Origin of the sequence: Methylobacterium sp. Leaf91 (assembly GCF_001422815.1) — a bacterium.
GTDB lineage: Bacteria > Pseudomonadota > Alphaproteobacteria > Rhizobiales > Beijerinckiaceae > Methylobacterium.
The window spans coordinates 114,994-305,165 of the sequence record NZ_LMMP01000034.1 but is presented as its reverse complement, the minus strand read 5'-3'; the positions used below and the strand labels follow the sequence as shown (position 1 = coordinate 305,165).

166 protein-coding genes, 2 tRNA genes and 1 pseudogene (1 of these 169 running past the window's edge) are annotated in these 190,172 nt (G+C 65.5%); 91 read left to right on the top strand and 78 right to left on the bottom strand.

Annotation, left to right across the window (positions count from 1 at the left end; translation table 11 throughout):
* Positions 1–1,025 (top strand): annotated as a pseudogene (locus ASF32_RS26665) (PQQ-dependent dehydrogenase, methanol/ethanol family); the annotation flags it as partial.
* A 1-nt stretch (position 1,026) separates the two neighbouring features.
* Positions 1,027–1,776: PQQ-binding-like beta-propeller repeat protein (locus tag ASF32_RS26660; protein ID WP_244483678.1), on the top strand; the 750-nt coding region annotated here is incomplete at its 5' end.
* Positions 1,777–1,780: 4 nt separating this feature from the next.
* Here ASF32_RS26660 and ASF32_RS18280 read toward each other — a convergent pair.
* The 3 genes from ASF32_RS18280 to ASF32_RS18270 all read right to left on the bottom strand — a co-directional run bounded on the left by ASF32_RS18280 (position 1,781) and on the right by ASF32_RS18270 (position 3,297).
* Positions 1,781–2,446, bottom strand: coding sequence for an MgtC/SapB family protein (locus tag ASF32_RS18280; protein WP_082469942.1), 666 nt, complete (start codon positions 2,444–2,446; stop codon positions 1,781–1,783).
* A gap of 95 nt (positions 2,447–2,541) precedes the next feature.
* Positions 2,542–2,805 carry a PepSY domain-containing protein gene (locus ASF32_RS18275; RefSeq protein WP_156467875.1) on the bottom strand — a complete coding sequence of 88 codons (264 nt, stop codon included), beginning with the start codon at positions 2,803–2,805 and terminating at the stop codon, positions 2,542–2,544.
* A 117-nt stretch (positions 2,806–2,922) separates the two neighbouring features.
* On the bottom strand, positions 2,923–3,297 hold the full coding sequence (locus ASF32_RS18270) for a PH domain-containing protein (protein WP_056431548.1): 375 nt from the start codon (positions 3,295–3,297) through the stop codon (positions 2,923–2,925).
* Positions 3,298–3,412: 115 nt separating this feature from the next.
* On the opposite strand from ASF32_RS18270, the gene ASF32_RS18265 reads away from it, so the two are divergent.
* The 15 genes from ASF32_RS18265 (at position 3,413) to dxr (ending at position 16,929) form a co-directional block, all read left to right on the top strand.
* Positions 3,413–4,180, top strand: coding sequence for a pyridoxine 5'-phosphate synthase (locus tag ASF32_RS18265; protein WP_056431545.1), 768 nt, complete (start codon positions 3,413–3,415; stop codon positions 4,178–4,180).
* A complete protein-coding gene (gene acpS, locus ASF32_RS18260) occupies positions 4,177–4,644 on the top strand; it encodes a holo-ACP synthase (protein WP_056431542.1) in 468 nt (155 codons plus the stop codon). The genes ASF32_RS18265 and acpS overlap by 4 nt, the downstream gene beginning before the upstream one ends.
* A gap of 60 nt (positions 4,645–4,704) precedes the next feature.
* Positions 4,705–5,505 (top strand): signal peptidase I, encoded by an 801-nt coding sequence (lepB, locus tag ASF32_RS18255; protein ID WP_056431539.1) that lies wholly within the window; start codon positions 4,705–4,707, stop codon positions 5,503–5,505.
* 11 nt (positions 5,506–5,516) lie between these two features.
* Positions 5,517–6,329 carry a ribonuclease III gene (gene rnc / locus ASF32_RS18250; RefSeq protein ID WP_056431536.1) on the top strand — a complete coding sequence of 271 codons (813 nt, stop codon included), beginning with the start codon at positions 5,517–5,519 and terminating at the stop codon, positions 6,327–6,329.
* Between the two features lie 49 nt (positions 6,330–6,378).
* Positions 6,379–7,308, top strand: coding sequence for a GTPase Era (gene era / locus ASF32_RS18245; protein ID WP_156467881.1), 930 nt, complete (start codon positions 6,379–6,381; stop codon positions 7,306–7,308).
* A gap of 359 nt (positions 7,309–7,667) precedes the next feature.
* Entirely contained in the window at positions 7,668–8,591 is a 924-nt protein-coding gene (locus ASF32_RS18240; RefSeq protein ID WP_156467874.1) for a class I SAM-dependent methyltransferase, read from the top strand.
* Positions 8,592–8,622: 31 nt separating this feature from the next.
* Positions 8,623–9,372, top strand: coding sequence for a pseudouridine synthase (locus ASF32_RS18235; protein WP_056431529.1), 750 nt, complete (start codon positions 8,623–8,625; stop codon positions 9,370–9,372).
* 177 nt (positions 9,373–9,549) lie between these two features.
* Positions 9,550–10,614: a 30S ribosomal protein S2 gene (locus ASF32_RS18230; protein WP_056431618.1), complete on the top strand. Its 1,065-nt coding sequence runs from the start codon at positions 9,550–9,552 to the stop codon at positions 10,612–10,614.
* Between the two features lie 119 nt (positions 10,615–10,733).
* On the top strand, positions 10,734–11,657 hold the full coding sequence (tsf, locus tag ASF32_RS18225) for a translation elongation factor Ts (protein ID WP_056431526.1): 924 nt from the start codon (positions 10,734–10,736) through the stop codon (positions 11,655–11,657).
* Positions 11,658–11,901: 244 nt separating this feature from the next.
* Positions 11,902–12,624, top strand: a complete 723-nt coding sequence (pyrH, locus tag ASF32_RS18220) for a UMP kinase (RefSeq protein WP_056431523.1) — start codon at positions 11,902–11,904, stop codon at positions 12,622–12,624.
* 167 nt (positions 12,625–12,791) lie between these two features.
* Positions 12,792–13,271, top strand: coding sequence for a BLUF domain-containing protein (locus ASF32_RS18215; RefSeq protein WP_162239920.1), 480 nt, complete (start codon positions 12,792–12,794; stop codon positions 13,269–13,271).
* A gap of 150 nt (positions 13,272–13,421) precedes the next feature.
* Positions 13,422–13,985, top strand: coding sequence for a ribosome recycling factor (gene frr, locus ASF32_RS18210; RefSeq protein WP_056431517.1), 564 nt, complete (start codon positions 13,422–13,424; stop codon positions 13,983–13,985).
* Between the two features lie 49 nt (positions 13,986–14,034).
* Complete coding sequence (locus tag ASF32_RS18205; RefSeq protein ID WP_056431515.1) at positions 14,035–14,880, top strand: isoprenyl transferase; 846 nt, start codon at positions 14,035–14,037, stop codon at positions 14,878–14,880.
* Positions 14,880–15,746 (top strand): phosphatidate cytidylyltransferase, encoded by an 867-nt coding sequence (locus ASF32_RS18200; protein ID WP_056431513.1) that lies wholly within the window; start codon positions 14,880–14,882, stop codon positions 15,744–15,746. Before ASF32_RS18205 ends, ASF32_RS18200 begins: the two co-directional genes overlap by 1 nt.
* Before the next feature lie 13 nt (positions 15,747–15,759).
* On the top strand, positions 15,760–16,929 hold the full coding sequence (gene dxr, locus ASF32_RS18195; RefSeq protein WP_056431510.1) for a 1-deoxy-D-xylulose-5-phosphate reductoisomerase: 1,170 nt from the start codon (positions 15,760–15,762) through the stop codon (positions 16,927–16,929).
* 7 nt (positions 16,930–16,936) lie between these two features.
* Here the strand turns inward: dxr and ASF32_RS18190 are convergent, their stop codons facing one another.
* The 3 genes from ASF32_RS18190 to ASF32_RS18180 all read right to left on the bottom strand — a co-directional run bounded on the left by ASF32_RS18190 (position 16,937) and on the right by ASF32_RS18180 (position 19,467).
* A complete protein-coding gene (locus tag ASF32_RS18190) occupies positions 16,937–17,416 on the bottom strand; it encodes a DUF2269 domain-containing protein (protein WP_056431507.1) in 480 nt (159 codons plus the stop codon).
* A 5-nt stretch (positions 17,417–17,421) separates the two neighbouring features.
* The gene (locus tag ASF32_RS18185; RefSeq protein WP_056431505.1) at positions 17,422–18,720 is read right to left on the bottom strand and encodes an SDR family oxidoreductase; all 1,299 of its coding nucleotides are present in this window, start codon (positions 18,718–18,720) and stop codon (positions 17,422–17,424) included.
* Between the two features lie 90 nt (positions 18,721–18,810).
* The gene (locus ASF32_RS18180) at positions 18,811–19,467 is read right to left on the bottom strand and encodes a TetR/AcrR family transcriptional regulator (RefSeq protein ID WP_056431503.1); all 657 of its coding nucleotides are present in this window, start codon (positions 19,465–19,467) and stop codon (positions 18,811–18,813) included.
* A gap of 122 nt (positions 19,468–19,589) precedes the next feature.
* Between ASF32_RS18180 and ASF32_RS18175 the strand changes: the two genes are divergently transcribed.
* The 9 genes from ASF32_RS18175 to lpxB all read left to right on the top strand — a co-directional run bounded on the left by ASF32_RS18175 (position 19,590) and on the right by lpxB (position 31,294).
* Complete coding sequence (locus tag ASF32_RS18175; RefSeq protein WP_056431499.1) at positions 19,590–20,792, top strand: HlyD family secretion protein; 1,203 nt, start codon at positions 19,590–19,592, stop codon at positions 20,790–20,792.
* A gap of 9 nt (positions 20,793–20,801) precedes the next feature.
* A complete protein-coding gene (locus ASF32_RS18170; protein ID WP_056431496.1) occupies positions 20,802–22,379 on the top strand; it encodes a DHA2 family efflux MFS transporter permease subunit in 1,578 nt (525 codons plus the stop codon).
* 164 nt (positions 22,380–22,543) lie between these two features.
* Positions 22,544–23,704 (top strand): RIP metalloprotease RseP, encoded by a 1,161-nt coding sequence (gene rseP / locus ASF32_RS18165; protein ID WP_056431493.1) that lies wholly within the window; start codon positions 22,544–22,546, stop codon positions 23,702–23,704.
* Positions 23,705–24,057: 353 nt separating this feature from the next.
* The gene (gene bamA, locus ASF32_RS18160; protein WP_056431490.1) at positions 24,058–26,643 is read left to right on the top strand and encodes an outer membrane protein assembly factor BamA; all 2,586 of its coding nucleotides are present in this window, start codon (positions 24,058–24,060) and stop codon (positions 26,641–26,643) included.
* Between the two features lie 47 nt (positions 26,644–26,690).
* A complete protein-coding gene (gene lpxD, locus ASF32_RS18155; RefSeq protein WP_056431487.1) occupies positions 26,691–27,755 on the top strand; it encodes a UDP-3-O-(3-hydroxymyristoyl)glucosamine N-acyltransferase in 1,065 nt (354 codons plus the stop codon).
* A gap of 185 nt (positions 27,756–27,940) precedes the next feature.
* Entirely contained in the window at positions 27,941–28,405 is a 465-nt protein-coding gene (fabZ, locus tag ASF32_RS18150) for a 3-hydroxyacyl-ACP dehydratase FabZ (protein WP_056431484.1), read from the top strand.
* Positions 28,406–28,410: 5 nt separating this feature from the next.
* Positions 28,411–29,214 carry an acyl-ACP--UDP-N-acetylglucosamine O-acyltransferase gene (lpxA, locus tag ASF32_RS18145; protein WP_056431615.1) on the top strand — a complete coding sequence of 268 codons (804 nt, stop codon included), beginning with the start codon at positions 28,411–28,413 and terminating at the stop codon, positions 29,212–29,214.
* A complete protein-coding gene (gene lpxI / locus ASF32_RS18140) occupies positions 29,211–30,095 on the top strand; it encodes a UDP-2,3-diacylglucosamine diphosphatase LpxI (protein ID WP_200919175.1) in 885 nt (294 codons plus the stop codon). The genes lpxA and lpxI overlap by 4 nt, the downstream gene beginning before the upstream one ends.
* Before the next feature lie 8 nt (positions 30,096–30,103).
* Positions 30,104–31,294 carry a lipid-A-disaccharide synthase gene (lpxB, locus tag ASF32_RS18135; protein WP_056431610.1) on the top strand — a complete coding sequence of 397 codons (1,191 nt, stop codon included), beginning with the start codon at positions 30,104–30,106 and terminating at the stop codon, positions 31,292–31,294.
* Here the strand turns inward: lpxB and ASF32_RS18130 are convergent.
* Together ASF32_RS18130 and ASF32_RS18125 are read right to left on the bottom strand one after the other, a co-directional pair.
* Complete coding sequence (locus ASF32_RS18130; protein ID WP_056431481.1) at positions 31,272–31,538, bottom strand: hypothetical protein; 267 nt, start codon at positions 31,536–31,538, stop codon at positions 31,272–31,274. The two genes, lpxB and ASF32_RS18130, sit on opposite strands and share 23 nt — an antisense overlap.
* 172 nt (positions 31,539–31,710) lie before the next feature.
* Positions 31,711–32,475, bottom strand: a complete 765-nt coding sequence (locus ASF32_RS18125) for a cold-shock protein (protein WP_056431479.1) — start codon at positions 32,473–32,475, stop codon at positions 31,711–31,713.
* A 392-nt stretch (positions 32,476–32,867) separates the two neighbouring features.
* On the opposite strand from ASF32_RS18125, the gene ASF32_RS18120 reads away from it, so the two are divergent.
* The 3 genes from ASF32_RS18120 (at position 32,868) to ASF32_RS18110 (ending at position 35,264) form a co-directional block, all read left to right on the top strand.
* Positions 32,868–33,338, top strand: a complete 471-nt coding sequence (locus ASF32_RS18120; RefSeq protein ID WP_056431476.1) for a response regulator — start codon at positions 32,868–32,870, stop codon at positions 33,336–33,338.
* Between the two features lie 109 nt (positions 33,339–33,447).
* Positions 33,448–34,557 carry a Ppx/GppA phosphatase family protein gene (locus ASF32_RS18115; protein ID WP_056431473.1) on the top strand — a complete coding sequence of 370 codons (1,110 nt, stop codon included), beginning with the start codon at positions 33,448–33,450 and terminating at the stop codon, positions 34,555–34,557.
* The gene (locus ASF32_RS18110) at positions 34,554–35,264 is read left to right on the top strand and encodes an RlmE family RNA methyltransferase (protein ID WP_056431470.1); all 711 of its coding nucleotides are present in this window, start codon (positions 34,554–34,556) and stop codon (positions 35,262–35,264) included. Before ASF32_RS18115 ends, ASF32_RS18110 begins: the two co-directional genes overlap by 4 nt.
* Before the next feature lie 101 nt (positions 35,265–35,365).
* Here ASF32_RS18110 and ASF32_RS18105 read toward each other — a convergent pair whose 3' ends face one another.
* The 14 genes from ASF32_RS18105 to coxB all read right to left on the bottom strand — a co-directional run bounded on the left by ASF32_RS18105 (position 35,366) and on the right by coxB (position 50,389).
* A complete protein-coding gene (locus ASF32_RS18105) occupies positions 35,366–36,322 on the bottom strand; it encodes a hypothetical protein (protein WP_056431466.1) in 957 nt (318 codons plus the stop codon).
* A 76-nt stretch (positions 36,323–36,398) separates the two neighbouring features.
* Positions 36,399–36,776, bottom strand: coding sequence for a hypothetical protein (locus tag ASF32_RS18100; protein ID WP_056431462.1), 378 nt, complete (start codon positions 36,774–36,776; stop codon positions 36,399–36,401).
* Between the two features lie 114 nt (positions 36,777–36,890).
* Positions 36,891–39,776 (bottom strand): EAL domain-containing protein, encoded by a 2,886-nt coding sequence (locus ASF32_RS18095; protein WP_056431459.1) that lies wholly within the window; start codon positions 39,774–39,776, stop codon positions 36,891–36,893.
* 321 nt (positions 39,777–40,097) lie between these two features.
* Positions 40,098–41,393: a pitrilysin family protein gene (locus ASF32_RS18090; RefSeq protein WP_056431456.1), complete on the bottom strand. Its 1,296-nt coding sequence runs from the start codon at positions 41,391–41,393 to the stop codon at positions 40,098–40,100.
* 6 nt (positions 41,394–41,399) lie between these two features.
* Positions 41,400–42,812, bottom strand: a complete 1,413-nt coding sequence (gene thrC / locus ASF32_RS18085) for a threonine synthase (protein WP_056431453.1) — start codon at positions 42,810–42,812, stop codon at positions 41,400–41,402.
* Between the two features lie 203 nt (positions 42,813–43,015).
* On the bottom strand, positions 43,016–43,450 hold the full coding sequence (locus tag ASF32_RS18080) for a DUF4864 domain-containing protein (protein WP_056431450.1): 435 nt from the start codon (positions 43,448–43,450) through the stop codon (positions 43,016–43,018).
* 94 nt (positions 43,451–43,544) lie between these two features.
* Positions 43,545–44,321, bottom strand: a complete 777-nt coding sequence (locus ASF32_RS18075; protein WP_056431447.1) for an SURF1 family protein — start codon at positions 44,319–44,321, stop codon at positions 43,545–43,547.
* A complete protein-coding gene (locus tag ASF32_RS18070; RefSeq protein ID WP_056431444.1) occupies positions 44,321–44,689 on the bottom strand; it encodes a DUF983 domain-containing protein in 369 nt (122 codons plus the stop codon). The genes ASF32_RS18075 and ASF32_RS18070 overlap by 1 nt, the downstream gene beginning before the upstream one ends.
* 151 nt (positions 44,690–44,840) lie before the next feature.
* Entirely contained in the window at positions 44,841–45,692 is an 852-nt protein-coding gene (locus ASF32_RS18065) for a cytochrome c oxidase subunit 3 (RefSeq protein ID WP_056431442.1), read from the bottom strand.
* A 164-nt stretch (positions 45,693–45,856) separates the two neighbouring features.
* Positions 45,857–46,471 carry a cytochrome c oxidase assembly protein gene (locus ASF32_RS18060; RefSeq protein ID WP_056431440.1) on the bottom strand — a complete coding sequence of 205 codons (615 nt, stop codon included), beginning with the start codon at positions 46,469–46,471 and terminating at the stop codon, positions 45,857–45,859.
* Between the two features lie 43 nt (positions 46,472–46,514).
* Positions 46,515–46,688 (bottom strand): hypothetical protein, encoded by a 174-nt coding sequence (locus ASF32_RS26010; protein ID WP_056431437.1) that lies wholly within the window; start codon positions 46,686–46,688, stop codon positions 46,515–46,517.
* Positions 46,685–47,647, bottom strand: coding sequence for a heme o synthase (locus ASF32_RS18050; RefSeq protein WP_056431434.1), 963 nt, complete (start codon positions 47,645–47,647; stop codon positions 46,685–46,687). Before ASF32_RS18050 ends, ASF32_RS26010 begins: the two co-directional genes overlap by 4 nt.
* 154 nt (positions 47,648–47,801) lie before the next feature.
* On the bottom strand, positions 47,802–49,430 hold the full coding sequence (ctaD, locus tag ASF32_RS18045; RefSeq protein WP_056431431.1) for a cytochrome c oxidase subunit I: 1,629 nt from the start codon (positions 49,428–49,430) through the stop codon (positions 47,802–47,804).
* A gap of 107 nt (positions 49,431–49,537) precedes the next feature.
* The gene (gene coxB, locus ASF32_RS18040; RefSeq protein WP_056431428.1) at positions 49,538–50,389 is read right to left on the bottom strand and encodes a cytochrome c oxidase subunit II; all 852 of its coding nucleotides are present in this window, start codon (positions 50,387–50,389) and stop codon (positions 49,538–49,540) included.
* A 410-nt stretch (positions 50,390–50,799) separates the two neighbouring features.
* On the opposite strand from coxB, the gene ASF32_RS18035 reads away from it, so the two are divergent.
* The 6 genes from ASF32_RS18035 to ASF32_RS18010 all read left to right on the top strand — a co-directional run bounded on the left by ASF32_RS18035 (position 50,800) and on the right by ASF32_RS18010 (position 57,917).
* Complete coding sequence (locus tag ASF32_RS18035; protein WP_056431607.1) at positions 50,800–51,708, top strand: LysR family transcriptional regulator; 909 nt, start codon at positions 50,800–50,802, stop codon at positions 51,706–51,708.
* Positions 51,709–51,831: 123 nt separating this feature from the next.
* Positions 51,832–52,305: a formate dehydrogenase subunit gamma gene (locus ASF32_RS18030; RefSeq protein ID WP_018044994.1), complete on the top strand. Its 474-nt coding sequence runs from the start codon at positions 51,832–51,834 to the stop codon at positions 52,303–52,305.
* On the top strand, positions 52,302–53,861 hold the full coding sequence (locus ASF32_RS18025) for a formate dehydrogenase beta subunit (protein WP_056431425.1): 1,560 nt from the start codon (positions 52,302–52,304) through the stop codon (positions 53,859–53,861). Before ASF32_RS18030 ends, ASF32_RS18025 begins: the two co-directional genes overlap by 4 nt.
* A 13-nt stretch (positions 53,862–53,874) precedes the next feature.
* A complete protein-coding gene (fdhF, locus tag ASF32_RS18020) occupies positions 53,875–56,736 on the top strand; it encodes a formate dehydrogenase subunit alpha (protein WP_056431420.1) in 2,862 nt (953 codons plus the stop codon).
* A complete protein-coding gene (gene fdhD, locus ASF32_RS18015; RefSeq protein WP_056431417.1) occupies positions 56,723–57,580 on the top strand; it encodes a formate dehydrogenase accessory sulfurtransferase FdhD in 858 nt (285 codons plus the stop codon). Before fdhF ends, fdhD begins: the two co-directional genes overlap by 14 nt.
* 43 nt (positions 57,581–57,623) lie before the next feature.
* Positions 57,624–57,917, top strand: a complete 294-nt coding sequence (locus ASF32_RS18010) for a formate dehydrogenase subunit delta (protein WP_056431414.1) — start codon at positions 57,624–57,626, stop codon at positions 57,915–57,917.
* 85 nt (positions 57,918–58,002) lie between these two features.
* On the opposite strand, the gene ASF32_RS18005 is transcribed toward ASF32_RS18010, so the two are convergent.
* Positions 58,003–58,932: a hypothetical protein gene (locus ASF32_RS18005; protein WP_056431411.1), complete on the bottom strand. Its 930-nt coding sequence runs from the start codon at positions 58,930–58,932 to the stop codon at positions 58,003–58,005.
* Between the two features lie 651 nt (positions 58,933–59,583).
* On the opposite strand from ASF32_RS18005, the gene gltB reads away from it, so the two are divergent.
* From gltB to ASF32_RS17990, 3 genes are all read left to right on the top strand, one after another.
* The gene (gene gltB, locus ASF32_RS18000) at positions 59,584–64,296 is read left to right on the top strand and encodes a glutamate synthase large subunit (RefSeq protein WP_056431408.1); all 4,713 of its coding nucleotides are present in this window, start codon (positions 59,584–59,586) and stop codon (positions 64,294–64,296) included.
* A 7-nt stretch (positions 64,297–64,303) separates the two neighbouring features.
* A complete protein-coding gene (locus ASF32_RS17995) occupies positions 64,304–64,906 on the top strand; it encodes a glutathione S-transferase family protein (RefSeq protein ID WP_056431405.1) in 603 nt (200 codons plus the stop codon).
* Positions 64,907–65,007: 101 nt separating this feature from the next.
* Positions 65,008–66,441 carry a glutamate synthase subunit beta gene (locus ASF32_RS17990; RefSeq protein WP_056431403.1) on the top strand — a complete coding sequence of 478 codons (1,434 nt, stop codon included), beginning with the start codon at positions 65,008–65,010 and terminating at the stop codon, positions 66,439–66,441.
* 79 nt (positions 66,442–66,520) lie between these two features.
* Here the strand turns inward: ASF32_RS17990 and ASF32_RS17985 are convergent, their stop codons facing one another.
* From ASF32_RS17985 to galE, 3 genes are all read right to left on the bottom strand, one after another.
* Positions 66,521–67,891, bottom strand: a complete 1,371-nt coding sequence (locus ASF32_RS17985; RefSeq protein WP_082470003.1) for an SGNH family hydrolase — start codon at positions 67,889–67,891, stop codon at positions 66,521–66,523.
* Positions 67,892–68,039: 148 nt separating this feature from the next.
* On the bottom strand, positions 68,040–69,266 hold the full coding sequence (locus ASF32_RS17980; protein WP_056431397.1) for a lytic murein transglycosylase: 1,227 nt from the start codon (positions 69,264–69,266) through the stop codon (positions 68,040–68,042).
* Positions 69,263–70,255, bottom strand: a complete 993-nt coding sequence (gene galE, locus ASF32_RS17975) for a UDP-glucose 4-epimerase GalE (protein WP_056431395.1) — start codon at positions 70,253–70,255, stop codon at positions 69,263–69,265. Before galE ends, ASF32_RS17980 begins: the two co-directional genes overlap by 4 nt.
* 188 nt (positions 70,256–70,443) lie before the next feature.
* Here galE and galU point away from each other — a divergent pair, with 188 nt between their 5' ends.
* The gene (galU, locus tag ASF32_RS17970; protein ID WP_056431393.1) at positions 70,444–71,310 is read left to right on the top strand and encodes a UTP--glucose-1-phosphate uridylyltransferase GalU; all 867 of its coding nucleotides are present in this window, start codon (positions 70,444–70,446) and stop codon (positions 71,308–71,310) included.
* 330 nt (positions 71,311–71,640) lie between these two features.
* Here galU and ASF32_RS17965 read toward each other — a convergent pair whose 3' ends face one another.
* A complete protein-coding gene (locus tag ASF32_RS17965; protein WP_056431390.1) occupies positions 71,641–72,549 on the bottom strand; it encodes an N-formylglutamate amidohydrolase in 909 nt (302 codons plus the stop codon).
* 208 nt (positions 72,550–72,757) lie between these two features.
* Between ASF32_RS17965 and ASF32_RS17960 the strand changes: the two genes are divergently transcribed.
* From ASF32_RS17960 to ASF32_RS17945, 4 genes are all read left to right on the top strand, one after another.
* A complete protein-coding gene (locus tag ASF32_RS17960) occupies positions 72,758–73,114 on the top strand; it encodes a response regulator (protein ID WP_003603128.1) in 357 nt (118 codons plus the stop codon).
* 98 nt (positions 73,115–73,212) lie between these two features.
* A complete protein-coding gene (gene grxC / locus ASF32_RS17955) occupies positions 73,213–73,485 on the top strand; it encodes a glutaredoxin 3 (protein WP_056431387.1) in 273 nt (90 codons plus the stop codon).
* Positions 73,482–74,357, top strand: coding sequence for a carbon-nitrogen hydrolase family protein (locus ASF32_RS17950; RefSeq protein ID WP_056431384.1), 876 nt, complete (start codon positions 73,482–73,484; stop codon positions 74,355–74,357). Before grxC ends, ASF32_RS17950 begins: the two co-directional genes overlap by 4 nt.
* Before the next feature lie 25 nt (positions 74,358–74,382).
* Positions 74,383–74,868: a DUF1178 family protein gene (locus ASF32_RS17945; RefSeq protein WP_056431381.1), complete on the top strand. Its 486-nt coding sequence runs from the start codon at positions 74,383–74,385 to the stop codon at positions 74,866–74,868.
* An 18-nt stretch (positions 74,869–74,886) separates the two neighbouring features.
* Here ASF32_RS17945 and ASF32_RS17940 read toward each other — a convergent pair whose 3' ends face one another.
* A complete protein-coding gene (locus ASF32_RS17940) occupies positions 74,887–75,378 on the bottom strand; it encodes a disulfide bond formation protein B (RefSeq protein WP_056431379.1) in 492 nt (163 codons plus the stop codon).
* A complete protein-coding gene (locus tag ASF32_RS17935) occupies positions 75,375–75,956 on the bottom strand; it encodes a YqaA family protein (protein WP_056431376.1) in 582 nt (193 codons plus the stop codon). Before ASF32_RS17935 ends, ASF32_RS17940 begins: the two co-directional genes overlap by 4 nt.
* 143 nt (positions 75,957–76,099) lie before the next feature.
* Between ASF32_RS17935 and ASF32_RS17930 the strand changes: the two genes are divergently transcribed.
* Positions 76,100–76,186: transfer RNA gene (locus tag ASF32_RS17930), tRNA-Leu, on the top strand.
* A 43-nt stretch (positions 76,187–76,229) separates the two neighbouring features.
* Here the strand turns inward: ASF32_RS17930 and ASF32_RS17925 are convergent.
* From ASF32_RS17925 to ASF32_RS17915, 3 genes are all read right to left on the bottom strand, one after another.
* Entirely contained in the window at positions 76,230–76,928 is a 699-nt protein-coding gene (locus ASF32_RS17925; protein WP_056431373.1) for a glutamine amidotransferase, read from the bottom strand.
* A 46-nt stretch (positions 76,929–76,974) separates the two neighbouring features.
* A complete protein-coding gene (eat, locus tag ASF32_RS17920; protein WP_056431370.1) occupies positions 76,975–78,351 on the bottom strand; it encodes an ethanolamine permease in 1,377 nt (458 codons plus the stop codon).
* A 344-nt stretch (positions 78,352–78,695) separates the two neighbouring features.
* Positions 78,696–79,856: a ceramide glucosyltransferase gene (locus ASF32_RS17915; protein ID WP_056431367.1), complete on the bottom strand. Its 1,161-nt coding sequence runs from the start codon at positions 79,854–79,856 to the stop codon at positions 78,696–78,698.
* Positions 79,857–80,052: 196 nt separating this feature from the next.
* Between ASF32_RS17915 and ASF32_RS17910 the strand changes: the two genes are divergently transcribed.
* On the top strand, positions 80,053–80,952 hold the full coding sequence (locus tag ASF32_RS17910; protein ID WP_056431364.1) for a histone deacetylase: 900 nt from the start codon (positions 80,053–80,055) through the stop codon (positions 80,950–80,952).
* A gap of 6 nt (positions 80,953–80,958) precedes the next feature.
* Here the strand turns inward: ASF32_RS17910 and ASF32_RS17905 are convergent, their stop codons facing one another.
* Positions 80,959–81,552: a TetR/AcrR family transcriptional regulator gene (locus tag ASF32_RS17905; RefSeq protein WP_056431361.1), complete on the bottom strand. Its 594-nt coding sequence runs from the start codon at positions 81,550–81,552 to the stop codon at positions 80,959–80,961.
* A gap of 88 nt (positions 81,553–81,640) precedes the next feature.
* Here ASF32_RS17905 and ASF32_RS17900 point away from each other — a divergent pair, with 88 nt between their 5' ends.
* From ASF32_RS17900 to ASF32_RS17890, 3 genes are read left to right on the top strand one after another with little or no spacing between them, the layout of a single operon-like run.
* Positions 81,641–82,774, top strand: coding sequence for an efflux RND transporter periplasmic adaptor subunit (locus tag ASF32_RS17900; RefSeq protein WP_056431604.1), 1,134 nt, complete (start codon positions 81,641–81,643; stop codon positions 82,772–82,774).
* Positions 82,771–83,856, top strand: a complete 1,086-nt coding sequence (locus ASF32_RS17895; protein WP_056431357.1) for an efflux RND transporter periplasmic adaptor subunit — start codon at positions 82,771–82,773, stop codon at positions 83,854–83,856. The genes ASF32_RS17900 and ASF32_RS17895 overlap by 4 nt, the downstream gene beginning before the upstream one ends.
* A 38-nt stretch (positions 83,857–83,894) precedes the next feature.
* Entirely contained in the window at positions 83,895–86,993 is a 3,099-nt protein-coding gene (locus ASF32_RS17890; RefSeq protein ID WP_056431355.1) for an efflux RND transporter permease subunit, read from the top strand.
* Here ASF32_RS17890 and ASF32_RS17885 read toward each other — a convergent pair whose 3' ends face one another.
* Complete coding sequence (locus tag ASF32_RS17885) at positions 86,994–87,689, bottom strand: GDSL-type esterase/lipase family protein (RefSeq protein ID WP_056431354.1); 696 nt, start codon at positions 87,687–87,689, stop codon at positions 86,994–86,996.
* On the bottom strand, positions 87,686–88,207 hold the full coding sequence (gene tsaA, locus ASF32_RS17880) for a tRNA (N6-threonylcarbamoyladenosine(37)-N6)-methyltransferase TrmO (protein WP_056431603.1): 522 nt from the start codon (positions 88,205–88,207) through the stop codon (positions 87,686–87,688). The genes ASF32_RS17885 and tsaA overlap by 4 nt, the downstream gene beginning before the upstream one ends.
* Positions 88,208–88,445: 238 nt before the next feature.
* Between tsaA and ASF32_RS17875 the strand changes: the two genes are divergently transcribed.
* Positions 88,446–89,915 carry an AMP nucleosidase gene (locus ASF32_RS17875; protein ID WP_056431600.1) on the top strand — a complete coding sequence of 490 codons (1,470 nt, stop codon included), beginning with the start codon at positions 88,446–88,448 and terminating at the stop codon, positions 89,913–89,915.
* A gap of 37 nt (positions 89,916–89,952) precedes the next feature.
* Here ASF32_RS17875 and ASF32_RS17870 read toward each other — a convergent pair whose 3' ends face one another.
* Together ASF32_RS17870 and ASF32_RS17865 are read right to left on the bottom strand one after the other, a co-directional pair.
* Positions 89,953–92,427, bottom strand: coding sequence for a PBP1A family penicillin-binding protein (locus ASF32_RS17870; protein ID WP_056431351.1), 2,475 nt, complete (start codon positions 92,425–92,427; stop codon positions 89,953–89,955).
* A gap of 436 nt (positions 92,428–92,863) precedes the next feature.
* Entirely contained in the window at positions 92,864–94,054 is a 1,191-nt protein-coding gene (locus tag ASF32_RS17865; RefSeq protein ID WP_082490465.1) for a transglycosylase SLT domain-containing protein, read from the bottom strand.
* 316 nt (positions 94,055–94,370) lie between these two features.
* Between ASF32_RS17865 and ASF32_RS17860 the strand changes: the two genes are divergently transcribed.
* From ASF32_RS17860 to ASF32_RS17810, 11 genes are all read left to right on the top strand, one after another.
* Positions 94,371–95,564, top strand: a complete 1,194-nt coding sequence (locus ASF32_RS17860; protein ID WP_056431348.1) for an inositol-3-phosphate synthase — start codon at positions 94,371–94,373, stop codon at positions 95,562–95,564.
* A complete protein-coding gene (locus tag ASF32_RS17855) occupies positions 95,561–96,484 on the top strand; it encodes a hypothetical protein (RefSeq protein ID WP_056431345.1) in 924 nt (307 codons plus the stop codon). The genes ASF32_RS17860 and ASF32_RS17855 overlap by 4 nt, the downstream gene beginning before the upstream one ends.
* A gap of 31 nt (positions 96,485–96,515) precedes the next feature.
* Positions 96,516–97,700 carry a methyltransferase domain-containing protein gene (locus ASF32_RS17850; RefSeq protein ID WP_056431343.1) on the top strand — a complete coding sequence of 395 codons (1,185 nt, stop codon included), beginning with the start codon at positions 96,516–96,518 and terminating at the stop codon, positions 97,698–97,700.
* Positions 97,700–98,725: a Gfo/Idh/MocA family oxidoreductase gene (locus ASF32_RS17845; protein ID WP_056431340.1), complete on the top strand. Its 1,026-nt coding sequence runs from the start codon at positions 97,700–97,702 to the stop codon at positions 98,723–98,725. Before ASF32_RS17850 ends, ASF32_RS17845 begins: the two co-directional genes overlap by 1 nt.
* 179 nt (positions 98,726–98,904) lie before the next feature.
* Positions 98,905–100,491 (top strand): YcaO-like family protein, encoded by a 1,587-nt coding sequence (locus tag ASF32_RS17840; RefSeq protein WP_056431337.1) that lies wholly within the window; start codon positions 98,905–98,907, stop codon positions 100,489–100,491.
* The gene (locus tag ASF32_RS17835) at positions 100,488–101,333 is read left to right on the top strand and encodes a sugar phosphate isomerase/epimerase family protein (protein ID WP_056431334.1); all 846 of its coding nucleotides are present in this window, start codon (positions 100,488–100,490) and stop codon (positions 101,331–101,333) included. Before ASF32_RS17840 ends, ASF32_RS17835 begins: the two co-directional genes overlap by 4 nt.
* Entirely contained in the window at positions 101,330–102,553 is a 1,224-nt protein-coding gene (locus tag ASF32_RS17830; protein WP_056431331.1) for a glycosyltransferase family 4 protein, read from the top strand. Before ASF32_RS17835 ends, ASF32_RS17830 begins: the two co-directional genes overlap by 4 nt.
* Before the next feature lie 2 nt (positions 102,554–102,555).
* Positions 102,556–103,329, top strand: a complete 774-nt coding sequence (locus ASF32_RS17825) for a PIG-L family deacetylase (RefSeq protein WP_056431328.1) — start codon at positions 102,556–102,558, stop codon at positions 103,327–103,329.
* Positions 103,313–103,969 carry a uracil-DNA glycosylase gene (locus ASF32_RS17820; RefSeq protein ID WP_056431325.1) on the top strand — a complete coding sequence of 219 codons (657 nt, stop codon included), beginning with the start codon at positions 103,313–103,315 and terminating at the stop codon, positions 103,967–103,969. Before ASF32_RS17825 ends, ASF32_RS17820 begins: the two co-directional genes overlap by 17 nt.
* Positions 103,970–104,094: 125 nt before the next feature.
* Complete coding sequence (locus ASF32_RS17815; protein WP_056431322.1) at positions 104,095–105,153, top strand: lysylphosphatidylglycerol synthase domain-containing protein; 1,059 nt, start codon at positions 104,095–104,097, stop codon at positions 105,151–105,153.
* Positions 105,154–105,183: 30 nt separating this feature from the next.
* Positions 105,184–106,452 carry an ATP-binding protein gene (locus tag ASF32_RS17810; RefSeq protein WP_056431320.1) on the top strand — a complete coding sequence of 423 codons (1,269 nt, stop codon included), beginning with the start codon at positions 105,184–105,186 and terminating at the stop codon, positions 106,450–106,452.
* A 10-nt stretch (positions 106,453–106,462) separates the two neighbouring features.
* Here ASF32_RS17810 and ASF32_RS17805 read toward each other — a convergent pair whose 3' ends face one another.
* Positions 106,463–106,717, bottom strand: coding sequence for a hypothetical protein (locus ASF32_RS17805; RefSeq protein ID WP_056431317.1), 255 nt, complete (start codon positions 106,715–106,717; stop codon positions 106,463–106,465).
* A gap of 108 nt (positions 106,718–106,825) precedes the next feature.
* Here ASF32_RS17805 and ASF32_RS17800 point away from each other — a divergent pair, with 108 nt between their 5' ends.
* The 3 genes from ASF32_RS17800 (at position 106,826) to ASF32_RS17790 (ending at position 111,059) form a co-directional block, all read left to right on the top strand.
* A complete protein-coding gene (locus ASF32_RS17800; protein WP_056431314.1) occupies positions 106,826–109,303 on the top strand; it encodes a heavy metal translocating P-type ATPase in 2,478 nt (825 codons plus the stop codon).
* Positions 109,300–109,749: a Cu(I)-responsive transcriptional regulator gene (cueR, locus tag ASF32_RS17795; RefSeq protein ID WP_056431311.1), complete on the top strand. Its 450-nt coding sequence runs from the start codon at positions 109,300–109,302 to the stop codon at positions 109,747–109,749. Before ASF32_RS17800 ends, cueR begins: the two co-directional genes overlap by 4 nt.
* 140 nt (positions 109,750–109,889) lie before the next feature.
* Complete coding sequence (locus ASF32_RS17790; RefSeq protein ID WP_056431308.1) at positions 109,890–111,059, top strand: M20 aminoacylase family protein; 1,170 nt, start codon at positions 109,890–109,892, stop codon at positions 111,057–111,059.
* 64 nt (positions 111,060–111,123) lie between these two features.
* On the opposite strand, the gene ASF32_RS17785 is transcribed toward ASF32_RS17790, so the two are convergent.
* The 9 genes from ASF32_RS17785 to rimP all read right to left on the bottom strand — a co-directional run bounded on the left by ASF32_RS17785 (position 111,124) and on the right by rimP (position 122,131).
* Positions 111,124–111,702: a TadE/TadG family type IV pilus assembly protein gene (locus ASF32_RS17785; protein ID WP_056431305.1), complete on the bottom strand. Its 579-nt coding sequence runs from the start codon at positions 111,700–111,702 to the stop codon at positions 111,124–111,126.
* A complete protein-coding gene (locus ASF32_RS17780) occupies positions 111,702–112,286 on the bottom strand; it encodes a TadE/TadG family type IV pilus assembly protein (RefSeq protein ID WP_056431301.1) in 585 nt (194 codons plus the stop codon). Before ASF32_RS17780 ends, ASF32_RS17785 begins: the two co-directional genes overlap by 1 nt.
* Positions 112,283–113,824: a TadE/TadG family type IV pilus assembly protein gene (locus tag ASF32_RS17775; RefSeq protein ID WP_056431297.1), complete on the bottom strand. Its 1,542-nt coding sequence runs from the start codon at positions 113,822–113,824 to the stop codon at positions 112,283–112,285. Before ASF32_RS17775 ends, ASF32_RS17780 begins: the two co-directional genes overlap by 4 nt.
* Positions 113,825–114,005: 181 nt before the next feature.
* On the bottom strand, positions 114,006–115,031 hold the full coding sequence (gene truB / locus ASF32_RS17770; protein WP_056431293.1) for a tRNA pseudouridine(55) synthase TruB: 1,026 nt from the start codon (positions 115,029–115,031) through the stop codon (positions 114,006–114,008).
* Between the two features lie 141 nt (positions 115,032–115,172).
* A complete protein-coding gene (gene rbfA / locus ASF32_RS17765) occupies positions 115,173–115,598 on the bottom strand; it encodes a 30S ribosome-binding factor RbfA (protein WP_056431290.1) in 426 nt (141 codons plus the stop codon).
* Positions 115,599–115,740: 142 nt separating this feature from the next.
* A complete protein-coding gene (infB, locus tag ASF32_RS17760) occupies positions 115,741–118,659 on the bottom strand; it encodes a translation initiation factor IF-2 (protein ID WP_056431286.1) in 2,919 nt (972 codons plus the stop codon).
* Positions 118,660–119,478: an RNA-binding protein gene (locus ASF32_RS17755; protein WP_056431284.1), complete on the bottom strand. Its 819-nt coding sequence runs from the start codon at positions 119,476–119,478 to the stop codon at positions 118,660–118,662.
* 191 nt (positions 119,479–119,669) lie between these two features.
* Positions 119,670–121,271 (bottom strand): transcription termination factor NusA, encoded by a 1,602-nt coding sequence (nusA, locus tag ASF32_RS17750; protein ID WP_056431281.1) that lies wholly within the window; start codon positions 121,269–121,271, stop codon positions 119,670–119,672.
* A gap of 86 nt (positions 121,272–121,357) precedes the next feature.
* A complete protein-coding gene (gene rimP, locus ASF32_RS17745) occupies positions 121,358–122,131 on the bottom strand; it encodes a ribosome maturation factor RimP (protein ID WP_056431278.1) in 774 nt (257 codons plus the stop codon).
* Positions 122,132–122,368: 237 nt separating this feature from the next.
* On the opposite strand from rimP, the gene ASF32_RS17740 reads away from it, so the two are divergent.
* Positions 122,369–123,016: a CatB-related O-acetyltransferase gene (locus ASF32_RS17740; RefSeq protein WP_056431275.1), complete on the top strand. Its 648-nt coding sequence runs from the start codon at positions 122,369–122,371 to the stop codon at positions 123,014–123,016.
* A gap of 36 nt (positions 123,017–123,052) precedes the next feature.
* On the opposite strand, the gene ASF32_RS17735 is transcribed toward ASF32_RS17740, so the two are convergent.
* From ASF32_RS17735 to ASF32_RS17725, 3 genes are all read right to left on the bottom strand, one after another.
* A complete protein-coding gene (locus tag ASF32_RS17735) occupies positions 123,053–123,808 on the bottom strand; it encodes a hypothetical protein (protein WP_156467872.1) in 756 nt (251 codons plus the stop codon).
* A gap of 173 nt (positions 123,809–123,981) precedes the next feature.
* Complete coding sequence (locus ASF32_RS17730; protein ID WP_056431269.1) at positions 123,982–124,848, bottom strand: hypothetical protein; 867 nt, start codon at positions 124,846–124,848, stop codon at positions 123,982–123,984.
* Between the two features lie 190 nt (positions 124,849–125,038).
* Positions 125,039–126,070: an aspartate-semialdehyde dehydrogenase gene (locus tag ASF32_RS17725; RefSeq protein WP_018044930.1), complete on the bottom strand. Its 1,032-nt coding sequence runs from the start codon at positions 126,068–126,070 to the stop codon at positions 125,039–125,041.
* 472 nt (positions 126,071–126,542) lie between these two features.
* On the opposite strand from ASF32_RS17725, the gene ASF32_RS17720 reads away from it, so the two are divergent.
* On the top strand, positions 126,543–127,436 hold the full coding sequence (locus ASF32_RS17720) for a hypothetical protein (RefSeq protein WP_056431266.1): 894 nt from the start codon (positions 126,543–126,545) through the stop codon (positions 127,434–127,436).
* Positions 127,437–127,537: 101 nt separating this feature from the next.
* On the top strand, positions 127,538–127,942 hold the full coding sequence (locus tag ASF32_RS17715) for a hypothetical protein (RefSeq protein ID WP_056431263.1): 405 nt from the start codon (positions 127,538–127,540) through the stop codon (positions 127,940–127,942).
* A gap of 89 nt (positions 127,943–128,031) precedes the next feature.
* Here the strand turns inward: ASF32_RS17715 and leuB are convergent, their stop codons facing one another.
* The 3 genes from leuB to ASF32_RS17700 form a co-directional block, all read right to left on the bottom strand.
* Positions 128,032–129,141 carry a 3-isopropylmalate dehydrogenase gene (gene leuB / locus ASF32_RS17710; RefSeq protein ID WP_056431260.1) on the bottom strand — a complete coding sequence of 370 codons (1,110 nt, stop codon included), beginning with the start codon at positions 129,139–129,141 and terminating at the stop codon, positions 128,032–128,034.
* A 107-nt stretch (positions 129,142–129,248) separates the two neighbouring features.
* A complete protein-coding gene (locus ASF32_RS17705) occupies positions 129,249–130,733 on the bottom strand; it encodes a SulP family inorganic anion transporter (protein WP_056431257.1) in 1,485 nt (494 codons plus the stop codon).
* 229 nt (positions 130,734–130,962) lie between these two features.
* Positions 130,963–131,922, bottom strand: coding sequence for a polyprenyl synthetase family protein (locus ASF32_RS17700; protein WP_056431596.1), 960 nt, complete (start codon positions 131,920–131,922; stop codon positions 130,963–130,965).
* Between the two features lie 124 nt (positions 131,923–132,046).
* On the opposite strand from ASF32_RS17700, the gene mtgA reads away from it, so the two are divergent.
* Entirely contained in the window at positions 132,047–132,733 is a 687-nt protein-coding gene (mtgA, locus tag ASF32_RS17695) for a monofunctional biosynthetic peptidoglycan transglycosylase (protein WP_311275133.1), read from the top strand.
* A gap of 129 nt (positions 132,734–132,862) precedes the next feature.
* Positions 132,863–133,432 carry a hypothetical protein gene (locus ASF32_RS17690; RefSeq protein ID WP_056431255.1) on the top strand — a complete coding sequence of 190 codons (570 nt, stop codon included), beginning with the start codon at positions 132,863–132,865 and terminating at the stop codon, positions 133,430–133,432.
* Positions 133,433–133,481: 49 nt separating this feature from the next.
* Here the strand turns inward: ASF32_RS17690 and ASF32_RS17685 are convergent, their stop codons facing one another.
* Positions 133,482–134,723, bottom strand: a complete 1,242-nt coding sequence (locus ASF32_RS17685; protein WP_056431252.1) for an argininosuccinate synthase — start codon at positions 134,721–134,723, stop codon at positions 133,482–133,484.
* A 205-nt stretch (positions 134,724–134,928) separates the two neighbouring features.
* Between ASF32_RS17685 and ASF32_RS17680 the strand changes: the two genes are divergently transcribed.
* Positions 134,929–135,555 carry a 2-hydroxychromene-2-carboxylate isomerase gene (locus ASF32_RS17680; RefSeq protein ID WP_056431249.1) on the top strand — a complete coding sequence of 209 codons (627 nt, stop codon included), beginning with the start codon at positions 134,929–134,931 and terminating at the stop codon, positions 135,553–135,555.
* A 73-nt stretch (positions 135,556–135,628) separates the two neighbouring features.
* Here the strand turns inward: ASF32_RS17680 and ASF32_RS17675 are convergent, their stop codons facing one another.
* Positions 135,629–137,107, bottom strand: a complete 1,479-nt coding sequence (locus tag ASF32_RS17675; RefSeq protein WP_056431246.1) for a PAS domain-containing methyl-accepting chemotaxis protein — start codon at positions 137,105–137,107, stop codon at positions 135,629–135,631.
* Between the two features lie 505 nt (positions 137,108–137,612).
* Between ASF32_RS17675 and ASF32_RS17670 the strand changes: the two genes are divergently transcribed.
* The 6 genes from ASF32_RS17670 (at position 137,613) to atpC (ending at position 143,822) form a co-directional block, all read left to right on the top strand.
* The gene (locus tag ASF32_RS17670; protein ID WP_056431242.1) at positions 137,613–138,308 is read left to right on the top strand and encodes a DsbA family protein; all 696 of its coding nucleotides are present in this window, start codon (positions 137,613–137,615) and stop codon (positions 138,306–138,308) included.
* A 273-nt stretch (positions 138,309–138,581) separates the two neighbouring features.
* A complete protein-coding gene (locus tag ASF32_RS17665) occupies positions 138,582–139,151 on the top strand; it encodes a F0F1 ATP synthase subunit delta (RefSeq protein ID WP_056431239.1) in 570 nt (189 codons plus the stop codon).
* Between the two features lie 72 nt (positions 139,152–139,223).
* A complete protein-coding gene (gene atpA, locus ASF32_RS17660; protein WP_056431236.1) occupies positions 139,224–140,753 on the top strand; it encodes a F0F1 ATP synthase subunit alpha in 1,530 nt (509 codons plus the stop codon).
* Positions 140,754–140,914: 161 nt separating this feature from the next.
* Positions 140,915–141,790, top strand: a complete 876-nt coding sequence (locus ASF32_RS17655; RefSeq protein ID WP_056431234.1) for a F0F1 ATP synthase subunit gamma — start codon at positions 140,915–140,917, stop codon at positions 141,788–141,790.
* 46 nt (positions 141,791–141,836) lie between these two features.
* Entirely contained in the window at positions 141,837–143,297 is a 1,461-nt protein-coding gene (gene atpD / locus ASF32_RS17650) for a F0F1 ATP synthase subunit beta (protein WP_018044914.1), read from the top strand.
* A 123-nt stretch (positions 143,298–143,420) separates the two neighbouring features.
* Positions 143,421–143,822: an ATP synthase F1 subunit epsilon gene (gene atpC / locus ASF32_RS17645; RefSeq protein WP_056431232.1), complete on the top strand. Its 402-nt coding sequence runs from the start codon at positions 143,421–143,423 to the stop codon at positions 143,820–143,822.
* 15 nt (positions 143,823–143,837) lie between these two features.
* Here atpC and ASF32_RS17640 read toward each other — a convergent pair whose 3' ends face one another.
* From ASF32_RS17640 to ASF32_RS17625, 4 genes are read right to left on the bottom strand one after another with little or no spacing between them, the layout of a single operon-like run.
* A complete protein-coding gene (locus ASF32_RS17640) occupies positions 143,838–145,106 on the bottom strand; it encodes a CCA tRNA nucleotidyltransferase (RefSeq protein ID WP_056431229.1) in 1,269 nt (422 codons plus the stop codon).
* Positions 145,103–145,360, bottom strand: coding sequence for a DUF6111 family protein (locus ASF32_RS17635; RefSeq protein ID WP_056431227.1), 258 nt, complete (start codon positions 145,358–145,360; stop codon positions 145,103–145,105). The genes ASF32_RS17640 and ASF32_RS17635 overlap by 4 nt, the downstream gene beginning before the upstream one ends.
* Positions 145,361–145,393: 33 nt before the next feature.
* Positions 145,394–146,032 (bottom strand): CoA pyrophosphatase, encoded by a 639-nt coding sequence (locus ASF32_RS17630; protein ID WP_056431224.1) that lies wholly within the window; start codon positions 146,030–146,032, stop codon positions 145,394–145,396.
* On the bottom strand, positions 146,029–146,619 hold the full coding sequence (locus ASF32_RS17625) for a DUF1285 domain-containing protein (RefSeq protein ID WP_056431221.1): 591 nt from the start codon (positions 146,617–146,619) through the stop codon (positions 146,029–146,031). The genes ASF32_RS17630 and ASF32_RS17625 overlap by 4 nt, the downstream gene beginning before the upstream one ends.
* A 339-nt stretch (positions 146,620–146,958) precedes the next feature.
* Between ASF32_RS17625 and ASF32_RS17620 the strand changes: the two genes are divergently transcribed.
* The 3 genes from ASF32_RS17620 to ASF32_RS17610 all read left to right on the top strand — a co-directional run bounded on the left by ASF32_RS17620 (position 146,959) and on the right by ASF32_RS17610 (position 151,195).
* Complete coding sequence (locus tag ASF32_RS17620; protein WP_056431218.1) at positions 146,959–149,106, top strand: sodium-translocating pyrophosphatase; 2,148 nt, start codon at positions 146,959–146,961, stop codon at positions 149,104–149,106.
* A 224-nt stretch (positions 149,107–149,330) separates the two neighbouring features.
* Complete coding sequence (locus ASF32_RS17615) at positions 149,331–150,422, top strand: alkene reductase (protein WP_056431215.1); 1,092 nt, start codon at positions 149,331–149,333, stop codon at positions 150,420–150,422.
* Positions 150,423–150,556: 134 nt separating this feature from the next.
* Entirely contained in the window at positions 150,557–151,195 is a 639-nt protein-coding gene (locus ASF32_RS17610) for an HAD hydrolase-like protein (protein ID WP_056431212.1), read from the top strand.
* Positions 151,196–152,238: 1,043 nt separating this feature from the next.
* Here the strand turns inward: ASF32_RS17610 and ASF32_RS17605 are convergent.
* Positions 152,239–152,313 (bottom strand) — tRNA-Gln (locus tag ASF32_RS17605).
* An 89-nt stretch (positions 152,314–152,402) separates the two neighbouring features.
* Here ASF32_RS17605 and ASF32_RS17600 point away from each other — a divergent pair.
* Both ASF32_RS17600 and ASF32_RS17595 read left to right on the top strand, forming a co-directional pair.
* Complete coding sequence (locus tag ASF32_RS17600; protein WP_056431209.1) at positions 152,403–153,155, top strand: SDR family oxidoreductase; 753 nt, start codon at positions 152,403–152,405, stop codon at positions 153,153–153,155.
* Positions 153,156–153,260: 105 nt separating this feature from the next.
* Positions 153,261–154,895: a peptide chain release factor 3 gene (locus tag ASF32_RS17595; RefSeq protein WP_056431206.1), complete on the top strand. Its 1,635-nt coding sequence runs from the start codon at positions 153,261–153,263 to the stop codon at positions 154,893–154,895.
* 85 nt (positions 154,896–154,980) lie between these two features.
* On the opposite strand, the gene ASF32_RS17590 is transcribed toward ASF32_RS17595, so the two are convergent.
* The 3 genes from ASF32_RS17590 to ASF32_RS17580 form a co-directional block, all read right to left on the bottom strand.
* Positions 154,981–155,970, bottom strand: coding sequence for a TIM44-like domain-containing protein (locus ASF32_RS17590; RefSeq protein WP_056431204.1), 990 nt, complete (start codon positions 155,968–155,970; stop codon positions 154,981–154,983).
* Between the two features lie 137 nt (positions 155,971–156,107).
* Positions 156,108–157,220, bottom strand: coding sequence for an ATP-binding protein (locus ASF32_RS17585; RefSeq protein ID WP_056431201.1), 1,113 nt, complete (start codon positions 157,218–157,220; stop codon positions 156,108–156,110).
* Positions 157,221–157,311: 91 nt separating this feature from the next.
* Positions 157,312–157,944 carry a helix-turn-helix transcriptional regulator gene (locus ASF32_RS17580; RefSeq protein ID WP_056431196.1) on the bottom strand — a complete coding sequence of 211 codons (633 nt, stop codon included), beginning with the start codon at positions 157,942–157,944 and terminating at the stop codon, positions 157,312–157,314.
* Between the two features lie 204 nt (positions 157,945–158,148).
* On the opposite strand from ASF32_RS17580, the gene ASF32_RS17575 reads away from it, so the two are divergent.
* The 4 genes from ASF32_RS17575 (at position 158,149) to ASF32_RS17560 (ending at position 162,565) form a co-directional block, all read left to right on the top strand.
* Complete coding sequence (locus tag ASF32_RS17575) at positions 158,149–158,526, top strand: DUF952 domain-containing protein (protein WP_056431194.1); 378 nt, start codon at positions 158,149–158,151, stop codon at positions 158,524–158,526.
* A complete protein-coding gene (locus ASF32_RS17570; RefSeq protein WP_056431192.1) occupies positions 158,523–159,611 on the top strand; it encodes a quinone-dependent dihydroorotate dehydrogenase in 1,089 nt (362 codons plus the stop codon). Before ASF32_RS17575 ends, ASF32_RS17570 begins: the two co-directional genes overlap by 4 nt.
* A 351-nt stretch (positions 159,612–159,962) precedes the next feature.
* Positions 159,963–162,263, top strand: coding sequence for an FdhF/YdeP family oxidoreductase (locus tag ASF32_RS17565; protein ID WP_056431188.1), 2,301 nt, complete (start codon positions 159,963–159,965; stop codon positions 162,261–162,263).
* A complete protein-coding gene (locus ASF32_RS17560) occupies positions 162,260–162,565 on the top strand; it encodes a hypothetical protein (RefSeq protein ID WP_056431184.1) in 306 nt (101 codons plus the stop codon). Before ASF32_RS17565 ends, ASF32_RS17560 begins: the two co-directional genes overlap by 4 nt.
* 18 nt (positions 162,566–162,583) lie before the next feature.
* On the opposite strand, the gene fliP is transcribed toward ASF32_RS17560, so the two are convergent.
* Complete coding sequence (gene fliP / locus ASF32_RS17555) at positions 162,584–163,360, bottom strand: flagellar type III secretion system pore protein FliP (protein WP_056431181.1); 777 nt, start codon at positions 163,358–163,360, stop codon at positions 162,584–162,586.
* 163 nt (positions 163,361–163,523) lie between these two features.
* Between fliP and ASF32_RS17550 the strand changes: the two genes are divergently transcribed.
* Positions 163,524–165,596 (top strand): M3 family metallopeptidase, encoded by a 2,073-nt coding sequence (locus ASF32_RS17550; protein WP_056431176.1) that lies wholly within the window; start codon positions 163,524–163,526, stop codon positions 165,594–165,596.
* 1 nt (position 165,597) lies between these two features.
* Here ASF32_RS17550 and ASF32_RS17545 read toward each other — a convergent pair whose 3' ends face one another.
* The 3 genes from ASF32_RS17545 to ASF32_RS17535 form a co-directional block, all read right to left on the bottom strand.
* Positions 165,598–167,388 carry a hypothetical protein gene (locus ASF32_RS17545; RefSeq protein ID WP_056431175.1) on the bottom strand — a complete coding sequence of 597 codons (1,791 nt, stop codon included), beginning with the start codon at positions 167,386–167,388 and terminating at the stop codon, positions 165,598–165,600.
* Positions 167,389–167,498: 110 nt separating this feature from the next.
* Positions 167,499–169,403 carry a flagellar hook-associated protein FlgK gene (gene flgK, locus ASF32_RS17540; protein WP_056431170.1) on the bottom strand — a complete coding sequence of 635 codons (1,905 nt, stop codon included), beginning with the start codon at positions 169,401–169,403 and terminating at the stop codon, positions 167,499–167,501.
* Positions 169,404–169,440: 37 nt separating this feature from the next.
* Positions 169,441–170,814 (bottom strand): flagellar hook-basal body complex protein, encoded by a 1,374-nt coding sequence (locus ASF32_RS17535; protein WP_056431591.1) that lies wholly within the window; start codon positions 170,812–170,814, stop codon positions 169,441–169,443.
* Between the two features lie 243 nt (positions 170,815–171,057).
* Here ASF32_RS17535 and ASF32_RS17530 point away from each other — a divergent pair, with 243 nt between their 5' ends.
* Positions 171,058–171,525 (top strand): BLUF domain-containing protein, encoded by a 468-nt coding sequence (locus tag ASF32_RS17530; RefSeq protein ID WP_056431168.1) that lies wholly within the window; start codon positions 171,058–171,060, stop codon positions 171,523–171,525.
* A gap of 55 nt (positions 171,526–171,580) precedes the next feature.
* Positions 171,581–172,033: a response regulator gene (locus ASF32_RS17525; RefSeq protein ID WP_056431165.1), complete on the top strand. Its 453-nt coding sequence runs from the start codon at positions 171,581–171,583 to the stop codon at positions 172,031–172,033.
* Positions 172,034–172,053: 20 nt separating this feature from the next.
* Here ASF32_RS17525 and rsmA read toward each other — a convergent pair whose 3' ends face one another.
* The 5 genes from rsmA to lptF are packed head-to-tail and all read right to left on the bottom strand — an operon-like array spanning position 172,054 to position 178,919.
* Entirely contained in the window at positions 172,054–172,890 is an 837-nt protein-coding gene (rsmA, locus tag ASF32_RS17520) for a 16S rRNA (adenine(1518)-N(6)/adenine(1519)-N(6))-dimethyltransferase RsmA (RefSeq protein WP_056431163.1), read from the bottom strand.
* The gene (pdxA, locus tag ASF32_RS17515; protein WP_056431160.1) at positions 172,887–173,906 is read right to left on the bottom strand and encodes a 4-hydroxythreonine-4-phosphate dehydrogenase PdxA; all 1,020 of its coding nucleotides are present in this window, start codon (positions 173,904–173,906) and stop codon (positions 172,887–172,889) included. The genes rsmA and pdxA overlap by 4 nt, the downstream gene beginning before the upstream one ends.
* A gap of 48 nt (positions 173,907–173,954) precedes the next feature.
* Positions 173,955–176,594: an LPS-assembly protein LptD gene (locus ASF32_RS17510; protein ID WP_156467871.1), complete on the bottom strand. Its 2,640-nt coding sequence runs from the start codon at positions 176,592–176,594 to the stop codon at positions 173,955–173,957.
* A gap of 56 nt (positions 176,595–176,650) precedes the next feature.
* On the bottom strand, positions 176,651–177,739 hold the full coding sequence (gene lptG / locus ASF32_RS17505; RefSeq protein WP_056431154.1) for an LPS export ABC transporter permease LptG: 1,089 nt from the start codon (positions 177,737–177,739) through the stop codon (positions 176,651–176,653).
* A gap of 10 nt (positions 177,740–177,749) precedes the next feature.
* Positions 177,750–178,919: an LPS export ABC transporter permease LptF gene (gene lptF / locus ASF32_RS17500; protein WP_056431151.1), complete on the bottom strand. Its 1,170-nt coding sequence runs from the start codon at positions 178,917–178,919 to the stop codon at positions 177,750–177,752.
* Positions 178,920–179,158: 239 nt separating this feature from the next.
* Here lptF and ASF32_RS17495 point away from each other — a divergent pair, with 239 nt between their 5' ends.
* The 4 genes from ASF32_RS17495 to msrP all read left to right on the top strand — a co-directional run bounded on the left by ASF32_RS17495 (position 179,159) and on the right by msrP (position 184,335).
* A complete protein-coding gene (locus ASF32_RS17495) occupies positions 179,159–180,655 on the top strand; it encodes a leucyl aminopeptidase (RefSeq protein WP_056431148.1) in 1,497 nt (498 codons plus the stop codon).
* On the top strand, positions 180,655–181,431 hold the full coding sequence (locus ASF32_RS17490; RefSeq protein ID WP_056431145.1) for a hypothetical protein: 777 nt from the start codon (positions 180,655–180,657) through the stop codon (positions 181,429–181,431). The genes ASF32_RS17495 and ASF32_RS17490 overlap by 1 nt, the downstream gene beginning before the upstream one ends.
* A 104-nt stretch (positions 181,432–181,535) precedes the next feature.
* A complete protein-coding gene (locus tag ASF32_RS17485) occupies positions 181,536–183,239 on the top strand; it encodes an AMP-binding protein (protein WP_056431142.1) in 1,704 nt (567 codons plus the stop codon).
* Positions 183,240–183,378: 139 nt separating this feature from the next.
* Complete coding sequence (gene msrP / locus ASF32_RS17480) at positions 183,379–184,335, top strand: protein-methionine-sulfoxide reductase catalytic subunit MsrP (protein ID WP_056431138.1); 957 nt, start codon at positions 183,379–183,381, stop codon at positions 184,333–184,335.
* Positions 184,336–184,560: 225 nt separating this feature from the next.
* Here msrP and ASF32_RS17475 read toward each other — a convergent pair whose 3' ends face one another.
* The 6 genes from ASF32_RS17475 to carB form a co-directional block, all read right to left on the bottom strand.
* Entirely contained in the window at positions 184,561–185,451 is an 891-nt protein-coding gene (locus ASF32_RS17475) for a LysR family transcriptional regulator (protein ID WP_056431588.1), read from the bottom strand.
* A gap of 232 nt (positions 185,452–185,683) precedes the next feature.
* Complete coding sequence (trxB, locus tag ASF32_RS17470; RefSeq protein WP_056431134.1) at positions 185,684–186,658, bottom strand: thioredoxin-disulfide reductase; 975 nt, start codon at positions 186,656–186,658, stop codon at positions 185,684–185,686.
* Between the two features lie 14 nt (positions 186,659–186,672).
* Positions 186,673–187,689: a mitochondrial fission ELM1 family protein gene (locus ASF32_RS17465; RefSeq protein WP_156467870.1), complete on the bottom strand. Its 1,017-nt coding sequence runs from the start codon at positions 187,687–187,689 to the stop codon at positions 186,673–186,675.
* Positions 187,690–187,723: 34 nt separating this feature from the next.
* On the bottom strand, positions 187,724–188,260 hold the full coding sequence (locus ASF32_RS17460; RefSeq protein WP_200919173.1) for a hypothetical protein: 537 nt from the start codon (positions 188,258–188,260) through the stop codon (positions 187,724–187,726).
* Between the two features lie 18 nt (positions 188,261–188,278).
* Positions 188,279–188,755, bottom strand: coding sequence for a transcription elongation factor GreA (greA, locus tag ASF32_RS17455; RefSeq protein ID WP_187273304.1), 477 nt, complete (start codon positions 188,753–188,755; stop codon positions 188,279–188,281).
* Between the two features lie 127 nt (positions 188,756–188,882).
* Positions 188,883–190,172, bottom strand: partial view of a carbamoyl-phosphate synthase large subunit gene (carB, locus tag ASF32_RS17450; RefSeq protein WP_056431125.1) — the 3' end only. 2,196 nt of this gene lie beyond the right edge of the window; only the last 1,290 of its 3,486 coding nucleotides appear in the window; its start codon lies off the right edge, out of view — the gene reads right to left on this strand; the stop codon is at positions 188,883–188,885.

Genomic DNA, 190,172 nt, shown 5'->3' with positions numbered 1-190,172 from the left:
ACGCGCTATTCGAAGCTCGACCAGATCAATGCCAGCAACGTTAAGCAGCTGCAGGTGGCCTGGACGTTCTCGACCGGTGTCCTGCGCGGCCACGAAGGCTCGCCGCTCGTCATCGGCAACATGATGTACGTGCACACCCCCTTCCCGAACATCGTCTACGCCCTGGACCTCGACAAGGACGGCGTGATCGTCTGGAAGTACGAGCCCAAGCAGGACCCGAGCGTCATCCCGGTGATGTGCTGTGACACGGTCAACCGTGGTCTCGCCTATGCCGACGGCGCGATCATCCTGCACCAGGCCGACACCACCGTCGTCTCGCTCGACGCCAAGTCCGGCAAGGTGAACTGGTCCGTCGTCAACGGCGACCCCAAGAAGGGTGAGACCAACACCGCGACGGTTCTGCCGGTCAAGGACAAGATCATCGTCGGCATCTCCGGCGGCGAGTTCGGCGTGAACTGCCACGTCACCGCCTACGACTCGAAGTCGGGCAAGAAGGTGTGGCGCGGCTACTCCCAGGGCCCCGACGCCGACATGATCATGGACCCGGAGAAGACGACGTCTCTCGGCAAGCCGGTCGGCAAGGATTCCTCGCTGAAGACCTGGGAAGGCGATCAGTGGAAGACGGGCGGCGGCTGCACCTGGGGCTGGTTCTCCTACGATCCCAAGCTCGACCTGATGTATTACGGCTCGGGCAACCCCTCGACCTGGAACCCCAAGCAGCGTCCGGGCGACAACAAGTGGTCGATGACCATCTGGGCACGTAACCCCGACACGGGTGCGGCCAAGTGGGTCTACCAGATGACCCCGCACGACGAGTGGGACTACGACGGCATCAACGAGATGATCCTCACGGATCAGAAGATCGATGGTAAGGATCGTCCGCTCCTCACCCACTTCGATCGTAACGGCTTCGGCTACACCCTCGATCGCGCCACCGGCGAGCTCCTGGTCGCCGAGAAGTTCGATCCGGTGGTGAACTGGGCTTCCAAGGTCGACATGGACAAGGGCTCCAAGACCTACGGTCGNCGCGCCACCGGCGAGCTCCTGGTCGCCGAGAAGTTCGATCCGGTGGTGAACTGGGCTTCCAAGGTCGACATGGACAAGGGCTCCAAGACCTACGGTCGTCCCCTGGTCGATCCGCGCTACTCGCCGGAAGCCAAGGGCGAGGACGAGACCACCGTGGGGATCTGCCCCGGTGCCATCGGCGCCAAGAACGAGCAGCCCGCCGCCTATTCGCCCGACACGCACCTGTTCTACGTGCCTACCAACCACATCTGCATGAGCTGCGAGCCGTTCCAGGTGAGCTACACCCCCGGCATTCCCTATGTCGGCGCCACCGTCACGCTCCAGCCGCATGAGAGCGGTCCGGAGACCGGGCGTTTCATCGCCTGGGACGGCACCGGGGGAAAGATCGTCTGGTCGAACACCGAGCCGTTCTCGGTCTGGTCAGGCGCCCTCGCCACGGCCGGCGACGTGGTGTTCTACGGAACGCTGGAAGGATACCTGAAGGCCGTCGATGCGCGCACGGGCCGCGAACTCTACCGGTTCAAGACGCCGTCGGGCATCATCGGCAACGTGACGACCTACCTCCATCGCGGTAGGCAATACGTCGCCGTGCTCTCGGGCGTCGGCGGCTGGGCAGGGATCGGGCTCGCCGCTGGCCTCACCGATCCGGCGGACGGAGCCGGCGCGGTGGGCGGCTATGCCGGCCTGTCGCGATACACGGCGCTGGGCGGCCAGCTCACTGTCTTCGCCCTGCCCGAATCGCGGGGCTGACGTCTCACGAGACGCTCGTCACGCCCTCGCGTGCCCGGAGCGCGGTCACGATCTCGTCGAAGCTCTTATCCGGGATATGCACGTAGGACACCTCGATCGTATCGATGCCGTCCTCCTCCGTCGGCTGCGCCACGAATTGTACGAGGCGGGAGGCGAAGGGACCGGACATCGTTCGCAGGGACTCGATGGTGATCACCCCGCGCTTGGCCGTGATGGTGAGGGTCCGCGTCTGCGCCCGCTCGCGGTAGCGCTTCTCCAGGGGCTTCATCCCAGCGAGGATCAGCAGCACGATGACGGTCGTGGCGGTCGCCGCCACATAGAGGCCGGTTCCCGCAGCGAGGCCGATGGCGGCCACGGCCCAGAGCCCGGCCGCAGTGGTGAGACCCTTCACCATCTCCCCGCGCAGCATGATCGTACCGGCGCCGAGGAAGCCGATGCCGGAAACGACCTGCGCCGCCATGCGGGAGGGATCGAGGTTGACGTTCGGGGTGCCGAGGATGTCGGAAAAGCCGAAGGCCGAGACGATGACGATCAGGCAGGAGCCGACGCAGACGAGCATATGCGTCCGCATACCCGCCGCCCAGACGTGGCGCTCACGCTCGAAACCCACGGCGCTGCCGAGCAGCGCCGCGAGGAGGAGACGGCCCAGGATCTCGAAATTGCCGATCACGCGCTGTCCATCCGCTCAGAGCCAGTCGGTCGCTCCTAAGCAGAGACGCGGACGGCGACAATCCTGCCGCCGTCCCTATTCACCTGTCGAAAGACCTATTTGTCGGGCTTCTCGGAAATGATGGCGCCGGTCTTCGGATCGGCGTGGAATTCCATCTTCACACCGTTCTTCATGCCCTCGCCCTCCCAATGGCCGTCATCCGCCTCAAACTCGGTGATGTCGGTATAGCCGGCCGCCATCAGCTTCTGCTTGACCTGCTCGGCCGGCATCCAGTCCGCGCCGGGCTTGTCCGCAAGGGCAATGCCGGTGGATCCGGCGGTCAGGAGAAGTGCGAGGAGTGCGGGTTTCAGGGCTCTCATGGGTTCCTCCGGGGTTTCTTCTGTGCGGTTTTGTTTGCCGTCTAAGGGCAAACACCCACACGGGTTTTCCGGTTCCGGAGAAGAATCGCCAGAGAGATGGATCACCCGAAGAAGGAATCACCTGAGGGAGGCGGCGATGGCCTGCTGGATGCCGAGGATGTCGGCGCCGCGCTTGAGCGTCTTCCGGATCGGCTCGGGCCTTCCCGAGACCCAGATCGCCAATTCCGAATCGAAGTCGAAACTGCCCGCCGTCTCCACCGAGAAACAGGTGATCGCCCGGTAGGGCACGGTCATGTAGGTGACCTTGCGCCCGGTCATGCCCTGCTTGTCCACCAGGATCAGCCGCCGGTCGGTGAAGACGATGAGGTCGCGGATCACCCGGAACGCCACCTGCACCGTCTCGCCCTGGGTGAGAACGCCGCCGAGCGCCTCGTGCACCTCCTGCGGGGAGAGGTCGCTGCCATGGCCGAAGAGCCCGTCGAGAATTCCCATTGCGCCGCCTATCCCGAAAATGCCGCCTGACCCCTATCTAGGGACGAAACGGCCGTGCGCATCGGCTGCCGGTCGTCCTTCGTCGCGGGACGCGCCTGCCGTCCGGAGTTACCTGATGTCCGCCAAAGTACCTGTTCCCCTTCGCCTCGGCGTGAACATCGACCACGTCGCCACCGTGCGTAACGCTCGCGGCGGCATCCATCCCGATCCCGTCGCTGCCGCCCTACTGGCCGTCGAAGCCGGGGCGGACGGCATCACCGCGCATCTACGCGAGGACCGCCGGCATATCCGCGACACCGATATCGAGGCGCTGATGGCGCGGCTCTCGGTGCCGCTCAATTTCGAGATGGCGGCCACCGACGAGATGGTGGGGATCGCCACCCGCCTGCGGCCGCACGCCTCCTGCCTCGTTCCAGAGAAGCGCGAAGAGCGCACCACCGAGGGCGGCCTCGACATCGTCGGACAGGCGGCCCATCTCGCGCCCCGGATCGCCGCCCTGTCGAGTGCCGGGATCCGCGTCTCGCTCTTCGTCGAGCCCGACGAGGCGGTGATGGACGCGGCGCTCCGCCTGGAGGCGCCGGTGGTCGAGCTTCATACGGGAAGCTATTGCGAAGCGGTCGCCGAGGGCGACGGCGCACGGGTCGCGCATGAGCTCGCCCGCATCGCGCGGGCCGCCGCCTATGGCTCCGGAATCGGCCTCGAAGTCCATGCGGGCCATGGTCTCGCTCTCGACAGCGTCGGTCCGGTGGCGGCGCTGCCGCAACTCGCCGAACTCAATATCGGCCACTCGCTCATCGGCGAGGCGATCTTTCACGGGCTGGCTCAGGCGATCCGCGACATGCGCGCCGCCATGGGTCGGGCCCGGACGGGGATCACGGCATGATCGTCGGCATCGGCTCGGACCTCTGCGACATCCGCCGGATCGAACGGTCCCTCGAGCGCTACGGCGAGCGCTTCACTCATCGGGTCTATACCGATGGCGAGCGCGCCAAGTCGGATCGTCGCGCCGCCCGCGCCCCGTCCTATGCGAGGCGCTTCGCCGCCAAGGAGGCCTGTGCCAAGGCACTCGGCACCGGCATGAGCCACGGTGTTTTCTGGCGCGACATGGAGGTGGTGAGCCTGCCGGGAGGGGCACCGACCCTGCGCCTCACCGGGGGCGCGGCGGAGCGTCTGCGGGCGCTGATTCCCGCCGGGCACACGGCCAAGATCCACGTGACGCTCACCGACGATCCGCCCATGGCGCAAGCATTCGTGATCATCGAGGCCTTGCCCTCCTCGCTGCCGTCCCCGATGGCGGATGCTGAGCCGGCCACTGCTCGCGTTGCGGCTCCCGACGGCATGGTCTAGACCGCCGGTCATCACCGACAGTCGATCGGGTTCGCGCGTCGAGCCGGAGATTGCAGACAGATGGAACGAGCGCGCGTGGATCACCAGACGAAGCGAGACCTGAGGGCGGCCGATACGGGCGCCTGGGCGAGCATCAAGGAGACGGTCAAGGTCGGCGTCCAGGCGCTGCTGATCGCCCTCGTTGTGCGCACGCTGCTCTTCCAGCCATTCAACATTCCTTCGGGATCGCTGGTTCCGACGCTTCTCGTGGGCGACTACCTGTTCGTGTCCAAGTACTCCTACGGATATTCGAAGTACTCGCTACCCTTGAGCGAGTACCTGCCGTTCAAGGCCGATGGCCGGATCTGGGCGGCGGAGCCCAAGCGCGGCGACATCGCCGTATTCAAACTGCCGAAGGACAATGCCACCGACTACATCAAGCGCGTCATCGGCCTGCCCGGCGACAAGATCCAGATGAAGGCCGGCATTCTCTACATCAACGACGTGGCAGTGAAGCGTGAGCGCATCGCCCCCTACGAGACCACCGGTCCGTACGGCGAGGAAACGAAGGTCGAGCAATATACCGAGACCCTGCCGAATGGCGTGGTGCATCAGGTGATCGAGCGCGAGGGCGATAACGGCTACTGGGACAACACCGAGCCCTATCTCGTGCCGCCCGGCCGTTACTTCATGATGGGCGACAACCGCGACAATTCCACGGATTCGCGCGACCTCGCCAATGTCGGCTTCGTCCCGTTCGAGAATTTCGTCGGCCGCGCCGAGATGATCTTCTTCTCCATCGACGAGGGCACCCCGGCCTGGCAGATTTGGCAATGGCCGGCGAAGGTGCGGTGGGGCCGCATCTTCAGCAGCATCCATTAGGACGATCGACCGTGAGTGAGGAGACGCGTCCTTCCAGCCGGGCGCGTCGCGCACCGCGACCCAAGCCCGGCCTGAACGTGCTCGAAGAGCGGATCGGCCACGTCTTCGCCGACCGTAGCCTTCTGTCGCTGGCCCTGACCCATGTCAGCAAGGCCGGCGGTGGCGGACGGGTGGGAAGCTACCAGCGCCTCGAATTTCTCGGAGACCGGGTGCTCGGCCTCGCCATTGCGGACCTCCTCTACGAAGCCTTCCCGCAGGCCGATGAAGGCGACCTGTCGCGGCGTCTCGCCGGGCTCGTGCGCCGGGAGACCTGTGCCTCGGTCGCCACGGCCTGGGATGTCGGACCCCATCTCGCCCTCGGCCCGGGGGAGATCCAGAGCGGCGGCCGCCGCAACCAGACGATCCTGGCCGATGCCTGCGAATCGATCCTCGGCGCGGTCTTCCTCGACGCCGGATACGAGACGGCGAAGGCCATCGTGGCCACGGCTTTCGCGCCCGGCACCGACACGGCGGCACCGCGCGGACGTGACGCGAAATCCGCCTTGCAGGAATGGGCGATGGGGCGCGCCCTGCCGATCCCGGTCTACGACGTCGTGGAGCGGTCCGGCCCGGACCACGCCCCCGTCTTCAGGATCGCCGCGCGTGTCGAGGGCCTCGAGCCCGGATACGGCACCGGCCCCTCGAAACGCCTCGCCGAGCAGGAGGCCGCCCGCCTCGTGCTCGAGCGCGAGGTTCACGGCACGGGCCCTCAGGCCGGCGTCACCCCACGGAACGGAATGGAGACGTCGGCGGACGTCGGTGAAGAAAGCGACTCCGATGCCTGACGACCACAACGATTTTGACGACGAAGACGACCTGCCCCGGCAGGCCCCGATGCCCGAGATCAAGCCGCTGCCGGTCATCCCGGCCGATTCGAGCGCGGGCTTCGTCGCCCTGATCGGCGTACCCAATGCCGGCAAGTCGACCCTGCTCAACAGCCTCGTGGGCACCAAGGTCTCCATCGTCTCGCGCAAGGTCCAGACGACCCGGGCACTCGTGCGCGGCATCGTCATGGAGGGCAGTGCCCAGATCATCCTGGTGGACACGCCCGGCATCTTCGCGCCCAAGCGCCGCCTCGACCGGGCGATGGTCCATTCCGCCTGGAGCGGTGCCGCCGATGCCGACGCGGTCTGCCTGCTGGTCGATGCCCGCAAGGGCGTTACCGAGGAGGTCGAGGCGATCCTCGCCCGCTTGCCCGAGGTGCGCCAACCCAAGGCTCTGATCCTCAACAAGATCGACCTGATCCCGCGCGACCGGCTGCTGGCCCTGGCCGCCTCGCTCAACGAGCGCATCGCCTTCGCGCATACGTTCATGATCTCCGCGCTCAACGGCGACGGGATCGACACGCTGAGGAAGACCCTGGCGGGGATGATGCAGCCCGGCCCCTGGCTCTACCCGGAGGATCAGGTGTCGGACGCTCCGCTCCGGATGCTCGCCGCCGAGATCACGCGCGAGAAGCTCTATGACCGGCTCCACGAGGAGCTGCCCTACCGCTCCACCGTCGAGACCGACCAATGGGTGGTGAAGACCGATGGTTCGGTGCGGATCGAGCAGACGATCTTCGTGGAGCGCGAGAGCCAGCGCTCCATCGTGCTCGGCAAGGGCGGCCAGACCATCAAGGCGATTGGGCAGGCGGCCCGGCGCGAGATCGCCGAGGCGGCCGATCAACCCGTCCACCTGTTCCTGCACGTGAAGGTGCGCGAGAACTGGGCCGATGATCCGGCACGCTATCGGGAGATGGGGCTCGAATTCCCGCGCGGATAGGTGATGGGCTGGTGCGTCACGATACGGTTCGAGGTATCCAGAGCCGCTTCGTGCTGCATTGCCGCATAACTTGCAGTAACGTTCCGCACAGCGTCGCCGTTTTTGAAACGCAGGTTAAAGAACGAGGCCTGTTTGGGATGTTTATGCATGGAAGAGCTTGGCAATGACTTGACACGGTGTTGCCAACCGATTCGCTCGATTTTGTAAATTTATCGGATCTGGCGAAGATAACCTTTTCTTCGGGGCCATCGCCGGCTACCAATCGCGAAGCCGGACTCGATTCCGAGTCGTGGCGCCCAATATCCTTCCTCTTAACGCCCAACTCTCGAGGCGCGCGCCCTGTCGCGCCGGATCCATGAATGATGCCTGCTCCCACTGTCCCGGATGCTGTCTATGGGTCTCCTCCTCCCGAACTGGCCGACGTATCCGCAGGGGCGGCCCAACTCTCGCCGCTGATCCCCGGTTCTGTCCGCCTCGAGGACATCGCCGAGGGTAGCCTCGAGAGCGTGACCATGCTGGCCCCGGCGGGGACGATCGAGCGTCGCTATGCCTTGTCACTATCTTTGCGCGCCTTGCGTCCGGGTGGGCGCCTGCGCGCGCTTGCGCCGAAGGATAAGGGTGGGGCCCGTCTCGGCCGCGAGCTGAAGGAATTCGGCTGTGAGCCGGCGGAGACGGCCAAGCGGCATCACCGGATCTGCGAGGTCGCTCGGCCCGCCGCGATCATCGACCTCGACGAGGTGATCCAGGAAGGCGCGCCGCGTCACATCGACAACCTCGCCCTCTGCACGCAGCCCGGCGTCTTCTCCTGGGACCGACTCGATCCGGGCACCGCTTTGCTCCTGGCCAACCTGCCGTCGCTTTCGGGCCGGGGTGCGGATTTCGGCTGCGGGATCGGCGTCCTTGCCCGCGCCGTCCTGGCCTCCCAGGGTGTGACCGCGCTGACCCTCATCGACATCGACCGTCGCGCCGTGGAGATGGCCCGCCGCAATGTCGGTGACCCGCGCGCGGATATTCGCTGGGCCGATATCCGTTCGGCCGACGTGGTGCTGGAGCGCCTCGACTTCGTCGTCATGAACCCGCCCTTCCACGATGGCGGGATCGAGGACCGTTTCCTCGGCGAGGTCTTCATCCGCCGCGCCGCCGAGACCCTGAGGCCCGGCGGCACGCTCTGGCTCACCGCCAACGCGCATCTGCCCTACGAGGCGCCGCTGAACGCCGCCTTTAGGAATGTCACGCTCAAGGCCTCGGCCGGCGGCTACAAGATCTACGAAGCGCGCAAGTGAAACCACGGAACTTGGAAGTGAGCACCGGTCGTTGAGCAAGAGCCCGAGCCTGAGGCTCGATCGCCTGCTGGCGAATCTCGGATACGGCTCGCGCAGGGAGATCGGCCTTCTCGCCAAGGCCGGCCTCGTCGTGCTCGACGGTGCGCCTCTGCGCGATGCCAGTCAGCGCATCACCGCGACGCCGGATCTGTCGCAGCGCATGGTCGTGGACGGCGATCCCCTGGATCCGCCACCGGGCCTCGCCCTGATGATGAACAAGCCGCTCGGCGTGACATGCTCCCACAAGGAGGCCGGTCCCCTCGTCTATGGGCTCCTTCCCGAGCGCTGGCGCCGGCGTGACCCGGCCCTCTCCACTATCGGCCGCCTCGACAAGGAGACTTCGGGTCTCCTGTTGCTCACCGATGACGGGCCGTTCCTGCACAAGGTGATCTCGCCGAAATCGAAGGTCGCCAAGCGCTACCGCGTCGCCCTCGACCGTCCGCTCAAGGGCGACGAGGTCATGGTGCTGGGGAGCGGATCGATGCTGCTCGAAGGAGAGGACAAGCCCCTCCTGCCGGTGGAGATGGAGGTCGAGGACGAGACCCATGTGGTCGTGACCCTTCACGAGGGCCGCTATCATCAGGTCCGCCGCATGTTCGCGGCGCTCGGCAACCACGTCACCGCCCTGCATCGAGACCGGATCGGCGGTATGACCCTGCCGACCGACCTGGAGGCCGGAGCGTACCGCATCCTCAGCGAGGCGGATGTCGCGGCCTTGTTCGGCGAGGCGCCGGCTGCCTGATTCGATACCTGCGATGTCCTTCGCATAGCCTTGCCTCGGCGGATATCCTCTGCTAAGGCCCCGCCCATTCCACACGCGGAGCCGGCCTCATGCCTGAATGAGGCGTTTCCGGTGATCGTCCCTTTCGAGGGTCGGTCGCTTCCTCCGCGGCGGCATCAACCGGAAGAGAAAACGATCATGGCCGTTGATTTCACGATGCGTCAGCTCCTCGAAGCGGGCGCCCATTTCGGACACCAGTCCCACCGCTGGAACCCGAAGATGCAGACCTACATCTTCGGTACCCGCAACAACATCCACATCATCGATCTCGCCCAGACCGTCCCGGCCCTTCACCAGGCCCTGCAGGCCGTGAGCGACACCGTCGCCAAGGGCGGCCGTGTGCTGTTCGTCGGCACCAAGCGTCAGGCCGCTGACACGATCGCGGAAGCCGCCAAGCGTTCGGCGCAGTACTACGTCAATTCCCGCTGGCTCGGCGGCATGCTGACCAACTGGAAGACCATTTCGGGCTCGATCGCCCGTCTGCGCAAGGTCGACGAGACCCTCGAAGGCGGCGGTCAGGGCCTCACCAAGAAAGAGCGCCTGATGCTGTCCCGTGAGAAGGACAAGCTCGAGAAGGCTCTCGGCGGCATCAAGGACATGGGCGGCGTGCCCGACCTGCTGTTCGTGATCGACACCAACAAGGAGCAGCTCGCGATCAAGGAGGCCCAGCGCCTCGGGATCCCGGTGGCGGCCATCGTCGACACCAACTGCAACCCCGACGGCATCACCTATGTCGTGCCCGCGAACGACGATGCCGGCCGCGCGATCTCGCTCTATTGCGACCTCATCGCCCGCGCCGCGATCGACGGTATCTCCCGCGGCCAGGGCTCCAGCGGCATCGACCTCGGTGCCTCCGAGGCTCCCACTGCCGAAGAGCTTCCCGAGGAAGAGGCTGCTCTCTCGGTCGAGTCCGGCGCTCTCGATCCGGCCGACGTGGCCGCTCTGGTGGAATCCACCGAGCATTTCGAACTGCTCTCGGCTCCCCGCGGCGCTCCGGACGACCTGTCCAAGCTCCATGGCGCCGGACCGCAGATCGTCCAGAAGCTCAACGATGCCGGCGTCTACCATTACTGGCAGATCGCCGCGATGACCGATGCCGAGGTCGCCAAGGTCGATGCCGATCTGAAGCTCAACGGCCGCATCAGCCGCGATGGCTGGGTCGACCAGGCCCGTGGCTTCGCCGAGGCTGCTGCCGCCGCCTGATCGTTCAGGCATCCCGGTGACGGGATGCCGCCGATGACGTCGAACCAATCCACGAAGCCCGGCGCTCCTAGCGCCGGGCTCCTTTATCATTTGAGACAGACCCGAAGAGAGGACTCGCCATGGCCAACATCACCGCCGCATTGGTGAAAGAGCTCCGCGAAAAGACCGGCGCGGGCATGATGGACTGCAAGGGCGCGCTGAACGAGACGGATGGCGACATCGAAGCCGCCGTCGACTGGCTGCGCAAGAAGGGCCTGGCCAAGGCCGCCAAGAAGGCCGGCCGCGTCGCCGCCGAGGGCCTCGTCGCCGTCGAATCGTCGGGCCATCACGCCGCCATCGTCGAAGTGAATTCCGAGACCGACTTCGTTGCGCGCAACGACAGCTTCCAGGCCTTCGCCCGTGAAGCCGCCAAGCTCGCCCTCGACACCGACGGTTCGCTCGAAGGCCTCGAGGCCGCTCACTTCCCCGGTGGTTCGACCACGGTCAAGGAGTCGCTCTCCAGCCTCATCGCCACGATCGGCGAGAACATGACCCTGCGCCGCGTGGCCAAGCTCGACGTGACCAAGGGTGTGATCGCGTCCTACGTCCACGCTCAGGTCGCCGACGGCCTCGGCAAGATCGGCGTGCTGGTCGCGCTCGAATCCGAAGGCGACGTGGAGGTTCTCTCCACCCTCGGCCGTCAGATCGCCATGCACGTCGCCGCGACGAACCCGGTGGCGCTGGATGCCGCTGGCGTCGATCAGGCCGTGCTCGAGCGCGAGAGCAACATCCTGCGCGAGAAGAATGCCGGCAAGCCGGACCACGTCCTCGCCAAGATCGTCGAGAGCGGCCTGAAGAGCTACTACAAGGAGGTCACCCTCCTGGAGCAGCCCTTCGTGCATGACGGCTCCAAGACGATCACGCAGGTGCTGAAGGAAGCCGAGGGTAAGGCCGGCGCGCCGGTGAAGCTCACCGCTTTCGTGCGCTACGCACTCGGCGAGGGCATCGAGAAGGAAGAGGCTCCCGATTTCGCCACCGAAGTCGCGGCTGCCGCTCGCGGCTGACGCCGCCAACCTTCTGGATCGACAACTGTTTCTTGGAACGGGCGGTGGCAGCGATGCCGCCGCCCGTTCCGTGTTTTTCGACCATCGATCCCACCTGGTCTCTCCACAGGTCCGGCGACCGATCCCCGAGATGACATACTAAGACGGTCCTGCCCCTCGACCTTCGCGACCGCCATGCGATAGACAGCGGGCGCTTCCGATTGAATCGTTCGGCCTTGCGCCGGTGCTTGAGGGGACTGGCGCCATGCCGGAGACCAAACCGTTTCGCCGCGTCCTCGTGAAGCTGTCGGGCGAGGCCCTGGCCGCCCCGGACGGGTACTGGCTGCATCCCCCGCTCCTGGCGGCCCTGGCGGACGATATCGCCAAGACCCTGGAGGCCGGGTTTCAGGTCGCACTCGTGGTCGGGGGCGGTAACATGATCCGTGGCGCGCGCATCTCGTCGGCGGGGTGGATCGATCGCGCCACCGGCGACTCGCTGGGCATGATCGCCACGGTGATGAACTCCCTCGCCCTCGAGACGGCCCTCAATGCCGCCGGCGTGCCGGCCCGGACGATGTCCGCGGTGTCGATGCCGACGATCTGCGAGACCTATGCGCGCCAACCGGCTCTGCACCATCTCGACAAGGGCCAGGTGGTCGTCCTCGCCGGGGGCACCGGCAACCCGTATTTCACCACCGATACCGCCGCCGTTCTCCGCGCGGCCGAGCTGCGCTGCGGCGCCGTGCTCAAGGCGACCCAGGTCGATGGCGTCTATTCGGCCGATCCGAAGAAAGATCCTTCGGCGGTGCGCTACGACCGCCTCACCCATGACGATGCCATCGCACGCGACCTCAAGATCATGGATACCGCCGCCTTCGCGCTGGCCCGCGAGAGCCGCATCTCCATCGTCGTCGGCTCTGTTCATGCCCCCAGTTCGGTCACGGCGATCCTGACGGGGAACGCTCCTTCGACGCACGTCGTGCCCTGACGACATAGTATCTCGAGTATCGGGTTCGTCGTTACGAGTTGATGCGTAGCGGCCTCCCAGTTGCTCGCTCGATTTCGGCATCAGGGTTTCTTGAGGATTTTCTCTCTTCCTGTGAAAGGGAACGCCTGCCGCCTGCCCGATGCGGCTGCCGAGCATAGTCGATGCCCTTGTCGCAGTTCGTTTTCTATAGCCGGAATCTCGTCAAGCTGACGGGTGGTTCGATGCGTGACATGGTCAGGGACATCCTGGCCTCCTGCAACCGCTACGATCATGCGTCGGGCATGACGGGCGCCCTCGTGTTCAACGAGGATTTCTTCCTCCAGGCCATGGAGGGCGAGACGTCGACGATCTCGGAGCAGCTCAGGGCTCTGGCGGCGGACAGCCGTCACAGCGGTATGGTTCTCGTCTCTGCCGTTCCATTGCAGCAGCGTGCGTTGCGGGGATGGATGGTCGGTTATGCAGGCCGCTCGGAGGCCCTCAACGCCCTCTATCTCCAATACGGTCCCACGGCGAAGTTCGACCCTACGGAGATGTCGGCGGGAGCCATCATCGCGCTGCTCCAGGCGTTCACGGAGCTCGATGCAAACCATTTCGTCCAGCGCTCCGGCCCGCCGGGACTAGCGGAGAGGAAGCCGGTCGCGCGATAGGCAGATCGCGAAGCCGCCTCGCATCGTCGATTTGATCCGCCGCGCGCGCGAACGCCATTTGCGACCTGTCGGATTTTGGTTCATTGAGGCCGCACGCACGGGCCCCGGCGGCCCAACGCCTTTTCTCTCATTCTCGTCGGGACACACAGTATGGCGACCCCAGAGTTCGACCTGAACGATATCAAGCGCCGGATGCAGGGCGCCGTCAGCGCGCTGTCGAAGGATCTCGGTTCTCTGCGGACCGGACGCGCGACCCCGAGCATTCTCGACCCGATCAATGTCGATGCCTATGGGTCGTCCATGCCGATGGCCCAGGTCGCCACGGTGAGCGTGCCCGAGCCGCGCCTTCTGTCGATCTCGGTCTGGGACCGCAGCATGGTCGCCGCCGTGGAGAAGGCGATTCGTGAATCCGATCTCGGCCTGAACCCTCAGACCGAGGGTCAGACTATCCGCCTGCGCGTTCCGGAGATGAACGAGCAGCGCCGCAAGGAAATGGTCAAGGTCGCTCATAAATATACCGAGGAGGCCCGCGTCGCGGTCCGCCACGTCCGCCGCGATGCGCTCGATCATCTCAAGAAGCTCGAGAAGGAAAGCGCCATCAGCGAGGACGACGAGAAGCGTCAGGCCACCGAAGTGCAGAAGGTGACCGACCAGCACATCGCCGACATCGACGGCGTTCTCGCCTCCAAGGAAAAGGAAATCATGCAGGTCTAAGTTGTGGACTGGTATGGAATCGACGGAATCAGGGACGGGGAGAAGCGCGTTGGGTCGCTCAGAGGGCGCGCGTCAGATCGAGGTATCTGCGGCCGGGGATAGGGACACCGCCAGCGTCGCGGTCGGCCTCGCCTCGCGCGATACCGAGACTTCGGGGTCAGGCCCGTCTCCCGTCACCCGTCCGGCGGCGCCGGCCCATGTGGCCATCATCATGGATGGCAACGGCCGCTGGGCTGCGCGCCGTGGTCTTCCGCGGGTGGAGGGGCATCGCCGCGGCGTCGAGGCGGTGCGCCGCGCGGTCCGCTCCGCGATCGAACTCGGCGTTTCCTATCTGACGATCTACAGCTTCTCCTCCGAGAACTGGCGCCGGCCGCCGGCCGAAATCGCCGATCTCATGGGCCTGTTGAAGCTGTTCGTGCGCCGCGACCTCGCCGAGCTCCACGGCAACAACGTGCGCGTCAAGATCATCGGCGCCCGCGAGGGCCTGAGCACCGATATCGCCGCGCTGCTCGACGAGGCCGAGTCGCGGACCCGCGGCAATACCGGCCTCACCTTGGTGATCGCCTTCAATTACGGCGGGCGCCAGGAGATCCTGCGGGCGGTCCGGACCCTGGCCCAGGCAGTGGCCGACGGGCGGATGAGCCCGGCCGAGATCGGCCTCGAGGCCATCGCCCAAGCCCTCGACACCACCGGCATCCCCGATCCCGACCTCGTCATCCGGACCTCGGGCGAGCAGCGTTTGTCGAACTTCCTCACATGGCAGACGGCCTACGCCGAATACGTGATCGTGCCGGAATTCTGGCCGGATTTCGATCACGCCTGCTTCCATGCGGCCATCGATGAGTATCATCGCCGTGATCGCCGCTTCGGTGGCCTCAGCGGCAAGGCCGGGTGATGGCCTCGCCCGGCGACGCGGCATCCGCGCCGAGGCGCGGCCCCCTCGGCGGCCGCGAATTCCAGCTTCGCACGGCGTCCGCCATCGTACTGGCGACAATCGTGCTGACCACGCTGTTCCTCGGCGGCTGGGCCTTCGCCGCCATCTGGCTCATCGCCGGCATCGTCTTCGCGGGCGAATGGATCACAATCAGCCGGATCGCGCCGGTCCGGGCCGTCGTGGCCGTGACTGCGGTGGGGCTGTTCGCCCTCGCCCTCTGCCTGCGCCTGGATGCTCCGGCACTGGTCTGGCTCGCGGTCGCGGTTCTGACCCTCGTTGCCCTCGTCGTGATCGTCCGGGATTCGGGCGGACGGGGCCGCGTCGTGATCGGCTTCCTCAGTGCCGCGGTGCTGGCCCTGGTTCCCCCGGCTTTGCGTGACGACCCGGCCATCGGCATCTTCGGGCCGGCCTGGATGTTCGCCGTGGTCTGGTCCACCGACATCGTCGCCTACATCACCGGTCGGACCTTCGGCGGGCCGAAGCTAATGCCGTCGGTGAGCCCCAAGAAGACGTGGTCCGGCTCACTCGGCGGTCTCGCGGCGGGCATCGCCGCCGGCACCCTGCTGGTGATGGCCGCGCGCTCGCAGGGGTGGAGCAGTCTGGCGAACGCACCCCTCGTCGTGGTCGCCATTACCAGCGCCCTCGCGTCCATCCTGAGCCAAGCCGGCGATCTCGCCGAATCGGGGCTCAAGCGGCATTACGGCGTGAAGGATTCGGGCCGTTCGATCCCGGGCCATGGCGGTGTCATGGATCGGCTCGACGGCTTCTTCGCCGTGGCCGTGCTCGCCGGCCTTTATCTCGTTGCCCACCGCTTGGCGGTGGTCTGAAGGAATCGATCCGTTGACCCATACCGTCACCATCCTCGGCGCCACCGGGTCCATCGGTCGTTCCACCACCGACCTGCTGGCCCAGCATCCCGAGCGCTTTCGGATCGGCGCCCTCGTCGGTGGCCGCGATGCCGCCGCTTTGGCAAAGCTCGCCCGTGAGATCGGCGCGGATTTCGCCGCGCTCGCCGACGAGAGCCAGGGACCCGCCCTGCGCGAGGCGCTGTCCGGCACCGGCATCGCCAACGGGGCAGGCGACAGCGCCGTCCTCGAAGCCGTGGCTCGTGATGCCGACATCGTCGTGGCTGCGGTGAGCGGTGCGGCGGGCCTGCGCCCGACCCATGCGGCCCTGCGCCTCGGCCGTACCGTCGCCCTCGCCAACAAGGAGAGCCTCGTCTGCGCCGGCGATGCCTTCATGCGCGACGCCGCGCGGTTCAAGGCGACGCTGCTGCCCGTCGATTCCGAGCACAATGCCCTGGCCCAGGCGCTCGGGGACGGTCGCGTCTCGGACGTGACCAAGATGACCATCACCGCGTCCGGCGGCCCGTTCCGCACCTGGACGCGGGAGCGCATCGGCGCAGCTTCGCCCACCGAGGCGGCGGCTCATCCGACCTGGTCGATGGGCATGAAGATCAACATCGATTCGGCGTCGCTGATGAACAAGGGCCTTGAACTCATCGAGGCGCATCACCTGTTCGCCATCGAGGCCGAACGCCTCGACGTGATCGTGCATCCGCAATCGATCGTGCACGGCCTCATCACCTGGCGCGACGGCGCCGTGACGGCCGGCCTCGCCATGCCGGACATGCGCGTCCCCATCGCCCATTGCCTCGGCCTTGGCGACCGTTTGACCATCGAGCGGGGACGCTCCCTCGATCTCGCCGCCGTCGGCAGCCTCACCTTCGAGGCGGCGGACGAGGTGCGTTTCCCCTGCCTGCGCATCGCACGCGCCGCGCTCGCGGAGGGCGGCGCCGCCCCGACGGTGATGAACGCCGCCAACGAGATCGCGGTGGCCGCCTTCATCCGCGGCGAGATCGGCTTCTACGGGATCGCCGAACTGGTGGAGCGGGCCTGCGAGCATTTCGCCCCGGAGTATCGCAGCGCGCCCGCCGACGTGGACGAGGCTCTGGCCATCGACGCCCATGTCCGCGCCTGGAGCGCCAAGGCGCTGCCATCGGCCGCCTGAGGTCCGCTCAGAACAGGGCGAATCTCGGTTTCGCCGTCATCAGCCAGACGATGCCGAGCATGGCGGCGAAGGCGGGAAAACCGCAGGTGAACCAGGCCCGGTAGAGAGCATGGTAGCGCGGTGGGAGGGGTATCCCTAATCGGGCCGCAGCCATGGCGAGATCGCGCAGGGTCATCTGGATCCTGACGACCGGCAGCCAGAACAAGCCGATGACGACGTAGAGAATCAGCGACAGGGCGATCCATCCCTCCGAGAGGGGCCAGCCCACCGCGCGCGCCAGGAGCCAGCCCGTCACCGGTTGGATCACGGCGGCTGTCGCCGTGAAGAGCATGTCGGCGACGACCACCGTCCCCGCCACATGGGCGATCAGGTCGGGCCGCCCCGTGCGGTGCGCCATCGTCATGAAGAAGGCGATGCCGGTTCCGGTGCCGAGCAGGATCGTCGCGCCGATGACGTGCAGCCAGCGTAGGAGATCGACGTACTCCATCGGGGTCAGCGCTCGTCGGCCAGCGCATAGGCCACGAGGGCCAGCATCGCCCCGGGCAGGGTCTTGAGATAGGCGCCGAGGGGATCGAGCCAGAGGCCGGCGGCGATGGCCGAGCCGAAGAAGAGGTAGATCCCCGTCATCGCCGCCATGCCGAGGGCGGCGAGCGGCATGGTGCGCCTGACAAGGATCGCTCCCCCCAGCGCCAGGTCGACGAGGATGCCGGCGAGCACCGTGACACGCGCGGTCGCCGCATCGATGCCGTGGGCGGTCATCGCCGCCATGGCGGCGTCGAGATGCGTCAGGGCGATCAGGCCTGAGAGCAGCCAGAACAGCGAAAGCGTGGCGAGGATGGCCGGCTTCAGCAGCCAGAGCCGGCTGAACCAGCGTTCCTGCACGCCGAATGGCATCCGGCGAAGGCTGTCCGACAGCGAGGAAAGCGGAGCCTTGGTGACCTGCATCCAGGCGGTCGGGTCCCCGCTCACGCCGGCCTCGATCTGGATCAACGCCGTGGTGCGGATGGGCGTCCGCCAGCCGAGACGGCCGACGAGGTCACCGATGCGGAACCCGAGGCGAAGGAGCGGGGAGGGCATCGGCAATGCGAATGCGGCGGTGGGGCGTCCGAGCCGGGCGCGAAAGGCCGCGACGATCTCCGCGAGGGAGTGGACTCGTTCTTCGACGAGGTCATAGCTCGCGCGCGAACCGATCCGGCCCTCGACCGCGAGCAGGACCGCCTCCGCCACATCGTCCACATGGACGGTCTGGATCGGCTGCAGATCGGACATGCCGGTGAAGGCGACCGGAAGCGACGCCAGCGCGCGGATGAGGCCGGTCGCCCCGTACGAGATCGGCGACAGGACCAGTCCCGGTCTCAGGATCACCCAATCGAGATCGAGGGAGGCGAGGTTCGAATCGGCTTCCGCCTTGCTGCGCATGAATTCGGTCGCGGCGTTCAGATAGGCTCCCGCCGCCGAGACCTGGACGACGCGCACGATACCCAGCTGATGGCAACGGGCAAACAGGGCGCACATGGCGGTCGCCTGAAGAGCGCGGACATCGTCACGCGGGCCGTCCTGCAGGGCGCCCGCGCAATTCACCACGGCATCGATGCCCCGCAGCGTGTCGCTCCAATCCTCCGGCGCGACGAGCCTGGCGATGTCGTGCTCGATCCAATCTGCTTCGGGACGGTGCAGGCGCGCCGCCTGGGCGTCTCGCCCGAGACCCGTTACCGCATGCCCGGCGGCGAGGCAGCGGGAGATCACGGCCGAGCCGATGAGGCCGTAGCCTCCGAGAACCAGGATTCGCATAAGGGGTGACTTGCCGTTCCGGTCGCGTCGCGGGCCGACCTTGCCCGGATCGCCTGAATCAAGCGTGACCTCTCGCTATGCGCCGGATCGTCAATCCTCGGGTCCATAGGCCGCGAAGAACACACGGATGGCTTCGGTCACGCGGGTGCCGATTTCGGCTTCCGTTACCGGACCGCCCGCCGCGAAGAGCAGCCGCGTGAGTAAGCCCGCCTGGCACAGATGCAGGAAGTGCTTGGCCGCGAGTTCCGTATCGGCGTGGCGCAGGCGGCCCGCCGCGACATGACGGCCGAGATAGGCGGTGAGCCTCGTGACGCCCTGCGCAGGTCCCGCTTCGTAGAAGGCCTGGCCGAAGCGTGGAAACTTCTCTGTTGCGCCGATCACCATGCGGATGATCGCCACGTGGTCCGGGCGTATCATGTGCACGAGGTAGCTCTGCCCCAGGCGGGTGAGCGCGCCGCGTACATCCGGATCGTCGGCATCGAACTGGAACAGAGCCTCGGCGAGGCAGCGCTTTTCCTCCAGCGTCAGAGCCTCGAACAGAGCCTCCTTGCTGTCGAAATAGACGTAGAGCGTGCCTTTCGAGACGCCGGCTGCCTTTGCGATCTCGCCCATGCTGGCACCGTCGAAGCCAGAGGCCATGAAGACCGAGCGTGCGCCGTCGAGGATCTGCCGACGTTTATCCGTCTCCGGCGCGGAGCGGTTGCTCGCCTTCTCGACCTTCGGGCGCTCTGCTTGGACTGCACTCACCGCTTACCCCAATTGACCGAACCGTTCAGTCATAATACCTAAGGGGAACTCGCGGCGTCGGTCAACTCGATGCCGCTAATGACCGAACGGTTCGGTCAATTCGTTGATCCCGGGATCAGACCATGTCTCTCCGTGACGAAGGCAGTCATTCTGCCGCCTCTGGCAGCGGTGACCTGCCGAACGACGCAGCACCGCTGGCGACTTCGGTCGTTGCGCATTCCCCGGTGCCGGTCGCCGCCACGGTGGCAACGCCGCCGAAGCCGCGGTTGCTCCGCAAGGCCATGATGCTGATCGTGCTCACGCTCGCGCTCGCGGGCGGCGGCTACAAGGGCTACGAATGGTGGACAGTCGGGCGCTTCTTCGTCTCCACCGACGATGCCTACGTCCAAGCCGACATCTCGATCCTGGCGGCCAAGGTTCCCGGCTATCTCGCCGCGGTTCCGGTGATGAACGGGCAGGCGGTGAAGCAGGGCGACGTGATCGCCCGCCTCGACGATGGCGATTATCGCCTCGCCGCCCAAGCCGCGCATGACAAGCTCCTAACTCAGCAGGCTACCATCGCCCGCATCGGCCGGCAGGTGGAGGCCACACAGGCGCAACTCCTCCAGAGCGCGGCGCAGATCGATGCGGCCAAGGCCGATTCCATCCGCGCCGCTGCCGATTATGCCCGGCAGCAGCAGCTGGAGAAGGTCGATTTCGTCGCCAAATCGCGGATCGAGCAGGCCCTGGCCGATCGCAACCGCACCGAGGCCACGGTGAAAGGAGCCGAGGCGAACCTCGCCATGATGAAGGCCAATGTCGAGGTCCTGCGGGCTCAGGGCCGGGAGGCGGAAGGGCTCGCGGCCGAGTTGAAGACCGCCGAGGACAGGGCCGCCCGCGACCTCGCCTTCACGGTGATTCATGCGCCCTTCGACGGCGTCGTCGGCAACAAGGCGGTGGAGGCGGGCGCCTATGTTGCGCCGGGCTCGCGCATTGCCGCTCTGGTCCCCCTGGAGAGCGTGCGGATCGACGCGAACTTCAAGGAGACGCAGGTCGAGCGGATGCATGCCGGCCAGCAGGTCCACATCGCGGTGGATGCCTATCCGGGCCGTGACATCGTCGGCGAGGTCGAATCTTTGTCGCCGGCCTCGGGTTCCGTCTTCAGCCTGCTGCCGCCCGACAACGCCACCGGCAACTTCACCAAGATCGTGCAACGCCTGCCGGTGCGCATCCATGTGCCGGCGGACGTGGCGCGGGAAGGGCTCCTGCGTCCCGGCCTCTCCGTCACCGTGCGCGTCGATACCCGTGGCGAGGACGAACGCGTCCGCACGGCGTGGCGGCATTAGGGGTCGATCATGGCCGATACCGCCACCATCGCGCCCGCACCCGCCGCCGAGCCGCCCCTCGATCGCCGCCGCATGGTGGCCTTCGTCTGCATGGTGTTCGGGATGTTCATGGCCATCCTGGATATCCAGATCGTCTCGGCGTCGCTGGCCGAGATCCAGGCCGGGCTCTCGGCCTCGGGCGACGAGATCCCCTGGGTCCAGACCAGCTACCTCATCGCCGAGGTCATCGCGATTCCCCTGTCGGGCTTCCTCTCGCGGGTGATCTCCACCCGCTGGATGTTCGTGGTCTCGGCGGGTGGGTTCACCCTGATGAGCCTGATGTGCGCGACCTCCACCTCGATCAACGAAATGATCCTGTGGCGCGCGCTGCAAGGCTTCATCGGCGGCGGCATGATCCCTACCGTCTTCGCCTCGGCCTTCACGATCTTCCCGCCCTCCAAGCGTCCCATCGTCTCGCCGATGATCGGTCTCGTTGCGACGCTCGCCCCTACGATCGGTCCGACGGTGGGCGGCTACCTGACGGATGCGTTCGACTGGCACTGGCTGTTTCTCATCAACGTGGTGCCGGGCATCGTCGTCACCGTCTCGACCTATCTGCTCGTGGATTTCGACGAGCCCAACCTCGACCTGTTCAAGCGCTTCGACTGGTTCGGTCTCGCCTTCATGGCCGCCTTCCTCGGCTGCCTCGAATACGTGCTGGAGGAGGGGCCGAATCATGACTGGCTCCAGGACGAGGCGGTCTTCGCCTGCGCCATCACCTGCGTCGTGGGCGGTGTCGCCTTCTTCTGGCGCGCGCTCACGGCGGCCGAGCCCATCGTGGACCTGCGCGCCTTCTCCGACCGCAACTTCGCGGCGGGCTGCATCTTCAGCTTCGTCCTCGGCATCGGGCTCTATGGCCTGACCTATCTCTACCCCGTCTATCTCGGACGCGTGCGCGGCTACTCCGCCTTGCAGATCGGTGAGACGATGTTCGTCTCCGGTCTGTGCATGTTCGCCACCGCGCCCATCGCCGGCCGGTTCTCGGGCAAGGTCGATCCGCGCATCCTGATGGGGATCGGCTTCACCGGCTTCGCCGCCGGCACCTGGATCGTCACCGGGCTGACCAAGGACTGGGATTTCTGGGAATTGCTGTTGCCCCAGGTCCTTCGCGGCTGCTCGCTGATGCTGTGCATGATCCCGATCAACAACATCGCGCTCGGCACGCTTCCGCCTGCGCGGATGAAGAACGCGTCCGGCCTCTACAACCTCACCCGCAACCTCGGCGGGGCGGTCGGCCTCGCTCTCATCAACACCGTCCTCAACGACCGCTGGGACCTGCATCTCGCCCGGCTGCACGAGCGCTTCACCTGGACGAACAACACCGTGCTGGAGCGGCTCGATATGACACGCCGCCAGTTCGATGCGCTGGGCCTCGACGGCAACGCCATGGCCCTGAAGGCGATGATGAACACGGTGCGGATGCAGGGGCTGGTGATGGGCTTCACTGACGTCTTCCTGGTGCTGACCTTCCTGTTCCTCGCCATGGCCTGCGCGACCCCGTTGATCCGCCGGCCGCGTGCCGCCGCGCCAGCGGGAGGCGGGCATTGATGCGGTCGTCATCGCCCGGCCCTTAACCGTCCACCGAGGAAAGCGGGGACGGGAGAGCCGCATGCGACGATCTCACCGGCCCCGCCCGGTTTGCGTTCGCTCGTCCGCGATCCGATCTGCTATGGACGTGTGTTGGCCCCTCGCGAGGCCCTGAGGATCGACGAATGGACTTTCTAGCTTCGATGGGGGGAACCGCCTCCGGCTTCTTCGGGTCGGTGATCCCCTTCGTCATCGTGCTCAGCATCGTGGTCTTCGTCCACGAGATGGGCCATTTCCTCGTCGGTCGCTGGTGCGGCGTCGGCGTTCACGCCTTCTCCATCGGCTTCGGTCCCGAGCTCTTCGGCTTCAACGATCGGCACGGCACACGCTGGAAGGTGTCGGCGATCCCGCTCGGCGGCTACGTCAAGTTCCATGGCGACGCCAATGGCGCCAGCGTGGCCGATCCCGCCGCCCTGGCGCGGATGACGCCCCAGGAGCGTGCGACGAGCTTTCCCACGCAGAGCCTGGGTAAGCGGGCGGCGATCGTGGCTGCCGGCCCCATCGCCAACTTCCTCCTCGCCATCGCGCTTTTCGCCGGGGCGATCTACTTCGTCGGCCGCTACGAGCTTCCGCCGCGCATCGATGGCGTGATGCCGGGCAGCGCCGCGGAGCGTGCCGGATTCCAGCCCGGCGACGTGGTCACATCCATCGACGGGGCGAGTGTCACCAACTTTCTCGACATGCAGCGCACCGTTTCCGGAAGCGCCGGCGCCAGCCTCGCCGTCACCGTGGATCGCGGCGGCGAGACCAAGACCCTGACCGCCGTGCCCGACGCGGTGGAAGAGCGGACCCCGTTCGGTAAGCATCGCCTCGGCCGCCTCGGCATCAAGGGGCCGAACGGTGCCGATGCCCAGGTTCGGCATTACGGCCTGTTCCAATCCCTCGGGCTCGGCGTGTCGGAGACCTATTTCGTCGTCGACCGCACGATGAACTACCTCGGCAAGCTGGTGACGGGCCGCGAATCCGCCGATCAGCTCTCCGGTCCGATCGGGATCGCGCGCGTCTCGGGCGAGGTCGCCAAGGTCGGTGGCGTCGGGGGGCTCATCGGCCTCGTGGCGCTTCTCTCCGTCTCGATCGGCCTGCTTAACCTTTTTCCGGTTCCCCTCCTCGATGGCGGGCACCTGTTGTTCTACGCGTTCGAGGCCGTTCGCGGCCGCCCGCTGAGCGAGAAGACCCAGGAGATCGGGTTCCGGATCGGGCTCGCACTGGTCCTGTTCCTCATGCTGTTCGCCGCCTGGAACGATATCCTGAACCTAGGTGCGTCCTGGTCCGGCCGGGGCTCCTGACCGGACGACGCCGTCGCGGCGGCGGCGCGGAGCAGGCCTCTCGCAAGGTTGTGGATTTCTCCACAACATATTGATTGCACTCGACATTCGAAAAGCCCGCCCGGTCACCGGAGCGGGCTTTTTGCTGCAAATTGACGATTGATTCACCTTATCGAGCGATGAACGGGAACCGTTAAGTGACCGGAAGGCCACGTCTCCCCAAAATCCCCCCTACAGCCCAGGTCCGAGCGTTTGCTTCGCTCGGGAAACTCGGTAGAAGCTGAGCTTGGGACCAGGTGACGGGACGGTCGGATAACGACCGCCTGTCTGCGGGTGCAAACCCGGACTGTTAATAAATAGAGACGGGCGATTACATGATGTCGATGACGGGGAAGCGCCGGCGTAAGTCGGCCGAACGGACCATCGTCCTAGTCGCTGCCGCGGCCGCAGGGCTGGTTCTGGGCGGCACGGCTCAGGCGCAGCAGATCGTCGTCCAGGGTAACAAGCGCGTCGATGCCGACACGATCCGGTCCTACGTGACCGGTACGGCCTCCGGATCTCCCGAAGAGGCCCGCCGCAACCTGCTGGCGAGCGGCATGTTCTCCGACGTCAAGGTCTCGCGTAGCGGCGCCGGGACGGTGGTGACGGTCCGCGAGAACAACCTGATCAACCGGGTCGTGTTCGAGGGGAACAAGAAGGTCGAGAAGGGGACGCTCGAAGCCGAGGTCGAGGCGAAGGCCCGCGGCGGTTTCAGCGAGGGCATCGTCCAGGCCGATCTTCAGCGCATCCGCGAAATCTACCGCCGCGCCGGCCGTGGCACCGCCAAGGTCAGCTTCCGCACCGTCGATCTGCCGAATGGCCGTATCGACCTGATCTACGTGATCGAGGAAGGCGACAAGACCGGCATCAAGGCGATCAACTTCGTCGGGAACAGCGCTTATTCCGAGAGCAAGCTGCGCGAGCTGATGAGCTCGTCGGAAATGAACTTCCTCTCGTTCATCAAGACGTCCGACGTCTATGATCCCGACCGGATCACCAACGATCTCGACCTCGTGCGCCGCTACTACCTGAAGAACGGCTATGCCGACTTCCGGGTGGTGAATGCCGATGCGCGCTACGTCGAAGGCGAAGGCGATGCCGGCTGGGTCATCACCGTGACGGTGGACGAGGGTCAGCAATACACCGTCGGTGCGGTGGCCATCGATTCGCGTCTGCCGGGTGTCGACACCCAGATCCTCGACGGCGAGGTCCGCGCCGCCGTGGGCGACGTCTACAATGCTGAGGATGTGGAGAAGACCCTCTCCGGCGTGACCAATCAGGTCGCCCGTCAGGGCTTCCCCTTCGCCCAGGTTCGCCCGACCGGCCAGCGCGACCGCGCCACCCACACCGTGGCGCTCGGCTTCGTCGTCGAAGACGGCCCGCGCGTCTATGTCGAGCGCATCAACATCCGCGGCAACACCCGTACCCGCGACTATGTCATCCGCCGTGAGCTCGATATCACCGAGGGTGACGCCTATAACCGCGTCCTGACCGATCGTGCCGAGCGTCGCCTCAATGGCCTCGGCTTCTTCAAGAAGGTCCGCTTCTCCAACGAGCCGGGCTCTTCCGCCGACCGCGTGATCATCAACATCGATGTCGAGGATCAGCCCACGGGTTCGTTCTCGGTGGCAGGCGGCTACTCCACCCAGGACGGCATCATCGGCGAAGTCTCGGTCTCCGAGTCGAACTTCCTCGGTCGTGGTCAGTACGTCCGTGTCGCCGGCACCGGCGGCCAGTACTCGCGCGGCGTCGATTTCTCGTTCACCGAGCCATACTTCCTCGGCTACCGTCTCGCCGCCGGCTTCGACGCCTTCTACAAGTACAGCGATCTGACCCGCTACTCGCGCTATGAGACCACCGTCTATGGCGGTCAGATCCGCGTCGGCCTGCCGATCACGGAAGAGTTCGGCGTCACGCTGCGCTACTCGCTCTACAACACCGAGTTGACGATCCCGAACAGCACCAAGCGACCGTATAACGACTGTTCGAACCCGATCCCCGGTTTCACGACGGTGAACCCGGCGGGCACGATCGATCCCGTCTCCGGCCTCAACACGGGTGGTCTGGCTTCCTACCCGAACAACTGCGCCTTCAATGGCGAAGCCTCGATTGCTCTGAAGGGTTCGACTGGAAACACGCTCACCTCGCTTGCCGGTGTGACGCTTGCCTATTCGACGCTGGACAACCTCGCCCAGCCGCGGAACGGCCTCTATGCCGAGCTGAAGCCAGAAATCGCCGGTCTCGGCGGTGACTCGAAGTTCTTCCGCGTGGCTGGCGACGTTCGCTACTACAAGGAATTCTACGAGGACGTGGTCGGTTTCGCCCGCTTCCAGGGCGGCCACATCTCGCCGCTCACCGACGAGAAGCTGCGCATCACCGATCAGTACTTCCTCGGCCCGTCGCTCGTTCGCGGTTTCGCGCCCAACGGTATCGGTCCGCGCGACGTCGGCAGCGCCGACTCCCGTTCGAACGCTGTCGGCGGTACGACCTACTTCGGCGGTACGCTCGAAGTTCAGTTCCCGATCTACGGTATTCCGCGTGATCTCGGTCTGAAGGGCGCCGTCTTCGCCGACGCCGGTACGCTGTTCGGCTACAACAGCCGCACGCAGTTCAACGTGAACGGCGACGCGATCATCAACGGCATCGCCCCCGGCGGGGCCTGTGCCTACACGGCGCTGGGTGCCGGAGCGATCACCGTCGAGCCGGAATGCCTGAACGTCCGCGACAAGATGACGATCCGCTCCTCGATCGGTGCGTCCATCCTGTGGAACTCGCCGCTCGGCCCGATCCGCTTCGATTACGCTTACGCCCTGACCAAGGACGAGGGCCAGAAGATCTACAACGCCGATGGCAGCTTCCTCGGCCGCGTGGGCAAGGATCAGCTCCAGGCCTTCCGCTTCTCCGGCGGTTCGCGCTTCTGAGCCAAGACGCACGGGCTTCATTCTCGCAGCCCGTGCGTTGTCGCATCATGTCTGATCCCATCTTCTTCGCATCCAGCACGGCCCTCAGCCTCGGTGACATCGCCGGGGCTGCAGGCATTTCGCTCCCCGAGGGAGCGGATTCTCAGCTGATGGTCAGCGGCGCGTCTCCTCTCGAGACTGCCGGCCCGAGCGACCTCGCCTATATGGACAATGCCCGTTACGGCGATGTCCTGGCCCAGACGAAGGCGCTGGCGTGCCTCGTCTCGCCGCGCTTCGCGGCCAAGGTTCCCGCATCCACGGTGGCGCTCGTCACGCGCGATCCCTACCGGGTCTATGCAGGCCTGTTGGCGCGCTTCCACCCGGAGGCCATGCGGCCGCTTTCGCAATTCACCACCGAGGGCGTATCACCGGGCGCCCATGTCCATCCCAAGGCGCATCTCGAAGACGGCGTGATCGTCGATCCTGGCGCCGTGATCGGTCCCGGTGCCGAAATCGGTTCAGGGACGATCATCGGACCGAACGCCGTCATCGGTCCGAATGTCCGCATCGGCCGCGACTGTTCCATCGGTGCGGGGGCGACCCTGGCCTATGCGCTGGTCGGCAACCGCGTGATCCTCCACCCTGGTGCGCGCATTGGTCAGGACGGGTTCGGCTTCGCCATGGGGCCGGGCGGGCACCTCAAGGTTCCCCAGACCGGCCGTGTCATCGTGCAGGACGATGTCGAAATCGGTGCCAACACCACGATCGATCGCGGCGCCGGCCGCGACACCACGATCGGGGAGGGGACCAAGATCGATAACCTCGTCCAGATCGCCCATAACGTGGTCATCGGTCGCCACTGCGTCATTGTCTCCGGTGTCGGCATTTCCGGCTCGACCACGCTGGAAGATTACGTGGTCCTCGGCGGTCAGGTCGGCGTGGTCGGGCACCTCCGGATCGGCATGGGCTCGCAGATCGCCGGTTCCTCGAACGTCAACCGCGACGTCCCGCCCGGAAGCCGATGGGGCGGTACGCCGGCAAAGCCCGTGCGCACTTGGTTCCGTGAGCTCACGGCCCTGGCCCGGCTCGCGGAGAAGTCCGGGCGCGACACGAGCGAGCCGCAGAAGGATTGAGCGAGATCCAAGACCGGTCGCATGGGATTGCCGACCGGTCTCGGATCGCCGACGTCATCCCTCCGCAAGACTTCGCAACCGCAAGACTTGCATCGGGTGGCGTTTATGCCGAAGACAACATTCCATTTTTCAGGGGATGAGGCGAGGCGTCAGGTGCGCCGGCGCGCCATGGGATTGTTCGATCGATGAGTGACATGCCGAAAGATCTGGGCTCGGCCGACATCCAGAAGATCCTGGAACTTCTGCCCCATCGCTATCCGTTCCTGATGATCGACCGGATCATCGAGATCGACGGGGACCGTTCCTGCATCGGCATCAAGAACGTGTCGTTCAACGAGCCGCAATTCACCGGGCATTTTCCCGGTCTGCCGGTCTTTCCGGGTGTTCTGCTGATCGAAGGCATGGCCCAGACCGCCGGCGCCATCTGCTGCCAGCACATCAAGACAGATGACATGCGGGCCAAGCAGGTCTTCTTCATGACCATCGACAAGTGCAAGTTCCGCAAGCCCGTCGTACCGGGTGACACGGTGCGGTATCATATGACGAAGATGAACCAGCGCCGGACCATGTGGTGGTTCCGGGGCGAGGCCCGCGTGGGCGACACCCTCGTGGCGGAAGCCGAGATCGGTGCCATGCTGGTGACGGAGTGAGCGACGTGGCTGAAATCCATCCGAGTTCCGTTGTCGAGGATGGAGCCACGATCGGCGAAGGCGTCCGCATCGGCCCCTTCTGTCATGTCGGACCGGATGTGGTTCTGGGCGAAGGCTGCGAACTCATCAGCCATGTCGTCGTGGCCGGGCGAACCGGCATCGGTGCCCGCACCAAGCTCTATCCCTTCGCCTCCATCGGACACCCGCCGCAGGATCTGAAGTTTCGCGGCGAGGTGTCGACGCTGACCATCGGCGCCGATTGCCTGATCCGTGAAGGCGTCACCATGAATCCCGGTACCGCCGGAGGCGGGCTCGAGACGACCGTGGGCGACAAGTGTACTTTTCTCGCCAATTCCCATGTGGGCCACGATTGCCGTGTGGGCGATGGCGTCGTCTTCTCCAATAACGTCATGCTCGCGGGCCATTGCACTGTTGGCGACCACGCGATCCTCGGTGGCGGCGCCGCGGTGATTCAGTTCGCGCGGGTCGGCGCCCATGCTTTCGTCGGCGGTCTCTCCGGACTGGAGAACGATTGCATCCCCTACGGCATGGCGCTCGGCAATCGCGCTTATCTGTCTGGCCTCAACATCATCGGGCTGCAGCGCCGTGGTTTCGCGCGTGAGGACATCCATGCCCTGCGCCGGGCCTATCGCCTGCTCTTCGCCCAGGAGGGCACCTTGATGGAGCGCGTCGAGGACGTGGCGGCGGAGTTCGAGTCGCATCGTGCGGTGGCCGAGATCATCGCTTTCATCCGCGAGGGCGGTAAGCGCTCGATCTGCACCCCGCGTGAGAATTCGGGCTCGGCTTGACCGCCTCTCTCCAGCCGGTGTCCCTCCTCGATCCGCATCTGGAAGAGCGTCTGGTTCTGGTAGCGGGGGCCGGCCGGCTCCCCGAACTGGTCGCCGACTCTCTCGACAGGGCGGGGCGCTCGTTTCGGGTGCTGGCCATTCGCGGCTTTGCCGAACGTCCGATGCGCGCGCGAGCCGACGCCACGGTCGACCTCCTCGACATTGCCGGTGCGCTGGCCATCCTCGAAGCCTGGGGGCCGGCCTGCGTCATACCGGTGGGCGGAGTCTCACGCCCCAATCCGGCGGCGATCCTCAACGCCGCGGCAGCGTTGCGAAACCGCGAGGCGCTCAGAGCCATCTCGGGGGGAGGGGACGACCGGTTGCTACGGGGCGCACTCGTCCTCCTTGAGGATAACGGCCACCGCGTCGTCGGCATCCATGACGTGGCGCCGGACCTCCTGAGCCCGGAGGGGCAACTCGGCCGGCTCGCTCCTGACCTCGCGGCTCAGGCATCCATCGCGACCGGCTGCAATATTCTCGCGGCGCTGGCCGCCCATGATGTCGGCCAGGCCATCGTCGTGGCGGCGCAACGGGCGCTCGCGGTGGAGGGACCCGAGGGAACGGACCGGATGCTCGCCCGTGCGCGCGCCCTCGGCCGCAAGCCCTTCGGATTAGGCTCAGCCCAGCCGGGCACCGTGCTGGTCAAACTCGCCAAGACGGGCCAGGATCTGCGGGTCGACCTGCCGGCCATCGGTCCGCGCACGGTCAAGGCCGCCGCCGCGGCGGGCTGCGCCGGTATCGCCATCCAGGCCGGTTACACCCTCATCATCGACAGGAACGCCACGGTGGCCGAGGCCGACCGCGCGGGACTGTTCCTCATCGGTTTGCGGATCGAGGCATGAATCGCGGCATGACGACCACGCCGTCCAAACGAATCTGGCTCGTCGCCGGCGAGGATTCCGGCGATCAGCTCGGCGCCAAGCTGATGCGGGCGCTATCGGACCTCTCCGATGGGCCTGTGGCGTTCGGTGGGGTCGGTGGCGAGGCCATGGCGGCGCAGGGCTTCGTCTCCCTGTTTCCCCTCGATGACGTGGCGGTGATGGGCTACCTGCCCGTGGCTGCGCGCCTGCGCACGCTCCTGCGCCGCATTCGGCAGACCGTGCGCGACATCGTCGAATCGCGTCCCGACATTCTCGTCATCATCGACAGTCCCGGTTTCACCCACGCCGTGGCCTCACGGGTGCGAAAGCGCCTGCCGAGCCTTCCCATCGTCGATTACGTCTCTCCCAGCGTCTGGGCGTGGAGACCCTGGCGCGCGGCGAAGATGCGGCCTTTCATCGACCACGTCCTGGCGCTCCTGCCCTTCGAGCCGGACGCGCATCGCCGGCTCGGCGGCCCGGACTGTACCTATGTCGGGCATCCCCTCATCGAGCGACTCGCCGAATTGCGCCCGAAAGCCGACGAGGCGGCGGCTCGGGAGGGGACGCCCCCGACCCTCGTGATCCTGCCCGGCTCGCGCCGCTCCGAGATCGAGCGGCTGATGCCGGTCTTCGGTGCCACCCTGGATCTGCTCGTCCAGCGCTACGGGCCGATCGATGCCGTGCTTCCGGCGGTCACGCGCCATCGCGCGATGATCGAGCGCCTGGCCCTGTCCTGGTCGCGGCCGGTGACCATCGTGCACGGAGAGGTGGCGAAATACGCAGCCTTCCGGCGATCTCGTGCCGCTCTGGCGGCTTCGGGCACGGTCACCCTAGAACTCGCTCTCGCCGGCGTGCCGATGGTGGTGGCCTATAAAGTTTCGCGGCTGGAGGAGGCGGTGGCACGGCGGCTCATCCAGGTGCCGACCATCGTGTTGCCGAATCTGATCCTCGGCGAGAATGCCATGCCCGAATTCATCCAGGCCGAATGCACCCCCGGCCGCTTGGGCGAGGCCATGCTCCCGCTTCTCAAGGGCGGCGAGGCTCGTGACGCGCAGGTGCGGTCGCTTCAGCGCATCGACGGGGCGATGCGTCTGGCCGGCGATGACGAACCGAGTCGCAAGGCAGCCAGGATCGTGTTGTCGATGGCGCGCCCGCCCGTCAGCGGATCGTCGTCGGCATAGCCGCTTTGGGTCGCCCGCTTCTCATCACCTCGGAGGCTTGGACGGCGCTGGGCGGTAGGGCCCTCTCGTCCGCCTTGGGCGACGATGACAGCGAGGGCAGGTCCGGGCTTGTAGCGTTTCGTTCGCGTCCGAAAGCGTAGCCTGCATTCACGCCGGCATAGAAGCCAGTGAAATCCTCGGCCTTCGCCAAGCCGCTGAAAGCCAGTTGCAGGCACAAGCTCATCGTCAAGAAGACGGCACGCATCGCTGCTCTCAGCACCTGAAATGTCTCACCGGATCGACGGGCCGGAACCTGTCATCCGGTCGTTCCGACGATGCTGACGACGAAAAACGGCGACCCGAAGGCCGCCGTCATGTCTCTTCGATGATCTCTAAGGGCGCGCGAACGCGACCTTCTGGAGAGGCATCGACGCCGATCAGTAATCGGCGTTGATGCTCTGGGCCTCGCGGCCCTTCTGACCGTCGATCACGCTGAGGGTGACCTGCTGGCCTTCGGCGAGGGACTCGAGCCCAGCGCGCGACAGAGCCGAACGGTGCACGAACACGTCCTTGCCACCGTCATTCACGGAGACGAAGCCGAAGCCCTTGGCCGGATCGTACCACTTCACGGTGCCGCTCATTTCGACCGAGGGTCCGCTGGCGAAACGACCACCGCCGCCGCCGGCTCCGCCACCGCCGCCGAAGCGATCGTTGCCGCCGCCGTAGCCGCCGCCACCGCCGCTGAAGCGGTCACCGCCGCCGAAACCACCGGCGCGGGGTGCAGGCGCACGACGCGGGGGCTCGGCTTCGGCCGTCGACGTATCGACGCTGGTCACGTCCGTCACCTGCGGACCCTTCTGGCCCTGCGCGGTGTGGACGGTCAGGCGCGTGCCGGGGAGGAGGTCGGCATGGCCGGCGGCCTCGACAGCGCGGATGTGAAGGAACGCATCGCCCGAACCGTCAGCCAGTTCGACGAAGCCGAAGCCCTTCTCCTTGTTGAACCACTTGACCGTCGCGTCGCGCTCCGGCCCAGAGGGAGCGGCTGCCGCACGGGCCGGACCGCGATCGAAACCGCCGCCGCCACCGCCGTACCCACCGCCAAAGCCACCGCTCGGGGGTGCCTGATCCGGCCAGCGAGGCTCGGCACCACCCTCATCGAAGCCGCGCTTCTGCGGCCCCCTGAAATCACGACCACGTCCCATCGAAAGCTCGCAAAAACCGTCCGCCGACCATCTGTCATCGAATACCGGGTGCGCGCCGTCCCAGACGGGCGCTTCACCACACTATCATCACTCTCGGCAGCGGTGACCAAGAATAACGCCATAGTCCTGACTGAATCTGGGCTTCATCGCAAGATGCTTGTCGCCCCTCTCGGTAAGGTTCCTCTGATTTCCTGCGGCAGATTACGCAAGCAAGTCGGGGAGAGGTGCCCCGGCGCGCCGGCAGGGCAGTGCGTACAGAATCCCCAAATGTCATGCGGCTGAACGACTTCGCGTCTCGAATTTTTCTCGGTCGCGTTAGGAAAATGCAAATCGATGGCCGTTAAGATGCGCCGAGGCACCTGCGAAAACAGGTGGCCCGGAACCTCTGTCCGATGATCGCTACCCCATCATTTCCGGATCTTTCGGCCCTCGTCGTCGACGAGAGCCTCTATATCCGCCGAATCGTTCGCGACATGCTGATGCGCGTGGGGATCAAACGCGTCCTCGAAGCCCCCGATGGTGCGGAGGCGCTCGGCGTGTTGGCGGAGAGCAAGCCGGACATCACGATCATCGACTGGGATCTGGCGATTCTGTCGGGCGAGGAGTTCATCCGGCTCGCGCGCACCCCCACCACCTCGCCGTCGCCCACCGTGCCGATCATCCTGATGCTGGCTCAGCCCCGCCGCAACGTCGTGGACCGCGCCATCTCCCTCGGAGTCAACGAGATCATCGCCAAGCCTTTCTCACCGAAGACTTTGTGGTCGCGTCTGGACGAAGTCATCAATCGGCCGAGACCGTTCTCCCAGGTGAAGAGCCTCCTGAGGCCTGTCCCCAGAATGTCGGCTGCCGGCAAAGGTCTCTAAGCCGATCATAGATCGAGGCTTTGCACTGACGCCCAAGGCCTGTAGGCTTCCTATCGAATGATGGCCGGCCTATCCGGTGGGGCCACGATCGAGGATTCCGGCAAGGCCGATGAGGGAAGAGAGTGCCGCCATGACGCCGGCCCGCCCCATGGCCGGCACGACTTCACCGAATGCCGCCCCCGCCATGCCGGATACGGGTCGTTCACCGGCGGCGGGATTTCGCCCCGCACGGCGTAACACCTATGCCGCCCTCGACCTGGGGACCAACAATTGCCGCCTGCTGATCGCCGAGCCTGCCTCCCATGGCTTTCGCGTGATCGATGCGTTTTCCCGGATCGTCCGCCTCGGTGAGGGGCTCGGGACGTCCGATCGTCTCAGCGATGCCGCCGTGGAGCGAACGCTGGAGGCTTTGCGGGTCTGCCGCGCCAAGATGGAATCGCGTGGCGTCGCCCGTGCCAAGATCATCGCCACGGAGGCGTGCCGGCTCGCCGTGAACGGGGCCGATTTCGTGGCGCGCGTGCGAGACGAGGTGGGCCTCGACCTCGAGATCGTCGACCGACAGACCGAGGCCTATCTCGCGGTCACCGGTTGTGCGGCCCTGGCCGATCCTTACTCCGAATCGGTCGTCATCTTCGATATCGGCGGCGGGTCCACGGAGATCGCCTGGCTCGATGGCGCGGCCACGAACCCGTCTGCGGACCCCACCTTGCGGATCCGCGCTTGGGATTCGCTTCCCGTCGGCGTCGTCACGCTGGCCGAGCGGCACGGTGCCGCCGACGTGACACGCCTTATGTTCGAGGGCATGGTGGAGGAGGTGGCCGACATGCTGTCGCGCTTCGCCATCCGCGCCGCACCCGCCGCGAATGCCCGGCATTTTCATCTTCTCGGCACCTCGGGAACGGTGACGACCCTTGCCGCCATGCATCTGCGCCTCGCGCGCTACGAGCGCCGCCGCGTCGATGGGCTGTGGATGAGCGATGGCGACGTGAGCGATGCCATCGACGATTTGCTCGACACCCGCCTGGACCAGCGGGCAGACAATCCCTGTATCGGCCGCGATCGTGCCGATCTCGTCCTCGCGGGTTGCGCCATTCTGGAAGCGATCCGCCGGGCATTCCCCTCCGAACGGCTTCGCATCGCCGACCGGGGGCTGCGCGAAGGTCTCTTGATGAACATGATGCGCGAAGACGGCGTCTGGCGCCGCGGAGGCTACCGTTGACCGACAGGCGTGGCGCGGGCGGCGGGTTGCGAGGCGATCTCAAGCAGCGGGTGAAGACGGGGCGCGGCCGCACCGCGTCTCAGAAGCGGTGGCTCGAACGGCAACTCAACGATCCCTACGTGGCGCGGGCCAAGCGCGAGGGCTACCGCTCGCGCGCCGCCTTCAAGCTCCTCGAGATCGACGAGCGTTTCAAGATCCTGAAGCCGAACCAGAAGATCATCGATCTGGGCGCGGCGCCCGGAGGCTGGTCTCAGGTCGCCGCCAAGATCGTCGGGCCGAGCGGCCGGATCGTCGGCATCGACCTTCTCGAAATCGAGCCGATGGTCGGCGTCGAGTTCATCACCCTGGACTTTCTCGATCCCGACGCTCCGAAAAGGCTGATCAATCTCCTCGGCGGTCAGGCTGATATCGTCATGTCCGACATGGCGGCCAACACCACCGGCCACAAGCAGACGGACCATCTGCGCATCATCGGCCTGGCCGAGACCGCCGCGGAATTCGCCCGTGAGGTGCTGGCGCCCGGAGGCACCTATCTCGCCAAGGTCTTCCAGGGTGGAACCGAGGGCACCCTGCTCGCCGACCTGAAGCGCGACTTCACCCTGGTGCGCCACGTGAAGCCGTCGGCGAGCCGTGCCGATTCGAGTGAGCTCTACGTGCTGGCCACCGGGTTTCGCGGGTCGGCGGAAGCCGTCGAGGACGACGCCTGATATCTGGCGGCGGGGAGTGGGCTCATGGTTGTCCGCTCATCCGCCGAACCGGCTGATCGCGATCGGCCGGGATCAGCGCCGCTCAGTACGAGGCGTCGCGGCTAAAGACCCGGCGGGATCAGGATCGGGTAGCATCGCGCTCCGGCGCCCGCCGCCAGAACCTCGACGGCGCCCACGGTGGAGGTATCTCCCGCCACATGCACGACATCGGTGGTCTTCAGGCCACTGAGATGCGCCGTGAGGGGACCGGGACGCACGTCCGGAGGCCGCTGCCTCATCCTATCGGCGACGAGGGTGATCCGCGACACACCCGTGGCCTTGAGCCAATCGAGCGACGGACGCATGTACAGGTCGAGGGGATCGCTGGCACCGATCACCACCACGATCTCGCGGTTGGGCTCGATGTAGCGCGCTGCCCTGGCAATCGACCAGATCGGGGCGAAGCCCGTCTCCCGGCCCACCAGCAGCAGTCGGCCGCCGCCGGGGCGATAATAGCCGCGTCCGACCGGCCCCTTGATCTTGACCGGATGTCCGAGAAGGATTTCCTCGCCGAGGGCGTGAGTGACCGCGTTGCACGCATGTCCGAGGCGGAGGTGGAAGACGAGCTCGTTGAGCTCCGTCGTACCGTCGAGGCGCAGGGTCGGGCTCACGTCGATCGGCTCGAAGCCTTCGAACGTGGCGGTCACCTGGTGACCGGGCTCGAGATCGAGTCGGCGCGTGATCGTGACGACGACCTCGATCACATGGGCGCCGAGCGGCGCGATCTGCGTGACCGTGCCGACCCGACGCGCCTGCGCGGCCGGCTTCACTTCGGCGAAGACGAGGCTTTCACCCGCCTTGGAGGGGCGGAGTGAAGAGAGCTTGACGGGTTCGGCACGGTGCAGACGGGCCTGCGCCCGGCGCGGCGAAGGGTTGGAACCCTGTCCGAGAAGATGGGAACCGTGCAGACCGGTCGTGGGGGCGATGACGCCGTCGGCAAGGGCGGCTTCGAGCGGCGTATCGCCGGTCGAGACCCGCACGGCCTTGCCGTTGACGACAAGCGAGCAGCGCGCGCTCATGGTCGAGCCTCGGAGGATGAGAGAAGTCGAAAGGAGGCCGGTGTCGGGTGACGTGCGCCGGCCGATGGCGGAAACCTCAACGAGGTCCGTCGAGAAGCTTGTCTACGAGGGCGGCCCAGCGGTCGCGCACGGCACGGGCTTCCGGCGACAGCGGCTCCGGTCCGGCAAGGCGTTCGACGCTGGCGCGGATGCCGGCGTTCTCTTCCCGCTCGGCCCGCAGCACCGCCTTCATCACCAGGATCTCTGAACGCAGCCGCGCCAGATCGGTGTCGAGAGCGATCTCTTCGACCGCCTCCACTACCGGCTCGGCTGGCAAAGCCACCGGGGAGGCGTCCGCGCGCTTCGGGGTGGCGCCGGTGCGGATCGGCCGGGCCATCAGACGCCTGACGATATCCGAGCCGAAATCCTCGCCGTGACCGAATTCGTTGCCTAATCGCAATGCCGCTTCGGCCATCACGCCCGCCTCCTGACGAACGGCAGGTCATGCCGCGCCGTTCGATCCATCTCGATCGTGACGATGCGCGATCATGGTTAAGGGACGTTTAATTCAACCGTGACGGTTTGGCGATCAGGCCGCTTCCGGCGCCGCGCCGACCAATTGGCGGGCCTGAAGCATCGACATCGGATCGCCGAATGCCGTCCCCTGGGCGTATTCGCAACCGAACTCGGCCAGGGTCTGCGCGTCGGATTCGTTCTCAGCCCCATCAGCGATGATGGCGAGGCCGAGTTCCTGGGCCATCTTCACGATGGAGCGCAGCATGACCGATTGCCCGCCCGCCATCTGGCGCACGAATGTCGGGTCGATCTTGATCGTGTCGAACGGGAACCGCTGGAGATAGGACAGGGCCGAGTAACCGGTGCCGAAATCGTCCAGCGACAGGCCGGCGCCGAGTTCGTGGATGCGGCTCAGCATCTGGGCCGCATATTCCGGGTTCTCCATCACCAGACCCTCGCCGAATTCGAGCTTGAGCGAACCGGGAAGGACGCCCGACCGGGCCATGATCGTCTTCACGTCATGAAGCAGGTCGTGTCGGAGGATCTGCCGCGAGGACACGTTCACGCAGGCGAAGATCGGGGGATCGACATCGAGTGATCGCTGCCAGGCCGCGAGTTCGAGGGCGGTGCGCTCCAACGCGAAGATGCCCAGCGTGACGACGAAGCCGCTCTCCTCCGCGATCGGCATGAAGGTGGAGGAGGGGATACGGCCGAGCTTGGCGTGATCCCAGCGCAGGACCGTCTCGAAACCCGCCACCGTGCGGTCCTCGAGGCGGACGACGGGCTGGAACAGCACCTTCATTTCGTTGCGCTCGATCGCCCGCTGCAGGTCGGCTTCGAGCATCAGCCGGTCGCTGCGCTCGTTGCGCATGGAGGCACGGAACACTTCGGTGCGGTCGCCGCCGTTGCGCTTGGCCTGGATCATGGCGATCTCGGCGTTCTTGAACACGTCTTCGCGTTTGAGGGCAGTTCCGACCTCATGCAGGACGATCCCTACCGAGACCGTAAGGAAGATCTCGCGGTCGGCATAGGTGATGGGCGTGGCGATCGCCCGGCGGATCATGTCCGTGAAGGCGATGATGCGGTCGGGCTCCCGCTCCGACAGCAGGATCAAACCGAATTCATCCCCGGCGATGCGGGCCAAGGTATCCTGAGGGCGCAGCAGCCGGCCGAGACGGCGCGACAGGGTGAGCAGGATCGAATCGCCAGCCGAGAGGCCGATGGCATCGTTGATCGCCTTGAACCGGTCGACGTCGAGGAGGATCGTCGTCGGCTTCAGGCGCGCATCCTGACTCGCGAAGGCGAGGGCGGCGTCGAGGCGGTCGTTGAACAATTCGCGGTTGGGCAGGCCGGTGAGGCTGTCATGGATCGCGTCGTAGAGCAGGCGCTCCTCGGCCGTCTTCACTTCGGTAACGTCCGAGATGGTGCCGACGATGCGAATGACTTCGCCGTCCGGCCCGATCACCGGCCGGGCCTTCAGCCGGTACCAGACATAGAGGCCTTCCGTGGAGCGGAGGCGGAAATCGTGAACGATGCGACCGCGCCGCTCTTCGATCACCGTGTCCAGCGCCGTCGAATAGCGGTCCACGTCGAAGGGATGGACAAGGCCGAGCCAGTTCGAGGCCGGGCCTTCCAGGGTGCCGCGCTTCAGGCCGAGCTGGCTCTCGATCTCCTGGCCGGCGAAGACCCGGTCTCCCGGGACATCCCAATCGAACACCACATCGCCGGCGCCCGTCAGGGCCAAAGCGCGGCGCTCTGTGTCGGAGACCAGGGAATGGGTCATCCCGCCCCCGGTGAAGGCGTGCTGCATCACCGTGAAGCCGATGAGCATGACGATCAGAACGAGACCGCCGATCAGGGCCGGTTGGACGAGGTCGCTGCCGATCTGTCCGGTGATGGCGAAGCCCGCAGCCACGACCCAGACGAGAAGGAGGAACCAGGTCGGTACGAGAAGGATCGCGCGGTCGTAGCCGTTATGAATGGCGAGATAGACGATCAGCAGCAGGCCGACACCGGCGACGGCGGCGATGGAGATGCGGGCGACGCCGGCCGCGACCGGCGGATCGAAGACCGCAAGGCCGACGAGGCCGGCGAGAAAGGCGAGCCAGAAGAACGCCACGTGGCCGTAGCGTACATGCCAGCGGCTGAGGTTGAGATAGGCGAACAGGAAGACGAGGAGCGTCGCGCCGAGCACGGCCTCGGCTGATGCGCGATAGACCCGCTCGGCCACCTCGGTGACGGGGAAGACCCGTTGCAGAAAGCCAAAGTCGATACAGGCATAGGCGAGAACGGCCCAGGCCAAAGCCGCGGCCGCCGGAAAGATGATCGCACCCTTCACCACGAAGATGATCGTGAGGAACAGGGCGAGAAGGCCGGCAATACCGATGATGATGCCCTTGTAGAGCGTCAGGCCGGTGGATTTCTTGCGGTAGGCTTCCTGGTCCCAGAGATAGACCTGCGGCACGTTCGGCCCATGCAGCTCGGCCACGAAGGTCACGGTCGCGCCGGGATCGAGGGTGATGACGAACTGGTCGGCTTCCGGGTTCTCGTCGCGTTCGGGCCGGATGCCCTGGCTCGCCGTGATCGCGGCGATGCGCGAGCCTCCCAGATCCGGCCAGATCACCCCCGACCCGACGAGACGGAAATGCGGGGCCACGAGAACCCGGTCGATCTGCTCGTCGGTGTCGTTGGTGAGCGCGAACACCATCCAGTCCGGTCGTGCGCCGCTATCGCGAGCCTTCACCACGATGCGGCGGACGATGCCGTCCTTGCCGGGAGCGGTGGAGATCTGGATCAGGTCGCCATCGGAGCGGTAGCGCTCGATCATCGGCGTCAGGTCGATGGCCGGAGCGTCGAGGGTCACCCGCACGGCTTCCACGGCCGAAGCCGGCGCTCCCGTTGCCAGGATGCCGATCAGCAGGGAGACGAAAACGTTGAGGACGTAGAGGGATCTGCGCAACGGGCGAGTGTTCCGGCCGGGCGGGCACTGATGAGGAATACGGCTCAGCTTGTAGCCCAGTCGTACCGGCGGGGGGGTCCACGGACAAGGCGAGCGGTCTGCCTCGCATTGCGGCACCCACTGCTTCTTGGCGTAGCGCCGAGGAGGATGGGATCGCGCTCCTTTGCGGCCAAAACAAGCCGGTAACGCTTCACGATGGTGGAGCTTCACCGCCAAAATGCTGCGCGCGGCGGCATTGACGGGGCAGGACCCATTCCGACCAGGAACTTTCCGTTTTCCTGGTCCCGGTCCGGCGCATCCGCGTCGAACCGGGAACGCTGCTCAGCTTGCCTGAAGCACGCCCCTCATCTTCTCCAGGGACGGAAGCTTCTTGATCGGCCCGATCGCCGCCAGCGTCGGAGCGCCCGAGAGCAGACGCAGACCCGCCGCCCTCACATCGTCCACGGTGACGGCGTCGATCTTGGCGATGACCTCCGGCGGCGGGATCACCCGGCCCCAGGCCAGCATCTGGCGGGCATTGCGTTCGATCCGACCGCCGGGGGTCTCCAGGGCCGACAGCAAAGCCACCTTCACCTGGGCCTTGGCGCGGGCGACCTCGACCGAATCCGCGTCACGCGCCGCCTTCGCCGTGGCGGCCAGGGTCACGTCGACGAGTTCGGCGAGATCCGAGCCGGACGTGCCGGCGCCGATACCGAACAGGCCGCAATCGACGAAGGACCAGTGGAACGCCTGGATCTCGTAGGCCAGGCCGCGGGTCTCGCGCACCTCGTGCCAGAGCCGTGAGGTGAGACCGCCGCCAAGCACCTGCGCGAACATGTGAAGGGCGTAATAGCCTTCGTCGCGAAAGGAGAGGCCGGGCAGGCCCAGCACGAGATTGGCCTGTTCGAGCTTTTTCTGGATCCGCTTTTCGCCGCCGACATAGGTGCCGGGGACCATTTCCGGGGCGACCGTCGCCGGCATCCCGCCGAAATGGTGCTCGGCCGCCTCGACGATGGCCTCGTGGGAGATGGCGCCCGCTGCGGCTACGACGATGCGGTCCGGGGTGTATTCGCGGGCGAGATAGGCTTCGATGGCGTCGCGGTCGAAGCTCGCGATGGTCTGCGGCGTGCCGATGATCGGACGGCCGATCGGCTGATCCGGGAAAGCCGCCGCGGTGAAGGCCTCGTAGACCACGTCGTCCGGCGTATCCTCGATGGCGGCGTATTCCTGGAGGATCACCCCCTTCTCGCGGGCGAGCTCGCCAGCGTCGAAGACCGATCGCGTGAGGATGTCGCCGATCACGTCGAGGGCGACGCCGGCATCCTCGCCGAGCACGCGCGCGGTGTAGCTGGTTCCTTCAGCGCTGGTGGCGGCATTGATGTCGCCGCCGACATTCTCGATGTCCTCGGCGATCCGGCGGGCGGAGCGGGTCTCGGTTCCCTTGAACGCCATATGCTCGATGAGATGGCTGAGGCCGCCCTCATCGGCCCGCTCGTGGCGCGATCCGGCGCCCACCCAGACTCCCAGTGTCGCGGTCGCGACACCCGGCATCGTCTCCGTGGTCACGGTGATGCCGTTGGAGAGGCGGGATACTTTCAGGCCGGGAGAGGCGCCATGGGTCGCGAAATGCTGGTTCATGCTGTCTCAGTTCCCGGCCGTGATGCGTGAATGTGCGCGGATGAAGGCTTCCACCGCCGCCTGGTCGTTGGCGACGCGGTCGAAGCGCTCCTTCCGATCCAGCAGGTCGGCGAGATGCGGCGGCAGCACGGGGCGAAGGCCGCCCGTCGCCTGGGAGACCGCATCCGGAAACTTGGCTGGGTGTGCGGTGGCCAGGGCGACGACGGGTGTCTTCGCATCCTTCTCGAGAAGGCGGCGGCCGGCATGAACGCCGATGGCGGTGTGCGGGTCGATGACCATGCCGATCTCCCGATGCACCCGTGCGATCTCGGCGATGACGGCCTCTTCGGGGACCGAGGCCGCGTCGAACTCGTCGCGGACGGCTTTGAGTACCGTCTCGTCGAGATGGAAACCGCCCGATTGCTTCAATCCCGCCATCAGCCGCGACAGGCTCGACGCATCGCGGCCCAGGGCCTCGAACAGAAGCCGCTCGAAATTCGACGAGATCTGGATGTCCATGGAGGGCGAGGTGGTCGGCTGAACACCGCGAACCTCGTAGGCACCGTGTTCCAGGGTGCGGGCCAGGATGTCGTTGGCGTTGGTGCCGATCATCAGGCGTTCGATGGGCAGGCCCATGCGCTTGGCGACCCACCCGGCGAGGATGTCGCCGAAATTGCCTGTCGGCACCGCGAAGGAGACGGGGCGGTGCGGGGCGCCCAGGGCCACGGCGCTGGTGAAGTAATAGACCGCCTGCGCGGCGACCCGCGCCCAATTGATCGAGTTGACGCCGGAGAGCCGCAGCTCATCGGCGAAATCCGCGTGCTGGAACAGCGCTTTGACGATGTTCTGGCAATCGTCGAAATTACCGTCGATGGCGATGGCGTGGACATTGTCCGCCCCCACCGAGGTCATCTGGCGGCGCTGCACCTCGGAGACGCGGCCATAGGGAAACAGGATGAAGATATCGACCTGATCGAGCCCGCGGAAAGCCTCGACGGCGGCGCTGCCGGTATCGCCCGAGGTGGCGCCGACGATGGTGGCGCGCGAGCCGCGGGACCGCAGGACGTGGTCCATCAACCGGCCGAGAAGCTGCATCGCCACGTCCTTGAACGCCAGCGTCGGACCGTGGAAGAGCTCCAGCAGAAACAGGTTGTCGTCGAGCTGCACCAGCGGGCACACCGCCGGGTGGCGGAACGTGGCGTAGGATTCCTCGATCATCCGGTCGAGATCGGCATCCGCGATCTCGCCGTCGATCAGCGGCCGCAGGACGAGCTTGGCCGCATCGGCATAACGCTGTCCCGCCAGTCCGGCGATCGCGTCACGGGAAATCTGCGGCCAGCTCTCGGGCAGGTACAAACCGCCGTCGCGGGCGAGACCGGCGAGGAGAGCATCGGAAAAGCTGAGGGGCGCCGCGGCGCCGCGGGTCGAAACGTGTAGCAAAGGGGCCTCCGGGAAGGGCGCCGGTCTACACGATGTGGGTCGGTCTGTCGAAAGCGGGAAATTGCCGCCTGCGCGAAGAGAGTCTGCGGGCCCGCGACGGGGACGCCGAGGAACGGGATCGATCGGCGCGTCCGAACCTCATCCAGAAACCGCTCGACCCGCGCCTTCGTTCGGCGCCGAGGTATCTCGACCGGTTCATCCCCCTACGCGGCGCTGCCCGGCGCCTTGACGAGGCGGCATCCGCTGATCCGCCAATCGCCGTCGCTCTGCTTCTCGAGACTATAGAGCGCCATCCAGTCGATGCCGTTTTCGTCCTGCAGCTTGACGCCGAGGGCGATCCCATCCTCGCCACTCTCTTCCACACGATCGATGCTGAAGCTGCGGGCGCGGTAGACGGCGGCGTATCCCTTCCGCACCATCTCGATGAATGTCTCGGGCGAGGTGAACATCCCTTGGATCGACGGGGCGGCCTGGGCATAGGCCGTCGCCGCGTCGTCTTTGCGGAACGCCTCGATCTGCCGCTCCACCGCCGCCCGAGCTTTCAGCTTCGCCGCTTCGTCGGCGGCATGGGCCGGCGAGGCCGAATGGATCGCGGCCAGAGACAGGAAACCGATCAGCAGGGAGGAGACAGCACGCATGGATCACACTCCGCAATCGGGGCGACCCTATGCAGGATAGCGCGGCGCTTGCCGCCGGCAAGAGCGGTCAATCATCGGCGACGAAGCGCCAGCGCTAGCGGGCCGCGTTCGCTGCCGTATCGTCCCCCATGTCGGAGAGACGTTTCCAGGCGAAGACGCCGAAGACGCCGACGAGGCAGGCCGCGATGCCGAACCACGTGAAGGCGTATTGCATGTGGTTGTTGGGAAGATCGACCCGGAGCTGTCCCCCCTTCGGCCAGCCGCCGGGATTGGGCGTGGCATCGGCCTCGATGAGGTAGGGCATCACGGTCAGCCCCCGAGCCGCAGCGATGCCGTCGATGTCGCGATGGAACCACTCGCCCTTGGCGGGCTCCGGCGGCGGAACGAACATGGTGCGGGTCTCCGGACCGCGCAGCATACCGGTGATCGTCGTCGATCCGGCGATCTGCCCTGATGGGCGCCGTGCCGGGCTTTTCAATTCGGTGGGGACGAAGCCACGGTTGATGATGACGAGACTTCCATCATCGTCCCGCTTCAGTGGCGTCAGTACGTAAAAACCCTGCAGGGCATTGCCGGGTACGGCTCCCGCCGCGAGACCGTGGACCAACGTCTCCTGGTCGTTGAGCAACGTTCCGGTCACCCGCACGCGCTTGAACTCATCCCGCGCCAGGTCCCAATCCCCGCGCGCCGGGAGAGGCGCGGGAGGCTCGACACGCGAACGGGCCACGATGCGGCCGATCAGGGCTTCCTTCTCGCCCTTCCGCTGCAACTGCCAGATTCCAAGGCTCAGCAGAATGGCGAGGCAGATCAGCGAGACGATGCCCGGGGCGAGCAGCGACCGCAGGGCACCGGGACGAACTTCCGTCGACATCAGCGAAAGCGCCCCTCCTCGGCTTTATTGGCGAACTGCAAGGCGGCCAGCATCCCCTTCAACGGTCGCACAAGCAGCAGGCTGAGTCCGACCGAGAGGGTGATGGCCACGGAGGCATGGACCCAGATCGGCGGTTCGAAGGTGATTTCGAGCCAAAGCGCCAGCCCGACGACGACGATGCCGACGATGGACATGACGAAGAAGGCCGGCCCGTCGCCGGCATTGAAGGTCGAGTAGTCGAGACCGCAGACCTGGCAGGACGGTTTGAAGGTCAGGAATCCGTCGAACATCGCACCCTCGCCGCAGCGGGGGCAGCGGCAACGCAATCCGGTCGGGATGGGAGGCGGTAGCGGCCGCTGCTGATTCACGATGCATGCTCCTCGGCGACGGACATGTCTGTCCTCTGCCGCATATGGGAAACCGAACGATCCATCGCACGAAAAAGGGCGGCTCGCGCCGCCCTGTTTCTCATACCTGTGTCGCTTCGCCGTACCGTTCGGCCGTGATCGGGCCGACGCCTCAGTGAGCCGCCGTGCCGGCGCCCCAGACGTAGATCGAGGCGAACAAGAACAGCCAGACCACGTCGACGAAGTGCCAGTACCAAGCGGCGAACTCGAAACCGAGATGCTGCTGGACCGTGAATTGGCCGAGATAGACCCGGTAAAGGCAGATCGCGAGGAAGATCGTCCCAATGATGACGTGCGCGCCGTGGAAGCCCGTCGCCATGAAGAAGGTGGCCGAGTAGATGCTGCCAGAGAAGCCGAAATGCGCGTGGCTGTACTCATAGGCTTGGCAGGCCGTGAACAGCACGCCAAGGATGATCGTGAGCCACAGGCCGTATTTCAGACCCTTGCGGTCGTTGTTCAGCAGGGCGTGGTGAGCCCAGGTGATGGTGGTGCCCGAGGTCAGTAGAATCAGGGTGTTGAGCAGCGGCAGATGCCAGGGATCGAACGCCTCGATACCCTTCGGCGGCCAGGTTCCGCCCGTGAAGTCCAGGCGCGTGGTCTGGATCGGGTCGGCCGTGTAGAGGGCGGCCTCGAAATAGGCCCAGAACCAGGCGGCGAAGAACATCACCTCGGAGGCGATGAACATGATCATGCCGTAGCGGTGGTGAAGCTGCACGACGCGGGTGTGGTCGCCGGCATTCGCCTCGTGGACGACGTCACGCCACCAGGCGAACATCACGTAGAGCACGCCGATCGTTCCGGCGCCGAAGATGTAGGGACCGGGGCTGAGCGTGCCGATCTGAAGGCTCTTCATCCAGAACACGGCGCCGAACGCCATGAGGAAGCCGGAGAAGGCACCCAACAGCGGCCAAGGGCTCGGGCTCAAGATATGGAAGTCGTGATTCTTGGCGTGCGCCTCGGCCATCTTAACTCTTCTCCTCACCCCGGGCCCAATGCCGCGAACGGCTCTGACCTTCTGAACGTTCGGCTACACCGGAACCCTTAATCGGGACGGCGCAGTGTTGTCACGCTTGAGACCTCAAAAATCTGGCGCGTCGAAAACGCGTCCCGCCAAAATTTTTGATGGCCTCAGAAATTGGTTTTCGCATTCTTGCCGTCCGTCGTCGCGAGCGCGGCCGAGGGCTGGCCATTCTTCGACGCGAAATACGTGTAGGAGAGCGTGAGCTCCTGAAGGTGGGCGGTGTTCGAGTCGGCTCTCACGGCCGGATCGATGTAGAACACTACCGGGAAATCCATCGTCTCCCCGGGCTGGAGCGTCTGCTCGTTGAAGCAGAAGCATTGGATCTTCACGAAGAAGCTCCCCATCAGTCCCGGCTGGACGTTGTAGGTCGCGATCCCCGTCGAGGGGGTCGTCCCCGTATTCTTGACCCGGAAGAACACGGTCTTCGTCTCGCCGAGGCGAACTTCGATCTTCGGCGTCTCGGCGACGAAGCGCCAAGGCAGGGTCGACGCGACGTTTGTATCGAGATGGACGACCATGCTGTCATCCGTGGCGACCTGCGTCGATGCGAGCCCGACGCGAGGCGTGCCGTCAAAGCCGGTGGCCTTGCAGAACATGTCGTAGAGCGGCGCCGAGGCGAAGGCCAAGCCGATCATGCCCACCGCCAGACCCGCGCAGGCGAGGGCCGTGACCGAGGCCTTGCGGTTCGGATTGCCGCTTCGCGGGCTTTTCACGTCGGTCATGATGACGTCCGACTTTCTTCGCTGAACGACCCGGTCGATGCGGTCACAGCGGGCGATTGAGGATCTGCGGTCCGAGCTTGGCGATGGTCAACGCGTAGAAGATGGCCACGAGGACGAACAGCACCGTGGCGATGGCGATGGAGCGCCTGCGCTGGCGCTGGCGCTCTTCGGGCGTCAGCTGCCGCGGCGGAGTGGATTTACCCGGCACCGAGGTCACGCGAGCACCGCACGGAACAGTCCCAGGCCCTGCTCGGCCAAGACCGCCGAGAACAGCAGGAAGAGGTAGAGGATCGAGAAGCCGAACATGCCGAGCGCGGCCTTGCGCTCCGCCTCGCCCTCACGGTTGCGGTAGACGTGCACGCTGAAGGCCAGCATCCCGAGGCCACCGAGGAAGGCGGTGACGCCGTAGAGCCATCCGCCGAAGCCGAGGAAGACCGGGGCGAGGCCCACCGGGAACAGCAGGATCGAGTAGTAGATGATCTGGCGCCGCGTGGATTGAGGCCCGGCGACGTTCGGCATCATCGGGATGCCGGCCTTGGCGTATTCCCCTGCCTTGATGAGCGCGAGCGCCCAGAAATGCGGCGGCGTCCAGATGAAGATGATGAGGAACAGGACCGTCGATTCGATGCCCACCGATCCCGATACGGCAGCCTGGCCGATCATCGGCGGGAGGGCGCCGGCGGCGCCGCCGATGACGATGTTCTGCGGCGTCGCCCGCTTCAGCCACATGGAGTAGACGACCGCGTAGAACACGATCGTGAAGGCGAGCAGCGAGGCGGCCAGCCAGTTCGAGGCGAGGCCGAGCACCAGGACCGAACCCACCGACAGGACGAGGCCGAAGGCCAGGGCTTCACCGGGCTGGATACGACCGCCGGGGATCGGGCGCGTCGCCGTGCGGGTCATCACCGCGTCGATATCGGCGTCCCACCACATGTTGAGACAGCCGGAGGCACCGGCGCCCACCGCGATCATCAGGAGCGAGATCACTCCGACGACCGGCTGGATCTGGACATGGGACACCACCATGCCGACCAGCGCCGTGAAGATCACCAGCACCATCACGCGGGGCTTCAGGAGCGCGAAGAAGTCCGAGACCTCGCCGCCCACCATCATCGGGGCGGGGGCGAAATCTTGCGGCTCGGCGCCAGCGGATACGCTGTTCGACAGGCTCGTCATGGGTACCTGATGCTGTTGTCGGTCTGGCCGGGGTTCGGATCACGCCGTCTAAGGCGCCGCCCTTTGCGGGACGCCCCTCGCTGGGAGAGGCATCCGGGAAAGAGCGAGGACCGCTGGCGCGGTCCTCGCAATCCGTGTCGTTTCAGTTCGTGTCTTAGTGACCGTGCTCGTCGACGATGGTCGGGAGCGTTTCGAACTGGTGGAAAGGCGGCGGGGAGGAGAGCGTCCACTCGAGGGTGGTGGCGCCTTCGCCCCAGGGATTGTCTGCCGCGCGGACCTTCGAGCGGAAGGCGAGAACGACGCCGATGAAGAACACCACCATGCCGAGGGCGAAGATATGACCGCCCCAGGTCGAGACCTTGTGCCAGCCGGCGAAGGCCTCCGGGTAATCGGCGTAGCGACGCGGCATGCCGGCCAGACCCAGGAAGTGCATCGGGAAGAACAGGATGTTCGCACCGATGAAGGCGAGCCAGAAGTGCAGCTTGCCGGCCCATTCCGGGATGACGTAGCCGGTCATCTTCGGGAACCAGTAGTAGACACCGGCGAAGATGATGAACACGGCGCCGAGCGACAGGACGTAGTGGAAGTGCGCCACGACGTAATAGGTGTCGTGCAGGTACTTATCGACCGCCGAGTTCGCCAGCACGACGCCGGTGACGCCGCCGACCGTGAAGAGGAAGATGAAGCCGACCGCCCAGTGCATGGCGGCGGTGAAGCGGATCGAGCCACCCCACATCGTCGCGATCCAGGAGAAGATCTTCACGCCGGTGGGCACCGCGATGACCATGGTGGCGAAGACGAAGTAGGATTGCGTCTGGAGCGACAGGCCGACCGTGTACATGTGGTGCGCCCACACGACGAAGCCGACGACGCCGATGGCGACCATGGCGTAGGCCATGGCGAGGTAGCCGAAGACGGGCTTGCGCGAGAAGGTCGAGATGATGTGCGAGACGATGCCGAAGGCCGGCAGGATCATGATGTACACTTCGGGGTGACCGAAGAACCAGAACAGGTGCTGGTAGAGGACCGGATCACCACCGCCGGCCGGATCGAAGAAGGTCGTGCCGAAGTTGCGGTCGGTGAGCAGCATCGTGATCGCGCCGGCGAGGACCGGAAGCGACAGGAGCAGCAGGAACGCGGTGACGAGCTCTGCCCAGGCGAACAGCGGCATCTTGTGCAGGGTCATGCCCGGCGCGCGCATGTTCAGGATGGTGGTGATGAAGTTGATGGCGCCGAGGATCGAGCCGGCACCGGAAAGGTGAAGGGCGAAGATCGCGAAATCGACGGAGGGACCGGGATGGCCCGAGGTCGAGAGCGGGGGATAGACGGTCCAGCCGGTTCCGGCGCCCGACGTTCCCGGCGCGCCTTCGACGAAGAGCGAGCAGAGAAGGCTCGCGAAGCCGGAGACGGTGAGCCAGAACGAGATGTTGTTCATGCGCGGGAACGCCATGTCCGGCGCGCCGATCATGAGAGGCACGAACCAGTTGCCGAAGCCGCCGATGAGCGCCGGCATCACCATGAAGAACACCATGATGAGACCGTGGCCGGTCACGAACACGTTGTAGGTGCCGGGATTCGAGAAGTACTGCAGGCCGGGCTCTTCCATCTCCATGCGGATGCCGAAGGAGAGGAACGCGCCGATGATGCCCGCGCAGAACGCGAACAGGAGGTAGAGAGTGCCGATGTCCTTATGGTTGGTCGACAGGAACCAACGGGCGAAGAAGGACGGCGTATGGGAGGCGTGGGCGTCGTGTTGCCCTGATTGTGCTGTGGCGGTTGCCATCGATGCAGACCCTGTTCAGGTTTCTCTAAATCTCTCGATTTGCGAATGAACCGGCCCGATCAAGGGCCGGTCCAGCCGGAGCCGTCGAGCGGCGCCGGAAAAAGCCGCTACTTGGCTTCTGCGAACTTCGAACCGTCGTCGAGGCGGGCGAACTTGGTCTTCCCCTCTGCGAGCCAGGCCGCATAGGCTTCGTCGCTCACCACCTGCACCGTGATGGGCATGTAGGCATGGCGGGCGCCGCAGAGCTCTGAGCACTGGCCGTGATAGGTGCCTTCGCGCTCGGCCTTGAACCAGAACTGGTTCAGGCGGCCGGGGATCGCGTCGATCTTGAAGCCGAAGGACGGCATCGCCCAGGAATGCAGCACGTCGGCGGCGGTCACCTGGATCTTCACGATCTTGTTCACCGGGACGACCATGTCGTTGTCGGTGCCGAGCAGCTTGGGCTGCTTCTCTTCGTCGATATTGGCGTCGAAGGTGAAGCCGCCGCCATTCTCGACCGCGGGGTACTCGTAGGACCAGTACCAGGCATGGCCGATCACCTTGACGATGACGTCGGCCTTCGGATCCGAGAGCTGGGTGCGGAGCAGGCGGAACGAGGGGATGGCGACCGCCACCAGGATCAGCACCGGGACGATCGTCCAGGCCACTTCGATCATGGTGTTGTGCGTGGTCTTCGAGGGGACCGGGTTGGCCTTCGCGTTGAACTTGAAGATGCAGTAGACGATCAATCCGAGCACGAAAGCCGAGATGCCGAAGGAGAGCCAATGCATCCCCTGCTCGAACGTGTGGATGTCCCGCGCGTTCTCGGTGACGGCGACCTGACGGTCCATCTGCCACGGCTCGGGCTGGCCGATGCCGGCCGCCAGGGCAGCTGAAGAAACGAGGGTGGTGCCGAGCGCAGCAAGAGCGCCCGCAGCAAGTCCCCATGATGACCGGTGTTGCGCCTGCGTGGTCCGCATGTGCCTCTCGTGGCTCCCCTTTGGTATCGTTCTACGTCGTCCCGAAGCGTCTTGCGACTTTTGACGTCGCGCGCAAGTCCTCGCTTAACGGGAAAGGCGGACCTCGGATGTGAAATCCGGGTCGCCATTGCGGGTGTCAGACCACATGGACGTCGATGGCGCAACCGCAACAGCGTCGCATGGTTGTGCCTTTCCCCGTAGTGCAGCACCCGTGGAGCCCGAATGACTGGGGGAATCAAAGCAATTTTGCTCGACGGCAAACTTAAATTTGTATTGCCGCCGTCTTCGACCGTGAATCCCTCGCCAGTATAGCGCGGTTCCCGCTATGGAGAGTGACCGGCTCCGCGGGAGACATGCGGGCGCATATTCCGGGAAGCGAATTCGGGGATGAACACCATAAGGTCGTGGCGGTGATCGAACGCCTCGAATTCCTCCTTGCCCTGGCTCGCGAGCGGCATTTCGGCCGGGCCGCGCAATTCTGCAACGTTTCCCAGCAGACGCTCTCGGCCGGAGTGAAGCAGCTCGAAGAGCGGCTCGGCGTCCTGCTGGTGGAGCGCGGGTCCCGATTCCAGGGTTTCACCCCGGAAGGTGAGCGCGTTCTCGACTGGGCGCGCCGGATCGTCGGTGATGCGCGCGCCATGCGGGAGGAAGTCGCGAGCCTGCGTCGGGGATTGTCGGGCACTCTTCGCCTTGCCGCGATTCCCACTGCCACGCCGATCGTCGCCTCGCTGACCACCCCATTCCGCGCCCGCCATCCCGACGTGCGATTCTCGGTGCAATCCACCACCTCCGGCGAGATCGGCCGGCTGATCGCCGACCACGAGATCGATGCCGGGATCACCTATCTGGAGAACGAGCCGCTCGGCAAAGTCATTGCCGTACCGCTCTATCGCGAGCGCTACCGCCTGCTCACGGCGGTCGACGGCATCTACGGAATGCGGGATTCGGTGACCTGGGACGAGGTCGGCCGTCTTCCTCTCTGTCTTCTGACGCCGGATATGCAGAATCGCCGCATCGTTGACCGGCATCTCCAGAATGCCGGATGGAATGCGGAACCGTTGCTGCAGTCGAACTCGATGATCGTCTTGTTGACCCATGTCCGCACGGCCAAATGGGCCAGCGTGATGCCCGCCGTTCTTGCCGACAGTTTCCGCCTCAGTGAGCGGGTCCGCTCCGTGCCCATCGTCGAACCCGATGTCAGCCACATGATCGGGCTCGTCGTGCCGGAGCGCGATCCAATGACACCGCTCTGTGCCGCGCTCATCGTGGAGGGACAGGCGATCGCACCGACAATCGCCGAAAACATCTCGTCACTCTGAGTTTTTGCGCCGCACAATGGAATTATAACAAAAAAGCATTGTCGAACGACCGAACCGGACGATTGATTCATGGGTGGAGATATACCACCTTGGAATGACAACAAGTTCATCCGGGTAGGAACAATGCTGCAGCATGAGCCATGGAGCGCGCAGCGTGCGGCCGGCATCATCGCCGACCATACGCATCTCGAAGGCGCCACGCTCCCCATCCTCCACGCCTTGCAGGAAACCTTTGGCTACGTCGACGAGGGCGCCGTTCCGCTCATCGCGGACGCGCTGAACCTGTCGCGGGCCGAGGTGCATGGCTGCATCACGTTCTACCACGACTTCCGCCGTGCCCCCTCGGGCAAGCATCAGGTGAAGCTGTGCCGCGCCGAGGCCTGCCAGGCCATGGGATCCGACGCCCTCCACGCGGATATCCTCGCCCGCCTTGGCATCGATTGGCACGGCACGACGCCGGACGGCCAGATCACGGTGGAGCCGGTCTACTGCCTCGGCCTCTGCGCCAACGGCCCGGGCGCCCTGGTCGACGATGAGCCGCTGGCGCGCCTCACCGCAGATTCTCTGGAATCGGCCCTCACGGAGATGAAGTCGTGAGCATCACCATTTATGTCCCGCGCGACGCCGTCGCGCTCGGTCTCGGCGCCAACCGTGTCGCCCGCGCGATCTTCGCCGGCGCCGAGCGCCGCGGTCTCGACGTCACCATCGTCCGCACGGGCTCGCGTGGGATGCTGTGGCTGGAGCCCATGGTCGAGGTCGCGACGCCGGAGGGCCGCATCGCCTACGGTCCCGTCACTCCCGGCGATGTCGACAGCCTTCTCGATGCCGGCTTGGTGAATGGCGGCGAACATGCCCTTCGCCTCGGCAAGCCCGAGGAGATGCCGTATCTCGCCCGGCAGCAGCGCCTGACCTTCCATCGCTGCGGCGTGATCGATCCCGTCTCGGTGGAGGATTACCGGGCGCATGGTGGCTATAACGGCCTGGATGCCGCGCTGAAGCTCGATGCCGCCGGTATCGTGGCCCAGGTGCGCGATTCCGGCCTGCGCGGACGCGGTGGTGCCGGCTTCCCCGCCGGTATCAAGTGGAACACGGTGATGCTCGCCCAGTCCGAGCAGAAATACGTCGTCTGCAATGCGGACGAGGGCGATTCGGGCACCTTCGCAGACCGGATGATGATGGAGGGCGATCCCTTCAACCTCATCGAGGGCATGACCATCGCGGGCATCGCGACGGGGGCCACGCGCGGCTACATCTATCTGCGCTCCGAATATCCGCAGGCCTTCGCGACCCTCAAAGAAGCGATCGTCAATGCCAAGGCCGCCGGCTATCTCGGCGACAACGTGGCGGGCTCGGGCAAGGCCTTCCACCTCGAAGTGCGCCTGGGCGCCGGCGCCTATATCTGCGGCGAGGAGACCTCGCTGCTGGAGAGCCTGGAGGGTCGTCGCGGCATCGTCCGGGCCAAGCCGCCGATCCCGGCACTGAAGGGCTTCCTCGGCCAGCCGACCCTCGTCAACAACGTGATGACCTTCACGGCCGTGCCTTACATCCTGGAGCACGGTGCCAAGGCATATGCCGATTACGGCATGGGCCGTTCGCTCGGCACGCTGGCGATCCAGCTCGCCGGCAACATCAAGCATGGCGGCCTGATCGAGTTCGCATTCGGCATCACCCTGCGCGAGATCATCGAGGATTTCGGCGGCGGTACGCAGAGCGGCCGTCCAGTCCGGGCGGTCCAGGTCGGCGGCCCGCTCGGGGCCTACTTCCCCGACCATCTCCTCGACACGCCCCTCGATTACGAGGCGATGGCGGCCAAGAAGGGCCTCGTCGGCCATGGCGGCATCGTGGTTTTCGACGATACCGTCGACATGGCCAAACAGGCCCGCTTCGCTTTCGAGTTCTGCGCGGTGGAATCCTGCGGCAAGTGCACCCCCTGCCGCATCGGCGCGACGCGCGGCGTCGAGACGATGGACAAGGTCATCGCCGGCATCCGCCCCACCGAGAATCTCGCCGTCGTGGCCGATCTTTGCGACGTCATGACCGACGGGTCGCTCTGCGCCATGGGCGGGCTCACCCCGATGCCCGTCATGAGCGCGATCACCCATTTCCCCGAGGATTTCCAGCAGCGCGGACCGATGTCCGTGGCCGCTGAATAAGGAGGCGCGACCCATGGCCCTCATCAAAGAGATCGATTACGGCACCCCGATCCGGGTGAACGAGCAGACCGTCACCCTCACCATCGACGGCATGAGCGTCACCGTTCCCGCCGGCACGTCGGTAATGGCGGCGGCGATGCATGCCGGCACGCAGATCCCCAAGCTCTGCGCCACCGATTCGCTGGAAGCCTTCGGCTCCTGCCGTCTCTGCCTCGTGGAGATCGAGGGGCGGCGCGGCACGCCCGCCTCCTGCACCACCCCAGCCGAGAACGGCATGGTGGTCTCGACCCAGACGGACAAGCTCGCCAAGCTCCGCAAAGGCGTGATGGAGCTCTACATCTCCGATCACCCGCTCGACTGCCTGACCTGTGCTGCCAACGGCGATTGCGAATTGCAGGACATGGCAGGCGCGGTCGGCTTGCGCGACGTGCGCTACGGCTTTGACGGCGCCAACCACGTCAAGCCGTCTTCGGACCAGTACCTGGCCAAGGATACGTCCAACCCGTATTTCACCTACGATCCGTCGAAGTGCATCGTCTGCAATCGCTGCGTCCGCGCTTGCGAAGAGACGCAGGGCACCTTCGCGCTCACGATTTCGGGCCGTGGCTTCGACAGCCGCGTGGCTGCCGGCCCCACCGACTTCTTCAACTCCGAATGCGTCTCCTGTGGCGCCTGCGTTCAGGCCTGCCCGACGGCGACGCTTCAGGAAAAGTCGATCATCGAGCATGGCCAGCCGGACCATTCCGAGATCACCACCTGTGCTTATTGCGGCGTCGGCTGCTCGTTCAAGGCCGAGATGCAGGGCACCCGCATCGTCCGCATGGTCCCCTACAAGGGCGGCAAGGCCAATGACGGCCATTCCTGCGTCAAGGGCCGCTTCGCCTACGGCTACGCCACCCACAAGGACCGCATCACCAAGCCGATGATCCGCGACAAGATCACGGACCCCTGGCAGGAAGTGTCGTGGGAGGTCGCGATCGATCGCGCTGCTTCCGAGTTCAAGCGGATCCAGGCTCAGTACGGCAAGGATTCCGTGGGCGGCATCACCTCGTCGCGCTGCACCAACGAGGAAGCCTACCTCGTCCAGAAGCTCGTGCGTGCCGCCTTCGGCAACAACAACGTCGATACCTGCGCCCGTGTCTGCCATTCGCCCACCGGTTACGGCCTGATGTCGACGCTCGGCACCTCGGCCGGCACGCAGGATTTCGCCTCGGTGGCGCATTCCGACGTGATCCTCGTCATCGGCGCGAACCCGACCGACGGTCACCCGGTTTTCGGATCGCGGATGAAGAAGCGCCTGCGTGAGGGCGCCAAGCTCATCGTCGCCGATCCGCGCAGGATCGACCTGGTGAAGTCGCCCCATATCGAGGCCGATTACCACCTGCCGCTGAAGCCCGGCTCCAACGTCGCCTTCATCAACGCGATGGCGCACGTCATCGTCACGGAAGGGCTGATCGACGAGGCTTATGTGCGGGAGCGCTGCGACCTCAACGATTTCGAATCCTGGGCTCGTTTCATCGCCGAGGAGCGCCACTCGCCCGAGGCCCAGGCCGACAAGATCGGCGTGAACCCCGAGGACATCCGGGGCGCCGCCCGCCTCTACGCCACCGGCGGGGCCGCGGGCATCTATTACGGTCTGGGCGTCACCGAGCACAGCCAGGGCTCGACCATGGTCATGGGCATGGCCAACATCGCCATGGCCACCGGCAATATCGGCATGCTGGGCGCCGGCGTGAACCCGCTGCGCGGACAGAACAACGTCCAGGGCTCGTGCGACATGGGCTCGTTCCCGCACGAACTGCCGGGCTACCGCCACGTGTCGGACGACGCCACCCGCGAGACCTTCGAATCGCTCTGGGGCGTTTCCCTCGACAAGGATCCGGGCCTGCGCATCACCAACATGCTCGACGAGGCCGTCGATGGCGCCTTCAAGGGCATGTACATCCAGGGCGAGGACATCGCCCAGTCGGACCCCGACACGCACCACGTCACCGCCGGCCTGATGGCGATGGAATGCATCGTCGTCCAAGACATCTTCCTGAACGAGACGGCGAAATACGCCCATGTCTTCCTGCCGGGCGCGTCGTTCCTTGAGAAGGACGGTACCTTCACCAATGCCGAGCGTCGCATCTCCCGCGTCCGCAAGGTGATGCCGCCGCTCTCGGGCGTCGGTGATTGGGAGGGTACGATGCTGCTCTCGAACGCCCTCGGCTATCCGATGAACTACTCGCATCCGAGCGAGATCATGGACGAGATCGCCTCGCTCACCCCGAGCTTCAAGGGCGTGAGCTTCGCCAAGATCGACGAACTCGGTTCGATCCAGTGGCCGTGCAACGACGCCGCTCCCAACGGTACGCCGATGATGCACGTGGACCGGTTCGTGCGCGGCCTCGGCAAGTTCATGATCACCGAGTACGTGGCGACCGAGGAGCGCACCGGACCGCGCTTCCCGCTCATCCTCACCACCGGCCGCATCCTGTCGCAGTACAATGTCGGCGCACAGACGCGCCGCACGGAGAACTCGCGCTGGCACGAGGAGGACGTGCTGGAGATCCACCCGTTCGATGCCGAGGTTCGCGGCATTCTCGACGGCGATCTCGTGGCTCTCGAGAGCCGCTCCGGCGACATCGCCCTGAAGGCGATCGTCTCCGAGCGGATGCAGCCGGGCGTGGTCTACACCACGTTCCACCATGCCAAGACCGGTGCCAATGTCATCACCACCGACTACTCGGACTGGGCCACCAACTGCCCCGAGTATAAGGTGACGGCGGTACAGGTGCGGCGGACGAACCGTCCGTCAGATTGGCAGGCGAAGTTCTTCGAGGAGGACTTCTCGCTCACGAGAATCGCGACGCAATTGAATGCTGCCGAGTGAACGGAACGATCTGAACGACACCGACACGCCGGCTCCGACGAGCCGGCGTGTGCCGACCCTGGTCGTGGCGTACGACGATCCCACGGCCCGCGAAGGGCATCGCGATCTTGCCGTCGAGATGCCCGTCAACCTCGTCTATGGCAGCGTGCCCTACGCGGTCATGATGACGACCCCGTCCGACCTCGAGGATTTCGCCTACGGGTTCAGCCTCACCGAGGGGATCGTCGAGTCCGCAGACGAGATCAGGTCGGTCCGGGTCGAGGACGGAGACGGGGGATTGCGCCTCGTCGTGGATCTCGCTCCGGGGCGGCTGCGCGAGCATCTTGCCCGGAAACGCGCCATCAGCGGGCGCACCGGATGCGGCGTCTGCGGCATCGACGATCTCGCGGCCCTTCCGAAGGCGGAGCCGCGTGCTCATGCAATGCAGGCGGTCGGGATCGAATCGATCCAGCGCGCCCTGCTCGGAATGGGCGATGCGCAGGTTCTCAACCACACGACCCGCGCCGTCCATGCCGCGGCCTGGGCGGATCGGAACGGCAATCTTCTCGCCGTCCGCGAGGATGTCGGGCGCCATAACGGTCTCGACAAGCTGATCGGTGCGCTGATGCGGGCCGGGACCGATCCCAACGATGGCTTCGTCGTCATCACCAGCCGTTGCTCGTTCGAGATGGTGGAGAAGACTGCGACCTTCGGCGCTGCCGTTCTGGTGGCGATCTCCGCCCCGACCTCCCTCGCCATCGACCGGGCGCGACTGCACGACATCACGCTCTGCGCCATCGCCCGGTCGGACACCCTCACGGTCTTTTCCGGCCGTGAACGTCTTCGTCTTGCCGCCGAACGCTAAGTCGCGCGCGGCCGATCCTTCACCCGTCGACAGAGCCAGTCCCATGAGCGCCCTGACCACCAACGACAAGCTCGTCCGCATGGCGAACCAGATCGCCGGCTTTTTCAGATCCTATCCGGATGACGAAGCCGTGGCGGGTATCCACAAGCACATCGTGGCATTCTGGACGCCGAAGATGCGCCGTGCCCTCGAAACCTATGGCCCGACCGAGGGAAGCAACCTCGACCCGCTGGCGTTGAAGGCGATCACGACTTCGCCGAGCCAGAGCGACAGCCCCGTCCGGGCGGCCACGAATGACCCCCATTTACAGGGCGCCGGCGCGAGTGACGCTGGCTGATTGGCCGCGAGCGTGTTCAAGAAAAAGGCGCCGAGCCTTCGTCGCTCGACGCCTTTGTTCGTCTCGGTAACGATGACGACGTCGGCTACTCGGCCGGACGGTCGCCTTGCTGATCCTTGTCGGTCGATCCCGGTACGACCGTCGCGCCACCGATGACCCGAACGGCTTTCCTGTCCGCAGGCGGATCGCTCCACGCCTGAGCCTTGGGCGAGGGAGCCTGCGCGGCGTCTCGGCGGGGATGATTCGCTGCGGGTGTCGAGGGTTCGACCTTCGGCTGCTCGATGGCGGCAACCGGAGGCGTGGTGGTCCGGGCATCGGACGTTGCGTCCGTCGCGGCCGGGGAGGGGGCTTCCGGAGCGAGCCGGGGCGCTGCCGGTTTAGCCGGCGGGGCCAACCTGGTGATTTTGCGGGCTGGCGCCGGTTCTGCCGGGCGTCTCGCGTCGCCGGTGCGGGCATCGGGGTTGAGACCCAACGGGTTGCGATCGGCGGGTTCCGCGCGGGCAGGCGCGTCTGGGCGCGCCGCCACGTCGAATCGCGGCTGCCGGCTCACACCATCTCCGTTTGGGATCCTACCGGGGGGAACAGGCCGTGCCGCCTCGCGCATCGGTTGACGGGGCTGCTCGTCCGCCTCGGTCCAGCCATAACCGGGCGCCGCCGGACGGGCGACCGGAATCGGCGCAGGCGGCAACGGTGCACCGAGACGCTGGCGGTCAAGGACCGCGCCGTCCCGTGCATCCACGAAGAGCCGCACCCTGTCGCCATAGGGGCCCGTTGCTTCGACGATATAGGCACGGCCGTCGAATCGCGGCCGCGTCACCTCGGTGAAGCCGCGGTCATTCAGGCGCCAGACGACGGCGCGAGGGGGAAGGATAAGGTCGGGCTCGTAACCGTATTGCGCTTGAGCGGTGACAGTCCCGAGGGCCGACAGGGAGATGAACCCCGCCAGCATGGTCAGGCCGATCTGAGACCGGCTGAACTTATGGGAGCGCACAGGCGCCCTGCGGCTCGATTCCATGGTGCCTCGTCTTGCTTGGTCGTTCGTTCCATAGCCTACTGTTGACGCAGGTCTATGGAGGTCTCCGTGCGGTCCATCACCCCGCATGCCGCTTGTGCTTGGCGAGCCCTGTAGAGCGCCCGATTGGGGCGGGAATGCGGGTGAAGCGCGGCAAGTCGCGGGCGATCGGTATCCGTCGGTTTCCCGGCCCTGTCACCGATCCCGCTGTCAGCATCGGCCCGTGTTGTTGACCTCAAAATGTATGCATGGTCGCAGCGCACATCAAACCTGTCCATCACGCGCGTGAGCCTCTTGCTGGAGCGTTTAAAATCTGTCACCTTCCGTAATTAGGACAGTACGGCTGTCCCATTTTTGGCAGGGTGTTCCGGCGGCGATTCGTCTCCGAGGACAATTGCCGTCGAGGAACGCGGAAGGTCTCGAGCGGGTGTCGAATCTCACGAAAAAACGAGATTCCAAGCCGGTCGCCATTACGGCGATCCGGGCCCGCACGGCTTGAATTCAAGCCGTCGTTGAGCCCGCGGAGTGCGGGCGCTTCCTTACCGAAGATCCTGCACGAATCCGACCGCGTCGAGGTAGGGGCCTGAGTGCCGGATGGCATTCGGGCATGAAACATGCTCGCATGCGGGCACGGACGAATGAGTCTGAGGGGTTATGAGCATGGCCGCATCTGAGGTTGCCGGGATCGTCCAGAACCCGATCCCCGCCACGCGGGACGGCGTCGCGCCGCTCGTCGTTCGCGATTCCGCCCTGCCGCATAAGCAGGGTCTTTACGATCCGGCCCGCGAGGGCGATGCCTGCGGTGTCGGCTTCGTCGCGGACATGCATGACCGGCGCACCCATGCCATCGTGGCTCAGGGCCTGCTCATCCTCGAGAATATCGACCATCGCGGCGCCGTCGGCGCCGATCCCAAGATGGGCGACGGCTGCGGCATCCTCACCCACATCCCGCATTTCCTCCTGAAGGAAGAGTGCGAGGGCCTCGGCATCGCTTTGCCCGAGCCCGGCCATTACGGTGTCGGCCAGTTCTTCATGCCGAAGGACGAGGAAGGCCGCCGCATCGTCGAGGAGATCGTCGAGAAGTCCCTCCAGGACGAAGGGCTCCCCTTCCTCGGCTGGCGCGACGTGCCGGTGGATTCAAGCGACCTCGGTGTGCGCGTCAAGGAGACGGAGCCGCACCACAAGCAGGTCTTCATCGGCCGCCCGGCCGCGATCACGGACGAGGACGCTTTCGAGCGCCGTCTGTTCATCGCGCGCAAGGTCATCTCGAACAAGGTCTACGGCCTCAACGATCCGCGCGTGAAGGCCTATTACCCGGTCTCCGTCTCGACCCGGACCATCGTCTACAAGGGCATGGTTCTGGTCACGCAGCTCGGCCATTACTTCAAGGACCTGCAGGACGAGCGCTACGTCTCGGGCCTCGCCCTCGTGCACCAGCGTTTCGCCACCAACACCTTTCCGACCTGGCAGCTGTCGCACCCCTACCGGATGGTCGCCCATAACGGCGAGATCAACACCCTGCGCGGCAACGTGAACTGGATGGCGGCGCGCCAGGCCAGCGTCGATTCGGATCTGTTCGGCAACGACATCTCGAAGCTCTGGCCGATCTCCTATGAGGGCCAGTCCGACACGGCCTGTTTCGACAACGCCCTCGAATTCCTCGTGCAGGGCGGCTACTCGCTCGCCCATGCCATGATGATGCTGATCCCGGAGGCCTGGGCCGGCAATCCGCTCATGAGCGAGGAGCGCAAGGCGTTCTACGAGTATCACGCCGCCCTGATGGAGCCGTGGGACGGCCCCGCAGCCGTCTGTTTCACCGATGGCCGCCAGATCGGTGCGACCCTCGACCGCAACGGCCTGCGCCCCGCCCGCTACATCGTTACGGAAGACGGCCTCGTCGTGTTGGCCTCCGAGATGGGCGTTCTGCCGATCCCGGACGAGAGCATCGTCGAATCCTGGCGCCTGCAGCCCGGCCGCATGCTGCTCATCGACCTGAAGAAGGGTCGCATCATCTCCGACGAGGAGATCAAGAGCGAGCTCGCCGCGGCCAATCCCTACGCACAATGGGTGAAGAATACCCAGATCGTGCTGGAGGACCTGAAGCCCGTCATCCCGCGCGCCTCGCGCTCCGACGTGTCGCTGCTCGACCGGCAGCAGGCGTTCGGCTACAGCCAGGAAGACCTCAAGCTGCTGATGGCCCCCATGGCCGTCACCGGCCAGGAGGCGGTCGGCTCCATGGGAACCGACACGCCGCTCTCGGCCCTCTCCGATAAGCCGAAGCCGCTCTACACCTATTTCAAGCAGAACTTCGCGCAGGTCACCAATCCGGCGATCGACCCGATCCGCGAGGAGGCCGTGATGAGCCTCGTCTCGTTCATCGGGCCGCGCCCGAACCTGCTCGACATGGAGGGGGCTTCCCGCAAGAAGCGCCTCGAGGTCCGTCAGCCGATCCTGACCAACGGGGACCTCGAGAAGATCCGCTCGATCTCCCATTTCGAGGACCGTTTCGACACCAAGACCCTCGACATGACCTTCCCGGCCGAGTCCGGCGCCGTCGCCATGGAAGGCGCGGTCGACCGGCTGTGCGACCGGGCCGAGGCGGCGGTGCGCGGCGGCTACAACATCATCATCCTGACCGACCGCGGCGTCGGGCCGGACCGTATCGCGATCCCGGCCCTGCTGGCCACGGCTGCGGTGCACAACTACCTGATCCGCAAGGGACTTCGGACCTCCGTCGGTCTCGTTGTCGAGTCCGGCGAGCCGCGCGAGGTGCATCACTTCGCCTGTCTCGCGGGCTACGGCGCCGAGGCGATCAACCCCTATCTCGCCTTCGAGACGGTGATCGCGATGAAGGACGAGTTCCCGCCGGATCTCACCGACGACGAGATCGTCTATCGCTACATCAAGTCGATCGATAAGGGCCTGCTCAAGGTCATGTCCAAGATGGGCATCTCGACCTACCAATCCTATTGCGGCGCGCAGATCTTCGACGCGATCGGCCTGAACTCGTCCTTCGTGGCCCGTGACTTCTTCGGCACGAAGACCACGATCGAAGGTATCGGCATGGCCGAGGTCGCCGAGGAGACCGCCCGGCGCCATGCCGACGCGTTCGGCGACGCTCCGGTGTTCCGTCACGCCCTCGATGTCGGCGGCGAATATGCCTACCGCCTGCGCGGTGAGAGCCATACCTGGACACCGGATTCGGTGGCCACCCTGCAGCACGCGGTGCGTCTCGGCCTGCCCGAGCGCTACCGTGAATATGCCCGGCTCGTGAACGAGCAGGAGAACCACCTCAAGACCATCCGCGGTCTGTTCCGCATCAAGCAGGCGGCCGAGCTCGGCCGGGCGCCCGTCGACATTTCCGAGGTCGAGCCGGCCGTGGACATCGTCAAGCGCTTCGCCACGGGCGCGATGTCCTACGGTTCCATTTCCAAGGAAGCCCACGAGACCCTCGCCATCGCGGTGAACTCGTTCGGCGGCCGTTCGAATTCCGGTGAGGGCGGCGAGGAGGTGGAGCGGTTCAAGCCGATGGCCGACGGCCGTTCGCGTCGCTCGGCGATCAAGCAGGTCGCATCCGGCCGCTTCGGCGTGACGACGGAATATCTCGTCAATGCCGACATGATGCAGATCAAGGTCTCGCAGGGCGCCAAGCCCGGCGAGGGCGGCCAGCTGCCAGGCCACAAGGTCGACGCCAAGATCGCCAAGGTCCGCTACGCCACCCCCGGCGTCGGCCTGATCTCGCCGCCGCCGCATCACGACATCTACTCGATCGAGGATCTCGCCCAGCTGATCTTCGACCTGAAGAACGTCAATCCGGCCGCCGATGTGTCGGTGAAGCTCGTCTCCGAGGTCGGTGTCGGCACGGTCGCCACCGGCGTCGCCAAGGCGCGCGCCGACCACATCACCATCTCGGGCTTCGACGGCGGCACCGGCGCGGCGCCGCTGACCTCCATCAAGCACGCGGGCGGGCCATGGGAGACGGGTCTCGCCGAGACCCAGCAGACCCTGGTGCTCAGCCATCTGCGCGGTCGTGTCGTGCTTCAGGCCGATGGCGGCATCCGCACGGGCCGGGACGTGCTCGTCGCGGCTCTGCTCGGCGCCGACCAGTTCGGCTTCTCCACCGCGCCGCTCATCGCGGCCGGCTGCATCATGATGCGCAAGTGCCACCTGAACACCTGTCCGGTGGGCGTGGCGACGCAGGACCCCGTCCTGCGCAAGCGCTTCAAGGGCACGCCGGAGCACGTGGTGAACTACTTCTTCTTCGTGGCGGAGGAGTTGCGCGAACTGATGGCTGAGATGGGCTACACCAAGCTCGAAGACCTCATCGGTCGTGCCGACTTCCTCGACACGCTGGAGGTCATCAATCACTGGAAGGCGAGGGGCCTCGATTTCTCGAAGCTCTTCCACCGTCCCGATGTCGGCCCCGACGTGGCGATCCGCCATACGGAGAAGCAGAAGCACCCGATCGACACGGTGCTCGACCGTCGCCTGATCGAAGGCGCCAAGGCGGCCATCGAGACCGCCGAGCCGGTGGTGCTCAACGAGGTGATCCGGAACTCGGACCGCACGGCTGGGGCTATGCTCTCGGGCGTCGTCGCCAAGCGCTACGGCCATGAGGGATTGCCCGACGACACCATCACGGTGAACCTGTCCGGCACCGCCGGCCAGAGCTTCGGAGCTTGGCTCGCCGCCGGCATCACCGTGGTTCTGACGGGTCATGCCAACGACTACGTCGGCAAGGGCCTCTCGGGCGGCAAGCTGATCATCCGGCCGAGCGACGCGTTGCGGTCACCCGCCGGGCGGACGATCATGGCCGGCAACACGGTCCTGTACGGGGCCATCGCGGGCGAATGCTACATTCGCGGTTCGGCCGGCGAACGCTTCGCCGTGCGGAATTCCGGCGCCATCACGGTGGTCGAAGGCATGGGCGACCATGGCTGCGAGTACATGACCGGCGGCGTCGTCGTGTCCATCGGCGAGACCGGGCGTAACTTCGCGGCCGGCATGTCGGGCGGCATCGCCTATGTGCTGGATGCGGACGGCTCCTTCGCCGCGCGCTGCAATCTCTCGATGGTCGATCTGGAGCCCATCGAGGAGGAGGACGACGTCATGCGTCGCTTCCACCAGGATGGCGACCTCGAGACCAAGGGCCGCGTCGATATCCTGGCCGACATGTCCGGGCACGACGAGGAGCGGCTGAGCCAGCTCATCACCAATCACCTGAAGTACACGGGGTCCCCGCGTGCCAAGGCGATCCTCGATGATTGGGCGGGTTACCGCACCAAGTTCGTGAAGGTGATGCCGGTGGAATACCGCCGCGCCCTGCGCGAAATGGAGATGGCGCGGATGCCGGTGGCGGCTGAGTGAGGCCGGTATGCGGATCTACGGTGATCTCGTCTCGGGCAATTGTCTCAAGGTCAAGATCGTCGCCGATTACCTCCGCCTTTCCTATCGCTGGGTGCCGATCGACATTCTGAAGGGCGAAAGCCGAACACCCGACTACCTGTCCCGCTTTCCGGCGGGGCAGGTGCCGGGGGTCGAATTCGAGGACGGCCGGTGTCTGGCCCAATCGAACGCGATCATCCGCTATCTTTCCCGCGGGAGCGCGTTGATCCCGTGTGACGCGTTCCTCGCGGCGAAGATGGACGAGTGGCTGTTCTGGGAACAGTACAGCCACGAGCCCGCCATCGCGGTCTGCCGGTTCGAGATGCGCTACCTCGGCAAGCCGAAGGAGGCGCGCGATCCGGCCCGTGTGGCACGCGGCGAGGCGGCTTTGGACGTGATGGAGCGCCATCTCGGCGGTGTCGAGTGGCTGGTTGGAGAAGAGCTCAGCGTCGCGGACGTGTCGCTCTTCGCCTATACGCAATGGGCCGATGAGGGCGGATTCGACCTCGCGGCGAGACCGTCGATAAGGGCGTGGCTCACCCGTTGCACGAATGTTTTCGAGCGCGCCGACCACAGGCTGAAGACGGGTTAGTCGGCGGCACCGGGCGGCACAACAGGGATGACGAGCTGAGGCGGACCGGGCCGGTCAACCGCCGCTCGACGGATCAGACAGACTCGCGAAAGACGATCACGATGGGCAAGATCACGGGTTTCCTCGAGTTCGACCGGCAGGAGCAGAAGTACCAGCTCGCAGCGGACCGCGTGCGGCACTTCCGCGAGTTCACGCTGCCCCTCGACGAGCACGACCTGAAGAAGCAGGCCGCGCGCTGCATGGATTGCGGAATCCCGTTCTGCCATGGGCCGACCGGCTGCCCCGTGCACAACCAGATCCCGGACTGGAACGAGCTCGTCTTCCAGTCGGATTGGGAGGAGGCCGCGCGCAACCTCCATTCGACCAACAATTTCCCGGAATTCACCGGCCGCGTCTGTCCCGCGCCGTGCGAGGAGGCCTGCACCCTCAATCTCGAGAACCAGCCCGTCGCGATCAAGACGATCGAGCAGGCCATTGCCGACCGCGCCTGGAACAACGGTTGGGTGAAGCCGGAAATTCCTGCGTCCCGCACCGGCAAGAAGGTCGCCGTCATCGGCTCGGGGCCGGCGGGCATGGCCGCTGCGCAGCAGCTCGCGCGCGTCGGCCACGACGTCCATGTCTTCGAGCGGGAGCCGAAGGCCGGTGGTCTGCTGCGCTATGGCATCCCCGACTTCAAGATGGAGAAGCGCCATATCGACCGGCGCGTGAAGCAGATGGAAGCGGAGGGCGTGACCTTCCATTACGGCGTCAATGTCGGCGTGACGAAGCCGCTCGACGAGCTCACCGCCGAGTTCGACGCGGTGCTCTTCGCCGGCGGCGCCGAAGATCCGCGCAACCCGCAGCTCCCCGGCCAGGAACTCGCCGGCGTGCATTACGCGATGCCGTTCCTCGTCCAGTCGAACCGCAGAGTGGGTGCCGAGCCGATGCCGGGCAACGGCGAATTGCCGATCCTCGCCACCGCCAAGAACGTCGTCGTGATCGGTGGCGGCGATACGGCGTCGGATTGCGTCGGCACGTCCTTCCGCCAGGGCGCCCTCTCGGTGACGCAGCTCGACATCCGGCCGCGCCCGCCCGAGCGCGAGGACAAGCTCTCGGTCTGGCCCTACTGGCCGACCAAGATGCGGACCTCTTCGAGCCAGGCCGAAGGCGCCGAGCGCGAGTTCCAGGCCGCCACCCTGCGCTTGGAAGGCAACAAGAAGGGCAAGCTCACCGGCGTGGTCTGCACCCGCGTGGATGAGAAGCGTCAGCCCATCCCCGGCGGTGAGTTCACCCTGCCGGCCGATCTGGTGTTCCTCGCCATCGGTTTCGCCGGTTCGGTTCGCAAGGGCCTACTCGAGGAATCCGGCGTCGTCATGGACAAGCGCGGCAACGTCACCGCCAACGAACTCGATTACCGGACGTCCAACGAGAAGATCTATGCCGCCGGTGACATGCGCCGTGGGCAGTCCCTCGTGGTCTGGGCAATCCGCGAAGGCCGCCAAGCGGCACGCTCGATCGACGAAGCCCTGATGGGATCGAGCGTCCTGCCGCGCTGAAACCCAAGGTCCGGGGCCGGCTCCATGCCGAGCCCCGGCACCGGATCTCTTCGCGCTACCCGGCGCAGACGTGCCGGGATCAGCCCGGCGGCCATTTGAAATCGTCGGCCCGGCCCGGCTGTGGCATCGGCGCCGAGCCGCGCTGAAGCACCCGCTCCACGTTCCCCGATGCGTCGCCATCGCGCTGCCGTCCGCTGATGAGCGTGCCGCCGGGGGTCACTTCGGCGCGGCCGAGGGGAATGACCGGGCCGAACGCGGGCTTCACCGGCAAGGCGGGGATGCCCGGGGGCTCCGGCAGGCTTGGCAGCATCGAGGTGATCTGGCGATCGATCGCCGCGGTGTCATCGAGCTTCGGGGCCTCACCATCCAGGAGGGGACCCGGAACCGTCGCTACGGGCGCCACCGTCGGCGCCTCCGTGGGGTTCGTGCCCATGAGACGCTTGAGTTCGACATCGGCGAAATGCGCGACCTTGCGGGAGCCTGCCTTGGTGAAATGCACGCCGTCCGACGTCCGCAGCTTGGCCTCCTGCCCCTCCAGGTCGGGCCCCGTCATGGTGAAGCGGTTACGATCGTCGACGAAGCCCGGCCAGATGTCGACATAAGTCCCTCCCGCCTTCGCCACGCGGTCGCGGATGAGGTCGTTGATGGTGGCGATGTCCTTCGTCAGCGGCTCGCTGCGCATCGGCGGCGCGCCGACCCAGATGAAGGGAATCTTTTGGGCGGCGAAGACCTTGGCCAGGGCATCGACGCGGTCGCGGTAGATCTCGCGCCAGCGTTCCGTTCCCGGTTCCACGGTCTCGGTTCCCTCCCGTATCGGCTGGCGGTCGTTGGCGCCGAGCATCACGACCGCGTAGGCGACTTTCGGGCTGGTTTTCAGAAAATCCTCCGCCGCCTTAGGCCAGTCGACCACGTCTTTCCGGACGAGACCGCTATCGGCCTTCGAACGGTCGAGGATCGCCACGTCGGCATTGTCCTCGAACACGTCATCGAGGCCACGGCCGAGAGAGTTCGCCAGCGAATCGCCGAAGACCGCGATGCGGATCGACGGCTCCGCCTTGGGCTGGACCGGTTTCGGCTGGGCGACCACGGGGGCCGGACGCGGCCGCCTCGTATAGGAGCGCTGGCTCTCCCCGATCGTCGGTGGCCGCGGCCGGGTGGGTCGGGCCGATGGCACCGGGGCCGGGGTCGGTTGTACCTGCTGCGGACGATCTTCCCAGGGCCAGTAGAACTGACGCGGCGCCTCTTGTGGGGGAGGGGCGTAGCGCCGGTTGGCTTGGCGGCCACCGTAATCCCCCTCCTCGCGCGGCCGGCGGCGCGGCGCGTAGTAGGAATCGCCGCGAGGGGTATCGTAGGAATCGCCCCATTGCGCCGCGGCGAACGGGCCAGAGGCGAAGAGCAGGGGCGTCGCGAACAAGGTGAGGAGGCAGACACGGAGAAGAGCGTCCTTCACCTGTCCCGCAACGGCCACCCCGTACGCTACGTTCTTGACTGTCCTTGGTGCCACGCTGCGACCTGCCTGCTGATCGTCGAAGGACGAGACCGTGCCATCCTATCGGACGATCGGCCCCGCGTCTAAATCCGCCTCACGAGGCGAAGCCTCAGGGGCGCGCCGTGATGTGCTCCAGAAGGCTGGGCGTGGCGTAGCCGTCGGCCACCAGACCTTCCTTGATCTGATATTGGCGGACCGCCTCCCGCATCTTTGGCCCGGCGCGGCCATCCGCATCGCCGGCATAGAGGTTTCGGGTCGTCAGGGCTTTCTGCAGGGCCTGCAGGCCCGCTTTGTCGAGGCGTGGCGCGCCGGTCGGCCAAGGTGCCGCCAGTGGCGGCCCGCCGGCAAGACGGTCGGCGAGATGGCCGACGGCGAGCGCATAGGAATCCGAGGTGTTGTAGCCCCGGATCACCTCGAAATTGTCGGTGATCAGGAAGACCGGGCCGCCCGAGCCGCCGGGCAGGAACAGGCTTGCCGCACCCGATCCCGGCAGCGCCTCGCCATCGATCCTGCGGACGCCCCGTCTGGCGAAGTCCGACAGGTCCGCCCGATACGTCGTCAGATCGAATCCGCCTGGAAGCGTCACGGCATAGCCCCACGACAGGTCGCGATTCCAGCCGAGAGACTGGAGATAGCCGGCGATGGAGGCCAGGGCATCCGGCTCCGATCGCCAGATGTCTCGGTGACCGTCCCCATCGAAATCCACCGCATGCTTCAGGAAGGTCGATGGGAGGAACTGGGTCTGGCCCATGGCGCCGGCCCAGGATCCCTTCATCGCCTCGGGGGCGATGTCGCCGCGCTGCAGAATCGTCAATGCGTCGAGGAGCTCGTTCCGAAACAGCGTGCCGCGAAAGCGCGCCTGCGCCAGGGTCGCCAGGGCACGGATGGTCGGAACGGTCCCGCCGCTCACTCCGAAATCCGACTCGACTCCCCAGAAAGCGAGGACGATCCAGCGCGGGACGCCCGTCCGGGCTTCGATCGCCGCCAGCGTGGTGGACAGACGGGCCGCTTGTGAGCGACCCCGTGCGATCCGCCCGGTCGAGACCGCGCCGACGAGGTAGTCCCAGACGGGGCGTCCGAACTCTCCTTGAGCGGTGGTTTTGGCGAGGATGCCGGGATCGGGGGAAGACATGCCGCGAAACGCCGCGTCGAAGGTCGCAGCACTGACCCCGCGCGCCTCGGCATCGGGCCGCAGGGCATCGACGAAGCTGCGAAACGAGGCGTTTGCCGCCGCCTCCGGTTTGGCAGGCGGTGCCGGCCGAGTAGAATCCTGGGCCCTACTCTCCGCTGCAAGAAATGCGCAGAGGGCGATGGCGGTGCGGAGGGCCGTCTTCATAGGCGGTTGCGCCGAGCCAGGGTCTCTTCCCAGGCGAGGGCCTGGGCCACGATCCCGTCGAGGTCGTCGTAACGTGGCTGCCAGCCCAATTCAGCGCGGATCCGGTCGGCCTTCGCCACGATCTGCGCCGGGTCGCCGGGCCTACGCGGCGACAGCCTCACTTCGAAATCACGGCCCGAAATGCGCTTGACCACCTCGATCACCTCGAGGACCGAGTAACCGCGCCCGTAGCCGCAATTGAGCGTTTTGCTCGCGCCACCCGAACGTAGATGATCGATGGCGACGCAATGGGCATCGGCGAGATCGGAAACCTGGATGTAATCGCGGAGGCACGAGCCGTCGCGGGTGGGGTAATCCGTACCGAACACGCTCAGATGACTGCGCCGGCCCAGCGCCGCCTGAGTGGCGACCTTGATGAGATGGGTGGCTTCGCTTGAAGATTGGCCACTGCGTCCGCGCGGATCGGCACCCGCGACATTGAAGTAACGCAGGATGACGTAGCTGAAGCCGTGGGCCTTGGCCGCGTCGTCGATCATCCACTCGCTCATGAGTTTCGAGCGGCCGTAGGGGTTGATCGGCGCGGCCACGAGGTCCTCCGGCACCGGGACGATTTCGGGCTCGCCGTAGATTGCGGCGGTGGAGGAGAAGATGACGTGCTTCACCCCGCCATGCACCGCAGCCTCGATGAGCGCCCGGGTCTTGACCGTGTTGGCCAGATAGTAGCCGAGAGGGTCGGCCACCGAATCCGGCACCACGATCTTGGCGGCGAAATGCGCCAGCACATCGATTCCGTGTTCGGCGATGACCCGTTTCACCAGGGCCTGATCGGCCACGTCGCCCACCACCAGCGTCACGTCGGGGGGAAGCACCCAGTCGAAGCCGGTGGACAAATCATCGATGACGACGATGTCCTTGTGGCCGGCATCCAGCAACGCCAGCACCATGTGGCTGCCGATATATCCCGCGCCGCCCGTCACCAGAATCGCCATGGCCCCACTTCCATTCCCGCGCACGTCGCGGAAGATATACCTCAAACCCTCCGTGTGATCATGCGGCGCTTTAGGCTGAGTCGGGCGTGGAAATGGTTTTGTTCTTGCTCGCTCCATCACGACAACGTGCTATCGTCCCTCGCCTCCGGGTTGTTCCCACCGCATTTTAAGAGACCGGGTCCCGCTTGATGAAACCGATTCGTAAAGCCGTCCTGCCTGTCGCAGGGTTGGGTACCCGCTTCCTGCCCGCCACCAAGGCCGTCCCGAAGGAAATGCTCACCGTGGTCGACCGGCCGGTCGTCCAGCATGTGGTCGACGAGGCGCGCGAGGCCGGGATCGAGCATTTCATTTTCGTGACCGGCCGCGGCAAGGCCGTGATCGAGGACCATTTCGACATCGCCTTCGAACTCGACCGCATGCTTCAGGAGCGCGGCAAGGAGGCGATCTACGAGGAGTTGAAGCGGGATCTTCCGGCTGCCGGGCAAACGAGCTTCACCCGCCAGCAGGCTCCTCTCGGCCTCGGCCATGCGGTCTGGTGTGCCCGCGAGATCGTCGGCGACGAGCCCTTCGCCGTGCTGCTGCCCGACATGCTGAGCAAGGGCTGCATGCAGCAGATGCTTTCCGCCTATGAGCGCCATGGCGGCAACGTCATCGCCGTGGAGGAGGTCAAGCCGGAGGAGACGCATCAATACGGTATCGTCGGCGTCGGTGAGACCTATGGGCAGACCTTCGAGATCAACGGCATGGTCGAGAAGCCCAAACAGGGCACCGCGCCATCGAACTTCATCATCTCCGGGCGCTACATCCTGCAGCCAGAGATCTTCTCGATCCTGGAGAAGGGCGAGAAGGGGGCCGGCGGTGAGATCCAGCTGACCGACGCGATGATCAGGCTGGCCGAGAAGCAATCCTTCTTCGGCATGCATTACGAAGGCCGGACCTACGATACCGGTTCCAAGCTCGGCTTCCTCACGGCGAACATCGCCTACGCGCTGCAGCGCAAGGAACTCGCCGAGCCGCTCAAGGCCGAGATCGCCCGGCTGCTCAAGGAACATTGAGGGAAGGCTCGGGAGGAGTACGCGCAAACCGAGATTGTCGAGCCAAGACCTGCAAGCTGCGCCGTACGGTGCGTGCGACGCGGGCATGGCATGCACCGAGTGCAGACTTTCGACGGCGAAACACTCTTGCGCTTTGTGCGGCGCACTGTACTTTGTGCATTGCGGGATCGCGATGGCGTCGCGGTCCCGTAGCCCTTCTTGGGCGTTTCCTCCCTAGACTTCGGGCCGCTCTTCGGAGCGGCCTTTTTTCTTGGGAAATCGGTTTGTGATTTGGCGGTTTGTAATTTGGGACGTCTGCTCGCGCGGCCCGCGCGGCAGAACCCATCCGGTCTATTCGGCGGCGATCCTGCGGAGTGTCAGGCTGTCCATTTCCTCGGCCACCGCCTTCACCACCTCGCGTAGCGTCCAGACCAGATCCGCGAACCCCTGCGTCACCGCGAGGTTGCTCTCGTTCATATAGAGCCCACGGTTGATCTCGATCTGAAGCGCGTGGCGGCCGATATTCGGCTCCCCGTAATGTTCGGTGATGAACCCGCCCGCATAGGGCTTGTTGCGCAGGGTGCGGAAACCGCGCGCGCGCAGATGATGCTCGAACGCGGCGATGAGGATCGGCGTGCAGCTCGTCCCGAACCTGTCGCCCAGCACGAAATCGGCCTTCGCATCCTCGTCGCGGGGGAGGCTCGAGGACGGCATCGAATGGCAATCGATCAGGATGGCGTGGCCGAAGGCACGTGCGGTGCGCTGGATGAGGCCGCGCAGGGTACGGTGATACGGTTTGTAGAGTTCCTCGATCCGCGCGACCGCTTCCTCCACGGGGAGCCGCGTGCGGTAGATTTCCTGTCCGTCGGCCACCACCCTCGGCACCGTGCCGAGGCCGCCGGCGACACGCATGGACCGCGTGTTGGCGAAAGGCGGAAGCCGCCCGTCGAACATGCGCGGGTCGAGCTCGTAGGGCTCGCGATTTACGTCGAGATAGGCCCGTGGGAAGTTCGCTCGCATGAGCGGCGCGCCGAGATCGACCACGGGCGCGAACAGGCGGTCGACATAGGCGTCTTCCGAGCGGCGGAGCGCCAACGGGTCGAGGCGTGAGCCCGCGAGGAAGGCTTTCGGATAGACCGCCCCGGAATGAGGCGTGTTGAACACGAACGGAAGCGTGTGCTCGCCCGGCTCGTCGATGGCGAAGGGCGGTACGAAATCTCCCGGATTCGCTGCATTCCAGCGAGGGCTAGACTCGGTCATCGCGGCGTGTGCGCCCAGGTGCTGGAAGGGAAACGCATGGCCACACTTTGCGGCGTGTGACGGTGCGTGTCCACTGCGACACCCCCCGTCGCGAAGCGATCGGTGTGCCGTCCTGCACCCGGTCCGGGTGCCAATCTCAACACCTTGTTTACCAAGTCTGCGCTTTATGAAAAGAACACAGCGACTCAAGGGTGCGGGACACCGACCGATGAAGATCCTCCTGGCCGAAGACGACAACGACATGCGCCGGTTCCTGGCCAAGGCGTTGCAGAATGCCGGCTATGACGTGCTGTCGTTCGATAACGGCCTCTCGGCCTATAACCGCCTGCGCGAGGAGCCCTTCGAACTGCTCCTGACCGATATCGTGATGCCGGAAATGGACGGGATCGAGCTGGCGCGCCGCGCCACCGAACTCGATCCGGACATCAAGGTGATGTTCATCACGGGCTTCGCGGCCGTCGCCCTGAACCCGGATTCGAAGGCTCCGAAGGACGCGAAGGTGCTGTCGAAGCCCTTCCACCTGCGTGACCTCGTCAACGAGGTCGAGAAGCTGCTGGCGGCCTGAAACCGATTCGCGCGTCGGCGCAATGATGCCTTCACGGTAGGAAGACGTCCGCCATTCCCCTATATGCTCAGGGGAGCGAAGCGGGACGTCTGCAAACCATGCCTCCGGTGATCATCTACACGACAGCCTGGTGCCCTTACTGCACCGCCGCCAAGACCTTGCTGCGCGAGAAAGGCGTGACCTTCACGGAGGTCGACGTCGAGAAGACTGTCGGCTCCCGTGCGGCCATGACCCAGCGTGCGGGCGGCCGAACCAGCGTGCCTCAGATCTTCATCGGCGAGACGCATGTGGGTGGTTGCGACGACCTCTACGCCCTCGACCGGTCAGGCAAGCTCGATCCGCTTCTGTCGACCGAGGCGCCGCAATCATGAGCGACGGTTCGCCGACGGAACAGGACAAGACCGAGCCTCGCTTCGTCGCGGCCTGTGTCCAGATGCGGTCCGGGCGCGATCCGCTTGCCAATCGGGATGCCGCCGTCGCCCTGGTGCGAGAGGCTGCGTCCCAGGGGGCAGACTACGTACAGACACCGGAAATGACCTCCCTGGTGGAGCGGGATAAAGCCAGCCTGTTCGCCAATGTGCGCGAGCAGGACGAGGACGTGACCCTCGCCGCCCTGCGCGATGTGGCCCGCGAGCGCGGCATCGTCGTCCATATCGGCTCGCTGGCCGTGCGGAACGGCGACAAGATCGCGAACCGCGCCTTCCTCATCGATGCGGAAGGCGCGATCACCGCCTCCTACGACAAGCTCCACCTCTATGACGTGGACCTTCCCAACGGTGAGCGCTGGCGCGAATCCAATACCTATACCGGCGGTGCCTGCGCGGTCGTCGCCGAAACGCCCTGGGCGCCCCTCGGGATCGCGATCTGCTACGACCTGCGTTTCCCGGCCCTGTACCGGGCTCTGGCGGAAGCCGGGGCGACGATCCTCAGCGCGCCCGCCTGTTTCACCAAGCAGACGGGCGAGGCGCATTGGCATGTCCTCCACCGCGCCCGCGCCATCGAGACCGGATCGTTCATGATCTCGGCCGCTCAAGGCGGTCGCCACGAGGACGGACGCGAGACCTACGGCCACTCGATCATCGTCGATCCCTGGGGCAAGGTGCTGGCGGATGCCGGCGGTGCCGAGCCCGGCGTGATCCTTGCCGAAATCGACCTTGCCCGCGTCACAGAGGCGAGGGGGCGGATTCCAGCCCTCAAACACGCGCGCCCCTTCACGGTCGAGCGCGTCGGGCGGGCTGGGTGACCATGCGTCCGGTCCAATCCCGCCCATGATCCGCTACACGCTCGTCTGCGATAACGGACACGATTTCGAGGGTTGGTTTCGCTCGAGCGATTCCTACGACGCTCAGGCGGCGGACGGTCTCGTGGAATGTCTCGCTTGCGGCTCGACCCGGGTCGCCAAGGCCATGATGGCGCCGGCGCTGGCGAAGACCGTGGCTCAAGTGCCTGGTCCGAACCGCGCCCTCGCAGAAGCGTCGCCCACCGATCCTGCCGCAGCACCGTCGGCCGAGCGACTGCCGATGGCGGAGCCAGAGCGGCAGCTGCGCGCGCTGATGCGAGCGGTCCGCGAGCACGTGATCCGGACGGCCGACAATGTCGGTCCGCAATTCCCCGAAGAAGCGCGGCGCATGCATTACGGCGAGGCCGAGTCCCGCCCGATCTACGGCGTCGCCAGCCCTTCCGAAGCCCGTGCCCTCGTGGAGGAGGGGATCGACGTCGCCCCGCTCCCTGCCTTGCCCGGCGACCTCAACTGAAGTTTCGCCGCCGCCCATTCAGCGTTTGAGGGCGGCCGTTCCGGCGATGGAGGCCAGGATGAAGGCGATGGCCGCATTCCAGCCGGCCAGTGAGATGCCGAGGAAGCGCCAGGCAGCGGTGGAGCAATCGGCGACCCGCGTCGCTTTCAGGGTATCGAGAAAATCCCCGACATCGCTGGGATTGGCGCCGCTGCCGCCGCCGCAATCGGACGGGCCGGCCCAGAGAGCCCATTCGGCGCCAGCGTGATAGACGCTGAGGCCTGCCCCGTAGAGCAGGCCGAGGGCGGCGATCCCGAGGATCAGCCGCGTCACGCGCTCCGGGGTGAACAGGGCCAGCAGGGCCAGCGGAATGGCCGCGTAATAAGGCAGGCGCTCCGTCAGGCAGAGCTTGCACGGCACGTAGCCGAGAACCCACTGAAAATAGAACGCGCCGGCAATCGCCAGGACAGACCCGATCAGGACTATCAGGGCGGCGCGGCGAAGGCGGAGTAGGGCGGTGTAATCGATCACAGCAGCACCTTGAACAGGACGAAGCCGAGGATGATGACGGCCACCGTGATGGCCGCGACGACGTTCAGATGCCGGTCGAGGACGGCGCGAATGGATACGCCGTAGCGCTTCAGAAGCCCAGCGAGGAGAAAGAAGCGCGCGCCTCGTGTGATGAGCGAGAGCAGGACGAACCAGAACAGGTCGTAATGGGCGAAGCCCGACGTGATCGTCACCAGCTTGAACGGGATCGGTGTCAGGCCCTTCAGCAGGATCACCCAATGCCCGTACTGAGCGTAGGAAGCCTGAAAGCTCGCCGCCTTCTCGTTCAACCCATAGAGCGAGAACAGCCAGACCCCGATGGAATCGTAGAGCAGCGCGCCGATGGCGTAGCCGAGCAGCCCGCCGGCCACCGACGACAGGGTGGTGATCGTCGCGTAGAACCAGACCCTGTCGGGCCGGCTCACCGCCATCGGCACCAGCATCACGTCGGGTGGGACCGGAAAGAACGAGCTCTCCGAGAACGCTACCGCACCGAGCGCGTAGGGGGCCGACGGCTTGCCCGCGAGCGCGAGTATCCACTCGTAAAGGCGGCGGATCATGAAGAGCTTCTATCCGATAGGGGAGGGCGCGAGGCCCTTTGAGCACAACCCGGCCGGACTTGCGAGCGGGAACCACCGCGGCGCGGTCTCGCTGCAAAACCCCTCTGGCCGTCGGCGCGATCCTGTGCCATGAGGCGGATGTTGCGGGCGTGGTGGAACTGGTAGACGCGCCGGACTCAAAATCCGGTTCTGGTGACAGAGTGTCGGTTCGATTCCGACCGCCCGCACCAATCGTCCCGGCAACGCAGGCTGTGAGCCAGCCCTGGGCACCCCCTACCTCGATTGCAGGAAGCGGCGGATCCAGCCGCCAACGCGGGGAGCATCGCTCTCGCCGCGCAGCGATGCGATGGCCGCGGCTTGAAACGTTTCGTCGTGGGGCTCAGTCGGCCGGTGCCCGGCAATCAGAGCCGTGGCGTAATCGGTTTCGAATTCCGGATGGACCTGGAACGAGATCGCCCGGCGTTGCGGGTAGGACAGGATGCCGTAGGGTGTGAAGACGTTGCCGCCGAGAACGCGCGCGCCCGAAGGGGGGACGATCACCTGATCCTGATGGATCGCCGGCACCGAGACGCGGCGCGCGTCGTCCATCCAGTCCGCCCGTTCGAACAGGTCATAGGTGTGGAGGCCGATGCCCCATCCCTTCGCCGATTTCTCCACCGTGCCGCCGAACGCCGCCGCGAGGATCTGGTGACCGAAGCAGAGCCCGACGAGCTTGGCGCGCCCGTCGACGTCGCGCAGGAAGCTCTTCAGCGGCGCGATCCAGGGCAGGTCGTCATAGACGCCCGCCGCCGATCCCGTCACCACGAACGCGTCGAACGCCTCGGGGGCGGTGGGAAACTGTCCCTCCGCCACCGGAAAGATCGTGACATCAGCGGGGTCGCCGAGGAGTGTCTCGACCATGCGGCCATAGGACGGGTAGGACTCGGCCAGGCGGGCGGGCGGTGCGCCCGCCTCGATGATTCCAATTTTCATCGCTGCCTTATGGCCAAGCCCCGCGCGTGATGCGAGCCTCAGCCCCTCAGATAGCCGGATCGAGCGTCGCGGCGGGAGCGGCTGCCACCGGTTTTGCCAGGAAATGCGAGGCGGCGACCGCGACCACCATCACGGCCAGGAAGATCGCGAAGATCACCGGGTTGAAGGCGACCAGAGCGATGAAGCAGATGCCGGCCATGGCCAGGGCGAAGGCGGGGGCGATGGGGAAGAACGGTGCCCGGTAGGGACGTGCGAGGTCGGGCTCGCTGCGGCGCAGCTTGAACAGGGCCGCCATGCTCATGCCGTACATCACCAGCGCGCCGAACACCGCCATGGTCACGATGCTCGCGGTGAGGGACTGGCCCGCGATCTCGATGAGGTTGTCGCTGTAGATGGCGGCGATGCCGACGAGGCCGCCGGCCACGGTCGCCACATGCGGGGTCTGGAAGCGGGGGTGCACCTTGGCGAGGAAACCGGGCAGGTAGCCGGCGCGGCCGAGGGCGAAGATCTGGCGCGAATAGCCCATGATGATGCCGTGGAACGACGCCACGAGGCCGAACAGGCCGAGCCAGACCAGCATGTGCAGCCAGCCGCTCGACTCGCCCACCACCGTCTTCATCGCCTGGGGCAGCGGGTCGTTGAGGTTGCTCAGGGTGCGCCAGTCGCCCGAGCCACCGGCGAAAATCATCACGCCGAAGGCGAGGACGGTGAGCGTCAGCACGCCGGTGATGTAGGCGATGGGGATCGTGCGCTTGGGATCCTTGGCCTCTTCCGCCGCCATGGCGACGCCCTCGATGGCGAGGAAGAACCAGATGGCGAAGGGAATGGCCGCGAACATGCCGCCGATCGCGGCGAGGCTGAATGTGGATTCACCGGCCCAGCCATGGGCGGCGAAATTGGTGAAGCTGAAGGCGGGGGCGACGACGCCCATGAACACCAGCAACTCACCCACCGCCAGGATGGTCACGAACAGCTCGAACGTGGCGGCGATCTGCACCCCGACGATGTTGAGCGTCATGAAGATCAGGTAGGCGCCGAGCGCCGCGTGTTTCGGGTCGAGGCCCGGAAACTGGACGTTGAGATAGGCGCCGATGGCCAGCGCAATGGCAGGTGGCGCGAAGACGAATTCGATCAACGTCGCATAGCCCGCGATGCAGCCGCCGATCGGCCCGAAGGCGCGCCGGCTATAGGCGAAGGGGCCTCCCGCCTGCGGAATGGCCGTCGTGAGTTCGGTGAAGCTGAAGATGAAGGCGACGTACATCGCCGCGATGAAGGTCGTGGTCACCAGGAAGCCGAGCGTGCCGGCGCTGGCCCAGCCATAGCTCCAGCCGAAATACTCGCCCGAGATCACGAGGCCGACGGCGATGCCCCAGAGATGGAACGCGTTCAGGCCCTTATGCAGGCCGGTGGATTCGCTTTGCATGGTGGGTTCCCGTCATCGGCGAAGGCTGCCGTCGGGGAATGGCCAAGCAAGAGTTTTGCCGTACGAGAAAGAGGGCGTGCGACGCCCGTACCCGGTCAGGGCTCAGAACTCCGGTGAAAGCGCGATGGTGTGACATTCGTCGGCACACCTCCGTCATTCCGGGTCGCCGACGGCGAGCCCGGAATCCAGAACCACCGAGGCTGCCATGTCGAGCACGGGTTGAGGCTCTGGATTCCGGGCTTCGCTCCGCGGACCCGGAATGACGGTGAGGGGACAAAACCCCGGAGGCCGTATCGAATAAGTCTGTGCCTTAAAGCCGGGTTCGTAGCTTGGCGTATCGACAGTCAGGCCGCGGTGGCGCGGGTGCGCAGGCGCGGCGTCTCCTTGGGGCGGATGTCCATGGCGTTGCCGCGCCAGACGATGGCGCTCTGCATCCAGGCGCTCACCCACATGATGGGGAGGATGGCGTCGCGAAGCAGGAAGGCGAGAAAGAGCCGGGGCGAGCGGTGCCACCCGGAGCGGGCCGCGAGCGCGTATTCGGCCCCGTACCAGAGCATCGCCATGACGATGACGCCGGCCAGAACTGGAACGCTGGGAACGCACAGGGCCGCGACCGCGAAGGGCAGCACCGTGCCGGAGCCGATCTCGGGCGCGAAGAAGTGCGGGAAGGTGACCCGGCGCAGACGCGCCCAGCGGACCTGTCGCGACCAGACCTCGCGAAACGCGCGGGTGCCCAGGGGCTGGTCGAAGGGCGAGGCCACGAGGTGGACCCGCTTGCCGGCCGCGCGAACGAGCTTCGTCGCCGCCGCATCCTCGGCGATCTCGGCGGCGAGCGCACGTATTCCGCCATGCCCGTCCAGGAAGGGCTTGTGCCAGAGCATGCTCTTACCCTGCGCGAAGCCGAGGCCGAGGCTTTCGCCGGTATATTGCCAGCGCGCCTGGAGCGTATTGAGGAAGGCGCATTCCAGTTCGGCGAAGAAACCGTGCGGCCGTGCGCCGATGGGCGTGGAGCAGACGAGACCCGTATCGGGCCGCCACGAGGCCCGCAGCCGCTGCAGGTAGTCCGGCGGCATCAGAACGTTGGAATCGGCCAGCACCACCCATTCGTGCCGGGCCGCCTCCCAGCCCCGCACGCAATTGTTGAGTTTGGGATTGTCGCTGATCCGCTCGTCGCCGACGATGAGCCGCGCCGGCACCGTGGGATGGGCCGCCATCAGGCGGTGCAGGAGCGGGACGATGGGATCCCGGCCGTCGGCGACGCAGAAGATCAGCTCGTAATCCGGGTGGTCGAGATGGAAGCCGCGCTCGAGCATCTCCTCGCTGAACGCTTCGAGGCCGCAGACCGGGCGAACGAGGGAAATGGGCGCGGCGCTGGGAAAGCTCGGGGTCCCGCGATTCCGGCCAATGCGCCATGCGGCGATGGCGATGCTGAGGAGATTGACCGAGGTCAGTGCGGCACAGAGCGAGAGCGCGACGATCGCGCCGGTCTCGATACTGCCGAACATGCCGCGCTCCCTCCGGGCCTCCGCCACCTGACGGAACCAGCCCCTGCCCAAGGCCGTAACAGACGGGCTATTTCAGTCGTATGACAGCGGCGCGGCCCCGATCTGCCGCCCCTCAGAGGGAAGGCCAGGGCGTGAGCGAGACGAGACCCGTGGCCATTCGCGGAACTGCCGTTCGGCCCGGCCGGTTCGATCCGGCATGACCCCGCCCATCGTCGTCCACCCTGCCTATCAGGCCGTCCTGCCGGAGGGGCATCGCTTTCCGATGCGGAAATATGGCCGTCTCGCCGAAACGCTCGCGGCGCTCGGCCTCGCCCCCGCCGGTTTCGTCAGACCGGAGCCGGCCGACGCGGACATGCTGAAGCGCGCGCATCGATCGGATTACGTCGATGCCGTCCTGTCCTGCTCGGTCTCGCGGGAAATCGAGCGCGAGATCGGCCTTCCGGTGGATGATAGCGTCGTGGCCCGCTCGTGTGCCTCGGCCGGCGGCACCCTCGCGGCGGCGCGGCTCGCGCTGGAGCATGGCCTCGCAGGCAGCGCCGCCGGCGGAAGCCACCATGCGCGGCGGGAGACCGGCGCGGGTTTCTGCGTGTTCAACGACGTCGCCGTCGCCGCCCTGGCGCTTCAGGACGAGGGCGCGATCCGCCGGGCGCTGGTGGTCGATTGCGACGTGCATCAGGGTGACGGCACCGCCGATTGCCTCGCTAGCTCGCCGGACCTGTTCACGTTCTCGGTCCATGCGGAGAAGAACTACCCGACGCGCAAGATCCCCGGCGACCTCGATCTGGGCTTGGTCGATGGCGTCGACGACGCGGCCTACGCGGCCGTTCTGGCGGCGCATCTGCCGGGCCTGCTCGACGGCCTCTCGCCGGACATCGTGTTCTACAATGCCGGGGTCGATCCGCACATGGACGACCGGCTCGGGCGATTGGCCCTCACCGATGCGGGCCTCGCCGCACGGGATCGCTACGTCATCGGAGAGGCGCGCAGACGTCGCATTCCCCTCGTGGCTGTGATCGGCGGCGGCTATGCCACCGATATCGACGCCTTGGCCGCCCGCCACGCCCTCGTCTTCCAGGCCATGGCCGCCCTCGCGTGAAGCCGCTCAGGGCGTCCCGCACGCATCCGGCGGGATCTCGCCCTCGGTCACGCAGCGCGCCACCTTTTCGAGGCCGTCGAAGAGCCGCTCGAGCTGCGCGCCCTCCATGGAGTGGAAGCCCAGCGTCCGGGTGATCAGCAACCCCAATGTCGAGAACACCAAGGCTGCGCCGATCCCCGGACAGGTCTCGATCTTCTCGAGGCCGGCGAGCCGTTCGCGGAGGAACGCGTTGAAGCCAGCGAATGCCTCTGGATTCTCTGCGGAGGCCAGCAGGAAGGCCCGCGGGAAGCCCTCTTCCTCAGCGTAGACCTGCCTCGCATGGGCGATCAGCGCGAGGGGGAGGGCCGAGGGACCCGGAACCTGCTCCGCTTCGAGCCGGGCAATGCCCTCCTTGACCTCCTTCAGCTTGCGCTCGGCCATGGCCGTGATGAGCGCTTCCTTCGAGGAGAAGTGGTGGAGGACCCCGCCCTTGCTCAGGCCCGCCTCCGCCGCGACCGCGTCGATCGTCAAGGTGCGCGTACCCGCACGACGGATCAGGCTCTCGGCCGCATCGAGGATGATGCTCGCCCGGTCCTCGCGCCGTGTGCGCGGCTTTGCCATGTCATTGCCTTTTAGAAACCGTCTGGACGGTCGGTAAGATACCCGATAGAGAAGCGGTTCGATAGAGCTTATCCGGAATGGGGTCGTGGTGTCTGGTCTGACCAAGTCCATTCGACGAATCCGTGGCGCGGGGGCGGTCACCCTCCTCGGCCTTGCGGTCTCGGCCTCGCTTCCGGCTTCTGCCAAGGAGGCAGAGGACGTCTCCGCTGCCGGCGCGGCCAAGCAGAGCCTCGCCATCGTCCGGACGGCGAAGGCCGAGCGCAGCACCATCTCGGCCGATCTCGTCTTCACGGGCGACATCCAGGCCCAGTCGCAGGTCAACGTGGCGTTCCGCAACAACGGCAAGATCGCCACGCGACTGGTGGAGGTCGGCGATCACGTCACCGCCGATCAGGTCCTGGCCAAGCTCGATCCGCAGGAGCAGCGCGCCAACCTCAACAACGCGCAGGCCGCGCTGACCTCCGCCGAGGCGCTGCTGACCCAGGCAAAGGTCAATTTCAAGCGCCAGGAGATGCTGCTCTCCAGCGGTTACACCACGCGCCCGAGCTATGACGATGCCGAGCAGCAACTCCGCACGACCCAGGCCTCGGTCGAGTCCGCCAAGGCGGCACTGGGCACGGCCCAGGAACAGTTCTCCTACACCGATCTGAAATCGGGCGTGGACGGCATCGTCCTGAGCCGCAGCTTCGAGGTGGGGCAAGTGGTCCAGGCGGGCCAGACCGTTCTCACCATGGCGGAGGACGGGCCGCGCGACGCGGTGTTCAACGTGTTCGAGGCGGTTCTCGCGACCCCGCCCGAGAGCAAGCCGATCGACGTCACCCTCCAGGCGGACCCGAAGGTGCGGACCGTCGGCACGGTGCGGGAAATTTCCCCGAGTGTCGATGCCGCCTCCGGCACCGTCAGGGTCAAGGTCGGGCTGAAGGACACGCCCGCTGCCATGACCCTTGGGGCCATCGTCGTCGGCACCGGCAAGTTCCGGCCGCAGACGGCCATCGTCCTGCCCTGGTCCTCGCTCTACCGCTGGGAGAACGCACCGGCCGTGTGGGTCCGCGATCCGGCCAGCGGCAAGGTCGCGCCGCGCAACGTGACCATCGACCGCTACTCGCCCAACACCATCGCCCTGTCCGGCGGTGTCGAGCCGGGCGAGGAGGTGGTCATCGCCGGTATTCAATTCCTCCGCCCGGGCCAGACCGTCTCTGTTGCCGAGGAGATCGGCCGATGATCCATTCCGGCTTACGCCTGGCGCTGATCGCAGCGGCCGTATCCACCCTCGGCGCCTGCCATGGTGAGGAGGAGAATGCTGGCCCGCCTCCGGTGCGGCCCGTCCTTTACACCGTGGCCAAGCCCATCGACACCATCGTATTCGGGCCGTTCGCGGGCTTCGTGGCCCCCCGCTACCAGTCCGAGATCGGATTCCAGATCGCGGGCCGGGTCATCGCCCGCGACGTGACCGTGGGGGATGTGGTGAAGAAGGGCCAGCGCATCGCCGCCCTCGATCCCGTCGTCACGCGCTTCGCCCTGACGCGGGCGGAGGCGGAACTCGCCGATGCCACGGCGCAGGCGGAGAACGCCATCGCCACCGAGGCGCGGCAGAGGCGGCTCATCGCCAACGGCAACGTCACCCAGGCCCGGCTCGACAGCGCCGTGGCGAGCCGGGACACGGCACAGGCCCGTCTCGCCCAGGCCCAGGCGAACCTGCAGAAAGCCCGCGACCAGATGGGCTATACCGAGCTGCATGCGGATTTCGACGGCGTCGTCACCGTCCGTAGCGCAGAGGTGGGACAGGTGCTCTCCGCGGGACAGGCGGTGGCGACCCTGGCGCGTCCCGAAGAACGCGAGGCCGTGGTCGACATCCCCGAGGATCTGGTCGGAGCCATGCCGAAGGATGCGGTCTTCACCGTGGCGCTCCAGAGCGCGCCCGACGTGACGGCCACGGGCAAAGTCCGCGAGGTCTCGCCCTTCGCCGACCAGAAGACCCGCACCCGCCGCATCAGGATGACCCTGCTCAAGCCACCGGACGCGTTCCGCCTCGGCTCCACCATCACGGTCGGACTGTCACGCCACATGGCGCCGCGTTTCCAGTTGCCGGCGACCGCCGTCTTCGAGGCCGACGGGCGAAGCGCGGTCTGGATCGTCAACGAGGCCGGGGATGCCGTGTCCCGCCGCGACGTCACCGTCGCGGACAGGAACGGCGAGCGTGTCTCCATCACCGAGGGGCTGAAGCCCGGGGAGCGCGTCGTGCTCGCCGGTGCCCGCAGTCTCGGTGAAGGCCAGCGCGTCCGCCTCGCCGACACATCTCAATAGCCGCGCCGATCCGACCAGCGTCACGCGAGAGCCGCCCCGTGAAGAACTTCAACCTGTCCGAATGGGCGCTCGAGCATCGCTCCTTCGTCTGGTTCCTGATGCTCATCTCGATGCTGGCGGGCTTCCTCGCCTACGAGAAGCTCGGCCGCGAGGAAGACCCGCCCTTCGCCATCAAGACGATGATCGTGCAGGCGCGCTGGCCCGGCGCCACGATCAGCGACACACTCGATCAGGTCACCGAACGGATCGAGAAGGAATTGCAGCAGATCGATGCCGTCGATTTCAGCCGCAGCTACACCACGCCGGGCCAGACCACGGTCTTCGTGCAGCTGCGCGAGACGACGCCGCCCAAGACCATCCCGGGCATTTTCTACCAGGTCCGCAAGCGCATCGGCGATATCGGCAGCACCTTCCCACAGGGGATCCAGGGGCCGTTCTTCAACGACGAGTTCGGCGACGTCTTCGGCAACGTCTATGCGTTCACCGCCGACGGCGTCTCCATGCGCCAGCTTCGCGACTATGTGGAGCGGGTGCGCGCCGACCTGAAGAAGGTCAACAATGCCGGCAAGATGCAGCTGCTCGGCGCGCAGGACGAGGCGATCTACCTCGACTTCTCCACCCGTAAGCTCGCCGGCCTCGGCGTCGACCAGGCCGCCGTCATCGCGACGCTGCAGGCGCAGAACGCCATTGCCCCCTCCGGCGTGATCCAGGCCGGGCCCGAGCGCGTCTCCGTGCGCGTCGGCGGCCAGTTCGTTTCCGAGGATAGCCTCAGGACCATCAACCTCCGGGTGAACGACCGCTTCTTCCGCCTGTCCGACGTTGCGGAAATCTCGCGCGGCTTCACCGATCCGCCGACCGCCCTGTTCCGGTTCAACGGCCAGCCTGCGATCGGCCTCGCCATCGCCATGCAGCCCTCCGGCAACCTGCTGACCTTCGGCCACGACCTGAAGGCGCGGATGAAGAAGCTCGAAGGCGAGCTACCTTACGGCGTCGGCATCCACCTCGTCTCCGACCAGCCGAAGATCGTCGAAGAGGCTGTGGGCGGCTTCACCAAGGCGCTGATCGAGGCCGTCGTCATCGTCCTCGGCGTCAGCTTCATCAGCCTCGGATGGCGCGCAGGGCTCGTGGTCTCGTTCTCCATCCCCCTCGTCCTCGCCGTGGTCTTCGTGGTGATGCAGGTCATGGGCGTCACGCTTCAGCGCATTTCGCTCGGCGCCCTCATCATCTCGCTGGGCCTCCTCGTCGACGACGCCATGATCACGGTTGAGATGATGGTCGCGCGGCTCGAGGTCGGCGACACCCTGAAGAAGGCGGCGACCTTCGCCTACACCTCCACCGCCTTCCCGATGCTCACCGGCACCCTCGTCACGGTGGCGGGCTTCCTGCCCATCGGCTTCAACGGCTCGGCGGCGGGCGAGTACACCTATAGCTTGTTCGTGGTCATCGCGGCCTCGCTCCTGATTTCCTGGGTCGTGGCGGTGCTGTTCGCGCCGCTCATCGGCGTGAAGCTGCTGCCGAAGACCATCAAGAAGCATCACGACAAACCGAGCTTCCTGCTCCGTACCTTCCGGGCGATGCTGCTTCCGGCCATGCGCTTCCGCTGGATCACCGTGGCCTTCTGCGTCGGCCTGCTCGGCCTGTCGCTCTACGGCATCCAGTTCGTGCAGCAGCAATTCTTCCCGGCCTCCGACCGTCCCGAGATCCTCGTGGACATGACGTTGCCGCAGAATGCCAGCATCGCCGAGACCAAGGCCCAGATGGACCGGTTCGAGGCGACGATGAAGGGCGATCCCGACATCCTGCGCTGGAGTTCCTATGTCGGGCAGGGCGCGGTGCGCTTCTATCTTCCCCTCGACCAGCAGCTCGGCAACGCGTTCTTCGGCCAGATCATCGTGGTGACCTCCTCGCTCGAGGCGCGGGACAAGATGATCCAGAAATTCGAGGCGCTGGCGGCCAAGGAATTCGTCGGTACCGACGTGTTCGTCCACTCTCTCGATCTCGGCCCGCCGGTGGGACGCCCGATCCAGTACCGGCTGAGCGGACCCGATCTCCAGAAGGTGCGGGGCCTCGCGCTCCAGCTCAGCAACATCGTCGCCTCGAACCCGAATGTCGGCCTGCCCAACCTCGACTGGAACGAGCCCGGCAAGGTGCTCAAGGTCGAGATCATCCAGGACAAGGCGCGCCAGCTCGGGGTCACTTCGGAGGATATCGCCGGCCTGCTCAACGGCATCGTCGGCGGCCGGGCGATCACGCAGGTCCGCGATTCGATCTACCTCGTGGACGTCATCGGCCGCGCCCAGGCGGTGGAGCGCAACTCCGTCGAGACGCTCCAGAGCCTGCAGGTGCCGCTATCGAACGGCAGCGTCGTGCCGCTGCTGGCCTTCGCCACGGTGAGCTACGAACTCGAACAGCCCATCGTCTGGCGCCGCGACCGCCTGCCCACCATCACGGTCCGGGCGGCCATCGTGAACGACACCCAGGCCCCGACCATCGTCAACGCCCTCGATCCGGCCATCAAGGCCTTCGAGAAGACCCTGCCGGACGGCTACACCCTCGCGGTCGGCGGTGCGGTCGAGGAGAGCGCCAAGGGCAGCGGACCCATCGCGGCGGTGGCGCCGGTGATGCTGCTCGCCATGGCGATGTTCCTGATGATCCAGCTTCAGAGCTTCCAGAAGCTGTTCCTGGTGGCGAGCGTGGCGCCGCTCGGCCTGATCGGCGTGGTGGCGATCCTGCTGCCCTTCGGCAAGCCATTGGGCTTCGTCGCCATCCTCGGCGTGCTCGCCCTCATCGGCATCATCATCCGCAACTCGGTGATTTTGGTGATGCAGATCGACGAGTACGACCGCGAGGGCTACGCCCCGTGGGATGCGGTGGTGGAGGCGACCTGCCACCGGATGCGGCCGATCCTGCTCACGGCCGGGGCGGCGAGCCTCGCCCTCATCCCCATCGCCCGTGAAGTGTTCTGGGGGCCGATGGCCTATGCCATGATCGGCGGCATCATCGCCGCCACCTTCCTGACGCTGTTCTTCCTGCCCGCCCTCTATGTCGGCTGGTACCGCATCAAGGCACCCAAGGGAGACAGGCCGGAAGGCGGTGCATCGACGGCGCCGGCGGCGCCCCATCACGCCGGGGCCTGATCAGGGCCTCGCCGCGCAGAGAGCGGGCTCCAAGGCCCGCATCACGCGGCGGTAATCCGCGATGTGCAGATCGTCGCGCAAGGTGCCGGGCAGGGCGAACCCGGTATCGCCGTCGCGGAGCTCCGCGAAAGGATCCGCATAACCGCAGGACAGGCGTTCGCACAGGACCCTGATCCGGGCGGAATAGGCCGCTACCGCCGCCGGTTCGAGGCGCTTCGCCACCGAACGCGAGATGGGCGGAATGGCGGCGACCACGACGCGGTCGCTTTCGGCCTGCAGCCGTTTCACGATCCGCTCCACCGATTCGTCGAAGATCTGGGCCGTTCTGTCGGACAGCGGCTCCTTCTTCCGCAGAAGATCGTTGGTTCCGATGAAGGCCACCACCGCGCGGGGGCGGGTCTTCACGGACAGGTTGGCCACGAGATCGGCATAGACGGAGGCCGAGGCGCCGCTCACACCGGCATTGACGATCTCCGCGCCGCAGACCCGCTGCGCCGGGTTCTGCAACTCGGCCTGCGAATCGCCGGCGAGGAGGATGTAGCCGTCCGGTGCATCGTCGAGATGGGCCTGGATCGAAGGCAACCGGTCCGTGGCGTAGAGCCGGGTGTTGAGGCGCAGGGGCTTCTCGATCCATCCGATGGCGAAGCCGACGCCGAGGATCGCCAACCCGGCAAGGCCCAGGCGCAGAGCCCTCACCGGGCCGCTCCCGATCCGTCCACGATTTTTGCCGTGCCGGCTCGGTCGATGGTCGCATCCGGCCGCGAATCGGTGCTGGCGTAATAGGGCTTGATGTCGAGGAGCGGCGTGCCGTCGAGGCAGTCGAGCCCTCTGACTCTCAGGGTCGTCCCTTCGATGCCGAGGAGTTCCACCACAGACAGCGCGATGGGGTTGGGCCGCGCCGGGGAGCGCAGGGAGAACGTGCCCCGGCTGCCCTCCGCATGGCGCGGCATCTGGCGCACGATGTCCCGGGCCGCCCGGTCCATCCAGTAGAGCACGATGAGGTGGCTCGCCCCCTCCACGTTCTGCAAACCGGGAGCGAAGGCGGCATCCACCTCCAGGGTGCAGATGGCGTCGGTCTGAAGCCCGTTCTTCGGGCATTCGGCGCGGGTCGCCCATGGGGTCCGGACACGGCCGATGAAGTAGAGCCCGGCATCGTGGGAGGCGGGCAGCGTGACGGTCTCTTCGCCGGGCCGCCGGTCGATTGGGTCGCTCATCTTGCGCATCGGGTTTGGAGAGGCGTTACCCGGCGGGACCGCGCGAGCCGTTCGAAGCGAGCATGTCGGACAACTCGCCCCCGTGCGCAAGCCGGTCGACAACGCGCCGCCATGCGGGCCGCATCGTTCCATCCACGGCCGGCGGGGTATAGGTTTCCGTCGGCAATTCAATCTGCCCAACCACCTACGGGCCGAAGCCTTTCGAGGAGAGAGCGTGACCACCAGCGAATGGCGCCCGATGGAATCCGTGGGCGATGCCGAGACCGCCGTCGACCGCCTCGCCGCCTTGTACGCGGGTGCGATCCAGTCGCTCCAGACCGCCCTGACCCGCTATCTCGACGGGGGCGCCGCGCCGGACCATGCCGAGCGGCTTCAGTTCCGCTATCCCGAACTACGGATCACCTATCACCCGTCCGGGCCGATCCCACGTTTTTCCCGCGCGACGGCGAAGTTCCAGTCTCCCGGCACCTACGCCACCACGGTGACGCAGCCGGCGCATTTCCGGCCGTATCTGCTGGAGCAGCTGACGCCCCTGGTGCGGGATTACGGCGCTACATTGGAAGTCGGCCTGAGCGCCCAGGAGATTCCCTATCCCTACGTGCTGGAGCCCGGCGCCAACCTCTCGGGCAGCGGGATCACGCCGCGCGATCTGGCCACCTACTTCCCCGTCCCGCTGCTCTCGGTGGTGGGAGACGAGATCGCCGACGGCCTCTGGGTGGCGCCGGTCGAAGAGCCGAAGCCCCTGGCGCTGTTCGACGCGATCCGGGTCGATTACTCCCTGCGCCGTCTCGTCCATTACACCGGCTGCGACTGGCGCGACGTCCAGCCGTGGATCCTGCTGACGAACTACCATCGCTACGTCGACGGCTTCATCCGGCACGGATTGGAGCAGCTCGCCAGCGGAAAGGATGGCTACGAGCGCATGATCCTGCCGGGCGGCATCACCGTCTCGCGGGCGGAGGCGGCGAGCATCGATCCGGCGGCCCTCATCGCCGCTTCGCCCTGGCACAAGTTCCAGATGCCGGCCTACCACCTCGTGGCGCGTGGCCCCGACGGGTCGATGCAGGGCACGACGCTGGTCAACATCGGCGTCGGCCCCTCCAACGCCAAGACGATCACCGACCATCTCGCGGTCCTGCGTCCGCATTGCTGGCTCATGGTCGGCCATTGCGGCGGGTTGCGGCAGTCGCAGACCATCGGCGACTACGTCCTCGCCCATGGCTATCTGCGCCGCGACCGCATCCTGGACGAGCTGGTTCCACCGGACGTGCCGGTGCCGGCTTTGGCCGAAGTCCAGCTGGCGCTCCAGGCCGCCGCCGCCAACGTCACCGGCGAGACCAGCGAGAACCTGAAGCGCCGCCTGCGCACGGGCACGGTGGTGACCTATGACGACCGCAATTGGGAGCTCCGCTTCAGCCAGGAGCGGCGGCGGATCAACCTGTCCCGCGCCATCGGCGTCGACATGGAGAGCGGCACCATCGCGGCGCAGGGCTACCGCCTCCGGGTTCCCTACGGCACGCTCCTCTGCGTCTCCGACAAGCCGCTCCATGGCGAGATCAAGCTGCCGGGCGCGGCGAACGCCTTCTACGAACGGGCGGTGGCCGAGCACCTGCTCATCGGCCTGTCCGCCCTCGATATCCTCCGCGCCGACCGGAACGGCCTGCATTCGCGCAAGCTGCGCAGCTTCGACGAGCCGCCGTTCCGCTGACCGGTCATAGACGGGAAAAGCCGGCGGATCGCAGGTATCAGCGCTCGCGCCGCCACAGGCCGGCGCGCTCGGAGCGAGCCTGCTCTTCGGCGGCCAAAAGGTCCGATGGGGCATCCTCTGAGGCGCGCGCGCCGCCGGCCGTGAGGATCAACGATGCGAGGTCGTCGCCGTCGATCTGGCAGCGCAGGCCCGTAGGCTGGGCCTCGTCGACGGCACCGTTGGCCGCCGGCTCGCAGACGACTTCGCGCCGGCGCAGATAGCGGGCGAGCTGGCGTGCCAGGGCACCGCGTTCGCCATCGACGCCGAGGAGGCGCACCGTCCGGCCACGGAACGACAGGGTTCCGGTATCGATCACCTCCGGCACGCCGCGCAACGCTCCGGCGGCACTGGTCTCCTTGGCGGCGGGGGCCGGCTCGGCGCGGGCGGTGGAGGGGCGCTTGCGCCGCGACGCCATCTGGACGGTGGCGCGCTGGGTGAAATCCTTGAAGATCGCCGCCGGCAGGTCGCCGCCGCCGACCTTGTTCATCGAGGTATTGTCGTCGTTGCCGACCCAGACGCCGACGACGAGGTCCGGCGTCACCCCGACGAACCAGGCATCGCGGTAATCCTGCGTCGTCCCGGTCTTGCCGCCCACCGCGAGGTTGGTGATCCGCGCGGCCCGTCCGGTTCCGCTATCCACCACGGCCTGGAGCGAATCCAGCATCATCGCGCGGCTCTCGCCCGGCAGGGGCGTCGTCGGTTTGGAATCGGGGCGCAGGTAGAGCGGGTCTGGGCCGGGGCCGCGAATGGCATGGACGCCGTAGGTGTCGAGGGGCTGGGCGCTGGCCAGCACGCCGGCATAGGCTCGTGTCATCTCCAGCAGGGAGACTTCGGCCGAGCCGAGGGCGAGGCTCGGGACGTTGGGAAGGTCGGAGGTGACGCCGAGCTTGCGCGCGGTCTCGATCACCGAGGCCATGCCGATCTCGTCGGCCAGTTGTGCGGCGATGGTGTTGATCGATTGCGCGAAGGCCGTGCGGAGGGGGACCGCCCCACGGAAACGGCCGCTCGCATTCTGCGGCTCCCAATCGCCGATCTGGATCGGCCGGTCCACCAGCACCGTCTCTGGCGACAAGCCCTTCTCATAGGCGGTGAGGTAGACGAACAGCTTGAACAGCGAGCCGGCCTGACGCTTGGCCTGGATCGCCCGGTTGAACTGGCTGTCCTCGTAGTCGCGCCCGCCGACCATGGCGAGGATCGCGCCCTCCTTGTTCAGGACGACCATGGCGCCCTGGCTCGCCTTCTTCTTCGCCCCTTCCGCATCGAGCCGGCGGGCGACGACGCCCTCCGCCAGGCTCTGCAAATCGAGGTTCAGGGTGGTGCGCAGCGTGACGTCGCCGGGCGTGTCCGACAGACGCTTGGCGTCCGCCGACACCATGTCGAGGAAGTAATTGGTGCCCGGCGGAGTCTCGGGCGGGGTCCGCAGGGTGATCGTCTCGGCGCGCGCCTTGTCGGCCTCGGCGGCGGTGATCGCGCCGGTCTCGACCATAGTCTGCAGCACGATGTCGGCGCGCTCCTTGGCGCCGCCGAAATTGCGCGTCGGCGCCAGCTGCGACGGCGCTCGGACGAGGCCCGCCAGCATCGCCGCCTCGGGAAGCGTCAGCGCCTTCGCGCCTTTGCCGAAATAGCGCCGCGACGCGGCGTCGATCCCATAGGCGCCGGCCCCGAAATAGGCGGTGTTGAGATAGCCGAGGAGGATGTCCTCCTTCGACATCGTGCTCTCGACGCGCAGGGCCAGGAACGCTTCCTGGATCTTCCGGCGCAGCGTCTTCTCCTGGGTGAGGGAGGTGAGCCGGACATATTGCTGCGTGATGGTGGACGCGCCCTCGCGCACCCCGCCGCTCACGGTGTTGCGCCAGAGCGCCCGTGCCAGCCCGCGCGGATCAACTCCCCAATGCGAGTAGAAGCGCCGGTCCTCGATGGCGACCACGGCCTGGGCGAGATGGGCCGGCATGTCGGCCGCGGTCAGCTTCTGGCCCTGAAAGGCGCCGCGCGTCGCGAAGACCCGTCCGTCATCCGCCTCCACCGTGAGGGCGCGCTGGCCGCCTTCCGGCACCACGCCGCCGAGCGGCGGCAGGGTCGCGAAACTGTAGAGGACGAGGCAAGCGACGAAGACCAGCGGAAGGGCGAGGGCCGCGAGGCCGGCGGCGAGGTAGGGCCGTTCCCGCAGACGGCCGCGCCAGCCCGATTGTGGCGTCTGCGCCGCCGGAGCGATCCCTGCCGCAGGCGGAGTGTCCGTGCCGCTCGTCCGCGCGGAGGCGGCGCGTTCGGTGAGCCTCGAACCGAGGGTGCCGAGCGTTCGGCCCGCAGCGCGCGCCGCTGAAAGCAGGCCGCGTGCGAGGCCGCGTAAGGCCGTGACGAGAAGGAAGCCGAGATGCCTGAACAGGACACGGGCCGCTTGTCCGGCTTCGCGGGCGGCGGTTCGGGCATCCGGCGTTTCGCCGGTCTTCGGCCGTTCCGGTTCTTGATCTGTCATCGGCCGCCGGTGGTCATCCAGGAGCGCAGGTCCCGTCGGCTTACCGTCGGCGCTGGCTTGGCGGTTCTAGACCGGAAAGAACCTTCGACGCCATGCCGGAAGCGGCGTCGCCAGGGCTCCGAACTCGGGCAAAATGCAGAGACGTGCTCACCAGAGCTCTCTGAGGTTTGTCCCTCGCCGTCATTCCGGGTCGCCACAGGCGAGCCCGGACCCGGAGGGCCGCGCCAGAGGCGTGCAATCCAGAACCGCCGACGCTGCCATGTCGAGCACGTGTCGCGGCTCTGGATTCCGGGCTCCGCTGCGCGGCCCCGGAATGACGGAGGTGTGTTCATGAATGTCATGGCCTACCGCGCTGGCCTGCGTTCGGACCCCCAGCGGCATCAGTCCGATTCAGCGGCCCGGTTCGCCGCCCGAGCGACGAATCTCGGCCGAAGCTCTATTCTCTCGGTAAAGCCTCGGTGACCTGCATCCGCCCGGTCGGGGCCGAAACGCGCAGGCTCGCATCGAGGAGGGCCGAGGCCTGGCTCGGATCGCTGTTCGTCTCCGGGGTGACGTCCTGGGTGCCGACCAGGGCGGTGACGCCTTCATACTGGTCGAGCCGGCGGTCGATCATGTCGCCGAGGCGCTCGCGGACTTCGGCGACAGTCAGGCTGCGGCGGTGCTTGCCGGCCTTCGCGGTGAAGAGGCTGCGGTTGGCGCGGGCGGCGGCGCGGAACGCCTGCTTGGCCACGAGGTCCGGGTTGTCGTCGCTCAGCGTCAGGAACTTGCCGGCGCTCGACGTGCCGAGGAAATGGGCGAGATAGAGTTCGGAGGTCTTCAGTTCGCGGCCGATGCGCTGCTCGATACGGGCACGGTCGCGCTTGATCAGCTCGCCGGCCATCAGGGCCGCCACATAGGGGTCCTGCCGAAGGCGCAGCACGCGGGTGCGGGTGGCCTCGTCCTGGATCGTGATGGCGCTGCCGCGGCCGGTGATGGCGTTGGCCTCGGCCTCATAGCCGTAGCGGGCGCCATAGGTCCGTACCAGTTCGAGCCAGGTGGCGGAGAGGAACTGGAACAGGCCCTCGGCCGAAGAGGTCGAGGCCTTCACCGTGGTCGAGAAGCTCGATTCCTTGTCGGCCAGCGCCATCATGTAGACCGGATCGACCCCGGTCTCGGACGAGGCCTTCAGGATCGTCTCGACGATGTCGCGCGGCACATTCATGTCGCCGAACCGAAGCACGTCCCGGCCGTCGCTCTCGCGGCTCTGGGGAAGAGAGGCGAGGTCGTTCTCGATCAGGCTGGCCGTTGCAGGTTCCTGGTCGAGGAGGGGAACCCCATCCCAATCCGTGGGTTTGTCGATTGTGGCCGCCGCGAAATCGTTGGCGACGTAGGCGCGGATGTCGATGCGGTCATGGGCGGTCGCTGCCGGCGCCAGTGCGCTCTGCGGCAGTCCCGAGCCGAGCAGCAGGCCGATCGCGATCTTCGCGATGGTGAGTTTGGCCGATACCGTGGTGCTTGCCTTCTTCCTGCCATGAAGGGAGCCGGGCTTCAGCCAAGCCACCGTCTCGTCACGATCCAGGGTCTCGTTAGGCACGAGACGGCACGCGTCGTCGGCGCGGTGCGCCGGCTCCGGGAAAAGCCCCATCATTGTTCCTTGTTCGTGCCGCGGCGTTCTAGGACGCGGCTTCGATCAGTTCAGCGAGCGGACATCTCGCTGGGAGCTGTGACCACAATGGGACAGCTCCGTGATTCAAGCGTGGCACGCTTAAGGAACGGTTAAGGCTATGATTTAACGATATTTTAAGTAATCGTTCGGGCGCGGTTCAGCGTGGCCGCGTCAAAAAGGCATTCTGGCCGGGGTTGGAACGAAGGCTCCGTAGCCCAGTTACGATGGTCCCAGAGGGCGATCTCGAAATATCGACGAGACACGCCCCGATGGACCCATTGAAGGAAGCCTTTTTCCAATGAGCATGCAGACCGGTCGCCGCGTCGGCGTTGCCTTCGTCGGTATGGGTGGCGCCGTCGCCACCACCGCCATCGCCGGCATCGAGATGATCAAATCTGGCTCGAACCGCCTCGACGGATTGCCCCTCGCGGGTCTCTCGGTCGCGGGATTGGCCGATTACAAAGATCTCGTCTTCGGCGGCTGGGATCTCAACGACGACGATCTCGCCTCCGCCGCCACCGGCCACGGCGTGCTCACCAAGCAGGATATCGAGAACGGCGCCCAGGTGCTAAAGGGCATCAAGCCCTGGCCGGCTGTCGGCAGCGCCAAGTTCTGCAAGAACATCGAGGGTGCTAACCGCATCGTCGCCGCCGATCACCGCGAGGCGGTCTCCGTCATCGCGAACGACCTTCGTCGTTTTCGGCTGGAGAGCAATCTCGACGAAGTCGTCGTGATCAACCTCGCCTCCACGGAACGCTGGCCCAACCTGGATGCGCCCGCACTGAACTCCCGCGAAGCTTTCGAGAAGGGTCTCGATTCCAGCGACGAGGCGATCAGCCCGGCGATGCTCTACGCCTATGCGGCGATCCAGAGCGGCGTGCCCTACGCCAACTTCACCCCGAGCGTGGCCGCCGACATCCCGGCCCTGCTCGAACTCGCCCGCGAGAACGGCGTGCCGTTGGCTGGCAAGGACGGTAAGACCGGCCAGACCATGATGAAGACCGTCCTGGCGCCGGCCCTCAAGGCCCGCGCCCTCCACGTGGATGGTTGGTTCTCCACCAACATCCTCGGCAACCGCGACGGTCTCGCCCTGAACGACAAGGATTCGCTCCAGTCGAAGCTCAACACCAAGGGTACGGTGCTGGATTCGATCCTCGGCTATCCGGTCGAGGACCATCTGGTCCACATCCACTATTACCGTCCGCGTGGTGACGACAAGGAAGCCTGGGACAATATCGACGTCACCGGCTTCCTCGGTCAGCGGATGCAGATCAAGGTCAACTTCCTCTGCAAGGATTCCATCCTGGCCGCACCCCTGGTGATCGAGATCGCTCGCGTGCTTGACCTCGCCAAGAAGCGTGGCGAGAGCGGCCCGCAGGAGCAGCTCTCCTCGTTCTTCAAGGCGCCCATGGTTGCCAACGGCCACGGACCCGAGCACGATTTCGGCAAGCAGCAGCACATGCTGCTCGAGTGGCTCGGCGGCCAGCAATGATCACGTCCGATACGGGGGGCGGCGTGGCCGCCCCCTTCGCACTGCGCGAGTTGTTCGTCGAACTCAATGACCTCAAGCGCGTGCATTCCGCCGGCCGCATCGGCTCCATCGCCGAGCGGCTGTTCGCCCAAGGGTGGTCGGCGCTGACGGGCGGCGCCGATCCTGAGACGGTTGCCATCGATATCACCGCCAAGGCGCTCGCGGCCTCCCGGCTCTGCGACCTTGATGCCGCTTTTCTCGCCTCCGCCGGTCTCGGCGAGGCGGAAATCGGCGACGTTCTGACGTCCGGACTCGACGCCGTCACCGCAACGGTCGACCCCGAACTGAAGCGGCGTCTGGCCGTCGCGTTGCGCTCGAACGAGGGGTTGCATGGCGGTCCTTTGCCCGCCTTCGTGGCGGCACTGAGCCACCAGCCGCGCGCCGGCGTGACCTGTCCGGGCAAGCCTCGCATCCTGCTCGAGCCGCCCGAGAACCATGCAGAACATTGCCTGATGGTTGCGGTCTACGGCGTCGTCCTCAGCCCCTTTTACCGGGCTGATCCCACGCTGGTTTTCCTGGCGGCCATGAGCCACCACTTCCACAACGCGGCAATGCCCGACGCCGGCTTCACCGGCGAAGTGCTGCTGAGCGACCACCTCGCTCCGATCATGGCGCGGACCACCCAATGGGCCCTCGACGAGTTGGACGCTCCCTTGCGCGAGACCATAGAGCGGGCGCGTGCCATCCTGCCCGACGATGCGACGGCCGAGGGTCGCGCCTTCCACGCCGCCGATTGCATCGACCGGGTTCTGCAGATTTCACAGCACCTTAGGGCCGCCTCGCTGACCATGGACACCGTGCTGGTGGAGATGGAACTGGTCCATGCCGGTCCGGTGAAGGGCTTCCACGACCGAGTCCTCAGGGACATGCGAATCCCGTGATGGTTCGTCGCCGCATGACGGGACATCACAGATGATCCCGTTCGAACTCCTTTCCCCGGAGACGGGGAACGCGCTCAAAGCCGATACGCCGCATTCCCTCCGCGACGTCGTCACCGGTGAGCGCTGGCCGGTCATCGACGGGATTCCCTATCTGCGAATTGGCCGCTTGGAGCTTCTGGGCGCGACGCTGGACCTGCTCGATCGGGAAAAACACGAGTTGGCACTGGAGGGTCTGCTCGCCGATCAGGACGATTGGTGGACCGGCCCGCCAGCAGATCCCCTCGATCTTCATGCTCTTGTGCGAGATCGTGACAGGGCGAGCCTGCGGGACGCAATGCGGTTGCTCGGCTGGGGCAGAGTCGGCGACTATTTCCTGCATCGCTGGACCGATCCGACCTTTCTCGCTGGCTTGACGTTACTCGAAGCGCATTGGAACGACCCCGTTTGCGCATTCGAATTCGCATGCGGCATTGGCCATTACCTCCGCGAGACGCAGATGCGCGGCGTCAAGGTAGCCGGGGCCGATGTCGTTTTCGCCAAGCTCTGGGTCGCCCGGCACTGGGTCGTCGGCGAGAAGGCGCAGCTCGTCTGTTTCGATGCTGCGTCGCCGCACTGGCCAATCCCCGGCGCCCCCGTCGATCTCGTGGTGTGCAACGACGCTTTCTACTTCCTCGATGACAAGTCCGGCATTCTCGAATGCCTTCGCCACAATGCCGGCGACGATGGTTGGCTCGTTCTCAGCCACATTCACAATGCCGAGCGGCCCGGCTTCTCGGCCGGTCGCGCGGTCTCGGCCGAAGAGATCGAAGATCTGTTTCCCGATGCCCTCGTCTATGATGACGACGAACTCACCCGTGCCCTCGTGGAGAAGCGTGCGCCCTCGCCACAGCGGCCGTCCGACCTTCGCCACGTGGAAGCGTTCTCGGTGGTCGCCGGTGCGGGGATGCGGCCTGCACCCCGCGCCATCCTCGACGGACTGACATGGCCCCATGAAGGGACGTCGCTCCGGTTGAACCCCCTCTATGAGCCCGATCCTTCCGGCGGCTACGTGGTCGCATGGCCCTCGGATCGCTACGAGGCCGAATATGCCCCCAGGGTCACCTATCCGCTTCGCTCGGAAGGCCCGGAGACCCTCGACTGGGTCGGGGGCGAGCAATCGCCGCACGAGGATCGTGTCCGCCGCCGTGAATTCGTCGACCTGCCGGAGCGCTGGTGATGGGTGATTCCATCGGATGGGGCATCGTCGGCTACGGCTGGGTGGCACGGGATTACATGGCTCCGGGCATCCGCGCTGCGGGTCATCGGCTCGTGGCCGTGTCCGATCCCGGAGAAGCTTCGCGCGCCGCTGCCGAGCGAGAAGGCGCGCGTGCCCATCCTGACCTGGCCGGATTACTGGCCGAGCCGGAGGTCGAGGCCGTCTATGTGGCGACCCCCAATCACCTCCACCGTGAGGCGGTCGAGGCCTTGGCGGCATCGGGCAAGGCCGTGCTGTGCGAGAAACCGATGGCGGCCTCGCTCTCCGATGCCGAGGCCATGGTCGCGGCTGTGCGAAATGGCGGCATCTTCTACGGCACGGCCTTCGACCAGCGCCATCATCCGGCCCACCGGGCCATGCGCACCGCGATCCGCGACGGGCGCATCGGCGCCGTGACAACCATCCGCATCGTCTATGCCTGCTGGCTCGATCGGGCTTGGACCTCGTTCGCCGGCCAGGACAATTGGCGTATCGACCCGCTTAAAGCGGGCGGCGGCGCGCTGATGGATCTGGCTCCTCACGGCATCGATCTCGTCGATTTTCTTCTCGATGAGTCGATCGAGGATATCGCCGCTCTGACGCAGGCAAGGGCGCAGGACTACGCTGTCGATGACGGCGCGCTCCTCATCGGCCGCACCGGCTCCGGCATCCTCGCCAACCTGCACGTCGCCTATAATTGCCCGGATGCCCTGCCGCGTCGCCGTCTCGAAGTCATTGGCACCGGTGGCGCGCTCACGGCCGTCGATACGATGGGACAGGTGGCCGGAGGCACACTTTTCATCACCGATGGTGCGAGTGGGCAGACCGAGCCAGTCGCCTTCGATGCCGAGGCCTCGCCCTTTCTCGAGCAGGTTCGTGCCTTCGGCTCTGCCCTGCGCCGACCCGCCGAGCGCGACGCATACAGCGCTGAGCGCGACCTCCACACGATGCGGCTGCTGACGCGGGCTTATGCCGGCTGTCGGAGTGCCCGGGTCAACGAGGACTAGATCGGGACGCAACCCTTCTTCCTAACGTGGTCTCATCCTGAAGGTGCTGCCAAGCTGCTTCGAAGGACTTTTCCTAGGATCACCCTCGGCCCTGGGAGCCCTTTCGAAATCGCAGCTTGGCTAGGGCACTGCGGGGTGAGGTCGGCGGTTGGATTACCTGAACCTGAGGGACGATCGACGTGAGCGAACACGACCAGGACGCCAGGGCGCGTGATCCGCGCATCAAGGCCCCCCGTCCCTACACCTACGGCGGGCCACGCATCATCGAGGGTCTGCCAGCGTCTTTGCCGGAGCCGGTGCGTGCCTATCTCGACATTCTTCCGAAGGGGCGCATCGTCGGCTTCCCTCTGGCCCCTCTCGACCGGACGGGTATTCCGGTCTGGTTCGTCTCATTGTTCCTCGACGATCCGTTCTTTATCGGCGCCATGCCGAGCGGCATCGGCTACGGCGCCACCGATGACGAGGCGCTCATCGGCGCGGTCGCGGAGATCGCCGAAAATCTGATGCCGTCGCTCGCGGTGATGCCGCGCAAGAAGGAACGGGGCTCCTACAACGACCTCGCCAAGGTCTTTGGCGCCGCGGCGGTGGCGGACCCGCTCACCCTGTGCCTGCCCGCCGGTTCCCCGGTCGGCCGGAACACGGTTCTGGAATGGACGCCGAGCGTCCGGCCGCGCACCGGCGAAACCGTGCTGATGCCCCTCGACATCGCGGCCACCGATTATTTCGAGCTGTCGGAAGGCTACAAGCCTTTCACCAACCTGATCACGAACGGTCTCGGCGCCGGGCCGGACGTCGATTTCGCCCTGGGCCACGGCCTGCTCGAACTGCTTCAGCGTGACGGCAACGGATTGCTGTTCCGCGCCCTCGACCAGGGCATCATGCTCGATCTCAACGGGATCGGTCCCGAGAACAGGGCGATGCTCGACCGTCTCGACGATCTCGGTATCCGCGCGCTGCCGAAATTCGCCACCGACCAGTTCGGTCTCACGAACATCTATGTCGTCGGCTACGACAGGAATCCCGCCGATGCGCCGGTCCCCGTCGCCCTCTCTGCCTGTGGCGAAGCCTGCGACCCGGACCGCGAGCGGGCCCTCCGCAAGGCACTCCTTGAATTCCAGGCGGCCCGCGTTCGTAAGGCCTTCGGGCATGGTCCCCTGAGCTTCGCTGAGCGGGTGACGCCGCCGGGCTACGTCCAGGCTTTCATCCAGAAGGCACTGCCGAGCCTCGATCTGGAAGAGAGCCGTGCTCTTAGGGCAATGCTGGAATGGATCGTCCTGCCGCCTGAGGGCCTGCGCGATGTCCTGAAGGACAGTGTCTATTCCGAGCGAAGCACGAAGGCCTTCACCGATCTGCCGACCGCCCCGGCACCGGATGGCCATGCTCGCGGCCGCATCGCCCGCGAACGTCTCGAAGCGTCGGGTTTCGACGTTCTCTATGTCGACTGCTCGCCGCCGGGTGGTGGCGTCGGCGTGGTCAAGGCGATCGTGCCGGGGCTGGAGGTCGAGACGATGAGCTATCACCGCATCGGCGAGCGCAACACCGCCAAGCTCATCGAGCGGGATCACCCGCTGATTTCATTCGGTGAGCCCAGCGAAACGAGGCTGCCCGTGCGGCTTACGCCCGAAGCGATCGAGCGTCTCGGCGGCCAGCCGCTCTTCGACGTCGCGTTGGCGGACGAAATCGTCGGGCGCCATTACCCGCTCTATCGCGAGCCGGAATCGCACCACGCGCCGTTCCGTCTCGAGCAGCAGGGGCGCGCCGCATGAGTCTGCGCTTCGCCTACAACACCAACGGTACGGCCAACCATCGCCTGGACGACGCCATCGATCTTATCGCCGATGCCGGCTATCAGGGCGTGGCGCTCACCCTCGACATCCATCATCTCGATCCGTTCTCGGAGAATTGGATCCAGGAGGCCCAGCGCCTGTCGAGCCGCCTTCAAAGGCTCGGCCTCGGGAGCGTCATCGAGACGGGTGCCCGTTTCCTCCTCGACCCCAAGGCCAAGCACGAGCCGACCTTGGTAAGCGGCGACGCTTCCGGCCGCGCGAGGCGCATCGGTTTCCTGAAGCGCGCGGTGGACATCGCCGTCATCCTGCATTCCGAAGCGGTTTCGTTCTGGGCCGGCGTGCCCAAACCCGGCATCGATCGTGATGAGGCCCGGCTCTGGCTCGGCGAGGGCATCGCCGAGATTGTCGCCTATGCTGCGGAGCAGGGTATCGTCGCCTGCCTGGAGCCCGAGCCGGGCATGCTGATCGAGACCCTCGACGATTTTGCCGACCTGAAAATCGAAGGCCTCAGGCTTGCCCTCGATACCGGCCATTGCCTCGTCACGGGCGAGCGCGACCCGGCGCTGGCCGTCGCGGAATTCGCCGACCGCATCGGTACCGTCGCCATCGAGGACATGGCGCGCGGCGAGCATATCCATCTGCCCTTCGGCGAAGGCGACATGGACGTCCCGAGCGTCCTCGACGCCCTCGACGGCATCGGCTTCCAGCGCCTCGTCTGCGTCGAACTCTCCCGCGAGAGCCACCGCGCTGATGTGATGGTGCCGATATCGCTCGATTACCTGCGGACCTGCCGCAACCACAAAGCCGAGGTAAGCGCGTGAGGATTTGCTTCGTCAGTCGCCGTTATTTTCCGGCGATTTCCGGCATGAGCGTCTACGCGCAGAACCTTCTGCGCGAACTCGTGGCCGCCGGCCATGACGTGACGATGGTCAGCCAGTACCGGGGCGATGCGTTCGGCACTCGCGTCTATGGCGGTGGGCCACCGCCATCCGTGCCGGGCGTACGCGTCATCGGCCTCGAACAGGTGGGCGAGCAGACGAACGGCGATTTCGAGCGCGACATCGACACGATGGTCGAGACCATCGTGTCAGAGCATCGCGAACGCCCGTTCGATGTGCTTCACGCGCAATACGGCTATCCGACCGGCTGGGCGACGCTACTCGCTTCGAAGCGGATCGGAATTCCCAACGTGGTCTCGATCCAGGGGGGCGATGGCCACTGGGTCGGCTCCTGTTGCGAGACCCATCGCATCGCCATGTGCGAGGTGCTGGCCCATGCCAATGCCCTCCTCATCGGTGGCCGCTCCTTCGTCGAGGAGGTCTGTGATCGACTGGGTTCCGACCCGGACCGTTTCACCATTGTGCCCGGCGCCGTCGATACGGCGCGCTTCACGCCCGGTGTCCCCGGGCATGCGGGGCCGGTGCGACTGTTCTATCATGGTCGCGTCGATCGCCGGAAAGGCGTGCTCGACTTCATCGACGCCCTGGGTCTGTTGCGCGCGCGCGGGGTCCCGTTCGAGACGACGATCTCCGGCATCGGGCCGGACGTGGATTCCTCGAAGGCACGCGCCGCTGAATTGAACTTTTCCGAGGCCGAAATCCGCTTCACCGGCTACGCCGATTACGACACCGTACCCGATCTCTACCGCCAGGCGGATGTCTTCGTCTCGCCGACCTATGCGGAGGGTTTCTCCAACACGATCCTCGAGGCCATGGCGGCGGGGCTCGCCGTGGTTTCCACCCATGCGGTGGGGGTGTCCGACTGCCTGCGCGACGGCGAAAACGGCCTCCTGGTACAGCCCGGCGACGTGGCTTCCCTGGCGGATGCGCTTCAGCGCGTCATTGAGGACAAGAGCTTGCGCCAGCGGCTTGCAGCGGACGGGCTCGATGAATGCCGCCGCGTCTATTCCTGGACCGCCGTCGGTCGCCAGATCATGGACATCTATGCCGAAGTGGTCGGCCAGCGGCCGCATACGACGTTCGATGAGGTTCTGCCGCGCGATCCGAACTGCCGCTTCCGCGCAGAACCGCATCTGCTCTGACCATGCCCGTCGCCCTCGCACTCTCGCCTCATCTCGATGACGCCGCCTTCTCCTGTGGCGGCACTCTGGCGACGCTGGCCGATGCCGGCTGGACGATCGTAATGGCGACGATCTTCACCGCCTCCGTCCCCGATCCCAAAGGCTTCGCGCTCGCTTGCCAGACCGACAAGGGTCTAGGTCCGGAGGTCGACTACATGTCGCTTCGGCGGGCCGAGGATCGACGAGCAACAGAGGCGCTCGGCATCGCTCCTCCTTTGCATCTCCCGTTCCGCGAGGCCCCCCATCGCGGTTACGGCGCGCCCGCCGACCTTTTTGCCGCTCCAAGGGATGACGATGACATCGTCGGTGCGCTCACCGATGCGGTCTCCGCCCTTATCAAAGACGTGTCGCCCGATCTCATATTCGCCCCTCAATCCGTGGGCGGCCATGTCGATCACGTCCAGCTAGTCCGGGCCATTGGTCAAGTGGCGGGGGATGCGCCCATCCTGTGGTGGCGGGATTTCCCCTACACGGTGCGTCATACGCAGCCGCAGGAGCCGTTTGGGGCCCGCTTCGCCAAATTGCCCGAGCACGCGGTTCACTATTGTGCGAGCGCGGAAGAGAAGAAGGCGCTCGCCTGCGCTGCCTACGCCACCCAACTCGGATACCAGTTCGGCGGCGTCGAGGGTCTGCTGCGTCGGCTCGCAGATGAGGCACGGTCAGAGCGGTTCCGACTCGCGGGCGTGCTCCCCTTGCAAGCCGCCGTGTTGTTCGAGGATCATGCTACCGTTTCCTGAACCGACCCGGCCCAGGAGCTTGGCCAATCCGGAGCAGGTCGCTATCCGCCGCTCACTCCTGGAGGCTGATCGCTTCATTCCCCTGCGCCGCCTGGCGCACTCGATCGCCATCGAACGATCGGCGGAGGTGCCGGATCCCGATCCGCTCGATGGCGGTACGGAAGCACGGCTCCTCCTTCTCCTCGAAACACCGGGCCCCGGCATCGGCCGTACCGGCTTCGTCTCCCGTGACAACTCCACCGGGACCGCTGCCAACCTGTTCCGCTTCATGGCGGAGGCTGGCATCGCTCGGCGCGAGAGCCTCATCTGGAACGCAGTACCCTGGGTCATCCACGCGCCGGGAGCCGTCAACCGTGCTCCGCGGAAAGCCGAGATTGCGACGGCCACCACCTATCTCTCTCCCCTCATCGAGTTGCTTCCGGCGCTCGAGGTCGTTGTCCTCGCCGGCCGTGTCGCTGGTCTGTCGCGTGAAACGCTCCGGCGCCTGCGGCCGGCGATACCGCTCATCGCCGTCCCGCATCCGAGCCCAACCTACGTCTGCACGTCGCCAGCGGTCGCCCAACGGATCGCTCTCGGGCTTAGCGAGGCAGCTGCGATCCTGCGGGGGATCTCTTCGTCACCAACTCAAGAGGGCAGATGACTGGCCTTCCGGACACAAAGACCCTAAATGCCGGGTCACGGGCCGCGGTCCGGCAAAAGCTCGGTCCCGTTCCACGCCGCCGTCGAGGTTGGTCGGGAAGGCCGGCGGAGGCGGACGCCGACGACATGAATTTTGCGGGAGAGCATCAGCGGCGCGCCGAATCCGAGGCGGCCAGCGCCTTGGCGACGTCCGAGGCCGAAGATTGCGCGCCGCCCGTGCCCAAGCGCTCCTACAAGAACCGATACGCCTGGCTGGGCACCGCTGCCAGCATCGTCATCTTCGCCGTGTCGCTCGGCGTGCTGTGGAAGCTCTCTCAGCAGGTCACCTGGGCCGAATTGCACGCGGCTTTGACGGCGGCGACCGGGGAACAGCTCGGCCTGGCCTTCCTGTTCGTCGGGGTGAGCTATCTCTTCCTCACCTGCTACGACGCTCTCGCACTCCGCCAACTCAAGATCAAAGTCCCCTACAGGACGACCGCGCTCGCCTCGTTTACCAGCTACGCCGTGAGCTTCACCCTGGGGTTCCCCCTCCTGACAGCGGGGACGATCCGCTATTGGATCTACTCGAAGAAGGGGTTGAGTGCGTCGAAGATCGCGGCGCTCACCGTTATCGCCGGCTTTACGTTCTGGCTTGGCATGGGCGTCGTCCTTGGGCTCAGTCTCGTCGCCGAGGCCGGGCAATTAGCGGCGCTGACCTTTACCAGCATACGCCTCAACCAGGGCGTTGGCTTCGCGGCCCTGCTCATGGTGTTCGGCTATCTCGGCTGGGTCTCGCTCAAGCGCCGCCACGTGAGGGTGAAAGGCTGGTCCCTGGAGCTTCCCGGCGCGACGGTGTCCATGAGCCAGATGGTGGTGGGCATCGGCGATGTCTGCGCGGCAGCGGCCACGCTCTACGTCCTGCTTCCGGCGGGTTCGACCATCGGTTTCACGACCTTCGTCGGCGTCTACGTGCTAGCGGCCATGCTCGGTATCGCCTCGAACGCACCGGGCGGGCTCGGCGTGTTCGAGGCCACGATCCTCCTCGCCCTGTCGAGCCTGCCACGGGATCAGGTCCTCGGCTCGCTGCTGCTGTTTCGGGTTTGCTACTACCTCGTTCCCTTCGTCGTCGCCCTGGCGATGCTTGGATTCTACGAGATCGTCCGGCGTATGCGCGAATCGTCGCCTTCAGCGTCCGACGAGTCCTGAGCAATGTCTCCAATCCTGGAACGCTAAGCGATGGCCCGGGGCGCGCGAAGATCGGCCTGGATCGGCGCAGGGATCGCCGTCGCGATCACGACCTCGGCCGCTTCCCTCAAAGGTGATCTCGATGTCATTACTATCGCCTTTGGAGCGGCTGCCATCGCCGCCGGTGGCCTTGCCGGCAGTCTGAGCCGGCCCCGAACAGTCGCTCTCCCGGAGAGAACCGCTCGCCAGCGGCATTCCATCGCCGAAGCCCTGCTGGCGAACATCCCCGATCCGGTGATCCTCGTGGATCGGCGCAGCGTGGTCATCGAAGTCAATCCGGCTGCGCGTACGCTGCTGCCGGCATTGAAGGTCAAGCACCCGCTTTCCTTCGCCTTGAGAGCCCCAGACGTACTGGACGGGATCGAAGAGGTGCTCCGCACGGGCGCCCCGCTGAAGACGCTCTACACGACGCGTGTGCCGACGGAGCGGGCCTTCGAGGTTCAGATCGGTGCGCTGCCCATGCCGGACGGGCCGGGGGGCGGACAGCCCAACGTGGTCCTGTTCCTTCGCGATCTCACAGCGGCGCGTCGCCTCGAGGCGATGCGCGTCGATTTCGTCGCCAATGCCAGCCACGAGCTTCGCACGCCGCTCGCCTCACTTCTGGGTTTCATCGAGACCCTGCAGGGGCCAGCCAAAGGCGATGCACCCGCAAGGGAGAAATTCCTGGGCATCATGAAGACCCAGGCACAGCGCATGGCGCGCCTTGTCGATGACCTGCTTTCGCTCTCTCGTATCGAGCTGCGCGAGCACGTTCCGCCGACACAGATCGTCGATCTCGGTCAGATCGCGCGGCAGATGGTGGATATGCAGGGGCCGCTGGCGCGCGAGCGCGGCGTGACCATCACCCTCGACGCGCCGGACGCCGCCTATCCGGTTCTAGGAGAGCGCGACGAACTCACTCGCGTGGTCGAAAATCTTGTAGAGAATGCGGTCAAGTACGGCGGCGGCAACGTGGTGGTCGGCCTCGAACGGACCTTGCGCTCGGCATTCGGAAAACCACTGATCGCACTGAGCGTGAAAGACGACGGACCCGGCATCGCGCCCGAGCATATTCCCCGCCTGACCGAACGGTTCTACCGGGTCGATGTCGCATCGAGCCGCCAGAAGGGCGGGACAGGCCTCGGCCTCGCCATCGTCAAGCATATCGTCAATCGCCACAGCGGCAGGCTCGTCATCGAGAGCGAACTCGACCGGGGCACGACCGTCCGTGCCCTGCTCCCGGAACAGCCATCGACCGGAGGAGCGTCGACGACCGGATGATCCGGGTCGGTCAGTTCCGGCTGGTGCCGAGGCGCCTATATTGCGCCTCGATGATGGCCTTCAGCACAGGCAGGAAAGGGGAGGGGCTCAAGCGCTGGTCGACGGCACGGTCGAGCATGCTGAGAGCGGCCACCTGCTTCGCCGGGCCGGGAAACGTCGCGAGATAGGTCTCGATACAGGCATTCGCCTCTGCCTCACCCGCCGGGATGTCGGAGGTGATCAGCGCGCTCAGGGTTCGCATGCAGGTGTCGAGAGGCTGTATCATCGCCTCCCTATGACAAGGAAACGCCCCGGACGCCATGCACACGCGACGTGATGAGCCATGCGTCGCAGCCTTGACCTTCCCACGATGGGAAGCCCCACATAGTCGTGCATGGATAACGTGATCGCTCCCCCGAAGCAGCGTCCCGGCACGGGACGTCGTCTCACTCTTCCCGTTACCGGCATGAGCTGCGCGTCCTGCGTCGGCCGCGTCGAACGGGTGCTCGCCGCACTTCCCGGCGTATCGGAAGTGTCCGTCAATCTCGCCACCGGACGGGCCAGCCTCATCCTCCACGGCGACCCTGCCCATGCCGTGGCTGCCATCGGAAAGGCCGGTTACGAGGTGCCGGAGGCGGTGACGGAGTTGTCTGTCCGTGGCTTGTCCTGCGCCTCATGCGTCGGTCGCGTGGAGCGCGCGCTTCACGCCGTCGCCGGTGTGACGATGGCCAACGTGAACCTCGCCACCGGGCGGGCGACTGTTCGCCATGCTGACGGCGTCGTCACGATCGCGGATCTCGTCGAAGCGGTTAACGCTGCTGGTTACGACGCGTCGGGCGTCGAGAACGGGGGAGGGGACGCGCAGGCGAACCGGCACGAGCGTGAGACCATCGGCCTTCGGCGGGATCTCATCCTCTCAGTCGTGCTGTCGGCGCCCATCGTCATCCTCGACATGGGAGGACATCTGCTCCCTGGCTTCGGCGACGCGATCCATGCCCATTTCGGAGACGCAGACGGAATGGTGCAGGCCGTTCTGGCGACGCTCGTCCTGGCGTGGCCGGGGCGGCGCTTTTTCCGTCGAGGGATTCCCGCTCTATTGAACGGTCATCCCGATATGAACGCCCTCGTCGCTCTCGGGTCGGGAGCGGCCTATGTCTACTCCCTGGTTTCGGTCCTCGCTCCCCAGATTCTGCCGCCGGGAACGGCGCATCTGTACTTCGAGGCCTCCGTTCTCATCGTCACCCTGATTCTCCTCGGCCGCGTCCTTGAGGCCCGCGCAAAGGGGCGCACGGGGGCGGCGATCGCACGCCTCGTCGCCCTGGCGCCTTCCACGGCCCGAATCGTGCGGGACGGCCGCGAGGACGACATTCCCCTGGCTGACTTGCGGCTCGGCGATATCGTTCGAGTCCGCCCGGGGGAACGTGTGGCTGCGGATGGAGTGGTTGTAGCGGGTAGGAGCTTCGTCGATGAGAGCATGATCACCGGCGAGCCGGTGCCCGTGGCGAAGGACGAAGGCGACCGCACGGTGGGCGGCACGCTGAACACCAATGGCAGCCTCGATCTGCGCGTCGACACGATCGGCGCGCAAACGGTGCTGGCGCAGATTGTAACAATGGTCCAGGCGGCGCAGGGCACCAAGCTTCCGATCCAGGCTCTCGTCGACCGGGTGACGGGTTGGTTCGTCCCGGCGGTTCTCGGCGCTGCGTTGGTGACGTTCCTGGCGTGGCTGGCATTCGGACCGAGCCCCGCCCACGGCTTCGCCCTCGTGAACGCCATCGCCGTTCTGATCATTGCCTGCCCCTGCGCCATGGGGTTGGCGACGCCGACCTCGATCATGGTCGGCACGGGGCGTGCGGCAGAACTGGGTGTGCTGTTCCGCAACGGTGCCGCCTTGCAGGCTCTCCGCGACGCCAAGGTCGTCGCCTTCGACAAGACCGGGACGCTCACCGAGGGTAAGCCCGCACTCACCGACTTCGTGGTGGCTCCGGGCTTCGAGGCGGATACAGTGCTGGGACTTGCAGCATCCGTCGAATCCCGCTCGGAGCATCCGGTCGCGCGCAGCATCGTCGATGCGGCTCTGAAGCGGGGCCTGACTCTTATTCCCCCAGATCGATTCGAGGCTTTACCCGGCCACGGTGTCGAGGGGAGCGTCGACGGGCGGAAAGTCATCGTCGGTGCGCGACGCCATATGGACAAGCTGGGCATCTCCGTGGCCGATCTGGCGGAAGCTGCATCCCGGCTGGAGGGTACGGGGAAAAGCCCCCTCTACGTCGCTGTCGAGGGACGGATCGCCGCCCTCGTCGCCGTATCCGACCCTATCAAGGCAGGTGCAGCCGAGGCCGTCTCGGCGCTCAAGGCACAAGGTCTGGTCGTCGCCATGGTGACGGGTGATGCGCGGGGAGCTGCCAGCGGCGTCGCGGCAAGGCTCGGGATCACCGAGGTCGCCGCCGAAGTGCTCCCCGGCGGTAAGGTCGAGGCCGTGCAAGCCTTGCGGGCCCGGTTCGGACCTGTGGCTTTCGTGGGGGATGGTATCAACGATGCGCCAGCCCTCGCCGAAGCCGAGATCGGCATTGCCATCGGGACCGGTACCGACATTGCCGTGGAGAGCGCCGACGTGGTGCTGATGGCGGGTGCTCTATCCGGCATCGTCTCCGCCATTGCGCTCTCGCGTGCAGTGATGCGCAACCTCGCGCAGAACCTGTTCTGGGCTTTCGCCTACAATGTGGCCCTGATCCCGGTTGCGGCGGGCCTGCTTTACGTTTTCGGCGGACCCCTGCTGTCGCCGGTTCTGGCCGCGGGCGCCATGGCACTGTCGAGCGTATTCGTCCTCGCCAACGCCCTTCGCCTCCGGCATGCCGGAGATCGGGGATGAGCGGTTCCGTCACCATCGGCGAGGCGGCGAAGGCCACGGGCGTCTCGGCCAAGATGATCCGGTATTATGAGGAGACCGGCCTCCTGCCACCGGCAGACAGGACGGCCTCCGGTTACCGGCTCTATGCCGAGAACGACTTGCACACCTTGCGCTTTGTGCGCCGATCCCGTGATCTCGGCTTTTCCGTTGAGGATATCGCCGGCCTCCTCGCCCTTTGGCAGGATCGCGGACGTGCCAGCGCCCAGGTGAAGGCCCTGGCCGTGCAGCATCTGACGGATCTGCGTCGCCGCATCGGCGAGTTGGAGGCGATGGCTCGCACCCTGACGTCGCTTGCGGATCATTGCAGCGGTGATTCCCGGCCGGATTGCCCCATTCTCGATGACCTCGCCGCAGAGCATTCGCAACAGTCACGACGCCCTCGCCGGACGAAGCCGCTCTCCCGCTAGCCCCTGGCGCCACGTTCTGCACATGATCAGTCGGCCGTAGCCTTTTAAATCGATCTAAATGGCCTCGCCTTTGCTGGGATGCGCTATGGTCGGGAGGCTCTGCCCGAGACGAGCCAAGACGCGCGAAGAGACGTGACACCATGCCCATCGTCGACCGGATCGCAGCTCTGGCGGATGAGATCACCGCATGGCGGCACGACCTCCACGCCCATCCGGAGCTGCAATACGACGTCCATCGCACTGCCGGCTTCGTCGCCGACAAGCTGCGGGATTTCGGCTGTGACGAGATTGCCACCGGCATCGGCCGCACCGGGGTCGTCGGCCTCATCCGGGGCCGGTCGCACGGTTCGAACCGTGCCATCGGCCTGCGGGCAGACATGGACGCGCTGCCGATCCAGGAGGTGCGGGATCTGGCCTATCGTTCCACCGCGCCGGGGCGGATGCATGCCTGTGGCCACGATGGCCATACCGCGATGCTTCTCGGCGCTGCCAAGTACCTCGCCGAGACCCGTGATTTCGACGGGACCGCAGTGATGATCTTCCAGCCTGCGGAAGAGGGCGGCGGCGGCGGCGAAGCTATGGTCCGAGACGGGATGATGGAGCGTTTCGGCGTCGAGACCGTCTATGGCCTGCATAATATTCCGGGCCTGGAACTCGGCCGTTTCGCGATCCGTCCCGGCCCGATCATGGCGTCCACCGACCGCTTCACCATCACGATCGAAGGGCGCGGCGGCCATGCCGCGCAACCGCATCTCGCCATCGACAGCGTTCTCGTGGCGAGCCATGTCGTGATCGCACTGCAATCGGTGGTCGCGCGTAGCATCAACCCGCTGGAAAGTGGCGTGGTGTCGGTCTGTGCCCTCGAAGCCGGCGATGCCTTCAACGTACTACCCCAGCAGGTGACCATGCGGGGCACCATGCGCGCGCTTTCGAAGACGGTGCGCGCCACCATGCAGGAGCGCATCGGCGCCATCGTGGCGAACACCGCCGCCGCCTACGGTGCCACCGCCCGCGTCGATTACAGCGGCGGATATCCGGTGACCGAGAACCACCCGGCCGAAGCGGATTTCATCGCCGACGTGGCGGCGGGCATCGTAGGCGAGGAACGAGTGGAGCGTGATGTCGCGCCGATGATGGCGGCGGAGGATTTCTCCTACATGCTGGCTCACCGGCCCGGCGCCTATATCTTCATGGGCAATGGTGACAGCGCAGGCCTCCACCATCCGCATTATGATTTCAATGATGCCGCCATTCCGTACGGCGCCTCGCTCTGGGCTCGGGTAATCGAGACGGCGCTGCCGGCTCGCTGATCGTCGTCCTGATTGTCTCGGAGACAGCAGGCCGTCGCAGCCGCCACGGACTGCGATTGATCTGTCACGTTGCGGGGCAGGGCACGCCACCGGGGAGTATGATCTCCTTCCCGTTGGTGGCGCGAATTGGCCAAGTCACTTCTTTCTCGAACGAGAAGGATGTCAACGCCGGAAAGACAGGAAAGACAGGCTTATAGGAGATCGTCATCTTTGCGATGACATAGCGAGCCCGCTTCATAGCTTCCGATGGGGGTGGCGCACCAAGGATCGTGGAAGCTGCATATTTCGGGGCGTTGACCGCCGTGCTCGAGCAGACCTTGGCTATGAGGGATCCGTCGTTCTGCTGGTAGACGCCTGCCGCCGTGAGGACGATCTTTGCTCCGCTGGCGTCGTAGGGCGCCATGATGTTGCGGCCAAGTTTATAGACGCCCTCTATCTCCGTCGTGGTCAATGTCGTTCGGGAGATCAGATCCGCCATGGAACGCGCGGCGCGATTGGCATGCTGTCCTGTCGTGTAAGCACGCGGCAACTCGATCGAACCCATGAAAAGCAGAATCATCACGGGGGCGATGAGGGCGAATTCCATGGCGGAAACGCCCGACTGGTCGGTGATCATCCGTCGACACTGAATGATCGCCCGCATCAATTCGCCTGACATTTTCCCTGCGCGTATGGCTCCGCGCGAAAGACCACCATCGAACGGATCATTTGCTCGTTGTTGGGGAGAGGCGGCAGCATCAGCTTCGACGTTGGAAAATAGCGAGGTATCGCCGCGATCGCGCAGATCGTCACGATGTCGTCTCCGTTGGGACACTCGAACTTCTTTCCGAAGCCCGTCGCTATCGACTGGCTCACATTATCGTAGGGCGAGCAGGTCACGAGGGTGTTGCTGCTCCCCGTGGCAGTGACCTCGATCTTGATCTTGTCCGTGCTGCAGTCGAACAGCGTGGCACCTCTACACATTTCCTGAATGAGCCGGATCGCTGGACTACTACTGTTGGATCCTTGCTGAAACGTGCCGGTGAAGACGGCCCGCGCCGCCCGATCGAGGGCGTTGTCGAACGAGATCTGGGCGACCATCAACATGGCGCCTTCGATCAACGCACCGAGCAGCATGAAGAACGGAACACCGACGATCCCGAACTCGACCGCCGTTACGCCGCGACGATTGCCTGGAAAATCACGGAATGAGCGCGAAAGCAGGCGGGACGGCCAGCGGATCCTCATCGCGAAATCCGCATCTCGCTCATCTGCGACCCAATAGCCCTGAAGGCGTCGGTCAGCGTCGCGGAATTCTGGACATCGTAGAACTTGTCGGTGCCGCTCGCACAGTTGCGGAGGATGTCGCTGGCCCCTTCAGTGACCTCGACGCGGACCGTAAAGATGGTGATGCCCGCATTCTTTATGTTCGTGCAAAGGGTTGAGAGCCGTGCATTCATGGCCGCCGTCCGGGTCGCGGTCGTGTTGGCATTGGTCCACATACGATTCTGCCAGCTGAAGCCGAGGCCAGAATAGATCGATGCATTCGCGGACGAGCTGACAGAGGAGGCGTTCTGTCCGTCCGTCATCAGGATCACGAACTTCCGAGTGTTCTTTTCGTCATACGGCACACCCTCCGCGAAGGGGCCGTTCGGCGACAGCAGATGCCATCCCCAGACCAGACCCATAGCGATGTTCGTATCGCCGACGATGGTCATCGCGTTGATCGCGTTGGTGAGCGTAGATTGTGACGTGGTGAGACGCGTGATGGGCTGGAGCTCGCATCCGGAATTGGGCCCGTAGCGATAGGGGACGGTGTCGCTGATCCGGCCCTTTTGTAAGATGGGATTCCTGAAATATTTTATGATCTGGCCCTGCCGCGTCCGATGGTCGGCCACTGTCGATGTGGTCGTGTAGTCGCTCATGTAATCGTTGACGGCTTTCCGGTCGTTATCGGATTCATCGGGTGCGAAGAAGGGCACGAACAGGGTATTGGGATTGGCGATCGACGGCGGTGTATCCTGAACGTCGTAGGGCGCTGGCCTGCTCTCGACGCACCCGCCCCAAGCGACCCCCATTTGGCGGAAAAGGGTCAGGCGGTTCGCCGAGGAGACAAAGATATCCGAGTGATAGGAGGCCTTCGCATCCTTATCGAGCCATGACTGGGTTGCATTCGATGGACCGACATTCACGGTCATCGAGAACGGGACGATTCCGATTTTCAGGGCGTTGGGCTTAGCGGGATCGGCCTCTCTGAACAGACTCGTGACAAGGTCGTTAGCGGCTGCCTTCAAGTTGGTGATCTTCGAACCGCTCATCGATCCGGTATTGTCGAGAACGAGGGCGATCTCGAGATTGCCCGATCCGCGTATACCTGCTGCCGTGACTGAGACAGGGAAGGAATTATAGCCCGCGATCCTGGTCACGCTGGTCGGGCTCTTGGCCATGACCGAAACGGTGATCGTATTCTCCACCCGTGCAACACTGATCTTCGTGTCGGCGTCCACCAACCTGGGAGCGGCAGCCCTGATCTGGTTCTCGGCCCTGGTCTGAAGCTCGACAGTTGTCGTAGCCACTGGGAGCTTGAGCAGCGAGATAACTGTTGAATCGGCGGCATCCTGAAGACCCTGTTGGGCCATCGAATTCACGCCGTAATCGATTACCAATCCCGACAGCATCAGCAGGGGAACAGCGAGCAGGCCGAAGAAAATGGCGATCGCACCGTTGGTATCCCGGCGGAAGCGCGTCAGCAGGATCGTTGCAGAATGTTCGCTTCGGCTCGTCATAGAGCCACGCGTAGAACGAACTTTCTAATGGAAAAGTAAATCTCTCCCGCCAACGGCTGTCGGCGAGAGATAAGGATATGTGAGCGTCAACAACTCGTAAGTTAAACGGAAGAATTTGAGCCCGTCGATACAATCGGCGCTCGATAAGATACTACTATCGGTAGCAGTGCTTCTGCCTATTTCACGACTGACGCGCGGTACCACCAAGGTGGAAAACGCGGTGCGGGACGAGTTCACCGCGCTCGACATCGCCTACGGCCACGAGGATGCCGCCGCAGGTCGCAAAGGCCTTGCCTTCCGTGGGGGCATCTTGTCCCCGCAGCAGGACGGGTTGGCCCCGCATGAGCCGTAACGCCATGTCCCGTGAGACGGCCACCGAAACGACCGCATCGAGCGCAGTCTCCACCGGACGGAGATGTGCGGCGTTTCCATCCGGTCCGCCCTCTTCGAGGGTGGCGACGAGGCAGGACTCAGCCTCCGCGAAGGGCCCGACGCGCGTACGGCGCAAGGCGGAGACATGCCCGTAGCAGCCGAGCACCCGGCCGAGATCGCGGGCGATGGCGCGCACATAGGTGCCCTTGCCGCACTCTGCCGCGATGATCGTGCGATCGGGGGTATGTTCCACCACGGAGAGATGGTCGATCTGGACCGGACGCGCCACGAGCTCCACCACTTCGCCGTCGCGAGCGAGATCGTAGGCACGTTCACCGGCGATCTTGATCGCCGAGTAGCGCGGTGGCACCTGCTCGATGGCTCCGACGAAGGCGGGCAGCGCGGCCTCTACGAGCGCGTGGTCCGGCCGTGTGTCGCTTGTCGCAACCGGACGGCCTTCCGCATCGTCGGTATCCGTCTCGATGCCCCAGGTCACGGTGAAGATGTAGGCCTTGCGGCCATCCATGACGAAGGGGACGGTCTTGGTCGCCTCGCCGAGGGCGATAGGCAGGATGCCGGAGGCTAATGGATCGAGCGTGCCGGCATGGCCCGCCTTTTTCGCATTGAAGGCACGCTTCACCACCGCGACCGCATGGGTCGAGGTCATTCCGACGCCTTTGTCCAGGATGACCCAACCGTTCACATCGCGACGCTTGGGCCTGTCGGAGGCTTGGCCGCGCTGTTGGCGGCGACCCTGTGAGGGTCTTTCCTCGCCGGAACGGTGGGGCGAGGGAGTGGCGACGTCGGGATTCTCGATCGTCGGATCGTTGATCATGATGTCCTCGTCGGCGGCGCGATGGAAGCGGCAGCTTTGGCAGCTCCGTAATCCCTATCGACGCCAGGGTCAGTTCTTGATGGGGTGTAACGCGAGGCGTCCGCTTTCCGGGTCTAATGAACCTCGTCGAGATGGCCGAACCTACGCGCCTGCGTCTGGCTCGTCCGCATCGCGCGGCTGCGATTCGAGATCGCGCCGCACCTTCTCGGACCTGAGAAGGGCGTCGATCCGATCCGCTTCGTCGAAGGTCTCGTCTCGCAGGAAGCGTAGATCGGGCGCAAATTTCAAATTCACCCGGCGGGCAACTTCCTGACGCAGTGCTTTCTTGTTGCGTTCAAGAGCCGCGATGACCGGTTTCTCGTCGAGGCCGCCGAGCGGCATGATGTAGGCCGTGGCGATCTTGAGATCGGGCGACATACGCACTTCCGGCACGGTGATGACATGCGAGCCCAGGACAGGATCCTGGATGTCGCCGCGCTGCAGCACTTCTGCGATGGCGTGGCGGATAAGTTCGGCCACGCGCTGCTGGCGCTGCGAAGGACCACTAGGATTGGGTTTCTGAGCCATTGTCGCTTGGGTCTCGGATCCGGGATCGCCTGGACTGGGCGCCCCGTTTTGCGGGGGCGCTCAGACGTACCGGCCGTCTGCAAAACAAAACGGCGGCTGCAGCGCGCGCTGCAGCCGCCGGGTTCGTCAAGCCGCGTCGCTTTTAGAGCGTGCGGCGGATCTCCTCGACCCGGTAGCACTCGATCGTGTCACCCGCACGCATGTCCTGGAAGTTCTCGAAGGACATACCGCACTCGTAACCTGAACCGACTTCCTTCGCGTCGTCCTTGAGGCGCTTCAGCTGAGACAGCTTGCCCTCGTGGATCACGACGCTGTCGCGGATCAGGCGGACATGTGCGCCACGCTGCACGACACCGTCGGTGACGCGACAACCGGCAATCTTGCCGACCTTCGACACGTCGAAGATCTGCAGGATCTGCGCCTCACCGAGGCGCTCTTCGCGCAGGGTCGGCGGCAGCATGCCCGAGAGGGTCGCTTTGATGTCATCCACGAGGTCGTAGATGATGTTGTAGTAGCGGATCTCGACGCCCTTGTTCTCGGCTGACTCGCGCGCTTCCTTATGGGCACGCACGTTGAAGCCGATGACGACGGCCTTCGAAGCCTCCGCCAAGGTCACGTCCGACTCGGTGATGCCGCCGACGCCCGCGAGCAGAATGCGCGCTGACACCTCGTCGTTGCCGAGCTTCTCCAACGCGCCGATGATGGCTTCCACTGAACCCTGCACGTCGCCCTTGATGACGAGAGCCAGTTCCTTGCGGCCGAGGCCTTCCTTCAGGTCGCGCATCATGTCCACGAGCGAGCGGTTCGCACCGCCAGTTCGTGCAGCAATCCGCTCACGCTTCTGACGGGCGCGATACTCGGTGACTTCGCGGGCACGGGCTTCGTTCGGTACCACCGCCACGCGGTCGCCCGCATCCGGAGTTCCGTTGAAGCCGAGTACCTCCACCGGCACCGACGGGCCGGCATAAGGGATGCTCTCGCCCTTGTCGTCGATGAGGGCGCGGACACGCCCCCACTCGGCACCAGCAACGACGATGTCGCCGGTGAAGAGGGTGCCGCGCTGCACGAGCACCGTGGCGACGGGACCGCGACCGCGATCGAGCTTGGCCTCGATGACCGTACCCTCGCCGTCGCGTGCCTCGTTGGCACGCAGGTTCAAGATTTCGGCCTGCAGCTGCAGACCTTCGAGGAGATCCGGCAGACCGTCGCCGGTCTTGGCGGAGACTTCGAATTCCAGGGTCTCGCCGCCCATGGACTCGACCTGTATGTCATGCTGCAGAAGCTCGGTACGCACCCGCTGCGGGTTCGCATCGGGTTTGTCGATCTTGTTGATCGCCACGATGAGCGGCACGCCGGCCGCCTTCGCGTGGCTGATCGCCTCCACCGTCTGGGGCATGACACCGTCATCGGCCGCCACCACGAGCACGACGATATCCGTCACCTTGGCGCCACGGGCGCGCATGGAGGTGAACGCCGCGTGGCCGGGGGTGTCGATGAAGGTGACCATGTCACCGGATGGCGATGCGACCTGATACGCGCCGATATGCTGCGTGATGCCACCGGCTTCGCCGGAGACGACGGCCGTCTTGCGGATGGCGTCGAGCAGCGAGGTCTTGCCGTGATCGACATGGCCCATGATGGTCACGACGGGCGGACGCGGATCGAGATCCTCTTCGAGATCCGGCTCGTCGTTGAACAAGCCCTCTTCGACATCGGACTCGGCGACGCGGCGTACGGTGTGGCCGAGTTCCTCGGCGATGAGCTGGGCAGAATCCGAATCGATCACGTCGGTGATCTTGTGGATCTCACCCTGCTTCATGAGCAGGCGAATCACGTCCACTGCCCGCTCCGACATGCGGTTGGCGAGTTCCTGGATGGTGATCGTCTCGGGGATCGTCACCTCGCGGGAGAGCTTCTCTTTCTGCTCCACCTGCCGGTTGCCGCTCATGCGCTGCTGGCGGCGACGGAACGAAGCAACGGAGCGTGTACGTTCGTCCTCGCCCGACGTGGCGGTGGCGATGGTCAGGCGCCCACGATTACGGTCGCCGCCCGGCTGCTTGGGTGTCTTGGGCGGCGTGATGATCTTAAGCGGCATGCCAGGGCGGCGGATGACGCGCTTCTGCTCGCTCTCCTCCTCGGCAGCCTGAGGCCGACCCGGCGCGCGGGCGGCAGGCGTCGCACCGGCCGGACGTGCGGCCGTGGCAGCGGTGGGAGCCGCCTCAGGCTCGGGTGCGGGAGCCGGGCGGGCCATGAAGTTCAAATCGCGCGGCTTGCGCACGTCGGCCGTGATGGTCTTGCGCGGCTCTGCAGGCGTCGGGCGAGCCGTCAGAGGGGGACGGGCAGCGGGAGCTGGACGCGCGGGCGCCGCAGCCTGCGGTGCGGGAGCGGGAGCGGGTGCTGCCGGAGCGGGCTTCGGGGCCGACGAGATCGGAGCCGAGACAGGAGCCATCGGCACGGTCTTGGAAACGGGCCGTGCGGGCGCAGACGGAGCAGCTGCGGCAGGAGCCGCCGCGGCGGCTTCCTTGGCTGCGGCTTCGGCAGCGCGAGCCGCCTCGCGAGCAGCCTCTTCCTCGGCACGCAGGCGAGCCTGCTCCTCGGCGCGCTGACGCTCCTCTTCCTGGCGGCGACGCTCCTCGGCCTCGCGCTGGCGGGCTTCCTCAGCCTCGCGAGCACGCTGCGCTGCAGCCTCTTCCTCGACCTTGCGGCGGGCTTCCTGCTCACGTCGCTGGGCATCGGCGAGGGCAGCGGCGCGTGCATCGCGCTCCTGCTCGCTCAATGTCCGAAGCACGACGCCGGACGCCGCCCGCTGGGCGGGACGCGGGACCGCGGGAGCGGGCGGCGCCACACGGGACGCCGGAGCGACCGGTTGCGTTTCGCGAACAGGAGCGGCCGGTGCCGCCCCGATGACACGGCGCTTCACAGTCTCGACCACGACCTGCTTGGAGCGGCCATGGGAGAAGCTCTGACGCACCGTTCCCTGCTCGATCGGGCGCTTCAAGGACAGCGGCTTCGAGGGGGGTCGTGCCTGCGTCTTGTCGCCCGGATTATTCGTATCGCTCATTCAGTCCAAACCCTGAGGGTTTCCATCGTCCCGTGAACCGGCAAACTGCTGTGCGCCGGGTAAATCCGTCTCGTCGTCGTCCTGCAGAGTCGAAGCGGTTTGCCCTGCTCGGGCGTAACCGGCCTCCTCGGCTGTCGTAGGCCTGCCCTCGAAAGAGCGTAGCCGACGCCAACGCGCAAGGCAGCCGGTGCTCCCGACTCCTGCGACAAGCGCCGCATGTATCACATGATCCCGACCCAAGGCCATGTCCAATTCTGCATTGGACAAATCATCGATGACCGGGACACGGGATATGGCATCGCCATGCCTCCGGTGCAATGCCGCGGCGATCTTCCTTCTACCGTCCGCGCTACCGTCGGAGGCTTGAATCACCGCTGCGACACCGGCCTTGTCCGCAATGGCGGACTCGACCTTGGCAAAACCGGCGACCAGGCAGCCTGCCTTGTTGGCGAGCGACAGGGATTGGCGCAGGTCTTCCCGCAGGATCGCTGCGATCCTGTCACCGAGGTCCGCCGGTGCGGCCGCATCCTTGGTCTTGAAGGCGCGTTGGAACAGCCGCTTCTTCAGCGCGGCTTCGACCGTGACGCGACTGGCAGTGAGCCATGCGCCGCGTCCTGGCAGTTTCGCCTTCAGATCCGTCACCACTTCCCCGTCGGGAGACAGAACGAAGCGGATCATGCCTTCCGGATTCTGCGACATTCGGGTGACAAGGCATGTGCGCATTGCATTGCGCCGACCGCGCCCGAAGCCGGAATCGAGCAAAGTGCTCGGCTCCGGCTCAGCGGCATCTTGCGCTGCATCTGCGTATTCGCCCGTCATATGGCGGTTGGACCCTTCTACGTCTTGGGCTGTTCGGCCGTGCCGGACCTGCCAAGTCACGTTATGGCAGGGTAGCGATTCGAGGCCCGAGCATTGACCCGGTCGTTCTGCGCTTGGACGTTGTCGTCACCTTCTCCCTCGATTTCGTCTCCGACGATCGTTGAGGGAGAAGGCGGTGAAGTCGCCTGGGATCAGACTGCCTCGGGTTCCCCGTCGGTCTGTTCGCCCTCGTCAGCCTCAACGGGTGCTTCGATCCAACCAGCCTTGACGCGAGCCGCCATGATCATGGCCTCAGCCTCGGCACGGGAGATTTCGAACCCGTCGAGATAGCCCGCATGTTTGGTGGCCTCGGGGCCGCGACCTTCGGTGTAGCCGACAAGGTCATCCGTGGCGCAGCCGGCGAGATCCTCTATCGACTTCACGTCGTTCTCGCCGAAGGCCACGAGCATGGGCGTGGTCACGCCATCGATCTCGCGTAAGTCGTCAGCGACGCCGAGTTCCTGGCGCTTGGCATCGAATTCGGATTCGACGCGGGCGAGGTGATCCTGGGCGCGAGCCTGGATCTCCGTGCCGCTTTCCTCGTCGAGGCCCTGAATGTTGGCGAGCTCGCCCGGCTCGACATAGGCGATTTCCTCGACGTTCCGGAAACCCTCCGCCGCGAGGAGCTGGCCCACCGTCTCGTCGACGTCGAGGGCTGCCATGAAGACCGCGGTCCGCTCGGCGAATTCCTTCTGGCGCCGCTCCGATTCCTCGGCCTCGGTCAGGATGTCGATGTCCCAACCGGTGAGCTGTGAGGCGAGGCGCACATTCTGGCCGCGACGGCCGATGGCCAGCGAGAGCTGATCGTCGGGCACCACCACCTCGATGCGGTCGGCCTCTTCGTCGAGGACCACCTTGACCACCTCGGCGGGCTGGAGCGCATTGACGATGAAGGTCGCCTGGTCTTCCGACCACGGGATGATGTCGACCTTCTCGCCCTGCAATTCGCCCACGACCGCCTGGACGCGGGAGCCGCGCATGCCGACACAGGCACCGACGGGGTCGATGGAGCCGTCCCGCGAGATGACGGCGATCTTGGCGCGCGAGCCCGGATCGCGGGCGACCGCCTTCACTTCGACGATGCCGTCATAGATTTCGGGCACTTCCTGGCCGAACAGCTTGGCCATGAATTGCGGGTGGGAGCGCGACAGAAAGATCTGCGGTCCACGCACTTCGCGGCGCACGTCGAACAGGTAGGAGCGGATACGGTCGCCGGGGCGGAAGGTCTCGCGCGGGATCATCTCGTCACGGCGCACGATGCCCTCGCCGCGTCCCAAATCGACGATGACGTTGCCGTACTCGACCCGCTTGACCAGGCCGTTGACGATCTCGCCGATGCGGTCCTTGTACTCGTCGAACTGACGGTCGCGCTCGGCGTCACGCACCTTCTGAACGATGACCTGCTTGGCCGATTGAGCGGCGACGCGGCCGAAATCGAAGGGCGGCAGCGTGTCGGAGATCACGTCCCCCACGAGCGCGCCCGGATTGTAGCGCCGAGCCTGATCCAGTGTGACCTCGCGGGCGTCGTTCTCGACCTCGTCCACCACCACGAGATGGCGGGACAGGCGGAGCGCGCCGGTCTTGGGGTCGATCTCCGCATGGACATCCGTCTCCGCGCCGTAACGGGAGCGAGCGGCCTTGGCGATGGCCTCCTCCATGGCGTCGATGACGATGGAGCGGTCGATCACCTTCTCGCGGGCGACCGCTTCGGCAATCTGCAGGAGTTCGAGTCTGTTGGCGCTGACGACAGCCATCGGATTTCGTCCTTCTTTTCGTCGTATGTTCTTCTCGGAACCCTCAGCGCGCCATCGGGCGCCCGCCGGAGTTCCGAACGAATGCTCTAATGAAGCTTGCCGTCGTCCTTGACCCGCACCGCCTTGGTGCGGACTGGCTTGGCCTTGTTGGCCCGACTCGCCTCGGTCTCGATCTTTTCCGGCTTGGGCTTGGCCGACGCCTTGGGCTTCAGCGGCCGCTCGACCTTTTTCTTGAGAGGGGCGGGAGGCGCGACTTCAGCCTCGTCACCCTCCTCGCTCTCGTCTTCGTCCTCATCGTCCAGCATCGGCGGCGGCCCGCCGCCACGTCGGAGCGATTCACGCACGAGATCGTCGGTGAGGACGAGGTAGGCGTCGCCGAGATCGCGGAGGGGAAGGTCGATGCGGCTCGGCAGGCCCTCCTTCACGTCGGGCAGATCGATCGGCACCGTGAGGCCATCCGGGTTGGGGGCTCGGATGATCCCGCGAAACCGCTTCCGGCCGTCGAGGGGTATCGCCAGCTCGATCTTGGCTTCGTAGCCGGCCCAACGCTCGAAATCGACGGCCCGTACCAGCGGCCGGTCGATGCCGGGGGAGGAGATCTCCAGATAATAGGCCTTGCCCACCGGGTCATCGAGATCGAGGAGGGGAGAGATCGCCCGGCTCACGGTCTCGCAATCGTCCACCGTCATGGTGCCGTCGGGCCGCTCGGCCATGATCTGCACGGTGCAGCCATTGGCGCTCGACACCCGCACCCGGACCACGCGATAGCCGAGGCCCTCGATCGATGCCTCGATGACCTGCACGACCCGTGCGGCGACGCCGGTCTCAGTGATCAGACGTTTTTCGGAAGTGTCCGCCATGCTGCGCTGTATGTCCGGCCTTGCGTGAAGCGATCCGGTGCGAGAGGCGTTGCGGCAATAAAAAAGAGCGGACCCGGTGGGGCCCACTCCCGAACCGCAGCCTCAAGACTGCAACCAGAACTGATGCTCTATAGCTAATCCGATCGTCGCCTCGTTTCAAGCTATTTCACGTGGCGTTCCTCGGTAGAGCGCGCCCATCCCGCTTCTTCCCCAAACCCTTTTCAGGAAGCTCCGACTATGACTGCCGATTCGTCATTCGGACCCGATCCAGACTGCCTCCACCCCGTCCCGGGACACAGCCGCATCACCTTCATTCGCAATCTTCAACTGCCGCCGAATGTCGAGGTCGGCGCCTACACCTATTACGACGACCCTGCCGGCCCGGAGGCCTTCCTCGACAACATCCTTTACCACTTCGCCTTCCTGGGCGACCGCTTGCGAATCGGTCGCTTCTGCGCGTTTGCGGCGGGCACGCGCTTCCTCATGAACGGGGGCAACCACCGCCTCGACGCGCCCTCCACCTACCCGTTCGTTATCTTCGGCAGCGCCTGGGCCGGACGCTTCCCCGAAGAGATGGCCTTTCCCAACCGGGGCGACACGGTGATCGGCAACGATGTCTGGCTCGGTTACGACAGCACGATCCTACCGGGAATCCGCATCGGCGACGGAGCCGTGGTCGCCGCCAAATCCGTGGTCACCCGCGACGTACCTCCCTACGCCATCGTCGCCGGCAACCCGGCCACGCTCGTGCGGATGCGCGTACCGCCCGATATCGCCGCGCGGCTCCAGGCCGTGGCGTGGTGGAACTGGGATGCCGAGCGGATCACCCGGTGCCTGCCGGCGATCAGTGGTGGGGATGTGGCGGCGTTGGAGGCATCGGTCTAATGCCGGCTTGCCTGTCGCCCTAGTCTTCTCGCCCACTTATGGGGCGGCCGATGCATCCTCCTCCAGGGGAAACAGGCTCGGTCTCCAAAATGGTTCGAGGGGACTTCCGACGATGGTCTCGGCTTCCCAGCGATGCAACAGGGTGGCGAGAGCGTCCCGATCGTCGGCCATGAGCGGCTCGCCGATGAGGCAGGTCCGGTCGTTGATCAACTGCCAGTGCGCATCCTCCATCACGGCCCCGTTGCGGTATTGCTTACCTATCTTGGACCAGATCGTCCGAGCCTCATCGAGTTCGCCGAGCGCAATGCAGGCGACGAGATGCCAGTCCAGACCGAGACGTCCGACCGTGGCGGGACGGGTGCGGGCGAAGTCGAGACACTTTCGCGTCGTGTCCAGGGGGCGAAGGATCGCCAGGGCATCCGCTTCGACGCGGGTGAGGAAATCGTCGTAGATCGTCGGGTCGGACCAGAACCAGCCCTGGCCACCCTCGAAGCCTTCAGAACGGGCAATCCTTTCGCTGCATCGCCCGAGTGAGGACGATGAACGAACTCCGGGCATGAAGAACTCGACGAGGTACCAGCTTGCAACGCAATAGGCCGGATTGCTCGTCCGATCGAGGTGGATCAATCGTCCTATAGATTCGATGGGGAGAAGCCAGAAGGAGTTTCTACCAGCAGCGACAAGATCAATATTTTTGTCGAGCAAATTATTGGCAAGGCCTTTAATTTGTTTAATGGTCGTCATTTTATCGGCCTCACTTGAATGATAATTATACCATTTGATTGCGGCCAAAATTTCTTGGCGGATCTGGCTAGAAACAACGCTCTTTTTGAGCTTAGCCCCGCCGATCCAGTTTTATAATCATAGACGCAGACTGTTTGATTTGGTGAGAGTTCGAAAAGATCGAGGCGTGCTGAACCCTTTTCTCCATAATCTGCTTCATCGCCGGTACTGCTTATCGAAAATTAGACGCGCACATCGGGATAAGCCCTTGCAATGAATGTGTGTGCGATATCGACATGGATCATGGTGCCGAGTTGCTGTCTCGTCAGAAGGGGATTCAAGGCTGTCAGCCGTTTCGTCGCCTCGTCCGTTACGGCTTGCACTTCGGCGTTGCGTGGACAAGCTTGGTCGAGTGTCGTCTGATCGACCGGACCAACCCAAATGAGGGGAAGTTTTTTGTCCGGATCTGGGTCGAAGTCGTAGCGCAGTGCCGTTCTGCCCGGTGCCTTGCCGAATCCCGGCCTCCGAGCTTCCAGATAGGTGAAGAGAAGCGCCGCCGCTTCAAGAGTGACCTTGACGGCCGGAGCGACGACGAAAGCCGGCAGAAAGACCTGTTGTATTGTGGGCTGGGATTGCGATTCGGATAACGCGAACGCGCCACGCGAGAGAACCTCTCCCGATGCCCCGTCGCGGATGGTCTGAACGTCGCCCGAATTCTCGAAAATCCTGCTTTCGCCATCCGGTGTGACGACGGCGTGCTGGTCGTCCCACTCTCCGCGTCCCGAGCGAATACGCAGCGATAGAATCCGAGCCCCGTTATTGGTGACGGTTTCCTCTCGCGTGGACCTGCCTGACGTGCTTCCGTTATCGATGGAGGATCGGAGTGTCTGACCGGTTGATGGACGATCGGTCAGGCGACTGCCTCCGACGCCTCCGTCGGAGACCCACCGCCCACCATCGCTTTGGCCGGCGGGCGCACGGGGCTGGGCTGGATCGTACTTCCGGTCCAGGCTCTGTTGGAGTCGGATCAGTTTTGTCTCCGTCGCCAGTATGGCGAGTTGGCGAAGGAGGGTTTCGGCTTCATGCTCGCGTTTGGAAGTGCCCCACATCGCGATCACTAATGTTCGTGTTTTGTTCTAATCCTGGCTATCCTAAAATAGGAACATTTTCAATTGAAATGCATCTCCTCCTGCTTCATTAGGGGGATTGGCCATAAAAAAACGCCGCCCCGTGAACGGGACGGCGTCAATGACAATGGCCGTTCGATGGGTTTCGGCCAAAGGACTGGAAGTGGAGTGATCAGGCCGCCGCCCGCTCCTTCAGCAGCTTCCGGTTGATCAGCATCTCGGCGATCTGCACCGTGTTCAGGGCCGCGCCCTTGCGCAGGTTATCGGCGACGCACCAGAACGAGAGGCCGTTATCGACCGTCGAATCCGCGCGGATGCGCGAGACATAGGTCGCGTCCTCGCCGGCCGCCTCGTGCGGGGTCATGTAGCCGCCGGGCTCACGCTTATCGACGACCAGGATGCCCGGTGCCGAACGCAGGAGGGCAGTCGCCTCCTCGGGCGAGATCGGATGCTCGAATTCGACGTTCACCGCCTCGGCATGGCCGATGAACACCGGCACGCGCACGCAGGTCGCCGTCAGCTTGATCTTGGGATCGAGCATCTTCTTGGTCTCGGCGACCATCTTCCACTCTTCCTTGGTGGATCCGTCGTCGAGGAACACGTCGATTTGCGGGATGACGTTGAAGGCGATGCGCTTTGGGAACTTCTCCATGGTCATCTGACCGGCGGTGAAGACCGAACGGGTCTGTTGGAACAGCTCGTCCATGGCTTCCTTGCCGGCGCCGGAGACCGACTGATAGGTCGCCACCACCACGCGGGTGATCTTGGCCACGTCGTGCAGGGGCTTCAAGGCGACGACGAGCTGCGCCGTGGAGCAGTTCGGGTTGGCGATGATGTTCATCTTCGAGAAGCCGGTGATGGCTTCCGGATTCACTTCCGGCACGATCAGCGGCACGTCGGGATGGTAGCGAAAGGCCGACGAATTATCGATGACGACGCAGCCGGTCTGGCCGATGCGCGGCGACCATTCCTTCGACGTCTCGCCGCCAGCGGACATCAGGCAAATATCGGTGTCGGAGAAATCGTAGGTGTCGAGCGCCTTCACCTTCAGGATCTTGTCACCGAAAGAGACTTCCTGCCCGGCGCTGCGGCGCGAGGCGATAGCCACGACCTCATCGGCGGGGAACGCCCGCTCCGACAGGATGTCGAGCATCTCACGGCCAACATTGCCCGTGGCACCGACGACGGCGACCTTGTAACCCATCTCTCCAACTCCGCTTCGTGATGCCCTGGTTCCCCGCCAGGGCCGGGCTCATCGCCTCGGCACCGCTGGCAGGGTCGTTGGCAAGTCTCCGTGTACCGGTCCCATGAGAATCCGCAGGGTTTCCCGGTCACGACCTGATTGACCGGCCGGCTGCGAAAACGCGTCGTCCCGCGGACTTGCCGGCACGCCCCGTCCCGTTCGACCCTTCGATAGGACCACTTTGACTTCAAGCGGCGGAGCAAGACGCCTCGTCTCCGCGACTGTCAAGAGTTGCGCTGCACGCAAGACTTTCGTCGCGGCACAAACAGGACCTGCCGATAGACGCAAGGTGTATCGGGCAACGATTGATTCACCGCAAAATCGAAAACCCTCGTCCGGTCACCCGGTGTGAAACCCGGCCTACGGAGCCTCGAGAGCATGGTCGCTCGCACGCGGCGAAAGCCTCCAGAAGAGTCACCGGTTTCAGGGTTTCATGCATCGCATCGCCGTACAGGACGAAACCAGCCATCGGCTCCCCAAGCGCAAGGCTCGCTCGTCATTGCGGCTTGCCGTGCCTTGTGTCGCGGCACTCGCTTGTGTCGGCGCAGCCGGGCAGTTCGTCGGTGGTGAGCCGAAACACGATGAGACGAAGTCGGGGGCGATTGTCTCGACCGACACGAATGCCCAGCCGTTCGTCCCCACCGCCGCCGTGAATGTTCGCCAGGCTCTGCCCATTGCCGAAACGGCCCCGCGTTATCGGCTCGACGATCCTGACGCCCTCGATCAGGCGAAGATCGAGCCAGCACGGATCAACCCGGCCACGGGCCAGCGGGAGGACCGTCTCTCACAGGGTAAATTCGACGCGGCGGATGCACCCTATCTCAGCCTCACCGTCACAGAGGGCTCCACACCTCCCGTGAGCCTGTTCGTCACCATCGCTCGACGGGCCGCGGACGGGCAGGGACTCGCCGTCGTACGATCCGGCGAACGAGGGTTGATCGCTACCAAGTTCGGTCCGCTCGAGACCTTGGAAGCCACGTTGAGCGGTCCGGTGACGCGGATCTGTACCGGTTTCTCCAATGCGGGGCAGAGCGGGCTGATTCCACTGACCCCGCGCATCGATGGCTGGCTCTGCGCTCCGTTGAGCCAGCCGCCGGAGCCGCGGGCCATCGTCTGCGCCCTGGACAAGCTCGTTCTGAATGGCCAAGCTTCCGCAGGCCTCGAAGCGGCGTATCGCGTGTTCGAGGAACGGCGGGTAGAGGGCTGCGCGCCGCGTGTCGCGGCCGTCCCCAACCGAGAGGCCGCCGGAGAAACCGGATCGATCTCGAAACGCCGCATCCGACATAATGAGGCGAAACTGCGGCGAAGCGACCAAGCGCGGCCTTAGGCCGGGAACAACAGCGCCGCTGGCACGTCTACTCACCAAGAATGGCCGAGTTTCTTAAGGAAATCGGGCCTAATCTCACACAGGTTCAACGAAGGTCCGTCATGCGCACTGCCACGATTGCCCTGATGGGCGCACTCACCCTTACCGCTGTCGGCGCGAGCACCGCTGTCGAGGCGCAGGGTCGTTACGCCCCCGGTATCCGCGTCAGCCAGCCGCTGCCGATCCGCATCCGTCCGCGCAGCTGGCTCGATGCCGGCAATGTCGTCGAGGCGAATAACGGTTCGATCAGCAACCCGGCGACCAACCCGCACTTCATCACGGCCAGCTACCTGAATTCGCCGCCCTACGGCCGCAACGATCGTTTCGGCGGCGCGATCTTGCCCGATCCGATCACCAACGGCCCGTTCGTGGGCGCCCGTTCCAGCGCGATCCACAACATCGACTTCTCCGGTGTCGATGCAATCGACCCCACCTCATACGTCTCTCGCAACGGCAACCCCTACTAAGAGCAGTCTTCGGACGATGGACCGAAAAAGGCGCCGACCCGGTTGGGTCGGCGCCTTTTTCATGTCCGGACGAGACCGCGGTTCTCGCTTCAGCGCACCCGCGACTTGAGAGCCGCCAAGACGGCCTCGCCCATCCCGGCGGTCCCCAGCGGCGTCACGCCCTCTCCGGCAATATCCTTCGTTCGGGCACCCGCCGCGAGCGCATCGGTGATCGCGCCGTCGAGTAGGTCGGCCGCCTCGCCGAGGCCGAACGAGTAGCGCAACGCCATGGCGAGCGAGCCGATCATGGCGATGGGGTTGGCGAGATCCTGGCCCGCAATATCGGGCGCCGAGCCATGGACCGGCTCGTACAGCGCCTTGCGGCTTCCCTTCGAATCCACTGCTCCGAGCGAAGCGGAGGGCAGCATGCCGAGGGAGCCGGTGAGCATCGCCGCTACATCCGAGAGCACGTCGCCGAAGAGGTTGTCGGTCACGAGGACGTCGAACTGCTTCGGGCGGCGCACCAGCTGCATGGCGCAATTGTCGGCGAGCACATGCTCGAGCTCGACATCGCTGTAATGCTCGGAATGGACCTTGGTGACGACCTCCTTCCACAGGACGCCGGATTTCATCACGTTGTGCTTCTCGGCCGAGGCCACGCGGCCCGAGCGCTTGCGCGCCAGATCGAAGGCCACATGGGCGATCCGCTCGATCTCGCCCGTGGTGTAGACCTGGGTATCCACGGCGCGCTTGGTGCCGTCGGGGAGGGTGGTGATTTCCTTCGGCTCACCGAAATAGACGCCGCCGGTGAGTTCGCGCACGATCATGATGTCGAGACCCTCGACGAGCTCGCGTTTCAGCGCGGACGCATCCGCCAGCGCCGGGTAGCAGATCGCCGGCCGCAGATTCGCGAACAGGCCGAGATCCTTGCGGAGCCGCAGAAGCCCGGCCTCGGGGCGGATGTCGTAGGCGACGCCGGACCATTTTGGGCCGCCCACCGCGCCGAGCAGGATCGCATCCGCCGCGTCCGCCCGCGCGAGGGCCTCGTCGGTGAGGGGCACGCCGTGAGCGTCGATGGACGAGCCGCCGACGAGGTCGGTCTCGGTCTCGAACGTGGCGAGACCGGTCTCGGCGAGTGCACCGATTACGGTCTTCACCTGGGCCATCACCTCCGGGCCGATGCCGTCACCGGGGAGGAGGAGGAGCTTGTAGGCGGTCATGGGAGCACTCGCGGGCAAGGGGTGATGCGTCGCGCGGCTGTAGCGACGGGCTCGGGCGCTTGGCAAGTCTCCCGCTCGATCCCGCTCGATCCCGCTCGTCCCGTCGATCAGTGACCCGGCCCCGCGAGGGCCGCACCGGGCTTCTGATGGGTGCCGACCCGATCGACGAGGGTGGTCGTCGCCGTGTTCATTCCGACGATCTCGACAGGTATGCCGTGGTTCCGGAATTTCAGCACCACCCTATCGAGAGCACTGATGCTGGTGATGTCCCAGAAATGCGAGGCGGAGAGATCGATCACGACCCCGTTCAGGTCGTCCTCGCGGAAATCGAAGGCGGAATGGAACGCCTCCGCGGTGGCGAAGAAGATCTGGCCCGTCACCCGGTAGGTGCGGATGCGGCTGGCCTCGTCGCGTACCGACGACATACCGAAGAACCGCGTCACCTTGTGGGCGAAGAACAACCCCGAGAGAACGACCCCGAACAGCACGCCCTTGGCGAGGTCATGCGTCGTCACGACGACGGCCACCGTTCCGAGCATCACTGCGCTCGAACTCTTCGGGTGGGTCAGCAGGGTCCGCACGGAGTTCCACTGGAAGGTGTTGATCGAGACCATGATCATCACCGCGACGAGGGCCGCCATCGGGATTCGCGCCACATAGGGGCCGAGAACCACGATGAGGAACAGCAGGAACGCGCCCGCCCACAGCGTCGAGAGACGGCCCCGCCCGCCGGACGAGACGTTGATGACCGATTGCCCGATCATGGCGCAGCCGGCCATGCCGCCGAAGAGGCCGGAGGTGACGTTGGCGAGGCCCTGGCCGGCGCATTCGCGGTTCTTGTTGGAGGTCGTGTCGGTCATCTCATCGAGGATGGCCGCCGTCATCATGCTCTCGAGCAGGCCGACCATCGCCAGGGTGAGGGCATAGGGCAGGATGATCTGCAGCGTCTCCAGAGTGAACGGCACCTGGGGGAGGGCGAAGACCGGTAATTCGCTCGGCAGGGCACCCATGTCCCCCACGGTCCTGATGTCGAACCCGAACCAGACCGAGATTCCGGTGAGAACGAGGATCGTGATCAACGGTGAGGGGACGGCCTTCGTCAGGTAGGGGAGGCCGTAGATCATCGCGAGGCCGATGGCGGTCATGGCGTAGACGACCGGCCCGCGGCCGATCAACTCCGGCATCTGCGCGAGGAAGATGAGGATCGCCAGGGCGTTGACGAAGCCTGTGACCACCGAGCGCGAGACGAAGCGCATGAGGTTGCCGAGGCGTACGGCACTGGCGACGATCTGGAGCAACCCGGTGAGAATGGTGGCCGCGAACAGGTAGCCGAGCCCATGCTCCTTCACGAGCGTGACCATGACGAGGGACATGGCGCCGGTGGCAGCCGAAATCATGGCAGGACGGCCACCGGCGAAAGCGGAAATGACGGCGATACAGAACGAAGCGTAGAGCCCGACTTTCGGGTCGACGCCCGCGATGATCGAGAAGGCGATGGCCTCCGGGATCAGCGCCAGGGCGACCACCGTGCCGGCCAGGATTTCACGCGTGACGTCGGGAGCCCACTCGCTCCGGAAGGACTGACGGTTCATGGGGAATGGCTTTCATCGTCCCCGCGCGCGAAGCGTCAGCAGGGACAGGCATCTTGATGACCGGGCGCTCAAGCGCTCTCCGGTCACGGACGGAACACGATTCGGTAGGCTTAAGCCTACGGCGGCGTCAGGCCGAGAAAATCGATGAACCGCTTGAGATGCATGAAGGCCTGATATCACGGACCTGCCGCAATGCAACATCGCGGCAGAGTTCAGTGGGGCGATCGCATCACACTTTGCGGGCGACCGTGAAGCGTGCCGCTTCGCGCAGTGTCTGGGCTTTGTCGCCCCAGGAAGAAACGGCCTCTTCGCACATGCCGACGAGGCGGTCGCATTCCGCCCGGGCGCCGTCGATGCCGAGACGATCGACGAGTGTCGCCTTTCCGGCATCCTTATCCTTGCCGGTGGCTTTGCCCATCGCTTCGGGAGAGGCTTCGCGGTCGAGGATATCGTCGGCGATCTGAAAAGCTTGGCCCAAGGCGAGGCCGTAGCGCCATAGGGAGGCACGCTGATCCGACGTCGCACCGCCCACAAGGGCACCCGCATCCACCGAGAAGGCCAGGATGGCGCCGGTCTTCATCGCCTGAAGCTGCAGCGTGTCCTCGACATCGAGGGAGACGTCGCCGAAGCGACCTTCCGCCCCGAGATCGAGGATCTGGCCGCCGACCATGCCGCCGAGGCCGGACGCCTTTGCAAGGCCGAGAACGAGGTCGGCACGGATCGACGGATCCGGCTGCCAGGTCGCATCTGCCAGAATCTCGAAGGCCAGCGTCTGCAGCGCGTCGCCGACGAGGATGGCGGTCGCCTCGTCATAGGCCTTGTGGACCGTAGGCTTGCCCCGGCGCATGTCGTCGTCGTCCATGGCCGGCATGTCGTCGTGGACGAGGGAGTAGCAATGGACGAGCTCAATGGCCGAACCGGCGGCCAGCGCCCCGGCCTCGGAGCCGCCCAGCATCCGCGCCGTCTCCACCGCCAGGAACGGGCGCAGACGCTTGCCGCCGCCGAGCACGGCATGGCGCATGGCCTCCATCAGCCGCGTGGGACGCGTGATCTCGCCCGTCTGCGTCTCGGGACCGAGGCGTTCGGCCAGAAACGCCTCGACGGCGTCGGCCACGCTCGAAAGCTTGTGGGAAAACGCTTGAGATGCGTCCGCCTTGACCGAAGCGTGGGATGCTTTTGGTGAGGTCATCGTAAGAAGGGCCTTGGTCAAGAATGGGCGCGTCGTTGTGCGGGAGGTACGGATTCAGGAACGGCGCGACGGTGCGGCAGATGACAGCGATTCGCGATCACGCCATGCGCGCGATCTCGATTCCATCCGCCAAGGACGAAGGAAGCATTGGGTGAGGCGGCTGGTCGGCCTCTTCATGCTGCTCCCCGTCATGTTGCTGGCCCTGATTCTTGTTCTGGGGCTCGTCTATAGTGCGCTGACGCCGCCCTCAACCCTGATGCTGGCGCGATGGTTGACCGGCAAACCCGTGAGCCGCGAAGCGGTCACCCTGGACGCGATCTCCCCGCTCCTGGTCCAGGCCGTGATCGCTTCGGAGGATCAGCGCTTCTGCCTACATAACGGCGTCGATTGGGGCGCCCTGCGCGACGTGGTGGATGACGACGAGGGGCCGAGCCGCGGCGCCTCGACGATCTCCATGCAGACGGTGAAGAACGTGTTCCTCTGGCCCGGGCGTTCGGTCATCCGTAAAGGAATGGAGATTCCTCTTGCCGTTATCGCCGATACCCTATGGGGCAAGCGGCGCATGATGGAGATCTATCTGAATATCGCCGAATGGGGGGACGGTGTGTACGGCGCCGAGGCGGCGGCGCAGCGCTGGTTCGGAAAGAGCGCGCGGAACCTCAACCGCAGCGAGGCGAGCCTGCTCGCCGCCGTTCTGCCGAACCCGATCCAACGCAATGCGGCCCTGCCGTCTCGCGGCGTGCGTGCGGTCGCCACACGCATCCAGGGGCGGATGAATGGGGTCGGTGGATTGATGGGCTGCCTTCGCTGAATCCAGACACGTGGAGGCTTGCCGCAACACGTGTCATAGAGCCGTCCATTCTCCGGCAGGCGGCCGGGGCCGGCCCGTGATGGGGCGGATGCGAGACACGACGCACATAACACCGATAGCGGACGCGACATGGCCGACAGCACAACCTTCGACCTCACCCTCGAGCGGATCGCCCTGATCCGCCGGATGGTGGTGGCCTGGAACCCGGCTGGGCAAGGCGCGCCCATCGTGCATCCCGACGCACCCTATGGCAGCACCGACCGTGACGGCGACATCTTCAACGTCACCGGCGACGATGATGGGGCGGACGAGGAACACCGGGCGCTCGGCGACGCGCTCGCGGTCTTCATCCACAATGCCGTGTTGAAGCCGGGCCGCTACGCGTATCACAACACCCTGGCCAAGCTTTCGTCGGAGGATGTCGGCGACGTGTTTCGCGACGAAGGGACGGGAGAGACGCCCGAGCACGTCACCTTCGATGTGACGGACGAGCATCTGGCGCTGGTGAGGAAGCTGAACATCGTCTGGGACGACGGCCGCGACGTGCCTGCCTTCGACACGGCCGAGCCTTATGGAGCGGGGACCGAAATACCGGCGGTGCATCACGAGATGCAGCCGGCCCTGCAGATCTTCCTGCGCTACGGCGATCTCGGCCCCGGCCCCTTCGGTAAGGCGGGCAACCGCTGGTCCGCCGTCTAAGCGCTGCGTAAACCCCTCCCCGCGACGGGGGAGGGGTGGATCCCGAGGCCTATGCCCCGAGCTTCTTCTTGCGTTGAGCCAAGGTGCGCAGGCGCAGGGCGTTGAGCTTGATGAAGCCCGCCGCGTCGCGGTGGTCGTAGGCCACGGCGCCCTCCTCGAAGGTGACGAGGTCCTGGTCGTAGAGCGAGTTCGGGCTGGTGCGGCCGATGACGTGGATGCCGCCCTTGTAGAGCTTCAGCCGAACCTCGCCGGTGACCATCTCCTGGCTCTTGTCGATGAGGGCCTGGAGCATCTCGCGCTCCGGCGAGAACCAGAAGCCATTATAGATCAGCTCCGCATATTGCGGCATGATCTGGTCCTTGAGGTGCGCCGCGCCGCGATCCAGCGTTATCGACTCGATGGCCCTGTGGGCCGGCAGCAGGATCGTGCCGCCCGGCGTCTCGTACATACCCCGGCTCTTCATGCCGACGAAGCGGTTCTCCACGAGGTCGAGGCGGCCGATGCCGTTGTCATGACCGAGCTGGTTGAGCTTGGCTAATAGGGTGGCAGGGGTGAGGCGCTCGCCGTCGATGGAGACCGCGTCGCCCTTCTCGAAGCCGATCGTGACGATGGTTGGAGTGTCGGGGGCCTCTTCCGGCGAAAGCGTACGGGAATAGACGTAATCCGGCACCTCATCGGCCGGGTCCTCCAGAACCTTACCCTCGGAGGAGGCGTGAAGAAGGTTCGCGTCCACGGAGAACGGGCTCTCGCCGCGCTTGTCCTTGGAGATCGGAATCTGGTGCTGCTCGGCGAAAGCGATCAGCTGTTCGCGGCTCTTGAGGTCCCATTCGCGCCAGGGGGCGATGACGGTCACATCCGGCTTCAAGGCATAATACCCGAGCTCGAACCGGACCTGGTCGTTGCCCTTGCCGGTGGCGCCGTGACAGACCGCATCGGCGCCGAGACGTTCGGCGATCTCGATCTGCTTCTTGGCGATGAGCGGGCGGGCGATGGAGGTGCCGAGGAGATAGACGCCCTCGTAGACCGCGTTGGCGCGGAACATCGGGAAGACGTAGTCGCGCACGAATTCCTCGCGCAGGTCCTCGATGAAGATGTTTTCCGGCTTGATGCCGAGCAGCTCAGCCTTCTTGCGCGCCGGCTCAAGCTCCTCGCCCTGTCCCAGATCGGCCGTGAAGGTGATGACCTCGCAGCCATAGGTGGTCTGCAGCCATTTCAGGATGATCGAGGTGTCGAGGCCACCGGAATAGGCGAGCACGACCTTGTTGACGGGCTTCGGATTCACGTCTGACATCGGGCTCGCTTCGGTTCTCGTGGAGTCGGGGCGACTTATCAGCCGACAGCCGCGTCGTGCAACCGGCATGCCGCAGGAGACGTTGCAGAGGTGTTCGCTCCCGCTTTCCACCACCGCGTCGGCGGAGCCCGTTGCTGCCCTGGCCCCGACGGCCGAAACTGCGTAATTCAACCCCGCTTGTCACCCCACGCCGGAGATTCGACGAATGCCGCGACGGCCGACCCTCGAATTCTGGTACGAGTTCTCTTCCACGTATTCCTACCTGGCGGCCATGCGGATCGACGAGATGGCGGAAGCCGCCGGCGTCGAAGTGCGCTGGCGGCCCTTCCTCCTTGGCCCGATCTTCGCCAGCCAGGGCTGGAATTCCTCGCCCTTCAATCTCTTTCCGGCCAAGGGACGGCATATGTGGCGGGATGTGGAGCGCGAGGCGGCGAGGCAAGGCCTGCCTCCGTTGAAGCGGCCCGACCCGTTCCCGCAGAACAGCTTGAGCGCGACCCGTGCAGCCACCTACGGCATGGATCACGACTGGCTCGTTCCGTTCTCGAAAGCCGTCTACGAGACCCAGTTCTCTCTGGGGCGCTCCATCGCCGAACCGCCGGCCATCGTGGGGGTCCTCAACGGGCTCGGTCTCGATGGCACCGTGATCCTCAAGGCTGCGGCCTTGGAAGGCAACAAGGGACGTCTGCGCGTCAACGGCGAAGAGGCACGCTCGCGCGGTATCTTCGGCGCCCCGACCTTCCTGACCGGCGATGGCGAGCTGTTCTGGGGTAACGATCGGCTGGAACAGGCGCTTGCCTGGGCGATAGGCGACCGGCCGGGAGCGATGCGTTAGGCGCTTCGCCCCCGGCCAAAGGAGGGCGCGGACGTCGTTGGAGCGAAGCGTCGAGGGACCGGCAGAGGGGACCCTAGGCGGCTTCCTGGGAGGCGACCCTCACCTTCTGAGTGGCCGAATCGACCTCTTCGGTGGAGCGGGCAATCTCACTGAGGCTGCTAGTGATCTGGCCTACGCCGTTGGAGGCGGTCTGCATGCTCGCCGACATCTCGCGGGTCACCGCGCTCTGCTCTTCGACCGCCGCCGAAATCGCGCTCGCGACTTCGTTCAGGGTCATGATCGTGTCCTGGATCGAGGTGATGGCACCCACCGCATCCTGAGTCACTTGCTGGGTCGACATGATCTGAGCGCTGATCTGCTCGGTCGCCTTGGAGGTCTGGGCGGCCAAAGCCTTCACCTCGGTCGCGACCACGGCGAAGCCCCGACCCGCTTCTCCCGCCCGTGCCGCCTCGATCGTCGCATTGAGGGCGAGCAAATTGGTTTGCGCGGCGATGCCCTGGATCAAGGCGACGACTTCGCCGATCCGGGTTGCCGCGCCCGAGAGACCGGCGATGATAGTGCTGGTTTTCTCGGCCTGCTTGACCGCCTGACTGGAGATCTCGGAGGCGTGGGTCACCTGCATGCTGATCTCGGACACCGAGGCCGCGAGCTCTTCGGCGCCGGACGCCACGGTCTGGATGTCGGAAGAGACCTGAGTCGAGGCCTGAGCGGCTTGACCGGCCTGTAGCGACGCGCCCGAAGCGGCACCGGCGATGGCGTTGAGGTCGGTGGCAATGGAGATCTGCAGAGCGGCGCGGCGCTGGCGCTCCAGCACCTGCCGCGTGACGTCGATGCAGAATTTGACGACCTTCAGCGGGCGTCCGTCCCGGTCGAAGATCGGGTTGTAGGTCCCCTGGATGAAGACCTCGCGGCCTCCCTTTGCGATCCGCCGATACTCGTCGGCCTGATACTCACCTCGGCCGAGTTCATCCCAGAAGCGCCTGTACGCCGCGGTGGCCCGCAGATCGGGACCGACGAACATGCTGTGGGGCTGGCCCTGAATCTCGGACAGGTCGTAGCCCATCACGTCGAGGAAGTTCCGGTTGGCCGTGAGGATGGTGCCGTCGAGGGCGAACTCGATGACCGCCTGCGAGCGGTCGAGGGCTTTGATCTGGCCCTCGTGGTTGATCGAGCGCATCACGCGCTCGGTGATGTCGGACGAGAACTTGACGATCTTCTCGGTCTTTCCGTTGCGACCGAGGATAGGATTGTAGGTGGCCTGCAACCAGATCTCGCGCCCGCCCTTGCCGATGCGCTTGAACTCGCCGGACTGGAAGGTGCCGGCGGCCAACGCGCTCCAGAAGGCTTTGTAATCCTGGCTCTCCCGGAACGCCGGCTCGACGAAAAGGCTGTGATGCTTGCCCTGGATCTCGGACAATTCGTAGCCGATCGCGGCGAGAAAATTCCGGTTTGCAGTCAGTACGGTGCCATCGGTATCGAACTCGATGACCGCTTGCGAACGATTCAATGCGGCGATCCGTGAGCGGAAATCGGTATTCGAAAAAAAGTTCATCACCCTATTTGACGCGTAAGGTTTGTGGCGGGCCGCCGCGCTCAGCCCTGTGTCATTCGATATAGGAGATTCCCTATCAATTGAGTTAACAATCCCTGCGACGGATTATGAAAACTAGAAAATTTCCGTCACGGCTGCGCTATAAAGGTTGCGAATAAATATTGTTGCTTAATACTGGCGCACAAAGCTCCAAGATGCTCCTAGTTTATTGTGGTACGGCTCAATCTATCCCCTGTATATTTCATTTTAATCTGCCAGAAAGTTTATCGGATATGCACATTGCCTCAGAATACACGAATGTTGCTTGGAATCGGAGGGGGAATCGGTCGAGGTGCTCTCTGTGAGGAGTTAGAAAAATATTTCAGCGACGGGATGCGTGCGACCTCCTGAGCGAGCACTCCTCCCGGGGGAGCAAAGGTCTGGATACCATCTCGAACCGGGATTAAGAGGCGCGACACGCGACGCCGAATGATCGGTGATCCCGCACCTTCGAGGCCCCGTTCGCATGTCCATCGACCGTCGAAAGTTCCTGGCCGGTTCCGCGAGCCTGGCTTTCCTTGTCGCGTCACTCCGCGGCGGCCATGCCCAGGGCTACGGCCAGACCTTCAAGGTCGATAACGACGATGGCCGGCCAATCGCGAACACCCGGCTCCCGGGTGAAATCGTCGGGGAAATCCCTGCTCTGAAGGGCGTGACCTATGTGGGGGCCCGCGAGGCGGAGATCACGCTCTACGAGTTCTTCGACTACAATTGTCCGTATTGCCGGAAGGCGGCGATCGACATGACGTCTCTCGCCGCGAGCGATACCGCTTTGCGAATCGGGCTTATCAACAATCCGATTCTCTCGCCTCAATCGGCTCAGGCGGCGAAGGTCGCATTGGCGATCCAGCGCAAGATGGGGTCGGCCGCCGCCTGGACGCTCTATCAGAAGCTGCTCGCCAGACCCGGCCGGATCGACGGCACCGGCGCGCTTCAGGTCGCCGCCACCTTGGGCGTGCCCGCCTCGGAGCTCGAGACGATCGCCGATAGCGACGAGGTGCGTCTCGCGTTGAAGGCGCAGATGCGCATGGCGGCCGATCTCGGTCTCGTGGCGACTCCCTCCTACGTGCTCGGCAATGCCGGCCTTCTCGGACATCCGGGTGCGAAGTCCCTCGCTCGGATGATCGGGGCCATGCGTCGTTGCGATCAGATCGCCTGCTGACGGCCTGAACTTTCGCCGGCGGCCTGACGCCTCACCTTCGCCATCGTTCTCGCGGATTGGACATGAGTGCACGACCGCGCGCCGCACAAGCTTATGCAGGCCCGTCTTCGTCTTGCGCCTCCCCAACACGCATGCTAGGCCCTCGCCGCGCTGGGAGGACGGGTTTCAGACCTGTATTTCGAGGCGGTTCCCATTCCTGACGGTTTCAGAGCCGATGCCGAGAACGGTGTCACGGGCCGGAACCTCGGGCCGGATTAAAAGAGAGAGTGGCGCGTGGCGCAGACCAGTTCCGAGGCGGGTTCCCCGGTTGCAGGCGTAGCAGGTCGCTATGCCTCCGCACTGTTCGAGCTGGCCCGCGACGAGCGCCAGATCGATGCGGTCGCGGCGACCCTGCAGAGCTTTGATTCCCTTCTCAAGGAGAGCCCCGATCTGGCTCGCCTCGTTCGCAGCCCGGTTTTCACCGGTGAGCAGCAGGAAGCCGCCATCGGCGCCATCCTCGACAAGGCCGGTCTCACCGGCCTCGGCGCAAACTTCATCCGGCTCGCGGCCTCCAACCGCCGTCTTTTCGCGCTGCCCGACATGATCCGCGCCTTCCGCCGTCTGGTGGCGGAATCGAAGGGGATCGTACGCGCCGAGGTGACCGTGGCCGAACGCCCGTCGGACGCCGTTCTCGAAGAGATCAAGGCGTCCCTGCGCGATGTGGCTCGCTCGGAGATCGACCTCGATCTGCGCGTCGACCCGGCCCTGATCGGCGGTCTCATCGTCAAGATCGGCAGCCGGATGGTGGATGCATCCCTGCGTACCAAGCTCAACGGTATTCGACTCGCGATGCGGGAAGCCTGAGGTCGGCGCTTCGGCGCAGGCCCGCTCCCGTTTCTCCACAGCAACTTCGTTTCGATTTAAAGAGGCCAGACGATGGACATCCGCGCTGCCGAGATCTCCGCGATCCTGAAAGAGCAGATCAAGAATTTCGGCCAGGAAGCCGAGGTGACCGAGGTGGGCCAAGTGCTCTCCGTCGGTGACGGTATCGCCCGCGCCTACGGGCTCGACAGCGTCCAGGCCGGTGAGATGGTCGAGTTCGAGTCGGGCGTGCGCGGCATGGCCCTCAACCTCGAGCAGGACAACGTCGGCATCGTGATCTTCGGGTCGGATCGCGACATCAAGGAAGGCCAGACCGTCAAGCGCACCGGCGCTATCGTGGACGTTCCGGTCGGCAAGGCGCTGCTCGGCCGCGTCGTCGACGCCCTCGGCAACCCGATCGACGGCAAGGGCCCCATCGCCACCACCGAGCGTCGCCGCGTCGACGTGAAGGCTCCCGGCATCATTCCGCGCAAGTCGGTTCACGAGCCGATGGCCACTGGCCTCAAGGCCATCGACGCCCTGATCCCCGTCGGCCGCGGCCAGCGCGAGCTGATCATCGGCGATCGCCAGACCGGCAAGACCGCCATCGCCCTCGATACGATCCTGAACCAGAAGCCGGCTCATGCCGGCACCGACGAGAACGCCAAGCTCTATTGCGTCTACGTTGCCATCGGTCAGAAGCGCTCCACCGTCGCACAGTTCGTGAAGTCGCTCGAAGACAACGGCGCGCTCGAATACTCCATCGTCATCGCCGCGACCGCTTCGGACGCTGCGCCGATGCAGTTCATCGCCCCCTTCGCCGGCTGCGCCATGGGCGAGTATTTCCGCGACAACGCCATGCACGCCGTGATCGTGTATGACGATCTCTCCAAGCAGGCCGTCGCCTACCGCCAGATGTCGCTGCTGCTGCGCCGCCCGCCGGGCCGCGAAGCCTATCCCGGCGACGTGTTCTACCTGCACTCGCGCCTGCTCGAGCGCGCCGCCAAGATGGGCGATGCGGCCGGTAACGGATCACTGACCGCGCTTCCTGTCATCGAGACCCAGGCCAACGACGTCTCGGCCTACATCCCGACCAACGTGATCTCGATCACCGACGGCCAGATCTTCCTCGAGACCGACCTGTTCTACCAGGGCATCCGCCCGGCGGTGAACGTCGGCCTCTCGGTGTCCCGCGTGGGCTCGTCGGCCCAGACGAAGGCGATGAAGAAGGTCGCCGGTAAGATCAAGGGTGAGCTCGCCCAGTACCGCGAGATGGCCGCCTTCGCACAGTTCGGCTCCGATCTCGATGCGTCGACCCAGAAGCTCCTGAACCGTGGCTCGCGCCTCACCGAGCTCCTGAAGCAGCCGCAATTCTCGCCGCTGAAGATGGAAGAGCAGGTCGCGGTGATCTATGCCGGCGTGAACGGCTATCTCGATGCTTTGCCCGTGTCGAAGGTCCGTCCCTTCGAGGACGCGCTGCTCTCGACCCTGCGCACCAAGCACGCCGATCTGCTCACCAAGATCCGTGATTCGAAGGATCTGTCCGACGACAGCGCGAAGACGCTGAAGGGCGTCGTCGAGAGCGTCGCCAAGTCACTGGGCTAAAGCCAGTCGATGATCCCCTCCCTTAGCGGGGAGGGGACTGGGGTGGAGGTGTGCCGGACCGGCCGAGACCTCTTCGACACCACCCCCACCTCCGGCTCTTCCCCACTCAAGGGGAAGAGAGATGGCGTCGAACCGCACCGAACGGATCTGGAAGTCACCCCATGGCGAGTTTGAAGGATCTGCGTAACCGCATCGCTTCGGTGAAGGGCACGCAGAAGATCACCAAAGCGATGCAGATGGTCGCCGCCGCCAAGTTGCGGCGCGCCCAGAATGCCGCTGAGAATGCCCGTCCCTATGCCGAGAAGATGTCCCAGGTGCTCGGCAACCTCGCCGCGAACCTCGTCGGCGGTGTCCAGGGACCGAAGCTCCTGTCCGGCACGGGCGCCGACAAGGTTCACCTGCTGGTGATCTGCACGGCTGACCGCGGCCTCTGCGGCGGTTTCAACTCATCGATCGTGCGTCTGGCCCGCGAGCACATCCGCACGCTGACGGCCGAAGGCAAGACGGTGAAGATCGTCACGGTCGGCAAGAAAGGCTACGATCTCCTACGTCGCCAGTATCGCGACCAGATCATCGAGAGCCGTGACCTGCGCGGCAACAAGCCGGTGGATTACGAGTTCGCTGCCGAGATCGCGCAGAGCATCATCTCGCGTTTCGACGATGGCGAGTTCGATGTGGCGACGCTGTTCTATTCGCGCTTCCGCTCCGTCATCGCCCAGGTGCCGACCGCCCAGAAGCTCATCCCAGCCGAGCTGCCCCCAGCCGGCGGTACCGCTCCGGATGCCGCTCTTGAGTTCGAGCCGAGCGAGGAAGCGATCCTCGATACCCTTCTGCCGCGCAACCTCACCGTCCAGGTGTTCCGCGCGCTCCTCGAGAACGCGGCCTCCGAACAAGGCGCACGTACCGGTGCCATGGATTCCGCCACGCGCAACGCGGGCGAGATGATCAAGAAGCAGACGCAGATCTACAACCGCACGCGTCAGGCCATGATCACCAAGGAACTCATCGAAATCATCTCGGGTGCCGAAGCGCTTTAAGCGCTCCCCGTCGCCCTGACCGCAACGTATTCGAAGGACCCGTAACATGGCGAACACCGCTCTCCCCGGCGCCGGCTCCAACAAGGTCGGCAAGATCACCCAGGTCATCGGCCCCGTGGTCGACGTTCACTTCGACGGCCACCTGCCGGAGATCCTCAACGCCCTCGAGACCAAGAACAACGGCAACCGCCTCGTCCTCGAAGTGGCCATGCAGCTCGGTGAGAGCACCGTGCGCTGCGTCGCCATGGACACGTCGGAAGGCCTCGTTCGTGGCCAGGAAGTCACCGACACCGGCGAGGCCATCAAGGTGCCGGTCGGCTTCAACACCCTCGGCCGCATCATGAACGTCATCGGCGAGCCGATCGACGAAGCCGGCCCGATCCAGTCGGACACCCTGCGCGCCATCCACCAGCCCGCGCCGTCCTACGCCGAGCAGTCCACCGAGTCGCAGATCCTGGTCACCGGCATCAAGGTGGTCGATCTCCTCGCCCCCTACGCCAAGGGCGGCAAGATCGGCCTGTTCGGCGGCGCCGGCGTCGGCAAGACCGTGCTGATCATGGAGCTCATCAACAACATCGCCAAGGTGCACTCGGGCTACTCGGTGTTCGCCGGCGTCGGTGAGCGCACCCGTGAGGGCAACGATCTCTACCACGAGATGATCGAGTCCAAGGTCAACATGGACCCGAAGGAGAACAACGGCTCGGCCGAAGGCTCCAAGTGCGCGCTCGTCTACGGCCAGATGAACGAGTCCCCCGGTGCCCGCTCGCGTGTCGCGCTCACCGGCCTCACCATCGCCGAGGATTTCCGCGACCAGGGCCAGGACGTGCTGTTCTTCGTGGACAACATCTTCCGCTTCACCCAGGCCGGTTCGGAAGTGTCGGCTCTTCTCGGCCGCATCCCCTCCGCCGTGGGCTACCAGCCGACGCTGGCCACGGACATGGGTGCCCTGCAGGAGCGCATCACCACCACGACCAAGGGCTCGATCACCTCGGTGCAGGCCATCTACGTGCCGGCCGACGATCTGACCGATCCGGCGCCCGCCGCCTCGTTCGCCCACTTGGACGCCACCACCGTGCTCTCGCGCTCCATCGCCGAGAAGGGCATCTACCCGGCCGTGGATCCGCTGGACTCGACGTCGCGCATGCTCAACCCCGCCGTCCTCGGTGAGGAGCATTACGACGTCGCCCGCCGCGTCCAGCAGACCCTGCAGCGCTACAAGGCCCTGCAGGACATCATCGCGATCCTGGGCATGGATGAGCTCTCGGAAGAGGACAAGCTCACCGTCGCCCGCGCCCGCAAGATCGAGCGCTTCTTCTCGCAGCCCTTCTCGGTGGCCGAGATCTTCACCGGCTCGCCCGGCATCCAGGTCCCGCTGGCCGATACGATCAAGGGCTTCAAGGGCCTCGTGAACGGCGATTACGACGACCTGCCGGAGGCGGCGTTCTACATGGTCGGCACGATCGAGGACGCCAAGGAGAAGGCGAAGAAGATCGCGGCTGCGGCCTGATCCATCGAACGCCAAGGCCTTCCGCCGAAATGGCGGACGGCCTGACCCGACAATCACGGCGCGGCCTTCTCGGGACCGCGCCGCTTTTCCAACACGACAACCCGAAGCGGGACCTCCCTCGCCATGGCCACCTTCCAGTTCGATTTCGTCGGTCCCGAGCGGACGGTCTATTCCGGCCAGATCGAGGCCGTGCAGCTTCCCGGTATCGAAGGGGAGATGACCGTTCTTCCGGGCCATGCCCCCGTCCTGACCGCGCTCAAGGTCGGCGTGATCGTGATCAACGAGGCCGGCCATGCCGGTAAGCGCGTTCTCGTGCGCGGTGGCTTCGCCGATATCGGACCGACCATGGTCACCGTGATCGCTGAGCGTGCCAACCCGTTCGAGGAGATCACGCCCGATTCGCTCGACAAGGACATCGCCGCCCTCGAGTTGCAGCGCGATGCCACCGAGGATTTCGCCAAGAAGGACGAGATCACCGGCCAGATCGTCCAGCTTCAGGACGCCAAGGTCGCCCTCAACTTCTAACGACCTTCGCTACGCTCAATCACCCGAGCGGGCGTGAGTCACCGCATGGTCGAGGAGGAGGGCGCGCTCCTCCTCCCCGGTAAGACATCCCCGCTCGAGCCAGAGAGAGCGGCTCGCAGAGAGACCCCGACCCACTGAACGGCCTGGCGGGATGCCTGCCGTGATGAGGTCGTCCCCGCTGAGGGGAAAGGTCGGCGCGGTCGACGTGCCATCGAGCAGGCCCCTCAGTTCGCGGCGAGCCTCCGTGTCGATTCGATTCACGTTCGTCTCATCCATGACGGCGATCACCAGCGCCAAGCCAAGTAGATCCTCTGTCGCCGCGAGCCGACGCATCTCGATGGCTCCCACGTGCTGCAGGCGCGCGATGGCCCGTCGTGCAGCCGCGTAGGCGCACAAACGGGCATGCTCCTCGTTCGATAATCGCAGCTTCTGTCGCAGACGGTCCGCATCGTCGTCGTCGACGACGGCCAAGGCCGCGAGCGAGTTCACTGCCATCATCGGGCCGCCATGATCCATCGTCGATGCGATGGCGCGTTCCAGGCGATCGACGTGACCCTCGGCGCCGATGATGCGCGCGAGCAGCCCGGCCTTCTTCATTTCCGCGACTGCCTCGACGGCGCCTGGCGCTTCCAAGAGTTTCAGAAATTCCGCACGGACCCGTTCTCGCGAGAGGGTATCGAGCGCTTCCCCCGCATCGCGCGCGGCCTGTAGGCCGTCCACGTCCGGCGCTCCGATCCCGTAACGGGCGTGGAAGCGGAAGAAGCGCAGGATGCGCAAGGCGTCCTCGCGGATGCGGGTCGCCGCTTCACCGATGAAGCGGACGCGGCCCACCCGGAGATCCTCTTCGCCTCCGGTCGTGTCGTGGAGTTCGCCATCCGCGCTCAGGGACAGGGCGTTGATGGTGAAGTCGCGACGCTCCGCGTCACGGGAGAAGTCCCGTCCGAACCTGACCACCGCGTGCCGGCCGTCGGTCTCGACATCCTCCCGCAGGGTGGTCACCTCGAAGGCCCGTCCGACATGGAGCAGGGTGATCGTTCCATGCTCGATGCCCGTTGGGATCGCCCGTAGGGAACCAGCCGCCGCGCGCCGAATCGTCTCCTCCGGCAGAAGAGTGGTGGCGAGATCGATGTCCGATCCCATCTGGCCGAGCAGGGCATCGCGCACTGAGCCCCCGACGATCCGTGTTTCCTCTCCATCCGCCCTCAGCACGGAAAGCACGTGCGAGACGGCTGGATCCACGAGAAGGGCATTGAGCCCCTCCCGCCGGAGATCGCGACCAGTCATTGGAAATGGCCCGGAACGACCTGTCCGTTTTCGATCCTGGGTGGGACGTAGCCGCCGCGATGCTTTTCGCCCGCCAGACCGGCAATGATGAAGGACAGGATCACCAGAGCAAGCCCTCCCATGGTCAGTCGAAACACGAACCCTTCCCAATGGGCGCCGTGGCTCGGGTTGCGGCCTCTGATCGTGAGATAGAGGCCGAACAAAATGAAGGGCAACAGGAAGATCAGGACTTCTTCGACGAGGCGGCGGATCATGGAGCTTTCGCTGGGCGAGGGAAGGCCGTCATGTCACGGAAACAGGCGTTCGTGGAGATTGTTCACGATCCCCGCCGTCACACCCCAGATCATGCGGTCGCCGAAGGGGATGGCGTAGTAGCGTCGCGGGCGATCCTGCCATAGCCCGACGCCGAGGCGCCGACGGACCGGGTCCATCAGGCGGCCCAGCGGGACTTCGAATACCTCCGCCACCTCCGCCGGATCTGGGGCGAGCCGGACTTCTTCGGTGCAGAGCCCGACCACCGGGACCACGAGGAATCCCGTCGCCGACAGATAGGGGTCGAGATAGCCGAGGATGCGGATGTCGTCAGGCCGAAGGCCGATCTCCTCTCGGGCTTCGCGCAGGGCGGCATCCGCCGGGTCCCGGTCCGAGGGTTCGATCTTGCCACCGGGAAAGGCGATCTGACCGGAATGGTCGCGCAGGTGCGATGCCCGCACGGTGAAGAGCACCGCCAGTTCCTCGTTCCTGACAACGATAGGCACCATGACCGCTGCTGACCGGTGCGGTTTTACCGGAGGGGTCGCGATGCCGGCTGGATCGAGGTCGTGGTCGCCGCGCGGGTTCGAAACAGGGTCGTCGGCTTTGGGGGGAGTAGGGGAGAGGCCCCGCCCGGCCCTGTCGAGCAGGTCCGACAGCGCGTCGAAGCTCATGCGCGTTCGCTGCGAGCGATAGGGTGAAACCCGCCGCCGCCGGCGATGCCGAACCACGACACACCATCGACCAGGCGTTCCTCACCCAGCGCCAGCAGGTCGTAGGTCGTTGCGCGGGTAAGCAGTGCCCAGAGGCCACGGCGGATATGGATATAGGGGCGCAGACCGCCATCCCCGCCCTCCTCGAACCGCAGAGCGTGGTCGGCATCGACGGTGACGAGATCGTCGACATTCGTACGGAACGCGATGCGCCGGGTCTCGCCCTCACCTTCCACCGCCATCTCCACTGCGGCGAAGGGCGCATCGTCCACAACGATGCCCACGCTCTCCACCGGCGTCACCAGGACGATACGACCATCGGGCTCTCGCCGGAGGATAGAGGAGAACAGCTTGACGAGGGCCGGGCGGCGGATCGGTGAGCCGTTATGGAACCACGTTCCATCCGCGGCGATCCGCATGTCGATTTCACCGCAATAGGGTGGGTTCCATCGCTCGACGGGCGGCAAACCCCGCTGGGGTACCCCGTCGAGGGCGAGGCTGAGCCGGGTCAGGGCCGTGTCCGGTGGCGGTTGTTCCGACTGGGTCATGGCTTCAGGAAATAACGTGTTCCCACATTTTTGAAACCGTCCCAATCCATGGGAATCGATGCCCTAGCGTGAATCAATGCGCAAAGTTTCGCTGCGCCGCGTTACGAGTTCGGTAAGAGACGAAGAGGTTCGAATGCGAGTGATTTCAATCAAGCGCTTAGTGAATTGTGCAACGCAAAAATAATCGCAAATGAAAGAGCTAAGCAGGATTTGCTCTTGCCGCGGAAGTTTGGCAATCAGAGCAGGCATCCCAGGGAGGGAATGCCTAAAACGCATCAAGCGTCTCGTCCCATAACCAGCCGAGCTACGTCATCACGATAACAACGCAAGGACGGTAGAATGACCGCATTGTTGCTTATCATCTTGGGCGGACTATGCGCCGTCGCCTACGGAATCATCACGATCAACGACGTGATGAAACGCGACGCCGGCACCCAGCGGATGCAAGAGATCGCCGGGGCGATTGCGGAAGGGGCACAGGCCTACCTGCGCCGGCAATACGCTACCATCGGCATCGTCGGCGTAGTTCTGTTTGTGGCGCTCGCCTATTTTCTCGGACTGAAGGTCGCCATCGGCTTCCTCATCGGCGCGGTCCTCTCCGGAGCGGCCGGCTTCATCGGCATGAACGTGTCGGTGCGCGCCAATGTCCGGACGGCGCAGGCGGCCTCGACCTCCCTGGGGGCTGGGCTCGACGTCGCATTCAAGTCCGGTGCCGTCACCGGCATGTTCGTGGCTGGTCTCGCGCTCCTTGGGGTCGCGCTCTACTACACCTTCCTCACCCGCGTTGCGGGCCTCGCGCCCGCCAGCCGTGAAGTCATCGATTCCCTGGTGGCGCTCGGCTTCGGCGCCTCGCTGATCTCGATCTTCGCCCGTCTGGGAGGCGGTATCTTCACTAAGGGCGCCGATGTCGGCGGCGACCTCGTCGGCAAGGTCGAAGCCGGGATTCCGGAAGACGATCCGCGCAACCCGGCCACAATCGCCGACAATGTCGGTGACAATGTCGGCGATTGCGCCGGCATGGCGGCCGACCTGTTCGAGACCTACGCGGTGACCGTCGTCGCCACCATGGTGCTCGCCGCGATCTTCTTCGCCGGCCAGACCGATATCGCCGGACGCAACGTGCTGGAGGCGATGCTGCTCTATCCGTTGGCCATTGGTTCGGCCTGCATCCTCACCTCGATCGCCGGCACCTACGCCGTTCGGCTCGGCGCCAACCAGTCGATCATGGGCGCGCTCTACAAGGGTCTCATCACCGCGGGCGCGCTCTCCATCGTCGCCATCGCGCTGGTCAATTTTGCGCTGTTCGGTGGATTCGCCACCGAGTTCAAGACGAATGCCGGCGTCACCTTCACCTCAGGCGGATTGTTCGGCTGCGCGGTGATCGGCCTCGTCATCACGGCGCTCATCGTCGTCATCACCGAATACTACACCGGCACGAACTTCCGCCCGGTGAAGTCGATCGCCGACGCCTCCGTCACGGGTCACGGCACCAACGTGATCCAGGGGCTTGCGATCTCGCTCGAATCGACGGCGCTGCCGGCGCTCGTCATCGTGGCGGGCATCATTGCCACCTATTCGCTGGCGGGCCTCTTCGGCATCGCCATCGCGGTGACGGCCATGCTGGCGCTGGCCGGGTTCATCGTCGCCCTCGACGCGTTCGGTCCCGTCACCGACAATGCCGGCGGTATCGCCGAGATGGCCGGTCTGCCGCCGGAGGTCCGCAAGTCCACCGACGCGCTCGATGCCGTCGGCAACACCACGAAGGCTGTCACCAAGGGCTATGCCATCGGCTCGGCCGGTCTCGGCGCCCTCGTCTTGTTCGCCGCCTATACCAGCGACCTCAACTACTTCATCGCCAATGCAAGCCCGACCCAGTACCGCTTCTTCCAGGGCGTGAGCGTCGATTTCTCCCTGTCGAACCCCTACGTCGTCGTCGGCCTCCTGCTCGGCGGGCTCATCCCGTTCCTGTTCGGCGGCATGGCGATGACAGCGGTCGGCCGTGCGGCCGGTGCCGTGGTCGAGGAGGTGCGGCGCCAGTTCCGCGAGAAGCCCGGCATCATGGCGGGCACCGACCGTCCGGATTACGGGCGGGCCGTCGACATGCTCACCCGCGCGGCGATCAAGGAGATGATACTTCCGTCGCTCCTGCCGGTTCTCTCGCCCATCGTCATCTTCTTCGTGATCCAGGCGATTGCCGGCAAGGACCAGGCCTTCGCCACGGTGGGCGCATCCCTGCTGGGTGTGATCCTGACCGGGCTCTACGTAGCGATCTCGATGACATCTGGCGGCGGCGCTTGGGACAACGCCAAGAAGTACATCGAGGACGGTCATCACGGTGGCAAAGGCTCCGATGCGCACAAGGCGGCGGTGACCGGCGACACCGTGGGCGACCCCTACAAGGACACGGCCGGCCCTGCCGTGAATCCCGCGATCAAGATCACGAACATCATTGCCCTGCTCCTGCTCGCAGTGCTGGCCCACCTCTGAATCTCTGTCGGAAGGGCGTTCGCGGAGCCAAAGCTCAGGCAGATGCCGGAAAGGTGATTGCCGGGGTGATGATCCCGGGCGTGGTGGCGTGCGGCGGCGCACAGGCGGTGTCCGATGCTCCGGCCGTCCCCCTGACGGTCTCCCGTCAGCGCTATACCTACGGGCAACGAAGGCGCGGCCGAAGCGGTCGCGCCTCCATTGTCGTAGTCTGACGAGAGATCTTCATGCCCTCACTGCACGATCCGATCCGCATCGGCGCGATCGACTCGAAGAACCGCATCTTCATGGCGCCGCTCACCCGTGCCCGCGCCACGAGGGAGCATGTACCGACCCCGATCATGGTCGATTATTACAGGCAGCGGGCGAGCGCGGGCGTGATCCTCACCGAGGCGACGGGCATTAGCCAGGAAGGGCTCGGTTGGCCCTTCGCGCCGGGTATCTGGTCTGACGAGCAGGTCGAAGCCTGGAAGCCCGTCGTGAAGGCAGTTCACGAGGCCGGAGGCCGAATCGTCTGCCAGCTCTGGCATATGGGCCGCATCGTCCATCCGAGCTTCAATGGCGGCAAGGCGCCGATCTCGTCTTCCGCCACTACTGCGCCGGACCACGCCCATACGTACGAGGGCAAGCAGCCCTACGCCCAGGCGCGTGCCCTGCCGATCGAGGAGATTCCGCGTCTCCTCGCCGATTATGACTGCGCCGCGCGTAATGCCATCGCGGCCGGGTTCGATGGCGTGCAGATTCACGCGGCGAATGGCTACCTCATCGACCAGTTCCTACGTGACAACAGCAATCACCGGGATGACCGCTACGGCGGCTCTGTCGAGAACCGCATCCGCCTGCTGACGGAGGTCACCCAGACCGTGGCCGACGCCATCGGGAAGGACCGCACGGGCGTGCGCCTGTCACCGAACGGCGAGATCCAAGGCGTGGACGATTCGAATCCGGACGCTCTGTTCGGGGCCGCTGCTGCCGCGCTCGGCAAGATCGGTATCGCTTTCCTCGAACTGCGCGAACCCGGCCCGAACGGGACCTTCGGCAAGCCGAACCATCCGCCGGTCGCGCCCGTGATGCGGAAGGCTTTCGGTGGCCCGCTGATCCTCAATTCGGATTACGATCCGGCCGCCGCCGAGGCCGCCCTCGCCGAGGGCAAGGCCGACGCCATCGCGTTCGGCCGGCCGTTCATCGCCAACCCCGATCTCGTCGAGCGGATCGCGGAGCATGTGCCGCTTAACAAGGACGAGCAATCGACCTGGTACAGCCAGGGACCGGAAGGGTATATCGACTACCCGACGCGCACCGCGTCGAAGGCGGCCTGACGCGGTCCTTCCAGACCTCGATGGGTTCGACTCATCGAGGTCTGTCCGCGTTACTGCGTGGCGCCGGCTTCGGGGCCGCTTGAGGTTCCTTTTCCTCAGGGGAGCTGAATCATAACGGGCGACCCACCGGCGTGATGCGCACATCCTACAAGCTTGCCATCTTCGACTTCGACGGGACGCTTGCCGACACGTTCCCGTGGTTCTGCAGCGTTATCAACGACGTCGCTGTTCGCTATCGTTTCCGGCAGATCGATCCGGCCGAGACCGATGCGCTACGGGGTCTTTCGGCCCGCGCCCTCATTCGTGAGCTCGGCGTATCGCCCTGGAAGTTGCCGTTCATCACGCGGCACATGCACGGTCTCGCGTCGCGCGACATCGCGACGATCTCGCTGTTCCCCGGGATACGGGACATGCTCTGCAACCTCGACGAAGCAGGCGTCACCCTCGCCATCGTCAGTTCGAACAGCGAAGCCAATGTCCGGCATGTCCTCGGACCCTGCGCCCTGCGCTTCCGGCATTACGCCTGCGGCGCCTCGATGTTCGGTAAGGCCAAGCGCCTGAACGCAGTGATGCGACGGGAGGGATCGCTTGGCGGTGCCATCTATATCGGCGACGAATTGCGGGATCACGATGCGGCCAAGGCGGCATCGTGCGATTTTGGAGCCGTGACCTGGGGGTATACGCGAGGAGACGCGCTGGTAACCGCTCGCCCCGACATGGTTTTTCGACACCCCGCCGATATCGTGGAGACGATAGGAACGGCGCCAGCCTGACGATACCCCTCGCCGGCATCGAACTTGCTGGGCGTTAGGATGTCTTCAGGGAGGTCGTCCCGATGCATAGCCCAAAGCCGGAGCAACACCCGAGAAACCGACACCCTCTGTTGCCACGGATCTCGGCAATGGCCGCTGAGCAACCAGCTCATCCGTCGAATCGCGACGATTTCGGTGCAGGCGGGCAAAACCATGCGGCGGTGTACTTTGACCGGTGGGCGAACGATCAACGGTCTGATCGACGGGCTGAGAAACGCCTCTCGCATCAAGGATCAGTATGCGGCGTCCATGATCGTCGCGGAAGTCATTACTCGTCTTCGACACGCCGAGGACGCACGGGGGTGACGTGTTCGGCCTTCAAAGACGAGACGTGTCACACAGCGTCTACTCGCGAAGTGCTGGCGATCTCAGTATTTCCGAATGACGACGAGATGAGATCCCGTTGCTCTCTCAGTCCTCCATCATCCGCAGAACCTTTTCCCCGAAGAGGCGGACGACGCAGAGAACGAGGACGGGAATCAGAGCGATGGCTCCGATATTCGGCCCCAAAAGAAAGGAAAGGCCGACTCCGAGGCCGGCTGTGAAAGCAGCTGGTACCATGGTGAACTCACAAATCGGTTTCGTTGGCTGGCGAAGCAATTCATCCCTAGCCGCATTAAAATGCAATTCAAAGCAGAAAAATTCCAGTTTTAATGTCGATTAATACGAAATATCCTGCCTACAGGATTAAAGTCTCTCATAGGACTTGAGCCCAGGGCTGCTGTGCCCCATACACACCCTCGGCTTTCCATGATCGAGTAACCGCTTGATCTGGCTCGAAACTCAATTGGAGTCAGCGGACCGAAAGGATGGTTGCCGGCGACAGCAGTCAGTCTTGGCCGCTGATGGCCAAAGCATTCCGCCTTGAATCACCTGTTCGACCGGCTCGGCTTCCCATGGGTCTTGGTTTTGTTGAGTAGATGTCGTCCTTCGACGTGGAGGACGTATCACCTACGCTCAAGCGGCGCCCATCAGGCGCTCACGAGCCGGCCCATTTGCGTGGATGGCTGGGGCGGGAGGATTCGAACCTCCGAATGGCGGTACCAAAAACCGCTGCCTTACCACTTGGCGACGCCCCATCGACGCAAGGCCGCGCGTTGTCTAGACGCCGCGTCGGCCCGTTGCAACAGCCTGTTCGCTCCGGCCGACGAGGAAATGGAGAGCGCGCATGTCGAAGCGGATCGCGATCGTCACAGGGGCGGGGTCCGGGATCGGCCGGGCGGTGTCGCTCGGGCTCGCACGAGCCGGGTTCGATCTGGCTTTGGCCGGGCGTCGACGGGCGCCGCTCGATGAGGTTGCGGATGCCGTGCGTGCGCTTGGGACCGAGGCCATGGCGGTGGAGACCGATGTCGGCGATGCCGCAGCTGTCGAGCATCTCTTCGCCGAGGTGAAGACGCGGTTCGGTCGCCTCGATCTCCTGTTCAACAATGCCGGCCTGTTCGCACCTTCCGTGCCGCTGGACGAACTCACCCTGGCGCAATGGCAGGCCGTCGTGGATGCAAACCTCACCGGCGCGTTCCTGTGCACGCAGGGCGCCTTCCGGATGATGAAGGCGCAGAACCCGCGCGGCGGCCGCATCATCAACAACGGGTCGATCTCGGCCCAGGTGCCGCGTCCGAATTCGGCGCCCTATACGGCGACGAAACACGCGATCACCGGCCTCACGCGGTCCACCTCACTCGATGGACGCGACCATGACATCGCCTGTGGGCAGATCGATATCGGCAATGCCGAGACCGACATGACCAAGCCGATGGCGGCCGGCATCCGCCAGCCCGACGGATCGCTGAAAGTCGAGCCGGTCATGGATGCCCGTCACGTGGCGGATGCGGTCGTCTATATGGCCGGCCTGCCCCTCGACGCCAACGTGCAGTTCATGACCGTGATGGCGACGAAGATGCCTTATATCGGGAGGGGCTGAGGCCCCGCGCTTTCGCCCGGTCCCCGTTCGCATTACAGACGGGGCACGCCCCCGACCTTGTACAGACAAGCCCGCCACGGCGGACCAGAGAAGCAACCGCCCGCGATGTTGATGCAGACAGAACCCAAGGACGCGACCGGCAAGGATGCCGACAGGGCGAAGGATCCCGTCGCCCGCCGCCGTACCTTCGCGATCATCTCCCACCCTGATGCGGGCAAGACTACGCTCACCGAGAAGCTGCTCCTGTTCGGCGGCGCGATCCAGCTCGCCGGCGAGGTCAAGGCGAAGCGCAACCGCGTCTCGACCCGGTCCGACTGGATGGGAATCGAGAAGGAACGCGGCATCTCGGTCGTCACCTCGGTGATGACCTTCGAGTATGGCGACTGCGTCTTCAACCTGCTCGACACGCCGGGCCACGAGGACTTCTCGGAAGATACCTACCGCACCCTGACGGCCGTCGATTCGGCGGTGATGGTGATCGACGCCGCCAAGGGCATCGAGGCGCGCACGCGCAAGCTGTTCGAGGTCTGCCGCCTGCGCGATATCCCCATCGTCACCTTCATCAACAAGCTCGACCGTGAGGCGCGCGATCCGTTCGAACTGCTCGACGAAATCGAGAAGACCCTGGCGCTGGATGTGGCGCCGGTCACCTGGCCCATCGGCCGGGGGCGGAGCTTTGCCGGCACCTACGACCTCGGCAATGGTCGTGTTCGCCGGCTCGACGCGGCGGACGACGCCGGCACCGTGGCCGTGTCCGGCGTGGACGATCCGCTCTTCGACCAGCTCCTCACCGAGGAGGGCGAGGTGGCCACGTGGCGGGAGGAGGCGGAGCTCGCCGAATCCGGCCTGAAGCGGTTCGATCTCGAGGCGTTTCGCGAAGGGCACCTCACGCCGGTCTTTTTCGGCTCGGCCCTGCGCAATTTCGGCGTGCGCGACCTCATCGACGGGCTTGCCCGCTTCGCGCCGCCGCCGCGCGGCCAGGATTGCGACAAGCGCCTAGTGGAGCCGACCGAGCCGAAAATGACGGGGTTCGTCTTCAAGATCCAGGCGAACATGGATCCCAACCATCGCGACCGCATCGCCTTCATGCGGGTCTGCTCGGGCAGGCTCAGCCGCGGCATGAAGGCGAAGCTCGTGCGCACCGGAAAGCCGATGTCGCTGTCCGCGCCGCAATTCTTCTTCGCGCAGGACCGAGCTATCGCCGACGAGGCCTTTGCCGGCGATGTGGTCGGCATCCCCAACCACGGTACCCTGCGCATCGGCGATACGCTCACCGAGGGCGAAGAGATCGTGTTCCGCGGTGTGCCGAGCTTCGCCCCGGAAATTCTGCGCCGGATCAAGCTCACCGACGCGATGAAGGCCAAGAAACTGCGGGAAGCGCTTCAGCAGATGGGCGAGGAAGGCGTCGTCCAGGTGTTCCGTCCGCATGACGGCTCACAGGCCATCGTCGGCGTCGTCGGCGCGCTGCAGCTCGACGTGCTGAAGGAGCGGCTCCAGGCCGAGTATGGCCTCCCCATCGATTATGAGCCGACACGCTTCTCGATCTGCCGCTGGATCGAATCGGATGTGGAAACCGATCTCGATTCCTTCATCGGTACCCATGGCTCGGCCATGGCGAGCGACCTCGACGGTGCGCCCGTCTTCATGGCGACCACCGCCTTCTCCCTCCGCTACGAGGAAGAGCGCGCGCCGAAGGTCCGCTTCACCGACATCAAGGATTATCAGAAGCGCGCCGCCTGATCCTGGGCGCAGGCTTCATGAGAAAGGGCCGCGCGGTTTACACCGCGCGGCCCTTTCTTGGTTTCGACCGATGCCGTTGAGGCGATCAGCGACCCTGCTGGATCGCCGAGAGGATCCAGCGCCCGCCGCGCTCGCGCACGAAGGTCCACAGCTCCAGGGCCTCCGGCTCGCCGGTCTCGACGGTCTGGTTGGTCCGAAGGTCGATCGTTACGTCGGTGATGGCGTAGCGCATCGCCACCGTGGCGTATTCCATCCGGCCCTCGCTCCATGATTCCGACAGGTCGCCCTGCAGAAGCTTCACGTTCGAGATCCGATTGACGACCCCGCGGGATTCGTTGCCGCGCAGCTCATCGGCGAAGTAGCCCGCCATTTCCGGTGTCGCGAGGTTGCGCAACGCAGCGACGTCGCCACGGCCATAGGCCGCCTGCACGTCGTTGAGGGCGATCTCGAAGCTCTGGAAGTCGCCTGGGCCGATATCGACCTTGCCGACGGTCGGCTGCGGCGCGCCGCGCGGAGCAGCACCCATGGCCGAACCGGCGCCCATGGCGGGACCAGCACCCGCGCCGGGCGTCGAGCCGTAGCCCGCCGGGTTCGAATTGCCCGACATGCTGGAGCGGGCCATGCCGGCGGGAGCCGGATTTCCCTGACGGCGGCGGAACCAACGCACCGCGAAGGCGACGACCATCACGATGAGGCCGACCTGCAACAGCAGGCCGATCATCGAGGCGATGCCGCCGAGACCACCGAAGAAGCCACCACCCAGGAGCGCTCCGAGGAGGCCGGCGCCGAGAAGGCCGGCCATGAAGCCGCCACCGAAGCGAGGACGCTGCGTAGCAGCGCTCGTCATGCCGGGATTACCCATGGTCGAACCGGGCTGCGTCTGCGAGCGCTGGATCGGCGCAGCGCTCGGCGCCGTGTTCGTGGACGAGGGCGCGTTGAAGGTCTTCGAGCCGCGCGAGCCCATGCCACCGCCGCCGCCTGGACGGGCCTCGGCAACGGGCGCAGCAACGGCCAGCATCGCGGCGAGCGCGAAGACGGTCGCGGCGCGGGTGCGACGCGTGGAGGGGATGAACATGAATACGCCTCTGAACGAAGTCTGAGAGAGTCCCGGCGGGAATGCCGGATCTTATATGGTGACGTTCGACGACAAGTTTTAGTCCGGCCGCGCCCTGCTTTTGTGATGACGGCGAGACTTGAGAAAGCCGGTGCATTTCAGAGAGCGGCCGGAAAGATCATCCGTACCGTCGTTCCCTCGCCGGGCTTGCTGTCGAGAGACACGGTCCCGTTCTGACGCTTCACCAGGCCGTGGACGATGGCGAGCCCCGCTCCCCGTCCGGCCTCGCGCGTCGTGATGAAGGGCGCGAGCGCCCGTGCCGCCATCTCCGGTGTCATCCCGTGCCCGGTATCGCGGACGGAAAGACCGACCGCGCCATCGCCCGGACGGCGGATCGCCGGGTCGCTCGGCGGCACCACGAAACTCGCGATCTCGATGCTTCCGCCGGACGGCATCGCCTCGCAGGCATTGGCGACGATGTGAGACAGGGCCAGATCCACCTGGGTCGGGTTGGTGAGCCCGTTGGGCAGGTCCGGCGCCGCGCGGATCGTCAGGGCGACCCCCGGGGGAAGCGTCGCTTGAATGCGCGCGGCGAAGGCGGTGATGAGAGCATTCATATCGACCGGGCGGACATCCGGCGCGATCCGCCGCGAGAAGGTCAGAAGCTGGCGCGTCAGGATCGTCGCCCGCTCCACCGCGTCGGTGGAGCGTATCACCGCCCGTTGGATGAAGGGTTCCTCGCGGTCGCCGAGACGTCGCTTCAGCCCGTCGATATAGCCGATGAGAATCTGCAGGAAGTTGTTGAACTCGTGAGCGACGCTGTTCGTGAGCAGGCCCAGCGCCTCGCGTTGCCGCGATAAAGCCAGCGCACCCTCCGCATCCCTCCGCCTGGTCACGTCGATCACCTGGACGAGGAGAAGGTCGGTATCGGGCAGGCGGGCTGCGAAGATCTCGGCCCAGAAGGTCGAGCCGTTCCTGCGCCAGGCCAGCACCTCGATTCCCTCCGGACGCTTTCCCGCCAACGCGGCGGCGAAAGCGGCGCGAGCGTCCTTGTCGGTATTGGCGCCGAGAAGCAGATGGGCATCGCGTCCGACGAGATCCCCGGTATCGTGGCCGGTCAACCGGGCAAAAGCGGGATTGGCCGCAACGATCGTCGTCTTGGATTGGTCGATCAGCAGCGTGGGAAGGGCGCTGGCATCCAGGGCCGAGCGAAGATCGATAGGCGGGCTCGGAGCCTCATCCCGTTCGCCGTCCAGATCGTGCAACGCCATGCTGTATCCAGGCCTGTCGGAGCGGAACGGGCTCCAGCGTTAGTCGCATCGGACGGAAGCGCCAAGACGTCACGGAGCCTCCCCACGATGTCTACTGCCGGACCCACATCACCCGCGCGATCCAGGCGATCTCCGCCACTTGGACGATGCGTTCCGGGTGGCTCGGGTTGAGCGACAGCAACTCGATCGTCCGGGCGGTCTTGCGGCGCAATTCCTTGGCCAGCACTTCGCCGCTGGCCAGCCGCACCACCACGCGGTCGCCTTTGCGGACGCTGGCGGTGGGAGACACGATCAGCACGTCGCCATCGCGGTAGAGCGGTTCCATGGAATCGCCCTGCACTTCGAGGGCGAAAGCGCGATCCTCACCGAGATCGGGAAACTCGATTTCTTCCCAGCCCGGCCCGCCGGTGGGCATGCCTTCCTCAGTGAAGAGCCTGCCCGCGCCCGCCTGGGTCATGCCGATCAGCGGCACCATGGTGCGCGGCATGCCTTCCCGAGCTTCGATGAGGCGAAGGAAATCGTCCAGCGTCGCATTGGTGGCCGCGAGCACCTTCGACACGGATTCGGTGGAGGGCCAGCGCTTGCGCCCGTCCGGCCCGATCCGCTTCGAGCGGTTGAAGCTCGTGGCGTCGAGCCCCGCACGGCGCGCGAGACCCGAAGCGGAGAATCCATGGCGTTCCGCGAGACGGTCGATCGCGGTCCAGATCTGCTCGTGGGACAGCATGGCGAGACTCGATCAGAATGGCTAAGACATCCAGCCTAGCTTTAGGAAAGTAGAACTAAAAAGCGGCGGAAGCAACGGCGCGCCGCCACTATCCTCGAGATGGAGAAATTACAAACTCACGACCAAAGGTAGAAATAGCCGCTGGTTGCGACGGATGCCTGCCCGTTCTATCGCGGTCGCGGTCGAACCGGAAGGCAACGCGCGATGTCAATGATCTACAAGATATGCCCGCGTGCCTTGTGGCGCGAGGCCGAGGAAGCGGGCCGGTTCACCGGTGCTCCGGTCGACCATGCCGATGGGTTCATTCATTTCTCCACCGCCGACCAAGTGGCTGAAACTGCATCTCGGCATTTCGCCGGTGTTCCCGATCTCGTCCTCGTCGGGATCGACGCCGATGCGTTGGGAGATGCCCTTCGCTACGAGCCCTCGCGCGGCGGGGCGCTGTTCCCGCATCTCTACGGCGACCTCCGGCTCGATGCGGTCAGGTCCGTCACCGATCTTCCGATTGGGCCGGACGGCCGGCATCTGTTTCCCGCCGATCTGGTTTCGCCCACTCCTCCCTCGACCGGAGCATCGGCATGATCGGCGCGCTCTTTCCCCTCGCAAAGCCGATCCTGCATGGCCTCGACGCCGAGACGGCGCACAACCTCACCTTACGTGGGCTGGCTCTTCTGCCACCCCGCAAGCCGGCCCCGGACGATCCGAGGCTCGCGGTTGATGCCTTCGGCCGTCGGTTCCCCAACCCGGTCGGACTGGCGGCAGGATTCGACAAGGGCGCGCAGGTGCCCGATGCGCTGCTCGGCCTGGGCTTCGGCTTCGTGGAGGTCGGCGGCGTCGTGCCGAAGCCTCAGGGTGGCAACCCACGCCCGCGCGTGTTCCGTCTCAGCGCCGACGGCGCCGTCATCAACCGCTTCGGCCTCAACAGCGAAGGGCTCGACATCGTGCGCGGCCGCCTCGCGGCGAGAAGCAGTCGACCCGGATTGGTCGGAATCAATATCGGCGCCAATAAGGAGTCGAGCGACAGGATCGCCGATTACGTGGCCTGCACCTCGGCACTGGCGCCGCATGTCGCCTTCGTCACCGTCAACGTCTCTTCGCCGAACACGCCCGGCCTGCGTGACCTTCAGGGCGAAGCGTTCCTGGATGATCTGCTCGGACGCGTGGTCGAGGCTCGCGACAAGGCCTCCGCCGGGACTGCGATTCTGCTGAAGATCGCCCCCGATATCTCGCTCGAAGCGCTCGATTCCATCGTCGCCACCGCTTTGCGGAGGAAGGTGCAGGGGCTCGTGGTCTCCAACACCACCATCGCGCGGCCCTCCGGTCTCGCCGACGCCTCCCTGGCCAGGGAGACCGGAGGCCTCTCCGGGCGTCCGCTTTTCGAGCCGGCGACCCGCCTCCTGGCGGAGACCTACCTGCGCGTGGGCGGCACCATCCCGCTCATCGGCGTGGGCGGCATCGACTCGGCCGAGGCGGCCTGGACCAAGATCCTCGCAGGGGCGAGCCTGCTGCAGCTCTACTCTGCGCTGGTCTATGCCGGTCCTGGGCTCGTCGGATCGATCAAAGCCGGCTTGCTCAGAAAACTCGCCGCGGAAGGTGCTTGCGACCTATCGACGATCGTCGGCCGGGACGCGGCGACGCTGGCCAAACTCGGGACAGCTGCCGCTTAGTCTTTCGAGAAAGCCCGGATCCCCGGCGTCTCACTCCAAAAGGGGGAGGACGCGGCAGGACCGTCTTCCGCATCGCGGCACGAACCTCTGTCGGCCGGGTGCTACTCATGACGCGCGAGATCTAACCCGGCTTTCGTCGCATGCGGTTCATGCGTCTGACGCGGGGTCGAGTTTAGAACTTCGAAAGACTGCTCGGTTTCGCGCCAATGCATCGTCGTAAGCGCATGACTGGCCCGCGTTTATCCGTGTTTGAGTGACCCGTGTGCGGTGCGATATCGCTGGTGGAAGAGGACGTGGTTTCGCATGGCGATTCCGCCGTCCAGGCCATTTTTTGCCGAGCCAGGATCGTTCATGGATCACCCGGTCGCGTCCCCCAAGCGTTCCTCCGCCGCTGGCGGTTGGGGCGCGCTAAAGAGCTGCGGCAAGCACCTGCTGAGCAGCCGCGCCCCGCTCTCCGGGGCCCGCGCCATGCTCAAGGCCAACCAGCCCGACGGGTTCGATTGTCCCGGCTGCGCCTGGGGTGACCCGGCGCACGGTTCCTCGTTCGAGTTCTGTGAGAACGGCGTGAAGGCCGTCTCATGGGAGGCGACCGACAAGCGTACGCCGCCGAAGTTCTTCGCGAAGCACACGGTGACGTCGCTGCGGACATGGACGGATTACGCCCTGGAAGGCGAGGGCCGCCTGACGCATCCCATGCGCTACGACGCAGCGAGCGACCGCTACCTGCCGGTCAGCTGGGATGCGGCCTTCACCGAGATCGGCGCCACTTTGCGTGGTCTCGACAGCCCCGACCGGGCCGAGTTCTACACCTCCGGCCGCGCCTCCAACGAGGCGGCTTACATCTACCAGCTGTTCGCCCGGCTCTACGGCACCAACAATTTCCCCGATTGCTCCAACATGTGCCACGAGGCCAGCGGCATCGCCCTTCAGGCGGCCATCGGCATCGGCAAGGGCACCGTCCTGCTCGAGGATTTCGAGAAGGCGGACGCGATCTTCGTGGTCGGCCAGAACCCCGGCACCAACCATCCGCGCATGCTCGGCGACCTTCGCAAGGCGGCGACCCGCGGCGCCCGCGTTGTCGTGTTCAACCCCGTGCGCGAGCGCGGACTGGAACGCTTCGCCGACCCGCAGAACACGGTTGAGATGCTGCGCGGTGCGAGCGCCCCGGTGGCGAGCCATTATTACCAGCCGCGTCCGGGCGGCGACATGGCGGTGTTCCGCGGCATCGCCAAGGCGGTTTTCGCCGCCGACGACGCGGCGCTCGCCGCCGGCCGGCCTTCCGTCCTCGATCGCGCCTTCCTGAGCCACCATGCCGAGGGGCATGAGGCCTATCGCGCCGTCGTGGAGGCGACCACCTGGGAGGCGATCGAGGACCAGTGCGGCCTGTCCCGCGCCGATATCGAGGTCGCGGCCGACGTCTATCTCGGTGCCGACAAGGTCATCTGCACCTGGGCCATGGGCGTCACCCAGCACAAACACTCGGTGGCCACCATCCGGGAGATGACCAACGTCATGCTCCTGCGCGGCAATATCGGCCGTCCCGGCGCCGGCCTCTGTCCCGTGCGCGGCCATTCCAACGTGCAGGGCGACCGCACGGTGGGCATCAACGAGAAGCCGCCGGCCGCCCTGCTCGACGCCCTCGAGCGTGAGATCGGCTTCGTCGCCCCGCGCAAGCACGGCCACAACGTCATCGGCGCCATCGGCGCCATGCTCGACGGATCGTCCAAGGCCTTCATCGGGCTCGGCGGCAATTTCGCCCGCGCCACGCCGGATACGGCGCTGGTAGCCAAGGCGCTCGCTTCCTGCGAGCTCACCGTCCACATCGCCACCAAGCTCAACCACTCGCATCTGGTGCCGGGCCGGGTCGCCTACCTGCTTCCTTGCATCGGCCGCACCGAGATCGACCGGAATTCGAAGGGCAAGATCCAGATCGTCACGGTCGAGGATTCCATGAGCATGGTCCACGGCTCGGGCGGCATCAACAAGCCCGCCTCGCCGGAGCTGCGCTCGGAGATCGCCATCATCGCCGGCATGGCCGCGGCCACCGTCGGGTCGGACAAGGTCGATTGGGCGGCCCTCGCCGACGATTACGACGGCATCCGCGCGTTGATCGAGCGGACCATTCCGGGGTTCGCCGGTTACAACGCCCGCGTCCGCCGTCCGCGCGGCTTCATGCTGCGCAACCTCGCCGCCGAGCGCAATTTCGAGACGACCACCGGCAAGGCAAATTTCTCGGCCGAGCATTTGCCCGAGGCGACGGAGCACCAGCAGGCGCGGACGAAGGCCGGCACCTTCGTGCTGCAGACCTTCCGCAGCCACGATCAGTACAACACCACCGTCTATGGCCTCGACGACCGCTATCGCGGGGTCTACGGCGAGCGTCAGGTACTGTTCGCCCATCCCGACGACCTGGCCGAGATCCGTGCCGTCGCAGGCGACCGCGTCGATATCGTCGGCACCCATGACGACGGCGTGGTGCGGGTGGCCGAAGGCTTCCGCCTCGTGCCCTTCGACATGCCGCGCGGCAGTCTCGCCGGTTACTACCCGGAGCTCAACGTCCTCGTTCCCCTGTCGTCCTTCGGCAAGGAGAGCGACACGCCGACGTCGAAATCGGTCATGGTATCGCTTCGCCGTCCGGCGGAGGCAGCGTGAGCGAGCCTCCTGCCGATGCCGAGACCTTTCTCGCCGTCACCGATTCCATCGCCGACCTCCAGCCCGGCCTTTCCACCCTGGAGGCCGGGCTACTCGCGGGCCTTCATCTGAAGCTCGCCGCCGACAGCCGAAGCTTCGCCCGCGTCTTCGGCGTCGAGCACGCGCTCGTCCTGCGTGCGGTGGAGACCCTGTCCGGGGAGGCCGAACTTCTGGCGATCACCGAGCGCAATCAGAAAACCCAGCGGGCGCGCTACGAGGCGACCCCGGCGGGTCTCGCCATCCTGGATCACCTGCACGGCTGAGTCTCTGGGTTGCCGCCGTCAGCTTCCGTAGCTCTGGATCAGCGATCCGGCCACGAGGGTCCAGCCGTCGACCAGCACGAAGAAGATCAGCTTGAACGGCAGGGCCACCGTCGCCGGCGGCACCATCATCATGCCCACCGCCATCAGGATCGAGGCGACGACCAGATCGATGACGAGGAAGGGGATGAAGAGCAGGAAGCCGATCTCGAAGGCGCGGCGCAACTCCGAAATCATGAAGGCCGGCGTGACGATCTCCAGGCCGATGGCTTCCGGCCCGGCGGGGGCGGGGGCCTTCGCCATGTCGAGGAACAGCTTCAGGTCCTTCTCGCGCACGTTGCGCAGCATGAAGGTCTTGAACGGAGCCGAGGCCCTCTCGAACGCCACGCCCTGGGTGATCTGGCCCGCGATGAGCGGCTCGATCCCGGTGCGATAGGCCTCGCGCGCCGTCGGCGCCATCACGAAGGCGGTGAGGAACAGCGCGAGGCTGGTGATGACGGCGTTCGGCGGAGCGCTTTGCGTCCCCAGCGCCGAACGCAGGATCGACAGCACCACGACGATTCGCGTGAACGAGGTCGCCATCACCAGCACCGAGGGCGCCAGCGCCAGGACGGTGATGAGGGCGACGAGCTGGAGCGCCCGCTCGGTGACGCCGCCCTGACCGAGATCGACCGAAAGGCTCTGTGCCGTAGCCGCGCCGATGCCGGCGGCCAGGAAGCCGCCCGCCGCCAGCACGAGTCTGGCGGAGCGGAGGGAAACGGAGGTGGTTCGGGTCAGGGGTGCCATGGCGGGGCGCAACCTGCGTCGGCCTGAGCTTGGGTGCAAGCGCCCAAGGCCTGGAAGCCCCTTCGTTGAAAACCCGAGTGACACCGTGGCGAAAATGCCGACGGGACTCTTTGCGCTCGCTTGCCGGGATGACTAGGTTCCCTCGCACAGGCCCGGACGACACCGAAGGACGACCATGACGAGCGCAACCGCCACCGAGACCCGGGACATCGGACCGTTCGCCGAGGCCGTATGGGACACGCCGTTCGGCATTCCGCCCTTCGAGCGGATCCGGCCGGAACATTACCTACCCGCCTTCGAAGCCGCACTCGACGCCCACGATGCCGAGATCGCCGCCATTGCCGGCAACACCGAGCCTGCACGTTTCGCCAACACCGTCGAGGCGCTGGAGCGCGCCGGCCTCGATCTCGACCGCGTCGCCTCCGTCTTCTTCAACCTCAGCGGCAGCAACACCAGCCCCGAGCTCCAGGCGGTGGAGCGGGCGATCACCCCACGCCTCGCGCGCCATGGCAGCGCGATCTATCTCAACCCGCTGCTCTGGGCGCGGATCTCCGCCGTCGATCCGGATACGGAGGCACTCGGCGACGAGGAGCGCCGCGTGCTCGACCGCTACCGCACGCGCTTTCGCCGCGCCGGTGCCGATCTCGCCCCTGAGGCGAAGACCCGGATGGCGGAGATCGCGGGGCGGATGGCTGAACTCGGGACCACGTTCAGCCAGAACCTGCTGGCCGATGAGGGCGCGTTCATCCTCCCCCTCGACGGTGAGGAGGATCTCGCCGGGCTCCCCGAGTTCCTTCGCTCCGCTGCCGCCAGCGCCGCCAAGGATCGGGGCGACGAGCATGCGCACATCATCACCCTGTCGCGCTCGCTGATCGAGCCGTTCCTGGTGTTCTCGACCCGGCGTGACCTGCGCGAGAAGGCCTATCAGGCTTGGATCCGGCGTGGCGAGAGCGGCGGCGCCACGGACAACCGGGCCATCATCGCCGAGATCATCGCCCTCCGCGCGGAGCGGGCCCGCCTGCTCGGCTTCGACAGCTTTGCCCATTTCAAACTGTCGGACACCATGGCGGGCTCGCCCGACGCCGCGATGGAATTGCTGCGCAACGTCTGGACGCCGGCCCATGCCCGTGCCGGCACCGAGCGCGACCGCCTGCAGGCCCTGGCCACGTCCGAAGGGGCCAATATCGCCCTGGGGCCGCATGATTGGCGCCACTATGCCGAGAAGCTGCGGAGGGCCGAGCACGATCTCGACGAGGGCGAGATCAAGCCCTACCTGCCCCTCGATGGTGTCATCGCGGCCTCCTTCGATACGGCTTCACGCTTGTTCGATCTGCGCTTCGAGGAACTCACCGACTTTCCCCGCTACCACCCCGATGTGCGGGCCTGGGCGGTGCGCAATGCCGACGGGTCCGAGGTCGGCATCTTCCTCGGCGATTATTTCGCGCGGTCTTCGAAGCGCAGCGGTGCCTGGATGAGCGCCTTCCGCTCACAGGAGCGGCTCAACGGCACCATCACGCCGATCATCGTCAACGTGATGAACTTCGCCAAGGCGCCGGAGGGTGAGACACCGCTGCTCTCCTTCGACGACGCGCGCACCCTGTTCCACGAGTTCGGCCACGCGCTCCACGGCCTTCTCTCGGACGTCACCTATCCGCTCCTCTCGGGCACGGCGGTGGCCGGCGATTTCGTGGAACTGCCCTCGCAGCTCTATGAGCACTGGCTCGAACAGCCTCAGGTCCTGCGCGCCCATGCCAGGCATCACCGCACCGGCGAGCCGATGCCGGAGGAGTTGCTGAAGCGCCTCTTGGCGGCGCGGGCCTTCAACCAGGGCTTCTCCACCATCGAATACACCGCCTCGGCCATCGTCGACATGACGCTGCACCTGTCGAGCGGCGGCGAGGACGGGCTCGATGTCCTGGCCTTCGAGGCCGACGCGCTTCAGCGCATCGGCATGCCGGCGGAGATCTCCATGCGGCACCGCTCGCCGCATTTCGCCCATATCTTCTCCGGCGACGGTTATGCGGCGGGATATTACAGCTACCTCTGGTCCGAGGTGCTCGATGCCGACGCTTTCGACGCGTTCCGCGAGGCGGGCGATATCTTCGATCCCGAGACGGCGGCGCGGCTGCGCAAGTTCGTCTACGGCGCCGGAAACCTGCGCGATCCCGGTGAGGCCTACATCGCCTTCCGCGGCCGCCTGCCGAGTATCGATCCGCTGCTGCGCAAGCGCGGCTTGGCGGCTGCCTGATTCAGGAGAGATAGTTCGTCAGAGTCAGTTTCGAGAGCATCGAGGTCACTTGGTAGCTCGCCTGAAGCTGGTTCTGAAGTGCCAGGAGCTTCGCGGTGACTTCCTCGAGGGAGACCGTATCGACGCCCTCAAGACTGTCCTGAAGAGTGGCCCTGGCGGCGCGGTTGTCGGTCTTCGTCTCCGTCATGGTCTTGGCCGCCAGGCTGAGATCGCTGGCGATGGCCTGCATTCCCTCGCGCCCGCCAGTGGAGGTAAGGAGCGAGCGTGAACGTTCCGAGACGGCGAGGTAGCGTGCCGCCTCGGACGTTCCAGTCTGCGTGGTGGTGAAATTTTGCACCGCGACCTGTGCGATCCCGGCGAGGACCGCGCGGATCGGCACCTCGTTGGCCTGGGCCCCGATGCCGATCGTCCGGTCCGAACCGATCTGCACCGATGCCGTCGCCCGCGGATCGGTCGAGGTATCGTCGCCGGTGTACCAGATGACGGTCGTAGTGCTGGCCCCTTCCGCGTATCCGTTCCCGTCCGCCGATACGCGGCGCGGTGCAAAACCCTCCGTCTTTGACCCGGCGAAGAAATCCTGAGAGGCGCGCGACGCCGAACTCGCCGAGAGGGTCGTCCCGGCCGTCTCCTTCAGCGCGTTCGACAGGGCGGTGGAGATGTTGGCTGCGACGTCACCGGTCAACGAGAACTCGGTGGTGGACTTCGCATCCGCGTTCGCATTCGCGGTCAGCGTGACCGACTGTGTGGTGCCGTCGCGAAGCGCAAGCTTGAAGGTCAGCGTGTCCCCCGCCGCCGGAGGGGCTTTTACGGCCAGCTCCACAGAGGCCGGCGTGCCGGTGCCGAAATTCGCGGCGAGCCCGAGGGAGGCCTTGCCCTGGATACTGGCAACGGCCTGGTTCTCGAATCTCTTGGTGAGGGCGGCGGCGGTGTCGGCGGCAGTGCCGAGCGGAATCGTATTCGTGGCGTCCGCCGGAGGATTGGCGGTAACGATCAGGTCGGTGAAAGTCTGGGTTCCGTCGGGCTGGTTGATCGCCACGCGAATCCGGTCGCCTTCCGCCGGCGCATTGGCCACGGAGAAGGTCACGGCCGGATTCGTGCGGGGCTTCATCGGCTCCGCCGTGATGGCCGCCGGGTTCGAGCTCGCGGCAGAAACGAGGCTGAAGCCGAAATTCGCGCGCGCTTCCGTGCCTCCCGCGCCGAGATCCTCTTCGCTGACCGTAACGGTGGAGCCCGACACGCTCGTGGCGATGCGGCCATTGCCATTCGGACCGAGGTCGGCGGCGATCTGTTCGCTCACCACGGTCTTGAGGCCGTCGAGGTTACGGCTGGGTATGCCGTTGAGGATCGCATCCGACGAAGCGACGGGCGGAGCGTCCGAATCGCGACCGCCGAAGATGTAATTGCCGGCGACGTCCTGGTTCAAGGCGTCCACGGCGGCGTCCAGGCTGTTCCTGGCTACCTGCACGGCGTTCGAACCGGACGCGATCGACCCGCTATTCAACGAACCCTGGACGATGCCGCTGAGGTTGGAGAGCTGTGTCACTGCCGAACTGGCGACGGTCACCCGCGTCGTGTTCGCGTTGATCGCGGCATCGTAGCCATCGAGCGCGCTCAGCGAGGCGTGGGCAGAGAGGCTGGTGGTTCGCGCCGAGCCAATGCCGCCATACGTCTCCGCATTGCGTCCCGTGGTGAGCTGGGCCGTCAATGTTTCGAGGCGCGCCTTCTGGCTGACCAGATTCGCCGTGTTGCGGTCCTGGAAATAGGTGCCTGCCGTGAAGGCGCTGATCGTCATCGTGACCTCGGCGAATGGGTCTTTACGGGTTTGACCGATGAAAGACGCCGGAGAATTGACCCGAACCGTGGAAACCACGTTTCGGAAGAACCGGATGCTGGAACGAGGCTCTAGATCCGGAGGAGCGTGTCCAACATGTCGCGCGCGGCCGTGAGGACGCGCGCATTGGCGGTATAGGCCGTCTGCAATCCGACGAGCTTCGACATTTCCTCGTCGATCTTGACGCCGGATGTGCTCGCGAACCGGCCCTGGGCCGTGGCAAGGGCGATGCTTTGCCCTTCGTCGAGAAACTGCGCGGTCGCGGTGGCGGCGCCCTGGGCGTCGATGATCTTCTGGGTGAAGTCCTGAACCGAGGTCGTGAACGGGGCGCTGATGCCCCCGATCCCGCTCGCCGCCGAGAAGGTCCGGCTGGCGGTCGTGAGCGCGTCGTAGAGGAACTGCGGCCGCGTCTTGTCCGTTTCGCTGGTCGAGGACGCGATCTTCACCAGCGATTCTGTCTTTGCCGCCACCGCCGGGTTCACGGCGATGCGTTGGGCAAAGCCTGTCAGCTGCGAGCCGCCATCGAACGAGCCGGTGAAGAGGCGGCCCTTGCCGCCGCCATCGACGAAGAGCGGGATCTGCGGCTTGCCGTTCGTCACCTCGTCGGCCGTTTTCGACTGGGTGACGCTGGCGGTGATCCCCTGGAGCGTCGCGGCCCCGTTCGCAGGGATCAGGATTCTGACCGTGCCTTCTTTGCCGACAGTACCGCTGGATGTCACGGTGAATGACGAGCCGACTGCGTCGGTGACGGCTTGCGAGCCGAGGGCAGCGGCGATCGAGTCGCTGAACTTGGTCGGGTCGCTTCCCGCCGTGAACGGCACGATGGTCGCCAGCGGGTCGGCGACATCGGTCCGGTTGACGGCTGCGGGCGGATTAGAGCTGGACGGAACCAGGATCAGGTTGCGCTGGGCGCCCTTGTCATCCTTGAAGCTGATCGTGATGGCATTGCCGGCGCTCAGGCCGGTCAGGTCGATGTCGAATCCCGCCCCGCCCGCCGCCGTCGCAGGCGTGCCCACCGCCGAGCTATCGGACAGCGACCGCGACAGGCCCGCCGCGAGATCGTCGAGCTGGCGCTGAGCCTGGGGCAGAACCGTATCGCGCAGTTCGATTCCAGCAGCCAGCGAGCCCGAACGGATCGCGTTCGAGGCCACCAGATCGATCGTTCCGCCGCCCGGCGTGGTCGCCGTGATGGTTCCGACGCCGCGCTGAGCGGGGTCCGCGGAATAGCTGTCCTCGGGGCCGAGCGTGCCGCGGCCGTCGAAGCTCAAAGTCGCCGCGCTGGCCCGGTCCACCAGGGTCATGCCGGAATTGGTCATGACCGTGACGGTCCCGTCTCGCTGCACCGAGGCCTGCACGTCGAGATAGCTGGAGAGGGAATTGAGAGCCTGGTCGCGCTGATCGAGCAGGGCGACCTTGGACCCATCGTCGCTGGTGGCCGCGATCTTGACGTTGAGTTGAGCGATGGACGAGAGCAGGCCGCTGGCCGCCGACGTATCGTTGGAGAGCTGGCTCTCGGTCGCGGTGCGCAGGGATTGGACCCCCTCCGCGATGCTTCCGATCTTCGTCGCGAGGTTCGATGCCGCGGCGACCACGGCGGAGCGGGCGGGCGCGGAGTCCGGGGCAGCGCCGAGCGTCTGGAGCGACAGGGTGAAGCTGTTCATCACCCCGTCGAGGGCGCTCGTCGTGCCGGGCGTGCCGTAGAGCTTGTCGAGCTGGGTCCGGACGTCCGCCATCATGCCCGTATAGGCCGCGCCAGACGTCTCCAGCCGCAGCTGCTTCAACGAATTCTCGTCGAAGACCCGGTTGATCGTGCCGAGGGCGACGCCGGAATTGCCGGGCCCCTGCGCGACGGTGTCGAGCGAGCGCTTGACATAGCCGGTGGTGCCGACATTCGCGATGTTCTGCGAGACGATGCCGATGGCGGCCTGGGTGGTCTTCAGGCCGGCCGCGGCCGTGTTCAGGGCTGATAACGACACGCTTGCCCTCCTTCTACGTCACCGGAAAAATCGGACCTCAGCGGATGATGTTGATCAACGCGGACATCATATCCTGCGCGGTCGAGATGACCTTCGTGTTCGCAGAATAGGCCTGTTGGGTTACGATCATCTTCGAGAATTCACTCGCAATGTCCGTATTCGACTGCTCGATGTTCTGGCCTTCGATCGTGGTTCCGTTGAGGCCCGTGACTGGGGCTCCAGAATCGAGGGTCTGACGATAGTTGCCTGACGAATCGGCCTGCAGCCCGTCAGGATTCGTGAATTGCACAACCTTTATTTTGGCCAATGAGACCGTATTCCCGTTGCTATAGCTGCCGACCACATCTCCAGTTTCGCTCACTGAAAGGCTATTCAGCGTACCCGAGCTGAAACCATCCTGCCGAAGAGCAGTGGTCACGAGACCCGCTTGACTGTGAGCAGTCAAACCACTGGCGCCATAGTCAAATGACACCGGTCCAAGGGCAACATTGTCGATGGTAAGGCCAGAGAGGGCGATGGAATCACCAGCAGGATTTGTGAGTTTACCGCCCCCATCAAACTGAAACGCGGTGCCGACATTCGTCCAGGTCGAGTCAATTCCGCCATTCGTGCTGCTGTTGGCGTAAAACAGGTTCCACACATCCTCCTTGGCAGGGACAGTGCCTGCCGCAGGCGAGGCATCCTGAACTTTGGCCCATCGCATGTTCAAGGTGGCTGGTGCTCCACTGTCGGAATAAGCCGTCAACAAAGGGCCAGGAAGGCTACCGGCAATAAGGACACCAGCGTCGGCCGCACTAACGATCCCTGTTTGATTAGTGCCACTTAAAACCACTGGATTCGTTGAGGATTGAGTAAAAGTCTTTCCAACTAAAGAAACAGAAGGAGTTTCTGGAAGATTCGCTGTGTATTCAATCTTGGTCGTTGGCTTTGCAGGCACCGGCAATCTTGAAATCTGAATCGGACCTTCGCCCGTAGCGAGACCAGTTGCTGGATCGAGACTAGTTCCGGTCAGGTAGGCACCGCCGCCATTACGAAGAAAGCCTTCAGCATCGTTCGTGAAATCGCCGCGGCGCGTGTAGAGGTTTCCTGCCGAGAACGAAGTCTGACCGTTGACGTCGCTGGTCTTCGTCTGCACGGCGAAGAAACCCGGCCCGTTCAAGGCGATGTTGGTCGGGATCTCGGTGGCGATAATGTTGCCCTGAATCGAGTTGGTCAGAACGGAATTCGCCCTGACGCTGCCGGAGACCTGACGATCGGGCGCCTGCTCGGCGACGAGGTCGACGAAGCTGGTATCGACCCGCTTGAAGCCCGTTGTCTGCGAGTTCGCGATGTTGCCGGAGATGTTCTCCAGAGAGAAGCCCTGGGCCTTCATGCCCGAGACCGCCGTCTGCAGCGCGGAAAACACATCCATGACCGGCAACCTTTGTTGAAAATAACGTGGACCGAAATTGGTTCATTCCATCATCCGCAAGCGGGATGCCAAATCTAAGCCATTGAAATAACGAGATAATATTTATGGCCGGCCGGCAAGAATGGCCTTTTCCCCGAGGCACCCGGCAGCTTTTGCCGGTTCCGTAAAAGCTTGGCGCATCGTTTACCCAGCGTTATGCCTGTGCCGGTTATCATCCAGCCGTGAGCGCAACGGGCGGGGATCATGAAGAGCAAGCGGACGACCCTTGTCCACCTCATCTACTTCTCCCGCCTGAATCTCGCGGCGGACGCGGCAGGCCGGACGCGTCAGCTCGGCGAGATCACCCGTCAGGCTCAGAAGAAGAACGAATTTTCGGTGATCACCAGTTTCCTGCTGGTGGAGCAGAATTTCGCCGCCCAGATCATCGAGGGCGAGCGCACCTCCGTGAACGACACGTTCGGCCGGATCAGCAACGACACCCGGCATCGCGACGTCCAGATCGTCGAGTGGCGCGAGATCGTGAAGCGGGAATTCGTCAATTCGTTCGTGACCGTCATCCGCAACCCAGCGAACGACGCGGTCTTCCAGAAGGCCGGCTTGCTGCCGATGTTTCAGCGCGGCACGCCGAAAGCCGGGGTCATCCATTCTCTCGCGGTTGCACTCCAGGCCGAATCCATGGCCAAACAGGGTATCGACCATCTTTTCGTCTGATATTCCATCTCAGCCTTCCTGACGTCGGATATCCGACCCTGAGCTTCGAAAGCCCATGAGCGAGACGCCACCGATCCTGATTGTCGACGATCAGGAGAAACTGTTGAAGCTGGTCATCCTTCTGATGACGCGGATCGGTTTCCCCGACGTCGATGGCGTGACCAGCGGTCCCGACGCGTTGGAGCGGCTGCGCGAGCGCAAATACGCCCTGGTCATCTCGGATCTGGCCATGGAGCCGATGGACGGGCTGACATTGCTGCGCGAAATCCGCGGCGACGATGCTCTGATGAACACGCCTTTCATCCTCACCGAAGCCTCCTTCGATTTCGAGGACATCAACCTCGCTCACCAGGCCGGCGCAGACGCCTTCATCCTGAAGCCGTTCGATATGTCGGTGCTGAAATCGAAGCTGAAGCAGGTCATCAACCGCAAGCCGCGCCGCCGCGAGGCGCCGCTTGCAGCCGAATCCGCCTTGAACGTCGATTTCCCGATGCTGGGAAAGTTCTGAGCGGCCGAGCGTCGGCGCGATCAGTCCAGCGCGCGCGCCATCGCGACGAAGCCCGCCACCGGTACTTCTTCCGCTCTGGCCGTCTCCACAATTCCCGCCGCGTCGAGCAGGCGCGCCGGATCGGGTGTGGCGGCCTTCAGACTCTGGCGCAGCATCTTGCGACGCTGACCGAACGCCGCGCGCGTCACTCGTTCGAGCGCCGTCACCGAACAGGGGAGGGGCGTGTGCCTTGGCCTCAAATGGACCACGCTCGATGTCACCTTCGGTGGCGGTACGAAGGCCGAGGGCGCCACGTCGAACAGGATATGCGCCTCGGTGCGCCAGCCGCAGAGAACGCCCAGGCGTCCGTAATTCGCACGGTCGGATTCGTCCGCGACGATCCGTTCAGCCACCTCGCGCTGGAACATCAACGTCAGGGATTCCCACCAGGGTGGCCATGACGCTTCGGTCAGCCACCCGGTCAGCAGCGGTGTCCCGACATTGTAGGGAAGGTTTGCGACGATCCGCACCGGCCCGTCGCCGACGAGGGGGCGCGGGTCGAACCGAAGCGCGTCGGCATCGACGACATCGAGACGACCGGGGTAATGCGCGGCGATCTCTGCGAGGGCGGGGAGGGCGCGCGGATCGCGCTCGATCGCCACCACGCGGGCGGCGCCCGCCGATAGGAGGGCCCGCGTCAGGCCGCCGGGGCCGGGTCCCACCTCCACCACCGTGACGCCCTCGAGCGGGCCGGCCGCGCGTGCGATCCGCCCGGTAAGGTTGAGGTCGAACAGGAAGTTCTGTCCGAGCGCCTTCTTCGGCGCGAGGTCGTGTTTCAGCACGACATCGCGCAGGGGCGGGAGACCGTCGTCGCTCAAGAGTGCTGACCTGCAAGTCTGGCGGCAAGGCGCAGGGCGCCGATGAGACTGTCCGGCCGCGCGATGCCCTTGCCGGCGATATCGAAGGCCGTGCCGTGGTCGGGGGAGGTCCGAATGAAGGGCAGGCCGAGGGTGACGTTCACGCCGTCGTCGAAAGCGATGGTCTTGATCGGGATCAGCGCCTGGTCATGGGTCGGTGTCAGCGCGACGTCGTAGTTCGCCCGGGCGCGGGGATGAAACAGCGTGTCCGCCGGAAGCGGACCCCTGATATCGATCCCCTCGTTCTGGAGTTGCGCCACGGCGGGTTCGAGCACGTCGCGGTCCTCCGTTCCCATCGTGCCGGCCTCGCCCGCATGCGGGTTCAGCCCCGACAGGACAAGGCGCGGATGGGCGATTCCGAACCGATCGGTGAGGTCGCGCGCCACGATCCGCGCCGTCTGGACCACGAGGTCCTGGGTCAACAGGTCCGGCACCCGGCGCAGGGCGACGTGAATCGTCACCGGGACCACGGCGAGCGTTTCGCTCCACAGCATCATCACCGGAAGGGGCGCGGCTTTGCCGGGCTCCACCGCGAGGGCCGCGAGGAACTCCGTATGACCGGGATAGGCGAAGCCGACGCTGGTCAGGACGTATTTCGCGATCGGATTGGTCACGAGGGCGATCGCCTCGCCAGACCGGACCAGACCGACCGCCGTCATGATCGATTCGAGGGTCGCGCCGGCATCCGCCGCACTCGGCCGTCCGGCCACGGCGCCGACCCGGGTGCCGCTCGGCAAGGGCATCACCGGGAGTGCGCGGGGAAAGACCTCGACTGCGAGATCGGGTCCGACCTCCGCCACCGGAACCTGAAAGCCGAGGCTGCTCGCCCGCCCCTCGATGAAATCGGGATCGCCGATGAGGAAGAACGGCGGAAGCCCGGCCCCTTCGTCCCGGGCCAGCCAGGCCATGAGAGCGATCTCCGGACCGATACCGGCCGGATCGCCCATCGTGAGCGCAATGGGTCTATGCACCGTCATGGCCTGTTTCGTCGCCGAATGAAGGCGAGACCGGGCTCTCGCCCAATCTCACCGGGTCGCCGCGATGCCGTCGGCCGTGCTCGCGATGTTGACGTTCTGGCGCAGGTCGACTTCGCCGAGGGTCTTCAACTCGACGCGCAGCAGCACGGTGCGGTTGCGCTCCGTGACGCCGAGGGCCGCAGCCGTCGGAGAGACGATGTAGTTGAGCGAGAAGGTGGTGCACTCGTCCTGATAACCGCCGCCGATGCTCAATCCGGCGAGGTTGGCGCGGCCGGGATTGGTATAGACGGGCGCCGCGCCGACGGGATTGGCGAGATAGGACGTGTAGGCGTTGGCGAAATTATCGCGCACGTCGAGATAGTGCGTGAGATCGACGAGGGCCGAGCCGGTGACGAACCAGTTCGGGGTGATGTGGTAGGTCGCCGACGCGGTCAGGCCCTCTCTGCGGTTGTTGAAACCGAGCAGGGGCTGGGCAGCGTAGTAGGAGTAGAACATCGACAGGTCGATGGGCGCGAAAGGCGCGAGGCGCGCGATGACGCCCGTCTCCATGCGGTTGACGGAGAAATCCCGCTGTTCGAAGCGCGCGCGGCTGACGAAGCTGATGTTCTGGTTCGGCGACAGCTGGAACCGTCCGACATAATCGGATTCCCGACGCTCGAGGCCGGAATCGAGGCCGACATTGGCGAGGTCGCCGCGACGGAACGAGTTGACCCCGGCGACCTGGATGGATTCGCCGAACATCACGTTCGCGTACCAGCCCGACGGCGTCACCACCGAGTATTGTGCGCCGAGATTGGTACGGACGCCGCCCTCGACGCGGTCGTAGCCGGAGAACTTGTCCCATTCGAACAGCGACGTGTCGTCGAAGACGAGGCTCTGCGCGTCCTCGTTGGGCAGGCGCCCGATATGGGTCTCGCTCGGACGGATCACGACCTGCGCGATGGGTTCGAGCGTGTGGACGCCGAGGGGGCCGAAATTGCTCACGAAGGGATAGCGGTAATCGAGTCCCACCGCCGGCATGACCCTCCCTGAGAAATCCGAATCCGTGGTGCTGATCGTCTGCGCCAGGGCGTTCTGATAGCCGGAATTACGCGGGTCGACGAAGAAGGCGTCGGTGCGCAGATAGGCGAAGGGCGTGAACACCTGGCCGGCATCGTCGATGAATGTCCGGCGCCATGACAGCTGCGCCGATGCGCGCGTGTTACTGCCCGCCAGGCCGCGGATGATGCAGGTGCTGCGCGTGAAGGTGGTGCAGGTCTCGTAGAGCGAATAGGTCGTCCCGTTGACCGTGGGGTTGAAGTAGTAGGAGCCCGTGCGCGGGATCGCCTGGAAATCCGTGGCCTCGCGGTCGAGATGCGTGATGTTTGCCTCGAAGCGGACTTCGCCGCCGAGGAAGCCCGGACCGTTGATCCGCTTATCGTAGTCGATCACCGGCGCGACGATCGGCTGCTCCTTCTGCCAATCGTAGCTCGACAGGCCCTTGAAATAATATGCGCGCGCCTCGAACCACGAGCGGTCACCCTGACCGATCAGGTAGGCCGTCGACACTGCTTCACGGAAGTAATCCGTGGTGATGCTCGAATTGCGAACGCGGTAATTGTCGAGGAACCATTTGTCGGTGACGCCGACGACGTCCCAGCCGGTGCGCCAACGGTCGTTGATGTAGAAATTACCCTTGGACTCGATCGAACCACGGAAGTCGCGGTCCCCCGCGCCGAGCGGGCCCGGAAGGAAGGCGCTGGGCGTCGTCTGGAAGATGCCGGTGGCGCGAATGGTATAGGAACCGGTCTCGAGCCGGTGACGCAGTTCGCCCTGGCCGAGAATCCCCTGCTCGCTCAGGAAGGAGGGCGACAGGGTGATATCGAAATTCGGCGCGACGTTGATGAAGAACGGCGTCGAGATGCCAGTGCCGAGCGCGGTGGAGTTGATGAAACGCGGCGTGAGGAAGCCGGTCTTGCGCTTCACCGTCGGGTCCGGCGCCTCGAAATAAGGCAGGTAACCGACGGGGATACCGGCGATCTCGAGGGTCGATTCCTCGAACCCGATGATGTGGGTCTCGTTGTTGTGGATGATCTTGGCGGCGCGCACCTGCCACAGCGGCGGCGTCTCCGGGTTGTTCTTGCACGGCTCGCAGGCCGTGTAGGTGCCGGATTCGAAGGTCGTCTGCTCGCCGTCCACCCGCTCGCCGCGCGGCGCGGAGAAGCGCGTCCGCACCGGCTGGCCCCGCATTTCGACGGTCTGCTGGATGCGCAGGGCATCGACGAACCCGTTCCGGAAATCGTCCGTCAGCTCCATCGTATCGCCGGTCACGACGGCACCGGTCTCGTCAGTGAGACGGACATTGCCTTCGGCGAAGACGCGACTGCTGGCCCGGTCGTAGCGGACACGGTCGGCCTGAAGGGTACGCGGGCCGTAATGAAGCTCGGCATTGCCGCGCGCCGTGACGGTGTTGTTGTCGTTGTCGTAGATCAGCTCGGCGGCTTCGACGAGAAGCCGCTCGGCCGGCTTGCCCGTGGGGGCAGGCGCGGGCTGCACGGAAGCCTTGGGCGGAGTAGCCTTGCGGGCCTGGCCCTTGTCGCTTCGACCGGTCGCCTGCGCGCTCGCTCCATCGGTGCCGAGCGTGAGCGCGGCGCCGGAGACGAACGCCAGCAAGCCGGCGAGCTTCGCGATGTCGGAGACTTTACGCAACCCGTGTCCCAACCTCTGCCTCGGCCTCGTTTCGCATCCCGTCACCGACAACGGCATCAGCCGTCCTCCTGATAGAGAAGCGTGAGCGTACCGAGAAGACTCCCTACCACGGCCGGGAACCATGCCGCCACCGGGGGCGACACGATGCCTGATGCGCCGAGGCCTTCCATGACCTGCCGCGCGACGTAGAGGAAGAACCCCGCCGCCACGCCGCCAAGCACAAGCTTGCCCACTCCACCAAAGCGGAAGAACCTTAAGGAAACGCTGGCTGCCACGAGCACCATGGCAACGAAGAGAATGGGCCTCGCCATGAGGACATCATACTGGAGTCGGTAGCGCGTCGCATCCAACCCGGCCCGCTCCGTCCGTGCGATGGTCTCGTTCAGTTGCCAGAAAGGCACAGATTCCGGAGGCGTGAAGCGCTGCTTCACCTGACCGGGATCGAGATTGGAGGCGAGGATATAGGTGTCGTAGCCCTCTGGCGGCTGGCCCTTGGTGAGGAGCCGCGCGTCCTGAAGGGACCAGTAACCGTCGTGCAGCGTCGCACGCGCGGCTTCGATCTGCGACAGGAACACCCCGTTCTCGTCGAACGTGTAGACCGATACCCCCGCCAGGGTGGTGCTACCCTCGATCGCCGTCCCGGCACGGAGGATCGCCTGTCCGTCGAGACTGTTCTGGCGGATCCATAAATCCTTGCCGGAATTGGCCTTCGTGGATTTCGCGAAGATCCTGGCCTCGATCTCGGTCGAGCGCTGCTTCATCGCCGCCGAGAGGGGATTGTAGACCCCCACCGTGAAAGCCCCGATGGCCAGCGCCACCAGGATGCCGGGCTGGAGGAACTGCCAGGCGGAGATTCCGGCGGCGCGCGCGACCACGAGTTCGAGCTTGCGCGACAGCTGCAGCAGGGCCGCCATGGAGCCGAACAGGATCGCGAAAGGCAGGACGCCCTCGGCGACGGCCGGGGTCCGGTAGAGCGAGAGCTGGGCCATCAAACTTGTGGACGCGCCCTCGGTGTCGCCGGCGCGCCGCAGCAATTCGACGAAATCCAGGGTGTAGACCAGGGCGAAGACGGTGATGAACACGCCGAGCACCGTGCGCAGGAAGCGCAGGGCGAAGTAGCGGCCGAGGGTGAAGCCGATCATCATCGCGGCGGCCTCACCTGTCGCCGAGGCGCGGCCGGCGCAGGATGGCGCGGCCGAAATTCGTCAGGGTCATGGAGACGCGCGCGTTCCAGTCCCGCACGGCGGCCCCGTTGAACACGACGAGGCAGGAGATCGCCAGCGCCAGAATCGGGGCGGCGTAGATGGCGAAGACGGCGCCCTGGCTTCGCACGGCCGCGCTGCTGGCGGCGAAGCCCGCGATGCGCAGCACGATGACGGCGATGACCGCACCCGCCATTGCCAGACCGCGACCCTGGCGCGTCGTGCGCGGATCGCCCAAAGCCGCGAAGGCGATGAGGGTCAGGGCGAGAGGATAGAGCCAGGCCGAGAGCCGGTCATGCACTTCGGCGCGGAAACGGCCCTTCTGCGTCTGGTAGTAGGATTCGCTGGTGTCGGGGAAGAGGAGTTGCGCGGTCGACCGTTCGCGCGGCTTGTAGACGGTCTCGCCGTCCGGCGGCGTGAAGGCCGCGAGATCCACCGTGTAGCGCTCGAAGGTGATGATCGAGGAATCCCGCGAATCCTTCTGCTGCCGGTGAATGCTGCCCTTCTCGAGGGCGAGATAGCTCTGCCCCTCGTAATCCACCGCCTGTCCCTGCTCAGCGAGATAGACCACCGTCTTCCCGGCCTCGCGCTTGTCCTGGATGAAGATGCCCTGGAGCGTGCCGCCGGGACCGCGCTCGCGGAAATGGAAGGTGATGCCGCTGTCGAGCTCGGTGAACTGGCCCTCCTTCACTACATTGGCGATGAAGTCGCCGCGCACGCGGGTCAACACGTCGCGCAGTTCCTGGAACGAGGACGGCATCACCTGGATCGTCAGAAAGGCGACGCCCGCGCTCACGATGAGCCCCAGGGTGAGGAAGGGACGCAGGATCCGGCGCGGCTGCATGCCGGCGGCCGACATGACGATGAGTTCGGAATCGCCGTTCAGCCGGTTCAGGGCGTAGACGACGGCGATGAACAGCGCCACGGGCGCGATGACGGTGATCAGCGTCGGCACCGAAAGCCCGGTGATCAGGAAGAAGATGACGAGGGTCTGACCCTTGGCCGTGATGAGGTCGAGCTCACGCAGGGCCTGCGTCACCCAGATCGTGCTCGTGAGGCCGATCAGACAGGCGAGAAAGGCCCCGGCCGCGATCCTGAATATGTAGCGCTCGATTTGCGTCATCAGATCTCGCGGCGGGCCCTAGCGCATGGCGTCCGTGGGACGCGTCCCACGGACCTTCCTCATGCCCCCCGGCATCGTGCCCGTCCACCGATGTCGATCACTCTGGGGCACTTCAATTCGGGCGGTTTCGCGGCGGGCGGATCGCGTTGCGTTCTCCGCATCAATGGGTACACAGGGAGTGTCGCGGCGGCGCGTGTTCCGCCGCACGCACCAATCCTGACCTTCGGAAAGCGTGACTTATGGCGGACGGTATCACGATCGCATTCGGGCCGCTCGGCCCGGTCGGCCACGGCGACATCGTTCTCTTCGTCGGCGATGATCTGGCTCTCTCCCCCGCTGTCGCACAGGCCGTCGGCCGCGGCGCGTCCGATCTGGTGGCGCGCGCCGCCGCGAGCGAGCGGTTCAAGGGCAAGTCGCTCACCTCCCTGGCGCTGCCCGCGCCCGCCGGGCTCGATGCCGACCGGTTGCTGGTCATCGGCCTCGGTTCGGAGAAGGATCGCGCCAAGATCGATTGGCCGGCGCTCGGCGGTTATGCCGCGAGCAAGCTCAGCGGCCGCCAGGCCCATGTCGCCCTCGATTGGCCCGGCGCGTCTGTGAGCCCGGCCAATGCCGCCGATTTCGCTCTCGGAGCGCGCCTGCGCGTCTACAGTTTCGACCGCTACAAGACGAAGAAGAAGCCCGAGGGCGAAGAAGGCCGCGTCACCGCGCTCACGCTCATGGTCGGCGATCCTTCGGGAGCCGAGGCGGCGGCCAAGCATTCCGAGGCCGTGGCCGGCGGCGTCCTGCTCGCCCGCGAACTCATCAACGAGCCGCCGAACGTGCTCTACCCGGAGGAATTCGCCCGGCGTGCGGAGGAGCTGACCAAGCTCGGCGTCGAGGTCGAGGTTCTCGGCCCCGGCAAGCTCGAAGCCCTCGGCATGGGCGCGCTCCTCGCCGTCGCGCAGGGCTCCACCCGCGAAGCGCGCGTGGTCGTGATGCGGTGGAACGGCGGCGCCGACGCGTCCGAGGCGCCCATCGCCTTCATCGGCAAGGGCGTGTGCTTCGATTCCGGCGGCATCTCCATCAAGTCCGCCGGCGGCATGGAAGACATGAAGGGCGATATGGGCGGCGCCGCCTGTGTCGTCGGCACGATGTTCGCGCTCGCCTCGCGCAAGGCGAAGGTCAACGCCATCGGGGCGATCGGCATCGTCGAGAACATGCCGGATGGCGGCGCGATGCGCCCCGCCGACATCGTCACCTCGATGTCCGGCCAGACCATCGAGATCATCAATACCGATGCCGAGGGACGTCTCGTCCTCGCCGACGTGATCTGGCACGTGCAGAGCGCCTACAAGCCGAAATTCATGATCGATCTGGCGACGCTCACCGGCGCGATCATCGTCGCCCTCGGCCAGGACATCGCCGGCATGTTCTCGAACGACGATGCGCTTGCCGCCAAGATCGCCGCCGCCAGCGAGGCGACCGGCGAGGCGGTGTGGCGGATGCCGCTGATCCCGGCCTACGACAAGGCCATCGATTCGAAGTTCGCCGACATGAAGAACACCGGCGGCCGCCATGGCGGCGCGGCCACCGCCGCCTCGTTCATCAAGCGCTACGTCAACAACGTTCCCTGGGCCCATCTCGACATCGCCGGCGTGGCGATGTCGTCGAGCCCCAGTGAGATCAACCGGAGCTGGGGTGCGGGCTGGGGCGTGCGCCTCCTCGACCGGCTCGTCCGCGACAATTACGAGGCGTGATGCCATCCGGCGGCGCGTCGGCGGTGCTCGTCCCGGCCGCCGCCACTTCTCCCGTAGGCGCGATCTCACCGCTCGTGCCTGCGGCATTCCCGCTGATGGCCGCGTTCCTCGCGCTGTGCGCCACGGCCGTGACCGGGCTGAGCCAAGCCTCGCCGCTTCCGCCCGAGCTGGCGGCGCGGTTCTACGGCTTCTTCCTGCAGCAATACCCGCTCTTCACCTTCGCCATCGTCTATGGCTTGGCGAGGCTCGTTGCGATGGCGGCGATAAGCACCGCGTCCCTTCCCCGGCGCATCGTCGGCGTGCTGCTGGGGGGCACGCTGCTTCTCGCCCTCAGCCTCTATCCGACCTTCGGCGGTTTGGTGCTTCGCGCAGGCTTTGCCACCGGCGGCATGACCTTCCTCACCTATCAGCCGATGAGCGTTGCCTTCGCCCTCGGTTCCGCTTCGTCGGCCTTCGTGTTCGGCTCGGCCCTGGCGGTGGGCGCACTCCTGATCGGCGGCCGAACCTCGGCGGCATCCTGGGGGCGTCGCCTCGCCACCGGCCTTCTCCGCAGCGCCGCGGGCTTTCTCGCGTTATGGTTCGCTTTCGCAGTGATCGGGCAGGCTCATATGGCGGGCTTCGGCCCCTGGCCCAGGCGCGCTCTATCGACCGGCGAGGCGGGTTTGGGAGCGTCCCTCGTTCTCGCCGCGTTTCTGCCTCATGCCATACTCGTGTGGCTGGCACTTCGTGACAGATCGCGGCGGAAGAAACCCGGCGCCCCGTCGATTGCGGTTTGATCCGATGACAGGGACGTCGAAAAGATAGTTTACATATGAACGAAGGCGGCACCAAGCCGCTGCGCGGATAACAAGCCGCCGCGCACATCAGAGGGAGGATCGAGATGGTCCAAGGCACGGCCCCCGGGCCGGTTTCCGTGCGCCCATGGCTTTCCATGTATCCGCCCGGCATACCCGCCGAGATCGACGTCACCAGCCCGCGCACCCTCGTCGACATCCTGCGGCTCAGCACGACGCAATGCGCCGCTCGTCCGGCCATCCGATGTTTCGGCACATCCGTCACCTATGCCGAACTCGGTGCCTCCGCCGATGCCATTGCGGCCTGGCTGGTCGCCGAGGGGTTCGGCAAGGGCGACCGGATCGCCATCATGATGCCGAACGTGCCGGCCTATCCGGCGACGATCTATGGAATCCTGCTGGCCGGCTGCGTCGTGGTCAACGTGAATCCGCTCTACACGCCCCGTGAACTGGCGGTGCAGATCAACGATTCAGGCGCGAAGGCGCTCTTCGTCCTCGAGAATTTCGCCCATACGGTCGCCGGCGCGGGCGCCGATCTCGACCTCGATCGGATCGTCGTCGCCGGGCCGGGTGACGGGCTTGGCCTCAAGGGCCGGATGATCGATCTCGCCGCGCGCCATATCAAGAAGGCGGTGCCTCCCTATCGACTGCCCACGGGGAAGACGTTGCGCTTCGACGCGGTCGTGCGCCGCGGGCGAAGCCTGCCGAAAGTGTCCGTCCCGGTCGGACCGCAGGATCTCGCCTTCCTGCAATATACCGGGGGTACGACGGGCGCGGCCAAGGCGGCGATGCTGACCCATGCCAACGTCGTCGCCAACGTGGCTCAGTGCCGGGTCTGGTTCTGCGTGTCGGAGACCGACGGGGTCGACCGGGTGATGGTCACGGCTCTGCCGCTCTATCACATCTTCGCCCTGACCGGCTGCTTCTTCCTGTTCATGAGCATCGGCGGATGCTGCCTGCTCATCCCCAATCCACGCGACGTGGACGGGTTCGTGAAGACCCTGAAGGGCAATCGCTTCACGCATATTTCCGGCGTGAACACGCTCTTCAACATGCTCAACAACCACCCGAAGATCACCGAGGTGGATTTCTCCGCAATCCACTTCGTCATCGCCGGTGGCATGGCCGTGCAGGCTCCCGTGGCGGCCAAATGGAAGGCGATCACGGGCAAGTCCATCGTCGAGGGCTACGGATTGTCGGAAACTTCCCCCGTGGTCTGCGTGAACGACCCGCGGGCGGATTGGACCGGTACGATCGGCTTTCCGGTTCCCTCGACCGATGTGGCGATCCGTGATGCCGAGGGGAGGGACGTCCTTCCCGGCGAGCCGGGCGAACTCTGCGTGCGTGGTCCACAAGTCATGGCGGGTTATTGGAAGCGGCCGGACGAGACTGCGCTGGCGACGACCAGCGATGGCTATTTCCGCACCGGGGACGTAGCGGTGCTTCAGGCGGACGGGCAGGTACGCATCGTCGACCGGATGAAGGACATGATCCTGGTCTCGGGCTTCAACGTCTACCCGAACGAGGTGGAGGAAATCCTCGTCGGCCATCCCGGCGTGCTCGAATGCGCGGTGGTCGGCACCCGATCCGAGGAGACCGGCGAGATGGTGGTGGCGCATGTGGTGCTCAAGGATAAGAGCGTCGATGTCGAGGCGCTGCGAAGCTACGCGCGTTCGCAGCTGACCGGCTACAAGGTGCCGAGGCGCATCGTCTTCCACGACGCGCTGCCGAAGACCAATGTCGGCAAGGTGCTTCGCCGGGCCCTGCGCGACGACGCGGCGCGCCCCTGAGCGGCACGCCGATGTAACCGGTGGCGGCCTCTCATCGAATGGTGACGATAGGCCTCGCTTGCGCTGATGCGCGGCGGGGACGATCTTCGCGGGATACAGCCGCCGCAAGCGGCGATCCCACCATTTTCGAGGACGGCACATGTACATCAAGCGCAGTCGCGGCTGGGAAATGCCTGAGCGCCTCGCGACGCCCGAGAGCGTCTTCCTCAACCGCCGCGCCTTGCTGGGCGGGGCTGCGGGCCTCGCCGCGACGTCTCTCGTCGGCGTCGAGCACGCATTCGCTGCCGCCGATCCGACGAGCGGTCTCTATCCGGCGGCGCGTAACGATGCCTATACGCTCGACCGTCCGCTGACGGCCGAGAAGTTCTCGGCCGATTACAACAACTTCTACGAGTTCGGTACGTCGAAGACCGTGCTGCCGGCTGCTAATGCGCTAAAGACCCGCCCCTGGACCATCAAGATCGACGGATTGGTCGAAAAGCCGTTCGAGATCGGGATCGACGATCTGGTCCGCAAGATGACCCTCGAGGAGCGGCTGTACCGCCATCGCTGTGTCGAGGCTTGGTCGATGTCGGTGCCCTGGACGGGTTTCCCGCTCTCCAAGCTCGTCGCCCTGGCAAAGCCCGCATCCGGTGCGAAATACGTTCGCATGGAGACGTTCATGGACAAGGCCATGGCGCCGGGCCAGCGCTCGTTCCTCTATCCGTGGCCCTATGTCGAGGGTCTGACGATGGAGGAGGCCAACAACGACCTCGCCTTCATCGCCACGGGCATCTACGGCAAGCCGCTCGCCAACCAGTTCGGCGCGCCGATCCGCCTCGCGGTGCCGTGGAAGTATGGCTTCAAATCGGTGAAGTCGATCGTGAAGCTGTCCTTCGTCGCCGAGCGGCCGAAGACGTTCTGGGAAGGCCTCCAGGCCTCGGAATACGGTTTCTGGGCCAATGTGAACCCGGCAGTGTCGCATCCGCGCTGGAGCCAGGCATCGGAGCGCGTACTCGGCACCGACCAGCGTGTTCCGACGCTGATCTACAACGGCTACGGCGAGCAGGTGGCCGGGCTCTACAAGGGTCTCGAAAACGAGCGCCTGTTCGTTTGAGGCCCGGTTTGATCGGCTTTTTCGGTGGAAGCTTATGCCGAAGCCGATCATCCCAGCAGATCACCTCATCCTGAGGAGCCCTTTGCTTGAGCAAAGGGCCTCGAAGGAGAGCTCCAGCTGTCGTGCTATCCCTGGTAGCCTCCTTCGAGGCTGCTACGCGACACCTCAGGATGAGGTAAAGCCCTGGATTAACAACGCAAACAGGCCTTGAGAGACTTCTTCCGGTCAGTAGGTCCAGCGCTGGGCCTTCGCCACGAGGAAGTCCCTGAAGGCCTGCACGCGCGCCACGGAGCGCATTTCCTCGGCATAGACGAGGTAGCTCTCCATATGCGGCATCTCGACGTCGCGCAGCACCTGCATAAGGCCGGTCTGCCCCTCGACCGCGTAATCCGGGAGGATACCGATGCCGGCGCCGGTTTCCATCGCCTTCTGCAGGGCGGCGATATTGTTGACGGTGAAGTGGATCGTTCTCCGCTCCTGGCCTTCACGGCCGACGGTGGACAGCCAATGGGTCGCCAGCAGGTAGGAGGGTTCGTTGCCGCCGAATGAGACGAGGCGGTGATTGTCTAGGTCCGCGATGGATTTCGGCTCGCCGAACCGCTTCACGTAATCGGCCGAGGCGAAGGCATGGTAATGCACCGTGAACAGCCTGCGCTGGATCAGGTCCGGTTGGGCGGGTCGCCGCATCCGAACCGCGACGTCGGCCTCGCGCATGGCCAGATCGAGTTCCTCGTTGGTGAGGATGAGCTCGACGCGGACGTCGGGATAGAGGTCCAGGAATTCCGCGACACGCTGGGCGAGCCAGGAGGTGCCGAGACCCGTCGTGGTCGTCACCTTGAGGTCGCCGCTCGGACGCTCGCTCGTCTCAACGAGGCGCGCCCGGGTGTTCTCCAGTCGCAGCTTCATGTCCCGCGCGGCCCGGAACAGCAGGTCGCCCTGCTCGGTCAGGATGAGGCCCCGGGCGTGGCGGTGAAAGAGGGGAGCCTTCAACTCGCGTTCGAGGGCGCTGATCTGGCGACTGACCGCCGACTGGCTCAGGCCGATATCGTCGCCCGCGCGGGTGAAGCTGCCAGCCTCGGCAACGTTGAGGAAGATCCGGATCTTGTCCCAGTCCACGGCGTCCAACCCCCTCACGCAGCCCCGTTCCGACGACCGGACTCCCGATGCCGGACCCGGTTCGGTCTGGGATCGGTCTTTGCCGTGTCTCGGTGTGCCCGGCCGCCGTTTCCTACGGTTCGGCCAAACAACACGGGACGCCGAGCCGATGGAACTCGGCTCGTGCTGGTTTTAGGACAACGATCTTGCGATTAGGTTGACGCCCGACGCAAGGCGCCGAACGAAAATTTCCCTATTCGGCGGCAGCCTGCTGTGGGGTTTCACCCAGTTCGAGGGCCGCGAGGTACTTTTCAGCCTCCAGCGCCGCCATGCAGCCCATGCCGGCCGCGGTGATCGCCTGCCGGTAGACATCGTCCGTCACGTCGCCGGCGGCATAGACACCGGGGATCGCCGTCTCGGTCGTGCCCGCCTTCGTCTCGATGTAGCCGCCATGGCGCATGGCGAGCTGTCCCTCGAAGATCCCGGTCGCCGGCTGATGCCCGATGGCGACGAAGACGCCGTCGGCCTTCCGCTCGGTGATCGCGCCCGAGCGCACGTCCTTCAGGCGCAGATGAGTGACCGAGGGCGGTGACTGGCTGCCGCAGATCTCCTCGATCGCGTGATGCCAGACCACTTCGACGTTGGGATGCTTGAACAGGCGCTCCTGCAGGATGCGCTCCGCACGGAACTCGCCCCGGCGATGGACGACCGTGACCTTCGAGGCGAGGTTGGCGAGATAGAGCGCCTCCTCGACGGCCGTGTTGCCGCCGCCGACCACCACGACCTCCTTGCCGCGAAAGAAGAACCCGTCGCAGGTAGCGCAGGCCGACACGCCGAAGCCCTGGAACTTCGCTTCGGACGGCAGGCCGAGCCATTTCGCCTGCGCCCCTGTGGCGATGATGAGCGCGTCGCAGGTGTAGGTTTCGCCGGAATCGGCTTCCAGATGGAACGGCCGCGCCTGCAGATCGACCTTGGTGATGTACTCGGACACGATCTTCGTGCCGACATGCTCGGCCTGGAGCTTCATCTGCTCCATCAGCCACGGTCCCTGAATCGGATCGGCGAAGCCCGGATAATTCTCGACATCGGTCGTGATCATCAGCTGGCCGCCCGGCTGGAAGCCGGAGATCAGGAGCGGCTCGACCATGGCGCGGGCCGCATAGATGGCGGCGGTGTAGCCGGCCGGGCCTGAGCCGATGATGATGAGCTTGGAATGGTGGGGGGCCATGGTTCGGACGTCTCCTACGGCCGCGACGCAGGTGCGAACCCGGCGCGGTGCTCGATATAGGCGCGGGCCATAGCTTCTGCGATGGTCGGCGTCGCGTCGAGGGGGGTGTAATGCAACTCTTCCAGACGGCCGGTGAAGGGCTTCAGCGCGCCCGCCATGGCCAGGCCGGCGAAGAGCCGCCTGTGCCGGATGTAGGTTTTCGGGAGATCGAAGAGAAGCACCGGCGCGCCGGTGCTCACCGCTTCCCCCACCATATTGGCCGAATCCGACGTGACCACGATGGCGTCGGCGAGCGCCAGCAGCGACACGTAGGGGTTCGCCCCCGTACCGTCCCAGAAGAATCCCTGTTTCTCTTCAACGAGGCGCTGCAAGGCCGAACGCAGGGGCGACGGTGTGCGGCGGGACACCGTGAGCATGAGCGACGCACCGCCATCGGCCAGCTTCGTCAGATGGGCGAGAAGCCGCTTCATGTCGGTCGTACGGTAGCTCAGATGGCGGCTGTCACCCCCGATCAATACCGCTACGCGAGGCTTCGAAAGATGAGTCAGACGGGGGTCGGGTGAGCGGCGCGCAGCCGCCAGACGTGCCGCCGTCACCTGGTGCGGCGCCGTCAGCGTGGTGAGCACGTTCGGCCCGCGAAGATCGTCGTAATCCGGCACCCAGATGAAATTCGCAGTGTCGTGGCCTGTCCGTGGATCCTTCAGGAAGGCCGTAAAGGTCTGGCCCTTCGACGCTTTCCGGATCGCGCGAAGGTAGGGAACGGCGCGGCGGCCCGAGGCGATCACGATCTCGGGAAAGGGACCGGCCAAGGCACCGCCTCGCTGGCCCGGGCGATCACGCGGGTCGATCGGTCCCCACGGGGCGAGCCAGCCGAAGGGGGGGCGCGGCGAGACGCGGCGGATCTCGTAGTCCAGACCGAGCGTCTCTGCCAGACCGATGCACTGGTTCTCATCGCCGGCCTTGCCGTCCGTAACGATCCAGGCGCCGAGATGAGCGAGTTTTGCGGACACGAGTTCACCAGCAGGTCGCATCACACCGGCTGCTCCCAAGATCGACATGGCTGCGTCAGTTCGACGGGAATGCTCGGCGCAACCAGCCGGCATAGTGCCGGGCTATCGCGGCTACGCGGCGGCGTTCCGAATCCATGTCATACCATGCCCCGCCCGAGCTCGATGGCAGGGCTGAAAGCTGCGGATGCCGGGCAAGCACCTCGCCCCGACGCCCGACGAGCAGGGCTTCGCCATCGAGATAGTCGGATTGCGAGCCGCCACCAAAGCCGCTGCGGCCGCCTTCGCTGCCGGTATAGGGACGTAGCGAAAGGCTCTTGATCCTCACCACCAGAACCGGTCCGGTCCCGCCGAGCCTGTCGGCAAATTCCTGATTCAACGCAGTCAGGAGATCCCCGCGAAGCGCCTCCGCGGGGGCACCGCCGCCCTGAACCAGCAAAGGCCCCACATCCACACGGATGGCCGACAGTTTCGAACTACCGAAGGACGAAAGCCCTTGGGCGAGGGTCGGCGCGGCCATAGCGAGAAGAGCGGCGATAGCGATCGCCGCTCTCTGCAAGATCCTGACTGAAAGGCGGCATGCCGCCGGCTTCATGATGAGATCTCTCCGACGTCAGACGCCGTACTGGACCGCGACCACTTCGTAGGACTTGCCGCCACCCGGCGTCGTCACCTCTACGGTGTCGCCAACGCCCTTACCGATGAGAGCGCGAGCGATCGGGGAGGTGATCGAGACGAGACCCGAACGGACATCTGCCTCGGGCTCACCAACGAGCTGGTAGGTCTTCTCTTCCTCGGTATCCTCGTCCACCAGTTTCACGGTGGCGCCGAACTTGATCTTGGTGCCGGACAGCTTGGTCACGTCAATCACCTCGGCCCGGGCGATCATGCTCTCGAGCTCCATGACGCGGCCCTCGTTGTGGGACTGCGCTTCCTTGGCGGCATGATACTCAGCATTTTCCGAGAGGTCGCCGAGCGCGCGCGCTTCAGAGATGGCCTGGATGATGCGCTGACGCTCCACCTGCTGGCGATGCTTCAGCTCGGCTTCCAGCGCAGCGAACCCGCGCACCGTCATCGGAACCTTGTCTATCGTCATCGTCTCGCGCCACAATGAATAGGCCCGGTCGGGAGCGGAATGCTCCCTCCGGGCCAGAGTAAGATGGTCTTGAAGCCTTGGCACCTGCTACGTCCAATCAAGTCGGACGCAGCATCAAATGTTAGGCCGCGAAGTATTCCTGCAAAGCGCGGACTTGGAGATCACCTTCGAGATAGGCCTTGATCCCCTCGGCCGCTGCCATCGCTCCGGCTAGAGTGGTGTAGTACGGGACTTTATGCAAGAGGGCCGCCCTGCGCAGGGAGCGCGAGTCCGAGAGTGCGCCTGCGCCTTCCGTCGTGTTGAACACCAGCTGGATGTCGCCGTTCTTGATCGAATCGACCACGTGCGGCCGGCCCTCCAGCACCTTGTTCACCCGCTCCGTGGGGACGCCGTTCTCCAAGAGGTAGCGCTGCGTCCCGCTGGTGGCGACGATGACGAAACCGGCCTCCGACAACTCCCGGATGGCCGGCAGGATGCGGGCCTTGTCGGCATCACGGACCGAAACGAACACCGCGCCGCTTTTCGGCACGAGGGTGCCCGAGCCGAGCTGGCTCTTGGCGAAGGCGACGCCGAAACTCGAATCGAGGCCGATGACCTCACCGGTGGAGCGCATCTCCGGTCCGAGCAGGACATCGACGCCAGGGAAACGGGCGAAGGGGAACACGGCTTCCTTGACGGCGATGTGGTCGAGGACCTTGGGCTTGAGCCCGAAACTCGCGAGCGGCTCGCCGGCCATGACACGCGCCGCGATCTTGGCGATGGGCTCGCCGATAACCTTGGCGACGAAGGGTACCGTGCGGGATGCCCGCGGGTTCACCTCCAGCACGTAGATCGCGCCGTCCTTGATGGCGTATTGCACGTTCATCAGGCCGCCGACCTGTAGGGCCAGCGCCATCGCTCTGGTCTGGCGCTCCAGTTCGGCGATGGTCTCGGGCGAGAGCGAGCGCGAGGGCAGCGAGCAGGCGGAATCGCCCGAATGGATGCCAGCCTCCTCGATGTGCTCCATGATGCCGGCGATATAGACGTCCTTGCCGTCGCAGATGGCATCCACATCGATCTCGGTGGCATCCGAAAGATAGCGGTCGAACAGGAGCGGGTTCTTACCCAGCACCGTGTTGATCTGGCCGGTCTTGTCGTTGGGGTAGCGCGATTTCACGTCCGACGGGATCAGGCTCGGCAGAGTGTCGAGGAGATAGTCGGCGAACTGGACCTCGTCGCGAATGATAGCCATGGCGCGGCCGCCCAGCACATAGCTCGGCCGCACCACGAAGGGCAGGCCGAGATCGGAGGCCACGAGGCGGCTCTGCTCGACGGAATAGGCGATGCCGTTCTTCGGCTGCTTCATCCCGAGCTTGTCGAGGAGGCGCTTGAACTGGTCGCGGTCCTCGGCGAGGTCGATGGCGTCGGGGGA

What these genes read in the sequence shown, in the direction of transcription:
- ASF32_RS18275 (WP_156467875.1), bottom strand. Translation starts at nt 2,805, where the DNA reads ATGAGAGCCCTGAAACCCGCACTCCTCGCACTTCTCCTGACCGCCGGA.
- ASF32_RS18270 (WP_056431548.1), bottom strand. Translation starts at nt 3,297, where the DNA reads ATGGGAATTCTCGACGGGCTCTTCGGCCATGGCAGCGACCTCTCCCCG.
- ASF32_RS18265 (WP_056431545.1), top strand. Translation starts at nt 3,413, where the DNA reads ATGTCCGCCAAAGTACCTGTTCCCCTTCGCCTCGGCGTGAACATCGAC.
- acpS (WP_056431542.1), top strand. Translation starts at nt 4,177, where the DNA reads ATGATCGTCGGCATCGGCTCGGACCTCTGCGACATCCGCCGGATCGAA.
- lepB (WP_056431539.1), top strand. Translation starts at nt 4,705, where the DNA reads ATGGAACGAGCGCGCGTGGATCACCAGACGAAGCGAGACCTGAGGGCG.
- era (WP_156467881.1), top strand. Translation starts at nt 6,379, where the DNA reads ATGCCCGAGATCAAGCCGCTGCCGGTCATCCCGGCCGATTCGAGCGCG.
- ASF32_RS18240 (WP_156467874.1), top strand. Translation starts at nt 7,668, where the DNA reads ATGATGCCTGCTCCCACTGTCCCGGATGCTGTCTATGGGTCTCCTCCT.
- ASF32_RS18230 (WP_056431618.1), top strand. Translation starts at nt 9,550, where the DNA reads ATGGCCGTTGATTTCACGATGCGTCAGCTCCTCGAAGCGGGCGCCCAT.
- tsf (WP_056431526.1), top strand. Translation starts at nt 10,734, where the DNA reads ATGGCCAACATCACCGCCGCATTGGTGAAAGAGCTCCGCGAAAAGACC.
- pyrH (WP_056431523.1), top strand. Translation starts at nt 11,902, where the DNA reads ATGCCGGAGACCAAACCGTTTCGCCGCGTCCTCGTGAAGCTGTCGGGC.
- frr (WP_056431517.1), top strand. Translation starts at nt 13,422, where the DNA reads ATGGCGACCCCAGAGTTCGACCTGAACGATATCAAGCGCCGGATGCAG.
- ASF32_RS18200 (WP_056431513.1), top strand. Translation starts at nt 14,880, where the DNA reads ATGGCCTCGCCCGGCGACGCGGCATCCGCGCCGAGGCGCGGCCCCCTC.
- ASF32_RS18190 (WP_056431507.1), bottom strand. Translation starts at nt 17,416, where the DNA reads ATGGAGTACGTCGATCTCCTACGCTGGCTGCACGTCATCGGCGCGACG.
- ASF32_RS18185 (WP_056431505.1), bottom strand. Translation starts at nt 18,720, where the DNA reads ATGCGAATCCTGGTTCTCGGAGGCTACGGCCTCATCGGCTCGGCCGTG.
- ASF32_RS18175 (WP_056431499.1), top strand. Translation starts at nt 19,590, where the DNA reads ATGTCTCTCCGTGACGAAGGCAGTCATTCTGCCGCCTCTGGCAGCGGT.
- ASF32_RS18170 (WP_056431496.1), top strand. Translation starts at nt 20,802, where the DNA reads ATGGCCGATACCGCCACCATCGCGCCCGCACCCGCCGCCGAGCCGCCC.
- rseP (WP_056431493.1), top strand. Translation starts at nt 22,544, where the DNA reads ATGGACTTTCTAGCTTCGATGGGGGGAACCGCCTCCGGCTTCTTCGGG.
- bamA (WP_056431490.1), top strand. Translation starts at nt 24,058, where the DNA reads ATGATGTCGATGACGGGGAAGCGCCGGCGTAAGTCGGCCGAACGGACC.
- lpxD (WP_056431487.1), top strand. Translation starts at nt 26,691, where the DNA reads ATGTCTGATCCCATCTTCTTCGCATCCAGCACGGCCCTCAGCCTCGGT.
- fabZ (WP_056431484.1), top strand. Translation starts at nt 27,941, where the DNA reads ATGAGTGACATGCCGAAAGATCTGGGCTCGGCCGACATCCAGAAGATC.
- lpxB (WP_056431610.1), top strand. Translation starts at nt 30,104, where the DNA reads ATGACGACCACGCCGTCCAAACGAATCTGGCTCGTCGCCGGCGAGGAT.
- ASF32_RS18130 (WP_056431481.1), bottom strand. Translation starts at nt 31,538, where the DNA reads ATGCGTGCCGTCTTCTTGACGATGAGCTTGTGCCTGCAACTGGCTTTC.
- ASF32_RS18125 (WP_056431479.1), bottom strand. Translation starts at nt 32,475, where the DNA reads ATGGGACGTGGTCGTGATTTCAGGGGGCCGCAGAAGCGCGGCTTCGAT.
- ASF32_RS18120 (WP_056431476.1), top strand. Translation starts at nt 32,868, where the DNA reads ATGATCGCTACCCCATCATTTCCGGATCTTTCGGCCCTCGTCGTCGAC.
- ASF32_RS18115 (WP_056431473.1), top strand. Translation starts at nt 33,448, where the DNA reads ATGAGGGAAGAGAGTGCCGCCATGACGCCGGCCCGCCCCATGGCCGGC.
- ASF32_RS18105 (WP_056431466.1), bottom strand. Translation starts at nt 36,322, where the DNA reads ATGAGCGCGCGCTGCTCGCTTGTCGTCAACGGCAAGGCCGTGCGGGTC.
- ASF32_RS18100 (WP_056431462.1), bottom strand. Translation starts at nt 36,776, where the DNA reads ATGGCCGAAGCGGCATTGCGATTAGGCAACGAATTCGGTCACGGCGAG.
- ASF32_RS18090 (WP_056431456.1), bottom strand. Translation starts at nt 41,393, where the DNA reads ATGAACCAGCATTTCGCGACCCATGGCGCCTCTCCCGGCCTGAAAGTA.
- ASF32_RS18080 (WP_056431450.1), bottom strand. Translation starts at nt 43,450, where the DNA reads ATGCGTGCTGTCTCCTCCCTGCTGATCGGTTTCCTGTCTCTGGCCGCG.
- ASF32_RS18075 (WP_056431447.1), bottom strand. Translation starts at nt 44,321, where the DNA reads ATGTCGACGGAAGTTCGTCCCGGTGCCCTGCGGTCGCTGCTCGCCCCG.
- ASF32_RS18065 (WP_056431442.1), bottom strand. Translation starts at nt 45,692, where the DNA reads ATGGCCGAGGCGCACGCCAAGAATCACGACTTCCATATCTTGAGCCCG.
- ASF32_RS18060 (WP_056431440.1), bottom strand. Translation starts at nt 46,471, where the DNA reads ATGACCGACGTGAAAAGCCCGCGAAGCGGCAATCCGAACCGCAAGGCC.
- ASF32_RS18050 (WP_056431434.1), bottom strand. Translation starts at nt 47,647, where the DNA reads ATGACGAGCCTGTCGAACAGCGTATCCGCTGGCGCCGAGCCGCAAGAT.
- ctaD (WP_056431431.1), bottom strand. Translation starts at nt 49,430, where the DNA reads ATGGCAACCGCCACAGCACAATCAGGGCAACACGACGCCCACGCCTCC.
- coxB (WP_056431428.1), bottom strand. Translation starts at nt 50,389, where the DNA reads ATGCGGACCACGCAGGCGCAACACCGGTCATCATGGGGACTTGCTGCG.
- ASF32_RS18030 (WP_018044994.1), top strand. Translation starts at nt 51,832, where the DNA reads ATGCTGCAGCATGAGCCATGGAGCGCGCAGCGTGCGGCCGGCATCATC.
- fdhF (WP_056431420.1), top strand. Translation starts at nt 53,875, where the DNA reads ATGGCCCTCATCAAAGAGATCGATTACGGCACCCCGATCCGGGTGAAC.
- fdhD (WP_056431417.1), top strand. Translation starts at nt 56,723, where the DNA reads ATGCTGCCGAGTGAACGGAACGATCTGAACGACACCGACACGCCGGCT.
- ASF32_RS18010 (WP_056431414.1), top strand. Translation starts at nt 57,624, where the DNA reads ATGAGCGCCCTGACCACCAACGACAAGCTCGTCCGCATGGCGAACCAG.
- ASF32_RS18005 (WP_056431411.1), bottom strand. Translation starts at nt 58,932, where the DNA reads ATGGAATCGAGCCGCAGGGCGCCTGTGCGCTCCCATAAGTTCAGCCGG.
- gltB (WP_056431408.1), top strand. Translation starts at nt 59,584, where the DNA reads ATGAGCATGGCCGCATCTGAGGTTGCCGGGATCGTCCAGAACCCGATC.
- ASF32_RS17995 (WP_056431405.1), top strand. Translation starts at nt 64,304, where the DNA reads ATGCGGATCTACGGTGATCTCGTCTCGGGCAATTGTCTCAAGGTCAAG.
- ASF32_RS17990 (WP_056431403.1), top strand. Translation starts at nt 65,008, where the DNA reads ATGGGCAAGATCACGGGTTTCCTCGAGTTCGACCGGCAGGAGCAGAAG.
- ASF32_RS17980 (WP_056431397.1), bottom strand. Translation starts at nt 69,266, where the DNA reads ATGAAGACGGCCCTCCGCACCGCCATCGCCCTCTGCGCATTTCTTGCA.
- galE (WP_056431395.1), bottom strand. Translation starts at nt 70,255, where the DNA reads ATGGCGATTCTGGTGACGGGCGGCGCGGGATATATCGGCAGCCACATG.
- galU (WP_056431393.1), top strand. Translation starts at nt 70,444, where the DNA reads ATGAAACCGATTCGTAAAGCCGTCCTGCCTGTCGCAGGGTTGGGTACC.
- ASF32_RS17965 (WP_056431390.1), bottom strand. Translation starts at nt 72,549, where the DNA reads ATGACCGAGTCTAGCCCTCGCTGGAATGCAGCGAATCCGGGAGATTTC.
- ASF32_RS17960 (WP_003603128.1), top strand. Translation starts at nt 72,758, where the DNA reads ATGAAGATCCTCCTGGCCGAAGACGACAACGACATGCGCCGGTTCCTG.
- grxC (WP_056431387.1), top strand. Translation starts at nt 73,213, where the DNA reads ATGCCTCCGGTGATCATCTACACGACAGCCTGGTGCCCTTACTGCACC.
- ASF32_RS17950 (WP_056431384.1), top strand. Translation starts at nt 73,482, where the DNA reads ATGAGCGACGGTTCGCCGACGGAACAGGACAAGACCGAGCCTCGCTTC.
- ASF32_RS17945 (WP_056431381.1), top strand. Translation starts at nt 74,383, where the DNA reads ATGATCCGCTACACGCTCGTCTGCGATAACGGACACGATTTCGAGGGT.
- ASF32_RS17935 (WP_056431376.1), bottom strand. Translation starts at nt 75,956, where the DNA reads ATGATCCGCCGCCTTTACGAGTGGATACTCGCGCTCGCGGGCAAGCCG.
- ASF32_RS17925 (WP_056431373.1), bottom strand. Translation starts at nt 76,928, where the DNA reads ATGAAAATTGGAATCATCGAGGCGGGCGCACCGCCCGCCCGCCTGGCC.
- eat (WP_056431370.1), bottom strand. Translation starts at nt 78,351, where the DNA reads ATGCAAAGCGAATCCACCGGCCTGCATAAGGGCCTGAACGCGTTCCAT.
- ASF32_RS17915 (WP_056431367.1), bottom strand. Translation starts at nt 79,856, where the DNA reads ATGTTCGGCAGTATCGAGACCGGCGCGATCGTCGCGCTCTCGCTCTGT.
- ASF32_RS17910 (WP_056431364.1), top strand. Translation starts at nt 80,053, where the DNA reads ATGACCCCGCCCATCGTCGTCCACCCTGCCTATCAGGCCGTCCTGCCG.
- ASF32_RS17905 (WP_056431361.1), bottom strand. Translation starts at nt 81,552, where the DNA reads ATGGCAAAGCCGCGCACACGGCGCGAGGACCGGGCGAGCATCATCCTC.
- ASF32_RS17895 (WP_056431357.1), top strand. Translation starts at nt 82,771, where the DNA reads ATGATCCATTCCGGCTTACGCCTGGCGCTGATCGCAGCGGCCGTATCC.
- tsaA (WP_056431603.1), bottom strand. Translation starts at nt 88,207, where the DNA reads ATGAGCGACCCAATCGACCGGCGGCCCGGCGAAGAGACCGTCACGCTG.
- ASF32_RS17875 (WP_056431600.1), top strand. Translation starts at nt 88,446, where the DNA reads ATGGAATCCGTGGGCGATGCCGAGACCGCCGTCGACCGCCTCGCCGCC.
- ASF32_RS17870 (WP_056431351.1), bottom strand. Translation starts at nt 92,427, where the DNA reads ATGACAGATCAAGAACCGGAACGGCCGAAGACCGGCGAAACGCCGGAT.
- ASF32_RS17865 (WP_082490465.1), bottom strand. Translation starts at nt 94,054, where the DNA reads ATGATGGGGCTTTTCCCGGAGCCGGCGCACCGCGCCGACGACGCGTGC.
- ASF32_RS17860 (WP_056431348.1), top strand. Translation starts at nt 94,371, where the DNA reads ATGAGCATGCAGACCGGTCGCCGCGTCGGCGTTGCCTTCGTCGGTATG.
- ASF32_RS17855 (WP_056431345.1), top strand. Translation starts at nt 95,561, where the DNA reads ATGATCACGTCCGATACGGGGGGCGGCGTGGCCGCCCCCTTCGCACTG.
- ASF32_RS17850 (WP_056431343.1), top strand. Translation starts at nt 96,516, where the DNA reads ATGATCCCGTTCGAACTCCTTTCCCCGGAGACGGGGAACGCGCTCAAA.
- ASF32_RS17845 (WP_056431340.1), top strand. Translation starts at nt 97,700, where the DNA reads ATGGGTGATTCCATCGGATGGGGCATCGTCGGCTACGGCTGGGTGGCA.
- ASF32_RS17835 (WP_056431334.1), top strand. Translation starts at nt 100,488, where the DNA reads ATGAGTCTGCGCTTCGCCTACAACACCAACGGTACGGCCAACCATCGC.
- ASF32_RS17825 (WP_056431328.1), top strand. Translation starts at nt 102,556, where the DNA reads ATGCCCGTCGCCCTCGCACTCTCGCCTCATCTCGATGACGCCGCCTTC.
- ASF32_RS17820 (WP_056431325.1), top strand. Translation starts at nt 103,313, where the DNA reads ATGCTACCGTTTCCTGAACCGACCCGGCCCAGGAGCTTGGCCAATCCG.
- ASF32_RS17815 (WP_056431322.1), top strand. Translation starts at nt 104,095, where the DNA reads ATGAATTTTGCGGGAGAGCATCAGCGGCGCGCCGAATCCGAGGCGGCC.
- ASF32_RS17810 (WP_056431320.1), top strand. Translation starts at nt 105,184, where the DNA reads ATGGCCCGGGGCGCGCGAAGATCGGCCTGGATCGGCGCAGGGATCGCC.
- ASF32_RS17805 (WP_056431317.1), bottom strand. Translation starts at nt 106,717, where the DNA reads ATGATACAGCCTCTCGACACCTGCATGCGAACCCTGAGCGCGCTGATC.
- ASF32_RS17800 (WP_056431314.1), top strand. Translation starts at nt 106,826, where the DNA reads ATGGATAACGTGATCGCTCCCCCGAAGCAGCGTCCCGGCACGGGACGT.
- cueR (WP_056431311.1), top strand. Translation starts at nt 109,300, where the DNA reads ATGAGCGGTTCCGTCACCATCGGCGAGGCGGCGAAGGCCACGGGCGTC.
- ASF32_RS17790 (WP_056431308.1), top strand. Translation starts at nt 109,890, where the DNA reads ATGCCCATCGTCGACCGGATCGCAGCTCTGGCGGATGAGATCACCGCA.
- ASF32_RS17785 (WP_056431305.1), bottom strand. Translation starts at nt 111,702, where the DNA reads ATGCGGGCGATCATTCAGTGTCGACGGATGATCACCGACCAGTCGGGC.
- ASF32_RS17780 (WP_056431301.1), bottom strand. Translation starts at nt 112,286, where the DNA reads ATGAGGATCCGCTGGCCGTCCCGCCTGCTTTCGCGCTCATTCCGTGAT.
- ASF32_RS17775 (WP_056431297.1), bottom strand. Translation starts at nt 113,824, where the DNA reads ATGACGAGCCGAAGCGAACATTCTGCAACGATCCTGCTGACGCGCTTC.
- truB (WP_056431293.1), bottom strand. Translation starts at nt 115,031, where the DNA reads ATGATCAACGATCCGACGATCGAGAATCCCGACGTCGCCACTCCCTCG.
- rbfA (WP_056431290.1), bottom strand. Translation starts at nt 115,598, where the DNA reads ATGGCTCAGAAACCCAATCCTAGTGGTCCTTCGCAGCGCCAGCAGCGC.
- infB (WP_056431286.1), bottom strand. Translation starts at nt 118,659, where the DNA reads ATGAGCGATACGAATAATCCGGGCGACAAGACGCAGGCACGACCCCCC.
- ASF32_RS17755 (WP_056431284.1), bottom strand. Translation starts at nt 119,478, where the DNA reads ATGACGGGCGAATACGCAGATGCAGCGCAAGATGCCGCTGAGCCGGAG.
- nusA (WP_056431281.1), bottom strand. Translation starts at nt 121,271, where the DNA reads ATGGCTGTCGTCAGCGCCAACAGACTCGAACTCCTGCAGATTGCCGAA.
- rimP (WP_056431278.1), bottom strand. Translation starts at nt 122,131, where the DNA reads ATGGCGGACACTTCCGAAAAACGTCTGATCACTGAGACCGGCGTCGCC.
- ASF32_RS17740 (WP_056431275.1), top strand. Translation starts at nt 122,369, where the DNA reads ATGACTGCCGATTCGTCATTCGGACCCGATCCAGACTGCCTCCACCCC.
- ASF32_RS17730 (WP_056431269.1), bottom strand. Translation starts at nt 124,848, where the DNA reads ATGTGGGGCACTTCCAAACGCGAGCATGAAGCCGAAACCCTCCTTCGC.
- ASF32_RS17725 (WP_018044930.1), bottom strand. Translation starts at nt 126,070, where the DNA reads ATGGGTTACAAGGTCGCCGTCGTCGGTGCCACGGGCAATGTTGGCCGT.
- ASF32_RS17720 (WP_056431266.1), top strand. Translation starts at nt 126,543, where the DNA reads ATGCATCGCATCGCCGTACAGGACGAAACCAGCCATCGGCTCCCCAAG.
- ASF32_RS17715 (WP_056431263.1), top strand. Translation starts at nt 127,538, where the DNA reads ATGCGCACTGCCACGATTGCCCTGATGGGCGCACTCACCCTTACCGCT.
- leuB (WP_056431260.1), bottom strand. Translation starts at nt 129,141, where the DNA reads ATGACCGCCTACAAGCTCCTCCTCCTCCCCGGTGACGGCATCGGCCCG.
- ASF32_RS17705 (WP_056431257.1), bottom strand. Translation starts at nt 130,733, where the DNA reads ATGAACCGTCAGTCCTTCCGGAGCGAGTGGGCTCCCGACGTCACGCGT.
- ASF32_RS17700 (WP_056431596.1), bottom strand. Translation starts at nt 131,922, where the DNA reads ATGACCTCACCAAAAGCATCCCACGCTTCGGTCAAGGCGGACGCATCT.
- ASF32_RS17690 (WP_056431255.1), top strand. Translation starts at nt 132,863, where the DNA reads ATGGCCGACAGCACAACCTTCGACCTCACCCTCGAGCGGATCGCCCTG.
- ASF32_RS17685 (WP_056431252.1), bottom strand. Translation starts at nt 134,723, where the DNA reads ATGTCAGACGTGAATCCGAAGCCCGTCAACAAGGTCGTGCTCGCCTAT.
- ASF32_RS17680 (WP_056431249.1), top strand. Translation starts at nt 134,929, where the DNA reads ATGCCGCGACGGCCGACCCTCGAATTCTGGTACGAGTTCTCTTCCACG.
- ASF32_RS17675 (WP_056431246.1), bottom strand. Translation starts at nt 137,107, where the DNA reads ATGAACTTTTTTTCGAATACCGATTTCCGCTCACGGATCGCCGCATTG.
- ASF32_RS17670 (WP_056431242.1), top strand. Translation starts at nt 137,613, where the DNA reads ATGTCCATCGACCGTCGAAAGTTCCTGGCCGGTTCCGCGAGCCTGGCT.
- atpA (WP_056431236.1), top strand. Translation starts at nt 139,224, where the DNA reads ATGGACATCCGCGCTGCCGAGATCTCCGCGATCCTGAAAGAGCAGATC.
- ASF32_RS17655 (WP_056431234.1), top strand. Translation starts at nt 140,915, where the DNA reads ATGGCGAGTTTGAAGGATCTGCGTAACCGCATCGCTTCGGTGAAGGGC.
- atpD (WP_018044914.1), top strand. Translation starts at nt 141,837, where the DNA reads ATGGCGAACACCGCTCTCCCCGGCGCCGGCTCCAACAAGGTCGGCAAG.
- atpC (WP_056431232.1), top strand. Translation starts at nt 143,421, where the DNA reads ATGGCCACCTTCCAGTTCGATTTCGTCGGTCCCGAGCGGACGGTCTAT.
- ASF32_RS17640 (WP_056431229.1), bottom strand. Translation starts at nt 145,106, where the DNA reads ATGACTGGTCGCGATCTCCGGCGGGAGGGGCTCAATGCCCTTCTCGTG.
- ASF32_RS17635 (WP_056431227.1), bottom strand. Translation starts at nt 145,360, where the DNA reads ATGATCCGCCGCCTCGTCGAAGAAGTCCTGATCTTCCTGTTGCCCTTC.
- ASF32_RS17630 (WP_056431224.1), bottom strand. Translation starts at nt 146,032, where the DNA reads ATGAGCTTCGACGCGCTGTCGGACCTGCTCGACAGGGCCGGGCGGGGC.
- ASF32_RS17625 (WP_056431221.1), bottom strand. Translation starts at nt 146,619, where the DNA reads ATGACCCAGTCGGAACAACCGCCACCGGACACGGCCCTGACCCGGCTC.
- ASF32_RS17620 (WP_056431218.1), top strand. Translation starts at nt 146,959, where the DNA reads ATGACCGCATTGTTGCTTATCATCTTGGGCGGACTATGCGCCGTCGCC.
- ASF32_RS17615 (WP_056431215.1), top strand. Translation starts at nt 149,331, where the DNA reads ATGCCCTCACTGCACGATCCGATCCGCATCGGCGCGATCGACTCGAAG.
- ASF32_RS17610 (WP_056431212.1), top strand. Translation starts at nt 150,557, where the DNA reads ATGCGCACATCCTACAAGCTTGCCATCTTCGACTTCGACGGGACGCTT.
- ASF32_RS17600 (WP_056431209.1), top strand. Translation starts at nt 152,403, where the DNA reads ATGTCGAAGCGGATCGCGATCGTCACAGGGGCGGGGTCCGGGATCGGC.
- ASF32_RS17595 (WP_056431206.1), top strand. Translation starts at nt 153,261, where the DNA reads ATGTTGATGCAGACAGAACCCAAGGACGCGACCGGCAAGGATGCCGAC.
- ASF32_RS17590 (WP_056431204.1), bottom strand. Translation starts at nt 155,970, where the DNA reads ATGTTCATCCCCTCCACGCGTCGCACCCGCGCCGCGACCGTCTTCGCG.
- ASF32_RS17585 (WP_056431201.1), bottom strand. Translation starts at nt 157,220, where the DNA reads ATGGCGTTGCACGATCTGGACGGCGAACGGGATGAGGCTCCGAGCCCG.
- ASF32_RS17580 (WP_056431196.1), bottom strand. Translation starts at nt 157,944, where the DNA reads ATGCTGTCCCACGAGCAGATCTGGACCGCGATCGACCGTCTCGCGGAA.
- ASF32_RS17575 (WP_056431194.1), top strand. Translation starts at nt 158,149, where the DNA reads ATGTCAATGATCTACAAGATATGCCCGCGTGCCTTGTGGCGCGAGGCC.
- ASF32_RS17570 (WP_056431192.1), top strand. Translation starts at nt 158,523, where the DNA reads ATGATCGGCGCGCTCTTTCCCCTCGCAAAGCCGATCCTGCATGGCCTC.
- ASF32_RS17565 (WP_056431188.1), top strand. Translation starts at nt 159,963, where the DNA reads ATGGATCACCCGGTCGCGTCCCCCAAGCGTTCCTCCGCCGCTGGCGGT.
- ASF32_RS17550 (WP_056431176.1), top strand. Translation starts at nt 163,524, where the DNA reads ATGACGAGCGCAACCGCCACCGAGACCCGGGACATCGGACCGTTCGCC.
- ASF32_RS17545 (WP_056431175.1), bottom strand. Translation starts at nt 167,388, where the DNA reads ATGACGATCAGCGCCTTCACGGCAGGCACCTATTTCCAGGACCGCAAC.
- ASF32_RS17535 (WP_056431591.1), bottom strand. Translation starts at nt 170,814, where the DNA reads ATGGATGTGTTTTCCGCGCTGCAGACGGCGGTCTCGGGCATGAAGGCC.
- ASF32_RS17530 (WP_056431168.1), top strand. Translation starts at nt 171,058, where the DNA reads ATGAAGAGCAAGCGGACGACCCTTGTCCACCTCATCTACTTCTCCCGC.
- ASF32_RS17525 (WP_056431165.1), top strand. Translation starts at nt 171,581, where the DNA reads ATGAGCGAGACGCCACCGATCCTGATTGTCGACGATCAGGAGAAACTG.
- pdxA (WP_056431160.1), bottom strand. Translation starts at nt 173,906, where the DNA reads ATGACGGTGCATAGACCCATTGCGCTCACGATGGGCGATCCGGCCGGT.
- lptG (WP_056431154.1), bottom strand. Translation starts at nt 177,739, where the DNA reads ATGATGATCGGCTTCACCCTCGGCCGCTACTTCGCCCTGCGCTTCCTG.
- lptF (WP_056431151.1), bottom strand. Translation starts at nt 178,919, where the DNA reads ATGACGCAAATCGAGCGCTACATATTCAGGATCGCGGCCGGGGCCTTT.
- ASF32_RS17495 (WP_056431148.1), top strand. Translation starts at nt 179,159, where the DNA reads ATGGCGGACGGTATCACGATCGCATTCGGGCCGCTCGGCCCGGTCGGC.
- ASF32_RS17490 (WP_056431145.1), top strand. Translation starts at nt 180,655, where the DNA reads ATGCCATCCGGCGGCGCGTCGGCGGTGCTCGTCCCGGCCGCCGCCACT.
- ASF32_RS17485 (WP_056431142.1), top strand. Translation starts at nt 181,536, where the DNA reads ATGGTCCAAGGCACGGCCCCCGGGCCGGTTTCCGTGCGCCCATGGCTT.
- msrP (WP_056431138.1), top strand. Translation starts at nt 183,379, where the DNA reads ATGTACATCAAGCGCAGTCGCGGCTGGGAAATGCCTGAGCGCCTCGCG.
- trxB (WP_056431134.1), bottom strand. Translation starts at nt 186,658, where the DNA reads ATGGCCCCCCACCATTCCAAGCTCATCATCATCGGCTCAGGCCCGGCC.
- ASF32_RS17465 (WP_156467870.1), bottom strand. Translation starts at nt 187,689, where the DNA reads ATGCGACCTGCTGGTGAACTCGTGTCCGCAAAACTCGCTCATCTCGGC.
- ASF32_RS17460 (WP_200919173.1), bottom strand. Translation starts at nt 188,260, where the DNA reads ATGAAGCCGGCGGCATGCCGCCTTTCAGTCAGGATCTTGCAGAGAGCG.